We start from the raw sequence: 182,207 nt of genomic DNA on the forward strand, positions 1-182,207 counted from the left end.
CCAATACTAATTGCCCGTGAGGCTTAACCATACAACACCTAAAGGGTTTTGGTTGGACTGAATAGAAAAGAATACAGATTGATACTTGAATGAGTGTGAGAATGAACAGCTTTCCGAATTAAGTTAAAGCATCATAAATGATGTTTTAACAAAAGAATTTGCTTGGCGACCATAGCGCTTTGGACCCACCTGATTCCATGCCGAACTCAGAAGTGAAACGAAGTAGCGCCGATGGTAGTGTGGGGTTTCCCCATGTGAGAGTAGGACATCGCCAGGCTTGATTTTGAAAGAGCCCGTGTTAAACGGGCTTTTTTATGTTCGAAGCAAAATTATTGCTGAGAATATATGCTGATATAGCTCAGCCCGGTAGAGCGCACCCTTGGTAAGGGTGAGGTCCCCAGTTCGAGTCTGGGTATCAGCACCATTATTTAGTATTGCAACGGCCTCATCAACTTAGCCGTAACAGTTTTGCTTAGCGATAATAGCACTTTGGACCCACCTGATTCCATGCCGAACTCAGAAGTGAAACGAAGTAGCGCCGATGGTAGTGTGGGGTTTCCCCATGTGAGAGTAGGACATTGCTAGGCTTATATTTTAAGGCCTCCCTAGACTGGGAGGCCTTTTTCGTTTACGCCTTTATAAATTTATTTTGTGATACCTGCCATAATGCCTTTATTAGCGGATTTTGTAGCTGAGATCGTTGACAACAAATCCCTAGTTTAAAAGGTTTAATCGGTGCGACTTTCAAACGTTGAATTTTATCTTTAACTGGACTGTTATTGATCACTACGTCTGGTGCTATACCCACTCCTAATCCAAGTGCAACCATACTAACAACCCCTTCATGACCGGATGTTTGAGCATAAATATTAGGCTTAAATTTCATATCTCTAAACCAAGTATTACTTCTATCTCGAGCGGTGCCAGCTTCTGGAATGATAAAAGGAATTTGATTCCAATCAGGTTGTTCTTTTTGTAGCTCAGCAGTGAAACTACTGTGAGCATTTGGAGCGATTACAGATAGGGGAATTTCACCTATGGTTTCAAACTCTAAACGTGCAGGTAACTGTGTCGGCAAAGCGCTGATCACAATATCGGCCTCATCGTGTAATAACTTATCAATTGCTTGTGCCGGATCTCCAGTCGAAAGCTTTAACTCGATTTTAGGGTAGGCCAGTCTGAAGTCAGTTAAAATTTCGGGCAAATGACTAAAGCTTGCAGTCACCGAGCAAAATAACCGAATTTCTCCAGTTAACTGCTGTTCATTACCTTGTTGGCTATTGCAAAACTGAGTCCACTCTTGAGTGATATGGGTGGCTACTGGAAGGAGCTGTTTTCCTGCTTCCGTTAGCTCAACACTTCGGTTATCTCTAACTAGTAGCGATTGCCCTACCTCTTCTTCTAACTTTTGGATCTGCCTACTTAAAGCCGACGGGCTAATATGCATCGCAGATGCCGTCTTACTGAAGTTTTGACTACTGCATAAATGAACAAATAAGTGAAGAGTACGAATATTCATTGTGATCCTATTAACGTTATTGCACTTTTCGCAATGATTACTTGTGAATATATCACTTTGAGCAATTGAATTCGTGTTTTAATATCAATTCATCGAGTAAGGAGATCTTTAGAGCAACGCTTACTCAACGTTATTATGGATTAATTAAAAACAGGATTTTCAGATTATGGCTAACTATTTCAATACCTTGAATCTACGTGAGCAATTAGACCAATTAGGTCGTTGTCGTTTTATGGACCGAGAAGAGTTTTCACAAGAAGCTGATTACCTAAAAGGTAAGAAAGTCGTAATCGTGGGGTGTGGTGCTCAAGGCCTTAACCAAGGCTTAAATATGCGTGATTCAGGCTTAAATGTTGCGTATGCACTTCGCCAAGCAGCCATTGATGAGCAACGTCAATCGTTTAAAAATGCAAAAGATAACGGCTTTGAAGTAGCAAGCTATGAAGAATTAATTCCTCAAGCGGATCTAGTGGTAAACCTGACTCCAGATAAGCAGCATACAAACGTGGTTGAAACTGTGATGCCATTGATGAAACAAGGTGCTGCGCTTGGTTACTCTCATGGTTTCAATATCGTTGAAGAAGGCATGCAGATTCGTAAAGATATTACGGTAGTAATGGTTGCGCCTAAATGTCCTGGTACAGAAGTTCGTGAAGAATATAAACGTGGTTTTGGTGTTCCAACTCTTATTGCTGTGCATCCTGAAAATGATCCACAAGGTGAAGGTCTAGAAATTGCTAAAGCGTGGGCTGCGGCAACAGGTGGTCACCGTGCGGGTGTACTAGAGTCTTCATTCGTTGCGGAAGTAAAATCTGATTTAATGGGTGAGCAAACTATTCTTTGTGGCATGCTTCAAGCTGGTTCAATCGTTTGTTATGAAAAGATGATTGCAGATGGTGTTGATCCTGGCTATGCCGGCAAGCTATTGCAATACGGATGGGAAACTATTACTGAAGCATTAAAATTTGGTGGCGTGACTCACATGATGGATCGTTTATCAAACCCTGCTAAAGTAAAAGCATTTGAGTTATCAGAAGAGCTTAAAGACCTAATGCGTCCACTGTACAACAAGCATATGGATGACATCATCTGCGGTGAGTTCTCACGTACTATGATGGAAGATTGGGCGAACGATGACAAGAACCTACTAGGCTGGCGTGAAGAAACAGGTCAAACTGCGTTTGAGAATTACCCTGAATCAAATGTAGAAATCTCAGAGCAAGAATACTTTGATAATGGCATTCTAATGATTGCTATGGTTCGTGCCGGTGTTGAACTAGCATTTGAAGCGATGACAGCATCAGGCATCATTGATGAATCAGCTTACTACGAGTCACTACACGAATTGCCACTGATTGCTAATACGGTTGCCCGTAAGCGTCTATATGAAATGAATGTGGTTATCTCAGATACAGCTGAATACGGTAACTACTTATTCGCTAATGTTGCCACGCCACTACTTCGTGAAAAATTCATGCCGAAAGTAGGTACGGATGTAATCGGTAAGGGCTTAAAAGAAGAAAGTAATCAAGTTGATAACGGTCAGTTGATTGAGATTAACGATGCGCTACGTAACCACCCTGTTGAGTGGATTGGCCAAGAGTTACGTGGGTATATGAAGGATATGAAGCGTATTGCCGTTGGCGGCTAAATTTCTTTGTGATAGTGGGATATTCGTTGTCGAAAATACTCATTTGCTGGCGCAAACTCCGTGTTTTCTCCTAGAATATCCTACCAATCACTTCGAAATGCTGTGCTAGATAAAACAAAAAGGCTTGCCTATTAAATGGGCAAGCCTTTTGTTTTTTTGAGCGGTTAACTTATTCTTTTTCGCTTAGCTTGCTTTCTAAATCAGCCAGTTTTGCTTCAAGGTCATTCAGTTTTTGACGGGTACGCAGTAGAACTTGGGTTTGTACATCAAACTCTTCACGTGAAACCACATCTAACTTGTTGAGTTGTCCTTGGATCACTTGGCGAACTTTTTGATCAACGTCGGAACCAAGGTCTTTTACTGGCTGAGGCATTGATTCGTGAATTTGTTTGGCAATTTGCTCAATTTTCTTAGCATCAAACATCTGGTTAGCTCCTAAATAATATTGCGTTATTTTATGCAAATCTGTTCAAAATGTCTCGGCTTGTTATCGCGAAATAAAACAAAGGCTACCAATTTAGCTGGTAGCCTTTGTATTTAACTTATCCAATATGAAGAGTTAGTGTTTAGGCTCTTCGATAGCTGGAATGCTTTCATCGAACTCTGGCAGAGGCTTATGCTCACTTGCCAAGTAGCTGTATATGACAGGCAATACAAACAAGGTAAACAAAGTACCAATGGCAAGGCCCGCCACGATAACAATACCAATACTAAAGCGCTGAGCCGCACCTGCACCGCTGGCATAAAGTAGAGGTATTAGACCTGCAATCATCGCTGCTGTCGTCATTAAGATTGGACGAAGACGAATTTTCGCAGACTCCATAACCGCTTCCATTTTTGATTTACCGTGATGTAACTGTTCTTCTTTGGCAACTTCACAAATCAAAATACCGTGCTTGGTAATAAGGCCAACCAGTGTGATCAATCCTACCTGAGAGTATATGTTCATGGTTGCCGCGCCCCAAGCAAGAGCGATCAATGCGCCACAAATTGCCAGTGGTACCGATACCATGATAACTAACGGATCTCGGATGGATTCAAACTGAATCGCAAGTACCAAGAAGATAATCGCTAGCGCTAAACCAAATGTGGCATACAGCGCGCTACCTTCTGTCACGTATTGTCTTGCTTCACCTAGATACTCATGGCTATAACCTAGAGGTAGCTTAGTTTCAGCAATGTTTTCGAACCAATCAACCGCCTGCCCCATAGAAGCCGTTGGTGCTGGAACCGCACTAATATTGGCTGAGTTCAGCTGATTTAAGTGAGGTAGCGACAACGGTTGAGCGATAACATCAATATTAACTAAGCCGCTAAGTGGCACCGAGTGTCCGTTAGACGCACGTACATAATAGCCATTCATCGATTCAGGATTAAGGCGGAATTTACGCTCTACTTGCGGGATTACCTCATAAGAGCGGCCATTGAGATCGATACGGTTAACATAGCCGTCAGACATCATAGTACCAATGGTCACTGCGATATCTTGCATAGTCACGCCGTAAGCACCGGCTTTATCTTTATCAATATTGATTTTCATGGTTGCTGAATCAAAATTGAGATCCAATGTTGAGTAAACAAACAATGGGCTTTTGCCTACTTCTACCAAAATGTCACTGGCAATTTGGAATAAGCTTTCAAAGCTGTTTGGCGTAGTGATCACAAACTGCATTGGTAAGCCTGAACCCGCACCTGGTAACTCCGGCATCTGGAAAGCCGATACTGCCATGCCTGGGATATCTTTCATCAGATTACCCACACGCTCAGTGACTTCCGATTGGCTCGCTTCACGCTGGCTCCACGGTTTCATTGAAGCAATACCAAAAGCTTGGTTAGATGCAGGAACACCGGTGAATGCCTGAGCGTATTGAATCTCAGGTTGCTCAACCAGTACATCGTTAACCTCATTCATGGTGTTTTGCAGGTAATCTAGGTTGGCATTAGATGGACCTGTACCCATCAGAACGACTACACCTTTATCTTCTGATGGCGCCAATTCGCTAGGAATGAACTTAAACAGGAGCGGTAAACTTGCCATAACAATAACCGCAAATGCGATCATTACCGGGCGATGCTCCATAACAGCACGTAACATGCGTTCATAGCGATTGGTCATGCGGTCTAAAACACTATGTACCACCACTTCAAAGCGACTCGGTTCAGCGTGTTCTTTTAGCATTTTGGAGCACATTACTGGAGACAGGGTCAAAGCAATGATACCGGATACAAATACCGCACCCGCTAGAGTTAACGCGAATTCTTTAAATAAGGACCCGGTAATACCGCCCATTAACGCAATCGGAGCATATACCGCACCTAATGTTAATGTCATTGCAATAACTGGAACCGCAATCTCACGAGTACCAATAATTGCTGCTCTAAATGGTGGCTCGCCGAGTTTGATATGCCTATCGACGTTTTCCAATACCACGATGGCATCATCAACTACCAGTCCTATCGCAAGTACCATCGCCAAAAGGGTCATCAGGTTCCATGAGAAGCCCATTGCCTGCATTACGACCGCTACACCAACCAAAGATAATGGAATGGTGATGATTGGAATGATAACCGCGCGAAGTGAGCCTAAGAATAAGGTGATCACGACCAGTACGATTAATGCAGCTTCCAATATGGTATGTATAACCTCATTGATTGATTCATTGATCGCAACTGTTGAATCATAAAGGATTCGCATTTCAATATTGCTAGGCAGGTTTTTTTCCAAGTCAGGCAATAGTTCTAAAATATCATGTGCGATATTGATTGGGTTAGCCGTTGGTGAGGCATCAATTGCCGCCACTACCGCTTCATCACCATTTGAAGTTGCACGATAAGTGTCATGGCTTTTGGCTAATGAAACCTTGGCAATATCACTTAGTCTAACCACTTGGCCTTTATCAGATTTAACCACTAAGCGTTCAAGTTCTGCGGTATCTTCTACCTGAGTGTTGGCACTACCGTTGTAAACAACAAACTCACCAGTAGATTGACCCGTTGCTGATTGGTAGTTGTTGGCATTTAAAATGCCCATGACATCCGTCGCAGTTAAATCGAAGGCTGCCATTTTTGCTGGATCAAGCCAGATACGTAACGCGTACTTTTGTCCCCCATACAGGTTTACCTTAGAAACACCATTAACGGTAAATAACTGAGGGTTAATTACTCGCTCAAGGTAATCGGTAATTTGGCTAGACTCCAGTTCATCAGAGGTAAAGCCAATATAAAGCACCGAGGTTGTCGAACCTGTCGACATGGTTACCGTAGGATCTTCTGCTTCTTTCGGTAGCTGTGATCGAACCGAGTTGGTTTGAGCCAAAATATCGGCTAACGCGCCATTAGGATCGGTATTGAGTTTCATCGTTACCGTAATAGTCGATGAACCTAACACTGAGCTGGAGGTCATGTAGTCGATATTATCGGCTTGGGCGATCGCTTGTTCCAATGGCTGAGTAATAAAGCCCTGGATCAAGTTTGCATCCGCACCATAGTAGCTTGTTGTTACCGTCACAACGGTATTGGTCATTTCGGGGTATTCGCGAACGGACATTTTGAAGATGGCTTGAAAACCAAGCAATGCAATCAAAAGACTGATCGATACCGCCAAAACTGGACGTTTTATAAAAACATCAGTAAAGCGCATAATGCCTCCAGTTACAGCATTGGGGTTTGGGCTGGTGGAGTGGTTGCATCACTCTCCACAATCTTAACTTTCGAGTTATTACTCAAACGAACTTGTCCCGAGGTGACAATGGTTTGGCCTGGTTTTAAGCCTTCCATAATATGAGCAACACTACCCGCACGTTCGCCAACCTTCACTACTGTCTGAGTGACACGCTTAACACCATCTTTTTCTTCAAGCACATAAATACTGTCGCCATAAAGGGTATATGTGATTGCCGTTTGAGGTGCGATGACTTGATCTTTTAATGTCGGTAGCACAATGCTAGCGCGGGCAAACATGCCACTACGCAACTTGCCATCATTATTTGGAATATGTGCTTGTACCTGAATTAAACCGCTTTGTGCATTAACCGCAGGGGAAATCGCACTGATAGAGCCTTCAAAGGTTTTATCGGCAAAAGAATCGACAGTAATATTTACTTTTTGATCGACATGAATTTTGCTGATATCAGTTTGAGGAACCGTAAAGCGTAAACGCATCACGCTGGTATCTTCTAAGCGAACTACTTCAGTGCCTGTTTCTAAAAACTGACCAAGGAATACATTACGTAGGCCAACCATTCCATCGAAAGGAGCGGTAACCGTACGACGATCAATCGATGCTTTCAGACTTGCAATATCGGCTGATAGAGACAAATAAGTTGCTTGTGCTTCATCGTATGCTTCTTTTGATACCGAACCTTTTGCATAAAGATCTTTATAGCGAAGATACTTAGCTTTCGCTGCAGGCAACTTAGCTTGAGAGCTTTGTAATTGTGCTTTTTCTACCTTAGAGTCAACTTCAACCAGTACATCGCCTTTTTTGACACTAATGCCAGAATCAAAATGAATACTGTCAATTTGGCCACTAGTTTGTGCCGTTAACGTTACACCTTGAATTGGCTCGATGAAGCCAATGGCATTGATGGTTGGAACCCAATCTTCTGGCTCAACTTTAGTCACGGTTACCGGGAACTCCGGCTCAGGCATGTTTGCCATGTACTCGGCAATTTTTTGCTGTTTAAACATATTAAAGCCAATCACACTACCAAACAGTAGTATTGCGATGATTAGCATAACGAAAGTCCACTTTTTCATTTCGTCAGAACTCCAAAATTAATGTTGACTAACCGCATCCCAACTCGCTTCAATAGCGGAATCAAGGGCGGCATCAGTGATAATATAACAACCAAGTACGTGTTTTCTGGCTATTGATAAACAAACATCCAAACTTAGACAAGCGAGCAGATGGTTATCCAATGGTTTAAACACCCCGAGATATTTTCCCTCATTAAACATAGCTTCAATTTTATAAAATAATTTACGTTCCATTTCTGAACCACAGCTTGGCCTCGTTGGTAAAGACTCATATTGGATTCGGTTGAGAATGACATCGACTTCATTTTGAGTCGTAGTAACATGAGCAACGTTTTTCCAGATTAAAATGAATCTTTCTTTTAGAGGCATGTGTTCTTCAACACCTTGCTGTACCATATCAGCCACACGCTGAAGGACATGTATGCGTACCGCTTCAACCAAGTCATTTTTATCTTGGAAATAACGGTAGATAGTTCCTGCAGCAACACCGGCTTCTTGAGCCAGTTTGTTCATAGATAACCCTTGAAAGCCATTTTTAGCAATCATATGTTCAGCGCTATTCAATATGAGTTGTCGTTTATCTAACAGTGAATTGTCTTTAGAATTAACCATAGAAAAAACCAGATAATGAATGAACGTTCATTCATTATATTCAGGATTTATTGATTAGTCAGTAAAAATAAAATATTCGTATTAATTTGTTACGCCTTGATTAGGGTAGCAGGTGTAGAGAAAAAAATTGAGCTCAGTATGAAGTTAAACCCCCGACAAGATGAAGCAGTAAAATATGTCTCCGGCCCATGCTTGGTGCTCGCTGGTGCTGGCTCGGGCAAAACTCGCGTGATCACTAATAAAATGGCCTACCTTGTGCAGCAATGTGGCTATCAAGCAAGGCATATCGCAGCGGTTACTTTTACCAATAAAGCCGCGAGAGAAATGAAAGAGCGTGTCGGCCAAGCCTTAAGCAAGAAAGAAGCTCGTGGCTTGATGGTGTCAACGTTCCATACCCTGGGACTGAATATCATTCGCCGTGAATATAAATCATTAGGATTAAAAGCCGGCTTCTCGCTATTTGATGATCAAGACCAGCTTGCCTTGCTGAAAGATTTAACCGAAGAGCAACTCGATGGCGATAAAGATTTACTACGTCAGTTATTAAGCAGCATTTCCAATTGGAAAAATGACATGCTGACCGCCGATCAAGTCAAAGCGCAAGCGCGTTCAGAGCAAGAACAGTTGTTCGCTTTTTGTTTTGAAAAATACTTGAATCAAATGAAAGCCTATAATGCGCTTGATTTTGATGACCTGATTGCCATGCCGGTACTACTATTGAAAACCAATAGTGAGGTGCGTGAGCGTTGGCAATCTAAAATCCGTTACTTGCTGGTAGATGAGTATCAAGATACCAACACCAGTCAGTATGAATTAGTGCGTTTAATTGTAGGTGAAAGAGCCCGCTTAACTGTGGTGGGGGATGATGATCAATCTATCTATTCTTGGCGTGGTGCTCGCCCACAAAACCTAGTGTTACTTAATCAAGATTTCCCACAATTGAAAGTGATTAAGTTGGAGCAAAATTACCGCTCAACCAGTCGTATTCTACGTTGTGCCAATATTTTGATCGCCAATAATCCACACGTATTTGAAAAAACGCTTTTCTCTGAAATTCCCGATGGTGAAAAGCTAAAGTTGCTTACTGCCAAAAATGAAGAGCATGAAGCCGAGCGAGTCACCGGTGAAATTATTGCTCATCGCTTCTTAAACCGTACTCAATATAAAGACTATGCGATTTTGTATCGCGGAAACCATCAATCTCGCTTGATTGAAAAATCGCTAATGCAAAACCGCGTACCATACAAAATATCAGGTGGTACTTCATTTTTTGCTCGCGCTGAAATTAAAGACATGATGGCTTACCTGCGCGTTCTGGTTAACCCCGATGATGACAATGCCTTCTTGCGAATTGTAAATACACCTAAACGTGAAATCGGCCCTGTGACGCTCGAAAAGCTCGGTAGTTACGCCAATATGCGTGGTAAAAGCTTATTTGCAGCCAGTTTTGAGTTGGGGCTTGAGCAACATTTATCAGGTAGAGGCTTAGAATCACTGCGACGCTTTACCTCTTGGATTGTTGAAATTTCTGATAATGTGGAAAGAGGCAATACCGTCGAGGCGGTACGTTCATTGGTGCGTGACATCAATTATGAAGATTGGTTATACGAAACCTCATCGAGCCCTAAAGCAGCAGAAATGCGCATGAAGAATGTCTCTGATCTTTATACGTGGATCACTGCAGATTTAGAGGGCGATAACTACGATCAAGAAGTAAAGACCCTAAAAGAAGTGGTTCAACGTCTAACGTTACGTGACATGATGGAACGTGGGGAAGGCGATGATGATGCCGATCAAGTACAATTAATGACTCTGCATTCCTCTAAAGGTTTAGAGTTCCCTTATGTTTATTTGATGGGAGCAGAAGAGGGTATCTTGCCGCATCAAACCAGTATTGATGAAGAGAATGTCGATGAAGAACGTCGTTTAATGTATGTCGGTATTACTCGTGCGCAGAAAGAGCTGACCTTTACGATGTGTCGTGAGCGTCGCCAATATGGTGAGCTAATTAAACCAACGCAAAGCCGTTTCTTAGATGAGCTCCCTTTTGATGATGTTGAGTGGGAATTACAGAAAAAACCACAAAGCGCAGAAGAACGGATGGAGAAAGGCCAAGCCCATATTGCAAATTTGCGAGCAATGTTTAAAAAGTAGTTAAGTTGATTTTTTAGGTGAGATAAACTAGGTGTTTAATAAATAAGAAAGCCTCGTACTAGCAGAGTACGAGGCTTTATTTATGTATCACGGTATTTATAAGCCAGCAATCATGTGCTCGATAGCAGCTTTGATCTCATCATCAGAACAATCCATACAAGTCCCTTTCGGTGGCATTGCATTAAAGCCTTCGATGGCATGCTTAATTAATGTGTCTTCACCTTGTGCAATACGTGCTCCCCAATCTCCAACATCACCTTTCTTCGGTGCGCCACTGACGCCAGTACCATGACAAGCAACACAGAAAGTGCCATACACAGTTGCTCCATCACGAGGACCAGATGCTTCAGCAGTAGCAGGTTCACTGCCCACTAGGTAGACATCTCCAACAGGTTGAATGCGATCAGTAATCGCAGCTCGTTCACTATCGCTTATTCCAGAAGCAAAGGCGAAAGAAGAAAAGGTAAGTGTCGCGGTAAGTATCATTAAGGTTTGGCGAATCATATCCATAAACTCACTATATGCTTAGGCCGATAAAAAAGACCTAGATAAAAACAAAGCTTCATTGCTCTTCGAAGGAGCAGTATATCGTTATAAAATTGTAAATAAGTCGTGATTGTATCCTTTTAATAACGTGGTATAAACTATAAGATTGCAGTGACATGGTGTGTGTCACATCCTAAATAGGTTTATTTATTGCTTAATTGTTGAAAAACACACCAAACAGTAAAAAAAGTTTAAAAAACACTAGACGACCTAGTGTGATATACGTATTATTCCACTCCGCCGATAGGGCATGCGCCCGTAGCTCAGCTGGATAGAGCGTTGCCCTCCGGAGGCAAAGGTCGAAGGTTCGAATCCTTTCGGGCGTGCCATTCGGAAAGCGGGAATATCGGAATAAAACATTGGTGGCTATAGCTCAGTTGGTAGAGTCCCGGATTGTGATTCCGGTTGTCGCGGGTTCAAACCCCGTTAGCCACCCCATATTTTAGGTACGAGTTTATAGTCCCTAGTTACTAGGAAGATTAAAACTGGCACCTCTAGGAACTAGAAAACTAGGGACTAGGAACTTATATCGGTGAATAGCGCAGCTTGGTAGCGCATCTGGTTTGGGACCAGAGGGTCGGGGGTTCGAATCCCTCTTCACCGACCATTTTAAATGAACTTTTGTGATAGACAGAAGTTTCGGTGTAAGAAACCCGACAAATCGTGGGTTCGCCTGATGTTAGAATCTTGGCTCTTCACCGACTATATTTTAAAGCCTCACTCGGGTGAGGCTTTAACTTTGGTGGCTATAGCTCAGTTGGTAGAGTCCCGGATTGTGATTCCGGTTGTCGCGGGTTCAAACCCCGTTAGCCACCCCATATAAAGGTTACGCGTTTCTCGAATCGCGTTACTCGAGTTGAGTTAACTCCTCGAGCTACGAAAATCGAGCAACGAGCAACGAAAGATACATCGGTGAATAGCGCAGCTTGGTAGCGCATCTGGTTTGGGACCAGAGGGTCGGGGGTTCGAATCCCTCTTCACCGACCACCTTTAAAAAGCCACATCGAAAGATGTGGCTTTTTTGCATTTAAATCCCGCCAGATCGAGAGGTGAGTTTGATATTAGACTCCGACTCTTCAGCGACTACTTTTAAGAGGTCATAGTGAAAGGAGTGGCTTCTGGGTATTAAAATACTGCTGAACTTAAAGCTGACTGATTATTAGTTTTAAGTTTATATCTATGTATTTCTGCTGCTTTAATTATGGGTTTCCTTAATATTATTTGCTTACTTATGCATTGGTTGCATGACAACCTGTTGTGATCTACTGCATGCTTTTTAAGCTAAATCTGTTGTGTTGTTTATTTTGTCAGCAATATTATCTATCCTTTGTTGAAATTTTGTTAATAAATGTGCTTTGTACGGCTTTTTTTGGCGTTTAATATGCTGTTTTATTGCATTTTCATTAATTGTTTGCCAAATTGGAATGCACAATTTGTCTTCCCTCCTTTTTTGATGGGGATTACAACGAATGGATTCGTTTTTTTACAGACAAGGCAGAAAGCTGTCAAAGCAGTAGAGGTCTGGTAATGCCACTTTTAGAAGTTAAAGATTTGCGGATCGAGTATCCGTCGCGTCACGGTGTTCACGCCGCAGTAAAATCCCTTTCTTTCAGCATTGAGCGCGGTGAAATCGTCGGTGTCGTTGGTGAGTCTGGTGCAGGTAAATCGACCGTCGGTAATGCGGTGATTGATCTGTTAAGTCCTCCTGGCCGTATCGCTGGTGGCGATGTTTACTTGGATGGAGATAAAATTTCAGGTTTAACACCTGAACAAATGCGTTCAGTACGTGGTTCTAAAATTGGGTTTATATTCCAAGATCCAATGACGTCATTGAATCCATTATTTACGGTCGAGCATCAACTCACCGAGACCATTCATGCCAATATGAAGGTATCGGAAAAAGAAGCTTACGAACGTGCATTAAACCTAATGAACCAAGTAGGTATTCCTCAACCTGAAAACCGCTTAAAACAATATCCGCACCAATTTTCTGGTGGCATGCGTCAACGCGTGGTGATTGCTATCGCGTTAGCTGGTGAACCCGATTTAATTATTGCCGATGAGCCAACCACCGCACTTGATGTATCGATTCAAGATCAAATTCTTAGTCTTATTCGAGAGTTGTGTATAAAGAATAATGTCGGTTGTATGCTGGTGACCCATGATATGGGCGTAGTTTCTAACGTCACTGATAAAGTCGCCGTAATGTATCGTGGTGACCTCGTTGAGTTTGGCCCAACCGCTAAAGTACTTGGCACACCAGAGCACACCTACACTCGCAGTTTAATTTCTGCTGTGCCTCGTTCAGATAAAAAATTCGACCGTTTTCCATTAGTGAGCTATATCGAAGAGGCGCATGAACTTGAGCCACTCGATGTTAAAAATCACTGGTTAGGGCAAAGCCAAGATCAGCGTGATTACACGGGTCCACTGCTGAGTGTTGAAAATGTTAGCTTACGTTTTACTACCAAAGACTCGTTATTCGAATCACGTAGAGAATATGTTCAAGCTTCTAATAATGTCAGTTTTGATGTTCATGAAGGCGAAACTTTTGGTTTGGTTGGTGAATCTGGTTCGGGTAAATCAACGATTGCTCGCGTGATTGCCGGACTATACGCACCAAATGAAGGCAAAGTGACCTTTGAAGGCATTGATTTAACCGCCATTAAATCAGAAAGAGAACGTCGTCCATTCCGTCGTCAAATGCAGATGGTGTTTCAAAATCCATACACTTCAATGAACCCACGGATGAAGGTTTTTGACATCATCGCCGAGCCGATTCGGTTTCATAAATTAACCGCAAATGAAAATGAAACGCGCAATATCGTGAATGATCTGTTAGATCATGTTGGTTTGGGACGCATGGCCGGGGTGAAGTACCCACATGAATTCTCCGGCGGTCAACGTCAACGTATTTCGATTGCTCGTGCTTTGGCGACTCGTCCACGTTTATTAATTTGTGATGAGCCAACCTCTGCACTCGATGTGTCGGTTCAGGCACAGATCTTGAATCTATTAAAAGACTTACAAGATGAGCTGAACTTAACTATGTTATTTATCAGCCATGATTTGCCAGTTATTCGCCAAATGTGTGATCGCATTGGTGTGATGAAAATGGGGCAATTATTGGAAGTATCTCCAACCGAACAGCTGTTTACTGATCCGCAACACGAATACAGTAAACAATTGATTTCTTTAATGCCGGAATTTACGGGCCTTAGAGAAGATATGCAAATCGCTTAATGGCGATATCGTATGGGCCACGAGAGTTCGTTGCTTATACGGCCACAGATGTATAAACACAACACACTCTAAATAAAAACAAGGGATGTCCTCCCGCATGAAGGAGTTATGCAAATGAAAATGATGAAGAGCAAATTAGCCGTAGCATTAATGGCTGCGGGTTTGAGCTTTAACGCAATGGCTGCTGATATTACCGTGGCTTATGATGCTGACCCAGTATCAATGGATCCGCATGAGCAATTATCAGGTGGTACTTTACAGCTGTCTCACATGGTGTTTGACCCGCTAGTTCGCTATAACCAAAAGTTTGAGTTTGAAGCTCGTTTGGCTGAAAAGTGGGAGCGAATTGATGATAAAACCATGCGTTTTCATTTGCGTAAAGGCGTGAAATTCCATTCAGGCAATACAATGACTGCCGATGATGTTGTGTGGACTTTCGATCGTTTACAAAACTCACAAGATTTTAAAGCTATTTTTGAACCGTTTGAAAAAGCAGTAAAAGTCGATGATTACACGGTAGATCTTGTGACTAAAGATGCTTTCCCTCTAGTCCTTCAATCTGCGACTTACATCTTCCCTATGGATAGTAAGTTTTATTCTGGTAAAGATGAAAATGGCAACGATAAATCTGCAATTGTGAAGCATGGTAACTCTTATGCATCGACTCATATTTCAGGTACCGGTCCTTTCGTTGTGACTGATCGCGAACAAGGCGTAAAAGTCGATTTTGAACGTTTTGCTGATTACTGGGATAAAGACTCAAAAGGTAACGTTGATCACCTGACACTTAAACCAATCAAAGAAAATGCTACCCGTGTTGCCGCTTTGCTTTCTGGCGGTGTGGATATGATTGCTCCGGTTGCTCCGAATGATCATGAGCGAGTGAAGGGTGCCGATGGTATCGATTTAGTGACGCTTCCTGGTACACGCATCATTACACTGCAAATGAACCAAGACAGCAATCCTGCACTTAAAGATAAGCGTGTTCGTCAGGCGATCGTTTATGCAATTAATAATGAAGGTATTGCTAAGCGAATCATGAAAGGTTTTGCGACTGCCGCTGGTCAACAAAGTCCAGAAGGTTACGCGGGTTATAATCCTGAGCTAACACCTCGCTATGATCTGAAAAAAGCCAAACAGCTTATGAAAGAAGCGGGTTATGAAGATGGCTTTAGCTTAACCATGATTGCACCAAATAACCGCTATGTGAATGATGCCAAAATTGCTCAAGCATCTGCGGCAATGCTGTCAAAGATTGGGATTAAAGTTGATTTGAAAACCATGCCAAAAGCGCAATACTGGCCTGAGTTTGATAAATGTTCGGCCGATATGTTAATGGTTGGTTGGCACGCCGATACTGAAGATTCGGCCAACTTAACTGAATTCTTGACTATGACTCGTGATGAGAAAACAGGTAAAGGACAATATAACTGTGGTCATTATTCAAACCCAGAAGTCGATAAACTGATTACTCAAGCGAATACCGAAACCGATCCAGAGAAGCGTAGTGCTGAATTGAAAAAAGTTGAACGTATTCTTTATGATGACGCCGCTTTTGTACCACTACATTGGCAAAACCTAGCGTGGGGCGCGAAGTCTAATGTTCACATTACACCAATTGTGAATGCGATGAACTTCCCATACTTTGGTGATTTAGTGGTTGATGAAAAATAAGCGAATTTAACGAGATTAATTGGTTTTTATTAGCTCGTTTTTATTGGTGAATAATAGGCCGTATTTTCTTCGGATTTTGATATGCGGCCTTATAAAAATAAGCTGGTTACTTCTAAGAAATATGGATCTAACCAGCATTTAATGGATTATTTAAGGGGCAAGGAATGTTAACGTTTCTGGTCAAGCGCCTATTTCAGGCACTGATAGTGATGTTTGTGATCAGTCTAGTAGCGTTTTCCATACAGGATAACCTAGGTGACCCGTTACGTGAGTTAGTCGGACAATCAGTTTCAGAAGCTGAGCGACAAGCATTGCGTGATGAATTGGGACTCAATGACCCATTCACAGTTAAGTATTCTCGTTTTGTGGTGGATGCATTGCATGGCGATTTAGGCACATCTTACTTTTTTAAAAAACCTGCGGCAGAAGTTATTTTGGATAAACTTCCTGCGACTTTAGAGCTGGTTTTTGGCGCGACATTAATCATTATCTTTTTATCGATTCCACTCGGCGTCTATTCAGCTATCAATCCCAAAAGTATTTTAACCAAAATCATTATGGGTTTTAGTAGTATTGGTATTTCAATTCCGGTTTTCTTAACCGCGATTATGTTGATGTATGTGTTCTCGATAGAGCTAGGCTGGCTGCCATCTTATGGACGTGGAGATACCAGCGATATTCTAGGTTGGGATTCTGGTCTGTTTACACTTGATGGCTTAGCGCATTTAGTCTTGCCTTGTATTTCTTTAGCTTCAATCATGTTGCCGTTATTTATTCGCTTAGTCCGTTCTGAAATGTTGGAAGTGCTAGGCTCTGAATACATTAAATTTTGTCGAGCGAAAGGCTTGGCGATGAACAAAATTTATTACCAACATGCACTGAAAAATACCATGCTACCGGTATTAACCGTAGGTGGTGTGCAGATTGGTACTATGGTGGCTTACACCATTTTGACTGAAACCGTATTCCAATGGCCGGGAACAGGCTTTCTTTTCCTTGAAGCGATTAACCGTGTCGATACACCGTTAATTACCGCTTACGTTATCTTCGTCGGTTTGATCTTCGTAGTCACAAATACCATCGTCGATTTACTTTATGGTTTGGTTAACCCAACCGTCAATATTACAGGAAAAGGAGCATAATTATGAATCAGCAAACTTCATCTGTTGTTCCTACTCGTTGGGAGCGCTTCAAACAATCAGACATCTTGTATTACTTCCTACGTGATAAAGTAGCGATGGTCAGCTTTGCGGTCTTTATGGCATTTTTTTTGGCCGCTATTTTATCGCCGTTGATCGCACCAACCGATCCGTATGATTTAACCTCGATTGATATTATGAACTCAGAACTGCCACCGTCTTGGATGGCAGAAGGTGACCCAGCATTCTGGTTAGGTACCGATGACCAAGGGCGAGATATCTTTTCAACCATTTTATATGGTTCGCGTTTGTCGTTAATGATTGGCTTTTTCGCGGTAGCAGTTCAACTGTTTTTGGGTATCATTATTGGTTTGTCAGCCGGTTACTTTGGTGGCCGAATTGATAGCTTCTTAATGCGCTTTGCTGATATTCAATTATCTTTCTCTACTATGATGGTAGCGATCATTGTTTCTGCGATTTTTAAAGCTAGCTTCGGTGGGGAATTTTATGGTCAGTATGCCGTGTTAATGCTGATTGTGATTATCGGTGTTGCTGAATGGCCACAATACGCACGTACGGTTCGTGCATCCGTATTGGCTGAGAAGAAGAAAGAGTATGTGGAAGCAGCGCGTGTAATGGGTTTCCGTTCACCTCGCATCATGTTCCGTCATATTCTACCGAACTGTTTATCGCCAATTTTGGTTATCTCAACGGTACAGATCGCCAACGCGATCATGTCGGAAGCGGCGCTGTCTTTCTTAGGCCTCGGCTTGCCAGTTGACCAACCATCATTGGGTTCATTGATTAGTATTGGTTTTAACTACATTTTCTCTGGCTCTTGGTGGATTACAGCCTTCCCTGGCATTGTATTAGTTACCATAGTGTTAGTGATTAACTTGCTTGGCGACTGGTTGCGAGACGTGTTTAATCCTAAGTTATATAAAGGCTAATAATACCCGTCGTACTTGACGTTGTAGCTTTGTTAACTGCGTTTATTCGCCCCAATCACTTAGGCAAGCTAAGCTCATGGGGCCTCATTCACTTGTCGCCTCACTACAACGCCAATTACTTTGGGTATTCTGAAATTTAGTTACTCAGCGAGATAAATTTACGTATGATGAAAACCGTAGAGGAGCAACTTCTACGGTTTTTTGTTTATTGGGAGTAAAGGAACACTATGCTACGTCTAGCCATTATCGGGACAAACTGGATCACTGAACGCTTTGTACAAGCAGCATTAGAAGTGAATGAATTTGAATTAACCGCTGTATATTCACGCAGCGAAGCGCGAGCGGCAGAGTTTGCTGCGCCGTTTAACGCTCAAGTACAGTGTTTTACCGATTTACAGACGATGGCGCAAAGTGATGCGTTTGATGCGGTCTACATTGCTAGTCCGAACTCTCTGCACTATGAACAAAGCGTGTTGATGTTAGAAAATGGTAAGCATGTGATTTGTGAAAAGCCTATCGCTTCGAATATCACTCAAGCTGAGCATATGTACCAAGTGGCTCAGCAAAATGGTGTGGTACTGTTTGAAGCATTTAAAACGGAGTACCTACCTAACTTCCAGCTTATTAATCAAAATCTTGATAAGCTAGGTAAACTGCACAAAGTGTTTATTAACTACTGTCAGTATTCATCTCGTTATCTGCGTTATTTGGATGGCGAAAATCCGAATACTTTCAATCCCGCTTTTTCAAACGGCTCAATTATGGATATCGGTTTCTACTGTGTCTCTAGTGCCGTGGCGCTATTTGGCGAGCCTGAAACGGTTAAAGCGAATGCTCACTTACTTGATTCTGGCGTTGATGCCCATGGCACAGTGATTTTGAATTACAAAGCGCATGATGTGGTGATTTCCCACTCTAAAGTTTCCGATTCAAATATCCCAAGTGAGATCCAAGGCGAAGCTGGTTCAATGATTATTGAGCACATTTCGGAATGCGATCATATTGTGTTGAAATTGCGAGGCGAGGAAGCAGTCACGCTAACCGTCCCTCAAGTCGAAAACACCATGACTTATGAAGCGAGCATTTTTGCTGAGCAAATCAAGCAAGGTAAGTTATGTGAAAACGCTAAAGCGAGAGCGTTGGGTGTATCGCGTATCAGCACAGAGGTTCGCAAACAAACCGGCGTGGTTTTCCCCGCCGATCAGTAATACCAATATAAAAAAACCTTGCTCGATTCATGAGCAAGGTTTTTATCTTCTCGAAACTCGAAACTCGAAACTCGAAACTCGAAACTCGAAACTAGAAGCGGCCATTAACCATAATGATCAGTTGACGGCGATCGCCCACCACACCAGTGTATTCCATGGCGGCAGATAAGTGTTTATTGACCGTAAAGTTGGCGCCTAGAATGCCGGCCCATTTTTCAGTATTTTCTTGGTGTACTTCAAAAGCAATGGTGTGCGGCGCATCAAAATCTTGGGTCGCTTCCATGGTTTCAAGGTTAAAGCCACCAGAAATGGTTTGGTTACTATCCATATAGCTCGCACCAGTATACAGCGCCAATTCTAGCCCATGATTGAGTTCAAAATTATAGCCGACACGTGGCTGAATATTGAGGGTACCGCCACTGACATTGGTTTTCTTCATTTTAGTTTGGGTGTATACAACAGGCATAGTATAAAACCAATCACCACTGGCACCAGCTAACATCGCACCAAGACTGTAGTTGTAACCTTCAATCTCAGCTTCAGCATTGAGGCGCCAAGGATCACCATTAAAGAGATCTGGTGGTGTATCTGGCTTTAGAGCACTACCTGCTCGACATTTAACTGGGTTCTTGGCGCAGTAAGCTTGTATGCCATCATTAATCGCAGTGGTCACAGGATCGCTAGTCACAACGCTGCCTTTTGGCATGCTCATCTTAATATCTATGGTGCCTTTAATGCGGCCAACGGTGGCAAATACATTAAGGAAAGGCAGTACCCAAGCATCGAGCTTTAATTGTGGGGTATTGGTTTTACTGCGAAATCGGTCAAAAGACAGAAAATCAATATCAACATTGGCTGGACCACCATAGCCAACCTTCATATCGCTAATCGTCTGATCTTGTTCGATATAGCTGTATAAAAAGCTGACGCCAAAAGGCAGAGGTAAATCGTAGCCATTATAAATTGCGACCTGGCCACCTATCGGTAATATTCTATCCCACACTTTATCTGAATTCGCCGGACGATTTGGATTGCTACTCGTTGTTGGTTTCGCTTGGGTTGTTTGAGTGCTTTGTGGTGTACCTGCTTTAGGTACCGTCGCGACTTCACCAATTTGGCTTGAGGCTGCATAGGCAACCGAAAACAGCACAGAGCTCAGGTAAGCGCTGATAAGGCTTACACTGTACTTGACGTTGGCAAATCTAGAGAGGGAGCGACGAGACATAGAATAAGATCCATTCATTTCTATTGTAATATTGATGAGTCATTAAGGCGTTATTTGAGGTAACTAAAATCAATGTATCGGTGTCTTAATGAAGGTATGGTAATGGATATTTACATTGATTACACACAAATTAAGCGAGCGAAAGTAATTATTTACAGTTTAGCTTAGTTTATGCCTTTTAGTTTCTAGGTATGGGGAGTTCAGCGCTATCTTACAGTTTGAATAGATAAGGTAGGAGGAAAATACGAGGACACAATTTTTCCTCACATATTGTCTAATAAATCTGGCGAGGTTAGTTAGATACTCGAATATAAAAGCCAATATGACCATCGTGGTCTTCATAACTGGCTCTGCCACCCAGCGCAATGTTTTCAGTGAAGTAGTAGTTCATTTCAGCTGATGTTTGTAGATAAGTACGGTCGTAGGCGTATTTAGCGCCGATGTCTGCACCCAATTCAAGGTTACGAGTTAGGCTATAACGTAAGCCTGTTAAGCCTTTCACACCAACACTGTGGTCATCATAATCAATGCCGACAACTTCTTCGGCAGTTGAGCTCGTTTCACGATCTTTGTACCAGTCATAACCCAGTTCGCCACCGACAACCCAATCGAGTGAAGGGTTGATTGGCATGCGATATAACGCACCAAACGCGACATCACTTTGGCTAAACTTGGAATCGTAGGCATTATCACCGGTTGGAAAATCACCATCATTAAGGAAGTAGTTCTGATAATGGCCCGTGAAGATCCAGTTCTCATTGATCATATAACTGCCACCTAGCTTAATATCCAAGCCATCGGTTTGCCAACCGGCACCAATCTGCAAATTATTATAATTATACGGCGAGTCGTAGGCGCGATAATCTGGATTGGTTAAGCTCGTTATCGGCGTTCCTGTCCAATACGAGAGCATGGAAAAAAGCAAAATGAACATAGTGGAGTCTGGTTCCTAGATACGGTATTTAAAATTTTACGCTAATGTTTAATACAAAGACTAGTTAAAAACGATTAAAAGCGAGTATTAAACATAAATAAAAATTGCTTACGATCTCCACCTAAACCCGTATATTCCAGATCAGCTGATAAGTATTGATTAACATCTAGGGCTAAACCAATGATTCCTGCCCATGGCTTTTGGTTTTCCTGATGTACGCTAAATGGCAAGCTGTTATCGGCATTGATATCATCAATCGCTTGTCGTTTATCTAGGCTAAAACTACCGAAAATATCTTGGCTGGTTTTCATATAACCGGCACCAGTATAAAGACTTAACTTAGTTCCGTAGTCTAAATCAAAACCGTAGCCGACCCGTGGTTGAATGTTGATGGTATTACCATCGACGGTGGTTTTTTTCATGCGAGTTTGAGTGTAGCTCACTGGCATAGTGTAGAACCAGGGGCCAGATGCACCGGCAATCAAGGCACCAAAAGTGTAAGTGTAACCATCGAGTTCTGCAGTGGCATGAATAGGATAGTCACGGCCTAAAGCTCCAGATAGTTTAGATCGGAAAGCACGACAAGCCGCTCCGGCTACTCCAGGCTTACAAGAATTGATGTGATTACTTACTTGATCGAGTAAGCGGCTACCACCGATGTTCATATCTAAATCCGCTTCACCTTTCAGTTTACCTACTGTGGCAAACACATTTAAGAATGGTAGCACCCAAGCATCAACTTTAACTTGCGGGGTTTTGGTATCAGTATAGAAGTTATCAAAGCGAAATAAGTCGGGGTGAATATCGGACATCGGAATGGATAAATTGCCTCCGAGAGAGTTGGCACCCACTTGGATATTGCTGATGTTTTGATGCTGTTGCACTTGGGTATATAAAAAGCTAATCCCAAAAGGTAACGGCAAATCATAGCCATTATAGATCGCTTGCTGACCACCAAAGGGTAGTACATGGTCCCAAACGCGCTTGTTTTTCTCGGCAGCTGTCGGTGGCTTATGAACATTACTCGAAACTGTAGGAGAAAGAAGGAGGGCGTCATCCGCAGTAGGTTGATGAGTTGCTTCATTACTAGGCTGATTTTCAGCCAGCATGACACTGGTGTTCGTTTGCAGAACTTCCGCGTAGGCTGGTGTAATGCAGGCAAGTGCAGCCCCAAGCATCGAAATTAATCGAGACATTGTTTTGGTGGCGGAAACAAAAATTGGTTTCATTTGATGATGTCTTTTTTATTATACGTATAAAAAGCAAAAAACTATCTTAGTTATCCGTACGAGATATCAGTGAGGAAAAAGGCTCACTGACAATGAATCATCCTAATGCATTGGTATTGCGATATTGAAACCTGGGGGTATCAGGTAATTTGAGTCAAGGTTGTCGATAATAATAGGTGGCGTCTAAATTAACCTTACGACTACTGGTGTTATATTACACACTTGGGCAGTAAGTGTCACTGTTGTGATGAATATCACTGAATTATAAATAAAAAAATCCCCGCCATTTTTAGCGAGGATTCTAGATAATAAGTGAAGATATAAGACTATCTCATGGTATCGATCTACTAACACAGGTTGGCTCTGTAAAAAATCTGGAAAGTTCTATGTGATAAGGTTTGGTGACCTTTTCCAGAAAAGTAGAGAAATATCTCCACTTTTCCTAAAATACTGAGCTGTAGTATACCACTTTCCAGAGTTTTATCTATTTGGCCTTAAGTCTAGCTGATCAATGCCTTCTAACGTTTGGACAACTTTTTCAACTTGTTCGCTATCAAAATCATCACGATCAGCTTCTTCATGCGTCCCTTTGTTAAGGTAAGTCCAAACTAAGTTATTTTCGGGAATGCCCAGAATATGCGTATAAGCTGTGATGAGAGGAGCTTTGTTTGGATGTTCGAATGTTCTGGCGTCTCTTAGGTTTTTGCATATGGCATTGCACAGATCTCTTAAAGAAGGCTCAGCTCCTGCGCCAACAATCATCAGCTTTAGTACACCATGACCATGACTTCCAAGCCATCTCCATACTTTTTCCGATATCATTTCTAAAGCTTGTCTTGACGCAGATAGAGCATCTCTATCATTTAAAACATCTTTTGCAGCTCTAGCCTTGGCAATGTAATTAGCGCTTGGGATATTACCTACAACTCTCGGCTGGTAGTTTCCATTGTGATGGCGGAGCACATAAACCTTACAGTCATTTCGTTTTTGGACGGGCAAGTGTTGTTGGATATCTTTAATAAACTCATTGCTATGGCAAGTAACAATCAATTGATGCTCTTCAAAATTATCACTTTCAAATATTGTTTCTCGAATCCCGCCTCTATGATCGTGATCTATTGCATTGATAGCATCATCAAACACAATTACAGGGCATCCTATGCTTTTGGCTTTCGCTAGCAAAATTGCTAGCCCTAAACAGCGAATATGTCCTTCACTAAGGACATGTAGAGCATCGACACTGTTCTCTAGATTACCTTTAAAACAAATTTCAATCTTTCCATTTCCGTCTATTGGGAGGTGTAATGCTGCAAGCTTATCTTCCTCACGATCACTACGATTAAAAGAGTTGTATAACTCCATAGTAGCTTCATTTAGTCCTTCCATTAACTGAGCTGGAAGCTCTGACCTGTACACCTTAAGTGCCTCAAGGAATTGGTCATAACAAGTTTTGTATGGGCGATCTCTTTCAATATTGGCTTTTTCTTGCTCAGCAAGAGCGATCAATTCAGCATTTGCTTCATCAAACTCTTCAATACGCCGTTTCGCGGCCTGTAATTCGTTTAAGAGTTGTTGTCGCTTAAGGTCTTGTGCTTGAACGCGAAGCTGATACTGGATTAATGTTTGGCGTTCCTCAATGTGTATTTGACGTTGTTGTTCAGCTAGCTGTGACTGTTCATCCTGCTGAGATATTAGTCCTACAATGCTATATAGTTGGCTTAGAAGGCTGTTATTTAGTCTGGCCTCCTCTGTTTTTGGGTAGATATCTAGCCACCATATATCTGTTGGTTCATCAGGAAGTTGTTCTAAATACTGCTTAAGTGGGGCAAAATCTTTACTTTCGCCGTTAAGGAATGAATGGATAGTTTTTAGTGTATTACGAAGCGTTCTAGAGGCTCGCTCTAGCGCAATTTGCTTTTCCTGCTTTTGCTCTTGCAGAACTGTCAACTCCCTTAATTGTTCTAGCCCACTAGTCGCTTTTTCAAATGGGTTTTCTCGTACACTTGATTCTCCTGTTAAAGGTGTATTGCAAGCAGGACATCGGTCACCAGTTATTTCTTGAAGCTCTAGAATAGAATTGTAGAGAGCTTTATAAGAAACTTGGTCGCTCATTGTGTGGAGGGCGGTCGTGATTTCATTAAGGCTATCACTTAGGGTCTGGACGCTATCTAGTGTTTCACTGATTTTTGGGAGTGTTAGTCCAATTTGCGCAGGAGGAATAGTTTCAATTAGTTGATTCAGTTCATGTATGCGACTAGGTTTTTCGTCTGAGCCAATCAGTAGCTTTAAAGATTCGTATGTAGTCTCATCACTATAGGTAAGTGCTAGTGCCTGTTCTTCATTTGTTAGGTTAGCAAGTGAAGCTGCCTCATTTGCAACAAGTGCTTGGTCAGCAGTAAGAGTAGCTTTACGAGCGGTGAGAGTCGTTTGGTGTTCATTGGTGAGTACGAGCTGCCCATCAATACTCTCGTTGAAATGGCTTACAAAATCGCTGAATTGATCCATTCCGAATAGAGTGGCTATCAACTCCGCACGCTGTCCGTTGGGGCGTGCTGCCATTCTAGAGAATGAGTCGATGCGATTTCTTTCAACAAAACAGAATCGGTAACTTTCAGGATTAGAAACGACGTTTACTTCCTCACCCTCATGATTGATGGCAGTTAGTTGCGGCACCTCGAATCTATTTTCAATGACATTCTTTAAATATGTATTTGCAGCAATACGTTTACTACCAGCCTCTTCCACTTCACCCAGTAAAGCATACTCAAGTCCTTCACAAAGGCTGGTTTTTCCACTTCCATTTGGGCCATAGAAAAGGGTTATCTGCTTCGATAAATCAAATGGTTCTGGAGTACGAAAACCTCGAAATGGCCCAAGTGTTAAATTATTTAATTTAGCCCATGACCATTCACTTTTTTCGTTCTCAAGGGTGATTACTGGTTCATTATCTTCAGCCGCTTCAAGTGCGCCGCGCATTAGCTCTACAAGATAGATAGATCGGCTACTTCGGTGTCGCGTAGTTTGAGATAGCTCGTCAAAATTACGAAGAACAAGATTTGCTAGCTTACGCACGCTGCTAGGTGTATTTTTGTCTGGTTGGTGAAGCCATCGAACAAATTGCTCGAAGTCTTGCTGACTAGATGCCATTGTGAATCCTATACTGAACGAATTTCATATTTCAGGTCAGTATAATTCTCCATCAATGGCATATATACCTGTTTTAATGGCTTTTGTGATAGTTGGCCTCATTTGACAATTGTTGTGACTCAACGAATATTGATATGTCTATTTGATAGATATCACCTGACTTCGTCTTAATGTTGCAAGCTGCTCTCGAAGATCCGCATTCTCATACTCCAACTCATCAATACGAGCCAATGCCTGCACTAGCTTGTCGTTCAAGTGATGCTGTGCCGCTGCAAAAAGAGCTAGCTTCTTGCGTTCTGCTTCGTACTTGGCCTTGTAGTTATCCTTGATGCGCTTTTGCTCTTTGAGCTTGGTGCGTACAGTCTGGATCTCTGGTTGGACTATTTCACCTTTGCCTGTCGCAATTTCAGCTTTGGTTTGCTTAACTTTTTCCACAAACTCAGGGTAATAATAGCCGCTGCCATTACCTAGGTTAGCTTCTTCCTCTACAGCTCTCACACTGAGCTTACGGTGAGTAGGGATACGCTTAGGCTTGCCTTGTTTAATTCGTTCTAGGGCAGCCTCTAATACTAGTCGTGTATTTTCGCTCTTACTCATAAATTCGCTACCTTCAAATCAGGTTCAAAAGGCGTGAAGGGCATATCAAAGTCAGCCATGACTTTTTCAGCAGCCCTTACTTGAGTTATGTAGTGGCTCTGTTCACTGACTGAAATATCTTCATCCGACTTCATGTAGGCCACTAAACGACGATGTTTTTTTTGCCACCACTTGGCTTGCTGTTCATCTATGATGCTGCTACCAGACCCACAGTCCACACAGAATTGGGGGGCGACCACACCGTTCATATCGCAGTCATAACCAGATTTGCAATAGCTATGCATTGAACCATGCAGTGTCAACTTACCATCCTTTACGGCTTTATAGATAACATCCCATGAGCTATAAATAGTCGGTACATCCCCTCGCATTTTCATGATCGCTTTGCCATAAGTGCCCGATAGTTTTTCATCTGAGTGCCATTGTTTAAAGATTTTATTTGTGGTGGTTTCAGCATTAATTTCATCGAGTGCCTTTTGCACTTGCTCGTCAACTTTCAGATCCCGTAGGCTCGCCAGCCTCCCACCATTGGTATACCACTCGGTCATCGCGAGGTATAAGTGCTTGAACTGTTGTTTGAGCGCTACTAATGTCCCTAGGCGGTTCTTAATGCAATAAAAGGCCAAAGTGCGCCTAAACTGATGAGTTGTCATGTGCCATGGATTTCCAACTGTTACGTCTTTTTTTACACGGTTGAATGCGTGAGGGTTTGACTCAAGGCATTCTGCAAAATCCTCTTCAGTTACAATGAAATTGAACTGCTTACAAAAACGCTGTAGTCGGTGATTCCAGCCTGTAATTAATGTGGGGGGCTTGGAGCGGTATGATTTATTTACCCAAATAGAGTCTTTGTATTTTTTATCTGGATAACTAACTTCCTTCCGCCATTCTTCAGTTAGTGTGGTCATTAACTCTATTGCAGTTTTAGAAGATGAAGCGGTAACCCATGTTTCTCTTTTATGCCCTAACTTAAAAGTATGAGATTGCAGCATGTGGAAGTCACGCCCTTCAAAGTTATCTTTGTAATAACTTTTAGGTGTTAGTTTATCGATTTCGGAATCTCGCATACCGCTAAAACCGCCACAGATAATATAGCAAGCATTGGTTAGTTGACCCCAGTAGCGTTTAAAGTCCATTCCATTTTTTAACTTGATACTTGGTATTTTAGTGGCTAATGGTTCGACAAGGTCTTTAACTTTGCGGGGTTGTAACTCTTGAGCTGCGGAAATGTATTTTCGTTTATCGAAGCTACCATCTTCACCCATGAAGGAATAACGGTTCCCTTGCTTTATTTTTTCTTCAAGATTACGCACCCCCTCGTCATAGTTATGCTGTAGAGACTTCTCAATATCTAAAATCAATTGTCTATGTGGGTGAGCACTATTGATCAGTTCTATAGCCTTTCCATAAATGGCATCACATAGACGTCCAGGTATAACAAGAGTTTGTTGTGCTTCATTTGAATTTATCCGTCTTGCTTCAATATTTGACTTTATTGGATTAAGGCCAAGCTCAAGTTTGTGCCATGACTCATCATTTATGGCGGTATTTATTGCCACGAAAGTAGACTCGATGGTTCCTTGGGCATAGCTACATTTTTGCAAGAAGCGCTCAAACTCAGCCCAAACAACAGGTGAGCCAAGATCTTTCAATGAATTATAGTTACTCTCCATCAAGAAACTATAAGCTACCTTTATACTACTTAGTCGAGTGCGAACACTTGAGAACTTTACTGCTTTTTTTTGTTTAGGGCTTTTATTGAATAACCAGCCAAAAGTCAGCAACTTAAGTTCTCGCTGTAATTTAGGAGCACATTCAAATTCCTTTGTGTTTAGATTGTTCTTATCTTTCTTTCGAGAGAAAGGAAAGCAATCCCAATTGTTTTGCCCAAAGGTAGCAGTAACGTTGCCCTTTTTGTCTTTGCAGATGACGACTGCATCTAACTCTTCAAATCGTCCCTCATGGCAGAGTGTAACTACGTCAACGTCTTCAACTTTATGTTGCTGTGGAAAATCGGGTAAATAGAGCTTAGATGTATCCACTATCCTACCTCGGCCATTGAGTTTGGAATTAACCCTAAAACGGAATCACTGTCATCCCAAGCGGGGTGGTAACCATCATCGTCGAGCTTGGTTTCTGCCTGCCTCAATAACCGCTTATTGATGTTCGGCAGTATTTTTTGCTTAATGAACTGCACGATATCCTCAAAGTTTTTTCGGTAATGGCTGGCATCTAAATGAAGGTAAAGTGACTCCTCAATGCAGGCCTTGAATGAGAGAAGACACCAGATATCTGAGACCGACTGCACAATGATTTGGTCAGGGCAGCCAAAGCACCCCAGTAGGTCGGCACAGGCTAATCGCTCCCCCTTCTTGGTAAGCCCTTGCGCTTGAGCTTTCTTGGTATACTTTCGTGACTTTTCACCGAATGGGGCAGCGCAGCTACCACCATTCGAGGTACGACTCAAATTGGGATGGTTAATCTTGTTCTCTTCCTCTATGACCAGTACCTTAATATTGAGGTTTTCTTGTGCTTGCTGAGTACTAACCCCGCTCTTGATCTGCTCCTCCCGAATTAACAGCGTATCTTGCATCATGCCGTTATTTATCTGCTTATTTCCCTCGCTGTAGTGACGTCTGCGGGTGTTGGGCGTGTTGTTAAGCATGAGGTTATTAATCATTTCTCCTTGATGATATGAGGTTAATTGAGAGCCTGTCTCTCTAAAACGGCTAATGACAGGACGTAATCGTCGTCCTAGTTGGTCGGTAAAGCTAAAGTGTTTTTCAACCCAGATTTTTGTGAAGGCTTGTAGTGTTCTCGATGTTAAGGGTTTTGCTTTTTGGAAGGTCACTGTTTGGATCAGTGTGGCGTCGTTATTTGCATTTATTATTTTTGAAGCATTAATTAGCTTATCGAAAAAATCTAATGCATATTTGGGTACTTCCAACTCATGAGCTCCCATCTCAACTTGGATAGTTTTAAAAGCACGACGCTTGAATGCTGGCATGGTGTACCATGCTTCCCCCGTAGACATTGAAGCGTTATTTGGTTGTTTTAGTTGAAGTAAATTACTGGTGTTAGTATAGGTGTAATACGCCAAAAGATATGTAGCTGCACTCATCATTTTTGAAATACCGGCACACAAAGGATACACCTCGCCTTTCCACTCAAATGTCATCGTAGGAACGACTCTCCATGCATTAATATGTTTGTCAGGAGCTTCGATAAACTGCTTGTAAGTCTGTTTGAAGACTTGTCTTAAAAAGGGGAGAAGTTTGTTTAAATCACTGCGCGTATACGATTCAAAAGATTCAGTATCTCTGCTATCCATTATCACTACATTATCAAAGTAGCTATGTGGTAACTCTAGATACTGCGTAAAGAGTGCGTTCATTTTGCTATGCTTTATCTTATATGTACTGCTCTTTAGTACTCCCAACATGACGTTGTTTTGCAGTTTAGACATATACTGTTCAAGTGATTTTTGGGTAAATGCTGGCGAATTAATTGCGTCGCATAACTTGAGGTACCTAGAGGTTTCCAAGAATATGGAGTGGAGCCAACAACTGCTACTACCTTCTTCAATTTTTTCATCAAATCGGTCTTTTAGCTGAAAGATGAAACTTTTTCGACCAGCATCTTCAAACTGCTCTCCTCGTTGTAACCGCTCAGTTTTAGGAACCCCTTTGAAGAAAAAACGATTGAAATCGGCGAGACAATTTTCACCCATAATGCTTAGATTAATGCATAGCTCAGGCTTCCAATTACTTAGGTAAGTGAGGTTACTCATCGTCATCTCCTAGCGCTTCGTGCATGATGCTATCAAGGATGCCAAATTTCACCTTGAAGGCTTCTTTGCGTTTTAAGTAACGCAAGTATTTCCAAGTGGTACTTTCGTCTTTATGTCCCATCCAGCTCATTAGCAGCTCCATACACTCAGTTACGGGCAAATTCGCCGCTAACATATCATTGAGTCGATAAGTGCCATAAGTGGCACGTAAATCATGGAAGCGATGGGCAAATGATGGCTCTGCCCGTTTTATTTCTGCCCTGAACTCAATCCATCGAGCTTCAATGGATTTACCCGTAGCAGGATTACCTTGTTGGCTAACAAAAAGTGGTTCGTGACGATCACAACGCTCTAGTATTTCAATGGTCTTTTGGGTAAAGCTGACAGCATCGCTTTGTAATTGTTCGATTTTCTCGTTAAGCCTAGTAACACGCTTAAGGCGGCGTTCTGAAACTCGATACTCATTCAATGATTGGAGCAAGTCCGATGAAATCTCGACAGTCCGAGTTTTTAGGAACTTGGTTTGTACGCCTGTAGAGCGGGGGCATAACAGAATTTCAAAGCGATGTTGACTCTCAGCAAGTGGAGTTGCAGTATCTAACGCATCTAGTGTTAGGGTTGCTACTTCTTCAACCCGCATGCCTGTATCAGTCGCTAGCAAGGCTTGTAAGCGCAACTCTTCAGACGTTTGTGGAAGGTACTGCGTTAAAATACCAAGAGCATCACGGCTTAAGGGGGATAGTGGCCTGATGTTTCTACTATCTGCATCCCTCGGTACTTTTATGCGTAAATCACTGGTCTCAACAATGAAAGTTGGAGAGACGTGGGCAAGCATCCCACGATTCTGAACAGAGACGAACTCCATTTTGAATGGAGCTTCCTTCTCACTCTTTACGCGTAAGTAACCATCATGCATTAGCCACTTATAATAATTGACGATTTGGTTCATACGAACACTGGCAGTGCTGTATGCAAGCTCGCCTTGCTTTATTTGCTTGAGCAGGTGAGAGCGGTATAGGTAAGTCGGTTTGAGCCTCTTTACTGGTGGGAATCCATCCCAGCGAAGTTCCTTGTCCTCAAGAAATTGGTAATAGGCACGTAGAGCCTGTGCGCAAGGAGATAAATCTTCTGCTTTCTTTACAGCCTTGAGATAAAACAGGTAGCTATTGGCTTCGTGATTGAATACACCATCTTGCGAAAAGAGGGTTGGCAGCGAACCGATATTGTCATTGGAAGGGAGGCAATGGAATGTACCATTGTCCAGTTTTTGTAGCTCAGTTTCTTTGAAAACATCGCTGGAGTGTACAAGGTAAGTCATAAATCATCCTGAAAAATATCACTGCCCATGTATACAGTATGGACAGTGATTGATTATTTTCCAGATTTGTTTACGTGTGTAAGATGTTTTTCCTACACTAACCCCTCATGGTAACAAATTCTTCCGAACCAGTTGGGTGAATCGCGACGACAGAATCAAAATCTGCTTTGGTTGCGCCCATCTTCATTGCTACGGCAAAACCTTGGATCATTTCATCAACCGTGAAACCAATGCCGTGTAGGCCAACGACTTTCTCATCGTCACCGGCACAAACCAGTTTCATCTTGCATGGTTGACGGTGTGACGTGACTGCGGTGTACATCGCAGTAAAGCCAGAGGTGTACACTTTCACATTGTCTTCGCCGTATTGCGCTTTTGCATCTTGCTCGGTTAAGCCAATGGTGCCGATTGGTGGGTGGCTAAATACTACGGTTGGCACTAGGTTGTAATCCATCTTAGCGTCGGTTTTACCGTTAAATAAGCGCTCAGATAATTGACGACCGGCTTTAACGGCTACAGGCGTTAGTTCAATCCCGCCTTCCATGATGTCACCCACACAGTAGATGCCTTTAACGTTGGTTTCTTGGTATTCATCCACTTTGATATAACCGCGATCGTTAGTTGCAACGCCAGTCACATCTAAGTTAATGGCATCGGTTGCTGGATGACGACCAATTGCCCAAATTAGGGTATCAACGTTTTGGCTTTCACCATTTTCTAGGTGAAGAGTAATGCTACCGTCGGCTTCTTTTACCACTTCTTTCGGTACAGAGTTAGTGTGTAGCGTAGGGCCTTCGGTGTTCATCACTTCAACTAAAGTATCGACAATCATAGGATCGAAGCTACGTAGTGGCGATTCTTTACGAACAAATAGGTGAGTCTCAGTGCCTAATGCGCTCAGTACGCCAGCAATTTCAACCGCAATGTAACCTGCGCCTACCACAGCAACACGTTTTGGTTGTTCGTTTAACTCGAAGAAGCCATTTGAATCAATGCCGTGTTCAGCGCCAGGAATGTTTGGAATGGTTGGACGGCCACCGACAGCGATCAGAATATGATCAGCCGTGTATTGCTCGCCATTAACTTCAACGGTTTTCTCATCGACAAACTTAGCAAAGCCGCGGATAACATTGATTTTGTTATTGCCTAATACGCGGTCGTAAGATTGGTGAATACGGCCAATATAGGCTTGACGGTTTTCTACCATTTTGGCCCAGTTAAAGCTTTTTAGCTCAACATCAAAGCCGTAATCTTTTGAGTACAGGTTAATCGCTTCCGCTACTTGCGCGCCGTGCCACATCACTTTCTTAGGTACACAACCTACGTTGACACAAGTACCACCCAGATCTTGAGCTTCAATCAGTGCCACTTTTGCGCCGTACATGGCTGCGCGGTTAGCCGATGCAATACCGCCACTACCGCCACCAATACAAATGTAATCAAAATGCGTTGTCATTCTGTTCTCCGTAACCTGTTATGTCTGTCTTTATTTATTTAATGAGGGTAGCAGATGGATTATGCAACCCTAGTTCAATTTATTACTGTTTATTCTGGAACAATCCACTCAACTTTATGATGACCAGTACTTGGCGCGATTGCCTTCTGCAGCATAGGTAAAATTTCGGTCATTTGGCTTTCGAGTTTCCATGGAGGATTAATCACTATCATGCCTGATGCGGTCATACCGCGCTCAAGACTATCGGCAGAGACGCCTAATTCAATTTGTAAAATGTTACGAATATCGAGTTTTTTAAGATCGGCAATCATGTCATCAATCGTATGACGATAAACCACAGGATACCAAATGGCATAAATACCGGTCGCCCAGCGTTTATGGCTTTGTGCAATGGCTCTCACCACATCTTGGTATTCGTGAGCCAACTCATAAGGCGGATCGATTAACACTAAGCCGCGACGCTCTTTCGGTGGCAAGCTGGCTTTTAAGTGCTCAAAACCGTCTTTTTGATGAATGCTCACCTGGCGATCGCGATGAAATTCTTGCTCTAAAAGCGGATAATCACTCGGGTGAAGTTCTGTTAACACCATGCGGTCTTGATTACGTAAGTGAGCACGTGCTACGCGTGGAGAGCCCGGGTAGTAACGCAGTTCGTCACTATCATTTAGAGCTTGGATTGAATCTAAGTAGCTAGTCACTTCTTCAGGTAAATCTTGTCCCCAAATGCGCGCGATGCCTTGTTTGTATTCACCGGTTTTTTCTGACCATTCGTGAGTTAAGTCGTAGCGACCCACACCAGCATGCGTATCATGGTAAACGAACGGCTTATCTTTTTGCTTTAAGGCATTCAAAATTAAGCTTTGTACTATGTGTTTTACCACATCGGCATGGTTGCCAGCGTGAAAACTATGGCGATAACTCAGCATGGTTTATCTCTTGAAATTGGGTCAATATTACCGTCTATGATACCGAATATTATTGAGCCTTGCCTGATAAAAGAAAGCCCAAAGCAGTTTTTACTTTCAGCGCCATTGAAATCTAGTGAGTTAGCCTACATTTATACCTAAAGAAAAGTTTCTAAATATAGAAGAATCACTATCCCCAAAGTAATTGGAGTTACAGTGAGGCGACAAGTGAATGAGGCCCCATGAGCTTAGCTTGCCTAAGTGATTGGGGCGAATGAGCGCCGTCAACAAAGCTGCAACTTCAAGTACAAAGGGGATACACGAATTAAGGAAAGCATTCATGTTTAATCCGTTACTCTTGTTCGTCGAATCTAAAGATGGTTTACCACCGTTTTCTCAAATTAAACCAGAGCATGTCCAACCTGCTGTAGAGCAAGCAATTGCTGATTGCCGCGCTCAAGTTGAAAAAGTACTTGCTGGTGGCGCAGAACCAACGTGGGATAGTCTTTGTGAACCATTAACGGAAACCGATGATCGTTTAAGTCGTCTTTGGTCACCGGTCAGTCACTTAAACTCGGTTCAAAATAGTGAAGAACTACGTGAAGCTTATGAAGCCTGTCTGCCACTATTGTCTGAATACGGTACTTGGGTTGGTCAACATAAAGGACTGTACGAAGCGTATAAAGCGCTTAAAGCCAGTGATGAATTTGCTAGCCTCAATACTGCGCAACAAAAATCGATCACCGATGCATTAAAAGATTTTGAATTATCGGGTATTGGTCTACCTGCCGATCAACAAAAGCGTTATGGCGAAATCAGCAAACGTCTATCTGAACTTGGCTCTAAGTTCTCGAACAATGTGCTTGATGCCACCATGGGTTGGACTAAGCACATTACCGATGAAGCAGAATTAGCCGGTATGCCAGAATCTGCAATGGCGGCAGCAAAAGCCAATGCAGAAGCGAAAGAGCTAGACGGTTGGTTACTAACGTTAGAAATGCCATCTTACATTCCAGTGATGACGTATTGTGATAACCAAGCATTGCGCCAAGAAATGTACGAAGCCTTTGTGACTCGCGCGTCTGATCGTGGTCCAAATGCGGGTAAGTGGGACAACACAGAAGTGATGGCGGAAGAATTAAAACTTCGTCATGAAATCGCACGTCTGCTTGGTTTTAGCTCTTATGCTGAAAAATCGTTAGCTACCAAAATGGCAGAAACCCCAGCGCAAGTTTTAGAGTTTCTTAATAACTTGGCGACTAAAGCCAAACCTCAAGGTGAGCGTGAAGTTGAGGAGCTACGTCAATTTGCTGAGCAAGAATGTGGCGTCACTGAATTAAACCTGTGGGACATTGCATACTACAGCGAAAAGCAAAAACAAAAACTGTTCCAAATTTCCGATGAAGAATTACGTCCATACTTCCCTGAATCAAAAGCGGTATCTGGCTTATTTGAAGTATTAAATCGCGTCTTCGGCATGACAGTGACTGAAAAAACTGGCGTTGATGTTTGGCATGAGTCGGTACGTTTCTTTGAAATCACCGATAGCCAAGGTCAATTGCGCGGTAGCTTCTACTTAGATTTATACGCTCGTGAACACAAACGTGGTGGCGCTTGGATGGATGAGTGTCGTGTACGTCGTACGCTGGCTGACGGTTCAACTCAATCGCCAGTGGCTTACTTAACTTGTAACTTCAACAAGCCAGTGGGCGATAAACCTGCCTTGTTTACGCATGATGAAGTGGTGACTTTATTCCATGAATTTGGTCACGGCATTCACCACATGCTAACTCAAGTTGAAGTGGCAGCGGTATCGGGCATTAACGGCGTTCCTTGGGATGCAGTTGAGCTACCAAGTCAGTTCCTAGAAAACTGGTGCTGGGAAGAAGAGGCGCTATCGTTTATTTCTGGTCATTACCAAACGGGTGAGCCGTTACCAAAAGAAATGCTAGATAAAATGCTTGCTGCGAAGAACTTCCAATCGGCAATGTTTATCCTGCGTCAGTTAGAGTTCGGTTTATTCGATTTCACGCTACATTCACAATACGACCCAGAAGTTGGCGCGAAAGTGCTAGAAACGTTGGCGGATGTGAAATCCAAAGTCGCGGTATTACCAAGCCTAGAATGGAACCGTTTCTCGCATGCCTTCAGCCATATTTTCGCTGGTGGTTATAGCGCGGGTTACTACAGCTACTTGTGGGCTGAATTGCTTTCAAGTGATGCTTATTCACGTTTTGAAGAAGAAGGTATCTTCAATAAAGAAACCGGACAAAGCTTCTTGAATAACATCCTAGAAATGGGTGGCAGTGAAGAGCCTATGGAGCTCTTCAAACGCTTCCGTGGTCGTGAGCCGAAAATTGATGCGTTATTGCGTCATGCGGGGATTGAGGGATAAAATAAGAAGGCCTGATAGTAAAATATCAGGCCTTAATTTTAACTTTCTGATGGTGCTCCTCTAAGGTTTGAGCGACGCTGAAAAGCATTAGCCGTGTATTCGTCGTGTTTTGCTATCCATGCTTTCATTAAAATATAGTAAGACATCGCTCCTGCTATCGTTCCTACAAACCATGAAATATCGATAAAGATTAACGCCAAGATTGCACCAACTAGGCTAGCAATCAAAGCTGCAGGATTAACTTTCTTCCATTTTGAATACATCTCACCTTCATATAATGCATCAGGTTCATAATGTCTTTTATGGATAACAAAGTAGTCGACTAACATAACCCCTAATAATGGCCCCATTAGTGCCGAAATACCCGCCACAAATAATAGGAAGAAATCAGCTTGCATGATGAGCCATGGGAAGGTGAATACCGCAAGTATGCCAATTATCGTACAAGCTTTTGCCCATGAGATCTTAAACACATCCATTGCAACAATCGCGGGTGGAATGATATTAGCTACAAGGTTAGTTGTGATTTGAGCTAGCGCAATAAAGAACAATATAAAAGCGCTCACAATCTCTGATGGAACATATTGGCTAATAACATCAACAGGGTTCCATAAACCAACCGCTGCTGCTCCTATGATCCCTATAAGAGGCATTAAAATACTTGGCGGTAAAACCCCTAAAATATGAATGTTCATATAAGTTGTTTGGCTGACGGTCTTTTTAGGAATGAAGCGGGTGTAGTCAGAAACATTTAAGAATAAGGCTGAAAAATTACCGGTAACAGCCGTAATCCCCAACCAAAAAGGTAGAGCCCAAGTGCCCGGGATATCACCAACCTCGCGGACCTTTCCGCCAAACTGATCAATGAATAAAAAGAGTAAGTAGACTAATCCAAACATAATGAAAATAGAGCCTATAATCTCTACCCATTTGATTGAATTCATGCCTCTAGCTGAAATCCAGATTTGAATTGCTTGGAAGGAGAAAAACCACACCCAGACGTTATCAAAACCAAAGCTTTGCATAACAATACTATTAATCGCTTGGGCACCTAACCAAGTTTGAATTCCGTACCAAAATATAGCGGGAAAGCCTCGTAAAAAACCGGGGATTCTTGATCCTATTAACCCGAATGATGAGCGTAATTGGACAATCATTGGGATACCGTACTTCCAACCAGGTTGACCATTAACCGCCAGCATCAGTGCGATTAGAATATTAGCGATAACTAGAACTGTCATCGCTTGCCAGAGGTTCATTTCTCCAAAAGGAGGTATTAAACTGGAGCCTAATAAAAAAGCACCGACCATGACCGCATCACCCCACCACATCGCGACGTAAGCTTTCGGGCCAAAAATTCGTTGTTCATTATCAGGAATTGCGTTAATACTTGTTTGTTGCATTGACATAAGTAATCTCCATATTACCCCACCGTCAATAGATAGCTATTTTTTAGCTTTCGATAAGTGAGTTATTTTTCTCTAGGGAAGTCATAGCTAATTGCTTTACTTGTGGATAAATTCATTTCGACTAACGATTCAGCAAATTTCATCCCGGCAATAACACCATCGACAACAGGAACGTTAAGACGCTCACTGAGTTGAGATGCCCATCCAGACATTCCACCACAACCCAAGATCAAGCATTCGCTTTGGTCTTTTTCTAATATCATTTTTGCTTTTTCATAAATGATATTAAGGGCGTTGTCTGAATCTTCTAATGCCAGTACAGGTAAATTAGCTGCATGGATACCAACACAGTTTTTATCTAAACCATACCGCTCAGCATTTTCCTTCAATATGTTTACCGAGCGTTGCATCGTAGTTAATACCGAATACTTGCGGCTAATAAAACTGGCGGCGTGTAGTGCCGCTTCTCCTATTCCGATTACGGGTACTGAAGTCACCTCTCGAGCGGCATCAAGTCCAGTATCGTCAAAGCAAGCAATCACAAACGCATCAATGTCATGGCTCTCCTTAATCAGTTGAAGTGTAAAGAAGCTCGCTTGTATACCATCGTAAGCTCCTTCAATACTTCTTACTCCTTGCTTAGGATTAGTTACCACCAGTTCCGTTTTGGGGTGGATAAAAGGTAGGCAAGCCTGTTCTATCCCCTTAGTAAAGGTTTCCGTAGTGTTGGGGTTTATGATCATTATTTTCATAATTCTCCTTATTATTAGGGCTAGGTTTCGTTTAACTATTACGTTGTTTTTCATTTTTGTATTATTTGTTTTGGTGTTGTTTTTATTTTGTACTTCATAGGTGATAAAAATGTATACAATGTGTTAAAAATTAAACCTAGAGGCGCAATGGGGGTTAGTACAGAAATGAAAGGCGATTGTGTGATATTGGTTGTCGTTTTTTTATTAAGTTATTGATTTATTATTCATCAATTACAATTAGAGGTGCGGCTGAGCGAGGCATTGAAGAAGTAGAGCTAATTGGAGTGATTGATTAAAGTCAGATCAAAGGTTTTAAAAAATTAATTGCTTTATTTTTTTGGATACAAGGAGGGCGGATAATTTATCTAAAACCGAGCCGCTTTGGTGCCAATAATGCCAGTATAAAGGAACATGGATACCTTCTCGGTCGGGGAAAATATCCACGAGTTTATTGGCAAAGGGCTGAGCTTGAATCATGGGTAAGATACCATAAGCTTGCCCATTTAAGATCATGTCGGCCAAGCCTTCGCTTGATGGGCAAATATGGTAGGGGAATTGGGTAGGTAAGCCCCATTTTTGAAATTGCTGTTTTTGCAGCTTATCGTCTGCGCCAAAAATCACTGCTGGAGCAATCTGTAATATGTCAGCAAGGTCTTGTTCCGATTGTGGTGTTTCGAAGTACTTACTCTTAAAGTCTGGTGAGCAATAAAAACGATACTCCATCGTGCCTAAATACTCACAACGAATGCCAGATAAGGTTTTATTCGAACTGCATAAACAGCCCATAGCTAACCCTTCTTCGAGGTGCTTTAAGCCTTCGCTTTGATCTTCAATTAAGATGTCGAACATTACATTATGTTGTTGATGGAAATCTTTGGTCGCTTTAAACCACCAAGTGGCGAGACTATCGGCATTGATGACAATTTTGAGTGGGTGGGAAACGCCGTCTTCACCGAGTAGATGATGCAATTCGAATTCGAGTTGCTTGACCTTCATGGAGTGATTAACCAGATTTTGTCCAGTTGGTGTGAGGGTTAAGTTCTTACCTCGTTGCACTAAAATGGCACCAACGCGTTGCTCTAGGTTAGTAATTCGTTGTGAAATGGCTGATTGACTAATATTGAGTTCTTGTGCTGCTGCTTCAAAACTTTTCAGCGCTGCAATTCTTTCCAGTGATTCTAATAACTTGTAGTCAAACATGCCCGCGCCTTGCTTAAGTAATTCTTATGAAGCTTTAATTATTTTAATTTTAACTTAAGTGTTTTGTAGCGCAATATTAGCGTACATCAAATGTGAGTGAACAATAATAACTAGGAATAGAAAACATGTTGAGTGTGGCACTAAAGGGAGCGTTTGTATCAGGTAGTCTCATTGTAGCGATTGGTAGTCAGAATGCCTTTTTGCTTAAATCCGGTTTGAAAAATAACTATGTGATGCTGGTGGCGACCATTTGTTTTCTGGGTGACATTTTACTGATCAGCACTGGCGTGTTGGGCGTTGGTGTCTTATTGCAACAAGCGCCTATTTTGACCGAAATCTTAACTTTAATCGGTATTGCCTTTTTATGTTGGTATGGATTTTTATCAGCAAAATCAGCGTGGCGTGGTCAAAGTCATTTAGATATTGATAACTCGGAAGTCAGTCGCAATTGGCTCAAAGTCGCGATGATGACACTGGCGATGACCTTTTTAAATCCGCATGTCTACCTCGATACGATTGTTGTGTTAGGTGGGATTACCTCCTCATTAAGTTTTGAAGAAAAGCGTTGGTTTTTGGTCGGTGCTTTAACGGCTTCTGCGATTTGGTTTTATGGCGTGGCGTATATTGCCAAAAAGTTGATCCCATTTTTTGCTAAGCCGAAAACCTGGCAAATTTTAGATACGGTGATTGCGGTGATTATGTTTTCGATAGCAGCGGGGTTGGTGAGGGGATTGGTTTTTAGTTCCTAGTTTTTAGGAGCGTTGCTCGGTGCTCGGGCACTACGTTGCTCGTAACTCGAAGTCGTGCGGTTGGGAAGTGAATTCATCATTCAAAAAAGCGAGGTAGGAGTGTCGTTTAGAATCTTCCCCAGAGATTCTAGTCTTTTTCTAGCTACGAGCAGCTACGCGGCCGAGATTCCGAGCCTCGAATGACGATATAAAAAAAGCTTCATCATCTACCGTTAGCTGGGAGATGAGAAGCTTTTGGTTAAGGGTACGGTTATTGTCGAGTCTCTTGGCTCTTAACTCGGATCTCGAGCGAAGCGTCCTCGAGACTCGTCACTTTTTTTATGAGAACTGATTCATCGTATTATTCTCACCCGATGCTTTCAGCGCTTGGTCACCCGAGAAGTACTCTTTGTGATCATCACCGATGTTGGAGCCTGACATATCTTGGTGTTTCACCGAAGCCAAACCTTGACGCAGTTCTTTACGCTGAACGCCAGCTACGTAAGCCAACATACCTTGCTCACCGAAGTAGTCTTTCGCCAAGTTATCGGTTGAAAGCGCTGCAGTGTGATAAGTCGGTAGCGTAATCAAGTGGTGGAAAATACCTGCTTGCGCCGCCGCATCACGTTGGAAGCTTTGGATTTTCGCATCCGCTTCTAGTGCCAGTTCAGAACCGTCATACACTTGGCTCATTAACTGGTCACGGTCGTAAGCGGATACATCTTGACCAGCCTCTGCCCACATATCGAATACTTGCTGGCGGAAGTTTAGCGTCCAGTTGAACGATGGGCTGTTGTTGTACACCAATTTAGCATTTGGGATCACTTCACGGATACGATTTACCATACCGGCGATTTGACCAATATGCGGTTTTTCGGTCTCAATCCATAGTAGATCGGCGCCATTTTGTAGCGAAGTAATGCAATCGAGTACTACGCGAGCTTCACCTGTATTTGGTTTAAAGCGAACCAAGCCATTTGGCAGGCGAGTTGGCTTAATCACTGCATCACCTTGTTTAATAACCATATCACCTGAGTTCAATTCGCTTAGTGATTGGATTTCAACCCCATCAATGTAAGCGTTGTATTGGTCGGCTAAATCGCCTTCGCTTTGTGATACTGGGATTTTTTGGGTAAGCCCTGCGCCTAGTGAGTCAGTACGCGCTACAATTACACCATCTTCCACGCCAAGTTCTAGAAACGCGTAGCGAACCGCGTTGATTTTCGCTAAAAAGTCTTCATGTGGCACGGTTACTTTACCGTCTTGGTGACCACATTGTTTCGCATCTGATACCTGGTTTTCGATTTGAATACAACATGCACCCGCTTCAATCATCTTCTTCGCAAGTAGGTAGGTCGCTTCTTCGTTACCAAAACCGGCATCGATATCGGCAATGATAGGTACTACATGAGTTTCGAAATTATCGATCTGCTTTTGTACCGCTTGTACTTTGACTTGATCGCCTGACGCTTGCGCTGCATCGAGCTCTTTAAATAGATGATTGAGCTCACGTGCATCGGCTTGTTTTAAGAAGGTGTACAGCTCTTCAATCAGCATTGGCACTGAGGTTTTTTCGTGCATCGATTGGTCAGGTAGTGGACCAAACTCAGAGCGCATTGCGGCGACCATCCAGCCAGAAAGGTACAAGTAACGGCCACGAGTCGTTTCAAAATGCTTCTTAATTGAAATCATTTTTTGTTGGCCTATAAAGCCATGCCAGCAACCTAGAGATTGGGTGTAATTGGCAGAGTTTTGGTCATAAGCATCCATATCTTCACGCATAATTTTTGCAGTAAAGCGTGCAATATCAAGCCCCGTACGGAAGCGATTTTGTAGGCGCATACGAGCCACATATTCCGGCGTGATAGCATTCCAAGTGCTTTGGCTCTCAATGGTTTTTTGCGCTTCAGTTAGTTGATGCTTGTAGCTATTTTGGGTTGTCGTGTTTGGCATAATGATTCCCTTCTATGTTTTCGTTGCTAGAGCGCTTCGCTTCTCGTGTTTCGTTGCTCGGACGCTCTGCGTTTTTCGTTATTGGATTTGGTATGTTTTTATCGTTTTAGGTGCGCTGCACTTCGATAAACGAGCAGCGTAGCGCCCTAGATTCGAGATTCGTTTTAACCTTTTGCCCAAACCCGATACTGATGCAGTAACGGTTCGGTATAGCCACTCGGTTGATTACGGCCTTGGAAAATCAACTCTCTTGCGGCTTGAAACGCTAGGCTTTGCTCAACATTTGGCAGCATCGGTCGATAACCTTCAGAGCCTTCGTTTTGTGCATCAACTATCTGTGCCATTTTGTGCATGCTGTCCATCACTTGCTCAGGGCGACAAACTTTGTGTAACAACCAGTTGGCAATGTGTTGGCTGGAAATACGCAAGGTGGCGCGGTCTTCCATTAATTCGACATTATTAATGTCAGGCACTTTTGAGCAGCCAATTCCCATCTCAACCCAGCGCACTACGTAGCCTAGGATGCCTTGAATGTTGTTATCGAGTTCCGCTTCAATTTGTTGTTGAGAAAGCGTTTCTTCTAGTAATTCAAGGGTTAATAAATCCGCTTGATTAGTCGGTGTGCGCTCAGCAATCATTTTTTGTTCGGCAAACACGTCTACCTGGTGATAATGCAAAGCGTGCAATGTGGCCGCGGTCGGCGACGGTACCCAAGCAGTATTTGCCCCCGATTTCGGATGAGCCACTTTGGTCGCCATCATGGCTTTCATTTCTTCTGGCATTGCCCACATGCCTTTGCCAATTTGTGCTTTACCAGTAAAACCACACGCTAGACCCACTTCGACATTGTTGTTTTCATAAGCTTCAATCCAGGTTTGCTGTTTAATATCCGCTTTCGGTTTAAAAGCACCGGCTTGCATACTGGTGTGAATTTCATCGCCAGTGCGGTCTAAAAATCCGGTGTTGATGAATACCACGCGTGATTGTGCGGCGCGGATACATTCTTTTAAATTAACGGTAGTGCGACGTTCTTCATCCATAATCCCCATTTTGATGGTATTCGGCTCAAGATCGAGCATGTTCTCTACACGTTCGAATAGCTCATTGCTGAATGCCACTTCTTGTGGGCCATGCATTTTCGGTTTAACGATATAAATGCTGCCAGTACGACTATTGGTCACGCGACATGCCTGTGGGTTCTTAATTTCAATCGCGGCGATAAGTGCCGTGATCACCGCATCAATTAAGCCTTCCGGCATATTTTTGCCTTGCGAGGTTTGCACTAAATCACTCGTCATTAGGTGACCAACGTTACGAACCAGTAGTAATGAACGGCCATGCAAGTTGTAGTCATCACCATTTTTATGGGTGTAGCTACGGTCGCAGTTCAAGCGGCGGATCTGGGTTTGATTGCCTTTGCTGATCGTGGCCGTTAGGTTGCCAGTGATTAGGCCAAACCAATTTTGATAGGCTTCAAGTTTGTCTTGGCTATCAACGGCCGCAACGGAGTCTTCAAAATCCATAATGGTTGAAAGCGCCGATTCCACTTGAATGTCATCTAAACCTGCAATGTCATGCTTACCAATTGCGCCTTTACGGTTAATGATTAACTCAATGTGCAAACAGTGGTTTTTCAACACGATAGAAGTCGGCTCTACATCAGGGTTACTTGAGGCAACAAACTGGCAAGGTTGTGCTAAGCCCGATTGACTACCATCAGGGAACGTCGCCAATAAGTGATGGAAATACACCGAATAGCTTTGAACGTCGTGATGTGAACCTTGTTTTAGTGGGAAGTTGTCATCTAAAAAGGTTTTAGCGAAATCAATCACATGTTTGCCACGAGCGGGATTGTATTTCTTACCCGCTTTTAATCCTTCCGATTGAATAATGATGTCGCTACCGTACGCCGCATCGTAAAGGCTACCCCAACGAGCATTGGCTGCGTTAAGTGCAAAGCGAGCATTTTTAATCGGCACTACAAGTTGCGGCCCTGCTAGTGTGGCAATTTCTTGATCAACATTTTGGGTGCTGATTTGGAAGTCGTCGCCTTGTTCAACTAGGTAGCCAATTTGTTGTAAAAATGCCTGATATTCGCCTTGATTAAATTGAGGGTGACTTTTGTGCCAATCATCAATTTGAGTTTGTAGGCGAGTACGAGTTTCTAACAATTCTTGATTCTTCGGTGCAAGATCATTGAGAAGTTGGCTGAAGTTAGCCCAAAATTGTTTTTGATCGAGACCGGTTAGTGGCAACACTTGTTGATTGACGAATTGAACTAGCTCGGCATTGAATTGGTGTTGAGTGGCTAATGTTGTCTGTGTGCTGGTCATTGGACCATCGATAGTATGTGCTAAGTTCATATTCATTCCCTCATGTTACGACTCGTTTTTGTAGCAGTGGCGATGATTTGATATTGGCTTTTTGACTATTTGTTTTTTGAATCACTGATCTCTCAATTAGTGACCGCTGTCTTAAAGTTGAACATCAAATGCTGCTTTTTCATCCTGTGACTAAAAGAATAGCGATAAACTGAATAAAATTTCACAAAGAAAATTACACAGTGTAAATTTTACAAATACGAGGTCAGGGATGAAGGCATCAAGTTCGTTAAATAGACAGTCACACTTTCTCGGTACCAAAGTTCGTAACTTACGGAAACGTAACGGTTTAACTTTGGAAGACTTATCATCACGTTGCATTAAAATTGACCCTGAAGACGCGCCTTCGGTGTCGTACCTTTCGATGATTGAACGAGGCAAGCGAGTACCAAGTGAAGCGATGTTGGATGTGATCGCACAGGTATTTCAAAAGCCGCTGCACTGGTTTTTAGATGATGCCAGTGAGGAGCAAGAAATCACCCCAGAAAAGGGCAGCCGTGGTGGCATTAATGGCATGGTACTTGAACCAAGCTTTTTGTTTTCTAATGATATTTTACAAATCGCCATTCCAGAAATGCTGTCGCAAACCGGCACTACCGGGCATCAATTTGCGCACCTTTTAATTCGTGCTCACCAAGAGCACCATCAAAACCATTTTCCTGATCTCGAAAAGGCGGCGGAAAAAGTCGGTCAAAAACGCATGCCGTTGTCGGTCGAGGATTTATTGGATATCTGCCAAGAGGTTGGGGTAAAAATTAAATGGTTTGATGAGCCATCACAAGATGTGGAGGATCTTCATGGGGTGAAGTCCAAACATATTGTCCGCTCTTATGCAGAAGCGCCGGGCGTGATTCGAATTAACCGCGCACTTAAAGCCACGCCAGAAAAACTTAAATACGATTTAGCAGTACACATCGGCCATAAAGTGTTGCACAACAGTGATGGTGAAAAGCATGTGATTGCTTCGGATAATCGTAATTTATCCACCTTAATGCCCGATCAAACACGGGATGTGAATAGCCTAGATTCCAAACATATTCTGCAAGCGTGGCGCGATTTTGAATGTTCATTTTTTGCTGGCGCGTTGTTGTGTCCGAAAGTGCCATTTCGTCAGTTGCTCGACCGCCATGGTTATGAGATCAGCGTGAGTAAATTAATCGGTGTGTCAGAGTCGGTGGTGATGCGACGTATGACCGCGGTTTCACCGTATCCTCATTGGCACTATTTCGATGCTTATAATCCGGGTAAGTTGAAAGCGGTTTATCGCGGCAATGGTATTCCTCTACCTTGGGGCAATATGCGAATGGTAGAAGATCCGTGTCAGCATTGGTCGGTTTTCCGCATGATAGGCATTCCGGGTAACACGCCAGTGGCGCAGATTTCCGTGCTGAATCAAGATGGTGTGCCGCATATTTATTGTTGTGAGTCGGTTAAAGTCAAAGACATGGCGGGCAATTATCATGTGTTGTGTTCGGGAGTCGATTTAAACCCAGCCCTAGAAGCACAAGGGGAAGATGCGGTTGCCATTGCCAGTGCTCTACAAAAAGAATGTGTGCGCAAAGGCGGTCAATGTGAGATCCCTTATCAAATTAAACAGCAACTACTCACCGTGGCGCGGATATTAAATATCAATTGGATTGAGCGTGGCATCGAAAATCAAGCGAGGGTGATTTGTTCGCGGGGCGGCATGTGCCCAAGGCAGCCGAGGTGTTACAAAGAGAAGTCCCTAGTTCCGAGTTCCTAGTTTCTAGGTGGTGGATTAAGGTTGACTAGGTGGTATAAAAAACCAGAAGCGCGCGTGGCGTTTCTGGTTTTTGTGTTTTTATCGCGACAGTGTTTTTCTAGAGACTAGGAACTAGCAACCTAGGGTCCGCTGTTTACGCTCCTACCACTCCACCATCTTCTCGAGTAATTTTGATGACAGTAGAACGTGGAATACCATCGATTGCCGAGAAACTATCGCTTGGGTGCTGGATGCCGACAAACAAGGTGCGATTATCCGGACTAAAAGTAAGACCGGTGATCTCACAACCAATTGGGCCGGTTAAGAAACGTTTGATTTCACCGGTATTAGGATCGCCACATAACATTTGGTTGTTGCCCATCCCCGCAAAATCGCCCGAGTTGGAATAGTTACCATCGGTTTGGATCCACAAGCGGCCAGCATTATCAAAGCCAATGCCATCAGGGCTGTTAAACATATTGTCTTTATTGATGTTATCGCTACCCGATCTTGGATTATCGTTTGAGTATTGCTCAGGATTACCGGCTAATACATAAATATCCCAGAAAAATTGGTCGGAATCATGGTTCCCATTTTTCGGCTGCCAACGAATGATATGGCCATAGATATTATTTTCACGTGGGTTAGCTGCGTTGATTTCTTGCCCCTCACGAACTCCGCGGTATTTGTTATTGGTGAGAGTACAAAAGACTTGCTCATTATCTGGATGAACCGCCACCCATTCAGGTCGGTCCATGGTGGTAGCGCCAACTTGAGTGGCCGCTTGGCGAGTAAAGATCAACACATCCGCTTGGCTATTAAAGCCATTTTCTGGGGTTAAACCATTCTTACCAAAGGTCAATTCAATCCATTCACCTTTGCCATGCATTTCACCGTCTTTTGCGGTAAATTTCGCCACATACAGAGTACCTTCATCGAGTAAATCTCGGTTAGCTTCCGGTTTGTGCGCTTTGTATTTGCCTTTCGACACAAACTTATAAATATGCTCACCACGCTCATCATCGCCAAGGTAGACCACCACTCGGCCATTTTTGTTGATGGTTAATGCGGCATTCTCATGCTTGAAACGACCTAATGCGGTACGTTTTTTTGGTTTTGAATTCGGGTTCATTGGGTCAATTTCAACTACCCAACCATGACGGTGATTCTCATTGGGCTCTTTTTCAATATCAAAACGCTCATCAAATTGATGCCAGTTAAATCTACCATTGCCCGAATAAATGCCATAGCGTGCATCTTCGGCTGGAACATCAACCTCGTTTTGACTACCAAAGAAGCCATTGAAATTTTCTTCACAAGTCAGGTAAGTGCCCCAAGGGGTTGCACCATTGGCACAGTTATTAAAGGTGCCGAGAACTTGCGTGCCGGTTGGGTCGGCATGGGTTTTAAGTTTATCATCACCAGCCGCCGGGCCAGTTAATTCCATTTCTGTATAAGCGGTGATGCGGCGGTTTAATCGGCCGTTGACATTGGTTGTCCAGCCTTGCGGTCCCTTGCTTAATTCAACAATGGATACTCCAACCGCAGCTTGTGATCGACGTACTTTATCCGCCGTCAGGTTTTGTCCTTGATCGGCGAATAAGCTGTCGTAATCGGTGCTTTCATTATTAACCGCCAGCACTGCGCGATCACGGCTCAATGGCAAAAATGTCATACCATCATTGTTATCACCAAATTGCTTTTCTTGATCCGCGGCAGAATTAAATTGAGAAAAAGGTGCAGCCGTTGGGTGAATTGCATCACCCCACGCAATAAGAGGTTCAGCTTGGTAACCTGTTGGAACAACGATGGTATCTAGTGTTGAGGTTGGGATTGCTTCAAATCCTAGTAATGGCTTAGCTTTCGGTGGGCGCACCATCGCATTGGCAATTGGTGAGGTGGCAAAAAAGGCCACTGAACTGCCCGCGGCGGCTGTTTGTAAAAAGCGACGACGGCTTAATCCATTTTCTATGATTTGCGAAAAATCTGAAGATTCGGTGGTTAAGTTATTGGAGTGATCACCGTGTTCGATATGACTCATAATTGCATTCCCTTATTTTTATATAGCAGTCTTATATACCTGCACACGCCCATTGGTAAGCGGCTTAAATGAAAAACAGGGCAAAGGCTAAGGGAGAAATATGAAAACTAGATGATGGTTTTTTTAACTAATTAAGTCACGAAGTCTGTGTGTGATAAACATGATGGTTAAGCGATAAGAGCGCCAGATGGCGCTCGAGATTGGCAACGTTTATGGATTGACGTTGCGATTAATAGGGTTTTGCAACGAAATGAGTGTTTCAGTGGATTGTACTTCATCAATCGCTTGTAGTTTATCGATCAATACATATTGTAGCTCTTCGATGTTTTTACACATCAACTTGACGAAAATATTATAGGCACCGGTAGTGTAGTAGGCTTCGACCACTTCATCTAATGCGTTGAGTTTTTCAATTGCCGAGTGATAATCTCGCGCCGCATTTAAATTAATGCCAATAAAGCAACATACGTCATAACCAAGTTTTTTGGCATTAACAATGACTTCGGTGCCTTCGATTACCTTAGCGGCTCTCATTTTTTCAACACGAACATGCACCGTGGCAGGGCTAACATCAAACCGTTTGGCCATCTCAGCATAAGGCGTTCGTGCATCTGCCATTAAAATTTGCAGAATCGCTTTATCAAGTTCATCTAACCGAACGTTAGGATCGGGCATGTTGATTCCTTTTTAGTGTGAATTGTTGTTTTATACTACGAATATAACAAACAAAACCTAAAATAGTTGGTAAGGTTGATAACATAAGTCATTATTATTTAAGCGAGTGATTACTCGTTTTTTTATTTAAGCACTGAACGGCTCAGTGTGATCTTATTATCAAAAACGTAGTTTGAACTGATGAATGTAGATTTTAGATATTTGATTACTTTGGCTCTTACCTTCGCGAGTAGTTTCGCTTTGGCAACTGACAGCGGCATAAAATCAAGCGTAGAGTCTACTATGCCTGAAACAAACTCAGTGGTGATCAGCCAAGCTCAGTCTAGCTCTGCTGGTATTCCTCATCCCAATGATATGCTGCAGTTTTTCGCCTATTTCACTGTGTTGGCGGTGGTTTTATTTTTGATTATTCGTCATTTTAAGCGTGTACGTATTACGGAAAATCAATCACAGCAAAATCAATATTTATTGGAAACGGTTTATGATTTAAGTCGACAAGCCATTGGGATTGTCGATGAAAAAGGGCTGTTAATCTCGAGTAATCAGACCCTGCAAGAATTGGTGTATGACCCAAACTTTGATTATGGCCACCCAGTTTGGAGCTATAGTGGCTGGGGGGAAGCAAGTGGTAAAAAAGTTGAGCAGGCGTTTCTCAAAGCACAGCAAGAAGGGCTGACCCGGCTTGAGGTGGAATTAGTAAGAACCAGTATTGGGCCAATTACTTTAGATTTAAGCATTAAAAAATTACCAGTAGTGGATGGCCATGATGAGCAATATTTATTTGAAGGTAAGAATATTACCGATCGAAAATTGGCAGAAAAACGCTTAATTGAAAATGAGGCCAAGTTTCGAAATTACTATCAATTGCAGCCGGTGATGATGCTGACTATTGATGAGCATGATTGCATCCAAGCAGCCAACAAGTTTACCTCGAAAATCTTAGGCTACGATAATCTGCAACTTTTAGGGCGAAAACTACAGACTCTCTACGCTCAAACCACCCAGATAAGTGCACTAGAAAAGCTACGTCAGCCACAAAAAAAACATGCCCTAGTGGCACGTCGTGAAATTCAATATATTGATAATACCGGTCAGTTAGTCTGGATAAGAGAAAATATCCGTCAAATCCCAGAAACTCGTCAGCTATTGATAGTCGGTGAAGATATTACCGAAACCCACCTGTTAGCTGAGCAGCTAGAATATCAAGCTTATCACGATGGTTTAACTGGCTTGTATAACCGATATCATTTTGAGAAACAGATTGTCACCGCTTTAAAGGAAGTGAAAGGTAACATACGTGCGCATGCTTTATTTTATCTCGATCTTGACCAGTTTAAATTAATCAATGATACCGTCGGTCATGAAGCTGGCGATGCGGCGATTGTTTATAGCGCAGAACTGTTAGAGCAGTTAATCCCAGACAAAGCGACACTAGCAAGAACCGGTGGTGATGAGTTTGCTATTTTATTGCGTGATTGCGATGAAGAAGAAGTGAAGCAATTTTCTCAGTCGATTCTCAAGGGCTTCAATCAAAGTCAGTTTATGTGGCGCGGCATTCACTTTAACTTAAACTGCTCGATCGGGATCCGTAAAATTGATTACACCGCAAAATCGGCGCAAGGAGTCTATGCTCAGGCGGATACGGCTTGTTATTTAGCCAAAGAAGAAGGGCGAAACCGAGCGCACTTATATAGCACTGATGATGAAAACTTCCGTCACCGTGAGCTGGAAATGGCTTGTGTTAACCAAGTCTATGACGCATTGGCCAATGACCGATTAGAGCTTTATGCCCAGCCGATTTTAGATATTACGCCATCGCCGAGTGATAAGTTGCACTTTGAAATATTGGTACGTTTGCGTGATCAGAATAATGAGCTGATGTCGCCGGGGATCTTTATGCCGGCGGTTGAGCGCTATAACCTGGCTCACTTGATTGATCGGGAAGTGTTTAAGCAAACGCTGGCCTGGTTTGAGGCGCGACCGGATGCGATTGATAAGCTAGGTCGTTGCTCGATTAACCTTTCAGGTCAGTCTATGGGCGATAAAGACTTTATTGCTTTCCTGATTGAGCTGCTGCAAAACACCACTGTACCGACAGAAAAAATCTGTATTGAAATCACTGAAACGGCTGCGGTCGGAAATATGCAACAAGCCTCCCAGTTGTTTACCCGCTTAAAGCAGCTAGGTTGCAAGATTGCATTAGATGATTTCGGTTCAGGCTTGTCTTCTTTTGCTTATTTAAAAACCTTGCCGTTAGATATCGTGAAAATTGATGGCTGCTTTGTACGAGATATGCATCAAGATGAAGTGGACTATATTTTAGTGCAATCGATTCATAACCTAGTTAAGCAGCTTGGTAAGCAAACGGTGGCTGAGTTTGTGGAAAATGATGAGATATTATCGTGCCTAATGGAGTTAGGGGTCGACTATGCTCAAGGCTACTTAATTAGCGCGCCTAAGCCATTAGAACAATTGGTAGAAAGTTTTATTGCTCAACCTGCTTCATCTTATCTTCCGGATCACGGATAATGCCGCGTCATTATTTGAATCCGTATAATTTTTGGAGTTTGTGTGCAGCTGAACCTATGTTGTGATAATCCTTCTCAGCAAGCTCAATTAGATGAGATTGCTGCACGTTGGCAACTTACCCATCAGCCTGATAGCGTTTTTGCTCTAGTGCTTACCGAACAACGTTTAGAGCTGCGTAAATTAGATGAACCTAAGCTAGGCGCAATTTATGTCGATTTAGCCGGAGGCGCAGTCGCTCATCGACGCAAGTTTGGTGGTGGTAAAGGTCAAGCGATTGCTAAAGCAGCAGGCTTAAATAAAGGTGCCACACCGAGCGTATTGGATGCCACTGCCGGATTAGGACGCGATGCATTTGTATTGGCATCGTTAGGTTGCAAGGTTCAAATGGTAGAGCGTAACCCTGTGGTTGCCGCTTTATTGGATGATGGTTTAACTCGCGCAAAGCAAGATCCTGAAATTGGTGATTGGGTCAGTGAACGAATGAGTTTATTACACGCTTCGAGTCACGATGCTTTGCAGCAATTAATGGCGAAAAGTGATTTCGTGCAACCAGATGTTGTCTACCTCGATCCTATGTACCCTCATCCTGAAAACAAAAAGAAAAGCGCATTAGTCAAAAAAGAAATGCGGGTGTTTCAATCTTTGGTGGGGGCGGATAATGATGCCGATGATTTATTAGAACCGGCACTGCAACTGGCCACTAAACGAGTGGTAGTTAAGCGCCCAGACTACGCGCCGTGGCTTAATCAACACAAGCCTAGCATGGCGATTGAAACCAAGAAAAATCGCTTTGATGTGTATGTTCTCAACAGTATGGTGACACAAAGCTGACACTTTCGAGGGAATTAACATGCGAGCATGCAGTCTGAATAAGAGTCGTCCCCAAATGATAGGGGTATTTATATTCAGACATTAAAAGGTGATTATGAAATTATCACAAGCTTTATTGACCGCTTCGTTATTCATTCCTTTATCTTCGCTTGCGGTAGCTGCCGAGCCGCAACAAGATGTCGCTCAATTACTACAAGATAAAATCGTGGTCGGCGAAAAAGAGTGGGTAATGGTTTTAGATACCGATCAGCGCACTATCGCCAAGATAGATACCGGCGCGACCACTTCTTCAATCAACGCTATTGATATTCATGACTTTGAAAAAGACGGCAAAGATATGGTGTCGTTTAAAATCAAAGCCAAAGATGATGTCAGTAAAGAAATCACCTTGCCAGTTAAGCGCTGGGTGCATATTAAACAATCTTCAAGCCCAGAAACCTCACGTCGTCCAATTGTTGAACTAGATATTAAGCTGGGCGATAAGACCTACACCACACCATTTAACCTGGTGGATCGTGACCACATGAGCTATGCGATTTTGATTGGTCGTTCTTTCCTCAACCCAGTTGCATTAGTGGATGTTGAACAAAAATATATCCATAAGAATTAATCTGAAAATCAAACCTTTGTCATAACTGCTTTCAAATACGAGTAATTTTCACTTGTATTTAATGATATTTAACCCTATAAAGAAATGAGAATCGTTGTTATTTGCCTTATCGTAATTGCGATTGGTCATTTCATTAGGGTGTGTAGTTATGGCAAAGTCTTTATGTAAATTTTCTCGCCGCGATATTAAAGACGGAAAAATCGACAAGTTAGTGTTGGATTCACAATTTTATTGTGGCTCTTGCGCTCGCACGTCGAATCAAAAAGGCGCACTATGCAAACCTGTCTCTCTTGCCAAGCTTTCTCAATCTAATCAACTCGATAAAAAAGTGACTCAAGCATTATTGCCTATTCAGGCGAGCAATGTACCTGACGTGATCGCCAAAGCTAAAGCGATGAAAGCGCAACGTGAATATAACCAGCAAGCAACCATCAAGGCGCTTAATAATGGCGTGAACTTAGTGGTGCCATCAAAAGTGATTGCTAAACCTAGTATTGAACCAACTATGCCAGAACTTGAGGCTCAACCTTTGCTTGCTCCAAATGAAATCAAACAACAGCTACAAACCTTGAAGAAAGGCCTAAAGGCACAGAAGAAACAACAGAAACAAATGAAAAAACTGCTGAAAAAGCAGCGTAAGTTAGCGAAGAAACATAAGAAAGTTTTAAAACAAGAGCTTAAATTGAATAAGCAAGAAGCCAAGATTGCCAAACAAGAAGCGCGTATCGAAAAACGTTTATCTAGCTTTAGCACAGTCGAGCCAATTCAGTTTCCGAAAAATATCACCGGCAAAGTGGTCGGCCTGAAATCACTGCATTAAGAAAGGCTTTTGGGTCGTCATGAAAGATAGTCATTACAGCCGAACCTAAACGAGATTAGAAACCTACTTATCTAGTGCTGAGCCTTGTAAATGTAAACTTGAGGCTGGTACATCTCCAATCTATGCGTCTAAATAACAAGCGCTCACAAATCACTCCTCCCTTTACCAATGAAAAATACTTGGCATCAAGATTTATAGCCAAAGGAGGGCGGAGGAGGATTGATGTGAGTAATTTATTTGTGCTCCATTCTTAGTTAGGATTGTAATTTTTCTCAATACATTAGGTATCCTTCTGAAAGGTAAATCACCTAAATGCTTTTAAAAAATCGTTATTAGAGTATTTTATGACAATAAATGAATTGATTCGCAGCGATCGTGTATAAAATTCATTTGGGTTTATCTGAGTTTATTGTTAATACTGTTATAAGTCTGCATTAAACTAAGGATGGTAAAATGTTGTCACGAGATAAAACAGGGCTTATCGTTGTAGATGTGCAGGGTAAGCTTGCACGCTTAGTTTATGATAGTGAAACACTCATCTCTAATTGCTCTAAATTGATAGCTGGGGTTAGAGCCCTAGGTTTGCCCATAGTTCTGCTTGAGCAAAATCCTGAGAAGTTGGGTAAAACAGTAGAGGAACTAAGAGTTTCCCTTGGTGAAGTCAATCCGATAACAAAGTTTACCTTCAATGCCTGTGAGTCTCCCGATTTCCTAACCACCATCAAAGATATAGATGTCGATACTTGGTTAGTTTGTGGCATTGAGGCGCATATATGTGTGTACCAAACTGCAAAAGGATTGGTTGAATTAGGCTTCAATGTTGAGCTGGTTAATGATTGTGTTTCCTCTCGTACGCTATCAAATGTCCAATTGGGTATTAATCGGTTGAAGGAAAGTGGTGTGGAAATATCGGGGTTAGAAATGTGTTTCTACGAACTTGTAAAAGACTGTAGGGCAGCTGAATTTAAGCAGGTGCTAAGTTTAGTTCGTTAGAACTCGCCTTATAACAAATAAGGATAGGTATCGCGCAGCTAACACCTTATCTGGGTGTTGAGCAAGCCCGAAACTGCTTATTATTGTAAAATGAAGAATTTATGGGTATCTAGCCCAATAAAAAGAGTGGTATCGTTTTTCATGCTAGCCTCCTAATTTGGTTCTTTAGCAAACTAATTATGGCTCTGGCTTCGCTAACCCACGAAACGGGAGGCTAGCACCTTCGTGGGAGTCATTATGTCTACTTTCCCATACATCAACTAATCCGTAAGTTATTGAATTAGTAAGATCGGGAACTCAAAACAATCCGATGGTCTATTTAGTTGATTCATTTCAGTTGAGCATACTGCATCACCAACTCAGCAATGCTTTTGGCGGAAAACTTCTTCATTAAATTCGAGCGGTGGACTTCGACCGTTCGCACTGCGATACATAACTCCTCGGCGATTTGCTGATTCTTCATTCCTTGCACTACCAATCCTAAAATAGCCTGTTCTCGCTCTGTTAACGATTCAAATGCCTTTTGTATAGTCATTGCTTGGGCAGCTTGCTCAGAATAGTCACACGCCTTATTGATGGCCTCTACCAGTACCTTGCCATCTACTGGCTTTTGTAGAAAATCCACCGCGCCTTGCTTTAACGCTTCAACCGCCATGGGTATATCGCCGTGGCCGGTTAAATAAATCACGCCTAATGGACTATGTTGTTGCTGCAACAGTTGGTGGACTTGCTGGCCTCGCATACTTGGCATGCGGCTATCGAGTACTACACAACCTGCCTGATCGAGTTTTGCTTGTTGGAGAAAGCTTTCACCATCGGAAAAACATTGCACTTGGTAGTCAAATTCTTGCAGCAAGAAGGCCAGAGAATCGAGCACGGACTCATCGTCATCAACTAGGTAAATCGGCAATTGAGTCATAGTGATCCTTTAACTGTTTTGTTGATGGCTAGAAGGTTGTAAATAGGGTAATTGAATATGCGCTTCACACCCGTGTGGCTCAATAGGAGACAAGGTAAAATGACCATGATGATGTTCAATAATATCGTGGCAAATCGATAGCCCCAAACCTAGTCCTTTTTCTTTGGTACTGACAAAGGCGCTTTGCAATTCGCTAATAGGCTGAACTAAGCCTGCGCCATTATCACGCAGATAAATATCCAACTGTTGCTCGGCATAATCAATGACTACCTCAATGCGGTTAGTCAGCTCTTGAGGGTAGCTGAGACAAGAATCGGCAGCGTTATTGATGATATTGACTAACACTTGCTGTAAACCTACCGCATCAGCATAAATCTCTCTCGGGTTGCCATTTGTGACGACTTTGATTTGTATGTTTTTATCCGTTAAGTCGTGGCTGAGTAGGGCTAACGTGTCATCGATTAATGCATTGATGTTTAGGTTTTGCTTAGCCACTGTACGCTTGGTGATGAGCGTTCGTAAGCGCTGCACAATTGCATCAACTCGCACCACTTGTTGCTCAATCTTATCCATAATTGGCGTTAGGCTGGTGGCATCCGCGCCTTTTTCAATCCGCAGTTTTGCCCCTTGGCTGTAATTGCGAATCGCCGAAAGGGGCTGATTAATTTCATGGGCCAGATTAGTACCAAGCCCGCCAACAATCGCTACCCGCTGGGCATGTTCTAGCATTTGGCTTTTTTGTTTTAGTTCGAGCTGCGCTTGATTGAGGAGTTTCTGGTTGCGGTTAAAACGAAATTCTAACCAAAAGTGATAAATATTCAGCGCGATAAATAAAATCGCCGCGCCCCAAGCCCATTGTTGATGCTGTTTTAGCCACATTAAAGCCTGTTGCCACCAAGGGGTTTGCTGTGGGTGAATATTTAAATCACGATACATTTTTACCACGCTCAATGAACTGATTGGCGATGACCAACCATGTGATTTAGCGGCAACCGCGGCAGGGTTATCTTTGGGTAGATTTAATAACGCTTGAGTAACGGCGGTGGCCATCTCTTCATTGGCTTTGCTGGTTTTGGCAAATGACCAGTTGGGATACAGCGGGGTCGACACTGCGCAAGGAAAGTCTTGCGGGGCGCTATTGTTGACCACCCGAAATTGCGATTTATCGATCAAGCCTTCTTTATCCATATTTTCTAATAAGCATACCGGAGTAATTGCTACGTCGGATTGATGATCGCGTAGGTGATACAACATGGCATCAATCGGAAAACCGAGATAATCGATTTTTTTGAAGAATAGGCTCGGGTCTTGTTGTTTGGATTTTAAATACTGACTTAAGGTGAGAAACCCGCCAAACGCATCCGGTGAAACGGCAACTGCGTGACTATTTTGCAAATCTTCTAGGTCGATAAACGGACTGTCATTTCTGACGACTAAGGTACTGCCGAGCGCTTGATTGGTGCCATTAGGCCACGGGCTTTTTAACGTTGCGATCCAAGATAATGGATACTGCCAGCCGAGCTTGACTGATTGGCCGGGATTGGTGATCACAAATTCTGCGCTGTTGGTTGTGATCACTTCTTCCATTTGATCTAGGTTTCTCGGCCGTAGAGAAAATTGGTATTGAGGTAATTGTTGGTTAAGCCAATCAATAGTCGGTTGCCAGCGCTGTATCGCTTGAGGATTACCGCGAGTCGCCAGTACGGCAACTTGAATCGGTTGAGCTATAGGTTGAGATTGAGGCTGTGAACTTTCCGCATGAGCTAAAGAAAAGTGGCTTATCCCGAAAATAATAAATAACAGGCGAAGCGGCCACCATCTAGTTTGAGTGAGTTGTGTGATGAAGCGGTTCACATGCTTTCCTCGTTTGAAATAGTTCGGGCAAAACTTGTTCTAGATCAAGTCAGGTTGGGTTATGTGGAAAACCACAATAGAGCAAAAAGTATCCATTGGTGAGAATACCCCTTAAGAGTTATCACCAGCAAGGTCAATCTCATGGATCAAACAAAACGACGCTTTCTCCGTGGTCTCGGCGCAGTTTCTGCCGGGGCTGCCATTATTCCGGTGGCGACTGCCGCTCCTATCATTCGTAATAACCAAGAGCCAGGCCGTCAAGGCATGAAGGGCAAGCGTTATGCAATGGTGGTCGACCTACGTAAATGTGTTGGTTGCCAAGCTTGTACTGTAGGTTGCAGCATTGAAAACCAAGCACCGATTGGTCAGTTCCGCACTACCGTTAAACAGTATGAAGTGACCTTGGATGATGGCTCAACAGCCAAGCAAGAAACCAAGATGTTCACTTTACCACGCTTGTGTAACCATTGTGAAAATCCTCCTTGTGTAGCGGTTTGCCCAGTACAAGCGACCTTCCAACGTGAAGACGGCATTGTGATGGTCGATAACAAACGCTGCGTGGCTTGTGCTTATTGCGTACAAGCTTGTCCTTACGATGCTCGCTTTATTAATGAAGAAACCCTCACCGCTGATAAATGTACTTTCTGTGCTCATCGCCTAGAAGAAGGTTTGCTTCCTGCTTGCGTAGAAACCTGTGTTGGCGGCGCACGTGTGATTGGTGATTTAAATGATGCCAATAGCCAAATTAGCCAGCTGATGCGCGAATTTAAAGATGAAATCAAAGTGCTGAAACCGGAAGCCGGTACCCAACCGCATGTGTTCTATATCGGTTTGCAAGATGAGTTTACCTCGCATATTGAAGGTAAAGCGGCGATTTACGATCCTCAAGGAGAGCACTAATGAATATCACTGAAATCTTAATTCCGTCTCAGACGGTGGCTTGGCTCCCGTGGGCAGTGCAATACTTTTTCTACATAGGCTCGGCTTATGCAGCGGCGATTTTGTTTTTCGCGAGCCTAGTGCTACGCGATAAGACCAGTCATACATTACGTGCCGCCTTGGCGTTATGTTTAGGTATTTGTGCGATTGTTGGCCCGTTAGCCTTAACCGCCGACTTACACCAACCGGGTCGCGCTTGGCATTTCTTCCCTCATTTAACCTCTTGGTCTTGGATGTCACGTGGCGCAATTTTATTGCCAATTTTCTCTATGTTAGCGGTATTAGCAGCGTGGTTATATCTACGGCCTGAGATTAGCAAGCTAGCCAATAGCGATAATAAATACCTTCGTCTTGTTGGTTTACTCACACTAGGTCAATGGCAAGCATCCGCTAAATTAATTACTGCGGTTGCTGGGGTAACGGTTCTTTCTGGCTTGTCGATTGCTCTGTACACCGGAATGGAAATCTACGCGGTTGTGGCTCGTCCAATGTGGCATCAACCTGCATCGCCTATCTTGTGGTTTGTGACGGCATTCTTTGGCGCGATTGGTTTTACTTTGTTCATTTTGAATTTAATGCCGAACCAAGATAAGACTATTGAATTGACGTCAACGGATATGAGTTTGTTGAAACGTTGCGTGGCAATTTGCTCAGTGTTGTCGTTAATTCTATTACCTATTTGGGTATCCAATGGCGCTTATATGAACTTACTGCAATACGGCAGTTGGTTTAGCAACCTAGTGTTAATGATGGCCGCGTTTGTCGCTTGTTTAGTGATGGCGATGCTAGTGATGCGTGGCCAGCAATTTAAGCGACTTTCATTACTGGCTTGCAGCGCACTTACCATTGCAACGTGTTGGGCGATTCGCTGGATGACCATGATTGAAGTGCAAACTTTGCCGAAATACGACCAAGGCCCGTACCCTTATGATTTGCCATTAGGCGCACCGGGTATGCTGGGGGTAGTTGGCATGGCGGGTTTATGGCTATTGCTGGCGGTGATATTAACCGAAGTAGTGCAATCTAAATCTGACAAGTCAGTTACATTAAACACTCCTTTATCAACTCAAAAGTAAGAGGTCATCATGGATAACAAACGTCGTAAGTTTATAAAATCTGGTCTTGCTGTTGGGGGCGGTGTTGCGTTTGCTGCAGGCTATTCTTCAACTGCCGCTCATACTGCAAAAGGTATTGTCGAAGGTACTGCTGGTGAGAAAACCAAACACATTCACTTTGGTAACTCACTTGATCCTGAATATCAGGTGAAGAACGGCAATCTAATCGCTAACCCAAAACAACGTGTTGCGCCATCTATGTGTTTTGGTTGTTGGACGCTGTGCGGGGTACGCGTTCGTGTGGATAATGAAACCGATGAGATTTTACGTATCTCAGGTAACCCTTATCACCCACTTTCCAGTGAACAAAAAATTCCATTTGAAACACCAGTTAAAGATGCCTATTTATCATTAACTGGTGAAGCGGGCATTGAAGGTCGTTCGACGGCTTGTGCGCGTGGTAATGCCATGATGGATGTGCGCACTAGCCCATATCGTATTACTCAACCATTAAAACGAGTTGGTAAACGTGGTGAAGGTAAGTGGCAGACGATTAGCTATGAGCAACTATTAAAAGAAGTGGTTGAAGGTGGCGATTTGTTTGGTGAAGGTCATGTCGACGGCTTACAAGCGATTCGTGATATTAAAACGCCGGTTGATCCGAATAACCCTGAATACGGCCCGTTAGCCAACCAACTGTTAATGACTAATGCGGGTAATGAAGGCCGTGATGACATTCTAAAACGTTTTGCTTTTAATAGTTTTGGTACTCGTAACTTTGGTCATCATGGTTCGTATTGTGGTTACGCATTCCGTGCGGGTTCTGGCGCATTTATGAATGATCTGGATAAATTCTCCCACATGAAGCCAGATTTTGAACATGCAGAATTTGCGTTATTTATTGGTACTGCACCAGCACAAGCGGGTAATCCATTTAAACGTCAAGCTCGTCAGTTAGCCAATGCGCGTACTCGCGGTAATTTTGAATACACAGTAGTGACACCTACTCTGCAAATGTCGACGAGCCTTGCCACGGGGAATAATAACCATTGGTTAGCCATTAAACCGGGTACCGATTCAGCTTTAGTATTGGCGATCATTCAATGGATGATCAGCAACGATAAATACGATAAAAACTTCCTTGCTCAGCCTAGTGCCGCTGCAATGAAAAAAGCCGGTAATGCCCATTGGTGTAACGCAACGCATTTAGTGATTGTTGAGCAAGGCCATGCGCGAGAAGGTAGTTTCTTACGTGCTTCCGATCTTGGTTTGGCTTTCAGTGGTGATAAATTGTCAGATGGCGATGCCTATGTGATTGTTGATCAAGCCTCTGGCGAGTTAACTCTACATACTCAAGACAAACCTGCGCAGTTGTATGTTGATCAAAAGGTCAACACGCCAAATGGTGAGATTGCGGTTCGTTCATCGATGCAACAACTCAAGCAAGCAGCGTTTGAATACTCTATTGACGAATTCGCTGATCTTTGTGGTATTCCTGCCGATGAAATTACTCAGCTAGCGGCTAAATTACATAAACATGGCAGCAAGTCTGTGGTCGATACTCATGGCGGCAACATGCACAGCAACGGCTTCTACAATGCTTTTAGTATTGTGATGCTTAATGCCATGCTAGGTAACATCAACAAAAAAGGCGGCATGAAAGCCAAAGCGGGTGGTTATCCTACTTCGGCTGCTGGCCCACGTTACGATTTCACTAAGTTTGATGGCATGGTTGCGCCGAAGGGAGTATTCCTTTCTCGCTCTAAATTTCCATATCAAAAAACCACTGAATATAAACGTCGTGTTGAAGCCGGTGAATCGCCATATCCTACTCGTGCGCCTTGGTATCCAATTTCCGCGCCTTTGCTTACCGAGCATTTATCGGCGGCGATTGATGGTTATCCGTACCGCTTAAAAGCTTGGATCAACCACATGGCGAACCCGCTGTATGGCGTACCGGGTTTAACCACGTTGTTGCGTGACAAATTGTGCGATCCGAAAGAGTTGCCTTTGATTGTTTCGGTGGATGCGTTTATCAATGAAACCACAGCAATTTCAGACTATATCGTGCCAGATACCGTGACTTATGAAAGTTGGGGCATGGCAGGTCCTTGGCATGATATTCCAACCAAAGCCGTTACTGCGCGTTGGCCGATTGTGGAAGCTCGTACAGAGAAAACTGCCGATGGTCGTGAGATTTGCTTAGAAACTTTCTTAATTGATATGGCGAAAAGCATGAAGCTAGGTGGCTTTGGTGATAAAGCGATTAAAGATGCGCAAGGTAACTGGCACGGCATTCATAATGCGGCTGACTTCTACCTACGTTCAGCGGCTAACCTTGCTTATGTTGCTGGTGGAACGCCCAATGCCAGCAGTGAAGATATTTACTTCTCAGGGCTAGAGCGTTTGCTGCCTGATATGCAGCGTGTGTTAAGCAAAGATGAATTCGCCAAAGTGGCCTTTATTTATGCTCGCGGTGGACGTTTTGAAAATGCCACTGAAGCCTACAAAGGTGATGTCATGAAGTATCAATGGCAAAAACCGGTGGCGATTTGGAATGAAAAACTCGGCACTTCGCGCAATACCATGACAGGTGAGTTGTATTCTGGTTGTCCAACTTGGTATCCACAAAAGCTGGCAGATGGCACGCCAATGGAAGAGATGTATGCTAAGCCAGAGTGGCCGTTTACCTTAACCAACTTTAAATCGAATATTCATAGCGCGGTATCTAACCTTTCACCACGTTTGAATTCGATTAAAGGTAATAATCCGGTTTATATTCATCCAGAAGATGCCAAGCAATACGGCGTGCAAACGGGCGATCAGTTTACGATTGAAACGCCAACGTACTCGATTAAAGCAACGGCAATGCTGGTGGATGGTATTCATCGTGGGGTACTCGGCTTTGAACATGGTTTCGGTCATACCGAGCTGGGTGAACGTGCTCATTGGATTGGCGATAAGCAACAGCCAGTGAAAATGAAATCGAGCGATGGGGTGAATATCAACGATATCGGCTTGATTGATCCAACCCGTGAAGGTAAAGGCGTGCTACTTGATTGGGTAGTGGGCTCTGCCGCTCGCCAGGCATTACCGGGTAAGATTAAGCTGTCTTAATTGAAAGTATCTTATAGTTAATAGTCTAGAACGAAAAACGGACGCACATTAATTTGAACGTCCGTTTTTTATTGGGGCAATATTTTCGTTTTTCGTTTTTCGTTTTTCGTTTTTCGTTTACAGGCTACACGCTATAAGCCATCGCTTTACGTTTCACCCAAGTCTCATTTACCCATAGCGACAACATAATCACGGCACCACCTAGTAACAAACGGGTTAAATCCACATCGCGATTCCAAATCACAATATTGACGATTAAGCCTGCCGGTACTAGTGCATTATTCATTACCGCCAGTGCGCCAGCGTTCACCAGACAAGCACCTTTATTCCACAAGAAATAGCCTAGTCCAGAAGCAATCAAACCTAAGTAGGTCAAGATTCCCCATTGTAAATTTGTGGTTGGTAGTTTGTCGCTATTGCCCATTAAAGCAAAAGCGATAGAAGCGACGACAAACGCACCAATATAGAAGTATCCAAACACGGTGCGTTGTGAGATCTCAACTTTGTTTTGCTCCATCACATGCTTATAGCCAACTTGTCCTAGGGCGAAACAAATATTGGCACCTTGTACCACTAAGAAACCATTGAGGAAGTTTTCATTGATACCAGCAAATTTAATAATCGCGGCACCGGCAACGGCAATTACCGCAGTTAATAAATACCAAGGTGAGAAGCGACCTTTTAGTAGATCATAAATCAGCGTCACATAGATAGGCGTGAAGACGGTGAATAGCAAGACTTCGGGCACGGAAAGTAGTAGGAAAGATTGGTAATAAAAGCAGTACATCAAGCCAAGTTGAATGCCGCCAATCGCCATTAATTTACCGATTAACTTTGCTGGAATGTTTTTGAATTTAAGGAAAGGAAGAAAGACTAAGCCAGCTAGGGCAATACGCATCCATACTGAAAACCAAGTATCAACTTGACCGGCAAGATAGACGCCGATCAAGCTAAATGAAAACGCCCACAGAAGAGTGACCGCAGAAAGATAAAACATAACTCACCAATTTAAATTAAATGTAAACTAAAAAATATTTATGGAGTTTACATTAATTCAAATTGAAAACACATTAGTCTTCTAAAGGTACGATCAGCATATCGACAGAAGTATCGTTAATCAGCTGGCGAGAAGTAGACAGTAGCTTGCTCCAAAAATCTTTATGGTGGCCACATAGCACTAAATCGACATGTTGCTGCTCAATCGCATGGGTAATTTCATTACATAAATCACCGCTAGAAACAATGGTTTCAGTAATTGGAAAATCAATGTTCTCTACTAAGGTTTTTATTTTTTTCTGTGCCGCTTCAAGCATGGCATTTTGCGTTTCAGCAAAGTTGATTTCCATGAAGCCGGTATACATGTCAGTGAAATTGACATCAATATGAATTAGCGACAATTTCGCGTCACAGGCTTTGGCTAATGCGGCGGCTTTATTGACGAGAATAACGCTGTCATCAGATAGGTCTACCGCTACAAGGATATGTTTGTACGTCATAATGCGCTCTCCAATTATCATTATTTCAGGGCTTTATTTTATAGATAAAAAGCACTGAGTCTGTATTGAGACTATCATTAACATAGCGCAAAAAGTGTTGTTTATCTCTCACTATTTCTCTCATTTTGAGTTGATAAATGACTTTCCATTTATGCAACAAACCATTCATTGGGGTGTATAGATAAATATGGTCGAGCATGGCTAGTTATCCCAAGCTGCTTCAAGATACCAACGGTGAATTCTGCATCTTGATGTTACTAGGGTATAGGCCGTGTTATAGTTTGTGGAGGTGTTTATAAAGAGTTTAAAGGAGTACAACATGCTTTCGAAAGCAATGATTGAGCAATTGAATGAACAAATTAACCTAGAATTTTTCTCATCTAATCTATACTTACAAATGAGTGCTTGGTGTGAAGATAAAGGGTTTGAAGGCGCAGCAGAGTTTTTGCGTAAGCATGCCACGGAAGAAATGGAACACATGCAACGTCTATTTACTTACGTAAGTGAGACGGGCGGACTACCAATTTTAGGGGCGATTGAAGCGCCAAAACATGAATATGCGAGCCTAGGTGATGTGTTCCGTGAAACTTACCAGCATGAGCAAATGATCACGCAGTGTATCAACAAACTTGCTCATTTAGCTTTCACTAGCCAAGACTACTCCACCTTTAACTTTTTGCAGTGGTATGTGGCTGAGCAGCACGAAGAAGAGAAATTGTTTAAAGGGATTTTAGACAAGCTAGAGCTGGTTGGTGAAGACGGAAAAGCATTATTCTTCATTGATAAAGACCTAGCTGAATTGGCAAAACAAGGTTCATCATCTGTAATGGCAGGTACTGCGGAAATTTAACCGCAGATAAAAGTAAGACGCTCACCATTATGCTGAGTGATCGTCTTTCTCTCCTGTCATACGTGATGTTTGGAGGGAAAGATGATCAGTGCAGATACATTACTAACCGCGTTAACCGTTGTGACTCTCATCAATTTAGTGCGTTACATTACCGCACTACGCGCACTCATTTTTATCATGAGAGAAGCGCATCCTCTTCTTTACCAGCAAGTCGATGGCCGAGGTTTTTTTAGCACTCACGGCAATATGACCAAACAAGTCCGTCTCTATCACTACCTCAAAGAAAAAGAATACCTACATCATCATGAAGATGTATTTATTAATAAGTGCAGTAAAGTCCGTGAGTTATTTGTTCTCACCTCAGGCTTGGCTATCTTGACACTTGTGATGGCGTTTATGGTTTAACTGACAACGACTCAGATACCACTTAAATGATGTGATATTGAAAGGATGTGCGTTAAAATCGCGCGTCCTTTTATTTTGCCTATTATTATACCCAAGTGACTTCAAGGTACGAGTTTCAGCAAGAATAAAACAAGCTTTAGGCAAGGCAAATTGAATATGAGCATAGTTATTCTATCTCTGTTCAATTTAACGTAGCATAAAGCTTGTTTTAACTTGCCCTTCGGGAGCTTCATCCAAACCTTTATACAGCGTCAGATTGGTTTGAAAGGTGCCTACATTCCTTCGCCAATCTTCCTTGCCTAAAGGTTTGGATGATAGCTCTGAATTCTGCACTTTGAAGTCATTTGGGTATATAGGCGAGCACAACAAGAGAAAGTAGTTATGAGTACTCATTATGATGTGGTGATTATCGGTGCTGGTGCAGCGGGCTTAATGTGCGCAGCGGAAGCGGGAAAACGAGGTCGCACAACCTTAGTGATCGACCATGCGAAAAAGCCAGGGCGTAAAATTCTGATCTCTGGTGGTGGTCGTTGTAACTTCACTAACTATGATGTCAGTGCCAATAACTATCTCTGCCAAAACCCGCATTTTGTGAAATCTGCGCTATCGCAATACACCAATTGGGATTTTATCAGCCTAGTGTCGAAATATGGCATTGAGTTTGAAGAGCGCGAACACGGCCAATTATTTTGTGTCGATTCCGCCAAACAAATCGTTGATATGCTCCTCAAGGAATGTGACTACCCAAATGTCTCACAGCGTTATCGTTGTGACATTCACGATATTGAAAAAACCGATAGCGGCTTTCGTTTTAAAGCCAACAACGATGAAATCACGTGTGAATCGTTAGTGGTGGCAACAGGCGGACTTTCGATGCCAAAACTTGGCGCCACCCCATTTGGCTATAAAGTAGCAGAGCAATTTGGATTGTCAGTGCTCAACACCACCGCTGGCCTAGTCCCATTTACGCTACACAAAGAAGATAAAGAAGATTTTGCCGAGCTTTCCGGTATTGCGATTCCTGCTGAAATTACCGCGCAAGATGGCACCGTCTTTAAAGAAGCGCTGCTGTTTACTCACCGTGGTCTATCTGGCCCATCGGTACTACAAATTTCTTCGTACTGGCAACCGGGTCAAACCGTTACCATCAACCTGATCCCAGAAGTGGATGTTTTAGAACTATTAACTCAATCTCGTGAAAAACATCCTAATCAAAGCTTGAAAAACACCTTAGCCAAAGTACTGCCGAAGCGTTTAGTCGAAGTACTGATTGAGCGAAAAATGCTGCAAGACAAACCTCTTAAACAGTTCAACCAAAACCAATTGCAAGCCATCGTTCAGCAACTACAACATTGGCAAGTTCTCCCTAACGGCACCGAAGGTTATCGCACCGCAGAAGTCACCCTAGGCGGCGTTGATACCAAACACTTGTCATCAAAAACCATGCAATGCAATAGCGTAGAAGGTTTGTACTTTATTGGTGAGGTGATGGACGTCAGTGGTTGGCTAGGCGGCTATAATTTCCAGTGGGCATGGGCCTCAGGTTTTGTTGCTGGGCAGTGGGTGTAAACGATAGCTTTTTAAATATCGAATGGATATTAAACAACATAAGAAGCCTTAAATCGGCCACTTATGTTGTTTAAGTATAGTCAAAAAATTCTTACTTGGTTGTTATCTGATAATACTCACAAGCTAGCTCATGGTGGAGTGGGGAGGATTCGAGTTCGCACTCTCTTGGCTTATGCAGCGTTCGGCGGATCACCATGTTCACTGACCATTTAGCCCATGATGTTTGCAGTTCATTTATATAATGATTTAGCACTTTCATATCTCCTCCCTCACTCTATCTACACTAATGCTGGTAATGTTTTGAGCAATTTCAACGCATTACTCATGTGGTTTTGTGTGGTGACAAAGCCCACTAGTTCATTATTATCATCAAATGCACGGGCGGTGATGCCTTCCTGATCTAATTCAATCGACCACTTTGATACGGATTGACCAGTTTGCCCGGCTAATTGAATGGGTAAATTAGGCGTTTTTACTTTTACCAACATGGTCGGCAATTTTAACGTTGCTGCTGGGACTGCTGTTTGTAATAAGCTTTCGCGTTGTAATAAGACTTTAGCTAATACGTTGGCGCTTAATAAGGTTGGCTGTAGATATGAGAGGACTTTGTTCTCAATTTGAGCACAATCACCAAGTGCATAGATATTTGAGTCGGATGTTTGTAATTGACGATTGACTACTATGCCTTTATTTACCGTTAAACCAGTCTGTTGTGCTAGTTGGATATTGGGCTTGAGTCCTGAGGCTGAAATAACACTATCGACAAGAAATTGCTCACCAGAATTGAGAATAACCTCTACGCCAAAGTCCGTTTGTTCGAGCGCTTGCACGGTATTATTTAAATGTAACTTCACACCACTTTGGGTTAACTTTTTTTGTAAAGGCGCAGAAATAGCATCTGGTAACATGGTTTGCATGACGCTGTCGCAAGGGTCAACAACCGACACGGTTTTACCTGATGTGGAAAGATCCATGGCCAGTTCAGTGCCAATTAGGCCTGCGCCAATAATGAGTACATGCTCTGCTTGGTCCAGTTTATGTTGCGCGGCTTGATACTCGATACGGCTATTGAGTGTTATCACCTCTTTAACCGCTGAGCCATTCATCGCAGGAATAAAAGTTGAAGCGCCGGTCGCCAAGACCAGTTTTGAATAGCTAAGCACATCCCCTTTGGTTGTTGTCACGTTTTGTGCGTGGCGATCAATCGTTTCCACTTTGGTTTGGGTATAGATTGTGATCTCATTATCTTGAGCGAAGTTATTTGCAGCTTGGCGGATAAGCGCATCGGCATTGTGTTTGTTGGTAAATACATGACTAAGATCGGGCTTATTGTAGTCATGCCCATCATCAGCGGTAATCACTGTGATTGGTGTATGTTTATCTGAACGGCGTAATGCCTTCACTAATTGATAGGCAGCGAAACCACTGCCTATGATCATAATTGGATTACTCATTACGCCACCTGAGATTGGTTATCTTTGTCGATATTGTTACCTAATGTGCTTGCGCAAGGTTCAAACACTTCTTTACCAATACCACATTCAGGGCATAAGAAATCTTCAGGTACTTGTCCCCAAGCGGTTCCCGGTTCAACGCCTTGGTTGGGCTCACCAAGTTCAGGCTCATAGACCCATTGGCAAACGGTGCATAACATCGCTTGCTGATCTTCGGCTGATGAGTTTGTGCTATTCACTGGCTCGACAGTAGTTGGTTCGATTGCAGGCTCATTTGTCGCTTCAATCACATTGGCAGCTTGAGTTGAATTAACTGGTTGAGCAACGGCTTTATTTGTCATGATATTGGTGACGTTCTTAGGTGCAGAATGACTCACATTTGATAGATCATGCAGTGCCCATTCTTTTGCTATTTGACGGCCATAATCACGACATTCTTGCATTGCTTTACCATCAGGACGCCATTTGGTTTTCTTACTAATGGCGGTTTCAAAGCCGCAATCCATCAAGCGAGTGTGGATACGGTCAACTGCACCGCCATTCCAGCCATAACTACCAAATGCTGCCGCTTTTTTATTCTTAAAGCGTAATCCTGTGATTTCTTCTAGCATGCCAGCGACTTTAGGCATCATGACGTTGTTCATGGTAGAAGAGCCAACCAAGAGACCCTTTGAACGGAATACATTCGATAAGATTTCATTTTTATCGTGCAAAGAGACGTTAAACACTTTCACCGCTACATTCGGATCAACATCATTAATGCCTTGGGCAATAGCATCAGCCATCATGCGTGTGTTATTCGACATTGAGTCATAAAATAAAGTGATGCGATCTTCCTGGTAGTTATCCGCCCACTCTAGGTATTGGTGAATAATTTGAGTTGGGTTATTGCGCCATACAATACCGTGAGCAGTTGCGATCATATCAACGGGTAGCTCTAGGCTAAGCACCTCTTTGATTTTAGAGGTCACTAAAGGGCTAAATGGTGTCAGAATGTTGGCGTAATAACGTAAACATTGCTCATAAAGCTCAACCTGATCAACTTCATCATTAAATAGGTGTTCATCACAGTAGTGCTGACCAAATGCATCGTTACTAAATAGCACGGCATCTCCGGTCATATAAGTCATCATGCTATCTGGCCAATGCAGCATTGGAGACTCGACAAATACAAGTGCTTTACCATTGCCTAAATCAATGCTGTCGCCGGTTTTAACCACATTAAAGTTCCAATCAGGCTGGTGGTGGTGTCCTGTGATCGAATCAACGGCATTCTCAGTACAATAAATTGGCGTGTTAGGGATTTTGGCTAATAGCGCGCCTAAAGCCCCAGCGTGATCTTCTTCAGCATGGTTGATAACGATGTAGTCAATCTGGTTAAGATCAATTTCCATTTCTAAATTTTGAACAAACTGTTGGCTAAAACGATGATCGACGGTATCGATTAAAACGGTTTTTTCTTCTTTAATTAGGTAGCTGTTATAGCTGGTGCCACGTGTGATTTTATATTCTGTACCGTGAAAATTTTGTACTTCCCAGTCACGTTGACCAACCCAATGGATATTATTTTTAACATGAATAGACATAAACGACTCCTAAGTATGAATTCTAAATTTGGATAAAAAGTAAATTAATAAATTTCTTATCCATACTATTGCAGTATGCGTGCCAACTTTTAAATTCATTATTATTCAGTTAGTTATGTTTGTATGTCTATTTTTAGTGTCATAATGACAGTGTTTCTTTAGTGTCAAAAAGACATTTTGTGTGTCATATTGACATGGTAATTAAAGAATGTAAGAAAATTAAAGAGAGCAGGCAAATGCAGAAGTTTCATTCACAAATAACGCAACTTGCGCTTGATTTGACGTTAGGAATATCCAATCAAGACCGCTTTGATCGTTTGCTAGAAGTATTAAGGAATATTTTAAATTGTGATGCAGCGGCATTGCTTGCTTATCGAAATCAACAGTTTGTGCCATTAGCGATTGATGGTTTATATGATGAGGTGATGGGACGACGGTTTAATCTTGATGAACATCCTCGTTTAGAAGCGATTGCACGAGCGGGGGATGTGGTTCGTTTTCCTGCCGATAGTGATATTGCTGACCCTTATGATGGACTGATCCCGAACAAAGGGGACAAATTACACATCCATGCCTGTGTTGGGTTGCCGTTAATTGCACATGGCCATTTGATTGGGGCGCTGACGATAGATGGCTTTGATGCTCATCAGTTTGACACTTTCACTGATGGTGACTTACGAACCATTAGTGCGCTGGCAGCCGCGAGCTTACATACCTCTTTATTAGTGAAGCAATTGGAATCACAGGTGGTGAATACCAGTGATGCAGACTCTCATATCACGAAAGAAATGAATTTAACTGAGGAGATGGTTGGTCAGTCGGGCGCGATGATGGATTTAAGAATGCAGATCCAAGCGGTGGCGAATACCGACCTTTCGGTTTTGATTATGGGAGAAACCGGGGTTGGTAAAGAGCTTGTCGCGACCGCCATTCATAATCAATCGAATCGTGCCAAGCAAAACTTGGTGTATTTAAACTGTGCGGCTTTACCTGAGTCGGTGGCTGAAAGTGAGTTATTTGGCCATGTAAAAGGGGCCTTTACTGGCGCGATTAGTCACCGTAAAGGCAAGTTTGAATTAGCCGATAATGGCACGTTATTTTTAGATGAAGTGGGTGAATTGCCTTTAGGGCTGCAATCCAAATTATTGCGAGTATTGCAATATGGCGATTTACAGCGAGTTGGCGATGACAGTGTGCTTAAAGTGAATACCCGCATTGTGGCAGCAACCAACCGAGACTTGCATCAAGATGTAGTGAACGGCAAGTTTCGGGCGGATTTATATCACCGCTTGAGTGTTTTTCCCATTCATGTTCCGGCGCTCAGAGAGCGAACAGGGGATATTACCTTGTTGAGTGGCTTTTTTATTGAAAAGTGCAAACACAAACTGAATTTGAATCATCTAAGTATCTCCCCTGCGGCTTTGCAGTTATTGGGGCAATATAGTTGGCCGGGTAATATTCGTCAGCTTGAGCATGCTATCCACCGTGCGGCGGTGTTATCAAAAACAGAAAAGGTAGCAAAAACAGAAAATAATCAGCCTAGTCCGATTAGTTTACAGCCTCATCATTTTGAATTGATGCAAGCAGAATCTAGCTCACTACAAGGTATTGAAAATCAAAATCAGCTAGCGGATACCGTTAATTCTGACATAGCTAAGGACTACTCCTTGGGTCTAAAAGCGGCTACTGAAACATTTCAAGCACAAGTGATCACGGATGCACTAAACAATAATCAGCAGAACTGGTCTGCTACTGCTCGTGAGTTGAAAATAGACAGTGGTAATTTGCATCGACTAGCCAGACGCCTAGGATTAAAGTAATAGTGTTGCCATACTCAATAAATACGTTCACTAAACTGCGATATCTATGCCCAGTAACGAGGGTATATCATGATATTAATAAGTACTTAAGGGGAATATATGAGCCATTTAGTCATTCCAAAACATTGGAAAATCCGACGTTCTACTCACTTTTTTACTAAAGATAATATACCTAAAGCGTTACTGACTCATCACAATACCGCAGAAGGTGTTTTTGGACAGATCTGTGTCATGCAAGGAACGGTTACTTTTTATGGGTTTGCAAATGAAGAAGCCACTGAGCCAGAACAAGTAGTGGTGATTAATGCCGGTTCGTTTGCCACGAGTCCGCCTCAATATTGGCATCGTGTTGAACTCAGCGATGATGCTCAATTTAATATTAATTTTTGGGCTGAAGAAGAAACCGGTAATAAAGCTATGTTTAAAAGCTCAAGAATTCATAGCAAACCCATCGATGGGTTATTAGATAACAAGTAAGCGGCTTAATCATTCTAAATGGCTAATAGCTTATACCTATCAAATCGATATATTCAATCCATTATCCCTTATTAACTCTAAGGGCTATTCTATGTCCATAGCAAAGTTAATGTTAATCACTACTCACGACAAGAGAGGCGATAATGGAAAAGAATATGATTGGTTTGAACAAACAACAAACAGCAACATTGGTGGATGATCTCAACCAACTATTGGCAGATTATCAAATTCTCTATACCAATGTGCGTGGTTATCACTGGAACATTAAAGGTCGTGATTTCTTTGAATTACACGCTAAATTTGAAGAGATTTATAACGACTTGGTTGTGAAAGTAGATGAAATTGCTGAGCGTATTTTGACACTAGGTGGCACGCCGGTTCATGCTTTCTCACGTTATTTAGAGATGTCAGATCTGGAAGAAACCTTGAATGTGTCGAATGGCAGAGAAGCGGTGGGTAATATCTTATCGGCTTACCGAGTACTACTGACTAAGCAGCGTCAAATTGTGAAAACTGCTGCTGATGTTGACGACGAAGGTACGGTTTCACTAATGAGTGACTATATCAGTCAGCAAGAAAAAGAAAGCTGGATGCTGAATGCTTATCTTCAATAATTCCGCTTATTCAACGATGAACAAGTGATACTACGCCCAGCCTTTGCATCAAAGACTGGGCGTTTTTATAAGCTCAAAACCAAGTAACCACTCAAACATTATGGTTAAAGAAATCACAAAACAAAAACAATAAGTTACACCTTGATCACGAACTGACAACCTACTGATTCATTTTTTATAAAAACCGTATTAAAAATAGCATCCTAATAAGAAGTATAAGTAGGATGCGCTATGTCGATACTAGAAAAAGAGTCAGTTATTCCAATTAATTCCCGCTACTTAGGTCTTGTACTAGGTCCTCTGGTGTTAATTGCTACTTTAATTTTCCCTGCACCATTTGAAGGTTTAAGTGAACCCGCTTGGCGCATGATTGGCTTGGCGACTTTTATGGCGATTTGGTGGGTAACTGAAGCCGCGCCGATCCCTGTTACGTCCTTTTTGCCAATAATTCTTTCTCCATTACTCGGTACAGCAGATATTAAAACTGCTACGGCAGCTTATGCTAATCCATTAATTTTCTTATTCTTGGGCGGTTTTATGCTGTCGATTGCGATGGAAAAATGGAATCTGCATCGGCGCGTTGCTCTGATTGCGATGTTAGCGGTAGGGAACAAACCGGCACATCAAGTCGGTGGATTAATGTTAGTCACAGCGTTTCTTTCTATGTGGATGAGTAATACGGCAACTGCGGTGATGATGCTGCCAATTGGTATGTCAATTATTACGATGGTATGCGGTGAGAAAGGTGATAAAAACCCTCAGTTTGCCAGTGCTTTACTACTAGGTATTGCTTATTCCGCCAGTATTGGTGGGCTTGCTACTTTAATCGGTACGCCACCAAATGCTTTGCTTGCTGCGTATTTATCGAGCTCTTATCAAATCGAACTAGGATTTGGTCGTTGGATGATGGTGGGGTTACCGCTGACGATTGTGATGCTGACACTGGCTTGGGTGTGGTTGACCAAGGTGTCTTATAAGTTGCCAAATGAAGATGCAGGTGATGCTCGCAGTTTATTGAAAAACCAATTGCAGTTACTGGGTAAATTAAGCAAAGGCGAAAAATGGGTTGCGGTAATTTTTGTTGGTGCAGCGGTCAGTTGGATTATTCGTCCACTATTGGCGAAATGGACCGGCTTACCAATTAACGATACCAGTATCGCGATTTTTGCTGCTCTATTGTTGTTTGTGATTCCTGTGAACGTGAAAAAACAAGAGTTTGTTCTCGACTGGGAAAGCACTAAGAAACTACCTTGGGGCGTACTATTACTGTTTGGTGGTGGTTTAAGTTTAGCGGCGCAGATTAAATCGTCTGGTTTAGCGGACTTTATCGGCGATAGCTTAGGCGCGACGAGCGGCATGCCGATTATTGTGGTGATGTTAATTGTCACCGCAGCAATTATCTTCTTAACCGAAGTGACCAGTAATACTGCCACGGCAGCGGGCTTCCTACCGTTACTTGGCCCAATTGCGATTGCGATGGGTGAAGGCCCAATGATGTTAGCCATCCCAGCAGCACTAGCAGCAAGTTGCGCCTTTATGATGCCAGTGGCCACTCCACCAAACAGCATCGTATTTGCTTCCGGTCAGCTTAAAATCAAAGAGATGATTCGTGCAGGTTTTGCGTTGAATATCATGGGTATTTTCATCATCACAGCATTAAGCTACACGCTGGCCGCTTGGGTGTTTGGGATGTAGGGAAACGTTGCTCGAGCGCTTTGCTTCTAGGGCGCTACGCTGCTCGTAACTCGATGATGCTGTAGTGATTTAACTAAGCCGATAACTGTCATTGTTATCGGCTTTTTTCTTTTCCGAGACACGAGCGACGACACGCGAAGCGTCCGAGTTACGTATTCTTATGCTTCCCCAAATACCCCAAACTTTCCTCTTTCCCCATATATTTCGCCAAAGTACGCTGCGGCACTTTACGTAGATCAACCACAATTAAGCCATCAAGTGTATCATTAAAGTCTTTGTCGACATTAAAGCTGATCAACTTGCCATTTAAGTTGAGGTATTGTTTTAGCAATACGGGAATGCTTTTTTGTCCTAAACGGGTGAGTACTTTGGAGAGGAGTTGAATATCAGCGAGTGACGACAACATATCAGCCCGCCAGAAGCTGTTCTTGCTTTTTTTCAGTGGATTACTGGCTTTGACTAGGGTGGCACTGTCTTGATCGAAATGATGCATTTCAAGGGTCGAAACCATCAATTCACGCGCAGTTGGGCTGTATTCACTACTAATGCTTACCGGGCCAAATAAGTGAGTATATTGTGGGTTGCGGTAGGCGTATGTAGCAATGCCTTTCCACAATAACAGTAATGCAGTAAGACTACGTTGGTAATGCAAGTCGATAACTGAACGGCCCATTTCAATCGCATGACCAAATTGATTGATCAGCGTTTCATCAAATTGGAATAGGGTTCGAGAGTATAAACCTTGCACGCCTTTATTTTGCAGAATGTGATCGGTTAACCCTAGTCTGTAAGCACCGACTAATCGCTGGGCCTCGTTATCCCAAATGAAGAGGTGTTGATAGTAGTGGTCAAATTCATCAAGGTCACATTCTTTGCCTGTGCCTTCATTGACGAGGCGGAAATTGGCCTCACGAATTCGACCTATTTCTTGTAACAGATTCTGTATGGCAGAGCTGTCGCAGCAATAAACATCAAAGTTTTTAAAGTTTAATAAGTGGGCTGATGTTGGGAGTCCGTGAATATCCGAGATCAATCGATCTTGTAAGATCGGCGCGATCACGGGTGTTTGATGGGGCAAACTAGGTGCTTGATGTTCAGCTCTAGGCGCGAGTAAATAAGTATTTAATCTTAGATAGTCAACGATATGCTGTTCGCTCGATAAGCTCTCAATTTCTTTTCGATCAATCAGATCACCAATTGAAATATCGATCATTTGGTTGGTTTTATTGAGCATTTCTCGGCCTAGCATGGCGGTTCGCAAGTAGGGATGAACCATGCCCGCCCAATAAAAGGACTTACTATTATGGCCGTTGATATGCATGGCAAGCGCGTTGGCATTGCTACGTTTGATCAATTTAGCGACTGAACGACTCCATGGTTTGTCATTGAGTTGTCCTTGTTCGTCAAAGCTCGATACTTCACCGGCAGGAAATACCAATAATACGCCATCATTATGCAGGTGTTTTAAGCCTTCACGTAGTGCTTTGATATTGGCACTAACGGCATTTTTTCCTTCAAATACATCGACACTGATAAAGAGTGGTGCGAGCTCCGGCAATCTCTTTAAAAATTGGTTGGCCAGTACTTTTACATCAGGTCGAACCTGCAACAACATCTCTGCCAGTATCACGCCTTCCACCGCACCGAGTGGGTGATTGGCGACGATCACTAAAGGCCCTGTCGCCGGAATATTACTAAGATGACCAGAAGCAACCTGATATTGCACGCCGAGCTTTTCTAAGGTGTGACGTAAAAAGCTTTTCGTGTCGAGATGCTTTGGCAGCTGTCGATAGTAAGTATCTAAGGTGTGCAGGCCGGTGACTCTTTCTGCGGCACGCTCGAGTAGGCGAAAAGGAGTCACGCTGGGTAAACGAAAAGGACTAGTTTGCATATTGAGCTCCTAGATAACGACTATCAGTTCCATGATTGAAATAATTTACTGGTTAGATCTTGCAATTTTTTTACAACGTCGCTCTCTGATTAATCCAAAATGGTCGGCCAGTTTTCATCGGCTATTTTGATGAAGCGGTCTTTTTTAGGTAGCCAAGTATCTTGCACGCTTTGGTCGTAGTTGATGTATAGCTTTCCTTGATGGATAGTCCATTGATGTGGATCGCCCGGTGCTAATTGATTTTTTTCACCGACCGCCCAGGCGCAGTAACCACCGTATTGAGGAGCATATTTCTCAGGATCATCGGTAAACATGTCGAGATGTTCCTTGCTGGCAAACCACCATTCGGCGCCTTGGTATTTCGCTTTAAAGTTACTTGAACCTTCCACCGCTTTGCCTTCGGTAAAGTAAGCCACAGTGTCATAACCTTCGAGCGCTTTATTGCTGAAAAAGCCAGTGTAAATAGGGTCACTTGCGGCGATTGCTTGAGTGCTAAACAAAGCCTGGCAAGCGAGTAATAGAGCAAATGTTAGCGTTTTCCAATAAGCTTTCATGCTGGTATCTCCGTCTTGATGATTCTTGGTTCTGTCAGACTATGTATCGCTTGAGACTGACATGCTGAACCGGGTTGGTAATCCATTGTGATGCAGTTAGCTTCGACATTGATCATGGTTAAGCTGACGGTTTGGGCGTCATCACGATGCATGCATACCGAGAGCGTGCCTGCTTGTGGCGAATGGCTCATGTGGTAGTCCCGCAATTGACTGAAGCTAGGCTGTGTCTGATGTTTGGCTTGATGCTTGGTTTGGTTGTTGAAGTGTGCCAATCGCGCGGCCTGCACTTGCTCAAATTCAAGCGAAGATGATGTGATCGGGCTCGATTGCTCGCGCGGTAACACTTCAAGTCCATCCCAGATAATCGCGGGTATTTGGCAATTTGGTGTCAGCTTTTCAGGATCAAAAATTAATAAGCTAAATGGTGGGTAGCCGCTCCAATTGATAGTGGTTAATTGCTCAACGACTTGTGCGTAATTTTGACAATAAGCCAATTGGCGTACGAGTTGTCCACGGCTTTGTTTAGCGGAGCTTGGGGTTTGTCCTTGATAAAAATTCAGTAAGCACAAACTTAAACCGTGATTATTGGTGGCCACCCAAGTGCCTTGTCCATCTGGGTCGATAGGCATTAACGCTACACTATCTTGTTTGCTGAAAGCTTGAGGCGCTAGCGCAATCGAACGGGTTTTCTGTTCATCACGATTAAACAGTATTTGATAGCCACTGGCTGTGACTCGCCAAGTTAAGGTACACATTAGCTTAGTCTCCTCATTAGCCTAAACTCCTCATTAACATAGACTCCTTAAATAACTGGCAGTCGCCGGCGCATAAGAAAAAATGTCGTTGGTTTTAATCTGGCAAGCTTCGGCGTTTACTCGCATTACCGAAAAGTGGTGTGTCGTATGGCTCGACACAAACAACAATTCTCGCTCTAGGCTAGAAGCCATCTGGCATATTTGTTGTTGGTAAATCGATGTTTCACTTTTGATGGTGACCGGCGTTGTTAAGTCTTGTTCGTTTAGCGCGAGTAACCAACGCTTAATTGCCTGTAGCTCATCAATACCAACCTCTCGCTGAGTTTCGACTAATGCCCCACGACGACGTTGATCGTAATCGATAACCCCTTGCGGGTAGCTCATCAGGGCAAAGTACATATCATTAATATGGCGCAAGTGAGCCCCTATGCTGCTTTGCACATAAGGCGTGGCGATATAGATGTATTGAGCGTTATCAAGTTGCCCAAGTAGCTGCAGAGCTTGCTCAATCCCTTCAAGGTTGGCACTTACTAATGGATGGTGAGCATTGTGATTGTCTGATGATGCTGCCATAGATGTCGACATTCCTTACCTTCTTACTCTCTATAAAGTGTTTAAGCTGCGTGTGCTTAACGCCCTTGATTCGTTTTTCAATCCGTTCTTTAATCTGTTTTTTTAATCAGTAGCTGGGTAGTGTTTAATCAATTGTTTTTCTTGCTTTAATGCGCGGAACAATTCACGAAACGTAGGCACTTTATGCCCTGCTTTTCGTTGCAGTGCGCCAATTTCATATAAGCAGCGATATTGATAAAGCAAGGTAGAAAAAATCTCTTTGAGTGGGGTGTTGCTGTCCCAAATGTGTCCGGCTTCGCTGCTCGCACCATTCATTTCTAAAATATCGAAATCTTTGCCTTGCATTAGCGAGTCAATATCTTTGAATTTCACATCCAAGCGTCCAAAGTGATAGCCGGGGTAGTCATCAAAAATCTGGTCTAATTTTTCAGCGAGCGCATCGGTAATATAAGCGTTACCATTTTTGAAAATGCAGCCACGACTATGACTACCAGCAAAGGCTAGTTGGAAAGGTTTGCCATGATCCAAAACCTGTTCGAGCTGATCTTGATGGCGAGGTAGATATAAATGCGCAAGTTGGCTAGCGCGTGGGTCTTGTTCAATCAATTGACGCAGAGTGTGCTTTCCTGTGCCGACTACTACCGGTGAATATTTAAGGGTAATAGAAAATACTTTGCTTTTTGCTTGGTTGGGGTAGCGTATATAAAACAGCCCAGCTTCGGCTTGATAAGGTGATTTTTTTTGCAGCATGTAGCGAGCGTTATCAGGAAAAGAGGCGATGTATTGTTGTAGCTCTTGATCGGATTCCACTAATTGTACTCCGACCCCACGGCAACCTTGATCTGGCTTGGCAACCACTGGGTAGTCTAACCCTGCGTTAATCATGGCTTGTTTGGCTTCTAGCCATTGCGCGGATAAGGAGGAACGCTCTGATTCGGTTTGCTTGATTAACGTAACAAAAGGCGGGATCCATTGTTTGGCGTAATCGCCCGCCAGTTCTAAAATCTCTTGTTTCGATTCACCGACCATACCGCTGAGTTTGATGTGTGGATTGGCGACTAAAGGCAGGCGAAAATCACGATATTTCACTCCATACCATAAGCTTTGTAAAACCACGGGCGTATAGAAAAACCAAGTTGGCCAAAACTCAAAACGAGAAACCACTTTACCCGAATCATCCATTGTCGGCATACCTTGATTGGGTAAGGTTGGTGATGGCTGCCTAGTTAATGTCTCAGTTCGATCTTCAGGAGTTGCATACATATTAAAGTTTCCCTTTTGAAATGCGATGGGATTGAGAGAGTTCGGTTAGGCTGCGATTTGAGCCTTGTTTATTACGAAATTTCTTATTGCGATGAAATGAGCGCCCCGCAATACGGTTTACTCCCCACAATAAAATTAACGCGATTGGGCCAAGCAACCATTTCAGTGGATGTTGTTGTAAATATTCGGTGCTACCAACTTGGTAAATGATGCCGAAGACTAACGCTGTCCATGCGGCCGTCGCCAATAACACTGCAATCAAGAATTGATGAAATGGAATGCGAAAGTAACCGCATAAAGTAAAGCTGACACTACGTAGGCCGGGAATAAAACGGATAATCACGATATTGATGATGGCGTGATGTTTTAATCGGCGTCTGGCTTGACGCAATAATGGCATACTCAATAGGCGATAACGCAGCGCACGCCAACGTCTTGCCCATACTCCAAAGGCATACAGCAACGCATCTCCACTGGTGATACCGACAAAGATGGCTAATAATGCCACTTCAAAAGACATCGAACCTTGGCTTGCCATTACCGCGGCGGTGACAATCGCTAGGTCTTCCAACAAATACGACAGCAGCACGATGCCAATAAAGGCTAACCATGTGTTTTGTTGTATCGTGTTTGGTTGGAGCAAGGTTATGTAGTCTTCCATTTCACACCACGCAGCTAGTCTGTTTGCTTAATAAAACATCACTAATAAAGAACCCATGACTCGCGTTTAAATTTCAATCTTGCTCAGTGAATTCGTTAACGCGCTGAATCTTTGAAATATTTTATGGTTGCACCTGCCTTGATTATTGAGGGCTTAAGCTGCAAAACGATGACAGGGTTATTTAATCAGTCGTAGGTTGATCGGCACTTGGTAAGCTTTGCCTTTTAAGCAAGAAGCCATGCCGAATAAGCAGAAAACCAAATGAATGGCGCCGAGCAGAGTGAAGAGTAGTTTGCTGCCCACCAATGACGCGGCGATGACCGCTAGCCACAATGTAATCCCCCAATTGAGGGCTTCTTTGGCTTGTTGCTTGATGAAGGCATCTTCCCGTTTGAAGATTAAGAAAAGTAACCCAGATAATATGCTAAAAAATACGCTTAGCAGCCAAACGATAGCGGCAGTCACCATAGATTTATTCGCTTTCATAGGATTTCCTTTTATCCAAAGGCTATTTTTAGTGTAGTTGCCAATGCTGAGAATGAAACCTCGTCACACCCCCTAAAATCCTGTAGTAAGTTGGTGTATACTCTGCTTTTATGTATAAATAACCAGTAGATGACGATGGATCCTTCTTTATTACTCGATGGTCTTAATGACAGACAACGTGAAGCGGTTGCCGCTCCATTGGAAAACTTACTCGTATTGGCGGGCGCAGGCAGTGGTAAAACCCGCGTGTTGGTCCATCGAATTGCTTGGTTATTATCGGTAGAACAAGCGTCGCCGTTTTCGATCATGTCGGTGACCTTTACCAATAAAGCCGCTAAAGAAATGCGCGGCCGAATTGAAGAGCTGATGATGGGCACATCGTCGGGCATGTGGAATGGTACTTTCCACGGTATTTGTCACCGTATTCTGCGCGCCCATTATATGGATGCGAAGTTGCCGGAAGATTTTCAAATCTTAGATTCGGAAGACCAAATTCGTCTGTTGCGCCGTTTGATCAAAGCGCAAAATCTCGATGAAAAACAATTTCCTGCCAAGCAAGCTAGTTGGTGGATCAATGGTAAGAAAGATGAAGGTTTGCGCCCGAGTCATATCGATACTTATCACGATCCGGTTGCCAAAACCTATCTGCAAATTTATCAAGCGTACCAAGAGGCTTGTGACCGTGCTGGCCTAGTCGATTTTGCGGAAATCCTACTGCGTTGCCATGAATTACTGCGCGATAAAGTGCATGTTCGTGAGCATTATCAAGCCCGCTTTAAGCACATTTTGGTCGACGAATTTCAAGACACCAACAACATTCAATACGCTTGGCTACGCATGATGGCGGGAGCGGATTCGCATGTGATGATTGTCGGTGATGATGATCAGTCAATCTATGGCTGGCGTGGCGCACAAATTGAAAATATTCAAAAGTTCCTGCGTGAATTTCCCGGCGCACATACCATTCGCTTGGAGCAAAATTACCGCTCGACCAAAAACATCCTGAATGCTGCCAATGAGCTGATCAGTAATAATACTGAGCGCATGGGCAAAGATTTATGGACCGATGGTAATGATGGTGAACCGATTTCCCTGTATTCGGCTTATAACGATTTAGATGAAGCGCGCTTTGCGGTTAATAAAATTAAAGAATGGCACGAAAAGGGTACGCCTCTCGTCGATTGTGCCATGTTGTATCGCAACAACGCCCAGTCTCGCGTATTGGAAGAAGCATTAATTCAAGCGCGCCTGCCGTATCGTATTTATGGCGGTATGCGCTTCTTCGAACGTCAAGAAATCAAAGACGCCTTGAGTTATTTGCGTTTGATGAACAATCGTAATGATGATGCAGCGTTTGAGCGTATTGTGAATACTCCAACTCGTGGGCTAGGGGATAAAACCTTAGAAACCATTCGGATGACGGCGCGTGATCGTGGCACTACCTTATGGCACGCCGGCGTTCAATTAATTGATGAAAAAGTATTATCTGGCCGTGCAGCGAGTGCATTTAGCCGTTTTATTGAGCTAATCAATGCGATGGAAGATGACACCTTTGACTTAGCACTACATGAACAATTTGACCATGCGATTAAATCCTCTGGTCTATTTACCATGTATGAAATGGAAAAGGGCGAGAAATCCAAGGCACGCATTGAGAACTTAGAAGAACTGGTTACCGCGGCGCGTCAGTTTGAAAAGCCGGAAGAGGCCGATGATATGAGTATGTTGTCAGCATTCTTATCACACGCTGCATTAGAAGCAGGTGAAGGGCAAGCCGATGAGTTTACCGATGCCGTACAGTTAATGACGCTGCACAGTGCTAAAGGTTTGGAGTTCCCATTAGTGTTTATGGTGGGTGTTGAAGAGGGCATGTTCCCTAATCAAATGTCGGCCGAAGATGCCGCGCGTTTAGAAGAAGAGCGTCGCTTGTGTTATGTCGGAATGACTCGCGCAATGCAAAAACTTTATATAACTTACGCCGAAATGCGCCGTGTATATGGTCAAGATAAGTACCATAAGCCATCGCGTTTTATTCGTGAAATTCCAGAAAGCTGTGTGGAAGAAGTTCGCATGAAAGCGCAAGTGAGTCGCCCCGCTACCTCAGGTCGATTTGGCGCAACCGCGGTCAAAGAAAACTTTAACAGCACTGGCTATTCATTAGGTCAGCGAGTGAAACACGCCAAATTTGGTGAAGGTACCATCATCAATTTTGAAGGCAGCGGCGCACAAAGCCGAGTACAAGTGGCCTTTAATGGTGAAGGTATTAAGTGGTTAGTTACCGAGTATGCTCGTTTAGAGACTCTTTAGTAGATGGTTCAAAAATAGGTTGCTTAAACAGACATGGATAAAACGTATTCTAAATTAGTCAACTCTGCCGCGTGGGCAGCCATGGTGATCGCGACTATTTTACTACTGGTGAAATTGGTGGCGTGGTGGCAAACCAACTCAGTGAGCCTATTGGCTTCATTGGTTGATTCATTATTGGATATGGCCGCTTCACTGACTAACTTATTGGTGGTGCGTTATGCGACTCAACCGGCGGATGACGAACATCAATTTGGTCATGGTAAGGCAGAGTCATTAGCCGCATTGGCACAAGCGATGTTTATCTCCGGTTCAGCGTGTTTCTTATTGTTGAACGGGGTAGATCGTTTTTTCCGTCCGCAAGAGTTGGTCTCGCCAGAGCTTGGAGTGTGGGTCAGTGGGTTTGCTATCTTGTTAACTTCAGGGCTAGTGTTGTTTCAAAAACACGTAGTGCGCAAAACCGGTAGCCAAGCTATTGCCGCTGATTCACTGCATTATCAAACAGACTTATTTATGAATGTTGCGATCATGATTGCGCTGGTATTAAGTTGGTATGGCTTAAAACAAGCCGATGCGGTATTTGCCGTGGGGATTGGTTTGTACATTCTGTATAGCGCTTATCAAATGGCGCAAGAGGCGGTGCAATCATTACTGGATCGTCAGTTACCGGAAGAAGAAGTCCAAGCGATTCATCTGGCTTGTGTGTCGGTTGAAGGGGTACTAGGCGCGCATGATCTACGTACGCGTATGTCAGGGCCGGTAAGATTTATTCAGGTGCATATTGAGCTTGATGACCATCTTCCTTTACTGGATGCGCATCGTATTTCTGATGAAGTCGAAGATAAGCTCAATGATTTATTCCCGAATTCGGACGTTTTAATTCATCAGGACCCTATCTCGGTGGTGCCGGCGGCAAAATATCAGCCGTTAAATTAGCCGAAATGCGGTGAATAACATAAAATTATGTGACTTAGCTCATTATAATTGAGACAATTTAAGGGTTACTGTCTATCTTATAGACAGGTAAAAAACAGTTGATAGTGATATGAATCAACATCACTAAGCGTCAAACTTGTATATTATGCTTAATGCTATTTATGTAATCTTCACGCTGGGATAAAGGCTCGTAGTTAAAGAAGCCAGTAAACGGACTAGCGAAGAATTGGGTTGAGTTGCCAATTAAGTATTAGGCTAAAAATAGATAGCCAGTTTCGGTAGCTGAACAAACGAGTTTCTTTTTTAAATATTTTTAGAGGGTGATCATGGTTAAGAAGATCGGTGTTTTAACAAGTGGTGGTGATGCACCAGGCATGAACGCAGCTATTCGTGGTGTCGTGCGTACCGCATTAGGTGAAGGGTTAGAAGTCTTTGGTATTTACGATGGTTATCTTGGTTTGGTTGAAGACCGTATAGAGAAACTTGACCGTTCTAGTGTTTCTGATGTGATTAACCGCGGTGGTACTTTTTTAGGCTCTGCTCGTTTCCCTGAATTTAAAGATATTGCCGTGCGTGAAAAAGGTATCGCGAACCTTAAAAAACATGGTATCGATGCTTTAGTGGTCATTGGTGGTGATGGCTCTTATATGGGCGCGAAGAAAATTACTGAAATGGGTTTTCCATGTATTGGTCTACCAGGCACTATCGATAACGATATTGCTGGTACTGATTACACTATTGGTTATTATACTGCATTAAATACTGTCATTGATGCCATTGACCGCTTGCGTGACACATCATCATCTCACCAACGTATTTCGATTGTTGAAATCATGGGGCGCTATTGTGGCGATTTAACGTTAATGGCTGGTATCGCTGGTGGTTGTGAGTATGTTGTAACTCCTGATACAGGGCTAGATAAAGAAGCTCTTATTCAAAATATCAAAGATGGTATCGCAAAAGGTAAAAAACACGCCATTATAGCAATGACGGAACATTTAACTGATGTTGATGCTCTTGCAAAAGAAATTGAGTCAGCAACGGGACGTGAAACCCGTGCAACAATTTTAGGTCACTTACAGCGTGGTGGTTGCCCAACGGCATTTGACCGTATTCTTGCTTCTCGTATGGGCAACTATGCAGTTGACCTGCTACTAGAAGGTCATGGTGGTCGTTGTGTTGGTATCCAAAAAGAAGAGCTAGTTCACCACGATATTATCGACGCGATTGAAAACATGAAACGTCCGGTGAAAAAAGAACTTTATAAAGTTGCTGAGCAGTTGTTTTAATATCAATATATTAAAGTAAAGTGAGAGGCGGTATTTTATGCCACCTCTCTCTTTATACTAAAATAACGTTAATGCCCTGTTGAACCAACCCTTGATAGTACTCTTCTGGAATTCCTGAATCGGTAATTATTGTCGAAATTTGGCTTATCGTTAATATCTTATGCAAACTCAGCTTACCAAATTTACTGGAATCAGAAACGATTATTACTTCGTTAGATACCTCTGACATTATTTTATTTAGCCTTGCCTCATTTTCACTATGAGTTGTAATACCGTTAGTAAGATGAAATCCATCTACTCCTAAAAATAGTTTATCAAAGTGATAAGCTCGTAGATTATCTTCCGCTTGAGAACCATAAAACGATAAGCTTTTTTTACGAAGCATCCCTCCCGATATAATCACATCTATATTTTCTTTTTGAGCCAACTTCTGAGCAACGTTCAAACCGTTTGTCATCACTGTTAGCTGTACTTCATTTGTAAGGTAGTCAGCAATTCTTTCGGTAGTGGTTCCTGAGTCAAGAATAATTGAATCTTTATCTTTGATTAGCTCTGTTGCTTTTTGGGCAATTTTGTTTTTTTTATCGGCATTTAAAATATGTTTCTCTTGAATGCTAGATTCATTTTGAATCGTAGGTGAAAAGATAGCCCCACCATGAGAGCGAATCAGCACTCCCTGTTGCTCTAGAAATGTTAGATCATTTCTGATTGTTACGGCACTAACTTGATATAGATCAGCTAGATCCATTACGTTGACACTACCTTCAGCCTTAATTTTAGCCAATATATCTTTACGTCGTTGGCTTGTATTTTTCAACATGGTTTCTTCTTTCATTTTATATCCATTAAAAAGTACTTGAGGTTAGATTAACTCAAGCCTACTTGAAACTAAATAGCCCTCTTTGCTTTCGAATCCTTTTCTTTTTACTTTCATTTCTTTCCTTTATCATTAATTTTTAACTTAAATGTGATCTTTTCCACAAAAGAAAGGTATTGAAAGTTTTTTGTGTTTCGTATTCTTGTTTTTGAGTGTAGTGTCTATTTCGTATTCGATTTATTGCATTCTTGAGGAGAAGGTTATGGACTGTTTAATTGAGCTTATAAATCAACATAAAGATGGGGAAGCAGTTGGGATATATTCGGTATGTTCTGCACATCCATTAGTCTTAGAAGCGGCACTACAGCAAGGCTTAAAAGATAATAAACCAGTATTAATTGAAGCGACATCAAATCAAGTAAACCAATTTGGTGGCTATACAGGAATGCAAGCAAAAGATTTTGCGGAGATGGTTTATCAATTGGCAGATAAAGTTGGTTTAGCGAAAGAACAGGTTTTATTGGGCGGAGATCACTTAGGTCCAAACTGTTGGCAATCTTTAGATGCTGAAGATGCTATGGCTAAATCAGAAGTGCTTATTGACTCTTATGTGGCTGCTGGGTTTAGAAAAATTCACTTAGATTGCTCAATGTCTTGTAAGGGTGACCCTGTTCCGTTAACGGATGAAATTGTGGCTGAGCGTGCAGCTCACTTATGTAAAGTTGCAGAAGACGTATGGCAAAAAGTGGGTGGTGAGAAGCCTGTTTATATCGTTGGTACGGAAGTTCCCGTTCCCGGTGGGGCGCAAGAAAATTTAGAAAATGAATTAGAACTGACTAAGCCAGAAGATGCTGTTACCACGATTAATGCTCATCGTGATGCTTTTGAAAAAGCAGGGGTTAGTCATGCTTGGTCTCGTGTTGTGGGGTTAGTGGTTCAACCTGGCGTTGAATTTGACCACCATAAAGTCATTATTTATCAAAGTGAAAAAGCTCAGTCACTTTCTAAAGTTGTCGACCAATATCCTCAAATGGTGTTTGAAGCCCATTCAACTGATTATCAAATCCCAGCCGCTTATAATGCCTTAGTGCAAGATCATTTTGCGATCTTAAAAGTAGGTCCTGCATTAACTTTTGCTTTACGTGAAGCTTTATTTGCTTTGGATTTGGTTGAGCAAGAGTGGCTTGGTGTGGAAGCATCATCAAAACTACGTGAAACCGTTGAAAAGGTCATGACGGAAGAGCCTAAATATTGGCAAAGTTATTACCAAGAAGAAGGCCACCAACTCAAGTTAGATCGTGTTTATAGTTTAAGTGATCGAATTCGTTATTACTGGCCTCATACCGATATTCAACGTTCTCTTGAGAAGCTATTTGAGAATCTAGCAAGCAAACCAGCCCCCCTCACCATATTAAGTCAATATCTTCCTGAACAGATGCAAGCAATTGCGCGAGGAGAAATTGACAATACACCAGAGCAGATAGTTATTAATAAAATCATGGAAGTAACTGCAATGTACTCCCAAGCTTGTTTTCAAAACTCTTAATGTCAGGTAAGTAGTATGACAACATTATTAGGTTACACAAAAGCGTGGTTGGAAGGACAAAATGGCTTTCACACTGCGAATGAAATTACACACCAACCTCGTTTATGGAAAGAGTTGGTAAAAGCGTTGAAAGAAAATCAACAAGTACATTCGGCTTTCTTGAACCCTATATTAAGTAAGCCAAATGTGCGGGTTGTGCTAACAGGAGCGGGAACATCTGCATTTGCTGGCGAGGCTATTGCACCCTATTTGAGAAAGGCAACAGGATTGGTGGTAGATGCTGTTGCTACGACAGATATCGTGTCAAACCCAGAGCAGTTTTTGGTTGCAGATCAACCGACATTGGTGGTTTCTTTTGCTCGCTCCGGCAACAGTCCAGAAAGTGTGGCTGCTGTAGCTATTTCAAACCAAGTTGTGAAAGATTGCAGTCATTTATTTTTGACATGTAATCCTGATGGTGAACTGGCGAAGTATGCACCACAGTCGAGTAATGCGCACAGCATCATTATGCCAGAAGGGTCGAATGATCAAAGTTTTGCCATGACTTCAAGCTTTACTAGCATGATGCTTGCTGCGATTGGGTTGATTACTCAATCAATTAACGAAGGTTTCGAGCAAAAAGTTAACCACGTAGCTGAGATCTGCCAATCAAAATTATCTCAATGGCAACCATTGATTAAAGAGTTGGCAGCGTTAGATTATCAACGTCTTATTGTATTAGGTAGTGGTGGGTTTTTAGGCTTATCGCGAGAAGCCTCTTTAAAATCTCTAGAGCTAAGTGCTGGTAAAGTCATGACAACCTATGATTCATCATTAGGGTTTCGTCATGGACCTAAATTCACAGTAAATGAAAAAGCACTCATTATCCAATTTTTATCTAGCGACTCTTATACACGTCAATATGACCAAGATTTGTTTAATGAATTAACACAAGACGCAATAGCAGCCAGTGTGATTGCGTTGAGTGAAGATACTCCTGCATCAGACGGCATGATAGGAGCAGGCGAAGTGAATGGTGAGGATATTTGGTTATCTTTCCCTTACATATTATTTGCTCAAATGTTGTCTTTTGAAAAATCTTTAGATTTAGGCTTTGGGCCTGATAATCCTTGCCCGAGTGGTGAAGTGAATCGAGTCGTCCAAGGTGTAACTATTTATAACTACAAAAAATAATGTGAACCAAAGGAAGAAATCATGCCAAATATCGTATTAAGTCGAATTGATGAGCGCTTAGTTCATGGTCAAGTGGGTGTTCAATGGGTTGGTTTTGCGGGTGCCAATATTATCGTGGTTGCTAATGATGCTGTTGCTGAAGACCAAATCCAACAAAATTTAATGGAAATGGTTATTGCCGATGGTATTGCCATTCGTTTTTGGTCGATTAAAAAAACCATTGATACCATCCATAAAGCAAATGATCGCCAGAAGATCTTATTAGTTTGCAAAACGCCTCAAGATTTCCAGAAGTTGGTTGAGGGTGGTGTACCTATTAGCAATATTAATGTTGGTAATATGCATTATTGCGATACAAAGAAACAAATTCATAAAACCGTTTCAGTCGATGACTCTGATATTGAATCGTTCAAAGCACTGAAGGCATTAGGTGTTAACTGTACTATTCAAGGTGTACCTACCGAAAGTGCAACTGATATCTTTTCACTAATTAATTAAGGGGTTTCCTCATGGAAATTAGCTTGATTCAGGCATTAATGCTGGGGATTCTTGCGTTTGTTGCTGGTTTAGATTTGTTTAATGGTTTAACTCATTTTCATAGACCTGTTGTTTTAGGGCCGATAGTTGGCTTTATCCTTGGTGACCTCCATACCGGGATCGTGGTGGGTGGTACTTTAGAGCTTATTTGGATGGGGCTTGCTCCGCTCGCTGGTGCTCAACCGCCGAATGTGATTATCGGTACTATCGTAGGGACAACCTTTGCCATTACCACAAATGTTAAGCCAGATGTGGCGGTTGGTATCGCGGTTCCATTTGCTGTAGCGGTTCAAATGGGGATCACTTTCTTATTTTCTGCCATGTCTGCGGTGATGAGCAAGTGTGACCAAATGGCTAGCAATGCGGATACTAAAGGTATCGAACGAGTGAATTATTTTGCACTTGTTGTGTTAGGTACTTTCTATTTCTTATGTGCGTTCTTACCAATTTATATTGGCGCTGAACACGCTGGTGCCATGGTTAATGCTTTACCTAAAGAGCTCGTCGATGGCTTAGGTATTGCCGGTGGAATGATGCCTGCGATTGGTTTTGCCGTGTTGATGAAAATTATGATGAAGAATGTTTACATTCCTTATTTCATTCTTGGCTTTGTTGCGGCCGCTTGGTTAGAGCTGCCTATTTTAGCCATCGCTTCAGCCGCTACGGCAATGGCGATTATTGACTTTATGCGCAAATCAGAACCAACACCTGTTGCCAATACAAACACAGCAGAGGACTTTGAAGATGGAATCTAATAAAGCAGATAATGTGTCAGCGGTTCCTGCTGATGAGTATCAAGATAAATCACTCGGTGTAGAGTTAACCCGATCTGATATTAATAGAATGGCGTGGCGTTCAATGTTGCTACAGGCATCATTTAACTATGAAAGAATGCAGGCTTCAGGTTGGTTATATGGCTTATTGCCGGGTTTGAAAAAAATTCATACCAATGATGAAGATCTAGCAAAGTCGATGAAAGGGCATATGGGTTTTTTCAATACACATCCATTTTTAGTGACATTTGTGATGGGTATTATTTTGGCGATGGAGCGTTCTAAACAGAATGTGAATAGCATTCAAAGTACTAAAATCGCAGTCGGTGCTCCTATGGGCGGGATTGGTGACGCAATGTTCTGGCTCACTTTATTGCCGATTTGTGGTGGTATTGGTGCGGATCTTGCCTTGCAAGGCTCAATATTGGGTGCGGTCGTCTTTCTTCTTTTATTTAACAGTGTGCATTTAGGGTTGCGTTTTGGCTTAGCGCATTATGCGTACCGAATGGGTGTCGCTGCGATTCCTTTAATTAAAGCGAATACGAAAAAAGTAGGGCATGCGGCATCGATGGTTGGTATGACCGTGATTGGTGCATTAGTCGCAACCTATGTACGTTTAAGTACAACGGCTGAAATTACGGCTGGTGATGCTGTGGTCAAATTACAAGTCGATGTTATTGATAAGCTTATGCCTGCATTCCTACCTTTAGTTTATACATTAACTATGTTTGCCTTAGTTAAACGTGGTTGGAGCCCGCTTAAATTAATCTGTATTACAGCAGTTATTGGTGTGGCTGGTCGCTTTTTAGGTATTTTATAACAACATTATAGTTGAAGAGGTGTGGATGAATTTTACGCCTCTTTAATTTGAAGAGAAGAGGAATAATATGATTGCTGTAATTCTTTCTGGTCATGGTTCTTTTGCGAGTGGTTTAGCGCATGCAGTTCGACAAATTATTGGTGAACAAGAACAATTTAAATTTATCGATTTCCCTGAAAGTATGACAACTGAGCAACTTGCAGCTCAGATGAGAAAAGATATTCAAGAGATTGATACTAAAGAAGGTATTGTTTTTTTGACTGACTTACTTGGGGGGTCTCCGTTTAGAACGGCTTCTTTATTGTCTCAAGAAAGAAGTGATATTGAAGTAATTGCGGGAACCAACTTACAGATGGTTGCGGAAATGCTGTTAGAGCGTGATGAGCTTTCCCTTCAATCTTTTAGAGAGCAAGCATTAGTATGTGGTCACCGTGGCATGACAAGCCTATTTGATGAATTACAAAAAAGCTCAACTGCTCAACAAGAAGTGGAAGACGGTATTTAATGATGAAACAGCAGCATTACTTAGCATCAAAAGTATTAATTGGTGATAAATGGTTTGAAAATCAGGTTCTGACGATCAATGCTCAAGGTAAAATAGAGAGTTTTACTTCTAAATTAGAAAGCCAAGTACATGATATTGTTGATTTGGGCGAAGTAATGTTGTTGCCGGGTTTGATTGATGCTCATGTTCATGGGGCAATGGGCGTGGATGTAATGGATGCGACCCATAATGCATTAAATACCATGTCTGAGTTTTTTGCACAAAATGGTGTTACTGGATTTCTTGCCACAACGGTTACTGCACCACCTAAAAAAATTGAAGCGGCCTTGTGTCAAATAGGCGAAAGCTATGTATCTGGAGTGACTGGCGCTCAGTTGTTAGGTGGTTATTTAGAAGGGCCGTATTTTACCGAAAAAAATAAAGGCGCGCATCCAACGGAATGGTTTCGAGAGTTATCGACAGAAGAATTTGATCGATGGATTGGTATTGCAAATGGCAGTTTGAAAAAAGTGGCATTAGCACCAGAAAAAAGCCATGTCGATACCGTAATCCCACACCTTAAACAACAGAATGTTCGAGTAATGCTTGGACATACTGATGCAAGTTTTGATCAGGTTCAGTCGGCATTTGACGCTGGTGCTGACGGAATCGTCCATTGTTATAATGGAATGAGAGGATTGCACCACCGAGATCCTGGTGTTGTTGGTGCTGGTCTATGCCACCATTCATCTTATGTGGAAATGATTGCAGATGGTCATCATGTCCATCCTACGGCTGTTGATGTTGCTCACCGATGCTGTGGAGAGCGTTTAATGCTCATTACTGATGCTATGCAAGCGGCTGGTATGCCAGATGGTGAATATCAGCTCGGTGAGTATCAAGTAAATGTGGTTGATGGTGTGGTTCGCACTTATGAGGGCGGATTAGCCGGTAGTACCTTGGTTTTATTGGATGCAGTTAAAAATATTAGTGAGTGGTTATCTATTCCCTTTGAACAGGCTTGGTTACGTGCATCGCTTACTCCTGCTCGTTCACTGTCGCTGGACCACGAGTTAGGCACATTAGAAGTTGGCAAGTCAGCATCAATGGTTGCCTTATCATTAGATGGAAAAATCAACGCTACTTGGGTTCAGGGTAAAATGGTATATAAAGCCTAATCGTAATCAATATCTCCGTTTGGATATATGCTATGGTTCGATGAAAAGTGAAGCATTGGAGAGATAAATGACGACATTGTATTTTATGAGGCACGCTCAAAGTGAAGCGAACCTTGCCGATATTCTTGCATCTCAGATAGATTTTCCTTTAACTGAAAAAGGAAAAAAAGATGCAGAAAAAATTGCACAAGAATTTTGCCATGATCATCAAATAGACAGAATAATAACATCTTCATTGCTAAGAGCTCAGCAAACTGGTCATCCATTTGAGGAGCTATTAAAGCGAGAAGCCACGACAGATACTCGTTTGGTTGAGCAAGATTTAGGGAAGTATGCAGGGAAAACCTATCAACAATTAGATGATGAACCGGATTACTGCCATGATAGAACTGCTCGCTGGACTTGGGTTCCTGATGGCGGAGGTGAATCGTACCAAATGATTGCAGATCGTTTACAATCATTTTTTGAAGATATGTTCACTCAAGATCAAGGGAGTGTTTTAGTGATTACGCATGCTGTAACCATGCGGATGATTAAAGCTATTTTGCACAATACACTGCCGGAATATCCAAGCGAAATAGCTCATAATGGAGAAATCTGGAAAGTTGTATTAACCAAGAAAGGAGAACACCATCAAATTAATTCTCTTTTTTATGGTGATAGTAAAACTGCGATAAGTAATGAATAAACTTCAAGGTTGAATTGTATTTTAAAACCGTTGGCGAAAGTCAGCGGTTTTTTTATGCTTGCGAAACACGAAACACGAAACAAAAAAAGGCTGGCACTTAGGCCAACCTTTAGTGTTTTTAGCTAGAAGCTATTATGCTTTTTTTGCTTCAGCAGCGGCTTTAGCTATAGCGGCAAAGCTTTTCGCGTCAAGTGCTGCACCACCAACTAGAGCACCGTCGATGTCTGGTTGTGCAAAGTAAGCTGCTGCGTTTTCTGGTTTAACAGAACCGCCGTATTGAATCACAACGTTTTTCGCAACTTCTTCTGATTTCTCAGCAATGTGAGCACGGATTTGAGCGTGGATGCGTTGTGCATCATCAGCTGTTGCTGCTTTACCAGTACCGATTGCCCAGATTGGTTCGTAAGCGATGATTGCGCCGTTAAGAGCGTCAACACCTAGAAGGTTGATTACTGCGTCGATTTGACGAGCACATACTGCAACGGTTTCGCCAGCTTCGTTTTGTGCTTCAGATTCACCGATGCAAAGAACAGGCGTTAGACCGTTCTCTTTTAGGAAAGCGAATTTCTTAGCAACGAACTCGTCTGATTCGTTGTGGTATTCACGACGCTCAGAGTGACCGATGATGATGTGAGAAGCACCGAATTCTTTCAACATAGCTGGAGACATATCACCTGTGAATGCACCGCTGTTGTTTAGGTCAGTGTTTTGAGCACCAAGAATGATCGCGCTACCCGCGTCAGTTAGTGTACGCTCAGCAAGATCGATGAATAGTGCTGGTGGCGCTACTGCAACGTCGACGCCTGTTACGCCTTCAAGTTCAGCATTTAGACCAGTTAGCAAATCAACAACCATTTCTTTGCTGCCGTTTAGTTTCCAGTTACCCATAACTACAGGATGACGCATAGGATATTCTCCAATTCGATTAAATTAAAATTAAGACCGAACGATCTTAAATGAGCTACCAAAGAATATAACAGAATAATGTGATGAGATCATGATTCTCATCATGTCAAAACGATCAATAATGTTAGTTTAGTTTATCGATACTTGCTATTAAGCTAGAGCATTTATAAAGCGGCGTCTTCCACGTCTATTTTTAACGTTTTTAACTAAGGAATTTACATGCCAAATGTTGTGATGGAATACTCTCATTCAATTGAAGAACGAGCGAATGTACAAGCGTTATTGGAAGATCTACACCAAGTGACCATTCAGAGCGGTTTATTTGAGGTGAGGGATGTAAAATCGAGAACCTTAAGAACGCATCACTGGCTTATCGGAGATTTAGACGACAGTGTCGGCTTTATTCATGTTACCGTTGAATTGTTGGATGGACGCAGTGATGAACAAAAACGAGCGTTATCGGAAGCTTTGATGCAAGCGTTACAAGCTAAGGCGGCTTTTGTGGCTAGTTTAACGGTGAATATTCGCGATATGGAGCGTGGTTGCTTTCAAAAAGTGACTAATTTTTAATTAATTTCAAAGGTTATTGTAGTTATGACAATCAAACATTGGCTTCTTTCTTTCCAAGGTCGTATTGGACGCCAGCGTTTTTGGATGTGGAATTTGTTTTACTACCTAGTGATGCTCGCGATTATTGGTATCGCGGCACAAAATTTATTTGGTAGTTTTACCGGCGTGGCGATTTTTATTATGAGCGCCGCTCTACTGGTGCCAGACCTAGCGGTAACCGCAAAGCGCTGGCATGACCGCAATAAATCGAACTGGTGGCTGTTGATGCATGTACCTTTGATTGCTGGTCGTTTGATGGCACCGATTGGCGGCGCTGAAACTGTTGAGCCATCGATGATGCAAACGTCGGTATCGATAGTGGCGATTGTTTGTGGCGTTTGGATGTTGGTTGAATGTGGCCTATTAAAAGGTTCTCAAGGTGATAATCGCTATGGGCCAGAGCCGACAAACAACTAGTCTATACCCGTCTTACTTGAAGTTGCAGCTTTGTTGGTCGCGTTCACTCACCCCAATCACTTAGGCTAGCTAAGCTCATGGGGCTTCATTCACTTGCCGCCTCACTGCAACTCCAATTACTTTGGGTATAACTTTTAATCTCAAAGCAAAGACTTACCACTCAGTTATTACCCACAGTTCCGGTTTATTGGCTTGAGCTGTGGGTCATTTGCTTAAAGCTTTTACGAAAAATCAGCCAAGCATTCAATCCTGCCAATAAGTTACCCAATAAAGCGCCGATAAATAAGCCTTCAATGCCTCCGAGCTGTGAACCTAGCCATAAGCAAGGCAGGAAGAAGACAAATAAGCGCAGCGCCGAAATCCATAACGCGGAATAAGAACGCCCAATCGCGTTAGATAACGACACCATCAACATACACACACCTAACGAACCAAGACTTAGCGGTACGATAGTAAGATGCCAATGCAATATATGAGTGACTTGTTGATCGCTAGTCATTAAATTCGCTAAACCATTGGCGGCTAAAAAGGTGATAAACGCGATGGCTAATTGGAATATTAAGATAAAGCGAATCGCAATTGTGGTGAGTTTTTTAATATCACCATATTGCTTAGCACCTAGTAGCCTACCAACCATAGGTGGCATCGACATAGTCAATGCTAACACGCCTACGATGGCGAAAAACTCATAACGTGAGCCGATTGCCCATGCTGCGACCGCGGTGGTGCCAAAGCTGGCTAATAATTTAGTGGCAAGCATCGAGGATAAAGGTGGCAGCAGTTGGCTCACCATTGCCGGCCCCATAATGTTAGTGAGCGAGCCAATACTGCGACGAATATTTAAATCACTCCAGTCAAACTCAATCCAACCTTTGGTCCATACTTTGGGCATCACCACGAGCAAACCAATCGAAAAGGAGAGTAATGTCGCAATCGCAGCCCCATTGATTCCGAGATCAAAAGTAAAGATGAATAGAGGATCGAGTGCCATATTGAGTAGACTGGTCACCATCATCATACTGCCCGGCAAAATGGTATTGCCATTGGCGCGACATAAGCTATAAAAGAAATATAACAAAGCGCCACACCATGCACTGAGAAGCCAATAAATCCAGTAACTATTCACGATCGGGAGAATGGTTTCAGGGGCACTTAATAAGTTGAGGATTGGATTGCGTAGTCCATAAATAATTAAACTAAATAAAGCAATACCAACACTGCCGATAGTGACGACTAGCCCGCCTAATTGCTTAGCATAGCGAAAATTATTTTGCCCGAGTGCTTTTGATATCACAGCGGTGGTGGCGATCCCTAAACCCACCTGTAAACCAATAATAACCATTTGAATTGGTTGGGTGAAGCCTTGTGCCGCTAGTGGTAAAACGCCCAATTGACCGATAAAAGCGCTATCCACCAATTGAAAGCTCATAAGCGAGAGCACGCCAAATAGCATCGGCCAGGTTTGCTGGAATAGTTGACGAGCAAGCGAAGTAGTCGATGATGAAGTCACGAAAATAAGGTTCCTAATTAAGGCGTTTATTGATGGGGTTAATCACCCTTGAGTGGGGTAATCAGATAACAGCAACGATGTGAGCCCGCAATAATATGCTCTTGGCGAACGACTTTACACTCGTTTTCCAATAAAGCTTGGAAGATGTTGAGCTCGGATTGACACAGCGCAGGACATTGTTTCGCGCTATGGCAAATTGGGCAATGGTTTTCAATCAGTTGATATCCGTCCTTTGTGGTTTCAAGCTCCGCCATGTAGCCTTCTTGTTCTCGCAATTGAACTAAAGTTTGTAGTTTTTGTTCGGTGCTAGAGCATTGGGATAAATCTTGCTGATAGCGCTGGAGAATTCTTGCTTCTCGCTGGGCGGTGACGTTTGCAATCCCTTGTTGACCATAAGCTTGGCCAATCGCGTTGATGATATCAATACTCAGATCTTGGTGGCGATCGATAAATTGATCATGACCTTTTTGAGTTAAAGACCAGTGACGGGCAGGGCGTCCTACTTTGACTTTGATATCAGAGTAATTCAATAACCCTTCATCTTCTAACGCTTGTAGGTGTTGGCGCGCACCCATGCTGGTGATCGACAGTTCATCGGCCAGTTGGCGCGCAGTGATTTTTCCTTCACGCTTTATTTTGTGGAGAATTTTATCGCTGCTTTTCATTGATTGCCTTGGGGGCTTTATTGCGCCGCGTTCTTGAAGTCACTTGGCTATATGATGGCGCAAAAATTAAATAAAGCAAATGCTTAACATATTCAGGAAGCCATTTGTGAAGGCAATAAAAAACGCAACCCGAAAGCTGCGTTATGTAAGGAACAGTTAGACTCGAATTATAAGATGTGCTGTCTTACTTCGTCATCTTTACGCTCAAGGTAGTGAATCGACTTGATGCGACGGATGGTACGGCTCTTACCACGAATCACTAAAGTTTCTGTGGTCGCGATGTTACCGGTACGAGTGATGCCTTCAAGTAGGTCACCTTTGGTAATGCCGGTTGCCGCAAAGACTACGTTATCGCTGCGCGCCATATCATCCATTTTTAAGATAACGTTGGCTTGTACGCCCATTTCAGCACAGCGTTGTAATTCTAATTCACCGTGAGCACGGTTTTCTGGCGAATCGTCTTTTACTTCATGACGAGGTAATAGACGACCTTGCATGTCACCATCGAGTGCGCGAATAACCGCAGCAGAGACTACACCTTCTGGCGCGCCACCGATGCAGTACATCATGTCGACTTCGCTATCTGGCATACAAGTTAAAATAGACGCAGCAACATCGCCATCTGGCACGGCAAATACGCGTGCACCCATTTGTTGAATCTTAGCGATAATCTCGTCATGGCGAGGTTTGGCTAAAGTGATAACCGTCAATTCATTAAGTGGCTTGTTAAGGGCTTTTGCCACATTTAGAATGTTATCTTCTACCGATTTAGAAAGATCCAGACAACCTTTCGCGGCAGGGCCAACCACAAGTTTTTCCATGTACATATCGGGGGCTTTTAGGAAGCTGCCTTTTTCGCCGGCTGCCAGTACTGCTAACGCATTCGATTGGCCCATTGCGGTCATGCGAGTGCCTTCAATTGGGTCAACTGCGATATCTACTGCATCGCCACCTAGGCCAACTTGCTCACCGATATAAAGCATAGGCGCTTCATCAATTTCACCTTCACCGATAACAATTTCACCGCTGATTTCTGTGTCATTCAGTAAGGTACGCATTACGGCGACTGCAGCGCCATCGGCTGCGTTTTTATCGCCTCGGCCTAACCATTTATATCCGGCAAGCGCTGCACCTTCTGTAACTCGAGAAAATGCCAATGCTAAATCGCGTTTCATACTGACTCCAAATAAAACAAAGGGAAGAAAATTATGCGGCGCATTTTAGCATAGCCGGAACGGTAACGTTTGCTTTTTTGATTGGTTCATTACCAAGCCAGAAGTGATTGAGTCCTACAAAGGGAGTGAATATGCGAGGTAATGTCATAATTGAGTTAGCTTTGCTGTTTTTTTGCGCAACCGAACAAAAATAGTGAAATAAGACGGTGGCGCTTACAACGAAGCTGAGTAGAATGAGGGTAACAAACGTGATAAGGCGTGACCTTAAGTTAGCTTTATTGCTCACCATGATCATTTAATAGGTATCAGAGATGTCTTTCGAAGTATTAGAACAGCTAGAAGCAAAAATTCAAACCGCGGTAGATACGATTGCATTATTACAAATGGAAGTTGAAGAGCTTAAAGAAAAGAATGAGCAACTGGCTTCAGAAGCTGGTCAACTACGCGAAGGCCGTGAAGAGTTAGAACAACAAACTCAAGCGATGCGCCAAGAGCAACAAGCATGGCAAGAACGCATCCGTAACCTACTTGGTAAAATGGATGACGTTGAATAATTGATACGTACGTAAATGCTATTAACATAAAAAAACAGAGCCGATTGAGCTCTGTTTTTGTTTGTGAGGAACGAGGAAAGAACGATTAATCGTTTAAAGGTTCAACGTCGTCTAGCTCTTCATCTAATTCTAAATCAACATCCAGCGGTTCTTGAGAAATGATCACACCAGTATTGTCGGCATAAAGGTGATCTTCTGGTAAGAATGTCACTCCACCAAAGTTTACCGGTACATCCACTTCACCGATGTTGTTTTGAGTGGCTCCCACTGGGATAGCTGCAATGGCTTGAATGCCAATTTCCATTTCTTCTAAATCATCAATTTCACGAACACAGCCGTAAACCACTAGGCCTTCCCAGTCATTTTCTTCTGCTAACGCTGCAATCTCTGCATCAATCAGTGCGCGACGTAATGAACCGCCCCCATCAATTAACAACACTCGACCAGTACCATCTTCTTGTAAAATAGAGCGAATAATGCCGTTATCTTCAAAGCATTTCACTGTAGTCAACTGGCCTGCGAATGAGGTTAAGCCACCAAAGTTACTGAACATAGGTTCCACAACATCAACTTGGTCTTGGTAAATATCACACAGTGCAGAGGTATTATATTCCATAGTGGTTTTCTCTTTGCTTACGGTGGGGATGAGTACGAGTATATAGCGACATTATGGCTTTGCAATGACAAAGGCCAATTTCCTGAAAAGACTTTGATCTCATCAGGATATCGGGCCAAATACCGCCACTATTGCCCTGCGACCATAATAATGGAAAACACGATATTGGTGATAAAAGCACATTTCACCATTTCAGGCATCATAGGCACTAACTGCTTGGCTTGTTGTATGTTCCAGATTGTCCAGCCATGTTTTAATATTAATAGCAGTGGTAGCAGCATAAAAACATTCAGCCACATAGGTTGAATATGTGTGAGTAGATACAACGCCATGGTTAACCAACCAAAGGCCAGTAGCCCGAGATGGTAGCATTTGGCTTTATCCAGTCCGATACGAACGACAAGTGTGCGTTTATTGCTTACGGTATCATTTTCGATATCACGCATATTGTTGATATTTAAAACGCCCATTGAAAATAACCCTGATCCTATCGCTGGAAGCAGTAAGGTGGGTTTGATGGTGCCAGTATGCAAAAAGTAGGTACCTAAAATGGCCAGCAATCCAAAGAAAATAAAGACCGAAATATCACCAAGACCGATGTAGCCATAAGGCTTACTACCCATGGTGTAGGCGATAGAACTAATGATCGACAGCAGGCCTAAAAAGATAAACGCCATAATACTGGTTGGACTTTGTAAAGCATAAAAGACTAACGCAAGACCACTGATAATAATAAAAACAATATTGATAGCGATGGCTTTTTTCATACTTGATTGAGTAATGGCACCTTGCTGCATACCTCGAATTGGGCCAATACGGTTTTCATTATCGGTGCCTTGGACTGCATCACCATAATCATTGGCTAGATTGGATAAAATTTGCAGTAGGGTTGCCGTGAGTAATGCCAAAAGAGAAATCGTCAGAGAAAAATGGTGGTCGGCATAAGCAAGGCTACTTCCTGTTGCAATCGCAGCGATAGCAAGCAGTAAGGTTTTAGGTCTAGCGGCATCAAGCCAAATAGCAAAGGATGATTTCATAGTCTTATACAGTTAAAGTGATTAATTGAAGTATACCAATTTGTGGCCATAAACAACAAAAAGCCCGCAATAGTGCGAGCTTTTTTTTCTTAAGTTGCGGGTACTTTACAGGATAAAGCGACTTAAATCTTCATCTGCAACAAATTCACCTAGACGTTGCTTAACGTAATCACCATCAATGGAAATCTTCATCCCAGGGTTATCGGTGGCATCGAATGAAATATCATCCATTAAACGCTCCATAACCGTGTGTAAACGACGGGCACCAATGTTCTCGGTGGTTTCGTTTACCTGCCATGCTGCTTCAGCAATTTGAGTAATACCGTCTTCAGTAAATTCAATTTCAACATTCTCTGTTGCCATTAATGCGCAGTATTGCTCAGTTAATGAAGCATTCGGTTCGGTCAAAATACGTTTAAAGTCATGGCTGCTTAGCGCTTCTAATTCAACACGAATTGGCAAGCGGCCTTGTAATTCAGGAATTAAGTCTGAAGGGCGAGCCACTTGGAAAGCGCCTGATGCCACAAACAAAATATGATCAGTACGAACCATGCCATGTTTGGTAGAAACGGTACTACCTTCGACTAATGGTAGTAAGTCACGCTGCACCCCTTCACGAGATACATCACCGCCACCACTTTGATCGGCGCGTTTACAAATCTTATCAATCTCATCAATGAATACGATACCGTTGTTTTCAACATTGAAAATCGCTTGTTCTTTTAGATCTTCTTGATTAACCAGTTTGGCCGCTTCTTCTTCAGTTAATGCTTTGAAGGCATCTTTAATCTTCATCTTGCGGCTTTTCTTAGTATCGCCGGCAAGGTTTTGGAACATGCCTTGAAGTTGATTGGTCATCTCTTCCATACCAGGAGGAGCCATGATTTCTACACCCATTTGAGGTGCTGCCACATCAACATCAATTTCTTTATCGTCTAACTTGCCTTCACGTAGTTTTTTACGGAATATTTGACGAGTATTAGAGGTGCTTTCTTGTGACTTCTCATCTTCTCCCCAGCCTTCACGAGGTGGTGGCAGTAAGGCATCAAGAATACGTTCTTCCGCTTGTTCTTCAGCGCGGAATTGTACTTTTTCCATTTCACGTTGGTGAGTCAGTTTGATTGAAACATCGGTGAGATCGCGAATGATAGATTCAACTTCTTTACCGACATAACCCACTTCGGTGAACTTGGTGGCTTCTACTTTAATGAATGGCGCATGAGCTAATTTCGCTAAACGGCGAGCAATTTCCGTTTTACCCACACCGGTAGGACCGATCATTAAAATATTTTTTGGGGTCACTTCAGCGCGTAGATTTTCATCCAGTTGCATACGACGCCAGCGGTTACGCAGTGCAATGGCTACCGCACGTTTCGCTTTATCTTGACCAATAATGTGTTGATTGAGTTCATGAACAATTTCACGAGGTGTCATCTCAGACATAACGTTATCCTTTTACCCTATAAGTGAGCCATGAGTATCAGTCATGGGTGGTAAATCTTTTATGGCCTTGAGCTCGAGCGCGAAATACAAAGGCCAGGTGAGATTTATAATTCTTCGATGGTGTGGTGGTGGTTGGTGAACACACAAATATCGCCAGCAATGGTTAATGCTTTTTCAGCGATTTCGCGCGCTTCAAGGTCGGTGTTTTCAAGTAGAGCGGTTGCCGCTGCTTGAGCAAAGTTACCGCCAGAACCAATAGCGATTAAATCATTTTCAGGCTGAACTACATCGCCATTACCTGTAATGATCAGAGATGCGGTCTCATCAGCAACCGCCAGTAATGCTTCTAGCTTACGTAGCGCACGATCACTACGCCAATCTTTAGCAAGCTCTACTGCCGCTTTGGTTAGGTGACCTTGGTGCATTTCTAGCTTACGTTCAAAACGTTCAAAAAGCGTGAATGCATCAGCGGTACCGCCAGCAAATCCTGCTAACACTTTATCATTGTATAAACGGCGCACTTTTTTAGCGTTACCTTTCATGACAGTGTTGCCTAATGAAACTTGGCCATCACCAGCGATGACGACTTTATTGTTGCGGCGTACAGATACAATAGTAGTCACGAGAAACCTCTTAGTTATTCTGCGGATTTATACCCAAGTAACTTCAAGATGCGAGTTTCAGCAAGAATAAAACAAGCTTTAGGCAAGACAAATTGAATATGATCATAGTTGACCCTATCTCTATTCAATTTAACGCAGCATAAAGCTTGTTTTAACTTGCCCTTCGGGAGCTTCATCCAAACCTTTATGCCGCGTCAGATTGGTTTGAAAGGTGCTTACATTCCTTCGCCAATCTTCCTTGCCTCAAGATTTGGATGATAGCTCTGAATTCTGCATCTTGAAGTCACTTGGGTATAATAGATATGAGGTTAGGACAAAAAGAATTCAAGAGAAAGGGTAATAAAATATAAAGGAGAGGGGGATGATGGTTTTTTCCTAGTTCCTAGTTCCTAGTTCCTAGTTCCTAGGTTCGAGCTACGAGACTCGATTCTGCTTTTTCTAGGAACTCGAAACTAGGAACGGTCTTTTCCAAGTCACGAGATACGTTTTTACTGCAATGTATCCTTCATGATGATACAAGGCTCAATTTTAGCGCGCTGTAGTACGTGCTGTTCTTTTACTGCATCGCGTTTAAACGTATATGGGCCAAGGATAATGCGGTACCAACTACTGCCTTCTAGCTTAACAACTTTACTGCTTAGGCCTTGGAACGCGATATTAGCTTTGCGTTGCTCGGCTTGAGATGATGTTTTGTAAGCGCCACATTGCATGATGTATGGAATCTTCGGCACTTCAACTTTTTTAGCCTTAACCTCAATTTCACGCTTAGGTAAGATCTCCATGTAATCCCATTTTTCTTGTGGTGGTGGTGGGATCACTTCGGTATTTTTCGGTTTAGGCGCCACATTCACTGGCACGTTATTGGTTGCCGGAGCAGCTGGCTCTGGATCATTGCTTAGCACTGATAATAAATAGATCAATCCAGCGAGTAGAATCACGGCAATAATCGCGGCTTTCCACGGAATAGCACGAGGTGCCAGCTTCTTTTTTTGAGCCGGTCTTCTTTGGTTTCTATTGTTTTTCTTATTTGGAGTTGGACTCTTTCTTACGTAATCTCGGTTAGCCACGGTATTTTCAATAACTCAATAGAATAAAAAAGGAGCTATATGTTAATGCAGTTTTTTAACCAATACTATTGCTAATAATAGAAAGGGAATAACAAGCCTCTATTTATTGTATTAGAAACATGCTAGTCCCTCTTTAGGTTGAGTTTTGATTAGCTTCTTGGTGGTGCGGCACTATTTCTTACCACAAGGTTAGCTTCAAGTAACCGCGAACCCGCACGAACTTCTTTGCCTTTTAATGTTTCTAACAACATCAACATCGATTGTTTGCCGATCTCATAACGGGGTTGAGCAATAGTGGTGAGCGGCGGATCGCAGTATTGAGAGAATTGAATATCGTCAAAGCCAACAATCGAAAGGTCTTGCGGTACTCGGAAGCCTTGCTTTTTCGCTTGTTGAATAGCACCGATGGCCATGCTGTCATTGTGACAAAAAATCGCAGTTGGTGGCTCAGGCAGCGAAAGTAATTTATTGGCTGCAATGACACCCGATTCTAATGTGAAATCACCATGAACTTGGTAGCTAGGATTCATCTCGATTCCAGCACGACGCAGGGCTTGTTGAAAACCTTGATGACGGAACTGACAAAGTGAAGCATCAGCAGGGCCAGACATTTCCGCAACTTTCTTATGACCCATTTGAGTGAGGTAGTTCACTACATCGAACGCGGCAGTTAAGTTGTCGATATGGACAGTTGGTAACTCTAATTCTGGGGCGTATTCACAAGCCATCACTAAAGGCGGGAGATTTTTTTGCTCAGGTTTACTGACATCAAAAGGCACGTCAGTTCCAAGTAGTAACATGCCATCAGCTTGCTTGGTGAATACCAGATTCACAAAACTGCTTTCGCGTTTGAGTTGCTGGCCACTGTCACCGAGTAGCACTAAATAATTATGCTCCGCTGCGGTATCTTCTATGCCACGAATGATTTCGGTAAAGTAGGGATCACAGATATCCGGCACAATCACGATGATGGTTTTGGATTCATTGCGTCGTAGGTTTCGTGCTAAAGAATTGGGTGAATAACCAGATTCTAATACCGCATCTTCGACACGTTTGCGTGTTGCATTGGAGACTTTCTCAGGGTTCATTAGCGCACGGGAAACCGTTGCTGTTGATACTCCGGCTAGTTGGGCAACCTCCTTCATTGTCGCCATACGTTTTCCTCTCTTTCACTTTTTGTACCCAAATGGGCAAGCCAAAACGCTTATATTAAAAACAGATAAGCAAAATGTGAGGAGATCTCTTCAGTCAGTTTTCCTCCTCATTAATAACGACTTCTTAATGTTATCCAAATATTTTATGTTCTAAATTAGTTGGTTAATAGGTCGTGTATGATAAATATTACATTATGTTGGTGATATGCATCACATAGAATGGTTTTACTTTTCTTGTTTTAGGGCCTGTTGACCTTTTGTGATTATTTTTGCAGTGAATTGTGGGGCATTTGAACAAGGCAGAGGCTCCGTGGTGTAGCTAGCCTACACCAGGAGACCCTAGCTATTTAACTTAAATCTTGTGGCTCGATATCCATATTCCAGCGCACTTTTTTTGCGAGTGGTAATAATTGAATTGCAGGTTTAGATGAACCAATAAGGCGCTGCATTTGACTGCGAGTCGCCACCTGTAGCATCAGTTGCCAGCGATACTTACCGGCACGTTTGGCCAGTGGAGCTGGCATTGGGCCTAATACCATGCATTGTTCATCATAAAGTGGGTTGGCTTCAATCGTGTGGCGTATCTGACGTAAAAAGGCCTCAACATCTTCATTATTGTTGCCTTCTGCACGAAATAGCGTCAAAAAGCTATACGGTGGTAGTTGCGCCATTTTGCGCTCTTCCAGCGCGGTTTGAGCAAAGTGTTGGTAGTCTTTATGTAGCAGTGATTGTAATAAAGCGTGCTCAGGGTGGTGGGTTTGCAGTAAGACTTCACCGGGTTTACTGGCGCGTCCGGAACGTCCTGCCACCTGAATGAATAACTGGGCAAGGCGTTCTGATGCTCGGAAATCACTGCTATAAAGCGAGCCGTCAACATCCAATAATCCCACGAGGGTAACATCGGGGAAATGGTGACCCTTGGCTAGCATTTGTGTGCCAATTAGAATTTGATATTCACCATTACGAATCGATTGTAACGCGCTTTCTAGACTACCTTTACGGCGAGTACTATCACGGTCAATTCGGATGGTTTTAAATTCAGGGAACAGTAACTCTAATTGTTTTTCGAGTTGCTCAGTCCCCACGCCAACCGAAACCAGTTGAGTGGAGCCACAACCTTGGCATTGCTGAATCACCGGGCGTTGTGAGCCACAATGGTGACAGCGAATTTCTTGGCTACCTTGGTGAAACGTATAATAAGCATCGCAGCGTTTACACTCGGCCAGCCAACCACATTCATGACACATTAATGCAGGGGAAAACCCACGGCGGTTTAAAAACAACATCACCTGATTACCGGCATTAAGGTGACGTCGCATTTGAGCGATTAATGGTGCCGATAAGCCACCTTCTAAATACAAACCTTTAATATCGAGCACATGATGCTTGGCAGGTTGCGCATTACCGGCGCGCTTGCTTAACGATAAATAATGATATTTACCGGTTTTGGCATTATGTAAGGTTTCTAATGCTGGCGTTGCTGAGCCGAGCACGACTGGGAAGTTTTCTTTGTGGCCGCGCATGACTGCCACATCACGAGCGTGGTAGCGTAAGGTATCTTGTTGCTTATAAGAGGCGTCATGCTCTTCATCGACAATAATGATGCCGAGATTGGCAAATGGAGTAAATAATGCCGAACGAGTACCGATAATGATGCCCGCTTGTTTGTCGCGTGCTGAAAGCCATGCATTTAAGCGTTCAGTATCATTTAAGCCTGAATGCATGACTTCAACCGGCACATTAAAGCGGCGTTTGAAGCGGTTGATGGTTTGTGGCGTTAAGCCTATCTCCGGCACTAACACCAATGCTTGTTTACCTTGTTCAAGCACCGGTTTGATAATGCTTAAATAGACTTCGGTTTTACCTGAGCCGGTTACCCCATCAATTAAAAAACAGCCAAATCCCGGATGGTTATTGATACTGGCGACCGCAATGGCTTGTTCTTCATTTAAGTGCGGCTTGTGTTGCTCGTTTTCTAATTGTGCCGGCCATTTCGGTTGAGTAGGCTGAGTGTGTTTTGCTTCAATCCAGCCTTTATCTTGCAGCGTTTTGAGTGTGGCGCTGCTGATCTCTTCATCGATCATCGCTTGATGGGGAAGTGGCCCATGATCCAACATGCGCACCACTTTGGCTTGCAGATGCGCGCGGCCAAATCCAGCGGCTAGTTGGTTTTTACCTGCTTCGGTAATATGCCACTCTTTGAGGCTAGTAAAATCAGCTGGCTTACCTTTTTTAAGTAATGACGGCAAAGCCATCGCCAGAGTGTCGCCAAGTGGGTATTGATAAAACTGACTGCACCAATGCAATAATTGGTAGAGCGATTTTGGCCAGACAGGTTTGGCATCTAAGCAGGCTTTAATTGGTTTTAATTGCTCAATTGGAAAATCGGAATGATCGACAATACCGACCACAATACCAATTAAGGTTTGACGACCAAAAGGCACCGAAACACGGCCACCAATAACGGGAAATAAATAATTAGGGATAAGGTAGTCAAAGCACTTATCTAAAGGAACAGGTAGGGCAACTTGAGCAATATTTGGCTGCATAAGTAAGAAAATTGTCCTTGAGACAGTCGAGTAAAACAAAAGAAAGGCTATGATAAAACAGCCGTTATCGATATAAAACTGAAATATTGTAGAAAAAGGGAGCAAATGTGTTGATCGATGGAGACGGATTCACTATTATACTGCGCCTCTAACGATGTATATTTTTACATCATTTTTTAGTAACAACGTATGGTGTCTGACTGCTTTGATACTCGCAAGAGATATTTGAGTAAGAATTCAGATAGCGATACGGACCAATAAAAGGTTTGTCCTATGAAAACTGGTATCCACCCAGAATACAAAGCTGTAAATGCAACTTGTTCTTGCGGTAACTCTTTCGAGTTCAACTCTACGCTAGGCAAAGAAACTATCCACCTAGACGTATGTGACAAATGTCACCCGTTCTACACTGGTAAGCAACGTATCGTTGATACAGGCGGCCGTGTTGATCGCTTCAACAAGCGTTTTGGTGCACTTAGCAGCAAAAAATAATCTTCCGCTAAACTTTTTTAGTGAAAGACAGAATTTGAAAGGGATGCTTCGGCGTCCCTTTTTTGTTATCTGAAAAACGTTATTGCCTGAAATTAACGATATTGACTACCAAGTTAACTTTTGATCCTTTAAAATCACCTCCCCCCTACTAAATAGAATAATTAGGAAACGTTCACTATGTCTGATGATCAGCAACTCAATGATTTTCGCCAAAAAGCATTGGATTACCACGCCCAACCTACCGCAGGTAAAATAGCCATTGCTTTAACTAAACCAGCCGATACGGCGGAAGATCTAGCTTTGGCATATAGCCCAGGTGTTGCTGAACCGGTACGTGAAATCGCCTTAAACCCTGAAAATGCTTATAAATATACTGCCAAAGGCAATACGGTTGCGGTTATCTCAAACGGTACGGCTATTTTAGGCTTAGGAAATTTAGGCCCATTAGCATCAAAACCTGTGATGGAAGGTAAAGCCCTTTTATTTAAGCGTTTTGCTGACTTAGATTCGATCGACATTCAAGTGAAGCACCGCACGATCGATGAGTTTGTCGATACGGTTGCGAACATCGCGGATACTTTTGGTGGTATTAACCTAGAAGATATCAAAGCACCAGATTGCTTTGAGATTGAGCGCCAACTGATTGAGCGTTGTGATGTGCCGGTTTTCCATGATGACCAACACGGTACCGCGATTGTTACTGCAGCAGGCATGCTGAATGCCATTGAGCTACAGGGCAAAAAATTGTCTGAGTGTAAAATTGTATGCCTAGGTGCTGGAGCGGCAGCGGTTGCGTGTATGGAGCTATTGATTAAATGTGGCGCATTACGCGAAAAAATCTACATGCTAGATCGTAAAGGTGTGATTCATACGCGTCGTGATGATTTGAATGAATATAAGCAATTGTTTGCTAACAATACTGATATGCGTACTTTAGAAGATGTTATTGCTGGGGCGGATTTATTCTTAGGCGTTTCTGGTCCAAATCTACTACCACCAGAAGCATTAGCATTAATGGCTGATAAGCCTGTGGTATTTGCTTGTTCAAACCCAGATCCAGAAATCAAACCTGAACTAGCAGCAAAAGTGCGTAATGATTTGATCATGGGTACGGGGCGTAGTGACTACCCGAACCAAGTAAACAACGTTATTTGTTTCCCATTCATTTTCCGCGGTGCGTTAGATGTTCGTGCCAGTGAAATTAATACTGAAATGAAATTAGCGGCAGTGGAAGCGATTCGTCAATTAGCCAAACAAGAAGTGCCAGCAGAAGTTCTAAAAGCTGCTGGCGTTGATTCACTATCATTTGGCCCAGACTACATCATTCCAAAACCAATGGACCCACGTTTACTTTCTGAAGTAGCAGGCGCAGTGGCTCGTGCAGCAGTAGAATCTGGCGTTGCTCGTATTGAGTTGCCAGAGCAGTATAAGTAAAAAAATAAACTCGAATACTAGGGCGCTTCGCTTCTCGTAGCTCGAATACAACAAAGCCCGCTCAAATGATTTGAGCGGGCTTTGTTTTTTTCTTTTTCGATAAACGAGTTACGACAATCCGAGTAACGTATTAATCATCAAACGCTTCGAATTCAATTCCCATTTCGGTCATTAAGCGTTTTACTTCTGTCGGGATATCATCTGGGCGATCTTTACGTAAATCTTCATCAGTTGGTAAAGGTTGGCCAGTATAAGCATGTAAAAATGCTTCACACAGTAGTTCACTGTTGGTCGCGTGGCGCAAGTTGTTGACTTGGCGGCGAGTGCGTTCATCGGTTAATATTTTAAGAACTTTTAACGGGATAGAAACCGTGATCTTTTTAACTTGTTCACTTTTCTTTCCATGCTCTGCATATGGGCTAATGTACTCACCGTTCCAATCTGCCATCACGCACCTTCGTTGTTTAATATCAGTAATTTTAGTGGTTAAGCGCTAATTTTAGGGGCATTTACCGCCGAATGTAAAGACATTTAGATGGCTAGAGGTCTTGACGTCTCATCTGGCGAGGGATAAAGTATCGTTATATATTGTGTTCAGCCATGCCAGTGTAGGTGGATTAATATGATCCTTACTACTTTAAAGCAGTAAATAGTTTCAGTTTTTTAAATTGCGTTTGTGTAAATAGCGCTTTGCAAAGATTTGAGTATAGTGGATCGAGTGTTTGTGTATATTGATTGCGATTGCAAAAGGAAAGGAATACGCCAATGAGTTCAAGAAAGCCAGCAACTGTCGCCGTTCGTACCGGTATTGAATCGGATAGCCAATATCATGCGGTAGTGCCACCTATTTATCTCTCGACCAATTATGGCTTTCCGGCTTTTGGTGAAGTGCCTAAGTATGACTACACTCGCTCTGGCAACCCTAACCGTGGTTTGCTTGAGCAAGCGTTATCTGAGCTTGAAGAAGGCGCAGGTGCAGTGATCACTAACTGTGGCACATCTGCACTCAATTTATGGGTATCGGCTTTTATTGGCCCCGATGATCTGATTATTGCGCCGCATGACTGCTATGGCGGCACTTACCGCTTATTTAATACTCGAGCGCAAAAAGGCGATTTTAAAGTTCAGTTTGTTGACCAATCTAATCAAGCGGAATTTGATGCCGCCATCGCGAAAAAGCCAAAACTGATTTTATTAGAAACACCATCCAATCCATTAGTACGTGTGGTCGATATTGCTAAATCTTGTGCAAAAGCTAAGCAAGTAGGCGCATTAGTGGCGGTTGATAACACCTTCCTGACACCGGTATACCAAAAACCATTAACCTTGGGCGCAGATTTTGTTATTCATTCCACGACTAAGTACATCAATGGCCATTCCGATGTCATCGGTGGCGTGATTATTTCGAAAGACCCTGAGCATGTAGAAACGCTTTCGTGGTGGGGTAACTGCATTGGCGCAACCGGCACACCGTTTGATAGCTACATGACACTACGTGGGTTAAGAACCTTAGCGGCGCGTATGCGAGTACATGAAGAAAGTGCACAAGACTTATTGGCTTACCTACAAGAGCAACCATTAGTCGGCACTATTTATCACCCGAGCCTACTTGATCATCCAGGACACGATATTGCCAAAGCGCAACAAAGTGGTTTTGGCTCTATGCTGAGTTTTGAAATCAATGGCAGCATGGAACAGTTAAAGACCTTTGTCGGTCAATTAGAATTATTCTCTCTGGCTGAATCGTTAGGCGGAGTAGAGAGCTTGATGTGTCACCCATCATCGATGACTCATCGAGCGATGTCAGATGAAGCACAAGCAGAAGCGGGAATCTCACCGTTGTTGTTACGTGTTTCTGTTGGATTAGAAGATAGTCAGGATTTAATCGCTGATTTAGAGCAAGCTTTTAAAAAAGCACAAGAGGTAGCGTAAATGACATCTGCTCGTCAGTTACACAAATTTGGTGGTAGTAGTCTGGCCAATCCAGAGTGCTACAAACGAGTCGCCAACATCTTAAAAGAATATTCATCGCCTGCTGACTTAGTTGTGGTGTCGGCTGCCGGTAGTACCACCAACCGATTAATTGAGTGGATTACCGCGCTCGAAAAAGATGGCCGTATTGCTCATGAAATATTGCAGGAATTACGTCAGTTTCAAATTAATCTAATTGATGAGCTGCTGCCAGAAGAAAAAGCACAACCATTGATTATGCTAGTCAACCAAGAGTTTATGGCACTGGGGGAGATTAATGGCCCAGTCAGTGAAGTGATGCGAGCCAGCATTCTAGGGCATGGTGAAGTGTGGTCATCTCGTTTATTAGCCGCGTTACTTTCTCATCTTGATCTGGAAGCGGTGCAGCTTGATTCGCGTGATTTCTTACGAGCGGAACGTGGCGCACAACCCGAAGTGGATCGTGGCCGATCCTTACCTCTGTTAAAAGAAAAATTAGCTCAACACGGAAAACTACGTGTGGTGATCACCGGTTTCATGGCGCGCAATGATACAGGTGAAACCGTATTGCTTGGCCGTAATGGTTCCGACTATTCTGCCACGGTGATTGGCGCATTAGCGGAAGCATCTCGAGTCACCATTTGGAGTGATGTGGCGGGAGTATATAGTGCAGATCCTCGTAAAGTCACGGATGCTTGTTTACTGCCTTTGCTTCGTTTAGATGAAGCCAGCGAGTTGGCCCGTTTAGCAGCACCAGTATTACACAGCCGTACCTTGCAACCAGTTGCTCAAAGCGCCATGGATTTAAGTCTACGTTGTAGTTACCAGCCAGAATCAGGCTCTACCCGTATTGAGCGCGTATTGGCATCAGGCCGAGGTGCCAAAATCATTACTTCGCTTGATGAAGTACTACTGATTCAAATTCACTTTGGTGCTGGGCATGATTTTACCCGTTTAGAATCAGATTTAATGCGTTCGTTAGCACGAGCACAATTGCAGCCATTGGCGATGCAGTCGCAACCGGATCAAGGTTTAGTGTCTTTAGCATATACCGCTGAAATTGCCGCTAGTGCGATGACTTATTTGCAAGACACCGCAGTTGGCGCTGAAATTAAATTGCGCGAAGGTTATTCGATGGTCGCCGCCGTTGGCGCAGGGGTAACGATTAACCCAAATCATTGTTATGGTTTTTATCAGCAATTAAAAAATGCACCAGTCGAGTTTATTTCTGAAGCCGATTCTGGTTTAAGCTTAGTGGCCATTTTACGTAAAACTAATGTTACTGAACTGGTGGTTGGCGTGCACTCTCAACTATTCCAAGCACAGAAACGAGTGGCGATTGCCTTATGTGGTAAAGGGAATATTGGTTCAAGTTGGTTGGCATTATTTGCCGAGCAAAAAGCGGAGCTTGAAAAGCGCCGCGGCATGAGTTTTGATTTGGTTGCGGTAGTCGATAGCCAAACCTATTGGTTGGATTTAAATGGTATCGACCCCACTCAAGCGTTAACTCGCTTTGAAGATGAGTCGGTGTCTAATGATGGACAAGCTTGGTTGAACACCTTAGCGCATCAAACCGATTATCATGAAGTGGTGGTGATGGATGTAACCGCTAGTGCTGAGTTGGCACGTCAATACGAAGTGATTGCGGAGCATGGTATGCATCTGATTTGTGCCAATAAAGTCGCCGGTTCGGCTTCAACGCAAGACTACCAACGTGTAGTCAATGCCTTTGATAAAACGGGTCGCCATTGGTTGTATAATGCGACGGTAGGCGCAGGGTTGCCAGTTAACTATGCGATTCGAGATTTGCGTAATAGTGGTGATCAAATTACCGCGGTATCGGGTATTTTCTCGGGCACTTTATCTTGGTTATTCCAACAGTTTGATGGTTCGGTACCTTTCACTGACCTAGTTGATTTAGCGTGGCAACAAGGCTTGACAGAACCTGATCCTCGCTCGGATCTCGATGGTTCGGATGTGATGCGTAAGTTAGTGATTGTGGCACGTGAATCAGGGTTAGAAATTGAACCTGAAAGCGTTAAAGTAGAATCACTGGTTCCTGATGAGCTAAAAGATCTTTCAACCGATGAGTTTTTTGATAAAGGGAAAGTGTTGAATGAGCGGTTATCAGAGCGTTTAGCCAAAGCCCAGAAACAAGGTAAAGTACTGCGTTATATCGCTCGCTTATCTCGTGATGGCAAAGCAACGGTTGGAGTTGAAGCATTATCTCCAGAGCACGCGCTAGCTAACTTGTTGCCATGTGATAACGTGTTTGCGATTGAGAGCAAATGGTACAAAGATAATCCACTAGTGATTAAAGGCCCTGGTGCGGGAAGAGAAGTCACCGCAGGCGCATTGCAATCGGATCTAAATCGTTTATCTAATTTGATTTAGTAAATGGCGATTCATTCAGATTTAACACTCTGAAATTGAAAATTTAATTATGCCGCTTCAGTGATGAGGCGGCATTTTTTTGTTTTTGAGAGTTATTCAGCATCATGATGAAGAGAATTCATGATAAGAGGATTGACTTTAGATCCTATTCACTTCATTCTGTAGACATATAGACGTCTAAATGACTTCAAAGATTGTTGGGATTGGTATTCAGTACGATAGAGATAAGGATGCTTTTCAGATTCGTACTTTTTAGGTGAGTTAAGTGGTTTGTCCACAGGGAGTTGAACATGAGTTATTCACACGCAGGGCACATTGATGCGCTAAACCATAATATTGCTGATCTAGAAGGCAAAATTAATGTTTCTTTTGAATTTTTCCCACCAAGCAGTGAGAAAATGGAAGAGACGCTGTGGAATTCAATTCACCGCTTAAAAACTCTCCAACCTAAATTTGTCTCAGTAACTTACGGGGCAAACTCTGGTGAGCGCGACCGTACTCACTCAATTATCAAAGAAATTAAAGATCAAACAGGCTTGATTGCCGCGCCGCATTTAACTTGTATTGATGCCTCGCGTGATGAGCTGAAAGAGATTGCGCAAGATTACTGGAATAATGGCATTCGCGATATTGTGGCTTTGCGTGGTGACTTACCGCCAAATGGTGGCAAGCCGGATATGTATGCGTCTGATTTAGTGGAGTTACTGAAAGGCGTGGCCGATTTTGATATTTCAGTGGCGGCTTATCCAGAAATTCACCCAGAAGCGAAAAATGCTCAAGCGGATTTAATTAACTTAAAGCGTAAAGTTGATGCAGGGGCGAACCGCGCGATCACTCAGTTTTTCTTTGATGTAGAAAGCTACCTACGTTTCCGTGATCGTTGCGTAACCGCGGGCATTGATGTGGAAATTATTCCAGGTATTCTACCGGTTTCGAACTATAAGCAAGCGAAGCGTTTTGCGGATATGACCAATGTGCGTATTCCAAGCTGGATGGCGAAGCAATATGAAGGGTTAGATGATGATCCTGTGACGCGTCAAATGGTGGGGGCGAGCCAAGCGATTGATATGGTAAGAACGTTGAGCCGTGAAGGGGTTAAAGACTTCCACTTCTACACGCTAAACCGTTCTGAAATGACCTATGCGCTTTGCCATACACTCGGTGTACGTCCGAGCTAATTGCTCTTATCTGCTTTACCGCATTTGATGAGGCTCTTTAAGATGTAAACTACAAAGGCTTACTGACTTTCAGTAAGCCTTTTTGCTACCTGCGGGATTGACAGTATTAAACGTCGGAAAAGTTTCGAGCTGTTGTTTTACTTCGCTTGCCCATTTAATCCAAGTTTGTCGCTCTAAAATATTACGTTTCAAAATTAAGTGTTCTAATTTGGCATGTGGCTCAAGAGATTCTGGGTTGTGGTAGAACTGGTTTTCGAGTTGCTGGTAATGCCGCAATAAGCTTTGCGCTTCGGGGAGCAACACGTCTAATTGCTGGATAAAACTGTCTACTGATTCAACGCTGCAAGCCATTAATTTAGCCGAGAATTCATCACGAGTAGCAGTATAAGGGGTAGGTTGATTAAACCATGCGGTTAATTTTGAGCGCCCTAATGGCAAGATGGTATAGATTTTTTTATCAGGCTTACCGACTTGAGGGTGAAGTTCTGATGTTACCCATTCTAGCTGAGTCATTTTGGCTAGCTCACGATACACCTGCTGGTGGCTAGCTTTCCAAAAGTGTCCAACGTTATGAGAAAACGCTTTACTGATGTCGTAACCGGTCGCGGGCTCTCGACTTAAGATAGTTAAAATAACGTAGGGCAGTGACATATCAGCTTCTAATTTGGCTAAGTAGATGACCAAGATAGCGTAATTTCATTCATTTATGTACTGATGAAAAAATTAATCTTATTTAAGGTGAAGTGACACAAAAAGAGAAGCCGCACTTATTATTAAGCGCGGCTTCTTAAATTGAAACACGATTTAGTGGCTAAACTAGTGTCAGCGATTAACCAGTGTTACGCATACCTGCCGCGATACCAGCAATCGTCAGCATTAACGCTTCTTCTAGTTCAGAAGATGGGTTGTCGCTTTGACGAGTACGGTATAGCAACTCAGCTTGTAGCATGTTCAATGGCTCAACGTAGATGTTACGTAAGCGGATTGACTCTAAGCCCCAAGGGTCGCTTTGCATTAGGTTCTCGTTATTTTCAACGTTTAGAACCGTCACGATATCTTTTTGCAACTGTGTACGTAAACGCTCACCAAGAGGCCATAATGACTCATCGGTTAGGCGTTGATCGTAGTAGCGTGAAATATCAATATTACACTTCGAGTACACCATCTCTAGCATACCAAGACGTGTTGAGAAGAATGGCCATTCACGACACATGTCTTCAAGCATTGGTTGGTGACCTTGCTCAATCGCATGTTGAATTGCTTCACCGGCACCTAGCCACGCTGGTAGTACTAAACGGTTTTGGCTCCATGAGAAAATCCATGGAATGGCACGTAAGCTTTCAACGCCGCCATTTGGATTACGTTTTGATGGACGTGAACCTAAAGGCAGTTTACCCAGTTCGAGTTCAGGCGTTGCGGCGCGGAAATAAGGAACAAAATCCGGTTCACCACGAACCACTGAGCGATAAGCTTCGCAAGAAACATCAGAAAGCGTGTTCATCATTTCACGCCATTCTTGTTTTGGCTCAGGAGGCGGAAGTAGGTTTGCTTCTAAGATGGCGCTAGCATATAGGTTAAAGCTGTTCACCGCGACATCAGGCAATCCTAGCTTAAAGCGGATCATCTCACCTTGTTCGGTTACACGTAAGCCACCTTTTAAGCTGCGAGGTGGTTGAGAAAGTAGTGCGGCATGCGCTGGTGCACCACCACGACCTACCGTACCACCACGACCATGGAATAGCGTTAAGTCAATGCCTTCTGCATCCGAAACTTTAACCAGTTTATCCATCGCATCGTACTGCGCCCAACCTGCTGCCATTACACCGGCATCTTTCGCTGAGTCGGAGTAACCGATCATCACCATTTGGTGGTTATTGATAAAGTTGCGGTACCAATCGAGCGAGAACAATTGCTTCATTACCGCTTCAGAATTGTTCAAGTCATCTAAGGTTTCGAATAATGGGCAAACATCCATGCGGAATTTGCAGCCCGCTTCTTGCAAGATGAGGTGCACGGCTAGTACGTCAGAGGCAGTACGTGCCATCGAAATAACATAAGCGCCAAATGCTTCACGAGGGTGCTCTGCCATGACGCGGCAAGTATCGAGCACTTCTTGTACTTCTGGCGAAGGCTCCCAATTACGCGGCAATAGTGGGCGCTTTGAGCTCAGTTCTTTAATTAAGAACTGAACTTTTTCATCTTCGCTCCATTGGTCGTATTCACCAATTTCTAGGAAGCGTGTCATTTCAGTGATCACATCTGAGTGACGAGTACTTTCTTGGCGAATATCCAAACGGACTAGGTGAATACCAAAGGCTTTTACGCGACGTAAAGAATCGAGTAGCGAGCCTTCTGCAATGATGCTCATGCCACACTCGTGTAGCGATTGGTAACACGCGAGTAGTGGATCCCAAAGCTGCTCAACACGTTCTAGAATTGGCAAGTTAGGCACTTCAGTACCATTGATGCGTGCATCGAGTACCGTGCAAGTGTTGTTTAATAGAGTGCGTAAGCGTTTCAGAATTGCACGGTAAGGTTCATGCTCTTCACCTGATAATTCACGGACTGTATCGTTACACGCGGTCATCGACAGTTCGGTGATCAAGTCTTGAATATCGGTTAGATACAGATCGGCCGCTTTCCAGCGAGACAGTAGCAATACTTCAGCGGTAATTGGGTGGGTAACGTTCGGGTTACCATCGCGGTCACCGCCCATCCAAGATGAGAAATGTACTGGGCGCGCATCGATAGGCAGCGCTTCACCAGTGAAGTTTTTCACTCGGTCATTAAATTCACGTAAGAACTCAGGTACAGCCTGCCATAATGAGTTTTCAACGACTGCAAAACCCCACTTCGCTTCATCTAGCGGGGTAGGTCGTTGCTGACGAATAACATCCGAGTGCCAAGATTGTGCAATCAAACCTTCTAGGCGGCGTTCTGTTTTAATACGCTCACGAGTAGAAAGGTCACTGTGTTCTAATTGCGATAGGCACTTATTAATTTTGACCAATTTGTTGATCATGGTGCGGCGAGCAATTTCTGTTGGGTGTGCAGTCAACACCAATTCAATATTCAGTTCTTTGATCGCTTGCGCAGCATTTTCTTTGCTGATGTCATTAGAAGCTAACTTACCAAATAAAGAGTTAATCGCATCAGGTTCACATACGTGTTCTTCGCAATGGCGAGAAATAGTATGAAACTGTTCCGCAATATTGGTTAAGTTAAGAAATTGACTGAAGGCATGAGCAACAGGAGTGAGTTGTTCGTTAGGAAGGTTTTTAATTTCTTCGATTAAGCTTTCGCGGTCTTCCTGATTTCCAGCGCGTGCTGATTTGGAAAGCTTACGAATGGTTTCAACTTTATCAAGAATAGCATCACCATGTGCTTCTTGAATGGTTGCGCCGAGTAAGTCTCCGAGCATGCGAACATTACTCGTTAAAGCGGCATATTTTTCATTCATCGTCGTTTCACCTTGTAATTTAATTACATCCATTTAATTGTAACCACTACAATCTAGCGAAAATATTTGCACTGAGTCAAATATTTGCCGCGATCGTGAAAAAATAATACTAATATCATTGACCTAAATCAGTTATCAATGAAGGTGTAAAATGACTAGGATTGCAGTGTGAAACCTTTGTTACTTATACCATATTTGATGGTTGCGACCGCACTCAGGTTGTCTGAATGCGGCATGATTCATTATTTCAATTTGTCAGATTGTATCCAATTTGCTCGACGGTTTAGCCAAAGCATCAATTTTCTTACACGAAGATTTACCCAAAATACCGATTTAACTAAAACACCTGTCTATTTAAAACAATAGTGACGCATCGATTTGGATAAAATATTAATCGTTGGATCAATAAACTCAAATGCTAAAAACTCATCTGGTTGGTGGGCTTGGTCAATTGAGCCTGGTCCCATTACCAATGTAGGGCAAACTTCTTGTAAGAAAGGCGCTTCAGTACAGTAGTTGACCGTTTCTGATGGCATTTGAGTCAGCTCTTCCATGCTCTTGATGAAAGGGTGGTCATGTTGACACTCATAACCAGGAATTGGTTCGTGTAATGGTTTGATTTCAATGCGCTCTGGCCACTTGGCTTGTATTTCTTTCAGCGCGGCTTGCAACATGTTATTCAAGCCATCTAGGCTGATCCCTGGTAGTGGGCGCACATCATAATGCAATTCACAACAACCACAGATACGGTTAGCACTGTCGCCACCATGAATATGACCTAGGTTTAGAGTTGGAGTCGGAATTTCAAAGCCCGGGTGGTGATATTCTTTAATGAGTTGATTACGTAGCTGCATTAATGCAAACAGTACCTCGTGCATAATTTCAATTGCATTCACGCCGAGTGCCGGATTGGATGAGTGGCCAGAGTGGCCAGTGACACGAATCGCATTGGCGACATGGCCTTTATGTCCGCGAATTGGCTTGAGACTTGTTGGTTCACCAATGATGCAATAGTCCGGCTTATACGGCGCATCGCCATTTAAGCATGATTCTGTAAAGTGACGAGCACCTAACATGCTGGTCTCTTCATCGCAGGTTGCCAGAATATAAAGCGGTTTGGTTTGGTTTGCCCAATCGACTTTTTTGACCGCTTCAATAATAAAGGCGAAAAAACCTTTCATATCCGCAGTGCCCAATCCGTAAAATCGATTGTTATGTTCGGTTAAGGCGTGTGGTTCAAAGTTCCAGCGACCTTCATCAAAAGGTACGGTATCAGAGTGACCAGACAGTAATAGCCCACCTTCACCTTGGCCTTTTTTGGCGATTAAGTTGTGTTTTCCCGGCGCGACTTCAATGACTTCAACTGAAAAATCGAGATCTTTTAACCATTGCGCGAGTTTGGCGATCACTTCGGTATTGCCTTCATCCCAAGTAGGATCAGTTGCACTAATTGAAGAGGTAGAGATCAATCCGCGATAAACATCTAAAAACTGAGGTGTGCCCATAAAAACTCCATTTCCTGTGATGGCTTTGCCTGTATGCTAGCAATAAAAGCATTGTGGTTGATAACCGAGCTATTGACAAGAAGCTTATAAAACGATAAAACACATATTAAATCATTATTTATGAATAAAAAATCAATTAATAAGGTTTTTTTAGAGTGGATAGTCATATTTTTACGCTTGATAAAGATTTGTTTTCAGCATGAAATGTCTCAATGACTTAACGAATTCCACTTAAAAAAAAATAAATATCGCGTAAAGCAAACAGCACAAAACAAACGGATAGGTGAGTATGCTAAAGACAGTCATTATTGGAGCAAGTGGTTATACCGGTGCAGAGTTGGCCTTGATGGTCGACAAGCATCCTGAACTGACTTTATCTGGCTTATATGTATCAGAAAATAGTGTTGATGCTGGCAAACCTATTTCTCAATTACATGGCAAATTACATGGACTTATTGATCTTGCCGTGCAACCGCTAACCTCACCGCAAGAAGTCGCACAACAATGTGATGTGGTCTTCCTTGCTACCGCTCATGAAGTTAGCCACGACCTCGCGCCGACTTTTCTTGCTAATGATTGTGTTGTTTTGGATTTATCCGGTGCTTACCGAGTTAAAGCTGATGGTTTCTACCCTCAATATTATGGCTTTGAACACACAGAATCGCAGTGGTTAGATCAGGCGGCTTATGGTTTAGCAGAATGGAATGTTTCTCAAGTAGAACAAGCGCAATTAATTGCCGTTCCAGGTTGCTACCCAACCGCATCTCAACTGGCGATTAAACCGCTTATCGAATCACAACTTCTCGATTTAAATCAATGGCCGGTAATCAATGCGACTAGTGGCGTGACGGGCGCTGGACGTAAAGCCTCCATGACCAACAGCTTTTGCGAAGTTAGCTTACAACCTTATGGTGTATTCACTCACCGTCACCAACCTGAAATCGCTTCACACCTAGGTCGTGACGTTATCTTTACGCCACATCTTGGCAATTTTAAGCGTGGTATTTTAGCCACTATTACTATGAAGTTAGTCGCTGATGTGAGTGACGAGCAAATTGAACAAGCCTTTGAACAAGCTTACCAAGGCAAGCCAGCGGTTCGTTTACTTTCCGATTTTCCTCGCTTGCAAAATGTCGAAAACACTCCGTTTTGCGATATTGGTTGGAAGCGTCAAGGTCAGCATCTTATTGTGGTGTCTGCGATTGATAACTTATTGAAAGGCGCATCAAGCCAAGCGATGCAGTGTTTGAATATTCGTTTCGGTTTCCCTGAAATGACGGCTTTAGTGTAAGGATAATGACCATGGCTCCTTTAGTGATCAAATTAGGTGGCGCAGTATTATCCGATTTGGATACTTTAGCTAAATTATTTGGTGCAATTCAGCAATATCAAAAAGATGCACAGCGTCAAATCGTCATCGTACATGGTGGTGGCTATTTGGTGGATGAGTTGATGGAAAAATTGCAGTTTGAAACGGTAAAAAAGGATGGCTTACGCGTTACACCTTTCGAGCACATTAATTACATTAGTGGCGCTTTGGCGGGAACCGCGAATAAATTACTGCAAGGCCAAGCGATCAAGCTAGGTTTAACCGCAGTTGGTTTAAGTTTGGCTGATGGTGGTTTGTGTCAAGTGACTCAGTTGTCTTATGAGCTTGGTGCAGTAGGCGAAGCAAAAGCGGGAGACGCTTTAGTATTGAAGGCTATTCTAAACGCCAATGCTTTACCAATTATCAGCTCGATTGGCATTACATCTGATGGTCAGTTAATGAATGTCAATGCTGACCAAGCGGCGGTTGCGGTGGCCACTTCACTGGGAGCAGAGTTGGCTCTACTTTCAGATGTGGCAGGGGTACTCGATGCGGATAAGCAACTCATTTCACAACTAGACCAATCACAAGTCGATCAACTGATTGAGCAGCAAGTGATCACCGATGGCATGATAGTTAAAGTTCAAGCGGCTTTAGAAGCGGCCAATCAATTAGGTCGAGCAATTGAAGTAGCGGGTTGGAAAAGCCCTGAAAAGCTAACTCAACTTTTTACCGGTCAAAGTATAGGAACACGTTTCTTGCCTCAGTGAGGAGAGAAGCAAAATAAATTATCCACGGAATTCACCCAAACATGATTCCAGGGAAGGCTATAAAATAAATTTTGGAGAAGTAACATGGCTAAATTAAGCGTCGATAAAGCAAGTATCAACAAAGTGGTTGTCGCCTATTCGGGTGGATTAGATACCTCAGTGATCATTCCATGGTTAAAAGAAAACTACGATTGTGAAGTGGTCGCCTTTGTGGCCGATGTTGGTCAAGGTGATGAAGAGTTAGTCGGCATTGAAGAAAAAGCCATCGCATCAGGGGCATCGGAATGTTACATCGCTGACCTGAAAGAAGAGATGGTTGCTGATTATATCTACCCAACGCTAAAAACCGGTGCTTACTATGAAGGTAAATACCTATTAGGCACTTCAATGGCACGTCCAATTATTGCAAAAGCGCAAGTAGAAGTGGCACGTAAAGTCGGCGCTGATGCGTTATGTCATGGTTGTACTGGTAAAGGTAATGACCAAGTTCGTTTTGAAGGTGCCTTTGCAGCTCTTGCCCCAGACCTACATGTGATTGCACCTTGGCGTGAGTGGGATCTAGTGAGTCGTGAAGAGTGTTTAGACTACCTTGCTGAGCGTAATATTCCTTGTACCGCTTCTCTAACTAAAATCTATTCACGTGATGCCAACGCATGGCACATCTCAACCGAAGGTGGCGTGCTAGAAGATACTTGGAATGCACCAAATGACGATTGCTGGGCATGGACTGTTGATCCTGAACAAGCACCAGACCAAGCGGAATACGTAACGTTAAAAGTTGAAAAAGGCGCAGTGGTTGAAGTTGACGGCCAAACACTTTCTCCTTACCAAGCTCTAGTTGCGCTAAATGAGAAAGGTGTCAAGCACGGCGTTGGTCGTATTGATATCGTTGAAAACCGTTTAGTTGGCATGAAATCTCGTGGTTGTTATGAAACGCCAGGAGGCACTATCATGATGGAAGCGCTTCGTGCCGTTGAGCAACTAGTACTTGATAAAGCATCTTTCGAATTCCGTGAAGAGCTTGCAGTAAAAGCCTCGCACCTTGTGTACGATGGCCGTTGGTTTACTCCACTATGTAAATCACTTCTGGCTGCTACTGAAGAGTTAGCGCAAGATGTGAATGGCGAAGTAGTGATCAAGCTTTATAAAGGTCATGCAATCGTGACTCAGAAGCGTTCTGATAACAGCTTATACTCTGAAGAATTTGCGACCTTTGGTGACGACGAAGTTTACGACCAAAGCCACGCGGGCGGATTCATCCGTTTATACTCTTTATCAAGCCGCATCCGTGCGCTGAATGAAGCGAAGAAGAAATAAATACGAATATCGTAACTCGAATGCTCGTGACTCGGAAAAGAAACGCCTAGTGACGAGCATTTAGAGGTTAATAGTGAAATTAAATATAATAATAAATCATGGATAATCGAGAAGCGAAGCGCTCTAGTTACGAGTAACCTAGTGTTCGAAAATCGATAAATACAATGGATTAGCAGGAGATTCACAATGGCATTATGGGGCGGAAGATTTACCCAAGCAGCAGACACTCGGTTTAAGCAGTTCAATGATTCATTGCGCTTTGACTACCGATTGGCTGAGCAAGACATTGTGGGGTCGATTGCTTGGTCAAAATCTTTGTTATCGGTTGGGGTATTAACAGAAGAAGAGCAGCAAAAGCTAGAACTAGCACTGAATGAATTGAAGCTGGCGGTGATGGAAGATCCCGAGCAGATTTTAAAGTCAGATGCGGAAGATATTCATAGCTGGGTGGAAACACAATTAATTAGCCGTGTCGGTGATTTAGGTAAAAAGCTGCATACTGGTCGTTCGCGTAATGACCAAGTGGCCACCGATTTAAAACTGTGGTGTCGTCAGCAAGGTCATCAATTATTAATGGCACTCGATCGTTTGCAATCGCAAATGGTATCTGTGGCGCGAGAACATCAAGCAACGGTACTTCCTGGTTATACTCACCTGCAACGTGCTCAACCTGTGACGTTTGCGCACTGGTGTTTGGCTTATGTTGAAATGCTTGAGCGTGATTACTCTCGTTTAGATGATGCGATTAAACGTCTTGATACTTGCCCACTAGGTTCAGGCGCTTTAGCGGGTACGGCTTATCCTATGGATCGTGAGCAACTAGCTCACAACTTAGGTTTCCAACGCGCGACCCGTAACAGCTTGGATTCGGTTTCTGACCGTGATCATGTGATGGAGTTGATGTCGATTGCTTCGATTTCCATGTTACACCTTTCACGTCTTGCCGAAGATATGATTTTCTATAACTCCGGTGAATCAGGTTTTATTGAATTAGCCGATACCGTGACCTCCGGTTCATCATTAATGCCACAAAAGAAAAATCCCGATGCACTTGAGTTGATCCGTGGTAAAACCGGCCGCGTTTATGGTTCGCTTGCGGCGATGATGATGACAGTAAAAGCATTACCATTGGCGTATAACAAAGACATGCAAGAAGACAAGGAAGGGCTGTTTGATGCACTTGATACTTGGAATGATTGCATGGAAATGGCGGCGTTATGTTTTGACGGCATTAAAGTTAATGGCGAACGTACGTTAGAAGCAGCGAAACAAGGTTATGCGAACTCAACCGAGTTGGCTGATTACCTAGTAGCAAAAGGTATTCCATTCCGTGAAGCGCACCATATTGTCGGTGTTGCGGTTGTCAGTGCGATTGAACAATCTTGTGCACTCGAGGAGTTATCACTTGAGCAGCTTAAAGCTTTCTCTCCGGTAATTGAGTCGGATGTGTACGATATTCTGACTATTGATTCATGTTTAGAAAAACGTTCTGCCTTAGGCGGTGTATCCCCGAAACAAGTGAATTATGCGGTGGCTCAAGCGCAGAAGCGTTTGGATGAGCGTGATAATTCGGGTGTAACGGTTCGTGCGGCTCGATTAACCGATATTGATTCATTAGAAGGTATGGTGGCCTATTGGGCTGGCTTAGGTGAGAACTTGCCACGTAGCCGTAATGAATTGATTCGTGATATTGGCTCGTTTGCGGTGTCTGAGCATCATGGTGAAGTCACGGGGTGTGCGTCTTTATATGTTTATGATTCTGGTCTAGCAGAGATTCGTTCACTAGGTATTGAAGCAGGTTGGCAAGGGCAAGGCCAAGGCGCAGCGATTATCAAACACTTGGTAGATAAAGCGCGTCAAATGGCAATCAAAAAGGTATTCGTGTTAACTCGCGTACCTGAGTTCTTTATGAAGCAAGACTTCATTCCAACTTCGAAAACATTGTTACCGGAAAAAGTATTAAAAGACTGTGACCAATGTCCTCGTCAACATGCTTGTGATGAAGTGGCACTAGAGATTAACTTGAATGAGCAAGTGATCATGAAGGTAAGTGTTGCGTAAAGTTTCTCGGATAGATGTAATTTTTATACATTATTTAGGGTGTTTTTTCGCCTAAATAGAGGTTGGAACTGTAAAAAAACCACTAACCTTTGTCAGGTCTTTAACGTATAATCCACCCCAAGCTAGTTTATTTGCTTGGGGTGGTTTGTATTTTATATAAACTCTTTTCTAACTATCCCTCTGCAAATTTATAAATTAGTCGCCATACTATTTCTCTTCTGGCATCTAATCGCTTAAACGCTAATATCATAAAAGGACATTATGTTTGCGTTCACTCTATGGTGAAACGTTAGCGTACTTGATTTTATGGCTATGACTTTTCAAAGGTGTGCGTTTGAACGTTGATTTTCTTCAAGTAGGTCTTCCTATCTCCGATCTCGTGGTCGGGGCTTCACTGTATTTCCCGCCAATCTTTAAAGCCTTTTTATTAGGCATGTTGTTGTGGGGCGTGATTCATCGATTATTAAGAAACTGGATGTATTCTGGTGAAGTCTGGCACCCAACGTTAATGGATCTATCCTTATTTGTGTTATCTGTCTTCGTCGCTTTAATCTTGATTATGCGGCTGACTTGATTGGTATATAAAAAGAATATCGGTAGTACTTTGTAATTTTATCTAGAACTCTAATCACAAAAGGTCAAGCGACCTAGGTAATGTATGAAATTTAAAACGTTAAGATATTTTTCAACAGTTGCTGTGTTTACCGTAGCCTTGTGTGCTGCTTGGTGGATGTGGAACTACTATATGCAATCTCCTTGGACTCGTGATGGTAAGATCCGTGCTGATGTAGTAGATATTGCTTCTAGCGTCAATGGAACTGTGGCTTCGTTGCATGTTGAAGATAATCAGTTTGTCAAAAAAGGTGACTTGCTGATGACCATCGATCCTGAACCTTTTTTGATTGAAATTGATGAAAAAACAGCGGCGTTAGAGACTGCGCAAGCCAATGCAGAAAATGCTCAGCGTGAGTACACTCGCCGCCGTAATATGAAACAAAGCACTATTTCGAAAGAAGAATTAGAGTCGGCTGAAAGTAATGCTAAAGCCACTGCAGCGCAGTATAAATCCGCTCAAGCGGCATTAGCCAAAGCAGAGTGGAAATTACGAGAAACCAAAGTATATGCACCGGTTGATGGTTATATTAGCCATTTAAAAGTGCGTAAAGGCCGTTATGCCATTTTGGGTATTCCTTTAATTGGTCTTATTGATGCTAATTCGTTTTACGTTCAAGGATACTTTGAAGAAACCAAATTAAAAAATATTCAAGAAGGTAGCCAAGCGGATATTACTTTGTTCTCTTCGAAGCAAAAATTAACCGGTGAAGTAGAAAGTATTGGTCGCGGCATTGTCGATCAAAGTGAAGCCGCTTCGCCTGAACTTCTTGCTAATATTAAGCCAAACGTACCTTGGGTACAGCTAGCTCAACGTGTTCCAGTACGTATTAAGCTGACCGATCTACCAGAAGATCTACGCTTAATTGCCGGTACTACTTGCAGTATTTCAATTCATTATTAATTTGAGTGAATTATGAGCTTTCATTGGTTAGATTGGTCACAAACCCCATGGGGAAAGGCAACCGCTCCCCAATGGCGATATGCGATTCGTAATGCTCTGGCATTAACGCTGGCTTTATATGTGGCGTTTGTGCTCGATCTAGAACAGCCATATTGGGCATTAACGTCTGCGGCAGTAGTGAGCTTTCCCACTTTTGGTAGTGTAATCAGTAAAAGCTTAGGCCGGATATTTGGTAGTTTTTTAGGGGCTTTTGCGACCTATCATATCGTTGGTCATACTTTAAATGATCCCTGGCTGTTCACTTTCTATATGTCATTGTGGATGGCTATCTGTACCTATATAGCCAGTCATTATGAAAACAATGTGTCTTATGCTTTTCAGCTAGCAGGCTATACAGCGGCGATTATTGGCTATACCACGGTTAACAGTACCGATACTCACATGCTGTTTGAAATTACTCAGGCGCGTGTGTGTGAAGTAGTTGTCGGTATTTTGTGTAGCGGTGTGATGATGATGATCTTGCCGAGTACTTCAGATGGTGTGACGCTCATCAGCACATTACGTCAGATGCATGCCAAACTGCTCGACCACTTTGAACTACTCTCACACCCAGAGTCTTATCACCCGGATGCTCATAATAAAGATCTTCATGACAAGATCCGCCTTTCTCATGAGACGGTGATTGGTAAAATTCTCTCCATGAACTTATTGCGTGTGCAAGCCTATTGGAGCCATTACCAATTACGTTATCAAGACAGCTACCTTAATCACTTATTGCAGCAACAACTGCAGATGACCAGTCATATTTCCAGCTTGCGTCGAATGCTGGTGAATTGGCCGAATCCGCCTGAACATCTATCGAGTGTTTTGCTTGAGATCCAGCAAGGTTTACAGTCCGGTCAGCTAAACCAATACAGCCTAGCGCAGAAATTAGCGTTAATTAAACCACTGCGTGATGATGACTTTCGCCACCATGCCTTTTGGTTGCGCTTATGTCAGTTTTGTAAGTTATACCTACGCTGCTCAGACACCTTACACTCGATTGAAAATATGTCACCAGGGCATCAACGCTCTCTAGGGGTAGTACCGAAACGAAGCCGAATTCGTCGCCATACCGATAATATTGAAGCGATATACAATGGATTACGAACTTTCGTTTGTTTAATGACTTGCAGCTGGTTTTGGATTAACTCTCAATGGGATATGGGGGCGGGCGCTGCAACCTTAGCGGCAGTGAGTTGTATATTGAGCACAACGAGTCCTGCCCCGATGGTGTCGCTGACGATAATGTTGCGATCGGTATTATGGCTGTGCGTTTCAGTGTTTATTCTAAAGTTTGGTATTTTATTACAAATAAGCACTTTTGAACCGTTCGCTATCCTGTTGTTATTGATTGTGATGACAATGGAGCTAAAAAAGCTACAATCGGTGAGAAATGCCGGCTTGTGGGGAATGTTAATTGTATTTATGGGGACTTTTATCGGATTAACGAATCCTCCTAGCTATGATTATCAACCTTTTGTTAATACCAATGTCAGTATGATAGTTGGGATTTTATTTTCAGCGGTGGCATTCCATGTACTTAAGCCAAGCTCTGATCGCCGTAGAGGTCTGCGTATCGCTAAAGCGTTAAGACGCGATGTATTGAACCAATTAAGCTCACGTTCAGGGATGGATCACTTTGAGTTTGAATCTTTGGTGTATAACCGGATTAACCGTTTAAGCCAAAGTAAAGATCAATGCACTCGCCTAGGCTTATTGCGTTTAGGGGTGGTGACCTTAAACTGTCAACACGCTATATACCAGTTAAAAACCATGCATTCACCGCAAGCTGAAGAAGCTCTACAAATGGTTCAAGGTTATTTATACCAAGTATATCAATCGATGAAGATAAAGCAGGTTTGGTTTATCGCTCATAATTGGGAGTTCCACTATTCCCATGATGAAGTACTATTACAACAATCACTCGATTCATTGATGCAATTAAGTGAATCATTAGCAAATGAAGGGCAAATAGCGCTATCTGGCGTAGTTTGGCGCTTATATTGTAGTCTGTTGCAATTACAACAAGTGAATGTGGCAGATAATGGAAAAAGTTTGGAACTTAAGACTCAATCGTGAGTCTTAATAAATACCACTGCTTTTTCTTAATTTGAATCCTGTGATTAAAATTTAAGATGACCCCGCTTCGGATTAGAATGCGGGGTTTTTTGTTTTTATCCATTTGTACTTTTACCAATCAGCGTTTTTTGACCAGTCTTGTTTGAGATTGTCATTTGAAAAGTAGTAAGCAGCATGCCAACCATCTTGGATTTTAGATATCTTTTGGAGTAAATTTTTCATTCTTTACCTCGAAAAAAAAGAGGCCAAAAGGGCAGCCTCAAAGTAGTGAAGTGCGGTTGTTGGGGTTATTATTATGAAAAATCTTTGATAGCCCCAATCGTTTGGTGCTATTGTTTTGATAGTTTTTTACTATGGAGTTGTTGTGTGAATATCCGTGATTTTGAATATTTAGTGGCACTAGCGGAACATAAACATTTTCGTAAAGCAGCAGAAGCGTGCTTTGTTAGCCAGCCGACCTTAAGTGGCCAAATTAGAAAAATGGAAGATGAGCTAGGGACTTCGTTACTTGAACGTAGTAGCCGTCGAGTCCTATTTACTGATTCCGGCTTACAACTGGTCTCTCAAGCCAAGCGCGTATTGGCAGAAGTGAAAACCTTTACCGATATGGCCAGTTTGCAAGGTAAGGAAATGAGTGGGCCTCTGCATATTGGCTTTATTCCAACGGTTGGTCCTTATTTGTTGCCACGCATCATTCAACCGTTAAAAAAAGCTTTTCCTGATCTCGAATTATTTTTGCATGAAGCGCAAACTCACCAATTAGTCAGACTATTAGAAGAAGGGCGTTTAGATTGTATCGTGCTTGCTTCGGTGGCGGAAACTCAGCCTTTTATTGAACTAGATATGTTTGATGAGCCATTAATAATGGCGGTGCCTGAAGCGCACCCATGGGCCGAAAAGACAGAGTTAGAAATGGAGCAATTAAAAGGCCATACTGTACTTTCTCTTGGCGATGGTCATTGCTTACGTGATCAAGCTTTAGGTTTTTGTTTTGCTGCGGGCGCTAATGATGATGATCGTTTTAAAGCGACCAGTTTAGAAACCTTGCGAAACATGGTCGCAGCGGGTGGTGGCGTGACTTTGTTACCACAATTGTCTGTTCCTAAAGAAAAGATTAAAGACGGCGTGTGCTATTTAAAAGCGATCAACCCTACGCCTAGTCGTAAACTAGTACTTGCTTATCGACCGGGTTCACCATTAAGAAAACGTTTTGAGAAGCTTGCTGAATTTATTTCTCAGACTGTGGATATTTAATCTATATAAAAGAAATTTTGAATAGAAAAAGAGGCCATCGAATATCGATGGCCTCTTTGTTATTTAGAATCATTTAAAGCAAGACTTAGAATAAGCTATCGCCATCTTCATCTTCAGAATAGAGATCGGTACCTTGATCTTCTACTACTGACTCGGTTGGTTGAGTGCCTGCTTCAAAGTATTCCCACATTGAAGAATCATCATTTTTATCGGTGAGCAAGCCACTGTCTCGGTCAATACGTACACGAATGATTCCTGGTGGTAATTGTTTTTCTTGTTCAGGTACATCTTTCAGGGCAATTCTCATAAACTCAACCCAAGCTGGTTGAGCTGTTGTTGCACCGGATTCGCTACCGTTATATTGCTCTTTGCGATCAAAGTTTGCGTTCGCTGCGGTATAACCAAGCGGACGGTTCGCACCATCAAAACCTACCCAAGTACTGGCAACAATGCCCGGACCGTAACCGTTATACCAAGTATCTACCGAGTCGTTGGTGGTACCGGTTTTACCACCGATATCACGGCGTTTTAATACTTGTCCACGCCAGCCTGTACCATTCCAGCCAGTGCCGTTACTCCAAACGCCGCCACCCCAAATATTGCTGTACATCATTTCACGCACGAGGAACGCAGTTTGTGGTGAAATGACTTTTTCAGCGTATTTAGGTTGCTCTTCTGTGCCTTGGTCATCGACCACAATAGGCTCATTTGAACAGTTACTTTCACACACTTTGGTTGGATTTGAGCGGAAAACTAAATCACCGTATGGACCGTTAACGTGATCAATATAGTAAGGCTCTACGTAGTAACCACCGTTGGCAAATACCGCAATACCCTGTGCCATCTTGATTGGTGTTAAGCTACCGGCGCCCAGTGCAATAGTTTCTGAATGCGGTAGTTTTTCCGGGTCGAAACCAAAGCGAGGTAGATAGTCTAGTACACCATCTAGGCCAACACGGCGTAGAGTACGTACTGCCATTACGTTTTTCGATTGAGCTAAGCCACGGCGTAACATGGTTGGACCTAAATATACCGGTGGTGAGTTTTTGGGACGCCATGCCGTGCCTTGACCCTTATCCCATTGGTTAATTGGTGCATCGTTAATTAAGGTTGCTAAGGTTAAGCCTTTATCTACGGCAGATGAGTAGATGAAAGGTTTAATACTAGAGCCCACTTGACGCTCTGCCATAGTGGCACGATCAAATTTACTGTGTACAAAGTTAAAACCACCAACTAGTGATAGAACTGCGCCATCATCAGGGTTCAATGCGACAAAAGCAGTATTCACAATAGGTACTTGGCTTAACTGCCAGGTTGAGTTGGCAATTGGATCAACGGTTTCTTCTTCGGCGTTTGCTTGTTGGTCTAAAGCATTTTCCGTTTCTTCAACCGCAGGTTTTTCTTCTAAAACACCCATTGGACGAACCCAGATTTGCTGACCGATTTCTAGCATATCAGCCGCTTTAGATGGCGCTGGGCCTTGGCGTTTATCGTTATAGTATTTACGCGCCCATTTCAAACCGTCCCATTCAATGGTTTGTTCACCGCGGTTTTTGATATACACGGTGGCAGAACGTTGAGAAATACCTGTTACTAGAGCAGGATGAATTAACCCAAAGGTCGGTTTATCTTTTAGATATTTGTCCATTTGTTCTACAGTGAAAGCCGTTTCTTGTGGTTTCCAAGCCACGGCTTCTGCGCCACGGTAGCCATGACGTTCGTCATAGTTAAGTAGATTACCAATCGCGGCTTGGTTAGCGGCTTCTTGTAAGTTAGATTTCACCGTAGTGTAAACCTGCATACCTGAGCTATAAGCATCTTCACCGTAACGTTTTACCGCCCAACTACGTGCTAATTCAGCAACATAAGGGGCATTTACTTCAATATGAGCACCGTGATATTTGCCATCAATCGGTTCTGCATCAGCAGCATCAAATTCTTCTTGAGTGATGTATTTCTCTTCTAGCATACGAAGCAATACAACATGACGACGAGTTTTCGCACGATCAATCGAGTAGATAGGGTTCATGGTCGATGGTGCTTTTGGTAAACCCGCAATAATTGCCATCTCACCTAGCGTTAAATCTTTCGGCTCTTTCCCAAAATAACTTAAAGAGGCTGCTCCTACACCATAAGAGCGATATCCCAAATAAATTTTGTTGAGGTACAGCTCTAGAATTTCTTGTTTATTAAGAATTTGTTCAATGTGAATCGCGATAAAAATTTCTTTGATTTTACGCATGATCTTTTTGTCATTCGACAAGAAGAAGTTACGCGCAAGCTGCTGAGTGATGGTACTCGCACCTTGTTTCGCTGAGCCTGAAATTGCCACTACGACAGCGGCACGCACAATACCAATTGGGTCAATACCATAGTGTTGGTAATAGCGGCTATCTTCCGTTGCGATGAAGGCTTCTTGCATTTGCAGCGGAATATCATCGAGCTTAAGAGGGATGCGTCGTTTTTCACCAAACTGAGCAATTAGCTTTCCATCTTGGCTATAGACTTGCATTGGGGTTTGCAGTTGTACGTTCTTCAAAGTTGCAACGTCTGGGAGCTGAGGTTTTAGGTAGTAATAGAACCCAAAAATTGTTGTCACTCCAAGAATCATGCAAACAAATGAAAAAATGAGCAATGGCTTTATGAACTTCACCGGATATTCCCTGATTGAGTAAGGATGTGTCGATATAAACACCTGTACAGTAGGTGCACATATTAGCATATCGCTAAAAAAATGCGTTCTTAACTTTTTATTTTAATAAGTGATGTCATTTCAATAAGGGATGTTTTTCCATCAGTGATTTGAATTTTAGTAAATCGGCCTATCGGTTTACTAAATGGTTAAGTGCGCTTATTTATTCATCCAACCTTTGTTGAGGAGCGATTCCTCTAGCTGGAGCCTAGCAATATGGGTAAATCTTTCGTCACGGGCATCGATATTGGTCACCATAGTATTAAAGCTGTGGTTATGAAACCCGCTGGAGAACTGTTTGAACTGGTGAGTTACAAAGAAGTGCCAGCAACGGAGGCTATTTTTTCAGATAACCATACCTTTGATCATCAAGAGATTGTCAAAAAATTAAAAGAGTTAAAAAAACAACTGCCAATGATGGCCAGGAATGTTGTGTTATCCGTGCCAGACAATGCGGTAATCAGTAAAGTTCTGCATATTGATAGTGAACTAGAAGAACGAGAAAAAGAATTTGCTATCTACCAAGTGTTTGGTCAGCAATCGCCCTTTCCGGTAGAAGATTTAAGTTTGGATTATGTCAAAGTGGAATCGGATACTTTAAAACGAGCACCGACTTCGACCTATCAAGTTTATGCCACTCGCAAAGAGGTGATAGAAAGTCGCATGGATGCGGTAAAAAAATCTGGTTTCAAGCCTATTGTGATGGATATTCAAGCTCATGGCCTGCTTCGTGTATGGCAGTTGGCGACTCAAGTGGATCCCGCTAAGCAAAGTTGGCTGTTAGTTGATATTGGCCATAGCCAAACTTCACTGTGTATTGAGCCGAATAGTCGCCCGGCTTATTACAAAGACATTCCTTTTGGTACGCAAAACATCAAGCCTTCTCCGGCATTAAGCCTCGATAGTGATTCACCAAGCGTTGAGCTGAATCAGCAAGATGAATTTATTGCTGAATTAGCGGAGCGTTTAACTCGTCAACTTAGTATGTACGGTTCAGTTAATCAGCAGCAAAAAATAGAAGGGATCTGGTTAACCGGTGGTGGTGCAACTTTAGCGGCAATCGATGAATATTTATCAGAAAAGCTCGACCTCCCAGTTGAAGTACTTGATCCATTAAAGTTACTGCAAGGCAAAGTAAAAAATAAAAGTGAATCAGAAGCATGCACATTTAGTGTCGCGGCAGGGTTAGCCATTCGCGGTATTCAATGGCAAGGAGGAAAGCATGTTGCATGATATTAACCTGCTGCCATGGCGTGAAGAAAAGCGTCAGCAATATAAACAACGCTTCTATGGAATGGTGGTTTTAGGGATCTTGGCCGCATTGATGCTGCAATGGTTTGCCAGCTTATATATCGATCATTTAAAAGATCAGCAAGAGAGTCGTAATCAACAACTGCAAACTTATATCAGCAAACTTGATAAAGAGTTAGTCAACTTAAAAGAAATTGAAGCCAAACATAAATCGATATTAACGCGTTTAAGGTTGGTTGAGTCGCTGCAAAATGAGCGTAATAAAACCACCGATTTTATGAACCTTATGCCGGAGTTAGTTCCCGAAGGCGTTTATGTCGACAAAATTAAAATGAGTGGTAGAGAAGTGGAAATGGCAGGAGTGAGTGATAGTACCGCTCGTCTGGCGACTATGCTAGATAATTTCGAAAACTCTACCTGGCTCGTTGATGTGGAAATGCATTCCATTATTTCTGGCAAGGTATTGTTTGGTAAAAAGTTTCAAAGTTTTAAATTGTCATTTCGCTTTGAAGAAGAACAACCGGAACAAGCGAACGATGGGCAGACTATTGCTAAACAAGGAGGTCAGTAATGGTCGATTTTCGAGAACTTGATTTTGAAGATATGCCGGAATGGCCATTGCTTCCTCAGTTATTAGCGATTGGCGCATTGGTGATCGTGCTGCAAGTTGTCGGCGCTTGGTTTTATTTATCGCCACAGCAAGATGAGCTTGAGCAGATTCGTCAACAAGAAGTCACGTTAAAAAGCTCAATTCGAATTAAAGCGGCCAAAGTGGCAGCACTACCGCAGCTACAAGCGCAGCTCGATGAATTGAATACCCGCTATCAATATTTATTAAAGCAGTTACCGGTACAAAAAGAGCTGGCGAGCATGCTGTCTTCAGTCAACGATATTGGTATTAAGAATGATTTGAGCTTTACCCGTGTTGATTGGGGCGAAAAGCAAGTGCAGGAGTTCTTATATCGCCTGCCACTTAATATTGAGCTTACCGGTGCTTATAACGATATCGGTCAGTTCTCTGAAGCGGTGGCTAAATTGCCACGTATTATCAGCTTGCACAATGTGGAGTGGCAACGCGTGAGTCAAGAAAGTAGTACGTTGCACTTCCGTGTTCGTGCTTATACCTACCAGTTTAAGCCGGAGGATAATCAATGATGAAACCAAGTTTGATGATGCTTTCAGCATTGATATTAGTCGGTTGCCAGCAGTCGAATGATTCGATTCCTAACTTTATTTCTCAAGTGGAAAATCAATCACGCAAAGAAATCGCCCAATTGGAGCCGGAAAACCCGTTTAAAGCCACGCAGTATAGCGGCACCAGTTTACGAGCGCCTTTTAGTTTGCCTGCTATTGCGGTGGCCAATCAGCCTCGGACGAAACAAGACTGTTGGCAACCGGGCTTACGCAGTAAGACGGGTCTGCTTGAACAGTATCCGTTAGAGCAACTACACCTCAGAGGGGTAATGGGAAGCAAAGGGGATATTTCTGGCTTAGTACAAACGCCGAAAGGCACTTTAGTGAAGGTTCAACCTGGAGAATATGTTGGATTGAATAACGGCAAGGTGGCTCAAGTGACCCCAAAATTTATTTTAATCAAAGAGACACTCCCAGATGGATTGGGGTGTTGGCAGCAGCGAAACGTTAAGTTGGCGCTGAAGTAATCACAACGATGTGAAGATAATAATTGAGTATTAAATTATGTATAAAGGATTAACGCTGACAGCTTGGACTCGCCAATTCACTTTGATGTCGACCATTGCTTGTACACTTCTTTCAGGACCAACCGCTGTTGCTGCGACAGCCTCTTCTAAGACTTCTAGCTCAGCGACACAGTCAGAGCAGGGGTTAAGTAATAAATTTGTTAGCCTCGACTTTCGTTTAAATAAAGAGAAAGAAGGGGTGATTGTCGTCAAGTTAGGCTCTTCTGCCTCGGCAGTAGATATTAAGAAAAACCCTCAAGGTTTAGCTATTGATTTAATTCATACTCAAGTCAGTGATGATGATTTGTATGTGATCGACGTGAAAGACTTCTCTACGGCAGTCAAAACAGTTGAGGTATTTCGAGAAGAACCGAACACTCGTCTACAAGCTTTAATTTCTGGTGGCTTTACCTATGACTATCGTTTGAAGGGTAAGAGTTTAGAAATTACTGTGACAGAAGTGAAAGCCAAACCTAAGTCGGTAACGGCTAAACAAAAAAATGCCTTAGATAAAGAAAACAAAGTCATTTCGATTAACTTTCAAGATATTCCAGTGCGGAACGTATTGCAGTTAATCGCTGATTATAACGGTTTTAATCTCGTGGTTTCTGATTCAGTGACTGGCAACTTAACGCTTCGCCTAGATGGTGTACCTTGGCAGCAAGTGCTGGATATCATCCTGCAAGTGAAAGGTTTAGATAAAAGGGTGGAAGGTAACGTTGTTTTAGTGGCTCCAAAAGCCGAGTTAGATGCACAGCAAAAACAACGTTTAGAGCAAGCTCGTATGGAAGAAGAACTTGGAGATTTAAATTCAGAACTAATCCAAGTTAATTTTGCTAAAGCCTCGGATATCGCTGGGTTAATTGGTGGTGAAGGTGAACTTAGCATGTTATCGAGCCGCGGTAATATCACGGTCGATGAGCGCACAAACTCATTACTGATTCGCGATCTGCAAAATAATATCGATATCATTAAAGGCATTGTTGAATCATTAGATATTCCGGTTAAGCAAGTGCAAATTGAAGCTCGTATCGTGACAGTCAATGAAGGTAACATGCAAGACCTAGGGGTTCGTTGGGGCATTGCAGAAACCAATGGTTCATTTTCCACTGGAGGTTCGATAGAAAGTAATATTGGACAAGCAGGCATCGCTGATGGACGTGATGGTATTGATTTAGCTGGTGGCGATAACAAAGTTGGAATTGAAGACTTCCTCAATGTTAATTTGGCAGCGACCAGTTCTAATGCATCGAGTATCGCTTTTCAGGTTGCAAAATTAGGCTCTGATACGTTATTAGACTTAGAGTTATCCGCACTACAAGCTGAATCAAAAGCAGAAATCATTTCAAGTCCTCGTTTGATTACCACTAACAAGCAACCCGCTTATATTGAGCAAGGTACTGAAATTCCTTATTTAGAGGCGGCATCAAGTGGCGCGACTTCAGTCAGCTTTAAAAAAGCGGTATTAAGCTTAAAAGTAACACCACAAATTACACCGGATAATCGTTTAGTACTCGATTTAAGTGTGACGCAAGATAGACCAGGGGCGGTGGTGAAAACCGGTGATGGTGAAGCGGTGGCAATTGATACTCAGCGTATTGGTACTCAGGTATTAGTTGATAATGGTGAGACGGTAGTACTCGGTGGTATTTACCAACATTCAGTGCAAACCAGCGTCGATAAAGTGCCACTATTGGGAGATATCCCATACTTAGGAGCACTATTCCGTCGTAGTTATGAGAATCATGGCAAAAGTGAGTTATTGATTTTCGTGACACCAAAAGTAGTCTTACAGTAGTGAGGTCGGTGCTTTGCAAGCGATCGGGTTCATTAAAGAATCAAGATAAATGCATTGTAAGCAAAATTAAAGTTGCATTAGTGGCATCATACTTAGATAATTTCGGGTCTGATCACGAATTATCTGTGAGGAATTAGGTGCCACAATGATATCTGATGAGGCTTTGCACGCATAAAGCAAACGTCATAATAGAATATCGGATGGCAATTTCATTAAATTAACGTTGAATTACTGCTAAACATGGCCGAAAAACGCAATATTTTTCTTGTTGGCCCAATGGGTGCCGGCAAAAGTACAATTGGTAGACATCTAGCTCAACAACTGCACATGGAGTTCTTAGATTCTGATACGGTTATTGAACAAAGAACTGGTGCAGATATCAGTTGGGTATTTGATGTTGAAGGTGAAGAAGGTTTCCGCGTTCGCGAAGAAGCTGTCATCGATGACTTAACTCAAGAGCAAGGTATCGTACTGGCAACAGGCGGTGGCTCAATTAAGAGCAAAGATAATCGCAATTACTTATCTGCACGAGGGATTGTGGTTTATCTTGAAACGACAATTGAAAAGCAATTGGCTCGTACTAATCGCGATAAAAAACGCCCTTTATTACAAACGGGTGATCCGCGTGAAGTACTAGAAGCACTGGCTGCTGAGCGAAATCCTCTATATGAAGAAATCGCCGATTATACTGTGCGCACTGATGATCAAAGCGCCAAAGTAGTGGCAAACCTTATTGTTAAGATGCTAGAAGAAAATTAGTCGATAGCTTAGGAGACCCAAACCATGGAACGGATTAATGTGGATCTTGCTGAGCGAAGCTATCCTATTTCTATTGGCGCTGGATTGTTATCTAATTCAGCGCTTTTCTCACATTTAAAAGCCAATCAAAAAGTCGTCGTGATCAGTAATGATACGGTGGCGCCTCTGTACGCTGACCGTTTAATTCAAACATTGACTAGTCTGCAATGCCAAGTCGATTTATTAACTCTGCCAGATGGCGAGCAATATAAATCCTTGGAAACCTTTAATACCATTATGAGTTTTCTGCTTGAAGGCAACTACAGTCGTGATGTTGTATTAGTGGCGCTTGGTGGTGGTGTGATTGGTGATTTAGTCGGTTTTGCTGCCGCTTGTTATCAGCGAGGCGTTGACTTTATCCAAGTTCCAACCACATTGTTGTCACAGGTTGATTCATCTGTCGGTGGTAAAACCGCAGTTAATCATCCACTCGGTAAAAATATGATTGGGGCATTTTATCAGCCTAAATCAGTGATTATTGATACCGATTGTTTGGATACCTTACCTGAACGTGAATTTGCCGCTGGTATGGCCGAAGTCATTAAATACGGCATTATCATCGATGGTGACTTTTTTACTTGGCTTGAGCAGAATATGGCGAGGTTAGCCGCATTGGATAATCAAGCTTTGTGTTATGCCATTGCCCGTTGCTGTCAAATTAAAGCGGATGTGGTTGCCGCGGATGAAAAAGAATCCGGAGTTCGTGCTTTGCTTAACCTCGGTCATACTTATGGCCACGCGATTGAAGCTGAGATGGGCTACGGTAACTGGTTACACGGTGAAGCAGTTGCTGCTGGCACCATGATGGCGGCCCATACGGCTTTGCTTCGAGGGCTAATGAGTTCAGATCAAGTTGAACGAATTCAAAATATTTTGGTCGAATCAAAGCTTCCTATACACACTCCAGAGACCATGACTTATGAGCATTTTATTAAACATATGATGCGAGATAAGAAGGTTTTGGCAGGTCAGTTACGTTTAATTTTGCCGACGGGAATAGGCTCATCTGAAGTGCTAGGTAATACCGATGAAGCAATAATTAGACAAGCGATTGAAGCTTGCCGTTAAAATAAAAGAAAAGTCTTAAATAATCACAGTAAGATTTTTCATAAATCATTAATTTGTTGTGTTTTTTTGACATTTTTATTTAGTGGTGTGTTTTTTGTAAAACATCATTATTGTGACGTATTTAAGAGGCTAGTAATGAGCATGATTCATGATGGTGCACATATGGTGCAATTGGAATCGCAAACGGACATTCTTGATGGCTTGCAAATGTTTACTCGCCTTGATTCCAACGTAATATGCGTTGAAGGAGAGAAAGGTTCTGGTAAATCATGGCTCGCGCAGCGCTTTCTTAATACTGATAAAAAAATTCAAACATTATCCTTTTTAATCTGTTTACCGACTCAAACGGCGGAACAACAACGTAGCGTACTTCTCGGTCAGTTATTGTCTGACAGTTTTTGCACTGGCGAAGAAACCTTACTTGAGAGCTTATCAGTATTTCGTAAAGACCAAGAGTGTAAGGCGACGATTATTGTTGATGACGCAAACTTGTTGGCAGAACAACTACTTGATGAATTGGCACAGCTGGTATTGGCTGCCCAACAAAATCCATTATGGCAAATCAGTGTCATCTTGTTTGCAAAACCTAACGAGATTGATGAGTCATCATTATATACCGATCCAAAACCAGAATTTAAACGTATAGCGATCTCTCCGTTAACCGATAACGAAGCGACGGATTTTATCGATCAATTTGTTATTCCAGTCGCCCACATTGACTCTGATAAGAAAAAACAAGCCATTCATAGTGCTGCTCAGTCTGTAGTTAATTACCCTGCTAACCTATTAGCATTATCTGAATCGCATAAAAAGCCAGTGGTATGTTGGGTGAAGCGCTCGTTGATTGCCTTAATTATTATTTTATTGGCACTAGGTGGTTGGTCTTGGTGGACCAGTTATCAGGCTCGAGTGCAAGATCAGCAAACTGAAACTGACGTTATTGAGTCAACAGAAATCAAGCAAGATGACACCGGTACTCTTGCAAACCAGACTAGTGCAGCGACCACTTCAATATCAGGTGCTGAGTCGACATTATCTGAGGATCAGGAAGACGATACTCTACCGCTGGCGGTGACGGATAAAACGTTAACCGTAGGCGATGAATCTGATTCTGAACAAAAGCGTGTGGTGGTTCCTTCAAAGGTTGTCGATGCATTGTTGGATGGAGACTCACCTAAAGATGCCAAAGTGTCTAATGATGAAGTGACATCCGCTCAAGCTTCATCGGTTCAAAAGACCAACCGCTCATTGAAAGGCGATCAGCTTACGTTAGCCGATGACGCGTTACTAGCCGTACCTGCTGAACGTTATACATTGCAGTTAGCGGCAGTAACCAAGCAAGATGAAGCGATTAACTTTATCAAAATGTATGACTTGGATGGTCAAGTTCGAGTTTATCGTACGGTGCGTAATCAACAATCTTGGTATATCGTGACTTACCAAGACTTTGCGAGCATCAAGGCAACTCGAGAAGGGGCCCAAGAATTACCATTAGCGCTTCAAAAAGAACAGCCATGGCCTAAATCGATAGCGCAAGTTCATCAAGAAATTGAACGAGCGAAATAGCGCAGACCCTAGCGCAGAAATATGTTACATTCCCCAGCCCATCAACAATTTCGATGGGTTGGTGAAAACACTTGTGGTCGGTGAGTAGTAAAATAAATGAAGAAGCAACGAGCTTTCCTCAAATGGGCAGGCGGTAAATACGGTTTAGTTGAAGATATTCAACGTCACCTACCAGAAGGTAGAAAGCTAGTTGAACCTTTCGTCGGAGCGGGTTCGGTATTTTTGAATACCGACTATGACCAATACCTATTGGCCGATATCAACCCAGACTTAATTAATCTGTATAACTTATTAAAACAGCAGCCTGACTTATTTATTCAAGAAGCGCAGCGTTTTTTTACACCTGAATATAACTGCAAAGAAGTCTACCTAGGCGTACGCGCTGACTTTAATCAGAGCCAAGATACTTTTTTTCGCTCTCTTGCTTTCCTATATATGAATCGATTCGGTTTTAATGGTTTATGCCGTTATAACAAAAAAGGTGGCTTTAATGTGCCTTTTGGTTCTTATAAAAAACCTTACTTCCCAGAAAATGAAATGCTGAATTTTGCTGAAAAAGCAAAGAAAGCAACGTTTGTTTGTGAAGGCTACCCACAGACATTTGCCCGAGCGCGCAAAGGTTGTGTAGTGTATTGCGATCCTCCTTATGCTCCATTAGCTCAAGCGAGTAACTTTACTTCTTACGCAGGCAATGGCTTTTCATTAGACGACCAAGCAGAATTAGCCAGTATTGCCGAGCACACCGCCGTGCAACGTGATATTCCCGTGCTGATTTCCAATCACGATACCGCATTGACTCGCCGCCTATATAAAGGTGCTCAGTTAAACGTAGTGAAAGTAAAGCGCACCATCAGCCGCAATGGCGCAGGCCGTAACAAGGTTGATGAGTTGTTGGCGTTGTTTGAAGCGAATAGGTAAGTTGGTTTCGAGTTTCGAGTTTCGAGTTTCGAGTTTCGAGGCATTCAGGTTAGACGATGATTTTTTGCTTTGGCTTTTATCTTTTTCTAGCAACGAAGCGAAACTAGGGACTAGCCACTTAGAACCCTTATCTATTAAATCGTGACCTGCCACTTCTTCCATTTCTTGTATATAAACGTTTGCTTGGGTAAACTTGCGCCAATTTCATCCCATTGATTTAGGCCATACTCGGAGTTAGCCATGAAAGACTTTCTGATCGCACCATCCATCCTCTCTGCCGATTTTGCTCGTTTAGGCGAAGATGTCGAAAGAGTATTAGCCGCGGGTGCGGATGTTGTTCACTTTGATGTGATGGACAATCACTATGTGCCTAACCTGACTTTTGGTGCGCCAATCTGTAAAGCATTGCGTGACTACGGGATTACCGCTCCGATTGATGTTCACTTAATGGTGAAACCCGTCGATAGCATTGTGCCTGAATTTGCTAAAGCGGGCGCATCGATGATCACTTTCCACATTGAAGCCTCTGAACACGTTGACCGTACTTTGCAATTAATTAAAGAACACGGTTGTCAAGCGGGGGTAGTGTTTAACCCAGCAACGCCGCTTCATCACTTAGATTACATCATGGATAAAGTCGATATGATTTTATTGATGTCAGTAAATCCTGGCTTTGGTGGTCAATCTTTCATTCCGTCTACTTTAGATAAACTACGTGAAGTTCGTAAGCGTATTGATGCAAGTGGCCGTAATATCCGTCTTGAAATTGATGGTGGTGTGAAAGTGGATAATATCCGTGAAATCGCCGAAGCGGGTGCGGATATGTTTGTGGCAGGCTCAGCTATTTTTAATCAACCAGACTACAAACAAGTGATTGACCAAATGCGCGAAGAACTTGCGAAAGTAAAAGAACTCTAATGTCCCTAGGTAACTAGTGGTCGATATAAAAAGAGGTTTGAGATAGACTCAAGCCTCTTTTTTGTTGTAAATGGAAGTAGGTTGTAGATGGAAGCGGTAATGACGTTACAAGATATTCAATTAATCGCATTTGATTTAGATGGAACGTTACTTGATAGCGTACCTGACCTGGCAGTTGCCGCCGATCAAGCCGTACAAAGCTTAGGTTTTCCATCGGTAACCGAAGAGCAAGTTCGAGATTGGGTCGGTAATGGTGCAGACATACTGATTGGTCGTGCGTTAAGTCAAAATATTAAGGTTGATCAATCTTTAGATGCAGATTTGCTGAAACAAGCTCGTGTGCGCTTTGACGAGTTTTATCATCAAGGTGGTCACCAACTCAGTCATTTATATTCTAATGTAACGTCGACATTGCAAGCTTTACACCAAGCTGGCTATAAAATGGCGATTGTCACCAATAAGCCTTCTGCTTTTGTACCAGATATTTTGCAGCAGCATGGTATTGCCGACCTGTTTGTTGATGTGATTGGTGGCGATGACTTCCCCAACAAAAAGCCTGATCCGATGGCGCTCAATTGGTTGCTCGATAAGCATCAAGTAAGTGCACAACAAATGTTGATGGTCGGCGATTCAAAAAATGACGTATTAGCCGCGCAAAATGCTGGTTGTCATAGTTTTGCACTGACTTATGGCTACAACCACGGTGAGCCAATTTCTGACTCAGCACCAGACTACGTCGCGGATAATATTGCTGAGATGCTAGATGTGCTAAGTGTTTCTCAATAATTGTGATTATACCCAAGTGACATCAAGATACAGAATTCAGAGCTATCATCCAAACCTTTAGGCAAGAAAGATTGGCGAAGGAATGCAGGCCACCTTTCAAATCAATCTGACGCGGCATAAAGCTTGTTTTATTCTTGCTGAAACTCGCATCTTGACGTTACTTGGGTATATTAGATCAATTAGCTTGATAAAACGCTAGTCAAACCGAACTAGATCAGTAAACTGAAATGTCTGTTTATCTTTCATTTAATTTGAATGCAAAGAGACAGGCATTATTTTTAATTTCAGCCCAATATTCGATGATGAGTATTAATAGGGGCGACAGTAAGGGAAAAGAAACATGAGCAAACCCATAGTATTAAGTGGTGTTCAACCATCTGGTGAACTGAGTATTGGTAACTACTTGGGTGCTCTACGTCAATGGCAACAAATGCAAGATGACTATGATTGCCAGTACTGCGTTGTTGATCTTCATGCAATTACGGTTCGTCAAGATCCTAAAGCTCTGTATGAAGCGACATTAGATGCATTAGCAGTTTGTCTTGCGGTTGGTGTTGATCCTAAGAAGAGCACGTTATTCGTTCAGTCACATGTACCGGAACATGCTCAACTAGGTTGGCTTCTTAACTGTTATACCCAAATGGGCGAATTGAATCGTATGACTCAATTCAAAGATAAATCACAGCGTTACGCCAATGATGTTAACGCTGGGCTTTTTGCTTACCCAGTCTTAATGGCAGCGGATATTTTACTGTATGGTGCTCACCAAGTACCTGTTGGTAACGATCAGAAGCAGCATCTAGAGCTAGCCCGTGATATCGCGACTCGCTTTAATAATGTGTATAGCCCTGAAAATCCAATTTTCCAAATTCCAGAGCCATACATTCCACAAGTCAATGCTCGCGTAATGAGCTTGCAAGATGCGACTAAGAAAATGTCTAAATCGGACGATAACCGTAAAAACGTTATTACGCTTTTAGAAGATCCTAAGTCGATTCTGAAAAAGATCAATAAAGCGCAAACTGATGCTGAAACGCCACCACGCATCGCGCATGATGTGGAAAATAAAGCAGGCATTTCAAACTTGATGGGGCTGTACTCGGCAGCAACGGGTAAAACCTATCAAGAAATTGAAGCGCAATATGCCGGCGTTGAAATGTACGGCCCATTTAAGAAAGATGTGGGTGAAGCGATTGTGGCTATGCTGGAGCCGATTCAATCTGAATATAAACGTATTCGTGAAGATCGCGCTTATATGGATCAAGTGATGAAAATTGGTGCTGAAAAAGCGTCATCAAAAGCTGCAGTGACGCTAGCGAAAGCTTACCAAGCGGTAGGGTTTGTCCCTCGCGGCTAAATTCCATATTGGATATACTGATATTAGGTATAGAGATAAAAACCGCTGAAGTTGATACTTTCAGCGGTTTTTTGTTTCTATGGCTTTTAGTTTTTAGTTTTTAGTTTTTAGTTTTTAGCTTTTATTATGCGGTGCGTAATTCGCGACGCAGCACTTTACCAACCGTTGATTTTGGTAGCTCCTCAAGGAACAACATCTTACGCGGGATCTTATAGGCCGCTAAGTTTTCGCGACAATAAGCCTCAATATCTTTCTCTGTAAGCTCACTGTCTGGTGTGGTGACTAGGTGAGCGACAACTTTTTCCCCGGTTTTTTCATCTTCAGCTCCCACCACTGCCGCTTCAATGATCTCCGGGTGCTGGCATAAGACTTCTTCAATCTCATTTGGATAAACATTAAAGCCCGAGACGATGATCATATCTTTCATTCGGTCGACAATTTGAATAGCGCCGTTTGGCAGAATAAGCCCGACATCTCCAGTGAGAAAGTAGCCATTAATAATGCTCTTTTCTGTATCTTCAGGGCGGTTCCAATAACCTTTCATTACTTGTGGACCTTTAATGACTAACTCACCCACTTCGCCTTGCGGTAAAGGTTGATTATCTTCATTCCACACCTGTATATCGGTGTCACTAATAGGCGTACCCACACAACCTGGTTGTTGTTGGTCAAATTCATTTAATGTGAGAACCGGTGAGGTTTCAGATAGGCCCCAGCCTTCAGTGATAGTACAACCGGTGACGTCTTTCCATAAATTAAAGGTTGAGCTATTTAACGCCGAACCACCAGATATGGTCAGTTTAAAGCGTGAAAAATCTAAATCTTTAAATTCAGGATGTTGGCATAAACCAACAAATAGGGTGTTAATGCCCGACATGCCAATAAATGGCGTTGATTTCAAGGTCTCAACAAAGCCGGCAATGTCCCTTGGGTTTGGAATTAAAGTATTGGTCACCCCCAAGCCAAATAAAGACACCATATTAACGGTAAATGCATAAATATGGTAAAGCGGTAGCGGACAAATAAAGCTGCCAGCTTCTAATTGAGGTAGTTGCTCCAGTCGTTGAGCAATTTGAGAAGCATTGGATAGGATATTGGCATGGGTAAGGCTGGCACCTTTAGCCACTCCCGTAGTGCCACCAGTATATTGTAGTACCGCAATATCATCCGGCTTAGCTTGAGTCGGTGTTAGTTCAGGTAGTGATTTTCCTTGCTCAAGTAGCGACATTAAGTCGAAGTATTGATGTGTTGATTCGGTCACTTTTAATAAGTCGGGCGCTTTGGTGACAATCACTTGCTCTATGCCAATTTTATCTTTGATCGCTTCATATTTTGGCAGTAGGTCTTCGAGAATAATTAAAGCCTTGGCGCCAGAATCATTAAACTGATGATGCATTTCTCTTGGGGTATATAGAGGGTTAGTGTTGACGATGATTAAACCCGCTTTGAGTGCACCATAAGCAACAATTGGGTATTGAGTTAAATTGGGCAATTGGATCGCAATTCGATCGCCAGCCTGTAAGCCACTTTTGTGTTGTAGCCACTGAGCAAACTGAGTAGAAAGCTGTTCGATTTCTCCGTAGCTGTGGCTTTTTCCTAAGCATTGGTAGGCTTGCTTTTCGGATATCGTAAGGCAAGTATTTTCGATGAATTGAACAAGGTTTTGATGTTGTAAAATAGATTGCCAATTGCTCATTGAGGCGCTCCTTCCTTGGGCTAATTTAGACCAGTTAATTATTTTGGTTAGTATAGGTAATAACGCATTATTAACATAATTATCACTAGTTGGCGGTTTCGAGATAAGAATAATGTGGAGTTAAACACGTGTTTGAATAAAAGTGATGGCGTTTTTATGAACGAAATCATTTTGTCGGAGGAAATATTTTAATTTTATGGTGTGAGATACTTGCCTTTATTCGCCGCTATTGCAGAATACACTTCCTTTACTCGGTATTAAGAACTCAAGATGTTGCTGATTATTGATAATTACGATTCCTTTACCTACAACCTCTACCAATACTTTTGTGAGTTAGGGGCTAAGGTACAAGTAATACGTAACGATGAAATTGATATCGCCGGTATTGAAGCGCTTAATCCGAGCCACTTAGTGATCTCTCCAGGGCCATGTACCCCCAATGAAGCGGGGATCTCTCTACAAGCCATTCAACATTTTTCGGGTAAGCTGCCAATATTAGGCGTTTGTCTAGGCCATCAAGCGATCGCACAAGCGTTTGGTGGTGAGGTGGTAAGAGCAAGACAAGTGATGCATGGTAAAACTTCGCCGATTGTTCATACTGGGCAAAGTGTGTTTCGTGATTTACCCAATCCTTTAACCGTCACTCGTTATCACTCTTTAGTGGTTGAAACGACCAGTTTACCTAAGTGCTTTGAATTGACCGCATGGACCACATTGGCTAATGGTGAGCTCGATGAAATCATGGGTTACCAGCATAAAAGCTTGCCGATAGAGGCGGTGCAGTTTCACCCTGAATCGATTAAGACCGAAGGCGGTCATCAAATTTTATCTAATTTCCTTCAGCGATAAATCCTGCTTAAAAGTTACAAAAACGTTAATTGTTCCACAACCTTGTGATTTAGATTTTATCCTATTCTGGAATTCCACTATCCTCTAAAGCATATGCCTGATTAATTGTTCAGGAATATGTCTTATTGAATAAATATTTATAATAATTAAATAAAAAGTCATTGATGCGTTTCATCTACTTAGCTAGATTAGTAGTAGGTGAATAAACGAAGAGGATTAGGGATGTCAGTCGATACGCAAGTGCAAAGAAGTTGGTTTGAAGATGTGATGGTGCCTTGTTACAACCCGATGGAAATGATTCCAGTACGCGGGCAAGGTTCTGTTATTTGGGATCAACAAGGTAAGGAATATATTGATTTCGCAGGTGGTATTGCGGTGAGTTGCCTTGGTCATTGTCATCCCGTCATGATTGAAGCTTTGACAGAACAAGCACATAAAATTTGGCATTTAAGTAATGTTATGACCAATGAACCTGCATTACGTCTAGCTAAGAAACTGACGGAAATTAGCTTTGCTGAAAAAGTGTTTTTTGCCAACTCTGGCGCAGAAGCCAATGAAGCCGCATTAAAACTGGCTCGTCGTTGGGCAAAAGAAACTCATGGCGAAGAAAAAAGTGAAATCATCGCTTTTACTCAAGGTTTTCATGGCCGTACCTTCTTCACAGTAACCGTTGGCGGTCAGCCAGCCTATTCCGATGGCTTTGGCCCTAAGCCGGGCGGTATTACTCATATTCCTTATAACGATCTTGAAGCATTAAAAGCTCACTTATCGGATAAAACTTGTGCTGTGATGATGGAACCTCTACAAGGTGAGGGGGGGGTAGTTTCTCCGGATCCTGAGTTTGTACAAGCGGTGAGAGATCTTTGTGATCAACACCATGCGTTATTGATCTTTGATGAAGTGCAAACGGGTAATGGTCGAACCGGTCATTTCTATGCTTATCAAGAGCTTGGCGTGACGCCGGATATTCTCTCGACCGCAAAATCGCTTGGTGGTGGTTTTCCAATTGGCGCAATGCTCACGACCACTGAATTAGCGCAACATATGAAGCCTGGCGTACATGGCTCAACTTATGGCGGCAATCCATTAGCTTGTGCCGTCGCTGAAGCGGTAATCAATCATATTAGTCAACCCTCAGTGCTACAAGGTGTTGCTGAACGTGAGCAATGGCTAAAACAAGGTTTATCGGCATTAAACGATAAGTACAGTTTATTTGCGGATATTCGTGGTAAAGGTTTACTGATCGGTGCCGAACTTAATGATGAGTGGAAAGGCCGAGCGCGCGATATTTTAGTGGCGGCAGGTCAACACGGCTTATTGCTGTTAGTCGCTGGTGCTAACGTGGTGCGCTTTACGCCATCTTTAGTGATAACTGAAAAAGAAATTGAGCAAGGTTTGGCGAAACTCGATCAAGCGATCGCCTCACTGGTTTAATTTTTTTTCGACCACTTAAATTCTACCACTCTACTAGGGCAGCTCAGGTTGCCCTATGACTCTTATACTCAGGTAACTCTATACTCTAAAGGAGTCGTCCTGAATTAAAGGAGGGGGCAATATGATCATTGTTCGCCCGATTCAATTGTCTGATTATGATGCGCTGTATCGCTGCGCCGAAGAATCTGGCCATGGTTTTACTTCACTACCGCTTAACCAAGAAATTCTGACCCGTCGTATCGAAAATTCACAGCAAAGTTTTTTGAAGTCATCGCAAGGCGGTCAATTTACCCGTCAAGATGAAAGCTATTTAATGGTAGCAGTTGATAGCGAAAGCAACGAAATTATTGGCACCACTGGCATTGAAGCTTCGATTGGTTGGGATGTACCCGCCTATAGTTATCACATCAGTAAGGTCGTTCACAGTTCAAACAAATTAAAAGTGCGCAATGAGGTTCAAGTGCTGACCTTAGGCAATAACTACACTGGTAGCAGCGAGTTATGCACTTTATTTCTTCGTCCTGAATACCGCCAAGGGCTCAATGGTCGGTTACTCTCTAAGTGCCGCTTTCTCATGCTGGCGCAATTTCCCGAACGCTTTTCTGACACCATTATTGCTGAAATGCGTGGTGTCAGTGATGCACAAGGCAACTCACCATTCTGGCAGTGGCTTAAACAGCATTTCTTCTCGATTGATTTCACGTTGGCCGATTACTTAACCGGCATTGGTAGTAAAGGTTTTATCGCTGATTTAATGCCTAAATTGCCGATTTATGTCAACTTGCTCAGCCCTGAAGCGCAAGCGGTGATAGGTAAAGTTCATCAACAAACCGCTCCGGCATTAAAGTTGCTGGAACGCGAAGGATTTTCTTGCCGTGGTTATGTCGATATTTTTGATGCGGGACCTACGGTTGAATGTGACCGTGAGCGGATCCATTCGGTGCAGCAATCACTTCTAACTAAAGTAGAAGTGCGTGCCCACTCTTCTTCACAGCAATACCTTATCGCCAATACGAAACTGCAAGATTTTAGAGCGACACTCGCGAAAGCCGCTTACGATTCTGAGCGCAATACGATTTATCTTGCACCAGATGTTGCACAGCAATTGTTAGTTGAAACAGGCGATAGTTTAAGAGTACTGGCTCAATAAAAGCGAGAGGTTTGTTAGTTTGTTGAAAGATATTAATACGTTAAATAATAGAAGCTATAACTTGAACTATAGTTAATTGAGTCATATTGAGTGGAGAAGAAGCCATGGTAACGGTTGAACAATTATTTGAACAACTTTGGCAAGATTACGCCAAACGCTTGTGCCCTTCGGCATCAAAAGTTCAAAAACTATTGAGCCAAAAAAGCGATAAATTAATCAATGATCATATTGCGTTGCGAACCTTTTCTGGCAGTAAACTCGGGTTACCTCAACTGGCTAAGCATTTTGTACAACTTGGCTATCAACCTGCCGGAGAGTACCATTTTGAAGCGAAAAAATTGTATGCTCAGCATTATCAACACCCCGATCCTTTGTATCCGAAAGTGTTTATTAGTGAATTATGTTTAGAGCAATGTTCTGATACGCTTAAGCAAATTGTCAATAAACTGATTTATGACTTACCTCATCAATATAGTGATGAAGTAAAGTTCTTATTTCAAGGTCGTCCTTGGCGTATTAGCAAAGAGGATTATCAAACCCTAGCGCAAGAAAGTGAGTATGCTGCTTGGGTTGCCGCCCATGGCTTTGGTGCGAACCATTTTACTGTAAGTGTCAATCACCTAGCGGGTTTCCACGACCTTGAACAAGTGAATGATTTTTTAGTGTGGCATCATTTTGAAATGAATCATGCAGGCGGCGATATTAAAGGCAGTAAAGAGGTTGGCTTACAGCAGTCGTCTACTATAGCGGATAAAGTAAAAGTAGAGTTTATCGATGGTGAGTTGGAGATCCCCGGTGGATTTTATGAATTTGCTAAGCGCTTTGAAAAAGACGATGGGGAGCTGTATCAAGGCTTTGTTACCGCTTCCGCGGATAAGATTTTTGAAAGTACCAATATGTGAGTTTAGACATCAATTGCTCGTTGCTTGAAAGAGCATACTCTCAAGCAACGAGAAACGAACGCTCTAATTACGCGCTCGACGAACTTTTAATGCATGAGGCATCACGCGGATACGTCGCATGATTTCAGCAAGATGCACTCGGTCTTTGGTGGTCAATAATAGCGTGATGGTATACAAGCGACCGTCACGTTCTTCTGTGGCAATACCATGAATATTCGAACCAGTAGAAGATACCACATTAGTCAAATCCGCTAGTGCACCTTGACGGTTTTGCATGTCTACTTTTAATTCAGTGATAAATTCTTGTTCAAAATCTTTTGACCACTCAACGGCCATATAACGCTCTGGTTCTTTTTGGTAACCACGGATATTTGGACAAGTTTCTCGGTGAATTACTAGGCCACGACCCGGTGAAACATGCGCAATAATGTGATCATCAGGAATCGGGTGACAGCATTTCGCGTAAGTCAGCAAGATGCCTTCTGCGCCACGAATCGGTAGTTTCTTTTTCTTCGAATGACTTGCTGAGTTGGCTTCATCTTCAGAAACGGGTAGCTCGGTTAACTCATCGGCATCACCGAGTAAGCGGCGTGCAATCACGACGCTCATCAGTTCACCTAAACCAATCGCTGCCAATAATTCATCGAGAGTTTTTAGTTTGAGATCGGAAAGTACGTGAGTAATGTTGCCTTCGCTAATGTCGCTAATAGACAGATCGCCTAGTGCGTGATTTAGCAAGCGACGACCTAGTGCCACCGATTCATCACGGCGCATTGTCTTCAATACTTGACGTATCTTCGTGCGAGCGCGAGAAGTCACCACATAGTTGAGCCATGCGGCATTTGGACGAGCGCCCGGCGCACTGATGATTTCAATAGTTTGGCCATTTTTCAGCGCTTTGCTCAGTGGGTATGGATTACGATCAACGCGAGCACCCACACAAGTGTTACCGACATCAGTGTGTACCGCATAGGCAAAGTCAACGGCAGTTGCGCCTGCTGGTAATTCAATGATGCGACCTTTTGGCGTAAACACAAATATCTCATCAGGGAATAAATCTGACTTAACGTGCTCGATAAACTCAAATGAGTTACCCGCACTTTGTTGTAATTCAAGTAGGCTTTGCATCCAACGCTGCGCTTTAATTTGCGCTGTGGTGCCGGAGCTATCGCCATTGGCTTTGTATGACCAGTGTGCAGCGACACCTTTGTCAGCCATTTGATCCATATCTTCAGTACGGATCTGCACTTCAACCGGTACCCCGTGCGGGCCTACCATTGAAGTATGTAAAGATTGATAGCCATTCGCTTTTGGTACCGCAATGTAATCTTTCATGCGGCCAGGGCGTGGCTTATACAGGTTATGTACCTGACCTAATACTCGGTAGCAAGTGTCTGCGGTATCGACAATCACGCGGAAAGCATAAATATCCATAATGGTATGGAAACGCTGCTCTTTGGTGCGCATTTTATTGTAGATAGAGTAAAGGTTTTTTTCTCGACCGAGTACGCGAACCTGCAAACCCGCTTCTTGTAAGCGGCCTTCAATTTCACTGTGAATACGTTGGATCATTTCTTTACGATTGCCACGTGCCGCTTTGACGACTTCTTTTAAGACGCGGTAGCGATTAGGGTACAAGGCTTCAAAACCGAGCTCTTCAAGTTCAGTTTTTATATTGTGGATACCTAAACGGTGGGCAAGGGGAGAGAAAATTTCAACCGTCTCACGTGCGATACGGCGACGTTTATCTGGGCGTAATGCACCAAGGGTGCGCATATTGTGGGTGCGGTCAGCCAGCTTAATCAGAATAACGCGAATATCTTGCACCATGGCTAAGATCATTTTACGGAAATTTTCTGCTTGAGCTTCTTTGCGATCGCGGAATTTGAGTTTATCGAGCTTAGAGACACCATCGACCAATTCAGCCACGGTTTCACCAAATTGAGCGGCAAGCTCTTCTTTAGTGACTTCGGTATCTTCAATTACATCATGCAATAACGCCGCCATTAAGGTTTCGTTATCAAGGTGCATTTCCGCCAGAATACGGGCAACCGCAACGGGGTGTATGATGTAAGGTTCGCCGCTTGAACGAGTTTGACCTTCATGAGCCTCTTTTGCTACCAAAAAGGCTTCACGCAGAGTCTCAAGTTGAGACTCTGGTAAATATTCTTGGGCAACGGCCTTTAAACTTTCAAATAAGTACAATTGTTATACGCCCAGAATAGAGAGATTAACGGTGGTGAACGATGCTGCTTACTGCTGCTAATTCTGCCGCGTCTTGCTCTTGTTGTTCTTGGCGTTCACGTGCGTCTAGTACTTCTTTAGTGATCAAGCCTTCTTCGATTTCGCGTAGTGCGATAACGGTCGTCTTATCATTTTCTTCAGGAACCAATGCATCTTTGTTGCCAGTTTGCATTTGACGAGCGCGGCGAGCCGCAATTAGGACTAGGTCGAAACGGTTACCGACTTTTTCAACAGCGTCTTGGACAGTTACGCGTGCCATGGTTGACTCCAATTAGTGAATTTTATTTAGAATGACGGGAAATTATACAGCCTTACTGCTAGAGATTCTAGCAATAAGATGGCTGGGTAATTATTTGTGTATTTTGAGAGAAAAACTCTCGATTATTCAGCCAGTAAGGCTTGTAACATGCCGTTATATTTAACCGCTTGTTTGTCGTGTCTTAGGCGCTCAGCACGAATAATGGCTTTAAAGTCCATTAGTGCCGCGTCAAAGTCATCATTGATGATCAGATAATCATATTCATCATAATGAGAAATTTCAGATTTTGCTTTACTCATGCGACCGGCGATCACTTCTTCGCTATCTTGACCACGAGTATTTAAACGGCGCTCTAATTCACCATTTGACGGCGGCAAAATAAAGATACCTTTAGCATGTGGCATTTGAGTGCGAATTTGACGCGCGCCTTGCCAATCGATATCTAAGAAAATATCGATGCCTTTGTTTAGGTTTTCTTCAATCCACACACGAGAAGTGCCGTAATAATTACCAAACACTTCAGCATGCTCGAGAAATACGCCTTGTTCCATTAACTCAACAAAGTGCTGCTTTTCAACAAAGTGGTAATGAACGCCATCTTCTTCACCAGGACGTTTTTCACGTGTGGTGTGTGAAATAGATACCTTCATTGCGTAGTTAGGATTTTTTTCTAACATCGCAGAGATGAGGCTAGATTTACCCGCACCACTAGGCGCAGAAACAATATAAAGGGTACCTTTACCGATCATTATTTATTCACTTTTGTTGAGGCTTATCATTACCATTTTAGTCAACTGGGCGGTTTAGCCAAGGCATTAAAAACAATAAGGATAAAAAAGGGGAACGAAGAGTAGCATAAGGGATAGGAAATTTGAATTGGTAGGTAAAATTAAAGCCACTAGAGTATATATACCCTAGTGGCTTTAAGTGGTATGACAGAGGCGTTTAAGCGTGACGATTTTTCACAAATACCGCAATGATCGCGCAAGCAGCCAAAATAAAGCAATAGAAAGAGTTCGAGACTATTTCTAGCGGCGATAATTGAAACACCGAGCCGAGTAATAAGATCTGTGCGCCATAAGGTAAAAGACCTTGGGTGACACAAGAGAAAATATCCAACAAACTTGCAGAGCGTTTGGCGCTTATGCCATTTTGGTTTGATAATTCACGCGCGACACTGCCAGACACGATGATGGCTACCGTATTATTGGCGGTACAGAAGTTGGTAAGAGATACTAAAATGGCAATGCCTAGTTCACTGGCTCTTGAGTTGGCTTTGGCAGAATGTTTTGCACCGAATTGATGAATGATACGGCTGACGAGTTGTGTCAAAAAGGCTAAGCCACCTTGCTGGCGCATTAACTCACTTAAGCCGCCAATTAACATCGACAATAAGAAGATTTCTTGCATGTTACCAAAACCAGCATAGATATCTTTACCGAGCTGACCGAAAGCGTAATCTGGCACTGAATATATGCTCACCCCACCAGCGAGAATAATACCTAAACTTAACACCACAAACACATTCAGACCTGAAACCGCTAAAACCAAAATGGTGAGGTAAGGTAGAATTTTCAGCCATTCAATATCACCGGTGGCGGGCGTTTGAGTGGCGGTGCTACTGAAAGCAAAAATCACGATAGCAAGTATTGCCGCTGGAATGGCGATTTTGACATTTTCGCGGAATTTATCTTTCATCTCACAGCCTTGTGAGCGAGTTGCAGCAATGGTGGTATCAGAAATGATCGATAAGTTATCACCAAACATTGCGCCACTTAATACCACACCGGCGGTTAACGGCATGCTCATGCCAGCGGATTGTGCGATGCCAACTGCCACTGGTGCCACCGCGGCAATGGTGCCCATCGATGTCCCCATTGCGGTGGCTATAAAGGCTGAGATTAAGAAGATACCCGGTAAGATCATGCTAGTTGGAAGCAAAGATAAACCAAGGTTAACCGTGGCATCCACCCCACCAGAGGCTTGAGCGACCGCGGCAAAAGCGCCTGCAAGCAAGTAGATCATACACATGGCAATGATGTCTTGATGGCCGACACCATTTAAAAACTGTTCAATCGCTTTATTGATTTTTTCTTTGCTTAATAGAATCGCCACCACAATAGCTGGCAATGTCGCTATCGGAGCGGGCAGTTGATAAAACGCAAAATCAACGCCTTGAATGCTTAAGTAAGTGCCAACGCCAATGAATAATGTCAGGAAGACACCGAGAGGTAATAGTGCCAATGCGGACGGTGCCGGACGATGAGATGGAGCTGATTTTGATGATTCAGGGGCAGACATAACACACCAGTATTAATAAAGATCGAAAACAAAATAGGCCGCGCAGAGTAAAGCTTGCACAGTGAAATGTCAACGTCTAGACGTCTAAATGTCTGTAGTGAGTGTTTTGAATTGAGATTGAAATAGGAAGCTAAAACCAAAAAGGCGACTAGATAGCCGCCTTTGTTTTACGAAGAGTGGGCTTTACGAAGAGTCAATTTTACGAGTAATGGACTCTTCTAGTTATTCGCCGTTTAGATTATTTAGCCAATTGCGCTTGAATAATCGGCTCGAGTTTTTCAATCGGTAAATACCCCGGAATAACTTCATCGCCAATTAGCATTGCAGGGGTGCCTTGTAAGCCAAGCTGTGCAAACAGTTGGTAGTTCTTGGTCACTTGCTGTTGTGTTTTCTCTATCTCTTCTAATTGCTCACGAGTATCGGTTTTCTTGGCTACTTGAAGTAGTGATGCAGGGTTATGACTACCGGGCTTTTTGATTAATAAATCACTGACTTCGGCAAACTTGCTTGCTTTATTCTGCCAAGTGTTTAACGCATAAGTCGCCGAATTTTGTTCACTATTGATTTCTTTTAGTGGTACTAAAATATCCACGATTTTGAGTTCTGGATACTTCTCGGATAATTGTTGTAATACTGGCGTGAGCTTTTTACACCAAGGGCAGCTGTAGTCGGTAAAAAAGGCAATCGTTAGTTTGGGATCTTTCGCGCCATAAGATGGTTGGTCTGGGTTGTTGTAGATATAGTCATTGTGCTGCTTTAATACCGCATCAAATTGGTTTTGTTGATGGACATAACGCTGCAAGCTTTCGTGCAAGCCATCGACTACCTGCGGATTGTCACGCAGCAGTTGATCGATTTCATTAATTTTCTGCACAGTCTCTTGTGGCAGGGTTGCCGCTTGTACCGTAGTTGTTGATAAGCTCACCATGAGTAGGCTCAGCAAAGTTAACACGCGTTGTTTTATCGTTGTTTTCATAATAATTCCTAAATAATACTTAATCTGATTCTGGTGACTTAACTCAGCCATAATCGAACGAGTAAACCGATTGGCGAAGTAAAGCCGGTGGTAATATGTTTGATTTCACCATTGCGCACGATAAAAATCGTCGGCGTAACATGGACTCCCCATTGCTGGCCGATTTGGCTACGTGGATCGTTAATGTTGGCAAAGCCCAATTGTTTATATTCAAAGTAGCGTTGCAACTTGTGCGATTCACCGGATGACAAGGAAACGCCGACAGTCGGGTAGTAATCACTTACCCAGTTGACACTTGGTGTGACAAACTGACACACCGAACACCAGCTGGCCCAGAAATACACTACCACTGGCTGCTCTTGGCTAAGCGCCTCAATATCGACCCATTGTTGATTAATATCTTGCGCCTTGAGATTGAAGCTGGCTTGCGTTGGTACCGACTGACTACGCCACAGATCGACCGCAACGGATACCACAACCAGCAATATTAGGTACTTGAAGACCCCAATTAGTTTTGATTTTATCGATTTCATTGAACCCCTACTGATGCCTCTTCGATGGCTTGCATAACATCATTACTGGAATAGATCACTGGCAGTGCAATACCTTGTGGCGCTTGTGGTCCATAGACAATATTAAACGGCACACCAAAGCGATTATACGATTGTAAGTATTCACTCACTTGCGGGTTGGGTACCGTCCAATCACCTTGCATGCGTACAATCTTGTCTTGTTGCAATGCATCATAAACCGGTTGTTGCAGTAGCACGCCGATCTTGTTGGCTTTACAGGTTATGCACCAATCTGCCGTCACATCGACAAATACGGTATTACCTGCCGCGACTTGTTGCTGGATCACCTGAGTATCTAGCGGTTGCCAGCTTAACTCGGCCGGTAATGGTGAGCGCCAATAATCAGCAGTCAGACTAGCGATGAAAAAAATCACCGATGAGGCAATTAAAGCGATGCAGCTGGTGACTGCGACCGCACGTCCTCCAAATACCTGAACGCTACGCCAAATCAGAACCACTAAACCGAAAGCACTGATTGCCCATAACAGTCCAGTAGATAGATGGGAAGAGAGTAAGCTAATAAGCCACACACAAGTCGCCAGCATCATCAGACCAAAAATGATTTTAAGGCGATTCATCCATTTACCCGGTTTTGGTAGTTTCAAGGCAAGCGAAGGACGCAGCGCCACCAGTAACCAAGGCAGTGCCATGCCGATGCCTAGTCCGGTAAAAATCAGAAATAAAGTCGTCCAAGAAGCGCCGAGCGCAAATGCTACAGCAGTGCCAAGAAACGGCGCAGAGCAAGGCGTGGCTAATAAGGTGGCAAACATCCCTTGAATAAAGTGACCCGAGTGTTTGTTACTTCCTTTCGTGGCCATCCAAGTACTCACCGATGAAGGTAAACGCAATTCAAATAAGCCCAGCATGTTGGCGCCAAAAATCGCCGTCACCAATACCATCAAGCCGAGAAAGCCTGCGCTTTGAAATTGAATCCCCCAACCAATCGATTGGCCAGACCATTTGAGAACCGCCAAACTGGCGGCAATTAACCAAAATGAGCAGATAATACCCGCCGCTGAGGCTAAAAATTGCATCCGTACTTGTGATTTTTGTTGACGTTCAGCGCTTAATACTGAGGTAAGTTTCATGCCTAACACTGGCAGTACACACGGCATCACATTAAGAATTAAGCCACCCAGCAAAGCAAATGCAAACATGGTCAATAGTGATGAACTGGTACTTGCTTCGCTGACATTACCATCGGTTAATCCAATGGTTTGTTCGGCAATAAATTGCTTATCAACGATGGTGACTTGTATTGATTCACCACTTAAATCCGGCTCGCCTAGCCAGTTGGATACATCAAACCAGGCGGTTAACTGTTTACCATCAATTGAAAGCTTAGGATGAGAAAAACTGCTGTCTGCGACATTTTCTGCCTTTCCATCAATAAACAAATCTGGCTGCTGCCAACCTTGCTGGCTAGTGATAGAAACTTGCAGTTTATTGCTCGCCGCATCCCACTTTGCTTGCGTATCTGTCAACATTGAAGAAGCTTGCGGTACTAAACTCATCGCTTGAGCGTAGCGACGCATGGCATCTGGATCGGCTTTTAAGTCCGACGGGGTGAAATTCAGTTCTAACGGATAGTCGGTGATCACGCACACGGTTGAGCAAGACGATAAACTTAAATTGGCCTTAAAGTTGACTGGCTGGTGGCGATCTTCAACTTTAATCGAAAGTGGAAATACCACATCATGCTTATAGCCTAGGGTTTCAATGCCTAAAACATCGAAGCGCTGCGGATAAGGCCACTGCCAATCTACATTATTAATATTGCTAGAAGCTTGCCAATCAAGTTCCGGTGATACCCCCCCTTCGCCCGGAGAGCGCCAATAACTTTTCCAGTCATCGGCGAGTTTGACTTCAATAAAACCGGCAGCGTTATTGTTTGCATCAACCTGTCCGGTTAACACAAATTGCACCTCAACCGGGGGGTGTTGTTCAGCCTTTATCCAACCCGTGGTCAGTGGCGCGGCAGTCACATAACTGCTGAATAATACGAATAGCCCTAACAGCCCCAAACTTAACTTGGCAAGTTTAGGCTGAAGGCGTGTGAATACAGTAAAAAGTTGCATTGGTATTCCTAAAATGAAAATAACAAAATACGGCTTCTAAAACACACTCTTTTAATAAAAAGAGGGCGATGATGAAAGTGAGTCGTTATTACTCATTCTTGGAAAGTACAAAGCTCTAAGTGACGTCGCCGTTTGGGCACGGGAGGTTTATGAAATATTCGATGGGAGGTGAGGCTAAACCAAAGCAAAGCTGCAATCATTAAGCTCGGCAATAGGTTAGTAATGACCATACTGTCGAGTTGATGAAAATGAAATTGCAGTAACTGTTCCGATAAATGGCATTCACTCGTGCCATCCGGTTTAGCCTTATTCTCAATACTATTATCTGTAAATGACGTTAGATTTGGATCGATACTGCTCGATTGAGAAGACGACACCGGGCAAGCCACCGACAACACATTCATATTATTCATCAGGCATACTAAAACCACCCACAGCACAAGAATTAGCGCCCAGCGAGTTGAGTTAGCAGTACGAATATGATGCAGTGTTTTCAAACCATGCCTTTGTGAATGATGTGATTTAGCTACTAGGAAGACAGATGATGATGCTTTAAGTTTCAATCGGCATCTGTTTGATTGTAACTAGGTGTGAATGTTTGAAAAGAGGCGAACAAAAAGCCCTCAATTAAGAGGGCTTACTAAGCATTAATTCAGTATGGGTGATTACTCAATATTCTGGATCTGCTCTCTCATTTGCTCAATTAACACTTTTAACTCAACACCCGAAGCCGTCACATCAGTACTGATCGACTTAGAGGCTAGAGTATTCGCTTCACGGTTGAATTCTTGCATCATGAAATCGAGTTTACGACCACAAGCTCCGCCTTTTTTCATAATGTTGTTAGCTTCTTTGACGTGAGAATCTAGGCGATCTAGCTCTTCGGCGACATCTGATTTTTGCGCCAGTAAGATAAGCTCTTGTTCTACGCGTGAGCTGTCTAGTTCGATCTTAGCTTCTTCAAATTTATTCAGTAGACGATCACGTTGCCATTGTAGGATCTCTGGCATGCGAGCACGTACTTTGGCGGCCTCTTGAGTGATGGCTTCTAGACGTTGGTCGATCAGCGCTTTCATGTTGTCGCCTTCGCGGCCTCGCGCGTCGATGAAATCGCTCATCGCTTGCTCAAACGCTTCGAGTAATTCTTTTTGAATCGCATCCATATCTTGCTCTGGTGCTTCCATTACGCCCGGCCAGTTCATCACTTGGAATGGGTTAATGCGAGAGTCCTCACCAGTTAGAGACATGACTTGGTTTGCCGCTTGAATCACTTGCTTAGCAAGATCTTCATTGATGTTGAGAGCACTTTGCGCTTTGGTATTGGCTTCAAAACGTAGGTGGCATTCTACTTTACCGCGGGCTAAACGCTTACGGAAACGTTCACGTAAGATAGGCTCTAAACCACGAAATTGTTCTGGTAGGCGGAAGTAAGTTTCTAAGTAGCGTTGGTTTACACTGCGGATTTCCCACACTGCGTTGCCCCAATCAGATTTGATTTCTTTACGGGCATAGGCGGTCATGCTGTAGATCATTGGAGATTACCTAATCTAAATTGTGTGATGATTTTTCTGTGGTGAATATTATCACAGTCTAGGACAAGGTGGTTTGTTTAATCCAAGTGGTTCTATTAATCGTCGTTAAGATCGCTTTTTGACGACAAGATCGTTATAATCTCGCCCCAATTCTATCGCTAATCAGGTATTTTCTTATGTCTTCAACTTTACGCCCAAATGATCGCGCAGCTGATCAAGTTCGTCCGATTAAAATGACTCGTAACTATACGGCTTATGCTGAAGGTTCAGTATTGGTTGAGTTTGGTAACACCAAAGTATTGTGTAATGCCAGTGTTGAAGAAAAAGTACCAGGTTGGTTAAAAGGTCGTGGTAAAGGTTGGGTAACCGCGGAATACGGTATGTTGCCACGCGCGACTCACACTCGTAACCGCCGTGAAGCAGCAAGCGGTAAGCAGGGCGGCCGTACTATGGAAATCCAACGTTTAATCGCTCGTAGTTTACGTGCGGTTGTCGATTTGGATGTACTAGGCGAAATGATGATCACTGTGGATTGTGATGTGATTCAAGCGGATGGTGGTACACGTACTGCTTCTATCTCTGGAGCAAGTGTTGCGTTGGCTGATGCAATCCAATCACTAGTCGCTTCTGGCAAATTGAAGAAGAACCCAATGAAGTGCCATGTTGCCGCGGTTTCTGTTGGTATTTTAGGTGAGCACGCTTTATGTGATTTAGAGTATGTGGAAGATTCTGCTGCCGATACCGATATGAACGTGGTAATGACCGAAGAAGGTAAGATGATTGAAGTTCAGGGCACCGCAGAGGGCGAAGCGTTCTCCCGCCAAGAATTGAATCAATTATTAGATTTAGCCGAGAAAGGCATTAACGATATTATCGCAGTCCAGAAAGCCACTCTGGCGGAATAAATAATAATACGTGACTCGGAAAAAACGTAACTCGTTTCTCGGAAAAGCTCATCGTTTAATGGATATCTTCTTTTTCGAGTCACGAGAAGCAAAGCGCTCTAGCTACGATGTTCCGAAATCAAAAAACTATATCACCAACACGATAGTCGAGATATTTTATGAAAGCATATCAACGTGAATTTATTGAGTTTGCCCTTGAGAAACAAGTTCTTAAATTTGGCGAATTCACATTAAAGTCTGGCCGTACGAGTCCGTATTTCTTTAATGCGGGTTTGTTTAATACCGGACGTGATCTTGCGCGTCTAGGTCGTTTTTATGCCGCAGCTTTAGCTGATTCTGGTATTGAGTTTGATGTGCTATTTGGCCCTGCGTACAAAGGTATTCCAATTGCGACAACGACTGCAGTTGCGCTTGCTGATCATCATGATATTGATACGCCATATTGCTTTAACCGTAAAGAAGCCAAAGATCATGGTGAAGGTGGCAACCTAGTGGGTAATCCACTAGAAGGTCGTATTATGCTGGTGGACGATGTGATCACAGCGGGTACCGCAATTCGTGAATCAATGGAAATCATTAAAGCTAATGGCGCCGATCTCGCGGGTGTATTGGTCGCGATTGATCGTCAAGAAAAAGGCAAGGGTGAGTTATCTGCGATTCAAGAAGTTGAGCGTGACTTTGGCTGCGCGGTGATTTCGATCATCAGCCTAAGTGATCTAGTGACTTACCTTGAAGAGCAGGGTAATAACGAAGCGCAACTTGAGTCGGTAAAAGCTTATCGCGCTCAATACGGTATCTAATTTTTCTTGATGCTCTATATTGAAGTGAACCCAGAGTAATACCAATCGCACTAATTAACTGCTCATTCTTACTTGTGAAAAGCCTCGATAACAGCGTTATAAATTTTGATTGTAGAGCAACTACTTATCGAAAATTTATGCCTTGTTCTCAAGGCTTTTTCCTGCGCAATCTCTGAGCACCTAATTATTTTGATTGGTAGAAATTGCTCTGGGTTTATTTTTATTTACACTGTGTAATTATATTTTTACACCATAATAAAAGCCCGTTTTGAGTCAATATTGTCGAATGTTTAATCGATATTTTGATATCCCACCTCGATTTACTTCTGATAAGTGGTAATGTGTCAGCTTATTCTTCCAATAAATAAAAGAAAAAGCAGATGAGCAGTTCAAAGATTCTAGGCAGTACTTTGATTATTGCTGGCACCACGATTGGCGCTGGTATGTTGGCATTACCTATTGCTTCCGCAGGGTTAGGTTTTAGCACTTCTTTAATCATCATGATTGGTATGTGGGCGTTAATGGCCTACACCGCATTGCTGATGTTAGAGCTACATCAACATGCCGATTACGATGCCACTCTACACACTTTAGCCAAGCAGTTTTTGGGTGACAAAGGGAAATGGATCGCGACGTTTGCCATGCTGTTTCTTTTCTATGCGCTATGTGCCGCCTACATCGCTGGTGGTGGTGGTCAGTTTAATGAGAAATTACATAACTGGTTTGCCATTGATGTTTCCAATGGTATCGGTACGCTGATTTTCACTATTATCATTGCTGCGATAGTTACGTTTGGTACTCAGTCAGTAGATCGAGTCAACCGCGTGCTATTCACTTGTAAATTGATTGCTATGGCGATCATGCTGTTCTTCTTAACGCCCAATATTCAGTCGGTTCATCTACTTAATATGCCATTAGAAAAAGGCTTGATTGTGGCGGCATTGCCCGTTATTTTCACCTCCTTTGGTTTTCATGGCAGTATTCCTGCGGTAGTGCGTTATTTAAACCTTGATATGAAAGCTTTGAAGAAGGTTATGGTTTTCGGCTCTTTACTGCCGTTAGTGGTTTACATCTTATGGCAATTGGCCACGCTCGGTGTTGTTGATCAAGCAACATTATCTCAAGCAGGTGATGTGACAGCCTTAGTCGGTACCTTATCTCAAGTGATTCATAGCTCGGCTATTTCACAAGTAGTCTCCGTATTTGCCGACTTAGCATTAATCACTTCTTTCTTAGGTGTGAGTTTAGGGTTATTTGAATTTTTAGGTGACAGCTTAAATAAAAACCAGAGCAAAGGCGGGCGTGTTGGTATCGCGCTAGTGACCTTTGTTCCACCACTATGCTTTGCGTTATTTTATCCACAAGGTTTTATCATGGCTCTAGGCTATGCAGCGATTGCCTTGGCGGTTTTAGCTATACTACTACCGGTTGCTATGGTAATGCGTTCTCGCATCCTCAACCAAGATAAGCAAGCCTTCACCGTTTCTGGCGGTACGCCAGCATTGATGTTGGTGTTAGCTGCGGGTGTAGTGATTATTGTGGTGCAGGTGATGATTAGCCTTGGGGTGTTGCCGGCGATAGGGTAAGAGCTCTTTCGATACTCGTGTTTAGGGCGCTGCGCTTCTCGAAGCTAGGAAAAACAAAAGCTTGGCTTCGGTTGCTTACCACGACACGTTACTAATCTTTTCGCTGTTATCTTTTTCGAGCTACAAGCAGCGAAGCGCCCGAGCAACGAGCTACGTTCTTAAATTACAAATACTAAAAAAGCCACTGAACTTACCATTCAGTGGCTTTTAATTTTTTACTCTACTAAACGCGATTAAATCTTAACGCGTTCCGTAGACTACGATAGTTTTACCGTGAGCAGAAATCAGGTTTTGCTCTTCTAGCATCTTCAAGATACGACCAACGGTTTCACGTGAACAACCTACAATTTGACCGATCTCTTGGCGAGTGATCTTTATTTGCATGCCGTCTGGGTGTGTCATTGCATCGGGTTGTTTTGCTAGGTTAAGTAGTGTTTGAGCGATACGGCCTGTTACGTCTAGGAATGCTAGGTCACCAACTTTTTGGCTAGTGATTTGCAGACGTTTTGCCATTTGGGCAGAAAGGCGCATCAAAATATCTGGGTTAACCTGGATAAGTTGACGAAATTTCTTAAAGGAGATTTCTGCAACTTCGCAAGGAGATTTTGCACGAACCCAAGCGGTACGTTCTTGGTCTTCTTCGAAAAGACCTAATTCACCAATGAAGTCACCTTGGTTCAAGTAAGACAAGATCATCTCTTTGCCTTCTTCATCCTTGATTAATACTGCCACAGACCCTTTAACAATGTAATACAGTGTTTCTGCTTTCTCGCCAGCGTGAATCAAAGTACTTTTTGAAGGGTACTTATGGATATGACAGTGAGATAGAAACCACTCTAATGTTGGATCTGTTTGAGGTTTACCTAGAACCATAATTTGTTACTTCCTCTACAAGGCTTGCTCAGTTTTGAGCCATTCATCCTGAGACCGGCTAAACTGGTCAAATAGAATTGGTGTTAATATTGTTGCTGCACTTATATCGATTGCAGTCGCCCGTTTATACTACCCCTTTCTAGACCGGATTTCTTGACTTTGATCGCTCAAGAGTCGGATTTTTCGTTGTTAAACTGTGGTCATTATCACAGACTTGGCAGTAAGTGTGTTCTGAGTAACACTTTAGGCGATTTTGCCTGTTTCGATCAGCTGATGGAGTAGTGGTTGAATGATCAATTCCATCGCAAAACTCATCTTGCCACCAGGCACTACAAGGGTGTTATGACGCGACATGAATGAGCCTTCAATCATTGACAGCAGATATGGAAAGTCGACGTTTTTAATCCCGCGTAAGCGAATCACTACAAAACTTTCATCTAAACTTGGTATGCCTTTAGCATTAAGTGGATTAGAAGTATCGACAGTGGGGACACGCTGAAAGTTGATGTGAGAACGGGAGAATTGTGGTGTGATGTAATTTAAGTAGTCATCCATTGAGCGAACAATTGAGTCCATTACCGCTTCTCGTGAATGGCCGCGATCGCGGGTGTCTCGGACGAACTTTTGAATCCATTCAAGATTAACAATCGGCACCATGCCAATCAAAAAATCGACATGTTTAGAAACATTAACATCGCCATCGACTACGCCGCCATGTAAACCTTCATAAAACAACACGTCGGTATTTTCGGGTAGATCTTGCCATGGGGTAAAGGTGCCGGGCATTTGGTTGTAAGGGACAGCTTCATCAAAACTGTGTAAATAACGGCGAATTTTACCGCTGCCTTCTTTACCGTATTGATTAAAGAATTCAGACAAAGCGGGGAAGTCATTGGCTTCAGGGCCAAAGTAACTGATGTGTTTACCTTGTTCTTTGGCTTTGCGGATCGCAACGTCCATTTCGGGGCGAGTGTAGCGATGGAAGCTATCGCCTTCTACCCAAGACGCTTTAATGTCCATCATATTGAACATTTTTCGGAAGGTTTCTGAAGTGGTGGTAGTACCCGCACCAGAAGAACCCGTTACCGCAATAATGGGATGTTTTGCCGACATGATAATCCTTTCTTTCGACTTATATTTTGAATGACAGTGTAGAGGAATGACTGGCAAGAATAAATAGGGAGCGTATTGCCTCTAATTCAATTCATTGATCGGTTTGATATCGACGCTTTCATGCAGCTCTGAAAAAACAATCGCCACACTGCCAGATTTTAGTTGTCCTTTGACTTGTTTTATCTTGGTTTCAAGCGAGGTTTCTTGCATGCCGTAATCGGTGCCCTCACGTAAGATAAACTCTTTTATGAGGTTATCTAAAGTGTCTGGATCGAGGTCTTGCCATGGAATGATCATTGATGTGGCCTTTTATTATTTGAATGCTAAAAACGTTGACGATAGCCAAGGGTCAGTGAGAAATCAGCAGAATTATCGCTGTTGATGACATTTTCAGTAAAGGAGAATTCAACCGCTGCAAACCCTAGGTTATAACGATAACCTACAATCGGTTCAAAGCTAACCATGCTTAATTCATTTTCATCGTTATGAGTTGCACCTTGTTGTATTCTAAATTCCGCTAAAATGGAATGTCGCTCATTGAATAGGTATTGATAGCTGATGCTGCCATTGGTGGTGAATTCACGTAAGCTAAATAGGTCAATACCACCAGTATCATGATGGACAAAGTTGACACTGCTATAAAAACGGTTGGTATCGGTTAAGTAAAAGGAATAGTTCAGTTGAATGGCTTGCTCAAAAGAAGATTGTGCGAAGCTACCATTAAATACCTTGTTGTAGTACAGCGCACCACCAAGTGATAATGCTTGGCGTTTTGTAGAAAATACGGTTTTTTCAACATACAGGTTCAATGCATTATTTAATGTATCGCCCTGAAAGTCTTCCAGAGTACTACCGGTTTTTTTATTTTGAATGTAGAAACGATCATTATCAACATCGTGTCGCCCGTTATCATCTAATCCGAGCGCATCATGAAAACCATTAACCAGACCATCAAGTTTGTTATTGCCAGCAAAGCGATATAAATAGTTAACGTCGACTTTCCATTCATCGGCAGGGGCGTAGATAAAACCGACATTGACATCATTTTGATAGTAGTCAGCAATATAATCGGCTCCGTCAGCCCATACGCTAGATACCGTGCCTTGGCCATATACTTCAAGCGTGCCTTTATCCCAACCAAAGGCATCACGAGTTTTCAGTGATAACCCCATCGCTTGAATGGGTGCTTGGGTTAAGGTTAATAGCGGCCCGAAATTACTATAAGACTCGGTAGTTGAGTCTGCCGCATGAGCTTGCATTGATAATAAGCTAGTTAGCAGCAAGGTGGAGTAGTTTACCGGAGACATGGGGTTTGATGCCTTTACTTTTCAACACTATAGAAAATGTGAGATAGACGTTGCGCGCCAATTTTTTGACAATAGATATGGGTCATTGGTTGGCCGGTTCTTGGGGGTAAATCAAGCTGGTTAATACAATGCACCAAATCAGCTTGTTGCTGACGCTCTAATTGTAATTCAAATTGTAGCGATTCACGGTAAAGCGTATCCGGTAAATGAGGTTTCACTTTTCGTCGGTAATCACGAAATTGTTGCAATAAGTTTTCGGTTCGGTCAATAACGCCATCTAATTGTTGCCATTGTTCTTCAGTTAGGCTTAATTGATGTTCATCAAGCCATTTTAATAACAAGACTAGGTTGACCTTACCTTTATGCCTATTTTGTAATACTAGGCAGGCTTCTTTAATTTCGCGCACACCATAATGCTGCAAACTAAATTGCCATAAGCGTTCGAAGGTTAAAGGTAGAGGTCTATATTGGCTCATTATTGATAATACCTAAGTCACTTGGGTATAAGCGCTTCCAGTTCTTCTTGTAGTGCCATCCATTCCATTTCAACCTCTTCTAATTGAGATTTACTATTGGCTTGTAGCGTTAATACTTGGGTAAGTTTAGCCTTGTTTTCATCTTGGTAGAGTGACACATCGCCAAGTTGTTGTTCAGCATCGGCTAATTGCTCGCCTAGTTTGTCCATTTTCGCTTCGAGTTGTGTCAGCTTTTTGCGAATTGGTGCGGTTTGTTTGCGTAATTCAGCTTCTAGGCGTTTTTGTTCTTTACGTGCCGCGGCGCTATTTTGACTAGGCTCTGAGCTTGTCTCTGGTTGGGCATCTTTTTTATCTTGCTTTTGTTGCTCGGTCAGCCATTTGTAGTAATCCGCTAAGTCACCATCAAAAGGCACCACTTGTTTGGCATCGACAAGATATAAATCGTCGGTGGTGGCGCGCAGTAAGTAACGGTCATGGCTGACAATCACCATTGCCCCTTCAAAGGTTTGCAATGCCATAGTTAATGCTTGACGCATATCCAGATCAAGGTGGTTAGTCGGTTCATCGAGCAATAGTAAGTTCGGCTTTTGCCACACTACTAAGGCTAGAACTAGCCGAGCTTTTTCGCCACCAGAGAACGGCGCGACTTTATCGAGTGCTTTATCGCCGACAAACCCAAAGCTACCTAGGTAGTCTCGTAATTGTTGCTCGGTATGATTGGGTGCAATTTGCATCATGTGTTGCAAAGGCGTTTCTTCAGGATGCAGAGTTTCCAGCTGGTGCTGAGCGAAGTAGCCGATTTTTACCCCTTGCGAGTAGGTTAAATCCCCGCTTTGTGGATTGAGTTCGCCTGATAGTAATTTAATTAAGGTTGATTTACCCGCACCATTGCGCCCTAGTAAACCAATGCGACTGCCCGGGACGAGGTTTAAGCGAATGTGTTCTAGAATTAAATTATCGCCATAGCCTGCAGAGACTTGATCCATCATCATAATTGGGTTGGGTAGCGCGGCGGGTTCTCTAAATTCAAAGCTAAATGGGTTATCAAATTGTGCCGGCAAGACTTTTTCCATTTTCTCTAAGGCTTTAATTCGGCTTTGTGCCTGACGAGCTTTCGAGGCTTTGTAACGAAAACGGTCGATGTAGCTTTGCATGTGCGACATTTGCTTTTGCTGTTTGGCATACATGGCTTGTTGCAGCATTAACTTTTGTGCTCGCTGGGTTTCAAATGACGAGTAGTTGCCAGTGTATTCGTTAAGCAACTGGTTTTCGACATGAATAATGCGTCCCACGATAGGGTCTAGGAAATCACGGTCGTGCGAAATTAAGATTAATGTGCCAGGGTAGTTCTGTAGCCATTTCTCAAGCCAAAGCACCGCATCGAGATCTAAGTGGTTGGTTGGCTCATCAAGCAATAATAAATCGGAGCGACACAGTAGGGCTTGGGCGAGGTTTAAACGCATACGCCAACCACCAGAGAATTGGGTGAGGCTCCATTGCATTTGCTCTTGACTAAATCCAAGGCCATTTAACAATTCCGCGGCGCGAGATTTAATGGTATAGCCACCGACGGTTTCTAATTTGCCGTGTAATTCCGCCACTAGGGTGCCATTATCGGCTTGTTCTGCGGCGACAAGATCGTGCTCTAATTGACGATATTCACGGTCGCCATCAATCACATATTCTAAAGCGGCGCGTTCTAGTGCTGGGGTTTCCTGAGCAACCCAAGCCAGTTCCCAATGGGCCGGCATTTGGAAGTTACCCGCATCAATTGATAATTCATTTTTCAGTAAGGCGAATAGTGTGGACTTACCACAACCATTTTTTCCGACTAGGCCAACTTTATCACCCGGGTGAATTGTCGCTGAAGCTTGTTCTAAAAGTGGTTTACCACCACGCAGCAATTGAATATCTGAAAATGTAATCATAGAAGTCTTATTTTAGGCATGAAAAATGATAAAGAATGAGAAAATGCAGCGGCTTGAATATTAGGCGTTTCAAGGATAAATGTCGATTATTATACGATTTGCGATATGATGATTAACAATCTTTGTCACAAAGACCTTCGGTGGTAAAAGTGACAAAAGCGTACACCTTTTGGTGTTAATAAAGGAATGTCAGGGGGCAAGGATGTCAGACATAAGCCAACATACTACTACATCCATTAAAGGTGACGAGCAGGCTGTACAGCAACCTCGCGTACTGGTCATTTATGCCCATCCCGATCCCGACAATTCTATCGCCAATCAAGTCTTACTTAAAGCCGCTCAAGGGCTACCTCATGTGACTGTGCATGATTTGTATGCCCATTATCCCGACTTTTTTATTGATGTTGCCGCTGAGCATAGGTTATTGCTTGAGCATGATGTGATTGTCTTTCAGCACCCTTTGTTTATGTATTCCTGCCCAGCTTTGATGAAAGAGTGGATGGATACGGTACTTGGCAAAGGTTTCGCATTCGGAAAAGGTCGCGCACTTAAAGATAAACATTGGCGGAGTGTGGTGACAACCGGGGGCTCTAAAGAAGCTTTCTCGGCCCATGGCTATAACCAATATCCTTTGGAACAAATCTTGCAACCTTTTGAGTTGACTGCCAAGTTATGTCAGATGCATTGGATTGAACCCTTAGTCTTATATTGGGCAAGGAATGTCGAGCAAGCAGTACGAATTGAGCATGCACAGGCTTATCGCTCTTGGTTGTTGCATCCACTTGAAAGTCGTGAATAGTACAGGGAAGCATTATGGCATCAACAATTGATTTTTTAGAAAGTGGCGTAGTGTTTTTGGCCGCCGCTGTGGTCGCAGTCCCTTTAGCGCAACGTTTAGGTTTAGGTTCAGTATTGGGCTATTTACTAGCGGGGATTGTGATTGGTCCGTGGGGACTAGGTTTAATTAGCGACGTGGATAGCGTGATGCACTTTTCTGAGCTCGGAGTGGTGTTATTGCTATTTTTGATTGGTCTAGAGCTAAACCCCAAAAAACTCTGGCAAATGCGCATACCGATCCTAGGTTTAGGTGGCGCGCAGGTGGTAGTGACAACCCTAGTGATTTCGACGATCGCCAATGCTTTTGGCGTCAGCTGGCAAAATAGCTTAGTGATCGGCATGGGATTAGCGCTTTCTTCGACCGCAATTGCATTACGGGTTATTGAAGAGCAAGGGTTAGCGGGAACGGAAACCGGTCAGTCTGGTTTTTCAGTTTTGCTGTTTCAAGATATCGCGGTCATTCCAATGCTAGCAGTACTTCCTTTGTTAGCCGGTAATGTTGGTGGTGACTGGCTGGATGCGGTTTGGATGATTGGTGGAGTAGTTGGTTTATTAGTCGGTGGCCACTACCTGTTACGGCCCATTTTTCGTTATGTGGTGATGAGCCGAGTTCGCGAGTTATTTACAGTAGCAGCCTTGTTATTGGTGATTGGTATTTCGGTGATCATGCAGCAGCTTGGTTTATCTATGGCATTAGGCACATTCTTGGCCGGCGTGTTATTGGCAGAAAGTGAGTATCGCCATGAATTAGAAAGTGCCATCGAGCCATTTAAAGGGCTGTTACTTGGCTTGTTCTTTATGTCGGTGGGCATGGCGGTTAACCTTGAACTGCTAACGCTTTATCCGATTAAAATTCTGGCCGCAGTAGTGGCATTGGTGAGTATTAAAGGTTTTATTCTTTATCTACTCGCTCGTCTGATGGGCACTCGAGCAAAAGCACGTAGTCGTATGGCGGCGATCTTAAGCCAGGGCGGTGAGTTTGCTTTCGTCTTGTTTACTGCCGCAAAAGGTCACGGCTTGCTTGGCGTGGAAATGAGCTCGTTTCTGCTAGTAGTAGTGAGCTTATCTATGATGACCACACCTTTGATATTACTGGCTCAGCAAAAATGGTTTGATCGCACCATTAACGTTAGCGATAACATGCAATCGGATGTGGTCGATGAAGAGCCGAAAGTTATCATTGCTGGCTTCGGGCGTTTTGGCCAAGTGGTAGGGCGTTTATTGTATGCCAATAAGATCCGCATCACGGTATTAGAAAGTGATGCCAGCCAAATTCAACTTTTACGTAAATTTGGCTACAAAGTGTATTACGGTGACGCCACTCAGCTTGATTTGTTACGAGCCGCTGGCGCTGAAAAAGCCAAAGCTATCGCCATTTGTACCGATTCGCCGGATGAAGTGTTAAAGATCGCGGAGTTGTGTAAACAGCATTTTCCGCATTTAAAAATTCTCGCGCGTGCCCGTAGTCGGGTTGAGGCTTACCAATTGATGAATATCGGTGTGACATTATTTTCGCGTGAGACTTTCTTAGGTGCTCTTGATTTAGGGCGACAAGTGTTAACTCAATTGGGTATGCATCCTTATCAAGCCAAGCGTGCAGAAGCGCATTTTAGAAAACTCGATACCACGATGCTAAAAGAGTTATTGCCTTTGCATATGGAAGATAAAGATATGGGAATTCGAGCTAAAGAAGCGCGCAAAGAACTAGAAGAAATTTTCGACCGAGAGATGGAAAGCGATCGTCAAACGCAACAGCATTGGGATTAGGGTGAATAGACCCAAGCTCAATTCAAGCTATAAAACTAGGATAGGTATGAAAACAAAGAAGAGATTTATTGCTGGCGCTAACTGCCCAAACTGTAAACAAAGCGATAGTTTGCGTGTATGGGAAGAAAACCAAATTGAAGTGGTTGAGTGTGTGGAATGTGATTATGTGGAACAAAAGACACCACAAGCGGTAGAAACCAGTTCGGCTAGCTCCAGTTTGCATACTTCAGAACAATTAATCGGTATTTTTAAGCCAGAATAATGATTGCTAAGCGCAAGATATTCGCTAGGTTTGTAAAATAATCCTTTATTAGCGATTGAAATCTGTCTGGCTTATCCCCATTATCTTGCACATAGAGATTAAGTGTTCACACATTCTCACGCTTAATCTGAATTTGGAGCGAATATGAAAATTGAAAAGAACGTTGTTGTTAGCTTGGCGTACCAAGTAAAAGTAGAAGACGGTGTAGTAGTAGACCAATCAACGGTTGAAGCGCCACTAGACTACCTACACGGTCACAACAACCTAATTACAGGCCTAGAAAAAGAACTAGAAGGTAAAGTTGCCGGCGATAAATTCTCTGCAACCATTGCTCCAGAAGACGCTTACGGTGAGCACAACGAAGGTTTGGTTCAACGTGTTCCTGCTAACGTATTCCAGGGTGTAGATGAAATCGAAGTTGGCATGCGTTTCTTAGCGGATACCGACCAAGGTCAGATCCCAGTAGAAATCACAGAAGTGGATGGCGATGAAGTTGTCGTTGACGGTAACCACATGCTTGCAGGTCAAACATTAACGTTTGATGTTGAAGTTGTTGCGGTACGTGAAGCAACGGAAGAAGAAGTGGCTCACGGCCATGTACATCAAGCGGGTGGTCATCACCACGATCATGATCACGATGGCGACTGCTGTGGCCATGATCATGAAGAGAAAAAAGAAGGTTGTGATGGAAATGGCGGCGGTAGCTGCTCTCACTAATCTTAAAAAAAACGCCAGCGTCTAACGTTGGCGTTTTTGATTATAGAAACAACTTACTTATTAAATTAAAGATAAAAAACAACAATGTGAATTAGTAATGCGGTGGTGGGGTCTCTTCCGACGCATCGGCTAAGTTTGACGCATCCAAGTTTTTTACTTTTCCGACGACGAATTTCATTTGATCTTGCATGCGAGTAATTAACATTTGCTGTTGGCTCAAGGCATCGTTAAGTTCATTGATGGTTTGTTCTTGGAAAGCGACTTGACACTCGAGATCATCAATTCGTTGTTTTAATTCGTTTGTAAGATTATCTGAATGCATTTTATTCACTGTTAGTTATTAAATCGACTGTACCTAAATTATACCTGAAAGATGCCGCACTGTAGATCATTGATTGAGTCGTGGTATCGCGTGAATAATGTCACTTAAGTCGTGTTTTATTGAAACGCGAAGTAATAAGGTGATTAATTTTTATGGGTTAAGCGGAACTTTGCTAAAAAAATACGGTCAGTTAACAATAGCTTAAATTAAGCACGTGATAGTGTTAATGTAGATTAATCGCATCTAGGGTGACTAGATATAGAATTCGAACGTTCTAACACATTGATAGAATAAATTTTTATACACCATAACGATGGTTTGCCATCATGCTGGAGAAGTTAATGAAACCGATTTTTAAAGTATCGTTGCTTGCAGCCACTGTTCTACTTGCAGTTGGTTGTCAGAAAGAAGAATCAAAAGATGCACAAACAACAGCAAAAGCTGATCAGACACAATCTGCAGCTGCATCAACACTATATAAAACTGATGATGAGAAAGCGGCATACGCAATTGGTGTTTCTTTTGCTAACTACCTAAATACTAGCATTGAGAAACCAGCAGAAATCGGTATCAACCTAGATAAAGATATCGTATTAAAAGGTATCGATGACGTATTTGCTCAAAAAGCTGGTATGACAGAAGAAGAAACCCATCAAGCACTACAAGATCTAGATAAGCGTGTTTCTGAAAAGATGCAAGCTCAAGCTGCTGAAAAATCAGCTGCTGCTAAAAAATCCGGTGATGATTTCCGTGCTGAGTTTGCAAAAGAAGATGGTGTGAAGAAGACTGAATCAGGCATTCTTTACCAAGTTGAAAAAGAAGGTGACGGCATTTCACCAAAAGCAACCGATACTGTAGTAGTTAACTACGAAGGCACCTTGGTTGATGGCACTAAGTTTGACAGCTCATACGATCGTAAAGAACCTGCAACTTTCCCTCTTAACCGTGTTATTCCTGGTTGGACTGAATCAGTACAGCTAATGACAGTGGGCTCTAAATATAAAGTTGTGATCCCGCCAGAGCTTGCTTACGGTGAGCAAGACACACCAACAATTCCGGCTAACTCAACATTAGTCTTTGAAATTGAGTTGATGTCAGTGAAATCAGCGGAAGCACCAGAGGCCCCAGCTGCAAAGTAATTGATTAAATCAATATGAATTAGGCTCATCAATGTGATGGGCCTTTTTTGTTTTGAACGTATTGAAAATACGACCCATAATTTGTTCTAAATCATCATATTGAAGTTAGAGCCGTGCCTCTTTCAAATTTTCTGATAAACTTACGTTAATTTGTTTAATTGTTCGACAGTCTAGTCAACCGTTATCTATCGTAAACGGAATTGAGGTGCGTGTGAGTCAATCTGAAGTTGTACATTCGGAAGCATTGTTAGAAATGGAATCTGTTCATGTTATGCCCTTTACGGAGCACGATAAGATTATTTTGCATTCTTATGAGGCAGTAGTCGATGGTCTTGCTAGCTTGATCGGTAATTATTGTGAAATCGTGTTGCACTCATTAGAGGACTTAAATACCTCTGCAGTCAAAATTGCCAATGGTGAAAATACCGGTCGTCAAGTCGGGTCTCCGATTACGGATTTAGCGCTAAAGATGCTAAAAGATATCGAAGGTTCGCAGCGTAATTTCTCTCGCTCTTACTTTACCCGTGCCAAAGGCGGTGTACTAATGAAGTCGATCACCATTGCGATCCGTAATGGCGAGCAACGAGTGATTGGGTTACTGTGTATCAATATCAATCTAGATGCGCCATTTTCTCAAGTTTTACACGCCTTTATGCCTACCGCAGAAGCAGAAGAAGCGGCTTCGTCGGTTAACTTTGCTAGTGATGTTGAAGAGCTGGTGGATCAAACAGTTGAGCGCACTATCGAAGACATTAATGCTGATAAGTCGGTATCAAACAATACCAAAAATCGCCAAATCGTGATGGATCTTTATGATAAAGGGATCTTCGATATCAAAGATGCGATTAATCGGGTAGCCGATCGTTTAAATATTTCCAAACACACGGTTTATTTATATATTCGCCAGCGCAAAATTGAGGACGGCGAAAAATGAGTCAAGGTTTATCCTCACCAGAAAAAGTGCTGACTTATAGTTTGCTGGTTAATGGTTCGGTATATGGTAGTCAATCTGCGCTCAGTGCTTATCAGTTTGCTTGCGCTTTGATTGAAAGAGGGCACCAGTTAGTCAGTGTGTTTTTCTATCAAGATGGGGTTCATAATGCTTCTAGCTTGGTTGTGCCCGCGAATGATGAATTTGATCTAGTCAAAGCTTGGCAGCAATTGAGTGAACAGCATAAGGTGCGTTTAGAGTCTTGTGTTGCAGCTTCATTGCGCCGCGGCATTCTAGATAGTAATGAAGCCAAAACGCATGAGCGAGATAGCAGCAATGTGGCTAAAGGTCTTGAATTGGCAGGACTAGGTGGGCTTGCTGAAGCCATGTTAGTACAAGATAGGGTGGTACAGTTTTAATGCGCTTAGGTTTTGTATTTCGCTCACACCCTCATACGAGCGCAAAAGGTAGAGAAGGGCTGGATGCATTGTTAGCCGCTTCGGCTTACTGTGAAGATATTGATGTGTTTTTTATCGGTGCAGGGGTGACTCAGTTACTGCCAGCGCAACAGCCGGCAAGCATTTTGTCTAGAGATTATATTTCAGCCTTTAAGTTGTTGGATTTATACGAGATTGATAACATTTATACCTGCCAATCATCATTAAACGACTACCAAGTAAACTCAGGCGACTTGCTGATTGAAAATAGTGCATTAAGCCAAGCTGAAATGGTAGAAAAACTCCAACAATGCCAAAAGATCCTGACATTTTAATAAGGCAAATAAACATGCTACATATTATAAAGAGTCAATCAGGACTGACTGATGCGATCAAGTTGATCCAACCTGGTGATGCAGTGTTACTCGTTGAAGATGCCGTTTACGCCCTTTTTCACCAATCAAGCCCATTAATTGGATTGAAAGATCAAAAAGATCGTTTCTGGGTGTTACAAGAGGATCTTGTGGCGCGTGGTTTGGTTGATTTAGCAAAGGTTGATGCTCAGTTGACTGATTTTAAAGGCTTTGTTTATTTTACAGAACAGCACGCTCAATCAATCACTTGGGATTAATCTAAGCATAATTGACACTTTTCTTATTGCCAGAGAAAAAAACTCGGCAGCACGATTGTATATTTCTTGACACATCCTCACTTGACGAATAAAATTTCGCGTCCTTATTTCTCGCTTCATCTAAATGTTGCTTGGAATTGGGATTAGATTTTTCACAAGCTTATTTTCGTAAATCAGGAGCTATTTAATGGCAACTATTAACCAGTTGGTACGCAAGCCACGTGTAAAGCAAGTTGTTAAAAGCAACGTGCCTGCGCTAGAAGCGTGTCCACAAAAACGTGGTGTATGTACTCGCGTATATACTACTACTCCTAAAAAACCGAACTCAGCATTACGTAAAGTATGTCGTGTTCGTTTAACTAACGGCTTTGAAGTTACTTCATACATCGGCGGGGAAGGTCACAACCTTCAAGAGCACAGTGTTGTTCTAATCCGTGGTGGTCGTGTTAAAGATTTACCAGGTGTGCGTTACCACACCGTTCGCGGCGCTCTTGACTGTGCTGGCGTTAACGACCGTAAACAAGGTCGTTCTAAGTATGGTGTTAAACGTCCTAAGTCTTAATAGCTTTCTGTTTTAACAGAAAAGCGTTAAGTAAGGCCAAACACTAAAATTATTTAATTTTGATAAAACTGAAAAGTTTTGGATAACCTGAAGAAGACAACGGAGAAACATCCATGCCACGTCGTCGCGTAATAGGCCAGCGTAAGATCCTTCCAGATCCTAAATTCAAATCTGAATTGCTGGCGAAATTTGTAAACATCCTTATGGTTGATGGTAAGAAATCAACTGCTGAAAAAATTGTTTACACTGCACTAGATACTATGGCTGAGAAATCTGGTAAAGATCACTTAGCTGTATTTGAAGAAGCTCTTGAAAATGTTCGTCCAGCGGTAGAAGTTAAATCTCGCCGTGTGGGTGGTTCAACTTACCAAGTACCTGTAGAAGTTCGTCCGGTTCGCCGTAATGCTCTTGCTATGCGTTGGTTGGTTGAAGCTGCGCGTAAGCGTGGTGAAAAATCTATGGCAATGCGCCTAGCTGCTGAAATGCTAGATGCGTCAGAAAACAAAGGTACTGCTGTTAAGAAACGTGAAGACGTTCACCGTATGGCAGACGCGAACAAAGCGTTCGCACACTACCGTTGGTAATAGCTTCTTTGCTCGCAAAGAAACAACGTTAGTTATACCTTCTGTGCTGCAGGATATCCTGCAGCACATTTTTGCTATTTATCGACGCTCAAATATATTGATAAATAGATGGAACTACCTAAGGTTCCCTTAGTAAGAGGATACAATCGTGGCTCGTAAAACTCCTATTGAGCGCTACCGTAATATCGGTATTTGCGCGCACGTAGATGCAGGTAAAACAACCACAACTGAGCGTATTCTGTTCTACACAGGCCTTTCTCATAAAATTGGTGAAGTTCACGATGGTGCTGCAACCATGGACTGGATGGAGCAGGAGCAAGAGCGTGGTATCACTATCACATCTGCTGCTACGACAACATTCTGGCGTGGTATGGAAGCTCAATTCGAAGAACATCGCGTCAATATCATTGATACCCCTGGACACGTTGACTTTACGATCGAAGTAGAGCGCTCATTGCGTGTGCTTGATGGTGCTGTGGTTGTTTTTTGTGGGTCATCTGGTGTTGAACCTCAGTCTGAGACTGTATGGCGTCAAGCGGACAGGTATCACGTACCTCGTTTGGTATTCGTGAATAAAATGGACCGCGTCGGTGCAGATTTCCTACGCGTTGTTGACCAAATTAAAAATCGTCTTGGTGCAACTCCGGTTCCAATCCAATTAAATATTGGTGCGGAAGAAGAGTTCAAGGGTGTCATCGACCTTATCAAGATGAAAGCAATCAATTGGAATGAAGCCGATCAAGGCATGACCTTCACATACGAAGAAATTCCAGCAGATATGCAAGAACTTGCTGAAGAATGGCGTAGCCATTTAGTAGAAGCGGCCGCAGAAGCTTCAGAAGAGTTGATGGATAAATATCTTGAAGGTGAAGAACTAAGTGAAGCTGAAATTAAGCAAGCACTACGCGCTCGTACTTTGAATAACGAGATTGTATTAGCAACTTGTGGTTCAGCCTTCAAAAATAAAGGGGTGCAAGCGGTACTTGATGCTGTTATTGACTTCCTACCATCACCAACCGAAGTGCCTGCAATTAAAGGTATTGATGAGAATGAAAATGAAGTTGAGCGTCATGCCGATGATAAAGAACCATTTTCAGCACTTGCTTTTAAAATTGCGACCGACCCATTTGTTGGTACTTTAACTTTCATCCGTGTTTACTCAGGGGTTGTTGAAAGCGGTAAAACGGCTTACAACTCTGTGAAGAAACAACGTGAACGCTTAGGTCGCATTGTTCAAATGCACTCAAATAAGCGTGAAGAAGTGAAAGAAGTACGAGCTGGTGATATTGCAGCCATCATTGGTCTTAAAAATGTGACTACAGGTGAAACACTGTGTGACCAGAACCATAAAATTGTTCTTGAACGCATGGAGTTTCCAGATCCAGTTATTCAGATCGTTGTAGAGCCAAGCTCTCAAGCTGATCAAGATAAGATGACTATCGCTCTCGGTAAACTAGCAGCGGAAGACCCATCATTTCGCGTTGATATGGATGCGGAAACTGGCCAGACTCTGATTTCAGGTATGGGCGAACTACACTTAGATATCATCGTTGACCGTATGAAGCGTGAATTTAACGTGAATTGCAACGTTGGTAACCCACAAGTAGCTTATCGTGAAACAATTCGTGGTACGGCGAAAGCGGAAGGTAAATTTATCCGTGAGTACGGTGGTAAGGGTCAATATGGTCACGTATGGTTGAAACTTGAACCATCCGAGCCTGGCGAAGGCTTTGTCTTCGTAGATGAAATTGCCAATGGTATTGTGCCGAAAGAGTTCGTCACTTCAATCGCGAAAGGCATTGAAGAGCAGATGAATAATGGTGTACTTGCTGGCTATCCTGTTTTGGATGTCAAAGCTACACTATTTGATGGTTCTTACCATGAAACAGATTCAAGTGAGATGGCGTTTACAATCGCCGCCTCGATGGCTTTCAAAGCGGGTGCACTTGAAGCGCAACCTGTTCTGCTTGAGCCTATGATGAAAGTTGAAGTAACTACTCCAGAAGACTGGATGGGTGACGTTGTTGGCGATATTAACCGTCGTCGAGGCATCATTGAAGGTATGGACGAGGGGACAGCTGGCCTGAAGATAATTCGTGCACAAGTTCCGTTGTCCGCCATGTTTGGTTACGCAACTGATTTACGTTCTGCGACACAAGGTCGTGCTTCTTACTCCATGGAGTTTAGTGAGTACGCTGAAGTGCCTAACAATGTTGCAAAAGCAATCATTGCAGAACGCTGTTAAGGTTGATTTGGCGGTGAGTTTAATCACTGATCGCCTTATTAAACAATGAATCTATTGCGTTGATGAAAATTGACGCATAAAATAGCAAATTCTGGCGCGTTTTGACGCAAACTTTGTCAAAGCGAATCATAACTAGGAAGGAACACGATTGTGTCTAAAGAAAAATTTGAACGTACGAAACCGCACGTAAACGTTGGTACTATCGGCCACGTTGACCACGGTAAAACAACTCTTACTGCTGCTATCTGTACTACACTTGCAAAAGTGTACGGTGGTGTAGCTAAAGACTTCGCATCTATCGATAACGCTCCAGAAGAGCGCGAGCGTGGTATCACAATCGCTACTTCTCACGTAGAGTACGATACTCCATCACGTCACTACGCACACGTAGACTGCCCAGGACACGCCGATTATGTTAAAAACATGATCACTGGTGCTGCGCAAATGGACGGCGGTATCCTAGTTGTTGCTGCAACTGACGGCCCAATGCCACAAACACGTGAGCACATCCTACTTGGTCGCCAGGTTGGTATTCCTTACATCATCGTATTCATGAACAAATGTGACATGGTTGATGATGAAGAGCTTCTTGAGCTAGTTGAAATGGAAGTTCGTGAACTTCTTTCTGAATATGATTACCCAGGTGATGATTTACCAGTAATCCAAGGTTCAGCTCTAGGCGCTCTAAACGGCGAAAAACAATGGGAAGATAAAATTGTTGAGCTTGCAGAAGCACTAGACAACTACATCCCAGAACCAGAGCGTGCTGTAGACCAACCGTTCCTACTACCAATTGAAGATGTATTCTCAATCCAAGGTCGTGGTACTGTTGTAACAGGTCGTATCGAGCGCGGTATCCTACGCGTAGGTGACGAAGTAGAAATCGTTGGTATCAAAGATACTACTCTTACTACTTGTACTGGTGTTGAAATGTTCCGTAAACTGCTTGACGAAGGTCGTGCGGGTGAGAACGTTGGTGCACTTCTACGTGGTACTAAGCGTGATGACGTTGAACGTGGTCAAGTATTGGCAGCGAAAGGTTCAATCAACCCACACACAACTTTCGAATCAGAAGTATACGTACTTTCGAAAGATGAAGGTGGTCGTCATACTCCATTCTTCAAAGGTTACCGTCCACAGTTCTACTTCCGTACAACTGACGTAACTGGCGACATTCAACT

At 42.9% G+C, this 182,207-nt stretch carries 153 protein-coding genes, 6 tRNA genes, 2 rRNA genes and 1 pseudogene; 92 read left to right on the forward strand and 70 right to left on the reverse strand.

Annotated features, from left to right (window positions below; translation table 11 throughout):
* Positions 1 to 161 precede the first annotated feature (161 nt).
* From rrf (K358_RS0108090) to rrf (K358_RS0108100), 3 genes are all read left to right on the forward strand, one after another.
* Positions 162 to 277: ribosomal RNA gene (rrf, locus tag K358_RS0108090) — 5S ribosomal RNA — on the forward strand.
* A gap of 70 nt (positions 278 to 347) precedes the next feature.
* Positions 348 to 424, forward strand: a tRNA-Thr gene (locus tag K358_RS0108095).
* Between the two features lie 47 nt (positions 425 to 471).
* Positions 472 to 587, forward strand: a 5S ribosomal RNA gene (gene rrf, locus K358_RS0108100).
* Between the two features lie 41 nt (positions 588 to 628).
* Here the strand turns inward: rrf (K358_RS0108100) and ilvY are convergent.
* On the reverse strand, positions 629 to 1,519 hold the full coding sequence (gene ilvY, locus K358_RS0108105) for an HTH-type transcriptional activator IlvY (protein WP_027696351.1): 891 nt from the start codon (positions 1,517 to 1,519) through the stop codon (positions 629 to 631).
* A 166-nt stretch (positions 1,520 to 1,685) separates the two neighbouring features.
* On the opposite strand from ilvY, the gene ilvC reads away from it, so the two are divergent.
* Positions 1,686 to 3,170 (forward strand): ketol-acid reductoisomerase, encoded by a 1,485-nt coding sequence (gene ilvC / locus K358_RS0108110; protein ID WP_027696352.1) that lies wholly within the window; start codon positions 1,686 to 1,688, stop codon positions 3,168 to 3,170.
* A 169-nt stretch (positions 3,171 to 3,339) separates the two neighbouring features.
* On the opposite strand, the gene ubiK is transcribed toward ilvC, so the two are convergent.
* The 4 genes and pseudogenes from ubiK to K358_RS0108130 form a co-directional block, all read right to left on the reverse strand.
* Positions 3,340 to 3,594, reverse strand: a complete 255-nt coding sequence (ubiK, locus tag K358_RS0108115) for a ubiquinone biosynthesis accessory factor UbiK (RefSeq protein WP_027696353.1) — start codon at positions 3,592 to 3,594, stop codon at positions 3,340 to 3,342.
* A gap of 168 nt (positions 3,595 to 3,762) precedes the next feature.
* Positions 3,763 to 6,810 (reverse strand): annotated as a pseudogene (locus tag K358_RS0108120) (multidrug efflux RND transporter permease subunit); the annotation flags it as partial.
* A gap of 11 nt (positions 6,811 to 6,821) precedes the next feature.
* Complete coding sequence (locus K358_RS0108125; RefSeq protein ID WP_027696355.1) at positions 6,822 to 7,928, reverse strand: efflux RND transporter periplasmic adaptor subunit; 1,107 nt, start codon at positions 7,926 to 7,928, stop codon at positions 6,822 to 6,824.
* 18 nt (positions 7,929 to 7,946) lie between these two features.
* Positions 7,947 to 8,540 (reverse strand): TetR/AcrR family transcriptional regulator, encoded by a 594-nt coding sequence (locus tag K358_RS0108130; protein WP_027696356.1) that lies wholly within the window; start codon positions 8,538 to 8,540, stop codon positions 7,947 to 7,949.
* A gap of 138 nt (positions 8,541 to 8,678) precedes the next feature.
* Here K358_RS0108130 and rep point away from each other — a divergent pair, with 138 nt between their 5' ends.
* A complete protein-coding gene (gene rep, locus K358_RS0108135) occupies positions 8,679 to 10,694 on the forward strand; it encodes a DNA helicase Rep (protein WP_027696357.1) in 2,016 nt (671 codons plus the stop codon).
* Between the two features lie 96 nt (positions 10,695 to 10,790).
* Here rep and K358_RS0108140 read toward each other — a convergent pair whose 3' ends face one another.
* Positions 10,791 to 11,204, reverse strand: coding sequence for a c-type cytochrome (locus K358_RS0108140; RefSeq protein WP_027696358.1), 414 nt, complete (start codon positions 11,202 to 11,204; stop codon positions 10,791 to 10,793).
* Positions 11,205 to 11,492: 288 nt separating this feature from the next.
* Between K358_RS0108140 and K358_RS0108145 the strand changes: the two genes are divergently transcribed.
* The 10 genes from K358_RS0108145 to K358_RS0108195 all read left to right on the forward strand — a co-directional run bounded on the left by K358_RS0108145 (position 11,493) and on the right by K358_RS0108195 (position 19,454).
* Positions 11,493 to 11,569, forward strand: a tRNA-Arg gene (locus K358_RS0108145).
* Between the two features lie 33 nt (positions 11,570 to 11,602).
* Positions 11,603 to 11,678: transfer RNA gene (locus K358_RS0108150), tRNA-His, on the forward strand.
* Between the two features lie 92 nt (positions 11,679 to 11,770).
* Positions 11,771 to 11,847, forward strand: a tRNA-Pro gene (locus K358_RS0108155).
* Positions 11,848 to 11,982: 135 nt separating this feature from the next.
* Positions 11,983 to 12,058 (forward strand) — tRNA-His (locus K358_RS0108160).
* A gap of 92 nt (positions 12,059 to 12,150) precedes the next feature.
* Positions 12,151 to 12,227: transfer RNA gene (locus K358_RS0108165), tRNA-Pro, on the forward strand.
* 540 nt (positions 12,228 to 12,767) lie between these two features.
* Positions 12,768 to 14,483, forward strand: a complete 1,716-nt coding sequence (locus tag K358_RS0108175) for a dipeptide ABC transporter ATP-binding protein (protein ID WP_027696359.1) — start codon at positions 12,768 to 12,770, stop codon at positions 14,481 to 14,483.
* A gap of 114 nt (positions 14,484 to 14,597) precedes the next feature.
* On the forward strand, positions 14,598 to 16,157 hold the full coding sequence (locus tag K358_RS0108180; RefSeq protein ID WP_027696360.1) for an ABC transporter substrate-binding protein: 1,560 nt from the start codon (positions 14,598 to 14,600) through the stop codon (positions 16,155 to 16,157).
* Positions 16,158 to 16,321: 164 nt separating this feature from the next.
* Positions 16,322 to 17,299, forward strand: coding sequence for an ABC transporter permease (locus K358_RS0108185; protein WP_027696361.1), 978 nt, complete (start codon positions 16,322 to 16,324; stop codon positions 17,297 to 17,299).
* Positions 17,300 to 17,301: 2 nt separating this feature from the next.
* On the forward strand, positions 17,302 to 18,246 hold the full coding sequence (locus tag K358_RS0108190) for an ABC transporter permease (RefSeq protein ID WP_027696362.1): 945 nt from the start codon (positions 17,302 to 17,304) through the stop codon (positions 18,244 to 18,246).
* A 227-nt stretch (positions 18,247 to 18,473) separates the two neighbouring features.
* Complete coding sequence (locus K358_RS0108195) at positions 18,474 to 19,454, forward strand: Gfo/Idh/MocA family protein (protein WP_027696363.1); 981 nt, start codon at positions 18,474 to 18,476, stop codon at positions 19,452 to 19,454.
* A 91-nt stretch (positions 19,455 to 19,545) separates the two neighbouring features.
* On the opposite strand, the gene K358_RS0108200 is transcribed toward K358_RS0108195, so the two are convergent.
* From K358_RS0108200 to K358_RS0108245, 10 genes are all read right to left on the reverse strand, one after another.
* Positions 19,546 to 20,679, reverse strand: a complete 1,134-nt coding sequence (locus K358_RS0108200) for an outer membrane beta-barrel protein (RefSeq protein WP_027696364.1) — start codon at positions 20,677 to 20,679, stop codon at positions 19,546 to 19,548.
* 292 nt (positions 20,680 to 20,971) lie between these two features.
* Entirely contained in the window at positions 20,972 to 21,613 is a 642-nt protein-coding gene (locus tag K358_RS0108205) for an outer membrane beta-barrel protein (RefSeq protein ID WP_027696365.1), read from the reverse strand.
* 74 nt (positions 21,614 to 21,687) lie between these two features.
* On the reverse strand, positions 21,688 to 22,842 hold the full coding sequence (locus tag K358_RS0108210; RefSeq protein ID WP_027696366.1) for a hypothetical protein: 1,155 nt from the start codon (positions 22,840 to 22,842) through the stop codon (positions 21,688 to 21,690).
* Positions 22,843 to 23,322: 480 nt separating this feature from the next.
* On the reverse strand, positions 23,323 to 25,989 hold the full coding sequence (locus K358_RS0108215) for an AAA family ATPase (RefSeq protein WP_027696367.1): 2,667 nt from the start codon (positions 25,987 to 25,989) through the stop codon (positions 23,323 to 23,325).
* A gap of 138 nt (positions 25,990 to 26,127) precedes the next feature.
* The gene (locus K358_RS0108220) at positions 26,128 to 26,586 is read right to left on the reverse strand and encodes a hypothetical protein (RefSeq protein WP_027696368.1); all 459 of its coding nucleotides are present in this window, start codon (positions 26,584 to 26,586) and stop codon (positions 26,128 to 26,130) included.
* Positions 26,583 to 28,628 (reverse strand): site-specific integrase, encoded by a 2,046-nt coding sequence (locus tag K358_RS0108225; RefSeq protein WP_027696369.1) that lies wholly within the window; start codon positions 28,626 to 28,628, stop codon positions 26,583 to 26,585. Before K358_RS0108225 ends, K358_RS0108220 begins: the two co-directional genes overlap by 4 nt.
* Positions 28,628 to 30,376, reverse strand: a complete 1,749-nt coding sequence (locus K358_RS0108230) for a hypothetical protein (protein WP_027696370.1) — start codon at positions 30,374 to 30,376, stop codon at positions 28,628 to 28,630. Before K358_RS0108230 ends, K358_RS0108225 begins: the two co-directional genes overlap by 1 nt.
* On the reverse strand, positions 30,369 to 31,694 hold the full coding sequence (locus tag K358_RS0108235; protein WP_027696371.1) for a tyrosine-type recombinase/integrase: 1,326 nt from the start codon (positions 31,692 to 31,694) through the stop codon (positions 30,369 to 30,371). Before K358_RS0108235 ends, K358_RS0108230 begins: the two co-directional genes overlap by 8 nt.
* Before the next feature lie 97 nt (positions 31,695 to 31,791).
* Positions 31,792 to 33,150: a glutathione-disulfide reductase gene (gene gorA / locus K358_RS0108240; protein WP_027696372.1), complete on the reverse strand. Its 1,359-nt coding sequence runs from the start codon at positions 33,148 to 33,150 to the stop codon at positions 31,792 to 31,794.
* 89 nt (positions 33,151 to 33,239) lie between these two features.
* On the reverse strand, positions 33,240 to 34,076 hold the full coding sequence (locus K358_RS0108245; protein WP_027696373.1) for a 23S rRNA (adenine(2030)-N(6))-methyltransferase RlmJ: 837 nt from the start codon (positions 34,074 to 34,076) through the stop codon (positions 33,240 to 33,242).
* 319 nt (positions 34,077 to 34,395) lie between these two features.
* Between K358_RS0108245 and prlC the strand changes: the two genes are divergently transcribed.
* Positions 34,396 to 36,450: an oligopeptidase A gene (prlC, locus tag K358_RS0108250; RefSeq protein WP_027696374.1), complete on the forward strand. Its 2,055-nt coding sequence runs from the start codon at positions 34,396 to 34,398 to the stop codon at positions 36,448 to 36,450.
* A gap of 38 nt (positions 36,451 to 36,488) precedes the next feature.
* Here the strand turns inward: prlC and K358_RS18225 are convergent, their stop codons facing one another.
* The 3 genes from K358_RS18225 to K358_RS0108270 form a co-directional block, all read right to left on the reverse strand.
* The gene (locus tag K358_RS18225) at positions 36,489 to 37,859 is read right to left on the reverse strand and encodes an NCS1 family transporter (RefSeq protein WP_051241241.1); all 1,371 of its coding nucleotides are present in this window, start codon (positions 37,857 to 37,859) and stop codon (positions 36,489 to 36,491) included.
* Between the two features lie 62 nt (positions 37,860 to 37,921).
* A complete protein-coding gene (locus K358_RS0108260) occupies positions 37,922 to 38,611 on the reverse strand; it encodes an aspartate/glutamate racemase family protein (protein ID WP_027696375.1) in 690 nt (229 codons plus the stop codon).
* A 312-nt stretch (positions 38,612 to 38,923) separates the two neighbouring features.
* Positions 38,924 to 39,811, reverse strand: coding sequence for an ArgP/LysG family DNA-binding transcriptional regulator (locus tag K358_RS0108270; RefSeq protein WP_027696376.1), 888 nt, complete (start codon positions 39,809 to 39,811; stop codon positions 38,924 to 38,926).
* 125 nt (positions 39,812 to 39,936) lie between these two features.
* Between K358_RS0108270 and K358_RS0108275 the strand changes: the two genes are divergently transcribed.
* Positions 39,937 to 40,560 carry a LysE/ArgO family amino acid transporter gene (locus tag K358_RS0108275; protein WP_027696377.1) on the forward strand — a complete coding sequence of 208 codons (624 nt, stop codon included), beginning with the start codon at positions 39,937 to 39,939 and terminating at the stop codon, positions 40,558 to 40,560.
* 318 nt (positions 40,561 to 40,878) lie between these two features.
* Here the strand turns inward: K358_RS0108275 and K358_RS0108280 are convergent, their stop codons facing one another.
* The gene (locus K358_RS0108280) at positions 40,879 to 42,492 is read right to left on the reverse strand and encodes an isocitrate lyase (protein ID WP_027696378.1); all 1,614 of its coding nucleotides are present in this window, start codon (positions 42,490 to 42,492) and stop codon (positions 40,879 to 40,881) included.
* Between the two features lie 164 nt (positions 42,493 to 42,656).
* Positions 42,657 to 44,825, reverse strand: a complete 2,169-nt coding sequence (locus K358_RS0108285; RefSeq protein ID WP_051241249.1) for a malate synthase G — start codon at positions 44,823 to 44,825, stop codon at positions 42,657 to 42,659.
* A 259-nt stretch (positions 44,826 to 45,084) separates the two neighbouring features.
* Between K358_RS0108285 and K358_RS0108290 the strand changes: the two genes are divergently transcribed.
* Entirely contained in the window at positions 45,085 to 46,617 is a 1,533-nt protein-coding gene (locus K358_RS0108290; protein ID WP_027696380.1) for a DUF3612 domain-containing protein, read from the forward strand.
* Positions 46,618 to 46,750: 133 nt separating this feature from the next.
* Here the strand turns inward: K358_RS0108290 and K358_RS0108295 are convergent, their stop codons facing one another.
* Both K358_RS0108295 and asnC read right to left on the reverse strand, forming a co-directional pair.
* Positions 46,751 to 48,637: a PhoX family protein gene (locus tag K358_RS0108295; RefSeq protein ID WP_051241242.1), complete on the reverse strand. Its 1,887-nt coding sequence runs from the start codon at positions 48,635 to 48,637 to the stop codon at positions 46,751 to 46,753.
* Positions 48,638 to 48,847: 210 nt separating this feature from the next.
* The gene (gene asnC / locus K358_RS0108300) at positions 48,848 to 49,312 is read right to left on the reverse strand and encodes a transcriptional regulator AsnC (protein WP_027696382.1); all 465 of its coding nucleotides are present in this window, start codon (positions 49,310 to 49,312) and stop codon (positions 48,848 to 48,850) included.
* Between the two features lie 282 nt (positions 49,313 to 49,594).
* Between asnC and K358_RS18230 the strand changes: the two genes are divergently transcribed.
* The 5 genes from K358_RS18230 to K358_RS0108325 all read left to right on the forward strand — a co-directional run bounded on the left by K358_RS18230 (position 49,595) and on the right by K358_RS0108325 (position 55,095).
* Positions 49,595 to 51,841 carry a sensor domain-containing protein gene (locus K358_RS18230; protein WP_051241243.1) on the forward strand — a complete coding sequence of 749 codons (2,247 nt, stop codon included), beginning with the start codon at positions 49,595 to 49,597 and terminating at the stop codon, positions 51,839 to 51,841.
* 42 nt (positions 51,842 to 51,883) lie between these two features.
* Entirely contained in the window at positions 51,884 to 52,672 is a 789-nt protein-coding gene (locus tag K358_RS0108310) for a class I SAM-dependent methyltransferase (RefSeq protein WP_027696383.1), read from the forward strand.
* 94 nt (positions 52,673 to 52,766) lie between these two features.
* Positions 52,767 to 53,282, forward strand: a complete 516-nt coding sequence (locus K358_RS0108315; protein WP_244875242.1) for an ATP-dependent zinc protease family protein — start codon at positions 52,767 to 52,769, stop codon at positions 53,280 to 53,282.
* A gap of 148 nt (positions 53,283 to 53,430) precedes the next feature.
* Positions 53,431 to 54,102 carry a hypothetical protein gene (locus K358_RS18785; protein WP_027696385.1) on the forward strand — a complete coding sequence of 224 codons (672 nt, stop codon included), beginning with the start codon at positions 53,431 to 53,433 and terminating at the stop codon, positions 54,100 to 54,102.
* A 453-nt stretch (positions 54,103 to 54,555) separates the two neighbouring features.
* Positions 54,556 to 55,095 carry an isochorismatase family protein gene (locus tag K358_RS0108325; RefSeq protein ID WP_027696386.1) on the forward strand — a complete coding sequence of 180 codons (540 nt, stop codon included), beginning with the start codon at positions 54,556 to 54,558 and terminating at the stop codon, positions 55,093 to 55,095.
* Between the two features lie 328 nt (positions 55,096 to 55,423).
* Here K358_RS0108325 and K358_RS0108330 read toward each other — a convergent pair whose 3' ends face one another.
* Together K358_RS0108330 and K358_RS0108335 are read right to left on the reverse strand one after the other, a co-directional pair.
* Complete coding sequence (locus tag K358_RS0108330; RefSeq protein WP_027696387.1) at positions 55,424 to 56,014, reverse strand: response regulator transcription factor; 591 nt, start codon at positions 56,012 to 56,014, stop codon at positions 55,424 to 55,426.
* A 9-nt stretch (positions 56,015 to 56,023) separates the two neighbouring features.
* Positions 56,024 to 57,868, reverse strand: a complete 1,845-nt coding sequence (locus K358_RS0108335) for a sensor histidine kinase (RefSeq protein ID WP_027696388.1) — start codon at positions 57,866 to 57,868, stop codon at positions 56,024 to 56,026.
* 141 nt (positions 57,869 to 58,009) lie between these two features.
* On the opposite strand from K358_RS0108335, the gene dsrO reads away from it, so the two are divergent.
* From dsrO to K358_RS0108350, 3 genes are read left to right on the forward strand one after another with little or no spacing between them, the layout of a single operon-like run.
* On the forward strand, positions 58,010 to 58,768 hold the full coding sequence (gene dsrO / locus K358_RS0108340) for a sulfate reduction electron transfer complex DsrMKJOP subunit DsrO (protein WP_027696389.1): 759 nt from the start codon (positions 58,010 to 58,012) through the stop codon (positions 58,766 to 58,768).
* A complete protein-coding gene (nrfD, locus tag K358_RS0108345) occupies positions 58,768 to 59,883 on the forward strand; it encodes an NrfD/PsrC family molybdoenzyme membrane anchor subunit (protein WP_027696390.1) in 1,116 nt (371 codons plus the stop codon). The genes dsrO and nrfD overlap by 1 nt, the downstream gene beginning before the upstream one ends.
* A gap of 9 nt (positions 59,884 to 59,892) precedes the next feature.
* Positions 59,893 to 62,979, forward strand: a complete 3,087-nt coding sequence (locus K358_RS0108350) for a tetrathionate reductase subunit A (protein ID WP_027696391.1) — start codon at positions 59,893 to 59,895, stop codon at positions 62,977 to 62,979.
* Between the two features lie 124 nt (positions 62,980 to 63,103).
* On the opposite strand, the gene K358_RS0108355 is transcribed toward K358_RS0108350, so the two are convergent.
* Both K358_RS0108355 and K358_RS0108360 read right to left on the reverse strand, forming a co-directional pair.
* Complete coding sequence (locus K358_RS0108355) at positions 63,104 to 63,976, reverse strand: carboxylate/amino acid/amine transporter (RefSeq protein WP_027696392.1); 873 nt, start codon at positions 63,974 to 63,976, stop codon at positions 63,104 to 63,106.
* A 73-nt stretch (positions 63,977 to 64,049) separates the two neighbouring features.
* Positions 64,050 to 64,475 (reverse strand): universal stress protein, encoded by a 426-nt coding sequence (locus K358_RS0108360; protein WP_027696393.1) that lies wholly within the window; start codon positions 64,473 to 64,475, stop codon positions 64,050 to 64,052.
* Between the two features lie 319 nt (positions 64,476 to 64,794).
* On the opposite strand from K358_RS0108360, the gene ftnA reads away from it, so the two are divergent.
* The 3 genes from ftnA (at position 64,795) to K358_RS0108380 (ending at position 67,299) form a co-directional block, all read left to right on the forward strand.
* On the forward strand, positions 64,795 to 65,325 hold the full coding sequence (gene ftnA, locus K358_RS0108370) for a non-heme ferritin (protein WP_027696394.1): 531 nt from the start codon (positions 64,795 to 64,797) through the stop codon (positions 65,323 to 65,325).
* A gap of 81 nt (positions 65,326 to 65,406) precedes the next feature.
* Positions 65,407 to 65,730, forward strand: a complete 324-nt coding sequence (uspB, locus tag K358_RS0108375; protein ID WP_027696395.1) for a universal stress protein UspB — start codon at positions 65,407 to 65,409, stop codon at positions 65,728 to 65,730.
* 381 nt (positions 65,731 to 66,111) lie between these two features.
* Positions 66,112 to 67,299: a BaiN/RdsA family NAD(P)/FAD-dependent oxidoreductase gene (locus K358_RS0108380; RefSeq protein ID WP_027696396.1), complete on the forward strand. Its 1,188-nt coding sequence runs from the start codon at positions 66,112 to 66,114 to the stop codon at positions 67,297 to 67,299.
* Positions 67,300 to 67,577: 278 nt separating this feature from the next.
* Here the strand turns inward: K358_RS0108380 and norW are convergent, their stop codons facing one another.
* A complete protein-coding gene (norW, locus tag K358_RS0108385) occupies positions 67,578 to 68,753 on the reverse strand; it encodes an NADH:flavorubredoxin reductase NorW (protein ID WP_027696397.1) in 1,176 nt (391 codons plus the stop codon).
* Positions 68,753 to 70,339, reverse strand: a complete 1,587-nt coding sequence (norV, locus tag K358_RS18240; RefSeq protein WP_051241244.1) for an anaerobic nitric oxide reductase flavorubredoxin — start codon at positions 70,337 to 70,339, stop codon at positions 68,753 to 68,755. The genes norW and norV overlap by 1 nt, the downstream gene beginning before the upstream one ends.
* A 236-nt stretch (positions 70,340 to 70,575) precedes the next feature.
* On the opposite strand from norV, the gene norR reads away from it, so the two are divergent.
* The 4 genes from norR (at position 70,576) to K358_RS0108410 (ending at position 74,945) form a co-directional block, all read left to right on the forward strand.
* A complete protein-coding gene (gene norR, locus K358_RS0108395; protein WP_027696398.1) occupies positions 70,576 to 72,159 on the forward strand; it encodes a nitric oxide reductase transcriptional regulator NorR in 1,584 nt (527 codons plus the stop codon).
* 99 nt (positions 72,160 to 72,258) lie between these two features.
* The gene (locus K358_RS18245; protein ID WP_051241245.1) at positions 72,259 to 72,636 is read left to right on the forward strand and encodes a TehB family protein; all 378 of its coding nucleotides are present in this window, start codon (positions 72,259 to 72,261) and stop codon (positions 72,634 to 72,636) included.
* Between the two features lie 143 nt (positions 72,637 to 72,779).
* Positions 72,780 to 73,250 carry a Dps family protein gene (locus tag K358_RS0108405; protein ID WP_027696399.1) on the forward strand — a complete coding sequence of 157 codons (471 nt, stop codon included), beginning with the start codon at positions 72,780 to 72,782 and terminating at the stop codon, positions 73,248 to 73,250.
* Between the two features lie 231 nt (positions 73,251 to 73,481).
* Positions 73,482 to 74,945, forward strand: coding sequence for an SLC13 family permease (locus K358_RS0108410; RefSeq protein WP_027696400.1), 1,464 nt, complete (start codon positions 73,482 to 73,484; stop codon positions 74,943 to 74,945).
* A gap of 148 nt (positions 74,946 to 75,093) precedes the next feature.
* On the opposite strand, the gene K358_RS0108415 is transcribed toward K358_RS0108410, so the two are convergent.
* The 7 genes from K358_RS0108415 to K358_RS0108445 form a co-directional block, all read right to left on the reverse strand.
* The gene (locus K358_RS0108415; protein ID WP_027696401.1) at positions 75,094 to 76,836 is read right to left on the reverse strand and encodes a bifunctional lysophospholipid acyltransferase family protein/GNAT family N-acetyltransferase; all 1,743 of its coding nucleotides are present in this window, start codon (positions 76,834 to 76,836) and stop codon (positions 75,094 to 75,096) included.
* Between the two features lie 89 nt (positions 76,837 to 76,925).
* The gene (locus K358_RS0108420) at positions 76,926 to 77,390 is read right to left on the reverse strand and encodes a YHS domain-containing (seleno)protein (RefSeq protein ID WP_027696402.1); all 465 of its coding nucleotides are present in this window, start codon (positions 77,388 to 77,390) and stop codon (positions 76,926 to 76,928) included.
* Positions 77,387 to 78,145 (reverse strand): NRDE family protein, encoded by a 759-nt coding sequence (locus K358_RS0108425; RefSeq protein ID WP_027696403.1) that lies wholly within the window; start codon positions 78,143 to 78,145, stop codon positions 77,387 to 77,389. Before K358_RS0108425 ends, K358_RS0108420 begins: the two co-directional genes overlap by 4 nt.
* A 33-nt stretch (positions 78,146 to 78,178) precedes the next feature.
* Positions 78,179 to 78,730 carry a hypothetical protein gene (locus K358_RS0108430; protein WP_038150003.1) on the reverse strand — a complete coding sequence of 184 codons (552 nt, stop codon included), beginning with the start codon at positions 78,728 to 78,730 and terminating at the stop codon, positions 78,179 to 78,181.
* 90 nt (positions 78,731 to 78,820) lie between these two features.
* On the reverse strand, positions 78,821 to 79,909 hold the full coding sequence (locus K358_RS0108435; RefSeq protein ID WP_211232239.1) for a D-alanine--D-alanine ligase: 1,089 nt from the start codon (positions 79,907 to 79,909) through the stop codon (positions 78,821 to 78,823).
* 73 nt (positions 79,910 to 79,982) lie between these two features.
* Positions 79,983 to 80,642 carry a DedA family protein gene (locus tag K358_RS18250; RefSeq protein WP_083962782.1) on the reverse strand — a complete coding sequence of 220 codons (660 nt, stop codon included), beginning with the start codon at positions 80,640 to 80,642 and terminating at the stop codon, positions 79,983 to 79,985.
* 177 nt (positions 80,643 to 80,819) lie between these two features.
* Entirely contained in the window at positions 80,820 to 81,128 is a 309-nt protein-coding gene (locus tag K358_RS0108445) for a DUF4870 domain-containing protein (protein ID WP_027696406.1), read from the reverse strand.
* A 135-nt stretch (positions 81,129 to 81,263) separates the two neighbouring features.
* Here K358_RS0108445 and uvrD point away from each other — a divergent pair, with 135 nt between their 5' ends.
* The 3 genes from uvrD (at position 81,264) to pfkA (ending at position 85,657) form a co-directional block, all read left to right on the forward strand.
* Positions 81,264 to 83,435, forward strand: a complete 2,172-nt coding sequence (uvrD, locus tag K358_RS0108450) for a DNA helicase II (RefSeq protein ID WP_027696407.1) — start codon at positions 81,264 to 81,266, stop codon at positions 83,433 to 83,435.
* Between the two features lie 33 nt (positions 83,436 to 83,468).
* Positions 83,469 to 84,368 (forward strand): CDF family cation-efflux transporter FieF, encoded by a 900-nt coding sequence (fieF, locus tag K358_RS0108455; protein WP_027696408.1) that lies wholly within the window; start codon positions 83,469 to 83,471, stop codon positions 84,366 to 84,368.
* 326 nt (positions 84,369 to 84,694) lie between these two features.
* Complete coding sequence (gene pfkA / locus K358_RS0108460) at positions 84,695 to 85,657, forward strand: 6-phosphofructokinase (protein ID WP_027696409.1); 963 nt, start codon at positions 84,695 to 84,697, stop codon at positions 85,655 to 85,657.
* A 52-nt stretch (positions 85,658 to 85,709) separates the two neighbouring features.
* Here the strand turns inward: pfkA and agaR are convergent, their stop codons facing one another.
* Positions 85,710 to 86,492, reverse strand: a complete 783-nt coding sequence (gene agaR, locus K358_RS0108465; RefSeq protein WP_244875243.1) for a transcriptional repressor AgaR — start codon at positions 86,490 to 86,492, stop codon at positions 85,710 to 85,712.
* 244 nt (positions 86,493 to 86,736) lie between these two features.
* On the opposite strand from agaR, the gene K358_RS0108470 reads away from it, so the two are divergent.
* The 8 genes from K358_RS0108470 (at position 86,737) to K358_RS0108505 (ending at position 93,673) form a co-directional block, all read left to right on the forward strand.
* Positions 86,737 to 88,020 (forward strand): D-tagatose-bisphosphate aldolase, class II, non-catalytic subunit, encoded by a 1,284-nt coding sequence (locus tag K358_RS0108470; RefSeq protein ID WP_027696411.1) that lies wholly within the window; start codon positions 86,737 to 86,739, stop codon positions 88,018 to 88,020.
* Between the two features lie 15 nt (positions 88,021 to 88,035).
* Positions 88,036 to 89,193, forward strand: a complete 1,158-nt coding sequence (locus tag K358_RS0108475; protein ID WP_027696412.1) for an SIS domain-containing protein — start codon at positions 88,036 to 88,038, stop codon at positions 89,191 to 89,193.
* Positions 89,194 to 89,214: 21 nt separating this feature from the next.
* A complete protein-coding gene (agaV, locus tag K358_RS0108480; RefSeq protein ID WP_027696413.1) occupies positions 89,215 to 89,691 on the forward strand; it encodes a PTS N-acetylgalactosamine transporter subunit IIB in 477 nt (158 codons plus the stop codon).
* An 11-nt stretch (positions 89,692 to 89,702) separates the two neighbouring features.
* Positions 89,703 to 90,485, forward strand: a complete 783-nt coding sequence (gene agaW, locus K358_RS0108485) for a PTS N-acetylgalactosamine transporter subunit IIC (protein ID WP_027696414.1) — start codon at positions 89,703 to 89,705, stop codon at positions 90,483 to 90,485.
* Entirely contained in the window at positions 90,475 to 91,323 is an 849-nt protein-coding gene (gene agaE, locus K358_RS0108490; RefSeq protein ID WP_038150004.1) for a PTS N-acetylgalactosamine transporter subunit IID, read from the forward strand. Before agaW ends, agaE begins: the two co-directional genes overlap by 11 nt.
* Before the next feature lie 67 nt (positions 91,324 to 91,390).
* Complete coding sequence (gene agaF, locus K358_RS0108495; RefSeq protein WP_027696416.1) at positions 91,391 to 91,828, forward strand: PTS galactosamine/N-acetylgalactosamine transporter subunit IIA; 438 nt, start codon at positions 91,391 to 91,393, stop codon at positions 91,826 to 91,828.
* Positions 91,828 to 92,985: an N-acetylglucosamine-6-phosphate deacetylase gene (gene nagA / locus K358_RS0108500; protein WP_027696417.1), complete on the forward strand. Its 1,158-nt coding sequence runs from the start codon at positions 91,828 to 91,830 to the stop codon at positions 92,983 to 92,985. Before agaF ends, nagA begins: the two co-directional genes overlap by 1 nt.
* A gap of 67 nt (positions 92,986 to 93,052) precedes the next feature.
* Positions 93,053 to 93,673, forward strand: coding sequence for a histidine phosphatase family protein (locus tag K358_RS0108505; protein ID WP_027696418.1), 621 nt, complete (start codon positions 93,053 to 93,055; stop codon positions 93,671 to 93,673).
* A 132-nt stretch (positions 93,674 to 93,805) separates the two neighbouring features.
* Here K358_RS0108505 and tpiA read toward each other — a convergent pair whose 3' ends face one another.
* The gene (gene tpiA, locus K358_RS0108510) at positions 93,806 to 94,579 is read right to left on the reverse strand and encodes a triose-phosphate isomerase (RefSeq protein WP_027696419.1); all 774 of its coding nucleotides are present in this window, start codon (positions 94,577 to 94,579) and stop codon (positions 93,806 to 93,808) included.
* 219 nt (positions 94,580 to 94,798) lie between these two features.
* Between tpiA and K358_RS0108515 the strand changes: the two genes are divergently transcribed.
* Both K358_RS0108515 and K358_RS0108520 read left to right on the forward strand, forming a co-directional pair.
* The gene (locus K358_RS0108515) at positions 94,799 to 95,149 is read left to right on the forward strand and encodes a 5-carboxymethyl-2-hydroxymuconate Delta-isomerase (RefSeq protein ID WP_027696420.1); all 351 of its coding nucleotides are present in this window, start codon (positions 94,799 to 94,801) and stop codon (positions 95,147 to 95,149) included.
* Positions 95,150 to 95,173: 24 nt separating this feature from the next.
* On the forward strand, positions 95,174 to 95,605 hold the full coding sequence (locus K358_RS0108520; RefSeq protein WP_027696421.1) for a DUF805 domain-containing protein: 432 nt from the start codon (positions 95,174 to 95,176) through the stop codon (positions 95,603 to 95,605).
* A 184-nt stretch (positions 95,606 to 95,789) separates the two neighbouring features.
* Here the strand turns inward: K358_RS0108520 and K358_RS0108525 are convergent, their stop codons facing one another.
* From K358_RS0108525 to glpX, 3 genes are all read right to left on the reverse strand, one after another.
* Positions 95,790 to 97,058, reverse strand: coding sequence for an MATE family efflux transporter (locus K358_RS0108525; RefSeq protein ID WP_083962788.1), 1,269 nt, complete (start codon positions 97,056 to 97,058; stop codon positions 95,790 to 95,792).
* A 95-nt stretch (positions 97,059 to 97,153) separates the two neighbouring features.
* Positions 97,154 to 97,780 (reverse strand): helix-turn-helix transcriptional regulator, encoded by a 627-nt coding sequence (locus tag K358_RS0108530; RefSeq protein WP_027696423.1) that lies wholly within the window; start codon positions 97,778 to 97,780, stop codon positions 97,154 to 97,156.
* A gap of 167 nt (positions 97,781 to 97,947) precedes the next feature.
* Positions 97,948 to 98,955 carry a class II fructose-bisphosphatase gene (glpX, locus tag K358_RS0108535; protein WP_027696424.1) on the reverse strand — a complete coding sequence of 336 codons (1,008 nt, stop codon included), beginning with the start codon at positions 98,953 to 98,955 and terminating at the stop codon, positions 97,948 to 97,950.
* A 311-nt stretch (positions 98,956 to 99,266) separates the two neighbouring features.
* Between glpX and zapB the strand changes: the two genes are divergently transcribed.
* Positions 99,267 to 99,509, forward strand: a complete 243-nt coding sequence (zapB, locus tag K358_RS0108540) for a cell division protein ZapB (RefSeq protein WP_027696425.1) — start codon at positions 99,267 to 99,269, stop codon at positions 99,507 to 99,509.
* A gap of 85 nt (positions 99,510 to 99,594) precedes the next feature.
* Here the strand turns inward: zapB and rraA are convergent, their stop codons facing one another.
* The 7 genes from rraA to priA form a co-directional block, all read right to left on the reverse strand.
* Positions 99,595 to 100,125 carry a ribonuclease E activity regulator RraA gene (rraA, locus tag K358_RS0108545; protein ID WP_027696426.1) on the reverse strand — a complete coding sequence of 177 codons (531 nt, stop codon included), beginning with the start codon at positions 100,123 to 100,125 and terminating at the stop codon, positions 99,595 to 99,597.
* 128 nt (positions 100,126 to 100,253) lie between these two features.
* Complete coding sequence (locus K358_RS0108550; protein ID WP_027696427.1) at positions 100,254 to 101,162, reverse strand: 1,4-dihydroxy-2-naphthoate polyprenyltransferase; 909 nt, start codon at positions 101,160 to 101,162, stop codon at positions 100,254 to 100,256.
* A 105-nt stretch (positions 101,163 to 101,267) separates the two neighbouring features.
* On the reverse strand, positions 101,268 to 102,605 hold the full coding sequence (hslU, locus tag K358_RS0108555) for an ATP-dependent protease ATPase subunit HslU (protein WP_027696428.1): 1,338 nt from the start codon (positions 102,603 to 102,605) through the stop codon (positions 101,268 to 101,270).
* A gap of 104 nt (positions 102,606 to 102,709) precedes the next feature.
* Complete coding sequence (gene hslV, locus K358_RS0108560) at positions 102,710 to 103,228, reverse strand: ATP-dependent protease subunit HslV (RefSeq protein ID WP_027696429.1); 519 nt, start codon at positions 103,226 to 103,228, stop codon at positions 102,710 to 102,712.
* A 488-nt stretch (positions 103,229 to 103,716) separates the two neighbouring features.
* Positions 103,717 to 104,295: an SPOR domain-containing protein gene (locus K358_RS0108570; protein ID WP_027696430.1), complete on the reverse strand. Its 579-nt coding sequence runs from the start codon at positions 104,293 to 104,295 to the stop codon at positions 103,717 to 103,719.
* A 149-nt stretch (positions 104,296 to 104,444) separates the two neighbouring features.
* Entirely contained in the window at positions 104,445 to 105,449 is a 1,005-nt protein-coding gene (gene cytR, locus K358_RS0108575; RefSeq protein ID WP_027696431.1) for a DNA-binding transcriptional regulator CytR, read from the reverse strand.
* Between the two features lie 347 nt (positions 105,450 to 105,796).
* Positions 105,797 to 107,998 carry a primosomal protein N' gene (priA, locus tag K358_RS0108580; RefSeq protein ID WP_027696432.1) on the reverse strand — a complete coding sequence of 734 codons (2,202 nt, stop codon included), beginning with the start codon at positions 107,996 to 107,998 and terminating at the stop codon, positions 105,797 to 105,799.
* A 273-nt stretch (positions 107,999 to 108,271) separates the two neighbouring features.
* On the opposite strand from priA, the gene rpmE reads away from it, so the two are divergent.
* Both rpmE and K358_RS0108590 read left to right on the forward strand, forming a co-directional pair.
* Entirely contained in the window at positions 108,272 to 108,490 is a 219-nt protein-coding gene (rpmE, locus tag K358_RS0108585; RefSeq protein ID WP_027696433.1) for a 50S ribosomal protein L31, read from the forward strand.
* A 177-nt stretch (positions 108,491 to 108,667) separates the two neighbouring features.
* Positions 108,668 to 109,924: a malic enzyme-like NAD(P)-binding protein gene (locus K358_RS0108590; RefSeq protein WP_027696434.1), complete on the forward strand. Its 1,257-nt coding sequence runs from the start codon at positions 108,668 to 108,670 to the stop codon at positions 109,922 to 109,924.
* A gap of 130 nt (positions 109,925 to 110,054) precedes the next feature.
* Here the strand turns inward: K358_RS0108590 and metJ are convergent, their stop codons facing one another.
* Positions 110,055 to 110,372, reverse strand: a complete 318-nt coding sequence (gene metJ / locus K358_RS0108595) for a met regulon transcriptional regulator MetJ (protein ID WP_027696435.1) — start codon at positions 110,370 to 110,372, stop codon at positions 110,055 to 110,057.
* Positions 110,373 to 110,689: 317 nt separating this feature from the next.
* On the opposite strand from metJ, the gene K358_RS0108600 reads away from it, so the two are divergent.
* The 3 genes from K358_RS0108600 to metF all read left to right on the forward strand — a co-directional run bounded on the left by K358_RS0108600 (position 110,690) and on the right by metF (position 115,446).
* Positions 110,690 to 111,856: an O-succinylhomoserine (thiol)-lyase gene (locus K358_RS0108600; RefSeq protein WP_027696436.1), complete on the forward strand. Its 1,167-nt coding sequence runs from the start codon at positions 110,690 to 110,692 to the stop codon at positions 111,854 to 111,856.
* A complete protein-coding gene (locus K358_RS0108605; RefSeq protein ID WP_027696437.1) occupies positions 111,857 to 114,268 on the forward strand; it encodes a bifunctional aspartate kinase/homoserine dehydrogenase II in 2,412 nt (803 codons plus the stop codon).
* Between the two features lie 290 nt (positions 114,269 to 114,558).
* Positions 114,559 to 115,446: a methylenetetrahydrofolate reductase gene (gene metF, locus K358_RS0108610; RefSeq protein WP_027696438.1), complete on the forward strand. Its 888-nt coding sequence runs from the start codon at positions 114,559 to 114,561 to the stop codon at positions 115,444 to 115,446.
* A gap of 69 nt (positions 115,447 to 115,515) precedes the next feature.
* Here the strand turns inward: metF and K358_RS18255 are convergent, their stop codons facing one another.
* From K358_RS18255 to argE, 3 genes are all read right to left on the reverse strand, one after another.
* Complete coding sequence (locus K358_RS18255; RefSeq protein WP_051241251.1) at positions 115,516 to 116,097, reverse strand: PadR family transcriptional regulator; 582 nt, start codon at positions 116,095 to 116,097, stop codon at positions 115,516 to 115,518.
* A gap of 178 nt (positions 116,098 to 116,275) precedes the next feature.
* Positions 116,276 to 118,906, reverse strand: coding sequence for a phosphoenolpyruvate carboxylase (gene ppc / locus K358_RS0108620; RefSeq protein WP_027696439.1), 2,631 nt, complete (start codon positions 118,904 to 118,906; stop codon positions 116,276 to 116,278).
* 350 nt (positions 118,907 to 119,256) lie between these two features.
* Complete coding sequence (argE, locus tag K358_RS0108625) at positions 119,257 to 120,411, reverse strand: acetylornithine deacetylase (protein WP_027696440.1); 1,155 nt, start codon at positions 120,409 to 120,411, stop codon at positions 119,257 to 119,259.
* Between the two features lie 289 nt (positions 120,412 to 120,700).
* Between argE and argC the strand changes: the two genes are divergently transcribed.
* From argC to oxyR, 8 genes are all read left to right on the forward strand, one after another.
* On the forward strand, positions 120,701 to 121,702 hold the full coding sequence (gene argC, locus K358_RS0108630) for an N-acetyl-gamma-glutamyl-phosphate reductase (RefSeq protein ID WP_027696441.1): 1,002 nt from the start codon (positions 120,701 to 120,703) through the stop codon (positions 121,700 to 121,702).
* 5 nt (positions 121,703 to 121,707) lie between these two features.
* Positions 121,708 to 122,490, forward strand: coding sequence for an acetylglutamate kinase (gene argB, locus K358_RS0108635; RefSeq protein WP_027696442.1), 783 nt, complete (start codon positions 121,708 to 121,710; stop codon positions 122,488 to 122,490).
* Between the two features lie 84 nt (positions 122,491 to 122,574).
* Positions 122,575 to 123,807, forward strand: a complete 1,233-nt coding sequence (locus tag K358_RS0108640) for an argininosuccinate synthase (RefSeq protein ID WP_027696443.1) — start codon at positions 122,575 to 122,577, stop codon at positions 123,805 to 123,807.
* Between the two features lie 186 nt (positions 123,808 to 123,993).
* Positions 123,994 to 125,868: an argininosuccinate lyase gene (gene argH, locus K358_RS0108645; RefSeq protein ID WP_027696444.1), complete on the forward strand. Its 1,875-nt coding sequence runs from the start codon at positions 123,994 to 123,996 to the stop codon at positions 125,866 to 125,868.
* Positions 125,869 to 126,202: 334 nt separating this feature from the next.
* Positions 126,203 to 126,442: a DUF1656 domain-containing protein gene (locus tag K358_RS19005; protein ID WP_083962783.1), complete on the forward strand. Its 240-nt coding sequence runs from the start codon at positions 126,203 to 126,205 to the stop codon at positions 126,440 to 126,442.
* Between the two features lie 84 nt (positions 126,443 to 126,526).
* Entirely contained in the window at positions 126,527 to 127,384 is an 858-nt protein-coding gene (locus K358_RS0108650; RefSeq protein WP_027696445.1) for an efflux RND transporter periplasmic adaptor subunit, read from the forward strand.
* A gap of 12 nt (positions 127,385 to 127,396) precedes the next feature.
* Positions 127,397 to 129,505, forward strand: a complete 2,109-nt coding sequence (locus tag K358_RS0108655; protein WP_027696446.1) for an FUSC family protein — start codon at positions 127,397 to 127,399, stop codon at positions 129,503 to 129,505.
* Between the two features lie 366 nt (positions 129,506 to 129,871).
* The gene (oxyR, locus tag K358_RS0108665) at positions 129,872 to 130,759 is read left to right on the forward strand and encodes a DNA-binding transcriptional regulator OxyR (RefSeq protein ID WP_027696447.1); all 888 of its coding nucleotides are present in this window, start codon (positions 129,872 to 129,874) and stop codon (positions 130,757 to 130,759) included.
* 85 nt (positions 130,760 to 130,844) lie between these two features.
* Here oxyR and K358_RS0108670 read toward each other — a convergent pair whose 3' ends face one another.
* Positions 130,845 to 133,412 carry a penicillin-binding protein 1A gene (locus tag K358_RS0108670; protein WP_027696448.1) on the reverse strand — a complete coding sequence of 856 codons (2,568 nt, stop codon included), beginning with the start codon at positions 133,410 to 133,412 and terminating at the stop codon, positions 130,845 to 130,847.
* A gap of 255 nt (positions 133,413 to 133,667) precedes the next feature.
* Between K358_RS0108670 and pilM the strand changes: the two genes are divergently transcribed.
* From pilM to trpS, 12 genes are all read left to right on the forward strand, one after another.
* Positions 133,668 to 134,684 carry a type IV pilus assembly protein PilM gene (gene pilM, locus K358_RS0108675; RefSeq protein WP_027696449.1) on the forward strand — a complete coding sequence of 339 codons (1,017 nt, stop codon included), beginning with the start codon at positions 133,668 to 133,670 and terminating at the stop codon, positions 134,682 to 134,684.
* Positions 134,674 to 135,273: a PilN domain-containing protein gene (locus K358_RS0108680; protein ID WP_027696450.1), complete on the forward strand. Its 600-nt coding sequence runs from the start codon at positions 134,674 to 134,676 to the stop codon at positions 135,271 to 135,273. The genes pilM and K358_RS0108680 overlap by 11 nt, the downstream gene beginning before the upstream one ends.
* Entirely contained in the window at positions 135,273 to 135,857 is a 585-nt protein-coding gene (locus K358_RS0108685; RefSeq protein ID WP_027696451.1) for a type IV pilus inner membrane component PilO, read from the forward strand. The genes K358_RS0108680 and K358_RS0108685 overlap by 1 nt, the downstream gene beginning before the upstream one ends.
* Entirely contained in the window at positions 135,854 to 136,363 is a 510-nt protein-coding gene (locus tag K358_RS0108690) for a pilus assembly protein PilP (RefSeq protein WP_156888706.1), read from the forward strand. The genes K358_RS0108685 and K358_RS0108690 overlap by 4 nt, the downstream gene beginning before the upstream one ends.
* A gap of 37 nt (positions 136,364 to 136,400) precedes the next feature.
* Positions 136,401 to 138,200 (forward strand): type IV pilus secretin PilQ, encoded by a 1,800-nt coding sequence (locus tag K358_RS0108695; protein ID WP_027696453.1) that lies wholly within the window; start codon positions 136,401 to 136,403, stop codon positions 138,198 to 138,200.
* A 240-nt stretch (positions 138,201 to 138,440) separates the two neighbouring features.
* The gene (gene aroK, locus K358_RS0108700; RefSeq protein WP_027696454.1) at positions 138,441 to 138,959 is read left to right on the forward strand and encodes a shikimate kinase AroK; all 519 of its coding nucleotides are present in this window, start codon (positions 138,441 to 138,443) and stop codon (positions 138,957 to 138,959) included.
* A gap of 24 nt (positions 138,960 to 138,983) precedes the next feature.
* Positions 138,984 to 140,066, forward strand: a complete 1,083-nt coding sequence (gene aroB, locus K358_RS0108705; protein WP_027696455.1) for a 3-dehydroquinate synthase — start codon at positions 138,984 to 138,986, stop codon at positions 140,064 to 140,066.
* Positions 140,067 to 140,201: 135 nt separating this feature from the next.
* The gene (locus K358_RS0108710; RefSeq protein WP_027696456.1) at positions 140,202 to 141,632 is read left to right on the forward strand and encodes an AAA family ATPase; all 1,431 of its coding nucleotides are present in this window, start codon (positions 140,202 to 140,204) and stop codon (positions 141,630 to 141,632) included.
* A 96-nt stretch (positions 141,633 to 141,728) separates the two neighbouring features.
* The gene (locus tag K358_RS0108715; protein ID WP_027696457.1) at positions 141,729 to 142,550 is read left to right on the forward strand and encodes a Dam family site-specific DNA-(adenine-N6)-methyltransferase; all 822 of its coding nucleotides are present in this window, start codon (positions 141,729 to 141,731) and stop codon (positions 142,548 to 142,550) included.
* Positions 142,551 to 142,790: 240 nt separating this feature from the next.
* Positions 142,791 to 143,468 carry a ribulose-phosphate 3-epimerase gene (gene rpe / locus K358_RS0108725; RefSeq protein WP_027696458.1) on the forward strand — a complete coding sequence of 226 codons (678 nt, stop codon included), beginning with the start codon at positions 142,791 to 142,793 and terminating at the stop codon, positions 143,466 to 143,468.
* Between the two features lie 99 nt (positions 143,469 to 143,567).
* Positions 143,568 to 144,254: a phosphoglycolate phosphatase gene (locus K358_RS0108730; RefSeq protein WP_027696459.1), complete on the forward strand. Its 687-nt coding sequence runs from the start codon at positions 143,568 to 143,570 to the stop codon at positions 144,252 to 144,254.
* 340 nt (positions 144,255 to 144,594) lie between these two features.
* Positions 144,595 to 145,611 carry a tryptophan--tRNA ligase gene (gene trpS, locus K358_RS0108735; RefSeq protein WP_027696460.1) on the forward strand — a complete coding sequence of 339 codons (1,017 nt, stop codon included), beginning with the start codon at positions 144,595 to 144,597 and terminating at the stop codon, positions 145,609 to 145,611.
* A gap of 124 nt (positions 145,612 to 145,735) precedes the next feature.
* Here the strand turns inward: trpS and K358_RS0108740 are convergent, their stop codons facing one another.
* The gene (locus K358_RS0108740; protein WP_027696461.1) at positions 145,736 to 147,307 is read right to left on the reverse strand and encodes an AMP-binding protein; all 1,572 of its coding nucleotides are present in this window, start codon (positions 147,305 to 147,307) and stop codon (positions 145,736 to 145,738) included.
* 270 nt (positions 147,308 to 147,577) lie between these two features.
* On the opposite strand from K358_RS0108740, the gene K358_RS0108745 reads away from it, so the two are divergent.
* The 4 genes from K358_RS0108745 (at position 147,578) to K358_RS0108760 (ending at position 151,642) form a co-directional block, all read left to right on the forward strand.
* A complete protein-coding gene (locus K358_RS0108745) occupies positions 147,578 to 148,156 on the forward strand; it encodes an aminodeoxychorismate/anthranilate synthase component II (RefSeq protein WP_027696462.1) in 579 nt (192 codons plus the stop codon).
* Positions 148,157 to 148,378: 222 nt separating this feature from the next.
* A complete protein-coding gene (locus K358_RS0108750; RefSeq protein ID WP_027696463.1) occupies positions 148,379 to 149,590 on the forward strand; it encodes an aspartate aminotransferase family protein in 1,212 nt (403 codons plus the stop codon).
* Between the two features lie 121 nt (positions 149,591 to 149,711).
* The gene (astA, locus tag K358_RS0108755) at positions 149,712 to 150,740 is read left to right on the forward strand and encodes an arginine N-succinyltransferase (protein ID WP_027696464.1); all 1,029 of its coding nucleotides are present in this window, start codon (positions 149,712 to 149,714) and stop codon (positions 150,738 to 150,740) included.
* Between the two features lie 104 nt (positions 150,741 to 150,844).
* Positions 150,845 to 151,642 carry a DUF1338 domain-containing protein gene (locus tag K358_RS0108760; RefSeq protein WP_027696465.1) on the forward strand — a complete coding sequence of 266 codons (798 nt, stop codon included), beginning with the start codon at positions 150,845 to 150,847 and terminating at the stop codon, positions 151,640 to 151,642.
* 63 nt (positions 151,643 to 151,705) lie between these two features.
* Here the strand turns inward: K358_RS0108760 and spoT are convergent, their stop codons facing one another.
* The 9 genes from spoT to K358_RS0108800 form a co-directional block, all read right to left on the reverse strand.
* Entirely contained in the window at positions 151,706 to 153,847 is a 2,142-nt protein-coding gene (gene spoT / locus K358_RS0108765) for a bifunctional GTP diphosphokinase/guanosine-3',5'-bis pyrophosphate 3'-pyrophosphohydrolase (RefSeq protein WP_027696466.1), read from the reverse strand.
* A 25-nt stretch (positions 153,848 to 153,872) separates the two neighbouring features.
* The gene (rpoZ, locus tag K358_RS0108770) at positions 153,873 to 154,145 is read right to left on the reverse strand and encodes a DNA-directed RNA polymerase subunit omega (protein ID WP_027696467.1); all 273 of its coding nucleotides are present in this window, start codon (positions 154,143 to 154,145) and stop codon (positions 153,873 to 153,875) included.
* A gap of 122 nt (positions 154,146 to 154,267) precedes the next feature.
* A complete protein-coding gene (gene gmk / locus K358_RS0108775; RefSeq protein WP_027696468.1) occupies positions 154,268 to 154,891 on the reverse strand; it encodes a guanylate kinase in 624 nt (207 codons plus the stop codon).
* A gap of 199 nt (positions 154,892 to 155,090) precedes the next feature.
* The gene (locus tag K358_RS0108780) at positions 155,091 to 156,446 is read right to left on the reverse strand and encodes a Na+/H+ antiporter NhaC family protein (RefSeq protein ID WP_027696469.1); all 1,356 of its coding nucleotides are present in this window, start codon (positions 156,444 to 156,446) and stop codon (positions 155,091 to 155,093) included.
* 238 nt (positions 156,447 to 156,684) lie between these two features.
* Entirely contained in the window at positions 156,685 to 157,422 is a 738-nt protein-coding gene (locus K358_RS0108785; RefSeq protein ID WP_027696470.1) for a DsbA family protein, read from the reverse strand.
* A 38-nt stretch (positions 157,423 to 157,460) separates the two neighbouring features.
* The gene (locus K358_RS0108790) at positions 157,461 to 157,955 is read right to left on the reverse strand and encodes a protein disulfide oxidoreductase (protein ID WP_038150005.1); all 495 of its coding nucleotides are present in this window, start codon (positions 157,953 to 157,955) and stop codon (positions 157,461 to 157,463) included.
* On the reverse strand, positions 157,952 to 160,072 hold the full coding sequence (locus K358_RS0108795; protein ID WP_083962784.1) for a protein-disulfide reductase DsbD family protein: 2,121 nt from the start codon (positions 160,070 to 160,072) through the stop codon (positions 157,952 to 157,954). Before K358_RS0108795 ends, K358_RS0108790 begins: the two co-directional genes overlap by 4 nt.
* A 92-nt stretch (positions 160,073 to 160,164) precedes the next feature.
* A complete protein-coding gene (locus K358_RS19240) occupies positions 160,165 to 160,569 on the reverse strand; it encodes a hypothetical protein (protein WP_156888707.1) in 405 nt (134 codons plus the stop codon).
* Positions 160,570 to 160,737: 168 nt separating this feature from the next.
* Positions 160,738 to 161,604, reverse strand: a complete 867-nt coding sequence (locus K358_RS0108800; protein WP_027696473.1) for a YicC/YloC family endoribonuclease — start codon at positions 161,602 to 161,604, stop codon at positions 160,738 to 160,740.
* Between the two features lie 176 nt (positions 161,605 to 161,780).
* Here K358_RS0108800 and rph point away from each other — a divergent pair, with 176 nt between their 5' ends.
* From rph to K358_RS0108815, 3 genes are all read left to right on the forward strand, one after another.
* Positions 161,781 to 162,509 carry a ribonuclease PH gene (rph, locus tag K358_RS0108805; RefSeq protein ID WP_027696474.1) on the forward strand — a complete coding sequence of 243 codons (729 nt, stop codon included), beginning with the start codon at positions 161,781 to 161,783 and terminating at the stop codon, positions 162,507 to 162,509.
* 158 nt (positions 162,510 to 162,667) lie between these two features.
* On the forward strand, positions 162,668 to 163,309 hold the full coding sequence (pyrE, locus tag K358_RS0108810) for an orotate phosphoribosyltransferase (protein ID WP_027696475.1): 642 nt from the start codon (positions 162,668 to 162,670) through the stop codon (positions 163,307 to 163,309).
* Between the two features lie 380 nt (positions 163,310 to 163,689).
* Complete coding sequence (locus tag K358_RS0108815) at positions 163,690 to 164,895, forward strand: aromatic amino acid transport family protein (RefSeq protein ID WP_027696476.1); 1,206 nt, start codon at positions 163,690 to 163,692, stop codon at positions 164,893 to 164,895.
* Between the two features lie 240 nt (positions 164,896 to 165,135).
* Here K358_RS0108815 and crp read toward each other — a convergent pair whose 3' ends face one another.
* The 6 genes from crp to K358_RS0108845 all read right to left on the reverse strand — a co-directional run bounded on the left by crp (position 165,136) and on the right by K358_RS0108845 (position 170,592).
* The gene (crp, locus tag K358_RS0108820) at positions 165,136 to 165,768 is read right to left on the reverse strand and encodes a cAMP-activated global transcriptional regulator CRP (protein ID WP_017025416.1); all 633 of its coding nucleotides are present in this window, start codon (positions 165,766 to 165,768) and stop codon (positions 165,136 to 165,138) included.
* Positions 165,769 to 166,011: 243 nt separating this feature from the next.
* The gene (locus K358_RS0108825; RefSeq protein ID WP_027696477.1) at positions 166,012 to 166,881 is read right to left on the reverse strand and encodes a phosphoribulokinase; all 870 of its coding nucleotides are present in this window, start codon (positions 166,879 to 166,881) and stop codon (positions 166,012 to 166,014) included.
* An 81-nt stretch (positions 166,882 to 166,962) separates the two neighbouring features.
* Positions 166,963 to 167,178, reverse strand: coding sequence for a YheU family protein (locus K358_RS0108830; protein ID WP_027696478.1), 216 nt, complete (start codon positions 167,176 to 167,178; stop codon positions 166,963 to 166,965).
* Between the two features lie 26 nt (positions 167,179 to 167,204).
* A complete protein-coding gene (locus K358_RS0108835) occupies positions 167,205 to 168,188 on the reverse strand; it encodes a DUF3187 family protein (RefSeq protein WP_051241247.1) in 984 nt (327 codons plus the stop codon).
* Between the two features lie 14 nt (positions 168,189 to 168,202).
* Positions 168,203 to 168,664, reverse strand: a complete 462-nt coding sequence (locus K358_RS0108840) for a TIGR02444 family protein (RefSeq protein WP_027696480.1) — start codon at positions 168,662 to 168,664, stop codon at positions 168,203 to 168,205.
* A gap of 17 nt (positions 168,665 to 168,681) precedes the next feature.
* Positions 168,682 to 170,592 carry an ABC transporter ATP-binding protein gene (locus K358_RS0108845; protein WP_027696481.1) on the reverse strand — a complete coding sequence of 637 codons (1,911 nt, stop codon included), beginning with the start codon at positions 170,590 to 170,592 and terminating at the stop codon, positions 168,682 to 168,684.
* 202 nt (positions 170,593 to 170,794) lie between these two features.
* On the opposite strand from K358_RS0108845, the gene kefG reads away from it, so the two are divergent.
* The 4 genes from kefG (at position 170,795) to slyD (ending at position 174,175) form a co-directional block, all read left to right on the forward strand.
* On the forward strand, positions 170,795 to 171,391 hold the full coding sequence (gene kefG / locus K358_RS0108850; RefSeq protein WP_083962785.1) for a glutathione-regulated potassium-efflux system ancillary protein KefG: 597 nt from the start codon (positions 170,795 to 170,797) through the stop codon (positions 171,389 to 171,391).
* A 14-nt stretch (positions 171,392 to 171,405) separates the two neighbouring features.
* Positions 171,406 to 173,196, forward strand: coding sequence for a glutathione-regulated potassium-efflux system protein KefB (gene kefB / locus K358_RS0108855; RefSeq protein ID WP_027696483.1), 1,791 nt, complete (start codon positions 171,406 to 171,408; stop codon positions 173,194 to 173,196).
* Positions 173,197 to 173,242: 46 nt separating this feature from the next.
* Positions 173,243 to 173,458, forward strand: a complete 216-nt coding sequence (locus tag K358_RS0108860) for a YheV family putative zinc ribbon protein (RefSeq protein WP_027696484.1) — start codon at positions 173,243 to 173,245, stop codon at positions 173,456 to 173,458.
* 144 nt (positions 173,459 to 173,602) lie between these two features.
* A complete protein-coding gene (gene slyD / locus K358_RS0108865) occupies positions 173,603 to 174,175 on the forward strand; it encodes a peptidylprolyl isomerase (RefSeq protein ID WP_027696485.1) in 573 nt (190 codons plus the stop codon).
* 91 nt (positions 174,176 to 174,266) lie between these two features.
* On the opposite strand, the gene K358_RS0108870 is transcribed toward slyD, so the two are convergent.
* Positions 174,267 to 174,497: a SlyX family protein gene (locus tag K358_RS0108870; protein WP_027696486.1), complete on the reverse strand. Its 231-nt coding sequence runs from the start codon at positions 174,495 to 174,497 to the stop codon at positions 174,267 to 174,269.
* A gap of 341 nt (positions 174,498 to 174,838) precedes the next feature.
* Between K358_RS0108870 and fkpA the strand changes: the two genes are divergently transcribed.
* From fkpA to tuf, 9 genes are all read left to right on the forward strand, one after another.
* Positions 174,839 to 175,636 carry an FKBP-type peptidyl-prolyl cis-trans isomerase gene (fkpA, locus tag K358_RS0108875; protein WP_027696487.1) on the forward strand — a complete coding sequence of 266 codons (798 nt, stop codon included), beginning with the start codon at positions 174,839 to 174,841 and terminating at the stop codon, positions 175,634 to 175,636.
* A gap of 253 nt (positions 175,637 to 175,889) precedes the next feature.
* Positions 175,890 to 176,570 carry a helix-turn-helix transcriptional regulator gene (locus K358_RS0108880; protein ID WP_226981126.1) on the forward strand — a complete coding sequence of 227 codons (681 nt, stop codon included), beginning with the start codon at positions 175,890 to 175,892 and terminating at the stop codon, positions 176,568 to 176,570.
* Positions 176,567 to 176,986 carry a sulfurtransferase complex subunit TusD gene (gene tusD, locus K358_RS0108885; RefSeq protein ID WP_038150006.1) on the forward strand — a complete coding sequence of 140 codons (420 nt, stop codon included), beginning with the start codon at positions 176,567 to 176,569 and terminating at the stop codon, positions 176,984 to 176,986. Before K358_RS0108880 ends, tusD begins: the two co-directional genes overlap by 4 nt.
* Positions 176,986 to 177,339 (forward strand): sulfurtransferase complex subunit TusC, encoded by a 354-nt coding sequence (gene tusC, locus K358_RS0108890; protein ID WP_027696490.1) that lies wholly within the window; start codon positions 176,986 to 176,988, stop codon positions 177,337 to 177,339. Before tusD ends, tusC begins: the two co-directional genes overlap by 1 nt.
* 14 nt (positions 177,340 to 177,353) lie before the next feature.
* Complete coding sequence (tusB, locus tag K358_RS0108895; RefSeq protein ID WP_027696491.1) at positions 177,354 to 177,635, forward strand: sulfurtransferase complex subunit TusB; 282 nt, start codon at positions 177,354 to 177,356, stop codon at positions 177,633 to 177,635.
* Positions 177,636 to 177,822: 187 nt separating this feature from the next.
* The gene (gene rpsL / locus K358_RS0108900) at positions 177,823 to 178,197 is read left to right on the forward strand and encodes a 30S ribosomal protein S12 (protein ID WP_004737194.1); all 375 of its coding nucleotides are present in this window, start codon (positions 177,823 to 177,825) and stop codon (positions 178,195 to 178,197) included.
* A 113-nt stretch (positions 178,198 to 178,310) separates the two neighbouring features.
* The gene (rpsG, locus tag K358_RS0108905; RefSeq protein WP_027696492.1) at positions 178,311 to 178,781 is read left to right on the forward strand and encodes a 30S ribosomal protein S7; all 471 of its coding nucleotides are present in this window, start codon (positions 178,311 to 178,313) and stop codon (positions 178,779 to 178,781) included.
* Positions 178,782 to 178,929: 148 nt separating this feature from the next.
* Entirely contained in the window at positions 178,930 to 181,026 is a 2,097-nt protein-coding gene (gene fusA / locus K358_RS0108910) for an elongation factor G (protein ID WP_027696493.1), read from the forward strand.
* A 150-nt stretch (positions 181,027 to 181,176) separates the two neighbouring features.
* Positions 181,177 to 182,207, forward strand: a 1,031-nt coding sequence (tuf, locus tag K358_RS0108915; protein ID WP_027695472.1) for an elongation factor Tu, incomplete at its 3' end; no start/stop codon positions are given.

Source organism: Vibrio litoralis DSM 17657, assembly GCF_000426765.1.
Classification (GTDB): Bacteria; Pseudomonadota; Gammaproteobacteria; order Enterobacterales; family Vibrionaceae; genus Vibrio; species Vibrio litoralis.

Coding starts and splice junctions, on each gene's coding strand:
- ilvY (WP_027696351.1), bottom strand. CDS start 1,519: ATGAATATTCGTACTCTTCACTTATTTGTTCATTTATGCAGTAGTCAA.
- ilvC (WP_027696352.1), top strand. CDS start 1,686: ATGGCTAACTATTTCAATACCTTGAATCTACGTGAGCAATTAGACCAA.
- ubiK (WP_027696353.1), bottom strand. CDS start 3,594: ATGTTTGATGCTAAGAAAATTGAGCAAATTGCCAAACAAATTCACGAA.
- K358_RS0108125 (WP_027696355.1), bottom strand. CDS start 7,928: ATGAAAAAGTGGACTTTCGTTATGCTAATCATCGCAATACTACTGTTT.
- K358_RS0108130 (WP_027696356.1), bottom strand. CDS start 8,540: ATGGTTAATTCTAAAGACAATTCACTGTTAGATAAACGACAACTCATA.
- rep (WP_027696357.1), top strand. CDS start 8,679: ATGAAGTTAAACCCCCGACAAGATGAAGCAGTAAAATATGTCTCCGGC.
- K358_RS0108140 (WP_027696358.1), bottom strand. CDS start 11,204: ATGGATATGATTCGCCAAACCTTAATGATACTTACCGCGACACTTACC.
- K358_RS0108175 (WP_027696359.1), top strand. CDS start 12,768: ATGCCACTTTTAGAAGTTAAAGATTTGCGGATCGAGTATCCGTCGCGT.
- K358_RS0108180 (WP_027696360.1), top strand. CDS start 14,598: ATGAAAATGATGAAGAGCAAATTAGCCGTAGCATTAATGGCTGCGGGT.
- K358_RS0108185 (WP_027696361.1), top strand. CDS start 16,322: ATGTTAACGTTTCTGGTCAAGCGCCTATTTCAGGCACTGATAGTGATG.
- K358_RS0108190 (WP_027696362.1), top strand. CDS start 17,302: ATGAATCAGCAAACTTCATCTGTTGTTCCTACTCGTTGGGAGCGCTTC.
- K358_RS0108195 (WP_027696363.1), top strand. CDS start 18,474: ATGCTACGTCTAGCCATTATCGGGACAAACTGGATCACTGAACGCTTT.
- K358_RS0108200 (WP_027696364.1), bottom strand. CDS start 20,679: ATGTCTCGTCGCTCCCTCTCTAGATTTGCCAACGTCAAGTACAGTGTA.
- K358_RS0108205 (WP_027696365.1), bottom strand. CDS start 21,613: ATGTTCATTTTGCTTTTTTCCATGCTCTCGTATTGGACAGGAACGCCG.
- K358_RS0108210 (WP_027696366.1), bottom strand. CDS start 22,842: ATGAAACCAATTTTTGTTTCCGCCACCAAAACAATGTCTCGATTAATT.
- K358_RS0108215 (WP_027696367.1), bottom strand. CDS start 25,989: ATGGCATCTAGTCAGCAAGACTTCGAGCAATTTGTTCGATGGCTTCAC.
- K358_RS0108220 (WP_027696368.1), bottom strand. CDS start 26,586: ATGAGTAAGAGCGAAAATACACGACTAGTATTAGAGGCTGCCCTAGAA.
- K358_RS0108230 (WP_027696370.1), bottom strand. CDS start 30,376: ATGAGTAACCTCACTTACCTAAGTAATTGGAAGCCTGAGCTATGCATT.
- K358_RS0108235 (WP_027696371.1), bottom strand. CDS start 31,694: ATGACTTACCTTGTACACTCCAGCGATGTTTTCAAAGAAACTGAGCTA.
- gorA (WP_027696372.1), bottom strand. CDS start 33,150: ATGACAACGCATTTTGATTACATTTGTATTGGTGGCGGTAGTGGCGGT.
- K358_RS0108245 (WP_027696373.1), bottom strand. CDS start 34,076: ATGCTGAGTTATCGCCATAGTTTTCACGCTGGCAACCATGCCGATGTG.
- prlC (WP_027696374.1), top strand. CDS start 34,396: ATGTTTAATCCGTTACTCTTGTTCGTCGAATCTAAAGATGGTTTACCA.
- K358_RS18225 (WP_051241241.1), bottom strand. CDS start 37,859: ATGTCAATGCAACAAACAAGTATTAACGCAATTCCTGATAATGAACAA.
- K358_RS0108260 (WP_027696375.1), bottom strand. CDS start 38,611: ATGAAAATAATGATCATAAACCCCAACACTACGGAAACCTTTACTAAG.
- K358_RS0108270 (WP_027696376.1), bottom strand. CDS start 39,811: ATGTTTGACTACAAGTTATTAGAATCACTGGAAAGAATTGCAGCGCTG.
- K358_RS0108275 (WP_027696377.1), top strand. CDS start 39,937: ATGTTGAGTGTGGCACTAAAGGGAGCGTTTGTATCAGGTAGTCTCATT.
- K358_RS0108280 (WP_027696378.1), bottom strand. CDS start 42,492: ATGCCAAACACGACAACCCAAAATAGCTACAAGCATCAACTAACTGAA.
- K358_RS0108285 (WP_051241249.1), bottom strand. CDS start 44,825: ATGACCAGCACACAGACAACATTAGCCACTCAACACCAATTCAATGCC.
- K358_RS0108290 (WP_027696380.1), top strand. CDS start 45,085: ATGAAGGCATCAAGTTCGTTAAATAGACAGTCACACTTTCTCGGTACC.
- K358_RS0108295 (WP_051241242.1), bottom strand. CDS start 48,637: ATGAGTCATATCGAACACGGTGATCACTCCAATAACTTAACCACCGAA.
- asnC (WP_027696382.1), bottom strand. CDS start 49,312: ATGCCCGATCCTAACGTTCGGTTAGATGAACTTGATAAAGCGATTCTG.
- K358_RS18230 (WP_051241243.1), top strand. CDS start 49,595: ATGCCTGAAACAAACTCAGTGGTGATCAGCCAAGCTCAGTCTAGCTCT.
- K358_RS0108315 (WP_244875242.1), top strand. CDS start 52,767: ATGAAATTATCACAAGCTTTATTGACCGCTTCGTTATTCATTCCTTTA.
- K358_RS18785 (WP_027696385.1), top strand. CDS start 53,431: ATGGCAAAGTCTTTATGTAAATTTTCTCGCCGCGATATTAAAGACGGA.
- K358_RS0108325 (WP_027696386.1), top strand. CDS start 54,556: ATGTTGTCACGAGATAAAACAGGGCTTATCGTTGTAGATGTGCAGGGT.
- K358_RS0108330 (WP_027696387.1), bottom strand. CDS start 56,014: ATGACTCAATTGCCGATTTACCTAGTTGATGACGATGAGTCCGTGCTC.
- dsrO (WP_027696389.1), top strand. CDS start 58,010: ATGGATCAAACAAAACGACGCTTTCTCCGTGGTCTCGGCGCAGTTTCT.
- nrfD (WP_027696390.1), top strand. CDS start 58,768: ATGAATATCACTGAAATCTTAATTCCGTCTCAGACGGTGGCTTGGCTC.
- K358_RS0108350 (WP_027696391.1), top strand. CDS start 59,893: ATGGATAACAAACGTCGTAAGTTTATAAAATCTGGTCTTGCTGTTGGG.
- K358_RS0108355 (WP_027696392.1), bottom strand. CDS start 63,976: ATGTTTTATCTTTCTGCGGTCACTCTTCTGTGGGCGTTTTCATTTAGC.
- K358_RS0108360 (WP_027696393.1), bottom strand. CDS start 64,475: ATGACGTACAAACATATCCTTGTAGCGGTAGACCTATCTGATGACAGC.
- ftnA (WP_027696394.1), top strand. CDS start 64,795: ATGCTTTCGAAAGCAATGATTGAGCAATTGAATGAACAAATTAACCTA.
- uspB (WP_027696395.1), top strand. CDS start 65,407: ATGATCAGTGCAGATACATTACTAACCGCGTTAACCGTTGTGACTCTC.
- K358_RS0108380 (WP_027696396.1), top strand. CDS start 66,112: ATGAGTACTCATTATGATGTGGTGATTATCGGTGCTGGTGCAGCGGGC.
- norW (WP_027696397.1), bottom strand. CDS start 68,753: ATGAGTAATCCAATTATGATCATAGGCAGTGGTTTCGCTGCCTATCAA.
- norV (WP_051241244.1), bottom strand. CDS start 70,339: ATGTCTATTCATGTTAAAAATAATATCCATTGGGTTGGTCAACGTGAC.
- norR (WP_027696398.1), top strand. CDS start 70,576: ATGCAGAAGTTTCATTCACAAATAACGCAACTTGCGCTTGATTTGACG.
- K358_RS18245 (WP_051241245.1), top strand. CDS start 72,259: ATGAGCCATTTAGTCATTCCAAAACATTGGAAAATCCGACGTTCTACT.
- K358_RS0108405 (WP_027696399.1), top strand. CDS start 72,780: ATGGAAAAGAATATGATTGGTTTGAACAAACAACAAACAGCAACATTG.
- K358_RS0108410 (WP_027696400.1), top strand. CDS start 73,482: ATGTCGATACTAGAAAAAGAGTCAGTTATTCCAATTAATTCCCGCTAC.
- K358_RS0108415 (WP_027696401.1), bottom strand. CDS start 76,836: ATGCAAACTAGTCCTTTTCGTTTACCCAGCGTGACTCCTTTTCGCCTA.
- K358_RS0108420 (WP_027696402.1), bottom strand. CDS start 77,390: ATGAAAGCTTATTGGAAAACGCTAACATTTGCTCTATTACTCGCTTGC.
- K358_RS0108425 (WP_027696403.1), bottom strand. CDS start 78,145: ATGTGTACCTTAACTTGGCGAGTCACAGCCAGTGGCTATCAAATACTG.
- K358_RS0108430 (WP_038150003.1), bottom strand. CDS start 78,730: ATGTCGACATCTATGGCAGCATCATCAGACAATCACAATGCTCACCAT.
- K358_RS0108435 (WP_211232239.1), bottom strand. CDS start 79,909: ATGCCGACAATGGATGATTCGGGTAAAGTGGTTTCTCGTTTTGAGTTT.
- K358_RS18250 (WP_083962782.1), bottom strand. CDS start 80,642: ATGGAAGACTACATAACCTTGCTCCAACCAAACACGATACAACAAAAC.
- K358_RS0108445 (WP_027696406.1), bottom strand. CDS start 81,128: ATGAAAGCGAATAAATCTATGGTGACTGCCGCTATCGTTTGGCTGCTA.
- uvrD (WP_027696407.1), top strand. CDS start 81,264: ATGGATCCTTCTTTATTACTCGATGGTCTTAATGACAGACAACGTGAA.
- fieF (WP_027696408.1), top strand. CDS start 83,469: ATGGATAAAACGTATTCTAAATTAGTCAACTCTGCCGCGTGGGCAGCC.
- pfkA (WP_027696409.1), top strand. CDS start 84,695: ATGGTTAAGAAGATCGGTGTTTTAACAAGTGGTGGTGATGCACCAGGC.
- agaR (WP_244875243.1), bottom strand. CDS start 86,492: ATGAAAGAAGAAACCATGTTGAAAAATACAAGCCAACGACGTAAAGAT.
- K358_RS0108470 (WP_027696411.1), top strand. CDS start 86,737: ATGGACTGTTTAATTGAGCTTATAAATCAACATAAAGATGGGGAAGCA.
- K358_RS0108475 (WP_027696412.1), top strand. CDS start 88,036: ATGACAACATTATTAGGTTACACAAAAGCGTGGTTGGAAGGACAAAAT.
- agaV (WP_027696413.1), top strand. CDS start 89,215: ATGCCAAATATCGTATTAAGTCGAATTGATGAGCGCTTAGTTCATGGT.
- agaW (WP_027696414.1), top strand. CDS start 89,703: ATGGAAATTAGCTTGATTCAGGCATTAATGCTGGGGATTCTTGCGTTT.
- agaE (WP_038150004.1), top strand. CDS start 90,475: ATGGAATCTAATAAAGCAGATAATGTGTCAGCGGTTCCTGCTGATGAG.
- agaF (WP_027696416.1), top strand. CDS start 91,391: ATGATTGCTGTAATTCTTTCTGGTCATGGTTCTTTTGCGAGTGGTTTA.
- nagA (WP_027696417.1), top strand. CDS start 91,828: ATGATGAAACAGCAGCATTACTTAGCATCAAAAGTATTAATTGGTGAT.
- K358_RS0108505 (WP_027696418.1), top strand. CDS start 93,053: ATGACGACATTGTATTTTATGAGGCACGCTCAAAGTGAAGCGAACCTT.
- tpiA (WP_027696419.1), bottom strand. CDS start 94,579: ATGCGTCATCCTGTAGTTATGGGTAACTGGAAACTAAACGGCAGCAAA.
- K358_RS0108515 (WP_027696420.1), top strand. CDS start 94,799: ATGCCAAATGTTGTGATGGAATACTCTCATTCAATTGAAGAACGAGCG.
- K358_RS0108520 (WP_027696421.1), top strand. CDS start 95,174: ATGACAATCAAACATTGGCTTCTTTCTTTCCAAGGTCGTATTGGACGC.
- K358_RS0108525 (WP_083962788.1), bottom strand. CDS start 97,058: ATGCTATTTGGCGTGCTCTCGCTTATGAGCTTTCAATTGGTGGATAGC.
- K358_RS0108530 (WP_027696423.1), bottom strand. CDS start 97,780: ATGAAAAGCAGCGATAAAATTCTCCACAAAATAAAGCGTGAAGGAAAA.
- glpX (WP_027696424.1), bottom strand. CDS start 98,955: ATGAAACGCGATTTAGCATTGGCATTTTCTCGAGTTACAGAAGGTGCA.
- zapB (WP_027696425.1), top strand. CDS start 99,267: ATGTCTTTCGAAGTATTAGAACAGCTAGAAGCAAAAATTCAAACCGCG.
- rraA (WP_027696426.1), bottom strand. CDS start 100,125: ATGGAATATAATACCTCTGCACTGTGTGATATTTACCAAGACCAAGTT.
- K358_RS0108550 (WP_027696427.1), bottom strand. CDS start 101,162: ATGAAATCATCCTTTGCTATTTGGCTTGATGCCGCTAGACCTAAAACC.
- hslU (WP_027696428.1), bottom strand. CDS start 102,605: ATGTCTGAGATGACACCTCGTGAAATTGTTCATGAACTCAATCAACAC.
- cytR (WP_027696431.1), bottom strand. CDS start 105,449: ATGGCGACAATGAAGGAGGTTGCCCAACTAGCCGGAGTATCAACAGCA.
- priA (WP_027696432.1), bottom strand. CDS start 107,998: ATGCAGCCAAATATTGCTCAAGTTGCCCTACCTGTTCCTTTAGATAAG.
- rpmE (WP_027696433.1), top strand. CDS start 108,272: ATGAAAACTGGTATCCACCCAGAATACAAAGCTGTAAATGCAACTTGT.
- K358_RS0108590 (WP_027696434.1), top strand. CDS start 108,668: ATGTCTGATGATCAGCAACTCAATGATTTTCGCCAAAAAGCATTGGAT.
- metJ (WP_027696435.1), bottom strand. CDS start 110,372: ATGGCAGATTGGAACGGTGAGTACATTAGCCCATATGCAGAGCATGGA.
- K358_RS0108600 (WP_027696436.1), top strand. CDS start 110,690: ATGAGTTCAAGAAAGCCAGCAACTGTCGCCGTTCGTACCGGTATTGAA.
- K358_RS0108605 (WP_027696437.1), top strand. CDS start 111,857: ATGACATCTGCTCGTCAGTTACACAAATTTGGTGGTAGTAGTCTGGCC.
- metF (WP_027696438.1), top strand. CDS start 114,559: ATGAGTTATTCACACGCAGGGCACATTGATGCGCTAAACCATAATATT.
- K358_RS18255 (WP_051241251.1), bottom strand. CDS start 116,097: ATGTCACTGCCCTACGTTATTTTAACTATCTTAAGTCGAGAGCCCGCG.
- ppc (WP_027696439.1), bottom strand. CDS start 118,906: ATGAATGAAAAATATGCCGCTTTAACGAGTAATGTTCGCATGCTCGGA.
- argE (WP_027696440.1), bottom strand. CDS start 120,411: ATGGGCACACCTCAGTTTTTAGATGTTTATCGCGGATTGATCTCTACC.
- argC (WP_027696441.1), top strand. CDS start 120,701: ATGCTAAAGACAGTCATTATTGGAGCAAGTGGTTATACCGGTGCAGAG.
- argB (WP_027696442.1), top strand. CDS start 121,708: ATGACCATGGCTCCTTTAGTGATCAAATTAGGTGGCGCAGTATTATCC.
- K358_RS0108640 (WP_027696443.1), top strand. CDS start 122,575: ATGGCTAAATTAAGCGTCGATAAAGCAAGTATCAACAAAGTGGTTGTC.
- argH (WP_027696444.1), top strand. CDS start 123,994: ATGGCATTATGGGGCGGAAGATTTACCCAAGCAGCAGACACTCGGTTT.
- K358_RS0108650 (WP_027696445.1), top strand. CDS start 126,527: ATGAAATTTAAAACGTTAAGATATTTTTCAACAGTTGCTGTGTTTACC.
- K358_RS0108655 (WP_027696446.1), top strand. CDS start 127,397: ATGAGCTTTCATTGGTTAGATTGGTCACAAACCCCATGGGGAAAGGCA.
- pilM (WP_027696449.1), top strand. CDS start 133,668: ATGGGTAAATCTTTCGTCACGGGCATCGATATTGGTCACCATAGTATT.
- K358_RS0108680 (WP_027696450.1), top strand. CDS start 134,674: ATGTTGCATGATATTAACCTGCTGCCATGGCGTGAAGAAAAGCGTCAG.
- K358_RS0108685 (WP_027696451.1), top strand. CDS start 135,273: ATGGTCGATTTTCGAGAACTTGATTTTGAAGATATGCCGGAATGGCCA.
- K358_RS0108690 (WP_156888706.1), top strand. CDS start 135,854: ATGATGAAACCAAGTTTGATGATGCTTTCAGCATTGATATTAGTCGGT.
- K358_RS0108695 (WP_027696453.1), top strand. CDS start 136,401: ATGTATAAAGGATTAACGCTGACAGCTTGGACTCGCCAATTCACTTTG.
- aroK (WP_027696454.1), top strand. CDS start 138,441: ATGGCCGAAAAACGCAATATTTTTCTTGTTGGCCCAATGGGTGCCGGC.
- aroB (WP_027696455.1), top strand. CDS start 138,984: ATGGAACGGATTAATGTGGATCTTGCTGAGCGAAGCTATCCTATTTCT.
- K358_RS0108710 (WP_027696456.1), top strand. CDS start 140,202: ATGAGCATGATTCATGATGGTGCACATATGGTGCAATTGGAATCGCAA.
- K358_RS0108715 (WP_027696457.1), top strand. CDS start 141,729: ATGAAGAAGCAACGAGCTTTCCTCAAATGGGCAGGCGGTAAATACGGT.
- rpe (WP_027696458.1), top strand. CDS start 142,791: ATGAAAGACTTTCTGATCGCACCATCCATCCTCTCTGCCGATTTTGCT.
- K358_RS0108730 (WP_027696459.1), top strand. CDS start 143,568: ATGACGTTACAAGATATTCAATTAATCGCATTTGATTTAGATGGAACG.
- trpS (WP_027696460.1), top strand. CDS start 144,595: ATGAGCAAACCCATAGTATTAAGTGGTGTTCAACCATCTGGTGAACTG.
- K358_RS0108740 (WP_027696461.1), bottom strand. CDS start 147,307: ATGAGCAATTGGCAATCTATTTTACAACATCAAAACCTTGTTCAATTC.
- K358_RS0108745 (WP_027696462.1), top strand. CDS start 147,578: ATGTTGCTGATTATTGATAATTACGATTCCTTTACCTACAACCTCTAC.
- K358_RS0108750 (WP_027696463.1), top strand. CDS start 148,379: ATGTCAGTCGATACGCAAGTGCAAAGAAGTTGGTTTGAAGATGTGATG.
- astA (WP_027696464.1), top strand. CDS start 149,712: ATGATCATTGTTCGCCCGATTCAATTGTCTGATTATGATGCGCTGTAT.
- K358_RS0108760 (WP_027696465.1), top strand. CDS start 150,845: ATGGTAACGGTTGAACAATTATTTGAACAACTTTGGCAAGATTACGCC.
- rpoZ (WP_027696467.1), bottom strand. CDS start 154,145: ATGGCACGCGTAACTGTCCAAGACGCTGTTGAAAAAGTCGGTAACCGT.
- K358_RS0108780 (WP_027696469.1), bottom strand. CDS start 156,446: ATGTCTGCCCCTGAATCATCAAAATCAGCTCCATCTCATCGTCCGGCA.
- K358_RS0108785 (WP_027696470.1), bottom strand. CDS start 157,422: ATGAAAACAACGATAAAACAACGCGTGTTAACTTTGCTGAGCCTACTC.
- K358_RS0108790 (WP_038150005.1), bottom strand. CDS start 157,955: ATGAAATCGATAAAATCAAAACTAATTGGGGTCTTCAAGTACCTAATA.
- K358_RS0108795 (WP_083962784.1), bottom strand. CDS start 160,072: ATGCAACTTTTTACTGTATTCACACGCCTTCAGCCTAAACTTGCCAAG.
- K358_RS0108800 (WP_027696473.1), bottom strand. CDS start 161,604: ATGATCTACAGCATGACCGCCTATGCCCGTAAAGAAATCAAATCTGAT.
- rph (WP_027696474.1), top strand. CDS start 161,781: ATGTCTTCAACTTTACGCCCAAATGATCGCGCAGCTGATCAAGTTCGT.
- pyrE (WP_027696475.1), top strand. CDS start 162,668: ATGAAAGCATATCAACGTGAATTTATTGAGTTTGCCCTTGAGAAACAA.
- K358_RS0108815 (WP_027696476.1), top strand. CDS start 163,690: ATGAGCAGTTCAAAGATTCTAGGCAGTACTTTGATTATTGCTGGCACC.
- crp (WP_017025416.1), bottom strand. CDS start 165,768: ATGGTTCTAGGTAAACCTCAAACAGATCCAACATTAGAGTGGTTTCTA.
- K358_RS0108825 (WP_027696477.1), bottom strand. CDS start 166,881: ATGTCGGCAAAACATCCCATTATTGCGGTAACGGGTTCTTCTGGTGCG.
- K358_RS0108830 (WP_027696478.1), bottom strand. CDS start 167,178: ATGATCATTCCATGGCAAGACCTCGATCCAGACACTTTAGATAACCTC.
- K358_RS0108835 (WP_051241247.1), bottom strand. CDS start 168,188: ATGTCTCCGGTAAACTACTCCACCTTGCTGCTAACTAGCTTATTATCA.
- K358_RS0108840 (WP_027696480.1), bottom strand. CDS start 168,664: ATGAGCCAATATAGACCTCTACCTTTAACCTTCGAACGCTTATGGCAA.
- K358_RS0108845 (WP_027696481.1), bottom strand. CDS start 170,592: ATGATTACATTTTCAGATATTCAATTGCTGCGTGGTGGTAAACCACTT.
- kefG (WP_083962785.1), top strand. CDS start 170,795: ATGTCAGACATAAGCCAACATACTACTACATCCATTAAAGGTGACGAG.
- kefB (WP_027696483.1), top strand. CDS start 171,406: ATGGCATCAACAATTGATTTTTTAGAAAGTGGCGTAGTGTTTTTGGCC.
- K358_RS0108860 (WP_027696484.1), top strand. CDS start 173,243: ATGAAAACAAAGAAGAGATTTATTGCTGGCGCTAACTGCCCAAACTGT.
- slyD (WP_027696485.1), top strand. CDS start 173,603: ATGAAAATTGAAAAGAACGTTGTTGTTAGCTTGGCGTACCAAGTAAAA.
- K358_RS0108870 (WP_027696486.1), bottom strand. CDS start 174,497: ATGCATTCAGATAATCTTACAAACGAATTAAAACAACGAATTGATGAT.
- fkpA (WP_027696487.1), top strand. CDS start 174,839: ATGAAACCGATTTTTAAAGTATCGTTGCTTGCAGCCACTGTTCTACTT.
- K358_RS0108880 (WP_226981126.1), top strand. CDS start 175,890: ATGGAATCTGTTCATGTTATGCCCTTTACGGAGCACGATAAGATTATT.
- tusD (WP_038150006.1), top strand. CDS start 176,567: ATGAGTCAAGGTTTATCCTCACCAGAAAAAGTGCTGACTTATAGTTTG.
- tusC (WP_027696490.1), top strand. CDS start 176,986: ATGCGCTTAGGTTTTGTATTTCGCTCACACCCTCATACGAGCGCAAAA.
- tusB (WP_027696491.1), top strand. CDS start 177,354: ATGCTACATATTATAAAGAGTCAATCAGGACTGACTGATGCGATCAAG.
- rpsL (WP_004737194.1), top strand. CDS start 177,823: ATGGCAACTATTAACCAGTTGGTACGCAAGCCACGTGTAAAGCAAGTT.
- rpsG (WP_027696492.1), top strand. CDS start 178,311: ATGCCACGTCGTCGCGTAATAGGCCAGCGTAAGATCCTTCCAGATCCT.